The organism is Halorubrum trapanicum, assembly GCF_002355655.1.
Taxonomy (GTDB): domain Archaea; phylum Halobacteriota; class Halobacteria; order Halobacteriales; family Haloferacaceae; genus Halorubrum; species Halorubrum trapanicum_A.
Genome location: NZ_AP017569.1, coordinates 280,729 through 503,225, shown reverse-complemented (window position 1 = coordinate 503,225; position 222,497 = coordinate 280,729). Strand labels below are relative to the sequence as shown.

At 69.9% G+C, this 222,497-nt stretch carries 220 protein-coding genes, 4 tRNA genes and 2 pseudogenes (2 of these 226 only partly in view); 94 read left to right on the top strand and 132 right to left on the bottom strand.

Going from position 1 to position 222,497, the window contains the following annotated elements; genetic code table 11:
• Positions 1-807, bottom strand: partial view of a cbb3-type cytochrome c oxidase subunit I gene (locus CPZ01_RS02455; RefSeq protein WP_096393267.1) — the 5' portion only. 1,692 nt of this gene lie to the left of the window's left edge; only the first 807 of its 2,499 coding nucleotides appear in the window; the start codon lies at positions 805-807; the stop codon falls past the left edge of the window.
• Positions 804-1,595: a cytochrome c oxidase subunit II gene (gene coxB, locus CPZ01_RS02450; protein ID WP_096393266.1), complete on the bottom strand. Its 792-nt coding sequence runs from the start codon at positions 1,593-1,595 to the stop codon at positions 804-806. The genes CPZ01_RS02455 and coxB overlap by 4 nt, the downstream gene beginning before the upstream one ends.
• A 260-nt stretch (positions 1,596-1,855) precedes the next feature.
• On the opposite strand from coxB, the gene CPZ01_RS02445 reads away from it, so the two are divergent.
• Complete coding sequence (locus tag CPZ01_RS02445; protein ID WP_096393265.1) at positions 1,856-2,278, top strand: hypothetical protein; 423 nt, start codon at positions 1,856-1,858, stop codon at positions 2,276-2,278.
• A gap of 46 nt (positions 2,279-2,324) precedes the next feature.
• Here the strand turns inward: CPZ01_RS02445 and CPZ01_RS02440 are convergent, their stop codons facing one another.
• Positions 2,325-4,823: an efflux RND transporter permease subunit gene (locus CPZ01_RS02440; protein ID WP_096393264.1), complete on the bottom strand. Its 2,499-nt coding sequence runs from the start codon at positions 4,821-4,823 to the stop codon at positions 2,325-2,327.
• Between the two features lie 60 nt (positions 4,824-4,883).
• Complete coding sequence (locus CPZ01_RS02435; RefSeq protein WP_096393263.1) at positions 4,884-6,593, bottom strand: COG1361 S-layer family protein; 1,710 nt, start codon at positions 6,591-6,593, stop codon at positions 4,884-4,886.
• Positions 6,594-6,759: 166 nt separating this feature from the next.
• On the opposite strand from CPZ01_RS02435, the gene CPZ01_RS02430 reads away from it, so the two are divergent.
• Entirely contained in the window at positions 6,760-7,512 is a 753-nt protein-coding gene (locus tag CPZ01_RS02430) for a TetR/AcrR family transcriptional regulator (protein WP_096393262.1), read from the top strand.
• Between the two features lie 33 nt (positions 7,513-7,545).
• Here CPZ01_RS02430 and CPZ01_RS02425 read toward each other — a convergent pair whose 3' ends face one another.
• Positions 7,546-8,247, bottom strand: a complete 702-nt coding sequence (locus CPZ01_RS02425) for an HD domain-containing protein (protein ID WP_004596336.1) — start codon at positions 8,245-8,247, stop codon at positions 7,546-7,548.
• A gap of 180 nt (positions 8,248-8,427) precedes the next feature.
• On the opposite strand from CPZ01_RS02425, the gene CPZ01_RS02420 reads away from it, so the two are divergent.
• Together CPZ01_RS02420 and CPZ01_RS02415 are read left to right on the top strand one after the other, a co-directional pair.
• Positions 8,428-9,354: a cation diffusion facilitator family transporter gene (locus CPZ01_RS02420; RefSeq protein ID WP_096393261.1), complete on the top strand. Its 927-nt coding sequence runs from the start codon at positions 8,428-8,430 to the stop codon at positions 9,352-9,354.
• A gap of 69 nt (positions 9,355-9,423) precedes the next feature.
• Positions 9,424-10,134 carry a YqjF family protein gene (locus CPZ01_RS02415; protein ID WP_096393260.1) on the top strand — a complete coding sequence of 237 codons (711 nt, stop codon included), beginning with the start codon at positions 9,424-9,426 and terminating at the stop codon, positions 10,132-10,134.
• A gap of 539 nt (positions 10,135-10,673) precedes the next feature.
• On the opposite strand, the gene CPZ01_RS02410 is transcribed toward CPZ01_RS02415, so the two are convergent.
• Positions 10,674-11,963 (bottom strand): Glu/Leu/Phe/Val family dehydrogenase, encoded by a 1,290-nt coding sequence (locus CPZ01_RS02410; protein ID WP_096393259.1) that lies wholly within the window; start codon positions 11,961-11,963, stop codon positions 10,674-10,676.
• A 181-nt stretch (positions 11,964-12,144) separates the two neighbouring features.
• On the opposite strand from CPZ01_RS02410, the gene CPZ01_RS02405 reads away from it, so the two are divergent.
• Together CPZ01_RS02405 and CPZ01_RS02400 are read left to right on the top strand one after the other, a co-directional pair.
• The gene (locus CPZ01_RS02405; RefSeq protein WP_017342963.1) at positions 12,145-12,609 is read left to right on the top strand and encodes a PH domain-containing protein; all 465 of its coding nucleotides are present in this window, start codon (positions 12,145-12,147) and stop codon (positions 12,607-12,609) included.
• The gene (locus tag CPZ01_RS02400; protein WP_096393258.1) at positions 12,606-14,621 is read left to right on the top strand and encodes a PH domain-containing protein; all 2,016 of its coding nucleotides are present in this window, start codon (positions 12,606-12,608) and stop codon (positions 14,619-14,621) included. The genes CPZ01_RS02405 and CPZ01_RS02400 overlap by 4 nt, the downstream gene beginning before the upstream one ends.
• An 18-nt stretch (positions 14,622-14,639) precedes the next feature.
• On the opposite strand, the gene CPZ01_RS02395 is transcribed toward CPZ01_RS02400, so the two are convergent.
• On the bottom strand, positions 14,640-15,830 hold the full coding sequence (locus CPZ01_RS02395; RefSeq protein ID WP_096393257.1) for an acyl-CoA dehydrogenase family protein: 1,191 nt from the start codon (positions 15,828-15,830) through the stop codon (positions 14,640-14,642).
• 177 nt (positions 15,831-16,007) lie between these two features.
• Between CPZ01_RS02395 and CPZ01_RS02390 the strand changes: the two genes are divergently transcribed.
• Complete coding sequence (locus CPZ01_RS02390) at positions 16,008-17,069, top strand: phytoene/squalene synthase family protein (RefSeq protein ID WP_096393256.1); 1,062 nt, start codon at positions 16,008-16,010, stop codon at positions 17,067-17,069.
• A 39-nt stretch (positions 17,070-17,108) separates the two neighbouring features.
• On the opposite strand, the gene CPZ01_RS02385 is transcribed toward CPZ01_RS02390, so the two are convergent.
• From CPZ01_RS02385 to guaB, 3 genes are all read right to left on the bottom strand, one after another.
• Positions 17,109-19,097 carry a DEAD/DEAH box helicase gene (locus CPZ01_RS02385; RefSeq protein WP_096393255.1) on the bottom strand — a complete coding sequence of 663 codons (1,989 nt, stop codon included), beginning with the start codon at positions 19,095-19,097 and terminating at the stop codon, positions 17,109-17,111.
• A gap of 71 nt (positions 19,098-19,168) precedes the next feature.
• A complete protein-coding gene (locus tag CPZ01_RS02380) occupies positions 19,169-19,756 on the bottom strand; it encodes a HalX domain-containing protein (RefSeq protein ID WP_096393254.1) in 588 nt (195 codons plus the stop codon).
• 180 nt (positions 19,757-19,936) lie between these two features.
• Positions 19,937-21,424: an IMP dehydrogenase gene (gene guaB, locus CPZ01_RS02375; RefSeq protein WP_096393253.1), complete on the bottom strand. Its 1,488-nt coding sequence runs from the start codon at positions 21,422-21,424 to the stop codon at positions 19,937-19,939.
• A 523-nt stretch (positions 21,425-21,947) separates the two neighbouring features.
• Here guaB and CPZ01_RS02365 point away from each other — a divergent pair.
• The 4 genes from CPZ01_RS02365 to CPZ01_RS02355 all read left to right on the top strand — a co-directional run bounded on the left by CPZ01_RS02365 (position 21,948) and on the right by CPZ01_RS02355 (position 24,198).
• Positions 21,948-22,955 carry a DUF5794 domain-containing protein gene (locus CPZ01_RS02365; RefSeq protein WP_096393251.1) on the top strand — a complete coding sequence of 336 codons (1,008 nt, stop codon included), beginning with the start codon at positions 21,948-21,950 and terminating at the stop codon, positions 22,953-22,955.
• 108 nt (positions 22,956-23,063) lie between these two features.
• Positions 23,064-23,288: a DUF5795 family protein gene (locus tag CPZ01_RS02360; protein ID WP_096393250.1), complete on the top strand. Its 225-nt coding sequence runs from the start codon at positions 23,064-23,066 to the stop codon at positions 23,286-23,288.
• A 117-nt stretch (positions 23,289-23,405) separates the two neighbouring features.
• Positions 23,406-23,580, top strand: a tRNA-Trp gene (locus CPZ01_RS14940).
• A gap of 402 nt (positions 23,581-23,982) precedes the next feature.
• Complete coding sequence (locus CPZ01_RS02355; protein ID WP_082224245.1) at positions 23,983-24,198, top strand: hypothetical protein; 216 nt, start codon at positions 23,983-23,985, stop codon at positions 24,196-24,198.
• A gap of 64 nt (positions 24,199-24,262) precedes the next feature.
• Here CPZ01_RS02355 and CPZ01_RS15740 read toward each other — a convergent pair.
• Together CPZ01_RS15740 and CPZ01_RS02345 are read right to left on the bottom strand one after the other, a co-directional pair.
• Positions 24,263-24,423 (bottom strand): annotated as a pseudogene (locus tag CPZ01_RS15740) (PIN domain nuclease); the annotation flags it as partial.
• Positions 24,424-24,439: 16 nt separating this feature from the next.
• Entirely contained in the window at positions 24,440-25,696 is a 1,257-nt protein-coding gene (locus CPZ01_RS02345) for an RNA-guided endonuclease InsQ/TnpB family protein (RefSeq protein WP_096393249.1), read from the bottom strand.
• Between the two features lie 637 nt (positions 25,697-26,333).
• Between CPZ01_RS02345 and CPZ01_RS02340 the strand changes: the two genes are divergently transcribed.
• A complete protein-coding gene (locus tag CPZ01_RS02340) occupies positions 26,334-26,972 on the top strand; it encodes an IS6 family transposase (protein ID WP_096393248.1) in 639 nt (212 codons plus the stop codon).
• A gap of 267 nt (positions 26,973-27,239) precedes the next feature.
• Here CPZ01_RS02340 and CPZ01_RS02335 read toward each other — a convergent pair whose 3' ends face one another.
• The 5 genes from CPZ01_RS02335 to CPZ01_RS02315 form a co-directional block, all read right to left on the bottom strand.
• Positions 27,240-27,440 (bottom strand): hypothetical protein, encoded by a 201-nt coding sequence (locus tag CPZ01_RS02335; protein WP_096393247.1) that lies wholly within the window; start codon positions 27,438-27,440, stop codon positions 27,240-27,242.
• Positions 27,441-27,499: 59 nt separating this feature from the next.
• Positions 27,500-27,712, bottom strand: coding sequence for a helix-turn-helix transcriptional regulator (locus tag CPZ01_RS02330; RefSeq protein WP_096393246.1), 213 nt, complete (start codon positions 27,710-27,712; stop codon positions 27,500-27,502).
• A 2-nt stretch (positions 27,713-27,714) separates the two neighbouring features.
• Positions 27,715-28,140 carry a hypothetical protein gene (locus CPZ01_RS02325; RefSeq protein WP_231899202.1) on the bottom strand — a complete coding sequence of 142 codons (426 nt, stop codon included), beginning with the start codon at positions 28,138-28,140 and terminating at the stop codon, positions 27,715-27,717.
• 182 nt (positions 28,141-28,322) lie between these two features.
• Entirely contained in the window at positions 28,323-28,520 is a 198-nt protein-coding gene (locus tag CPZ01_RS02320; RefSeq protein ID WP_096393244.1) for a DUF5800 family protein, read from the bottom strand.
• A gap of 91 nt (positions 28,521-28,611) precedes the next feature.
• Positions 28,612-28,791 carry a DUF5786 family protein gene (locus tag CPZ01_RS02315; protein ID WP_008445673.1) on the bottom strand — a complete coding sequence of 60 codons (180 nt, stop codon included), beginning with the start codon at positions 28,789-28,791 and terminating at the stop codon, positions 28,612-28,614.
• A 225-nt stretch (positions 28,792-29,016) separates the two neighbouring features.
• On the opposite strand from CPZ01_RS02315, the gene CPZ01_RS02310 reads away from it, so the two are divergent.
• Positions 29,017-30,216 (top strand): polymer-forming cytoskeletal protein, encoded by a 1,200-nt coding sequence (locus tag CPZ01_RS02310; RefSeq protein ID WP_096393243.1) that lies wholly within the window; start codon positions 29,017-29,019, stop codon positions 30,214-30,216.
• Between the two features lie 107 nt (positions 30,217-30,323).
• Here the strand turns inward: CPZ01_RS02310 and CPZ01_RS02305 are convergent, their stop codons facing one another.
• On the bottom strand, positions 30,324-31,091 hold the full coding sequence (locus tag CPZ01_RS02305) for a ribonuclease H-like domain-containing protein (RefSeq protein ID WP_096393242.1): 768 nt from the start codon (positions 31,089-31,091) through the stop codon (positions 30,324-30,326).
• Positions 31,092-31,188: 97 nt separating this feature from the next.
• Here CPZ01_RS02305 and CPZ01_RS02300 point away from each other — a divergent pair, with 97 nt between their 5' ends.
• Both CPZ01_RS02300 and CPZ01_RS02295 read left to right on the top strand, forming a co-directional pair.
• Positions 31,189-31,947: a glycerophosphodiester phosphodiesterase gene (locus CPZ01_RS02300; protein WP_231899201.1), complete on the top strand. Its 759-nt coding sequence runs from the start codon at positions 31,189-31,191 to the stop codon at positions 31,945-31,947.
• A gap of 26 nt (positions 31,948-31,973) precedes the next feature.
• The gene (locus CPZ01_RS02295) at positions 31,974-32,708 is read left to right on the top strand and encodes an SOS response-associated peptidase (RefSeq protein WP_096393240.1); all 735 of its coding nucleotides are present in this window, start codon (positions 31,974-31,976) and stop codon (positions 32,706-32,708) included.
• A gap of 33 nt (positions 32,709-32,741) precedes the next feature.
• Here CPZ01_RS02295 and CPZ01_RS02290 read toward each other — a convergent pair whose 3' ends face one another.
• The 4 genes from CPZ01_RS02290 to CPZ01_RS02275 all read right to left on the bottom strand — a co-directional run bounded on the left by CPZ01_RS02290 (position 32,742) and on the right by CPZ01_RS02275 (position 37,223).
• Positions 32,742-34,217, bottom strand: coding sequence for a small ribosomal subunit Rsm22 family protein (locus tag CPZ01_RS02290; RefSeq protein WP_096393239.1), 1,476 nt, complete (start codon positions 34,215-34,217; stop codon positions 32,742-32,744).
• Positions 34,218-34,238: 21 nt separating this feature from the next.
• Entirely contained in the window at positions 34,239-35,012 is a 774-nt protein-coding gene (locus CPZ01_RS02285; protein ID WP_096393238.1) for a prephenate dehydrogenase, read from the bottom strand.
• Positions 35,013-35,106: 94 nt separating this feature from the next.
• Positions 35,107-36,435 carry an MFS transporter gene (locus tag CPZ01_RS02280; protein WP_096393237.1) on the bottom strand — a complete coding sequence of 443 codons (1,329 nt, stop codon included), beginning with the start codon at positions 36,433-36,435 and terminating at the stop codon, positions 35,107-35,109.
• A gap of 107 nt (positions 36,436-36,542) precedes the next feature.
• Positions 36,543-37,223, bottom strand: a complete 681-nt coding sequence (locus tag CPZ01_RS02275; RefSeq protein WP_096393236.1) for a DsbA family protein — start codon at positions 37,221-37,223, stop codon at positions 36,543-36,545.
• A 118-nt stretch (positions 37,224-37,341) separates the two neighbouring features.
• Between CPZ01_RS02275 and CPZ01_RS02270 the strand changes: the two genes are divergently transcribed.
• Complete coding sequence (locus CPZ01_RS02270) at positions 37,342-37,752, top strand: DUF5779 family protein (protein ID WP_096393235.1); 411 nt, start codon at positions 37,342-37,344, stop codon at positions 37,750-37,752.
• Positions 37,753-37,816: 64 nt separating this feature from the next.
• Here the strand turns inward: CPZ01_RS02270 and CPZ01_RS02265 are convergent, their stop codons facing one another.
• The gene (locus tag CPZ01_RS02265; RefSeq protein WP_096393234.1) at positions 37,817-39,433 is read right to left on the bottom strand and encodes a long-chain-fatty-acid--CoA ligase; all 1,617 of its coding nucleotides are present in this window, start codon (positions 39,431-39,433) and stop codon (positions 37,817-37,819) included.
• A 99-nt stretch (positions 39,434-39,532) separates the two neighbouring features.
• On the opposite strand from CPZ01_RS02265, the gene CPZ01_RS02260 reads away from it, so the two are divergent.
• The 4 genes from CPZ01_RS02260 (at position 39,533) to CPZ01_RS02245 (ending at position 42,015) form a co-directional block, all read left to right on the top strand.
• Positions 39,533-39,775 carry a hypothetical protein gene (locus CPZ01_RS02260; protein ID WP_096393233.1) on the top strand — a complete coding sequence of 81 codons (243 nt, stop codon included), beginning with the start codon at positions 39,533-39,535 and terminating at the stop codon, positions 39,773-39,775.
• A 157-nt stretch (positions 39,776-39,932) separates the two neighbouring features.
• Positions 39,933-40,007, top strand: a tRNA-Met gene (locus tag CPZ01_RS02255).
• A 121-nt stretch (positions 40,008-40,128) separates the two neighbouring features.
• Complete coding sequence (locus tag CPZ01_RS02250) at positions 40,129-40,740, top strand: translation initiation factor IF-2 subunit beta (protein WP_096393232.1); 612 nt, start codon at positions 40,129-40,131, stop codon at positions 40,738-40,740.
• 99 nt (positions 40,741-40,839) lie between these two features.
• Complete coding sequence (locus CPZ01_RS02245; protein WP_096393231.1) at positions 40,840-42,015, top strand: M24 family metallopeptidase; 1,176 nt, start codon at positions 40,840-40,842, stop codon at positions 42,013-42,015.
• Between the two features lie 37 nt (positions 42,016-42,052).
• Here CPZ01_RS02245 and CPZ01_RS15315 read toward each other — a convergent pair whose 3' ends face one another.
• From CPZ01_RS15315 to CPZ01_RS02235, 3 genes are all read right to left on the bottom strand, one after another.
• Entirely contained in the window at positions 42,053-42,205 is a 153-nt protein-coding gene (locus CPZ01_RS15315) for a hypothetical protein (RefSeq protein ID WP_172863917.1), read from the bottom strand.
• Positions 42,206-42,311: 106 nt separating this feature from the next.
• A complete protein-coding gene (locus CPZ01_RS02240) occupies positions 42,312-44,726 on the bottom strand; it encodes an ATP-dependent DNA helicase (protein ID WP_096393230.1) in 2,415 nt (804 codons plus the stop codon).
• A 115-nt stretch (positions 44,727-44,841) separates the two neighbouring features.
• The gene (locus CPZ01_RS02235; RefSeq protein ID WP_096393229.1) at positions 44,842-45,498 is read right to left on the bottom strand and encodes an HAD family hydrolase; all 657 of its coding nucleotides are present in this window, start codon (positions 45,496-45,498) and stop codon (positions 44,842-44,844) included.
• A 135-nt stretch (positions 45,499-45,633) separates the two neighbouring features.
• Between CPZ01_RS02235 and CPZ01_RS02230 the strand changes: the two genes are divergently transcribed.
• Entirely contained in the window at positions 45,634-46,083 is a 450-nt protein-coding gene (locus CPZ01_RS02230; protein WP_096393228.1) for a TIGR00725 family protein, read from the top strand.
• 18 nt (positions 46,084-46,101) lie between these two features.
• On the opposite strand, the gene CPZ01_RS02225 is transcribed toward CPZ01_RS02230, so the two are convergent.
• Positions 46,102-47,256, bottom strand: coding sequence for a cobalamin-independent methionine synthase II family protein (locus tag CPZ01_RS02225; protein WP_096393227.1), 1,155 nt, complete (start codon positions 47,254-47,256; stop codon positions 46,102-46,104).
• Between the two features lie 185 nt (positions 47,257-47,441).
• Here CPZ01_RS02225 and CPZ01_RS02220 point away from each other — a divergent pair, with 185 nt between their 5' ends.
• Both CPZ01_RS02220 and CPZ01_RS02215 read left to right on the top strand, forming a co-directional pair.
• Positions 47,442-47,642, top strand: coding sequence for a hypothetical protein (locus tag CPZ01_RS02220; protein WP_096393226.1), 201 nt, complete (start codon positions 47,442-47,444; stop codon positions 47,640-47,642).
• On the top strand, positions 47,639-47,854 hold the full coding sequence (locus CPZ01_RS02215) for a hypothetical protein (protein WP_096393225.1): 216 nt from the start codon (positions 47,639-47,641) through the stop codon (positions 47,852-47,854). The genes CPZ01_RS02220 and CPZ01_RS02215 overlap by 4 nt, the downstream gene beginning before the upstream one ends.
• A 673-nt stretch (positions 47,855-48,527) precedes the next feature.
• On the opposite strand, the gene dph2 is transcribed toward CPZ01_RS02215, so the two are convergent.
• Positions 48,528-49,571, bottom strand: a complete 1,044-nt coding sequence (gene dph2, locus CPZ01_RS02210; protein ID WP_096393224.1) for a diphthamide biosynthesis enzyme Dph2 — start codon at positions 49,569-49,571, stop codon at positions 48,528-48,530.
• Positions 49,572-49,664: 93 nt separating this feature from the next.
• Complete coding sequence (locus tag CPZ01_RS02205) at positions 49,665-50,366, bottom strand: hypothetical protein (RefSeq protein WP_096393223.1); 702 nt, start codon at positions 50,364-50,366, stop codon at positions 49,665-49,667.
• A 128-nt stretch (positions 50,367-50,494) separates the two neighbouring features.
• Here CPZ01_RS02205 and CPZ01_RS02200 point away from each other — a divergent pair, with 128 nt between their 5' ends.
• The 4 genes from CPZ01_RS02200 to CPZ01_RS02185 all read left to right on the top strand — a co-directional run bounded on the left by CPZ01_RS02200 (position 50,495) and on the right by CPZ01_RS02185 (position 53,140).
• Complete coding sequence (locus CPZ01_RS02200; RefSeq protein ID WP_096393222.1) at positions 50,495-51,154, top strand: alpha/beta hydrolase; 660 nt, start codon at positions 50,495-50,497, stop codon at positions 51,152-51,154.
• Between the two features lie 69 nt (positions 51,155-51,223).
• On the top strand, positions 51,224-51,598 hold the full coding sequence (locus tag CPZ01_RS02195) for a YlbF/YmcA family competence regulator (RefSeq protein ID WP_096393221.1): 375 nt from the start codon (positions 51,224-51,226) through the stop codon (positions 51,596-51,598).
• Positions 51,599-51,692: 94 nt separating this feature from the next.
• The gene (locus CPZ01_RS02190) at positions 51,693-52,415 is read left to right on the top strand and encodes a nucleotide-binding protein (RefSeq protein ID WP_096393220.1); all 723 of its coding nucleotides are present in this window, start codon (positions 51,693-51,695) and stop codon (positions 52,413-52,415) included.
• A 104-nt stretch (positions 52,416-52,519) separates the two neighbouring features.
• Complete coding sequence (locus tag CPZ01_RS02185) at positions 52,520-53,140, top strand: RAD55 family ATPase (RefSeq protein ID WP_096393219.1); 621 nt, start codon at positions 52,520-52,522, stop codon at positions 53,138-53,140.
• Between the two features lie 26 nt (positions 53,141-53,166).
• Here CPZ01_RS02185 and CPZ01_RS02180 read toward each other — a convergent pair whose 3' ends face one another.
• Positions 53,167-53,427, bottom strand: coding sequence for a hypothetical protein (locus CPZ01_RS02180; RefSeq protein WP_096393218.1), 261 nt, complete (start codon positions 53,425-53,427; stop codon positions 53,167-53,169).
• Positions 53,428-53,535: 108 nt separating this feature from the next.
• The gene (locus CPZ01_RS02175; protein WP_096393217.1) at positions 53,536-54,471 is read right to left on the bottom strand and encodes an FKBP-type peptidyl-prolyl cis-trans isomerase; all 936 of its coding nucleotides are present in this window, start codon (positions 54,469-54,471) and stop codon (positions 53,536-53,538) included.
• A 176-nt stretch (positions 54,472-54,647) separates the two neighbouring features.
• Between CPZ01_RS02175 and cyaB the strand changes: the two genes are divergently transcribed.
• Positions 54,648-55,250, top strand: coding sequence for a class IV adenylate cyclase (gene cyaB, locus CPZ01_RS02170; RefSeq protein ID WP_096393216.1), 603 nt, complete (start codon positions 54,648-54,650; stop codon positions 55,248-55,250).
• Positions 55,251-55,291: 41 nt separating this feature from the next.
• Here the strand turns inward: cyaB and CPZ01_RS02165 are convergent, their stop codons facing one another.
• A complete protein-coding gene (locus CPZ01_RS02165; protein WP_096393215.1) occupies positions 55,292-55,768 on the bottom strand; it encodes a MaoC family dehydratase in 477 nt (158 codons plus the stop codon).
• Between the two features lie 520 nt (positions 55,769-56,288).
• Between CPZ01_RS02165 and CPZ01_RS02160 the strand changes: the two genes are divergently transcribed.
• Together CPZ01_RS02160 and CPZ01_RS02155 are read left to right on the top strand one after the other, a co-directional pair.
• Positions 56,289-57,170 (top strand): HpcH/HpaI aldolase/citrate lyase family protein, encoded by an 882-nt coding sequence (locus CPZ01_RS02160; protein ID WP_096393214.1) that lies wholly within the window; start codon positions 56,289-56,291, stop codon positions 57,168-57,170.
• A gap of 78 nt (positions 57,171-57,248) precedes the next feature.
• Positions 57,249-58,502 (top strand): Glu/Leu/Phe/Val family dehydrogenase, encoded by a 1,254-nt coding sequence (locus tag CPZ01_RS02155; RefSeq protein ID WP_096393213.1) that lies wholly within the window; start codon positions 57,249-57,251, stop codon positions 58,500-58,502.
• A gap of 61 nt (positions 58,503-58,563) precedes the next feature.
• On the opposite strand, the gene CPZ01_RS02150 is transcribed toward CPZ01_RS02155, so the two are convergent.
• The 5 genes from CPZ01_RS02150 to CPZ01_RS02130 form a co-directional block, all read right to left on the bottom strand.
• Positions 58,564-59,277 carry a diphthine--ammonia ligase gene (locus CPZ01_RS02150; protein WP_096393212.1) on the bottom strand — a complete coding sequence of 238 codons (714 nt, stop codon included), beginning with the start codon at positions 59,275-59,277 and terminating at the stop codon, positions 58,564-58,566.
• 83 nt (positions 59,278-59,360) lie between these two features.
• Positions 59,361-59,930: a DUF7110 family protein gene (locus CPZ01_RS02145; RefSeq protein ID WP_096393211.1), complete on the bottom strand. Its 570-nt coding sequence runs from the start codon at positions 59,928-59,930 to the stop codon at positions 59,361-59,363.
• A gap of 179 nt (positions 59,931-60,109) precedes the next feature.
• Positions 60,110-60,454 carry a glutaredoxin family protein gene (locus CPZ01_RS02140; protein WP_096393210.1) on the bottom strand — a complete coding sequence of 115 codons (345 nt, stop codon included), beginning with the start codon at positions 60,452-60,454 and terminating at the stop codon, positions 60,110-60,112.
• Positions 60,455-61,054: 600 nt separating this feature from the next.
• Positions 61,055-61,687: a transcriptional regulator GfcR gene (gene gfcR / locus CPZ01_RS02135; protein ID WP_096393209.1), complete on the bottom strand. Its 633-nt coding sequence runs from the start codon at positions 61,685-61,687 to the stop codon at positions 61,055-61,057.
• Positions 61,674-62,744, bottom strand: a complete 1,071-nt coding sequence (locus tag CPZ01_RS02130; RefSeq protein ID WP_096393208.1) for a glucose 1-dehydrogenase — start codon at positions 62,742-62,744, stop codon at positions 61,674-61,676. Before CPZ01_RS02130 ends, gfcR begins: the two co-directional genes overlap by 14 nt.
• A gap of 105 nt (positions 62,745-62,849) precedes the next feature.
• On the opposite strand from CPZ01_RS02130, the gene CPZ01_RS02125 reads away from it, so the two are divergent.
• The 4 genes from CPZ01_RS02125 (at position 62,850) to CPZ01_RS02110 (ending at position 65,439) form a co-directional block, all read left to right on the top strand.
• Positions 62,850-63,629 (top strand): NRDE family protein, encoded by a 780-nt coding sequence (locus tag CPZ01_RS02125; protein WP_096393207.1) that lies wholly within the window; start codon positions 62,850-62,852, stop codon positions 63,627-63,629.
• A 94-nt stretch (positions 63,630-63,723) separates the two neighbouring features.
• Entirely contained in the window at positions 63,724-64,608 is an 885-nt protein-coding gene (locus tag CPZ01_RS02120; protein WP_096393206.1) for a metallophosphoesterase family protein, read from the top strand.
• 72 nt (positions 64,609-64,680) lie between these two features.
• Positions 64,681-65,034 carry a helix-turn-helix transcriptional regulator gene (locus CPZ01_RS02115; RefSeq protein ID WP_004598213.1) on the top strand — a complete coding sequence of 118 codons (354 nt, stop codon included), beginning with the start codon at positions 64,681-64,683 and terminating at the stop codon, positions 65,032-65,034.
• A gap of 48 nt (positions 65,035-65,082) precedes the next feature.
• Positions 65,083-65,439, top strand: a complete 357-nt coding sequence (locus CPZ01_RS02110; protein WP_096393205.1) for a hypothetical protein — start codon at positions 65,083-65,085, stop codon at positions 65,437-65,439.
• A gap of 25 nt (positions 65,440-65,464) precedes the next feature.
• Here the strand turns inward: CPZ01_RS02110 and CPZ01_RS02105 are convergent, their stop codons facing one another.
• The 13 genes from CPZ01_RS02105 to CPZ01_RS02045 form a co-directional block, all read right to left on the bottom strand.
• Complete coding sequence (locus CPZ01_RS02105; RefSeq protein WP_096393204.1) at positions 65,465-67,243, bottom strand: Na(+)/H(+) antiporter subunit D; 1,779 nt, start codon at positions 67,241-67,243, stop codon at positions 65,465-65,467.
• The gene (locus tag CPZ01_RS02100) at positions 67,240-69,360 is read right to left on the bottom strand and encodes a proton-conducting transporter transmembrane domain-containing protein (protein WP_096393203.1); all 2,121 of its coding nucleotides are present in this window, start codon (positions 69,358-69,360) and stop codon (positions 67,240-67,242) included. Before CPZ01_RS02100 ends, CPZ01_RS02105 begins: the two co-directional genes overlap by 4 nt.
• Positions 69,357-71,030: a proton-conducting transporter transmembrane domain-containing protein gene (locus tag CPZ01_RS02095; RefSeq protein WP_096393202.1), complete on the bottom strand. Its 1,674-nt coding sequence runs from the start codon at positions 71,028-71,030 to the stop codon at positions 69,357-69,359. Before CPZ01_RS02095 ends, CPZ01_RS02100 begins: the two co-directional genes overlap by 4 nt.
• Positions 71,023-71,601, bottom strand: a complete 579-nt coding sequence (locus tag CPZ01_RS02090; protein WP_096393201.1) for a cation:proton antiporter subunit C — start codon at positions 71,599-71,601, stop codon at positions 71,023-71,025. The genes CPZ01_RS02095 and CPZ01_RS02090 overlap by 8 nt, the downstream gene beginning before the upstream one ends.
• Positions 71,601-72,410, bottom strand: a complete 810-nt coding sequence (locus tag CPZ01_RS02085; RefSeq protein WP_096393200.1) for an MnhB domain-containing protein — start codon at positions 72,408-72,410, stop codon at positions 71,601-71,603. Before CPZ01_RS02085 ends, CPZ01_RS02090 begins: the two co-directional genes overlap by 1 nt.
• Positions 72,407-72,997: a DUF4040 domain-containing protein gene (locus CPZ01_RS02080; RefSeq protein ID WP_096393199.1), complete on the bottom strand. Its 591-nt coding sequence runs from the start codon at positions 72,995-72,997 to the stop codon at positions 72,407-72,409. The genes CPZ01_RS02085 and CPZ01_RS02080 overlap by 4 nt, the downstream gene beginning before the upstream one ends.
• Complete coding sequence (gene mnhG, locus CPZ01_RS02075; RefSeq protein WP_096393198.1) at positions 72,994-73,326, bottom strand: monovalent cation/H(+) antiporter subunit G; 333 nt, start codon at positions 73,324-73,326, stop codon at positions 72,994-72,996. The genes CPZ01_RS02080 and mnhG overlap by 4 nt, the downstream gene beginning before the upstream one ends.
• A complete protein-coding gene (locus CPZ01_RS02070) occupies positions 73,323-73,628 on the bottom strand; it encodes a cation:proton antiporter (RefSeq protein WP_004598222.1) in 306 nt (101 codons plus the stop codon). Before CPZ01_RS02070 ends, mnhG begins: the two co-directional genes overlap by 4 nt.
• Positions 73,625-74,866 (bottom strand): monovalent cation/H+ antiporter subunit E, encoded by a 1,242-nt coding sequence (locus CPZ01_RS02065; RefSeq protein ID WP_096393197.1) that lies wholly within the window; start codon positions 74,864-74,866, stop codon positions 73,625-73,627. The genes CPZ01_RS02070 and CPZ01_RS02065 overlap by 4 nt, the downstream gene beginning before the upstream one ends.
• A gap of 218 nt (positions 74,867-75,084) precedes the next feature.
• Positions 75,085-76,254 (bottom strand): bifunctional phosphopantothenoylcysteine decarboxylase/phosphopantothenate--cysteine ligase CoaBC, encoded by a 1,170-nt coding sequence (gene coaBC, locus CPZ01_RS02060; RefSeq protein ID WP_096393196.1) that lies wholly within the window; start codon positions 76,252-76,254, stop codon positions 75,085-75,087.
• Positions 76,255-76,771: 517 nt separating this feature from the next.
• Positions 76,772-77,929 carry a DUF63 family protein gene (locus CPZ01_RS02055; protein ID WP_096393195.1) on the bottom strand — a complete coding sequence of 386 codons (1,158 nt, stop codon included), beginning with the start codon at positions 77,927-77,929 and terminating at the stop codon, positions 76,772-76,774.
• A gap of 102 nt (positions 77,930-78,031) precedes the next feature.
• On the bottom strand, positions 78,032-78,481 hold the full coding sequence (locus CPZ01_RS02050) for an Lrp/AsnC family transcriptional regulator (protein WP_096393194.1): 450 nt from the start codon (positions 78,479-78,481) through the stop codon (positions 78,032-78,034).
• A 55-nt stretch (positions 78,482-78,536) separates the two neighbouring features.
• On the bottom strand, positions 78,537-79,301 hold the full coding sequence (locus CPZ01_RS02045) for a 4-phosphopantoate--beta-alanine ligase (RefSeq protein WP_096393193.1): 765 nt from the start codon (positions 79,299-79,301) through the stop codon (positions 78,537-78,539).
• Positions 79,302-79,421: 120 nt separating this feature from the next.
• On the opposite strand from CPZ01_RS02045, the gene CPZ01_RS02040 reads away from it, so the two are divergent.
• The gene (locus CPZ01_RS02040; protein WP_096393192.1) at positions 79,422-79,658 is read left to right on the top strand and encodes a hypothetical protein; all 237 of its coding nucleotides are present in this window, start codon (positions 79,422-79,424) and stop codon (positions 79,656-79,658) included.
• 79 nt (positions 79,659-79,737) lie between these two features.
• Here CPZ01_RS02040 and CPZ01_RS02035 read toward each other — a convergent pair whose 3' ends face one another.
• The 13 genes and pseudogenes from CPZ01_RS02035 to CPZ01_RS01975 all read right to left on the bottom strand — a co-directional run bounded on the left by CPZ01_RS02035 (position 79,738) and on the right by CPZ01_RS01975 (position 92,014).
• Positions 79,738-81,438 (bottom strand): acyl-CoA mutase large subunit family protein, encoded by a 1,701-nt coding sequence (locus tag CPZ01_RS02035; RefSeq protein ID WP_096393191.1) that lies wholly within the window; start codon positions 81,436-81,438, stop codon positions 79,738-79,740.
• 93 nt (positions 81,439-81,531) lie between these two features.
• Positions 81,532-82,359, bottom strand: a pseudogene (locus CPZ01_RS02030) (universal stress protein); the annotation flags it as partial.
• A 66-nt stretch (positions 82,360-82,425) separates the two neighbouring features.
• Positions 82,426-82,866, bottom strand: a complete 441-nt coding sequence (locus CPZ01_RS02025; RefSeq protein WP_096393189.1) for a universal stress protein — start codon at positions 82,864-82,866, stop codon at positions 82,426-82,428.
• Between the two features lie 63 nt (positions 82,867-82,929).
• Positions 82,930-84,498: a TrkH family potassium uptake protein gene (locus CPZ01_RS02020; RefSeq protein ID WP_096393188.1), complete on the bottom strand. Its 1,569-nt coding sequence runs from the start codon at positions 84,496-84,498 to the stop codon at positions 82,930-82,932.
• 120 nt (positions 84,499-84,618) lie between these two features.
• Positions 84,619-86,127 carry a TrkH family potassium uptake protein gene (locus tag CPZ01_RS02015; protein WP_096393187.1) on the bottom strand — a complete coding sequence of 503 codons (1,509 nt, stop codon included), beginning with the start codon at positions 86,125-86,127 and terminating at the stop codon, positions 84,619-84,621.
• A 1-nt stretch (position 86,128) separates the two neighbouring features.
• Complete coding sequence (gene trkA, locus CPZ01_RS02010) at positions 86,129-87,466, bottom strand: Trk system potassium transporter TrkA (protein WP_096393186.1); 1,338 nt, start codon at positions 87,464-87,466, stop codon at positions 86,129-86,131.
• Positions 87,467-87,633: 167 nt separating this feature from the next.
• A complete protein-coding gene (locus CPZ01_RS02005; RefSeq protein ID WP_096393185.1) occupies positions 87,634-88,527 on the bottom strand; it encodes a mechanosensitive ion channel family protein in 894 nt (297 codons plus the stop codon).
• On the bottom strand, positions 88,527-88,772 hold the full coding sequence (locus CPZ01_RS02000; RefSeq protein WP_096393184.1) for a YhbY family RNA-binding protein: 246 nt from the start codon (positions 88,770-88,772) through the stop codon (positions 88,527-88,529). The genes CPZ01_RS02005 and CPZ01_RS02000 overlap by 1 nt, the downstream gene beginning before the upstream one ends.
• 95 nt (positions 88,773-88,867) lie before the next feature.
• Complete coding sequence (locus CPZ01_RS01995) at positions 88,868-89,314, bottom strand: SHOCT domain-containing protein (RefSeq protein ID WP_096393183.1); 447 nt, start codon at positions 89,312-89,314, stop codon at positions 88,868-88,870.
• Between the two features lie 77 nt (positions 89,315-89,391).
• Entirely contained in the window at positions 89,392-89,898 is a 507-nt protein-coding gene (locus CPZ01_RS01990; RefSeq protein ID WP_096393182.1) for a DUF5797 family protein, read from the bottom strand.
• Entirely contained in the window at positions 89,895-91,199 is a 1,305-nt protein-coding gene (gene gatA / locus CPZ01_RS01985; RefSeq protein ID WP_096393181.1) for an Asp-tRNA(Asn)/Glu-tRNA(Gln) amidotransferase subunit GatA, read from the bottom strand. Before gatA ends, CPZ01_RS01990 begins: the two co-directional genes overlap by 4 nt.
• Positions 91,200-91,508: an Asp-tRNA(Asn)/Glu-tRNA(Gln) amidotransferase subunit GatC gene (gatC, locus tag CPZ01_RS01980; RefSeq protein WP_096393180.1), complete on the bottom strand. Its 309-nt coding sequence runs from the start codon at positions 91,506-91,508 to the stop codon at positions 91,200-91,202. It abuts the gene before it with no gap.
• Between the two features lie 101 nt (positions 91,509-91,609).
• On the bottom strand, positions 91,610-92,014 hold the full coding sequence (locus tag CPZ01_RS01975; RefSeq protein WP_394338336.1) for a DUF5788 family protein: 405 nt from the start codon (positions 92,012-92,014) through the stop codon (positions 91,610-91,612).
• A 336-nt stretch (positions 92,015-92,350) separates the two neighbouring features.
• Here CPZ01_RS01975 and CPZ01_RS01970 point away from each other — a divergent pair, with 336 nt between their 5' ends.
• The gene (locus tag CPZ01_RS01970) at positions 92,351-93,694 is read left to right on the top strand and encodes an RNA-guided endonuclease InsQ/TnpB family protein (protein WP_096393178.1); all 1,344 of its coding nucleotides are present in this window, start codon (positions 92,351-92,353) and stop codon (positions 93,692-93,694) included.
• A gap of 47 nt (positions 93,695-93,741) precedes the next feature.
• Here CPZ01_RS01970 and CPZ01_RS01965 read toward each other — a convergent pair whose 3' ends face one another.
• Both CPZ01_RS01965 and ribH read right to left on the bottom strand, forming a co-directional pair.
• Positions 93,742-94,896 carry a pyridoxal phosphate-dependent aminotransferase gene (locus tag CPZ01_RS01965; protein WP_096393177.1) on the bottom strand — a complete coding sequence of 385 codons (1,155 nt, stop codon included), beginning with the start codon at positions 94,894-94,896 and terminating at the stop codon, positions 93,742-93,744.
• Positions 94,897-94,924: 28 nt separating this feature from the next.
• Positions 94,925-95,329, bottom strand: a complete 405-nt coding sequence (gene ribH / locus CPZ01_RS01960) for a 6,7-dimethyl-8-ribityllumazine synthase (protein WP_096393176.1) — start codon at positions 95,327-95,329, stop codon at positions 94,925-94,927.
• 553 nt (positions 95,330-95,882) lie between these two features.
• On the opposite strand from ribH, the gene msrA reads away from it, so the two are divergent.
• Together msrA and CPZ01_RS01950 are read left to right on the top strand one after the other, a co-directional pair.
• Entirely contained in the window at positions 95,883-96,422 is a 540-nt protein-coding gene (gene msrA / locus CPZ01_RS01955) for a peptide-methionine (S)-S-oxide reductase MsrA (protein ID WP_096393175.1), read from the top strand.
• Between the two features lie 477 nt (positions 96,423-96,899).
• Positions 96,900-97,580, top strand: a complete 681-nt coding sequence (locus tag CPZ01_RS01950) for a metallophosphoesterase family protein (protein ID WP_096393174.1) — start codon at positions 96,900-96,902, stop codon at positions 97,578-97,580.
• 1 nt (position 97,581) lies between these two features.
• On the opposite strand, the gene CPZ01_RS01945 is transcribed toward CPZ01_RS01950, so the two are convergent.
• Entirely contained in the window at positions 97,582-99,816 is a 2,235-nt protein-coding gene (locus tag CPZ01_RS01945; protein ID WP_096393173.1) for a prolyl oligopeptidase family serine peptidase, read from the bottom strand.
• An 85-nt stretch (positions 99,817-99,901) separates the two neighbouring features.
• Positions 99,902-100,219: a hypothetical protein gene (locus tag CPZ01_RS01940; RefSeq protein ID WP_096393172.1), complete on the bottom strand. Its 318-nt coding sequence runs from the start codon at positions 100,217-100,219 to the stop codon at positions 99,902-99,904.
• 164 nt (positions 100,220-100,383) lie between these two features.
• Between CPZ01_RS01940 and CPZ01_RS01935 the strand changes: the two genes are divergently transcribed.
• From CPZ01_RS01935 to CPZ01_RS01920, 4 genes are all read left to right on the top strand, one after another.
• Positions 100,384-101,460 carry an NAD(P)/FAD-dependent oxidoreductase gene (locus CPZ01_RS01935; RefSeq protein WP_096393171.1) on the top strand — a complete coding sequence of 359 codons (1,077 nt, stop codon included), beginning with the start codon at positions 100,384-100,386 and terminating at the stop codon, positions 101,458-101,460.
• Between the two features lie 110 nt (positions 101,461-101,570).
• Positions 101,571-102,275 carry a helix-turn-helix domain-containing protein gene (locus tag CPZ01_RS01930; RefSeq protein WP_096393170.1) on the top strand — a complete coding sequence of 235 codons (705 nt, stop codon included), beginning with the start codon at positions 101,571-101,573 and terminating at the stop codon, positions 102,273-102,275.
• A 36-nt stretch (positions 102,276-102,311) separates the two neighbouring features.
• Complete coding sequence (locus CPZ01_RS01925; protein ID WP_096396096.1) at positions 102,312-103,352, top strand: ABC transporter ATP-binding protein; 1,041 nt, start codon at positions 102,312-102,314, stop codon at positions 103,350-103,352.
• Positions 103,349-104,266 (top strand): ABC transporter permease, encoded by a 918-nt coding sequence (locus CPZ01_RS01920; RefSeq protein ID WP_096393169.1) that lies wholly within the window; start codon positions 103,349-103,351, stop codon positions 104,264-104,266. Before CPZ01_RS01925 ends, CPZ01_RS01920 begins: the two co-directional genes overlap by 4 nt.
• A 544-nt stretch (positions 104,267-104,810) precedes the next feature.
• Here CPZ01_RS01920 and CPZ01_RS01915 read toward each other — a convergent pair.
• Positions 104,811-104,881, bottom strand: a tRNA-Gly gene (locus tag CPZ01_RS01915).
• A gap of 227 nt (positions 104,882-105,108) precedes the next feature.
• On the opposite strand from CPZ01_RS01915, the gene CPZ01_RS01910 reads away from it, so the two are divergent.
• Together CPZ01_RS01910 and CPZ01_RS01905 are read left to right on the top strand one after the other, a co-directional pair.
• On the top strand, positions 105,109-105,633 hold the full coding sequence (locus tag CPZ01_RS01910) for a DoxX family protein (RefSeq protein ID WP_096396094.1): 525 nt from the start codon (positions 105,109-105,111) through the stop codon (positions 105,631-105,633).
• Positions 105,634-105,646: 13 nt separating this feature from the next.
• On the top strand, positions 105,647-105,931 hold the full coding sequence (locus CPZ01_RS01905) for a hypothetical protein (RefSeq protein WP_096393168.1): 285 nt from the start codon (positions 105,647-105,649) through the stop codon (positions 105,929-105,931).
• A gap of 80 nt (positions 105,932-106,011) precedes the next feature.
• Here CPZ01_RS01905 and CPZ01_RS01900 read toward each other — a convergent pair whose 3' ends face one another.
• From CPZ01_RS01900 to CPZ01_RS01885, 4 genes are read right to left on the bottom strand one after another with little or no spacing between them, the layout of a single operon-like run.
• Positions 106,012-108,507, bottom strand: a complete 2,496-nt coding sequence (locus CPZ01_RS01900) for a methyl-accepting chemotaxis protein (RefSeq protein WP_096393167.1) — start codon at positions 108,505-108,507, stop codon at positions 106,012-106,014.
• A 60-nt stretch (positions 108,508-108,567) separates the two neighbouring features.
• Positions 108,568-109,218, bottom strand: coding sequence for a class I SAM-dependent methyltransferase (locus CPZ01_RS01895; protein ID WP_096393166.1), 651 nt, complete (start codon positions 109,216-109,218; stop codon positions 108,568-108,570).
• A gap of 41 nt (positions 109,219-109,259) precedes the next feature.
• Entirely contained in the window at positions 109,260-111,452 is a 2,193-nt protein-coding gene (locus CPZ01_RS01890) for a type II secretion system F family protein (protein WP_096393165.1), read from the bottom strand.
• Positions 111,449-113,149 (bottom strand): type II/IV secretion system ATPase subunit, encoded by a 1,701-nt coding sequence (locus tag CPZ01_RS01885; RefSeq protein WP_096393164.1) that lies wholly within the window; start codon positions 113,147-113,149, stop codon positions 111,449-111,451. Before CPZ01_RS01885 ends, CPZ01_RS01890 begins: the two co-directional genes overlap by 4 nt.
• A 214-nt stretch (positions 113,150-113,363) precedes the next feature.
• On the opposite strand from CPZ01_RS01885, the gene CPZ01_RS01880 reads away from it, so the two are divergent.
• Positions 113,364-113,855, top strand: a complete 492-nt coding sequence (locus CPZ01_RS01880) for a DUF5793 family protein (protein ID WP_096393163.1) — start codon at positions 113,364-113,366, stop codon at positions 113,853-113,855.
• Positions 113,856-113,876: 21 nt separating this feature from the next.
• Here CPZ01_RS01880 and CPZ01_RS01875 read toward each other — a convergent pair whose 3' ends face one another.
• Complete coding sequence (locus CPZ01_RS01875; RefSeq protein ID WP_096393162.1) at positions 113,877-114,767, bottom strand: SAM hydrolase/SAM-dependent halogenase family protein; 891 nt, start codon at positions 114,765-114,767, stop codon at positions 113,877-113,879.
• 648 nt (positions 114,768-115,415) lie between these two features.
• The gene (locus CPZ01_RS01870) at positions 115,416-115,946 is read right to left on the bottom strand and encodes a nicotinamide-nucleotide adenylyltransferase (protein WP_096393161.1); all 531 of its coding nucleotides are present in this window, start codon (positions 115,944-115,946) and stop codon (positions 115,416-115,418) included.
• Positions 115,947-116,116: 170 nt separating this feature from the next.
• Here CPZ01_RS01870 and lonB point away from each other — a divergent pair, with 170 nt between their 5' ends.
• From lonB to CPZ01_RS01845, 5 genes are all read left to right on the top strand, one after another.
• Positions 116,117-118,426 (top strand): ATP-dependent protease LonB, encoded by a 2,310-nt coding sequence (gene lonB, locus CPZ01_RS01865; RefSeq protein WP_096393160.1) that lies wholly within the window; start codon positions 116,117-116,119, stop codon positions 118,424-118,426.
• 108 nt (positions 118,427-118,534) lie between these two features.
• A complete protein-coding gene (locus CPZ01_RS01860) occupies positions 118,535-119,317 on the top strand; it encodes a CBS domain-containing protein (protein ID WP_096393159.1) in 783 nt (260 codons plus the stop codon).
• 120 nt (positions 119,318-119,437) lie between these two features.
• Complete coding sequence (locus CPZ01_RS01855; protein WP_096393158.1) at positions 119,438-119,677, top strand: glycine zipper domain-containing protein; 240 nt, start codon at positions 119,438-119,440, stop codon at positions 119,675-119,677.
• Between the two features lie 87 nt (positions 119,678-119,764).
• Positions 119,765-120,715 (top strand): NOP5/NOP56 family protein, encoded by a 951-nt coding sequence (locus CPZ01_RS01850; protein WP_096393157.1) that lies wholly within the window; start codon positions 119,765-119,767, stop codon positions 120,713-120,715.
• Positions 120,708-121,346: a fibrillarin-like rRNA/tRNA 2'-O-methyltransferase gene (locus CPZ01_RS01845; protein WP_096393156.1), complete on the top strand. Its 639-nt coding sequence runs from the start codon at positions 120,708-120,710 to the stop codon at positions 121,344-121,346. Before CPZ01_RS01850 ends, CPZ01_RS01845 begins: the two co-directional genes overlap by 8 nt.
• A gap of 39 nt (positions 121,347-121,385) precedes the next feature.
• Here CPZ01_RS01845 and CPZ01_RS01840 read toward each other — a convergent pair whose 3' ends face one another.
• Positions 121,386-121,772 (bottom strand): ArsR/SmtB family transcription factor, encoded by a 387-nt coding sequence (locus CPZ01_RS01840; RefSeq protein WP_096393155.1) that lies wholly within the window; start codon positions 121,770-121,772, stop codon positions 121,386-121,388.
• 34 nt (positions 121,773-121,806) lie between these two features.
• On the opposite strand from CPZ01_RS01840, the gene CPZ01_RS01835 reads away from it, so the two are divergent.
• Positions 121,807-122,550 (top strand): DUF7509 family protein, encoded by a 744-nt coding sequence (locus CPZ01_RS01835; RefSeq protein ID WP_231899199.1) that lies wholly within the window; start codon positions 121,807-121,809, stop codon positions 122,548-122,550.
• A gap of 45 nt (positions 122,551-122,595) precedes the next feature.
• Here the strand turns inward: CPZ01_RS01835 and CPZ01_RS01830 are convergent, their stop codons facing one another.
• The 3 genes from CPZ01_RS01830 to CPZ01_RS01820 form a co-directional block, all read right to left on the bottom strand.
• Entirely contained in the window at positions 122,596-122,799 is a 204-nt protein-coding gene (locus CPZ01_RS01830) for a helix-turn-helix transcriptional regulator (protein WP_096393154.1), read from the bottom strand.
• Positions 122,796-123,212 carry a DUF2178 domain-containing protein gene (locus tag CPZ01_RS01825; RefSeq protein ID WP_096393153.1) on the bottom strand — a complete coding sequence of 139 codons (417 nt, stop codon included), beginning with the start codon at positions 123,210-123,212 and terminating at the stop codon, positions 122,796-122,798. The genes CPZ01_RS01830 and CPZ01_RS01825 overlap by 4 nt, the downstream gene beginning before the upstream one ends.
• Positions 123,213-123,355: 143 nt before the next feature.
• Positions 123,356-123,664, bottom strand: a complete 309-nt coding sequence (locus tag CPZ01_RS01820) for a hypothetical protein (RefSeq protein WP_004598280.1) — start codon at positions 123,662-123,664, stop codon at positions 123,356-123,358.
• A gap of 123 nt (positions 123,665-123,787) precedes the next feature.
• Between CPZ01_RS01820 and CPZ01_RS01815 the strand changes: the two genes are divergently transcribed.
• From CPZ01_RS01815 to CPZ01_RS01800, 4 genes are all read left to right on the top strand, one after another.
• On the top strand, positions 123,788-124,489 hold the full coding sequence (locus CPZ01_RS01815) for an endonuclease III domain-containing protein (RefSeq protein WP_096393152.1): 702 nt from the start codon (positions 123,788-123,790) through the stop codon (positions 124,487-124,489).
• 42 nt (positions 124,490-124,531) lie between these two features.
• A complete protein-coding gene (locus tag CPZ01_RS01810) occupies positions 124,532-125,104 on the top strand; it encodes a phosphatase PAP2 family protein (protein ID WP_096393151.1) in 573 nt (190 codons plus the stop codon).
• Positions 125,105-125,173: 69 nt separating this feature from the next.
• Positions 125,174-125,258 (top strand) — tRNA-Leu (locus CPZ01_RS01805).
• Positions 125,259-125,589: 331 nt separating this feature from the next.
• A complete protein-coding gene (locus tag CPZ01_RS01800; protein ID WP_096393150.1) occupies positions 125,590-126,876 on the top strand; it encodes a sulfatase-like hydrolase/transferase in 1,287 nt (428 codons plus the stop codon).
• A gap of 33 nt (positions 126,877-126,909) precedes the next feature.
• Here CPZ01_RS01800 and CPZ01_RS01795 read toward each other — a convergent pair whose 3' ends face one another.
• The 4 genes from CPZ01_RS01795 to CPZ01_RS01780 all read right to left on the bottom strand — a co-directional run bounded on the left by CPZ01_RS01795 (position 126,910) and on the right by CPZ01_RS01780 (position 130,055).
• A complete protein-coding gene (locus CPZ01_RS01795; protein ID WP_096393149.1) occupies positions 126,910-127,392 on the bottom strand; it encodes a hydrolase in 483 nt (160 codons plus the stop codon).
• A 123-nt stretch (positions 127,393-127,515) separates the two neighbouring features.
• A complete protein-coding gene (locus CPZ01_RS01790) occupies positions 127,516-128,538 on the bottom strand; it encodes an NADP-dependent oxidoreductase (protein ID WP_096393148.1) in 1,023 nt (340 codons plus the stop codon).
• A 77-nt stretch (positions 128,539-128,615) separates the two neighbouring features.
• Entirely contained in the window at positions 128,616-129,767 is a 1,152-nt protein-coding gene (locus CPZ01_RS01785; protein ID WP_096393147.1) for a CapA family protein, read from the bottom strand.
• A gap of 87 nt (positions 129,768-129,854) precedes the next feature.
• Positions 129,855-130,055, bottom strand: a complete 201-nt coding sequence (locus tag CPZ01_RS01780) for a VNG_1110C family protein (RefSeq protein WP_096393146.1) — start codon at positions 130,053-130,055, stop codon at positions 129,855-129,857.
• 205 nt (positions 130,056-130,260) lie between these two features.
• Between CPZ01_RS01780 and CPZ01_RS01775 the strand changes: the two genes are divergently transcribed.
• On the top strand, positions 130,261-131,370 hold the full coding sequence (locus CPZ01_RS01775; RefSeq protein ID WP_096393145.1) for an OBG GTPase family GTP-binding protein: 1,110 nt from the start codon (positions 130,261-130,263) through the stop codon (positions 131,368-131,370).
• 259 nt (positions 131,371-131,629) lie between these two features.
• Complete coding sequence (locus tag CPZ01_RS01770) at positions 131,630-132,130, top strand: hypothetical protein (protein WP_096396089.1); 501 nt, start codon at positions 131,630-131,632, stop codon at positions 132,128-132,130.
• A gap of 10 nt (positions 132,131-132,140) precedes the next feature.
• Here the strand turns inward: CPZ01_RS01770 and CPZ01_RS01765 are convergent, their stop codons facing one another.
• Positions 132,141-132,419 (bottom strand): acylphosphatase, encoded by a 279-nt coding sequence (locus CPZ01_RS01765; RefSeq protein WP_096393144.1) that lies wholly within the window; start codon positions 132,417-132,419, stop codon positions 132,141-132,143.
• A 111-nt stretch (positions 132,420-132,530) separates the two neighbouring features.
• On the opposite strand from CPZ01_RS01765, the gene CPZ01_RS01760 reads away from it, so the two are divergent.
• The 5 genes from CPZ01_RS01760 (at position 132,531) to CPZ01_RS01740 (ending at position 139,519) form a co-directional block, all read left to right on the top strand.
• Positions 132,531-134,090, top strand: a complete 1,560-nt coding sequence (locus tag CPZ01_RS01760; protein WP_096393143.1) for a phosphohexomutase domain-containing protein — start codon at positions 132,531-132,533, stop codon at positions 134,088-134,090.
• Positions 134,091-134,291: 201 nt separating this feature from the next.
• Entirely contained in the window at positions 134,292-135,419 is a 1,128-nt protein-coding gene (locus CPZ01_RS01755; RefSeq protein WP_096393142.1) for a BMP family lipoprotein, read from the top strand.
• 95 nt (positions 135,420-135,514) lie between these two features.
• A complete protein-coding gene (locus tag CPZ01_RS01750; protein ID WP_096393141.1) occupies positions 135,515-137,194 on the top strand; it encodes an ABC transporter ATP-binding protein in 1,680 nt (559 codons plus the stop codon).
• Positions 137,191-138,435, top strand: coding sequence for an ABC transporter permease (locus CPZ01_RS01745; protein WP_096393140.1), 1,245 nt, complete (start codon positions 137,191-137,193; stop codon positions 138,433-138,435). The genes CPZ01_RS01750 and CPZ01_RS01745 overlap by 4 nt, the downstream gene beginning before the upstream one ends.
• Entirely contained in the window at positions 138,428-139,519 is a 1,092-nt protein-coding gene (locus tag CPZ01_RS01740) for an ABC transporter permease (RefSeq protein ID WP_096393139.1), read from the top strand. Before CPZ01_RS01745 ends, CPZ01_RS01740 begins: the two co-directional genes overlap by 8 nt.
• A gap of 80 nt (positions 139,520-139,599) precedes the next feature.
• On the opposite strand, the gene fer is transcribed toward CPZ01_RS01740, so the two are convergent.
• Positions 139,600-140,400 carry a ferredoxin Fer gene (gene fer / locus CPZ01_RS01735; protein ID WP_096393138.1) on the bottom strand — a complete coding sequence of 267 codons (801 nt, stop codon included), beginning with the start codon at positions 140,398-140,400 and terminating at the stop codon, positions 139,600-139,602.
• A gap of 158 nt (positions 140,401-140,558) precedes the next feature.
• Here fer and CPZ01_RS01730 point away from each other — a divergent pair, with 158 nt between their 5' ends.
• Positions 140,559-141,929, top strand: a complete 1,371-nt coding sequence (locus CPZ01_RS01730; RefSeq protein WP_096393137.1) for a geranylgeranyl reductase family protein — start codon at positions 140,559-140,561, stop codon at positions 141,927-141,929.
• A gap of 4 nt (positions 141,930-141,933) precedes the next feature.
• On the top strand, positions 141,934-142,374 hold the full coding sequence (locus CPZ01_RS01725; protein WP_096393136.1) for a Rieske (2Fe-2S) protein: 441 nt from the start codon (positions 141,934-141,936) through the stop codon (positions 142,372-142,374).
• A 443-nt stretch (positions 142,375-142,817) separates the two neighbouring features.
• Here CPZ01_RS01725 and CPZ01_RS01720 read toward each other — a convergent pair whose 3' ends face one another.
• Together CPZ01_RS01720 and CPZ01_RS01715 are read right to left on the bottom strand one after the other, a co-directional pair.
• Positions 142,818-144,098 (bottom strand): amidohydrolase, encoded by a 1,281-nt coding sequence (locus CPZ01_RS01720; protein WP_096393135.1) that lies wholly within the window; start codon positions 144,096-144,098, stop codon positions 142,818-142,820.
• A gap of 91 nt (positions 144,099-144,189) precedes the next feature.
• Entirely contained in the window at positions 144,190-144,687 is a 498-nt protein-coding gene (locus tag CPZ01_RS01715) for a pyridoxamine 5'-phosphate oxidase family protein (protein WP_096393134.1), read from the bottom strand.
• Positions 144,688-144,810: 123 nt separating this feature from the next.
• Between CPZ01_RS01715 and arcS the strand changes: the two genes are divergently transcribed.
• Positions 144,811-146,649, top strand: a complete 1,839-nt coding sequence (gene arcS, locus CPZ01_RS01710; RefSeq protein ID WP_096393133.1) for an archaeosine synthase subunit alpha — start codon at positions 144,811-144,813, stop codon at positions 146,647-146,649.
• A 31-nt stretch (positions 146,650-146,680) separates the two neighbouring features.
• Here the strand turns inward: arcS and CPZ01_RS01705 are convergent, their stop codons facing one another.
• The gene (locus CPZ01_RS01705) at positions 146,681-148,291 is read right to left on the bottom strand and encodes a SufS family cysteine desulfurase (RefSeq protein ID WP_096393132.1); all 1,611 of its coding nucleotides are present in this window, start codon (positions 148,289-148,291) and stop codon (positions 146,681-146,683) included.
• 40 nt (positions 148,292-148,331) lie between these two features.
• Here CPZ01_RS01705 and CPZ01_RS01700 point away from each other — a divergent pair, with 40 nt between their 5' ends.
• On the top strand, positions 148,332-148,973 hold the full coding sequence (locus tag CPZ01_RS01700; protein WP_096393131.1) for a type 1 glutamine amidotransferase: 642 nt from the start codon (positions 148,332-148,334) through the stop codon (positions 148,971-148,973).
• 75 nt (positions 148,974-149,048) lie between these two features.
• On the opposite strand, the gene CPZ01_RS01695 is transcribed toward CPZ01_RS01700, so the two are convergent.
• From CPZ01_RS01695 to CPZ01_RS01680, 4 genes are all read right to left on the bottom strand, one after another.
• On the bottom strand, positions 149,049-150,593 hold the full coding sequence (locus tag CPZ01_RS01695; RefSeq protein WP_096393130.1) for an MATE family efflux transporter: 1,545 nt from the start codon (positions 150,591-150,593) through the stop codon (positions 149,049-149,051).
• A 97-nt stretch (positions 150,594-150,690) separates the two neighbouring features.
• The gene (locus CPZ01_RS01690) at positions 150,691-151,131 is read right to left on the bottom strand and encodes an EamA family transporter (RefSeq protein ID WP_096393129.1); all 441 of its coding nucleotides are present in this window, start codon (positions 151,129-151,131) and stop codon (positions 150,691-150,693) included.
• A gap of 30 nt (positions 151,132-151,161) precedes the next feature.
• Positions 151,162-152,952 carry a histidine kinase N-terminal 7TM domain-containing protein gene (locus tag CPZ01_RS01685; protein ID WP_096393128.1) on the bottom strand — a complete coding sequence of 597 codons (1,791 nt, stop codon included), beginning with the start codon at positions 152,950-152,952 and terminating at the stop codon, positions 151,162-151,164.
• Between the two features lie 96 nt (positions 152,953-153,048).
• Positions 153,049-154,014: a UbiA family prenyltransferase gene (locus CPZ01_RS01680; RefSeq protein WP_096393127.1), complete on the bottom strand. Its 966-nt coding sequence runs from the start codon at positions 154,012-154,014 to the stop codon at positions 153,049-153,051.
• A gap of 180 nt (positions 154,015-154,194) precedes the next feature.
• On the opposite strand from CPZ01_RS01680, the gene CPZ01_RS01675 reads away from it, so the two are divergent.
• Complete coding sequence (locus CPZ01_RS01675) at positions 154,195-154,962, top strand: VOC family protein (protein ID WP_096393126.1); 768 nt, start codon at positions 154,195-154,197, stop codon at positions 154,960-154,962.
• 63 nt (positions 154,963-155,025) lie between these two features.
• Here the strand turns inward: CPZ01_RS01675 and CPZ01_RS01670 are convergent, their stop codons facing one another.
• From CPZ01_RS01670 to CPZ01_RS01630, 9 genes are all read right to left on the bottom strand, one after another.
• Positions 155,026-157,737, bottom strand: a complete 2,712-nt coding sequence (locus tag CPZ01_RS01670) for a hybrid sensor histidine kinase/response regulator (protein WP_096393125.1) — start codon at positions 157,735-157,737, stop codon at positions 155,026-155,028.
• A 120-nt stretch (positions 157,738-157,857) separates the two neighbouring features.
• Entirely contained in the window at positions 157,858-158,310 is a 453-nt protein-coding gene (locus CPZ01_RS01665) for a Zn-ribbon domain-containing OB-fold protein (protein WP_096393124.1), read from the bottom strand.
• Positions 158,307-159,473 (bottom strand): thiolase domain-containing protein, encoded by a 1,167-nt coding sequence (locus tag CPZ01_RS01660; RefSeq protein WP_096393123.1) that lies wholly within the window; start codon positions 159,471-159,473, stop codon positions 158,307-158,309. The genes CPZ01_RS01665 and CPZ01_RS01660 overlap by 4 nt, the downstream gene beginning before the upstream one ends.
• Positions 159,474-159,588: 115 nt before the next feature.
• A complete protein-coding gene (locus CPZ01_RS01655; protein WP_096393122.1) occupies positions 159,589-160,341 on the bottom strand; it encodes a proteasome assembly chaperone family protein in 753 nt (250 codons plus the stop codon).
• A 101-nt stretch (positions 160,342-160,442) separates the two neighbouring features.
• Complete coding sequence (locus tag CPZ01_RS01650) at positions 160,443-160,622, bottom strand: RNA-protein complex protein Nop10 (RefSeq protein WP_004595878.1); 180 nt, start codon at positions 160,620-160,622, stop codon at positions 160,443-160,445.
• A 31-nt stretch (positions 160,623-160,653) separates the two neighbouring features.
• The gene (locus CPZ01_RS01645) at positions 160,654-161,454 is read right to left on the bottom strand and encodes a translation initiation factor IF-2 subunit alpha (protein WP_096393121.1); all 801 of its coding nucleotides are present in this window, start codon (positions 161,452-161,454) and stop codon (positions 160,654-160,656) included.
• An 18-nt stretch (positions 161,455-161,472) separates the two neighbouring features.
• Positions 161,473-161,646 carry a 30S ribosomal protein S27e gene (locus CPZ01_RS01640; RefSeq protein ID WP_004595868.1) on the bottom strand — a complete coding sequence of 58 codons (174 nt, stop codon included), beginning with the start codon at positions 161,644-161,646 and terminating at the stop codon, positions 161,473-161,475.
• Positions 161,647-161,648: 2 nt separating this feature from the next.
• Positions 161,649-161,930: a 50S ribosomal protein L44e gene (locus tag CPZ01_RS01635; RefSeq protein WP_004050353.1), complete on the bottom strand. Its 282-nt coding sequence runs from the start codon at positions 161,928-161,930 to the stop codon at positions 161,649-161,651.
• A 100-nt stretch (positions 161,931-162,030) separates the two neighbouring features.
• The gene (locus CPZ01_RS01630; protein ID WP_096393120.1) at positions 162,031-162,732 is read right to left on the bottom strand and encodes a cyclase family protein; all 702 of its coding nucleotides are present in this window, start codon (positions 162,730-162,732) and stop codon (positions 162,031-162,033) included.
• A 134-nt stretch (positions 162,733-162,866) separates the two neighbouring features.
• Between CPZ01_RS01630 and CPZ01_RS01625 the strand changes: the two genes are divergently transcribed.
• Entirely contained in the window at positions 162,867-165,014 is a 2,148-nt protein-coding gene (locus tag CPZ01_RS01625; RefSeq protein ID WP_096393119.1) for a S9 family peptidase, read from the top strand.
• 33 nt (positions 165,015-165,047) lie between these two features.
• Here the strand turns inward: CPZ01_RS01625 and mce are convergent, their stop codons facing one another.
• Positions 165,048-165,434, bottom strand: coding sequence for a methylmalonyl-CoA epimerase (gene mce / locus CPZ01_RS01620; protein ID WP_096393118.1), 387 nt, complete (start codon positions 165,432-165,434; stop codon positions 165,048-165,050).
• Between the two features lie 199 nt (positions 165,435-165,633).
• Here mce and CPZ01_RS01615 point away from each other — a divergent pair, with 199 nt between their 5' ends.
• On the top strand, positions 165,634-166,350 hold the full coding sequence (locus tag CPZ01_RS01615) for a formate/nitrite transporter family protein (protein WP_394338335.1): 717 nt from the start codon (positions 165,634-165,636) through the stop codon (positions 166,348-166,350).
• Positions 166,351-166,398: 48 nt separating this feature from the next.
• Here the strand turns inward: CPZ01_RS01615 and CPZ01_RS01610 are convergent, their stop codons facing one another.
• Complete coding sequence (locus CPZ01_RS01610) at positions 166,399-168,072, bottom strand: acyl-CoA mutase large subunit family protein (protein WP_096393116.1); 1,674 nt, start codon at positions 168,070-168,072, stop codon at positions 166,399-166,401.
• A gap of 130 nt (positions 168,073-168,202) precedes the next feature.
• Between CPZ01_RS01610 and CPZ01_RS01605 the strand changes: the two genes are divergently transcribed.
• Together CPZ01_RS01605 and CPZ01_RS01600 are read left to right on the top strand one after the other, a co-directional pair.
• Positions 168,203-168,868: an O-methyltransferase gene (locus tag CPZ01_RS01605; RefSeq protein ID WP_096393115.1), complete on the top strand. Its 666-nt coding sequence runs from the start codon at positions 168,203-168,205 to the stop codon at positions 168,866-168,868.
• 46 nt (positions 168,869-168,914) lie between these two features.
• The gene (locus CPZ01_RS01600; RefSeq protein WP_096393114.1) at positions 168,915-171,551 is read left to right on the top strand and encodes a hybrid sensor histidine kinase/response regulator; all 2,637 of its coding nucleotides are present in this window, start codon (positions 168,915-168,917) and stop codon (positions 171,549-171,551) included.
• A 50-nt stretch (positions 171,552-171,601) separates the two neighbouring features.
• Here the strand turns inward: CPZ01_RS01600 and CPZ01_RS01595 are convergent, their stop codons facing one another.
• Both CPZ01_RS01595 and CPZ01_RS01590 read right to left on the bottom strand, forming a co-directional pair.
• Positions 171,602-172,000, bottom strand: a complete 399-nt coding sequence (locus tag CPZ01_RS01595; protein WP_096393113.1) for an OsmC family protein — start codon at positions 171,998-172,000, stop codon at positions 171,602-171,604.
• A 157-nt stretch (positions 172,001-172,157) separates the two neighbouring features.
• The gene (locus CPZ01_RS01590; RefSeq protein ID WP_096393112.1) at positions 172,158-172,880 is read right to left on the bottom strand and encodes a metal-dependent hydrolase; all 723 of its coding nucleotides are present in this window, start codon (positions 172,878-172,880) and stop codon (positions 172,158-172,160) included.
• Positions 172,881-172,985: 105 nt separating this feature from the next.
• Between CPZ01_RS01590 and CPZ01_RS01585 the strand changes: the two genes are divergently transcribed.
• The 5 genes from CPZ01_RS01585 to CPZ01_RS01565 all read left to right on the top strand — a co-directional run bounded on the left by CPZ01_RS01585 (position 172,986) and on the right by CPZ01_RS01565 (position 177,316).
• Positions 172,986-174,104: a zinc ribbon domain-containing protein gene (locus CPZ01_RS01585; protein WP_096393111.1), complete on the top strand. Its 1,119-nt coding sequence runs from the start codon at positions 172,986-172,988 to the stop codon at positions 174,102-174,104.
• 78 nt (positions 174,105-174,182) lie between these two features.
• Positions 174,183-174,926, top strand: coding sequence for a fumarylacetoacetate hydrolase family protein (locus CPZ01_RS01580; protein WP_096393110.1), 744 nt, complete (start codon positions 174,183-174,185; stop codon positions 174,924-174,926).
• A 94-nt stretch (positions 174,927-175,020) separates the two neighbouring features.
• Positions 175,021-176,115, top strand: coding sequence for a histidinol-phosphate transaminase (hisC, locus tag CPZ01_RS01575; protein WP_096393109.1), 1,095 nt, complete (start codon positions 175,021-175,023; stop codon positions 176,113-176,115).
• Positions 176,112-176,687, top strand: coding sequence for an adenylate kinase family protein (locus CPZ01_RS01570; RefSeq protein WP_096393108.1), 576 nt, complete (start codon positions 176,112-176,114; stop codon positions 176,685-176,687). Before hisC ends, CPZ01_RS01570 begins: the two co-directional genes overlap by 4 nt.
• A gap of 26 nt (positions 176,688-176,713) precedes the next feature.
• Positions 176,714-177,316: a CDP-alcohol phosphatidyltransferase family protein gene (locus CPZ01_RS01565; RefSeq protein ID WP_096393107.1), complete on the top strand. Its 603-nt coding sequence runs from the start codon at positions 176,714-176,716 to the stop codon at positions 177,314-177,316.
• 19 nt (positions 177,317-177,335) lie between these two features.
• Here the strand turns inward: CPZ01_RS01565 and CPZ01_RS01560 are convergent, their stop codons facing one another.
• Together CPZ01_RS01560 and CPZ01_RS01555 are read right to left on the bottom strand one after the other, a co-directional pair.
• A complete protein-coding gene (locus CPZ01_RS01560) occupies positions 177,336-177,986 on the bottom strand; it encodes a hypothetical protein (RefSeq protein ID WP_096393106.1) in 651 nt (216 codons plus the stop codon).
• 72 nt (positions 177,987-178,058) lie between these two features.
• Positions 178,059-178,445 carry a hypothetical protein gene (locus CPZ01_RS01555; protein ID WP_096393105.1) on the bottom strand — a complete coding sequence of 129 codons (387 nt, stop codon included), beginning with the start codon at positions 178,443-178,445 and terminating at the stop codon, positions 178,059-178,061.
• 69 nt (positions 178,446-178,514) lie between these two features.
• Between CPZ01_RS01555 and CPZ01_RS01550 the strand changes: the two genes are divergently transcribed.
• A complete protein-coding gene (locus CPZ01_RS01550; RefSeq protein WP_096393104.1) occupies positions 178,515-178,751 on the top strand; it encodes a hypothetical protein in 237 nt (78 codons plus the stop codon).
• Positions 178,752-178,792: 41 nt separating this feature from the next.
• Here the strand turns inward: CPZ01_RS01550 and CPZ01_RS01545 are convergent, their stop codons facing one another.
• Both CPZ01_RS01545 and CPZ01_RS01540 read right to left on the bottom strand, forming a co-directional pair.
• A complete protein-coding gene (locus CPZ01_RS01545; RefSeq protein ID WP_096396086.1) occupies positions 178,793-179,977 on the bottom strand; it encodes an MFS transporter in 1,185 nt (394 codons plus the stop codon).
• 107 nt (positions 179,978-180,084) lie between these two features.
• Positions 180,085-181,272, bottom strand: a complete 1,188-nt coding sequence (locus CPZ01_RS01540) for a M24 family metallopeptidase (RefSeq protein WP_096393103.1) — start codon at positions 181,270-181,272, stop codon at positions 180,085-180,087.
• Positions 181,273-181,672: 400 nt separating this feature from the next.
• Between CPZ01_RS01540 and CPZ01_RS15655 the strand changes: the two genes are divergently transcribed.
• Together CPZ01_RS15655 and CPZ01_RS01530 are read left to right on the top strand one after the other, a co-directional pair.
• Positions 181,673-181,798: a hypothetical protein gene (locus CPZ01_RS15655; RefSeq protein ID WP_269459580.1), complete on the top strand. Its 126-nt coding sequence runs from the start codon at positions 181,673-181,675 to the stop codon at positions 181,796-181,798.
• A gap of 269 nt (positions 181,799-182,067) precedes the next feature.
• Positions 182,068-183,045 carry a transcription initiation factor IIB gene (locus CPZ01_RS01530; protein WP_096393102.1) on the top strand — a complete coding sequence of 326 codons (978 nt, stop codon included), beginning with the start codon at positions 182,068-182,070 and terminating at the stop codon, positions 183,043-183,045.
• 47 nt (positions 183,046-183,092) lie between these two features.
• On the opposite strand, the gene CPZ01_RS01525 is transcribed toward CPZ01_RS01530, so the two are convergent.
• Positions 183,093-183,581, bottom strand: coding sequence for a cupin domain-containing protein (locus CPZ01_RS01525; RefSeq protein ID WP_096393101.1), 489 nt, complete (start codon positions 183,579-183,581; stop codon positions 183,093-183,095).
• A gap of 132 nt (positions 183,582-183,713) precedes the next feature.
• On the opposite strand from CPZ01_RS01525, the gene CPZ01_RS01520 reads away from it, so the two are divergent.
• A complete protein-coding gene (locus CPZ01_RS01520) occupies positions 183,714-184,187 on the top strand; it encodes an NUDIX hydrolase (RefSeq protein WP_096393100.1) in 474 nt (157 codons plus the stop codon).
• 80 nt (positions 184,188-184,267) lie between these two features.
• On the top strand, positions 184,268-186,514 hold the full coding sequence (locus CPZ01_RS01515) for a DUF7527 domain-containing protein (protein WP_096393099.1): 2,247 nt from the start codon (positions 184,268-184,270) through the stop codon (positions 186,512-186,514).
• Between the two features lie 82 nt (positions 186,515-186,596).
• Here CPZ01_RS01515 and CPZ01_RS01510 read toward each other — a convergent pair whose 3' ends face one another.
• Both CPZ01_RS01510 and CPZ01_RS14935 read right to left on the bottom strand, forming a co-directional pair.
• A complete protein-coding gene (locus CPZ01_RS01510) occupies positions 186,597-186,902 on the bottom strand; it encodes a hypothetical protein (RefSeq protein ID WP_004595838.1) in 306 nt (101 codons plus the stop codon).
• Positions 186,903-187,144: 242 nt separating this feature from the next.
• Positions 187,145-188,008: a hypothetical protein gene (locus CPZ01_RS14935; RefSeq protein WP_157745911.1), complete on the bottom strand. Its 864-nt coding sequence runs from the start codon at positions 188,006-188,008 to the stop codon at positions 187,145-187,147.
• A 318-nt stretch (positions 188,009-188,326) separates the two neighbouring features.
• Between CPZ01_RS14935 and CPZ01_RS01505 the strand changes: the two genes are divergently transcribed.
• Both CPZ01_RS01505 and CPZ01_RS01500 read left to right on the top strand, forming a co-directional pair.
• The gene (locus tag CPZ01_RS01505; protein ID WP_096393098.1) at positions 188,327-189,679 is read left to right on the top strand and encodes an adenylosuccinate synthase; all 1,353 of its coding nucleotides are present in this window, start codon (positions 188,327-188,329) and stop codon (positions 189,677-189,679) included.
• A gap of 90 nt (positions 189,680-189,769) precedes the next feature.
• On the top strand, positions 189,770-190,582 hold the full coding sequence (locus CPZ01_RS01500; protein ID WP_096393097.1) for a hypothetical protein: 813 nt from the start codon (positions 189,770-189,772) through the stop codon (positions 190,580-190,582).
• 24 nt (positions 190,583-190,606) lie between these two features.
• Here CPZ01_RS01500 and CPZ01_RS01495 read toward each other — a convergent pair whose 3' ends face one another.
• From CPZ01_RS01495 to CPZ01_RS01485, 3 genes are all read right to left on the bottom strand, one after another.
• Entirely contained in the window at positions 190,607-191,470 is an 864-nt protein-coding gene (locus CPZ01_RS01495; RefSeq protein ID WP_096393096.1) for an aldo/keto reductase, read from the bottom strand.
• Between the two features lie 73 nt (positions 191,471-191,543).
• Positions 191,544-191,807 (bottom strand): type II toxin-antitoxin system RelE family toxin, encoded by a 264-nt coding sequence (locus tag CPZ01_RS01490; protein ID WP_096393095.1) that lies wholly within the window; start codon positions 191,805-191,807, stop codon positions 191,544-191,546.
• A complete protein-coding gene (locus tag CPZ01_RS01485) occupies positions 191,800-192,075 on the bottom strand; it encodes a ribbon-helix-helix domain-containing protein (protein WP_096393094.1) in 276 nt (91 codons plus the stop codon). The genes CPZ01_RS01490 and CPZ01_RS01485 overlap by 8 nt, the downstream gene beginning before the upstream one ends.
• Positions 192,076-192,193: 118 nt before the next feature.
• Here CPZ01_RS01485 and CPZ01_RS01480 point away from each other — a divergent pair, with 118 nt between their 5' ends.
• The 5 genes from CPZ01_RS01480 (at position 192,194) to CPZ01_RS01460 (ending at position 196,200) form a co-directional block, all read left to right on the top strand.
• Positions 192,194-192,682: an Lrp/AsnC family transcriptional regulator gene (locus tag CPZ01_RS01480; protein ID WP_096393093.1), complete on the top strand. Its 489-nt coding sequence runs from the start codon at positions 192,194-192,196 to the stop codon at positions 192,680-192,682.
• Positions 192,679-193,818 carry a pyridoxal phosphate-dependent aminotransferase gene (locus CPZ01_RS01475; protein ID WP_096393092.1) on the top strand — a complete coding sequence of 380 codons (1,140 nt, stop codon included), beginning with the start codon at positions 192,679-192,681 and terminating at the stop codon, positions 193,816-193,818. The genes CPZ01_RS01480 and CPZ01_RS01475 overlap by 4 nt, the downstream gene beginning before the upstream one ends.
• 43 nt (positions 193,819-193,861) lie before the next feature.
• The gene (locus CPZ01_RS01470) at positions 193,862-194,197 is read left to right on the top strand and encodes a putative antibiotic biosynthesis monooxygenase (protein WP_096393091.1); all 336 of its coding nucleotides are present in this window, start codon (positions 193,862-193,864) and stop codon (positions 194,195-194,197) included.
• Positions 194,198-194,266: 69 nt separating this feature from the next.
• On the top strand, positions 194,267-195,421 hold the full coding sequence (locus CPZ01_RS01465; protein WP_096393090.1) for an acyl-CoA dehydrogenase family protein: 1,155 nt from the start codon (positions 194,267-194,269) through the stop codon (positions 195,419-195,421).
• Positions 195,422-195,492: 71 nt separating this feature from the next.
• Complete coding sequence (locus tag CPZ01_RS01460) at positions 195,493-196,200, top strand: sensor histidine kinase (protein ID WP_096393089.1); 708 nt, start codon at positions 195,493-195,495, stop codon at positions 196,198-196,200.
• A gap of 601 nt (positions 196,201-196,801) precedes the next feature.
• On the opposite strand, the gene msrB is transcribed toward CPZ01_RS01460, so the two are convergent.
• Positions 196,802-197,212 (bottom strand): peptide-methionine (R)-S-oxide reductase MsrB, encoded by a 411-nt coding sequence (msrB, locus tag CPZ01_RS01455; RefSeq protein ID WP_096393088.1) that lies wholly within the window; start codon positions 197,210-197,212, stop codon positions 196,802-196,804.
• Between the two features lie 77 nt (positions 197,213-197,289).
• Between msrB and CPZ01_RS01450 the strand changes: the two genes are divergently transcribed.
• Positions 197,290-197,526 (top strand): CDGSH iron-sulfur domain-containing protein, encoded by a 237-nt coding sequence (locus tag CPZ01_RS01450; protein ID WP_096393087.1) that lies wholly within the window; start codon positions 197,290-197,292, stop codon positions 197,524-197,526.
• 37 nt (positions 197,527-197,563) lie between these two features.
• Here the strand turns inward: CPZ01_RS01450 and CPZ01_RS01445 are convergent, their stop codons facing one another.
• Complete coding sequence (locus tag CPZ01_RS01445) at positions 197,564-198,649, bottom strand: DNA topoisomerase IV subunit A (protein ID WP_096393086.1); 1,086 nt, start codon at positions 198,647-198,649, stop codon at positions 197,564-197,566.
• A complete protein-coding gene (locus tag CPZ01_RS01440) occupies positions 198,650-201,118 on the bottom strand; it encodes a DNA topoisomerase VI subunit B (RefSeq protein ID WP_096393085.1) in 2,469 nt (822 codons plus the stop codon).
• Between the two features lie 170 nt (positions 201,119-201,288).
• Between CPZ01_RS01440 and CPZ01_RS01435 the strand changes: the two genes are divergently transcribed.
• Positions 201,289-202,257, top strand: a complete 969-nt coding sequence (locus CPZ01_RS01435; RefSeq protein WP_096393084.1) for an oxidoreductase — start codon at positions 201,289-201,291, stop codon at positions 202,255-202,257.
• 45 nt (positions 202,258-202,302) lie between these two features.
• Here the strand turns inward: CPZ01_RS01435 and CPZ01_RS01430 are convergent, their stop codons facing one another.
• The 4 genes from CPZ01_RS01430 to CPZ01_RS01415 form a co-directional block, all read right to left on the bottom strand.
• Positions 202,303-202,740: a hypothetical protein gene (locus CPZ01_RS01430; RefSeq protein ID WP_231899198.1), complete on the bottom strand. Its 438-nt coding sequence runs from the start codon at positions 202,738-202,740 to the stop codon at positions 202,303-202,305.
• A 142-nt stretch (positions 202,741-202,882) separates the two neighbouring features.
• Entirely contained in the window at positions 202,883-203,458 is a 576-nt protein-coding gene (locus tag CPZ01_RS01425) for a hypothetical protein (RefSeq protein ID WP_096393083.1), read from the bottom strand.
• Between the two features lie 118 nt (positions 203,459-203,576).
• A complete protein-coding gene (locus tag CPZ01_RS01420; RefSeq protein ID WP_004045866.1) occupies positions 203,577-203,771 on the bottom strand; it encodes a cold-shock protein in 195 nt (64 codons plus the stop codon).
• A gap of 146 nt (positions 203,772-203,917) precedes the next feature.
• On the bottom strand, positions 203,918-204,688 hold the full coding sequence (locus CPZ01_RS01415; RefSeq protein ID WP_096393082.1) for an MOSC domain-containing protein: 771 nt from the start codon (positions 204,686-204,688) through the stop codon (positions 203,918-203,920).
• Between the two features lie 235 nt (positions 204,689-204,923).
• Here CPZ01_RS01415 and CPZ01_RS01410 point away from each other — a divergent pair, with 235 nt between their 5' ends.
• Both CPZ01_RS01410 and CPZ01_RS01405 read left to right on the top strand, forming a co-directional pair.
• Positions 204,924-207,617: a heavy metal translocating P-type ATPase gene (locus CPZ01_RS01410; RefSeq protein ID WP_096393081.1), complete on the top strand. Its 2,694-nt coding sequence runs from the start codon at positions 204,924-204,926 to the stop codon at positions 207,615-207,617.
• Between the two features lie 70 nt (positions 207,618-207,687).
• Complete coding sequence (locus CPZ01_RS01405; protein ID WP_096393080.1) at positions 207,688-208,344, top strand: NAD-dependent epimerase/dehydratase family protein; 657 nt, start codon at positions 207,688-207,690, stop codon at positions 208,342-208,344.
• A gap of 32 nt (positions 208,345-208,376) precedes the next feature.
• Here CPZ01_RS01405 and CPZ01_RS01400 read toward each other — a convergent pair whose 3' ends face one another.
• From CPZ01_RS01400 to acs (CPZ01_RS01365), 8 genes are all read right to left on the bottom strand, one after another.
• The gene (locus CPZ01_RS01400; protein ID WP_096393079.1) at positions 208,377-208,652 is read right to left on the bottom strand and encodes a hypothetical protein; all 276 of its coding nucleotides are present in this window, start codon (positions 208,650-208,652) and stop codon (positions 208,377-208,379) included.
• A 107-nt stretch (positions 208,653-208,759) separates the two neighbouring features.
• A complete protein-coding gene (locus tag CPZ01_RS01395) occupies positions 208,760-209,221 on the bottom strand; it encodes a universal stress protein (protein WP_096393078.1) in 462 nt (153 codons plus the stop codon).
• The gene (locus CPZ01_RS01390) at positions 209,221-210,984 is read right to left on the bottom strand and encodes a VC_2705 family sodium/solute symporter (protein WP_096393077.1); all 1,764 of its coding nucleotides are present in this window, start codon (positions 210,982-210,984) and stop codon (positions 209,221-209,223) included. Before CPZ01_RS01390 ends, CPZ01_RS01395 begins: the two co-directional genes overlap by 1 nt.
• Positions 210,981-211,526 carry a DUF4212 domain-containing protein gene (locus tag CPZ01_RS01385; protein ID WP_096393076.1) on the bottom strand — a complete coding sequence of 182 codons (546 nt, stop codon included), beginning with the start codon at positions 211,524-211,526 and terminating at the stop codon, positions 210,981-210,983. The genes CPZ01_RS01390 and CPZ01_RS01385 overlap by 4 nt, the downstream gene beginning before the upstream one ends.
• 107 nt (positions 211,527-211,633) lie before the next feature.
• The gene (gene acs / locus CPZ01_RS01380; protein WP_096393075.1) at positions 211,634-213,628 is read right to left on the bottom strand and encodes an acetate--CoA ligase; all 1,995 of its coding nucleotides are present in this window, start codon (positions 213,626-213,628) and stop codon (positions 211,634-211,636) included.
• 161 nt (positions 213,629-213,789) lie between these two features.
• Positions 213,790-215,574, bottom strand: coding sequence for a bacterio-opsin activator domain-containing protein (locus CPZ01_RS01375; protein WP_096393074.1), 1,785 nt, complete (start codon positions 215,572-215,574; stop codon positions 213,790-213,792).
• A gap of 161 nt (positions 215,575-215,735) precedes the next feature.
• Positions 215,736-215,975 carry a DUF2061 domain-containing protein gene (locus CPZ01_RS01370; RefSeq protein ID WP_096393073.1) on the bottom strand — a complete coding sequence of 80 codons (240 nt, stop codon included), beginning with the start codon at positions 215,973-215,975 and terminating at the stop codon, positions 215,736-215,738.
• A gap of 63 nt (positions 215,976-216,038) precedes the next feature.
• A complete protein-coding gene (gene acs / locus CPZ01_RS01365; RefSeq protein WP_096393072.1) occupies positions 216,039-218,006 on the bottom strand; it encodes an acetate--CoA ligase in 1,968 nt (655 codons plus the stop codon).
• A gap of 277 nt (positions 218,007-218,283) precedes the next feature.
• Here acs (CPZ01_RS01365) and sfnG point away from each other — a divergent pair, with 277 nt between their 5' ends.
• Positions 218,284-219,432 carry a dimethylsulfone monooxygenase SfnG gene (gene sfnG / locus CPZ01_RS01360; RefSeq protein WP_096393071.1) on the top strand — a complete coding sequence of 383 codons (1,149 nt, stop codon included), beginning with the start codon at positions 218,284-218,286 and terminating at the stop codon, positions 219,430-219,432.
• Positions 219,429-220,028: an NADPH-dependent FMN reductase gene (locus tag CPZ01_RS01355; protein ID WP_096393070.1), complete on the top strand. Its 600-nt coding sequence runs from the start codon at positions 219,429-219,431 to the stop codon at positions 220,026-220,028. Before sfnG ends, CPZ01_RS01355 begins: the two co-directional genes overlap by 4 nt.
• Positions 220,029-220,089: 61 nt before the next feature.
• On the opposite strand, the gene hflX is transcribed toward CPZ01_RS01355, so the two are convergent.
• The 3 genes from hflX to CPZ01_RS01340 all read right to left on the bottom strand — a co-directional run.
• Positions 220,090-221,439 (bottom strand): GTPase HflX, encoded by a 1,350-nt coding sequence (gene hflX, locus CPZ01_RS01350; protein ID WP_096393069.1) that lies wholly within the window; start codon positions 221,437-221,439, stop codon positions 220,090-220,092.
• Positions 221,436-221,792, bottom strand: coding sequence for a DUF2209 family protein (locus CPZ01_RS01345; protein WP_096393068.1), 357 nt, complete (start codon positions 221,790-221,792; stop codon positions 221,436-221,438). Before CPZ01_RS01345 ends, hflX begins: the two co-directional genes overlap by 4 nt.
• A 151-nt stretch (positions 221,793-221,943) precedes the next feature.
• Positions 221,944-222,497, bottom strand: partial view of a threonine aldolase family protein gene (locus tag CPZ01_RS01340; RefSeq protein ID WP_096393067.1) — the 3' portion only. It continues 493 nt past the right edge of the window; only the last 554 of its 1,047 coding nucleotides appear in the window; the start codon falls outside the window, past its right edge; it ends in the stop codon at positions 221,944-221,946.

The following is a 222,497-nucleotide window of genomic DNA, read 5'->3' as shown; positions in this document are numbered from 1 at the left end:
GCGACCGGAGAACGTCTGGAACAGCTCCAGCATGACGCCGAGCGCCGGGAAGAAGACGATGTACACCTCGGGGTGACCGAAGAACCAGAACAGGTGGCCCCACAGGAGGGAGCCGCCTTCGGTCGCCGAGAAGTAGACGCTGCCGAGGACGCGGTCCGCGGCGAGGATGAGCCCGACCGCGAGCAGCGCGGCGAACGCGAACAGCATCATCCACACGGTCGCGAGCATCGACCAGGTGAACATCGGCATGTCCATGATCCCCATCCCCTCGGCGCGGGAGTGGTGGATGGACGTGAGGAAGTTCACCGTCGACGCCGTGGTCCCGGTGACGAACATCGCGAGCGCGAGCACCGCGCCGGTCGAACCGATACTCGGCGTGTACATCGGCACGTTGAGCGGGGCGTAAATCGTCCACCCCGCCGACAGCGTGCCGCCCTGGAAGAAGCTGATCGCGAGGAGGAGGCCCGAGCCCAGGTACAGCCAGTACGACAGGGCGTTCAGCCGCGGGAACGCGAGGTCGTCCGCGCCGATCTGAAGCGGCACGAAGTAGTTCGCGAAGCCGAACGCGAACGGCGAGAGGAACCAGAACACCATTATCAGCCCGTGGGCGGTGACAGCCTCGTTGTACGCCAGCCCGGAGAGTATCTGGCTCGTCGGGTCCCACAGCTGGAGGCGGATGAGCAGCGCCATCACGCCGCCGAACAGCAGGAAGAACAGCGCGGTGATCGTGTAGAGGATTCCGATGTCCTTGTGGTTGGTCGTCACGAACCAGCGCTTGACGGAGGTCGTCGGCGGGAGTCCGCTCATGCGCTCACCCCGCCGGGCGCGGCGAACCCGGCTCCCGGCGCCTCGATGCTGGCGCTGGACGTGCCGTTGCTCGCGGAGCTGTTACCGGTACCCGCGTACCACTCTTCCCACTCGTCTTGCGGGATGACCGTGATCTGTCCCTTCATCGCGGAGTGACCCGCACCGCACAGCTCGAAGCACTGGACGCGGTAGGTCGCCTCCCCGCCTTGTGCCTCGACGTCCTCGGAGCTCACAGCGAACCACACCTGACTGTAGTCTCCGGGGATGGCGTCGGACTTTATCCGTAAGTCCGATGAGCCGAAGTTGTGCCAGACGTCTCTCGACGTGATGTTGAGGTCGATCCGCTGATCGGCCGGCACGATCAGTTCACCCCGTTCGGTGTGCCCGTTCGGGTACTCGTAGGCCCAGCCGTACTGGTACCCCTCGACCATGATCTCGATGTCTCCCTCGTCGCCGGTGTCCGGTCCCTGCTCGACGTAGAGGAGCAGCCCGTACGCGTACACGACGAGGCTGATGACGACGATCGCGCTCAACCCGAACGAGAGGAAGAGCTTCTTCGCTTTCGGACCGCCCTGTCCCGTCGGGAGCTCGCCGACGACCGGTGCGTCGAACTCCTCGTCCGATCGGTTTCCGTCGTCGCGGTACTTGTACACGTTCCACAGCGTGTACGACACGACGATGGTGCCGACGAGGGTGCCGAGCGCGAGGAAGACGAAGAAGATCTCGTCGAAGACCTCCGCCTGTGCGCGCCAGTCGCCCCCTTGTTGTAGGATAACTGGATCTATCATGTTCGTCTGTCTGCTCTTGTACCACCCTTAGCGATGGTACACTTATCTCTTGTGTAGCGGGGCGGGCGATCGGGGGGCCGAAGCGCGGATCTTCCGCTCCGGACGCGACGACGCCGACCGGTCGATCGACGCGTCGAGCGCAGGACCGTCGAGCGTGGCGAAGCCCGCGCGTCGAAGCGTCGAAGGGTATTTGTACGCGCGAACGGAGCCCCTAACAACGGACATCCATGACATCACTGACCCTCTTGAGTACGGGGCTGATGGGCCTCCTCGTCGTCGCCACGTTCGTCGCCGTCGCCGAAATCGGAGCGAAGCGAGTCGCTCCCGGCCGCGACGAGGCGGGCGGACGCTACGAAGCGATCGTCGGGACGCTCGGCGACGTCGCCCGGACGCCGGTCGTGTGGGCGGTCTCGTTCGTCGGCATCACCGTCCTCGTCGGCGGGAGCATCCTCCTCGGCGTCGGGAGCTTCGGGATCCCCGAGGGGCTCGCCGGGACGCTGGTGAGCGTCGCGTACCTGACCGTCGGACTGCTCCTCGTCGGCTTCGTCTTCCTCGGCGCCTACTTCGCGACGCGGAGCCGCGGACTCGGAAACGCACACGGCGTCGCCGCCGGGTCCCTCGCGACCGGCGCCGCGGGCCTCGTCCTCATCACCGTCCAGCTGATCTTCGGCGTCGTCGGCTGACCCGCTCGGTTTCCGCTTTGCCGTCCGGTCGAATGTCGCTCGCCGGTCAGCGCCCGCGCTCGGCGCCGGACCCGCGGAGCCCGTCGTCGAGACCGAGACCGACCAGCCCGCCGTACCGGTCCCACACGACGACGAGCGACGGGACGAGCAGGATCGAACAGAGGTACGCGTAGAACACGCCCAGCGCGAGCAGGACGCCGAAGTCGCGGAGCAGGGGAATGACGGCGAGCCACAGGACGCCGAGCCCGGAGACCGTGGTGAGCATGCTGCCGGTGAGCGCGCCGCCCGTCCCGGCGATGGTGACGTCGAGCGCCTCGTCGATCGGGAGTCCCCGCTTGTACTCGTCGACGAACCGGTGGACGAAGTGGACGGTGTAGTCGACCCCGAGCCCGATCGAAACGGAGAGGATCGGCGCGTTGATCGGCGTCAGCGGAATGGCGAAGAGCCGCATCGACCCGACGAGCAGCCCGACCGTGACGAGGACGGGGACGAGGTTGAGGAGCCCGTACACCGCCTTCCCTTCGAGGTACGCGTACGACAGCGCCAGGAACAGCGCCGTGAGCCCGAAGGCGGCGAAGAGGCTGCGGATCGCCGACTCGGTCAGTAAGTCGATCACCGCCTCGTTGACGACGAGGGAGCCGGTCGGCACGGCCTCAAGGGGGGTCCGCTCGGCGAGCTCGCGCACGTCCGCGACCGCCTCGGAGTTGTCGACGCCCGGGCGGATCGTGTAGTCGATCCGCGCGCTGCCGCGGTCGGCGGCCACGTAGCCGCGCGCGCGACCCTCCGCGGAGGAGTCGAGGAGCGCGTCGTACACCTCGTCGACGTTCCGGTCGGGCACGCCGTTGCCGAGGCGGTCGTTGCGCTCGACGAGCGCCGCGAACTCGGGGTCCCGCTCCGCCCGGTCCTCGATCACGGTGACGACGCTCGTCGCCTGCGCGCGCCGCTCGTCGGTCGTCGCGAAGGTGTCGGGGGGGTTGCGCGTGGTCCGGTCGATCAGCTCCAGCGAGGTGTCGTCTCTGACGGACTGGTCGATGTACAGCGTCACCGACCCCACGAAGTCCTGTTCGAACTCCTCCTCGAAGAGGGTCAACACGTCGAGGAACGTGTACTCCGTCGGCGCGAACGGCTCCGGGAGGTCCGCGTACGTCTCCAACCGCTCTTGGTCGGGGAAGAACGCCTCCTCGGAGAACTCCGTGTTCACGCCGGTCCCGTAGGCGCCGCCGACCGCCCCGCCGACGAGGAGGAGGGCGACGACCGCGACGGGGGCGATCCGCGAGAGGTCGACGCCGACGTGGAGGACGCGCGCGAGCCGGGACCCGCCGGCGCCGAGCGCGCTCGTGCCGAACGTCGGGATCGGGAGCCGCTCGCGCCACCGGTCGGAGAGCACCTTCGCGGCCGGGAGGAAGACCCCGAAGATGATCAGCGTGAACGTGATCCCGGCGGCCGCGACGATCCCGAAGTCGCGGTTGGGGTCGAACGGGCTCACGACGTTTGAGACGAGCCCGAACACCGTGGTGATCGTCACCAGCAGGAAGGCGATAAGCAGCTGGTCCGTCGTCGTCCGCATCGACGCCTCGATCCCGGTCCCGGTCGACCGCTCCTCGCGGTAGCGGTTGACGATGTGGATCCCGAAGTCGATCCCGACCGCGAGCAACAGCGGGAAGACGGTCACCAGCGAGTCGGAGAACGGAATCCCGGCGTACCCCATGAAGCCGAAGGTCCACAGGAGCGACAGGAGCAGCGCGGCGATCCCGATCGCCATGTCGAACGGGTCGCGGTACGAGAAGATCAGGAAGCCGACGATCAGGATTAGCGCCGCCGGGAACACGATGATCGCGGTGTCCGTCAGCAGCGCGGTGATCTCCGACTGGAGGACGCCGTCGCCGAAGAGGATCGCGTTCTCGCCGGCCTCGTTGCCGGGGACGGAGTCGACGACGTCGACGCTTCGGGTCTGAAGCTCGGTCACCCGCGCCGTCGTCGCCGATTCGGGCAGGTCGTAGGTGATCCCCACGATCGCGGTGTCGGCCGCCTGCGCGGTGGGGTTGTAGTCGACCGACACCTGCGCCGCGATCGCGCCGGTCGCGTCGGCGTCGGCGATCGCGGTCCGCAGTTCCGCGGGCGTCGCCTCGGCCACCGCGTCGCGGCGCTCGGCCGCGCTCGCCGCGTCCGGCTCCAACTGCCGCGCGATCGCGTCCGCGTGGCTCGACGTGGACGCGACCCGGAGCGTCGACCGCGACTCCAGCCTGTGTTGGGTCTCCAGGGTCCGGACCAAGGCGTCGCGGGAGAGGACGTTGTCGTCGGAGACGATCACCTGCGCCGATGTCGCGGAGCCGCCGATGGACGTCTCGAACTCCTCGTCGATCTCGTCGAGCGCCCGCTGAGCGGGGATGTCCTGCGTGAACTGGTCCGCCCCCGCGCTCGTCTCGATGCCGGTCAGCCCGCCGGCGAAGCCGGCCGTGACGAGGAGAAACACGGCGATCACCGCCAGCGGCCGCTCGGTGACGACGCGGTCGATCCGCTCGATCACCCGGTCGGCCGCGGTCACCGGCGCCCCCCTGTCCGGCGCGTCCTGTCTCGGGGTCCTGTGACGTGTCTCCTCATCCGATCACCGCCGTCGGTACCAGACGGCGCCGCCGACCGCGGCGACGACGAGGAGGACGCCGACGGCGATCAGGCCCGCGGGCGTCCCGCCGTCGTCGGCGGCGGCGGTCACGGTGACCGGGACCTGCGCGACGTCCGAGATGCGGTCGTTGCCCCGTTCGTCGTCGTACCGGAAGTCGAGTTCTATCGGGTGTTCCTCCACGCTCGCGCTCCCCGCGGCCGACACCTCGAACCAGATCCTCGCGGACTCGCCCGGTTCGAGCTCGTCGACGAACGCCTCGTCGTTGACCGCCGTCAGCGGGCTGTCGGCGTAGAGGCCGGCGTTGATCGACGAGAGGGTCTCCGGGCGCTGGTTCGTGATCGTGGCGTTGATCCGCCGGGTCTCGCCGGCCGGAATCGTGGCGTTGTCGACCGCGAGGTCAAACTCGGGCTGGCGGGGCGCCACCTCGACGCGGCGGGTCTCCTCGGCCGCGAGCGTCGCGTCGCCGCTCTCGTACTCGGTCGTGAACCGGAACTGTCGCGGGCCGGGGTCGGCGCTCCCGCTCACGTCGACGTCGAAGGTGAAGTTCGCAGACTCGCCGGCCGGGATCGTCGGAAGCGCGTACCGGCTCTCGCCGAGGCTCACGCGGTTGCTCCCGGAGTCGGCGACGAGGACCGCGTTCTCGACGTCGAGCGGTCCCTCGTTCGTGATCGTGCCGGAGACCGTCCCCGAGTACCCGACCTCGAGCGTCCCGGAGACGTCGTCCAGCGAGAACGCCTGCTCGCGGAGCGGGACGACGCCGGCGCGCGCGGGCGCCGCGGCCTCGTCGATCCCGTTCGGATTCCGGTAGTCGACGGTCGAGGAGAGCGCGTACGCGCCGCCGCCGAACGCCTCGCTGACCGACGAGTCGAACGTCACCGTCCGGTTCTCGCCGGGCGCCCAGTCGCCGACGAAGGACTGGCCGCCGCCCTCGCCGGCCCCGAGCCGGACGCCCGGGCTGGTCGTCGTTCCGGAGACGACGGCGTCGCGCGCGGTCTCGTCGCCGACGTTCGCCATCGTGACCGTCACGTCGCCGCTCCCGCCGACCTGCGCGTCGGTGTCGGTCTCCAACACCGCGAACCGCGCGCCGTCGTCGACCACGATGGTCAGGTCGAAGTCGTCGATGCCGCGCCGGTCCTTGTGGTCGTTGAACTCGGGGATTATCTCGAAGGTGTACCGGTAGCGGGCGGTCGCCTCCACCTCGTACCTGCCGTCGGGCACGTCGTCGGGCACGGTCACGTCTAGCTCGACGGGGACCGGGCTCGCGGCGGTCGAAACGTCGCCGACCGGGATCTCGCCGTCCTCGACGTCGATCGGCACGTCACTGTCGTCGATCTCGAGGGTGAGCCCGCGAGCGGTCGTGACCCGTGAGTCGAGCTGGTTGCCGATCTCCATCTCGCCGGTGTTGACGATGTCGACCGTCACGGTCGACTCCGCGCCGCTGGGCACCGACCCCCGGGAGAGGAACAGCTCCAACACGGGCGACCCGCGGACCTGTCGGGGAGTGGGATCGCTCGTCTGCGCGACGGAGCCCTCCGCGTTCGGGCCGTCGATCCCGGAGAGCGCCGCGGCGTCGCCGCCGCCCGCCGTCCCCGCGCTCGGGGCCGCGGCGCCCGCGAGCGAGACGCCGACGAGTAACGCGCTCACCGCGACGGCGGCGAGCGCGGCGGTCGCGAGCCGCGTCGACCGACTCATCGATTCCCTCCGCCGGACCGGTGGGAGGGTCTGGTCGCGCGCGGCGATCGGTCGTACCGTGACGCGTCGGGTCGAGTCATACGTTGCTGTCAGGGGCCCGCGGCATAAGCGTGTTGAATGAACGTTCAATCAGGACCGATATATACCGGACCCCTCTATGCGTCGTATGAACGACCCGTTCGCGGAGCCGTCGGACACTCGACAGGCGATCCTCGGCGCGGCGTTCCGCGCGCTCTGTGAACACGGGTACGCGAACGTCACGATCCAGCGGATCGGCGACGAGTTCGACAAGAGCCCCTCGCTCGTCTACCACCACTACGACGGGAAAGACGACCTGCTGATCGACCTCCTCGGCTTCCTGCTCGACGAGTTCGAGGCGTCCGTCGCGGACGGGGCCGTCGCGGACCCGTCGGGAGCGGATGCGGCTGCCGCGGAGGAGGACGCGCCGGAGATGGCCCCCGAGGAGGCCTTCGAGCGCTCTGCGCGGGAGCAGCTCGACGGCTACCTCACGGCCGCCGTCGACCCCGCGTCGCTCGACGACGCGTACGCGCCCGACGAGCGGTTCGTCACGGTGATGACCGAACTCCGCTCGCAGGCCGCGAGCGACGAGGCGTACCGCGACCACTTCGACCGCAGCGACCGCGTATTCGGAGAGTACCTCGAACGGCTCGTGCGCGAGGCGGCGGCCGAGGTCGCCGGCGGCGGCGCCGGAGTGGCGGACGACGACGCGTCCGATGCCTCGCCCGACGCCGTCACCGCGTCGGAGGTGGCCGCGACGCTCCAGACGTTCGCGACCGGCGGGATGTTCCGCTGGGCGACGACGAACGACGAGGCGTGGATCGCGGGCTCCCGCGCCGGGATCGACCGGTACTTGGAGGCGATGCTCCCGCTCGTCGAAACCAGCGCTTCGGGCGAGTAGGGCCGGAAGCGTCGTTTCGGGGCCGAGACGCGCTCAGCGGTCGGTAACGCCTTCGGCGTCCATTCGCGAGACCTCCTCTTCGAGCCACTCGCGGAGCCACTTCACGCGCTTGATGCGCTGGTGCGCGATGCTCTCGGCGGTGTCGGAGACGACGCGCTCGGTGTGGTCGTGGGCGCGCTGGAGCACGCGGTCGACCATCTTCGCGGCGTCCATGTGCGTGCGCGACTCGTACCCCATCCGCAACAGCATGAGGACGGCGCCGTTGGCGCCGACCTTGTCGAGCACGTCGGCCTCGATCAGACACCGGCTCTCCAAGGGCACGTCGTCGAGGTCGCCCGTGTACGAGTGGTCGACGACCGCCCCGCACACCTCCTCGATGAACGACTCGGGGTAGTTGCCGCGGCTCTGGAGGTACTCGCGGGTGACGCGCGCGCCGGCCTCCGCGTGGACGTCCTGTTCGGCCTCCAGCTTCGCGACATCGTGGAAGACGGCCGCGACCCGCACGACGTCCACGTCGGCGCCCTCGGCCTCGGCGATTTCCGTCGCGAGGTCGACGACGTTGAGGATGTGGTTGAACCGGTACGACGCCGAGTGCCACGGGTACCAGCGCATCCGTCCGCCGTCGTCCTCGCCCTCGACGCTGGCCGCGAGGTAGTCGCGGACGAACCCCTTCATCTCCTCGAAATCCTCGTCGCTCACCTCCGTTTCCTTAATTTCGACGCCCACCGGGACCACCTCGGGCGAAAAGATCGTGATTCATTACCGTCACCGAGGAGCGTTTCGGTCTTAGGCGTTACGACGGAGTCTCGCGCCGATGCGTCGGCGGACGGCCGTCGAGGGAAGCGGCCGTCGGCCGATCGGAGTGCGTCGACGCGACGCGGGACGCTTAACAGGGTCGCGGGCGCATCGACCTCTATGTCGAGCCCCTTCGGGAGCGGCGACCGCGCTCGGTTCCAGCGGGCGGCGGCGGTGAACGTCGCCGGCAACGCGGTGAAGATCGCCGTCGAGGGGGCTGTGGGGCTCACGTTCGGCAGCGTCGCGCTGGTGGCCGACGCCGCCCACTCCGTCGCCGACCTCGTCGCGAGCGCGGTCGTGTTCGTCTGGGGGGGCTCGCGGTACGAGAGCGCCGACGAGACGCACCCGCACGGCCACCAGCGGATCGAGCCGCTGACGGCGCTGCTCGTCGGCGCGACCATCCTCGTCCTCGGGCTCCTCCTGTTGCGCGAGTCGGTCCTCGGGCTGCTCGGGACGCACAGCCCGCCCCGGAAGAGCCTCCTCCTCGTCGCCGCGCTGCTGTTCGCGATGGCGGACATGTACCTGCTGTACTGGTACACGGAGCTGGTGAACGCCGACCTCGGCTCGACGGCGCTCGCCGCCCTCGCGGTCGACTGCCTCAACGATATCTACACCACGATCGCCGCGCTCGTCGGCGTGTTCGGCGTGTTCCTCGACGTCCCGATCCTCGACCCGGTCGCGGGCGCGCTCGTCAGCGTCCTCGTCGTCTACCAGGGGGTCGAGATCGGCCGCGAGAACGTCACCTACCTCGTGGGCGCCGCGCCGCCGCCGGGCGACCGCGAGCGCGTCGTCGCCGCGCTCCGCGATCACCCCGCGGTCGAGGGGGTCCACGACCTCACCGTGTTCTACGACGGGACCGACCTGGAGGTCGAGGTCCACGTCGAGGTCGACGGCGAGATGACGCTCCGAGAGGCCCACGACGTGGAGACGGACCTCGTCACGAGCCTGCGCGCGCTGGAGGACGTCGGCGACGTCCATGTCCACCTCGACCCCTCGGGGCTGGGCGAGTGGAAGGACGCGCCGGAGGGGCCGGACGTCGTGGAGTGAGCCCGCGCGAACTGCACTGAAACCGCCAGCGGCGTGCGGGTTTTGCTCCTTCGGTCCCTACGATCCGACATGCTCGGCCGCCGCTTGCTGGAGATGACGTGGCGCGACGCGCTGTTCTGTCACTGGCCCGTCGATCCCGCCGTCGTCTCCGCCACGCTCCCCGACCGGCTCTCGGTCGCCACCCACCGAGGCGACGCGTACCTGAGCGTCGTCGCCTTCGTGATGGACGACATCCGTCCGCGCGGGGCGCCCGTCGGGCTCTCGTTCCCGGAGCTCAACCTCCGGACCTACGTCGGGGGCCCCGACGGTCCGGGCGTCTACTTCTACAACCTCGACGCGGCCGACCGGATCGGCGTCGCGGCCGCGCGGCGTCTGTTCGCGCTCCCGTACTACCGCGCGGCGATGGACGTGTCTCGCCCCGAAGCCCCCGATCGCTCGGAGCGCGCGAGCGCCCCCGTTCGGTTCACCAGCCGCCGGACCCACCCCGGCGTGCCCCACGCGCGGTTCGACGCGACCTACGAGCCGACGGGCGAGGCGTTCGCGGCCGAGCCGGGGTCGCCCGACGAGTTCCTCGCCGAGAACTACCGGTTCTACGCCGCGGGGAACCGACTGTACCGCGGGGAGATCGCTCACGACCCGTGGCGGCTCCGGGAGGCGACCGTCGACCTCCGGGCGAACACCCTGTTCGAGGCGAACGGGTTCGACCGGCCCGACGGCGACCCGATCGTCCGCTACGCGGAGCCGATCGAGGTGGGCGCGGACCGGATCCGATCGGTCTGACGAACGGTATTTAAATGATCACGAGCGACGACGGCGATTACTTATAAAGAGCGGTGCGGTGGCGCGCCCCGGTGAGCGGCCGCCACCGGCGGCCGCGAACCGCGAGGGACCGAAGGTCCCTCTGGCAGCCGGCGCGTAGCGCCGGCGACGCCGGTGCGAGGGAGTCGGTCGTCCGGAGCGAAGCGGAGGGCGACCGACGAGGCTGGGGAGGCGTGAGGTGCTGTGCGGAGCGGTGCGGGGTGGGACTCAAAGGGGCAGTCGCGAGGACGAAGCACGGCGACGGAAGCACCGCAGCGAGTGAGCGGAGCGAACGAGCGAGGAGCGCACCGAGCCGCGCGAGTCCTCGCGACTGGGGCTTTGGAGGCGTTCACCGCCGATCCAAGGTGACTCAGTTATAAACGAGTGGCTGGGGCTTTGGAGGCATTCACCGCTTCGTCTATCACTTATAAACGGCCGGCAACGGAACCGAGAGTCTGGTTATAAACAACCACGCGACTACCCCGATTCGATAACCCTCGCTAACGCTCGTCGCTCGCCGGCTACGGGAACAGGCCGCGGTACTCGTGGGCCCTCGCCGTGCGCTCCAGCGCGAGCGTGTACGCCGCGGTCCGCAGGTCGGGGAGGTCCTTCGTGTCGTACTGCTCGATCGTCTCGTCGAACGCCGTACCGATGCGGCGCTCCAGCTCGGCGTTAACCGTCTCCAGCGGCCAGGAGAACTCCTGTGCGTTCTGGACCCACTCCAGGTACGAGACGATGACGCCGCCCGCGTTCGCGAGGATGTCCGGCACGACCTGGATGTCGCGCTCGGAGAGCGCCTCGTCGGCGGCGACCGTCGTCGGCCCGTTCGCGGCCTCGACGACCGCCGACGCGCGGAGGTCGTCGACGTTGTCGGCGGTGATCACGCCCTCGACGGCGGCCGGGATGAGGATGTCGACGTCGAGGGTCAGAAGCTCCGCGTTGGTGATCGCGTCCGGGTCGTCCCAGCCGGAGCCGTCCGCGTTCCCGCGGTACTCGCCCGCGACGTACTCCTCGATCAGCCCGCCGGCGTCGACGTGCGCGCCGAGCGCCGCCACGTCGAGGCCGTCCGGGTCGTACGCCGCGCCCGACACGTCGGAGGTGGCGACCACGTTGGCGCCGGACTCGTCGAGGAGCCGGGCCGCGTTCGACCCGACGTTGCCGAACCCCTGGATCGCGACGGAGGCGTCGGAGAGGTCGCGGTCGAGGTACTCGAAGAGCCGCTCGGTGACGAGCGAGACGCCGCGGCCGGTCGCCTCCACGCGACCCGGCGTCCCGCCGATCTCCAGCGGCTTCCCCGTGACGACCTGCGGGATGGAGTGGCCCTCGTACATCGAGTAGGTGTCCATCATCCACGCCATCGTCTGCGGGTTCGTGTTCATGTCCGGGGCCGGCACGTCGGTCTCGGGGCCGATCATCCGGCGGATCCCCTCGGTGTACCGCCGCGTGAGCCGTTCGAGGTCCTGGTCGGTGAGCTCCTTCGGCTCGCAGATCACGCCGCCCTTCGCGCCGCCGTAGGGGAGATCGACCAGCGCCGTCTTCCAGGTCATCCACCCGGCGAGCGCCTCGACCTCGCGCTGGGTGACCGAGGGGTGGAACCGGACGCCGCCCTTGAACGGCCCGCGGGCGCTGTCGAACTGACAGCGGTACCCCTCGAACACCTCGACCTCGCCGGACTCTAACCTGACCGGGAGCGTCACCTTCAGCGTGCGCTCCGGGTGTTTGAGCCGCTCGAACACCCCGTGATCCACGTCTGCGTACTCCTCGGCGCGGTCCATCTGGGCGAGCATGTTCTCGAACGGGTCGTCGGCCATGGCCGGGACGACTCCGTCGCCCGGCATATCGGTTTCGGCAAGTATCGCCTTCGAGAGAGAATAACACGCATTCGAACACACAATTTGCCGGCCGTTCTTCTCGGCCGCTTCCGACCGGACTTATACGTCGGGACCGTCAATCGCCGGTCATGACACACGGACACGCGACGGGGGACCGTCGATGACGGCACAGACGCTTCACCCCCGAGTCCAAGTCGTGTGGGTCCTCCGCGCGGTGCTGCTCTCGGCGCTCGTCACCGCGCCGTTCGCCGGCGGCGCGTACCTCGAATACCTCCCGCGGTGGGCCCCGGTCGCCGTCGGGGCCGTCGTCCTGACGCTCACCGTCGCGCACGCGCTGCTCCGCTACCGCCGCTGGAGCTACGAGATCCGCGAGGACGCGATCTACCTCGACCGCGGCGTGATCACGCAGGTGCGGACGACGGTGCCGCTGGTCCGGATCCAGCACGTCGACTCCCGCCGCGGCCCGATCGAGCGGACGGTCGGGCTCGCCTCCTGCGTGGTGTACACCGCGGGATCGCGCGGCGCGGACGTGCGGATCCCCGGGCTGACGCCGGACGGCGCGAGCGACCTCCGCGAGGAGCTGAAGCGGCTGGCGATCCGCGCCGACGGGGAGGACGCGGTGTGAAGTTAGCGCCGCAGTCGGTCCCGTACCGCGCGCTCCAGAAGGCGGCCGGGACCGCCGTCGCGCTGTTCGTGATCGTGAACAGCGGCGGGTTCGGCCTCCCGCTCGCGGTCGGCGGCGGGGCCGCGATCCTCCTCGTGATGCTCGCCTACGAGGTGGCGTACTACCGCCGGTTCGAGTACGTCCTCACGGAGGACACGCTCGACATCTCCTCCGGCGTCATCTCCCGGCGCGAGCGGGAGATCCCCTACCGGCGGATCCAGAACGTCGACGTGAGCCGCGGCGTGCTCCAGCGCGCGATCGGCGTCGCCGCGGTCGACTTAGAGACCGCCGGCGGCTCCAGCACGGAGGGGTCGATCCGCTTCGTCACGCCCGCGGAGGCGACGCGGCTCCAGCGCGAGGTTCAGCGCCGGAAGTCGGCGAACTCGCGGGCCGAGGACGCTGGCGACGGGGCGGCGACGGACCCGGACGCGGTCGGGGGCGGCCGCGACGACGCGTTCGCGCCCGACGAGGAGGAGCTGTTCGCCATCTCGCCGAGCGAGCTGGCCTTGGTCGGGGCGCTGTCGTTCGACGGGCGCCTGATCGGCCTCCTCGCCTTCCTGAGCTCCGGGTCGTTCCCGGTGTTATCGAGCTTCCTCCCGGAGACGTCGGCCGCCGCGCTCACCGCGACGGCGTTCGTTGGCGTCGCGGCGCTTTTCATCGCGTCGTGGCTGATCGGCGCGGGCGTCGCCTTCTCGAACTACTACGGGTTCCGGCTCTCACGCGCCGGCGACGAGCTCCGCTACGAGCGCGGGCTGTTCCGCCGGTACAGCGGGTCTATCCCCACCGAGAAGGTCCAGACGCTGCGGATCACGGACAACCCCGCCAAGCGCGCGCTCGGCTACGCGAGCCTCTCCATCGAGACCGCGGGGTACGCGCCCGGACAGGACGCGAATTCCGGGAACCAGTCCGCCGTGCCGATCGCCGCGACGGAGCGCGTCTACCGGCTCGCACACGAGATCGAGTCGTTCGGAACGCCGGATTTCAACCGGCCGCCCAAGCGGATCCGGTGGCGGTACGTCATCCGGTACGCGATGATCGTCGGGGTGCTCACGGCCGTCGCGTACGGCGTGAACTGGTACGTCTCGCCGTCGCTCCCGTGGTACGGCGTCGCCGGGATCCTCGTCGTCGTTCCGCCCGCGGCGCACCTGAAGTGGAAGCACCGCGGCTACTGGGTCGGCGAGGACCACCTCCTCACGCGGAACGGGTTCTGGAGCCGGACCGTCGCCGTCGTCCCGTACTACCGGATCCAGAACGTGATCGACAGCCGCACCGTGTTCCAGCGGCGGTGGGGCGTCGCGACGATCGTCGCCGACACGGCGGGGACCAGTTCGCTGACCGGCAGCGACGCCGCGGCCGTCGACTTCGAGGTCGACGAGGCCGAGACGCTGAAGGAGACGCTCACAGAGCGCCTCGCGACCGCCGTCGCGGAGCGCCGGAGCGAGGGGACCGACTCCTTCGAGTGGATCGACGACGGCGCGGAGGGAGACGGCAGCGTCGGAGCGGACGAGGCCGTCGAAGGCGACGAACGGACCGGAGCGACGGAGAGCGTCGAAGGCGACGAGGAGCCCGAAGGCGACCAGACCGGCAGCGACGGTCCCGTCGAGGACGCGGTCGTCGACGCGGAAGCGGACGACGCGACGACCGAGGCGCCTGCGGACGACGAGCCCGAGATACCCGACGACGGCGTCGTCCGTCCGGATTTCTCGCCGAGCGACCGCGACTACTCGGAGCCCGCGGAGCGGATCGACACGGGCGGCTACGCGGTCGACCAGAACCCCTCAGACGCCGACGTCGCGCACGGCCCGAACGCGGACGATGAGCGGGACGGAAGCGAGACCGAGGACGACCGGGACGGAGACGAGACGAACGGCGACCGCAACGATGACGAACGGGCGGACGCCGACGACGCTGACGACTATCCCGAGAACGGCGACGAAGGCCCCGAGAACGGCGACTCCGACTCGCGGCCCTGAGCGGCGCAGCGGGCGACGCTACTCTTCGAGCAGCTGCTGAGCGATCGTGTTGCGCAGGACCTCGCTCGTGCCTTCGTAGATCTCCGAGAGCTTCGCGTCGCGGTAGAAGCGCTCGGCGGGGAAGTCCTTGGTGTAGCCGTAGCCGCCGTGGATCTGGATCCCCTCGTTGGCGACCTCGCGAGCGATCTCGGAGGCGTACAGCTTCGCCTGCGCGGCCTCCTTGATGTACTCCTCGTCGCGCATCTTCAGGTCGGCCGCCTCGTGCATCAGCAGCTCCGCGGCGCGGGCCTTCGTGTCCATGTCCGCGAGCTTGTGCTGGATGGCCTGGAAGTCGGAGATCGGGCGGTCGAACTGCTCGCGCTGTTGCGCGTACTCCTTCGCCTCGTCGAGCGCGGCGCGCGCGATGCCGACCGACCGGGCCGCGATCGTGATCCGGCCGCCGTTGAGCGTCTTCAGGGCCTGGACGAACCCCTCGCCCTCCTCGCCGAGCAGCCGGTCTTCGGGGATCCACATGTCGTCGAACCGCAGCTCGGCGGTCGGACACCCCTTGTCGCCGAGCTTGTCCTCCGTCCCCTCGACGACGAACCCGTCGTCCTCCTCGGGGCGCACGACGAACGACGAGATACCCTTCCGGCCGGCGTCGGGGTCGGTCTTGGCGAACAGCGTGACCGTGTCGGCGACGGAGCCGTTCGAGATCCAGAGCTTGCCGCCGTTGACGACGTAGCCGTCGCCGTCGCGCTCCGCGGCGACGCCGCTCCGTTCCGAGGCGCTCCGCGCCTCGCGCTCGGCCGTGGTCGACATCGCCGGCACGTCCGAGCCGGCCTCGGCCTCCGAGAGCGCGAACGCACCGATGTCCTCGGCCGTGTTCAGGGCGGTGAGGTACTCCTCCTTCTGCGCCTCGTCGCCGAACTCGTAGATCATGTTGCCGGCCAGCGACGTGTGGGCCGCGACGACGGTCCCGAGCCCGCCCGAGCCGCGGGATATCTCTTCGAGCCCGATCGCGTAGCTGTGGTAGTCGAGGCCGGCGCCCTCGTACTCGACCGGGAACGGCATCCCCATGAGGCCGAGGTCGGCCATCTCCTCGACCAGGTCCGCGGGGAACTCGTCGGTCTCGTCGATCTCGGCCGCGCGGGGGACGACCTCCTCGTCGACGAACGCCGCGACCGTGTCGCGGATCTGACGCTGCTCTTCGGTGAGCGTGAACTCCATGCCGTGGCGTTCGGCCGGGCGGACTTAGCCGTTTCCACACGGTTGTACACGGGTCGGCGGTTCGTCGGCGCGGGCGGGGACCGAGTCGTGCGGTTTCGTCCGGTCGTCCCGCGGGCGGCGCCCGACGGACGTTCCACGAGGGTTTTTATGCGTTGTGCCGTAAAGGCTGGCAACTGAATGAGCGGACGAGAACACGGCCCCGCGGAGGCCGACCTCGCGTGGTGTCACGAGGCGGTCCAGGGGGTCTCGCGGACCTTCGCGCTGACGGTCGACGTGTTGGAGGAACCGATGGCGTCGCAGATCTGCGTCGGCTACCTCCTCTGTCGCGTCGCCGACACGGTCGAGGACGCCGGGCACATCCCGCCGGACGCCCAGAGCGACGTGTTGCGGACCTATCGGCGAGCGATCGATCCGGACGACGGGACCGACATCGGCGAGTTCCGCGAGGCGGTCGACGAGTGGCTGCCCGAGGAGCGCGACGACGACTGGACCGTCGTCGCCGAGGCGCCCACCATCGCCGCGACGTTCGAGGAGCTCGACCCCGAGGCGCAGGAGGCCATCGTGCCGCCCGTACTGGAGATGGTCGACGGGATGGCGATGTTCGTCGACCGCCACGCCACCGAGGGCGGGCTCCGCATCGACGACCGCGACGAGCTAGAGCAGTACTGCTACTACGCGGCCGGCACCGTCGGCAACCTCATCACGAACCTCCTCACCCGCGGCGACATCGGCGAGGAGCGCGCGGAGCGCCTGCGGGAGACCGCCGAAGAGTTCGGGCTCCTCCTCCAGCTCGTCAACGTCTCGAAGGACGTCTACGACGACTACACCGAGGAGAACAACGTCTACCTCCCCGCCGAGTGGCTGGAGGCCGAGGGGGTCGACCAGGAGCGCGTCGTCCACCCCGAGAACCGCGAGTCGTCCGCGCGCGTCGTTGACCGCACCGCCGACTACGCCCGCTCGTTCCTCGACGACGCGCAGGCGTACCTGGAGACGATGCCGCTCTCGAACGGGAACACGATGGAGGCGTGGACCGTCCCGTACCTGCTCGCGGTCGGCACCCTCCGCGAGCTCGGGAGCCGCCCGGAGGACGCGCTCACCGAGACCGGCGTGAAGGTGTCCAGACAGGAGGTGTTCGCGGTGATGTCGGCCGCGAGCGACGTTGGCCGCGACTCGCTCGCGGAGCTGCGACAGACCATCGCCCGGACCCCGTTCCACCGCGCGGTCGGGTCGGCCGACTGAGCGTCGACGCCGGGGGCAACGGTTCTCCTCGTCCGTTTCTCACAGCCGCGACCGCGCCCGCGACACCGCGGGGACGCTGACCCCGATCGTCTCCCCGAGCGCCTCGGCCGCGCTCAGGAGCCACTCCGCGCGCTCGACCCGCGAGTCGAGGTCGCCGGGCCCGATCCGGTAGCGCTCGACCAGCTCCTCGACGGTCGCACCGCCGATCCACTCGTCGAGGATGCGCGCCGTCTTCACCGACTCCAGCCACGCCTCGAAGTCCTCCGGCTCGGTCATGTCCGTGGTGAGGTGCGCGGCGTTCGTCCGGGCGAACTGGTAGACGTCGGCGCGCTCGGCGTTCCCGAGGTACGTGTCCTGCATGTCCGGCGTGTCGCAGATCACCTCGAAGGCGGTGAGCGTCGTCGCCGACATGTCGGCGGCCGCGCGGAGCCCGGCGACGATCCGCTCGCCCGTCTCGGGACGGACGTACTGCTTCGAGGTCGTCTCGCCGACCGCGGTCGCGACGAGCCGGTAGTCCTCGACGCCGCCCGTCTCCCGGGCGACCATCCCGGCCGCGACGAGGTCGTCGACCGCGACGGCGACGGCGTCCGCGAGGCCGCCCGCCCCCGTCTCGCGGGCGTAGAACGTCCCCTCGAACACGTCGAGGATCTCCGACTCGGTCGCCGCGAACCCGGTCGCGACCGCCGCGAGGACGTGGGTCCGGAGCGCCCCCGGGTCGGCGAGCTGCGACTCGACCGCCTCGGGCTCGCCCTCGACGTACCGCTCGCGGACCTCGTCGCGCGTGTCCGCGTCGGCGACGAGGACCGCCTCGCCGTGGGGGTCGAGCCCCGGACGCCCCGCGCGGCCGCACATCTGGTGGACCTCCAGCGTCGGGATCCACGCCATGCCGCCCTCCCCGTACCGTCGCTGGTCCCGAACGACGACGCGGCGGGCGGGGACGTTGACGCCGGCCGCCAGCGTCGGGGTGGCGCAGATACAGGCCACGTCGCGCTCGCGGAACGCCGACTCGACGACCGCGCGGTGCCCCGAGCGGAGGCCAGCGTGGTGGAACGCGACCCCTGCGCGCAGGCAGTCCGCGAGCTGCCGGCCGGTCAGCGTGCCGTCCACGTCGGTCGCGTCCTCGGCCGCCGCCGCGGCCGCTCCCTCGACCCCCAGCGCCGCCGCGAGCCCCTCGTCCGCGAGCCGCTCCGCGAGGTCGACCGCCTCGCGGCGGGAGCGGACGAACGCGAGGCACTGGCCGCCGTCGGCGACCGCGTCGGCGACCAGGGCGGCCGTGACCTCGGTCGGGTCGATCTCGGCGTCATCATCGTCGGCGTCGGTCTCGTCGCCGTCGTCGCCGACACCTCCGATCCCGTCGGTGTCGACGTCGACCGAGAGGCCCGTGCCGTCGTCGAACGCGACCTCGCCGCCGACGGCGACGCCGGTCCGAAGCTCGACGGGGCGCCAGTCGGACTCGACGAGGGCGGCGTCGAGCCAGTCCGCGATCGCCTCCGGGTTGTCGACCGTCGCCGACAGCGCCACCGTCTGGAGGTCGGGATTCCGGCGCCGGAGCGTCGCCAGCGTCACTTCGAGGGTCGGTCCGCGCCGCTCCGCGCCGAGCAGGTGGACCTCGTCGACGACGACGCACGCGAGTTCGTCGACCCACGAGGCGCCGTTGCGGATCGCGGAGTCCACCTTCTCGCTCGTGGCGACGACGACGTCGTTGCCCGCGAGCGCCTCGCCCGTCGCGTCGAAGTCGCCGGTGGAGATGCCAACGTCGACCCCGGGTAGCGCCGCGAACGTCTCGTACTTCTCGCGGGCGAGCGCGCGGAGCGGACAGACGTACAGCCCGGGACCGTCCGCGGTCAGGAGCGCGAGCTGGGCGACGAACGTCTTGCCCGACGCGGTCGGCACCGCGGCGACGACGTCGGCGCCCTCGCAGACGCCCGCGTCGACCGCCGCGCGCTGCGGCGGGTACAGCTCGCGCACGCCGCGCTCGGCGAAGTGGTCGACGACGGGCTGAGACAGCGGCAGGTCCCGGACGCGCATGTGAACACGGCTTCGGCTCGATCGGTGATAAAGAGTCGGCGGCGTCCCCCTCGGTCCGGTTCGGTCGCGGGCTACTCGTCGGCGTCGAAGTCCTGGAAGAGCTTCTCGTAGTCCTCGTCGTCGGTCGCGACCGCGTCGCGCGACTCGTCGGCCCGCTCGCGGAGCTCTTCGATCCGCTCGGTGAGCCGCTGGTACTCCTCGTTGTCGGCGAGGTCGCTCGCGCTCTTCTCCGACTCCAGCATCGCCTTCTTCGAGGTCAGCGAGAACAGCTCTTGGACCTCGGAGTCGTACTCGCCGCGCCGCAGCAGTCCCTCGACGGTCTCTCTGAGCGTCTCGCTCGTGACGGGCTTGACGAGGTAGTCGTCGAACCCCATCTCCAGGATGTCGAAGTCGGGCTCGACGGCGGTGACCATCGCGACCCGGCAGTCGATGCCGCGGTCGCGAACGGCCGTGAGGACCTCGTCGCCGGAGAGGCCGGGCATCCGGCGGTCGAGGAGGATCGCGTCGACCTCGTCGTCGGCCTCGTCGAGCTGATCGAGCGCCTCGCGGCCGCCGTACGCGGTTCGGACGCGATACTCGTCGCCGAGCCAGGCGGCGTACAGGTCGGCCAAGTCGGGTTCGTCCTCGACCACGAGGACCAGCGGCGGTTGCTCACTCATGGATGACGGGAGCGAGGGGGTGTTCGCTCACACGTTTCGTCTCGCCGCTGGCTATATTAAAATACCTCTTCGACGCGCCGGGAAACCGGTCCCGCCGTCGCGCTCGGGTCCGGTCGCGTCCGCCCGAGCCGGCCGTCCGGGTTACTCGGCCAGATTACTTGCCTGGGTTATCCGTCCGGGCTACTCGTCCGGGCTGTAGTTGGGCGCCTCGTCCGTGATCATCACGTCGTGCGGGTGGCTCTCGCTCTGGCCCGCGGTCGAGACGCGGACGAACTCCGCGCGCTCGTGGAGGTCGGGGACGGTCTCCGCGCCGACGTACCCCATCCCGGAGCGCATCCCGCCGGTGAGCTGGTGGAGCTCGGAGGCGAGGCTCCCCTTGTACGGGGTCGCCGCCTCGACGCCTTCGGGGACGAACTCCTCGTCTTCGTCCTCCTCCTTGAGGTAGCGGTCGCCGCCGCCGGACTTCATCGCGCCGACCGAGCCCATCCCGCGGTACTGCTTGTACTTTTTCCCCTGCATCGTGATGACGCGGCCCGGCGCCTCGTCGGTGCCGGCGAAGTAGGAGCCGAGCATCACCGCGTCGGCGCCAGCCGCGAGCGCCTTGATCGCGTCGCCGGAGTAGCGGATGCCGCCGTCGGCGATGACGGGCACGCCGTGACCGGCGGCGACGTCCGCGACCTCCGCGACCGCGGTCATCTGGGGCATCCCCGCGCCGCTGACCACGCGCGTGGTACAGATCGACCCCGGCCCGATGCCGACCTTCAGCCCGTCGGCGAAGTCGACCGCGGCCTCGGCGGCCTCGCGCGTCCCGACGTTGCCGACGACGACGTCGGCGTCGACGGTCCCCTTGATCGCCTCGGCGGAGTCGAGCACGTTGAGGTTGTGCGCGTGCGCGCAGTCGATGAAGATGACGTCGACGCCGGCCTCGTCGGCCGCGACGGCGCGCTCCTCCTCGAAGGGGCCGACGGCGACGCCGGCGAGCAGGCGCCCGGTCTCGTCGCGGGCGGCCTCCTCGTGCTCGCGGCGCTGGAGGATGCCCTGCATCGTGACGAGGCCGACGAGCCGGTCGTCGCCGTCGACGACCGGGACGCGCTCGATCTTGTGGTCGTACATCAGCTCCAGCGCCTCGCGGGCCTCGACGTCCTCGGGCGCCGTGATGACCTCGTCGGTCATCGCCTCGCGGACGGCGTCTTCCTCGCCGACCTCGAGGTACGGGCGGATGTCGGTGCCGGAGATGATCCCGAGGACGGCGTCGTCCTCGTCGACGACGGGAGCCCCGGAGACGCCCTGTCGCTCCATCACGGCGTCCGCCTCGCTGACGGTGTCGTCCGGCGAGACGGTGACGACGTTCTCGCGGCGGATGACGAGCTCGTGCGCGCGCTTGACGCGCTCGACCTCGGCGGCCGTCTCCTCGACGGTCATGTTGCGGTGGAGGACGCCGAGGCCGCCCTCGCGGGCCATCGCGATCGCGAGGTCGCTCTCGGTGACGGTGTCCATCGCCGCCGACAGCACGGGGACGTTGAGTTCGACGTTCTTCGACACCCGCGTGCTGAGGTCGGCGTCGTCGGGCTCGACCCGACTCTCCTTGGGGCGGAGCAGTACGTCGTCGAACGTCAGCGCTTCCGGAACCTCGAGCTTCGCCGAGAACCGGCCAGAATCTGTCGCCATATAATGCGTCATGAACGGCCGATGAAAAGCGTTGCGAGACGGCACGGACGTGGTGGTTAGTCACATTCGAATCCGTGTTGTATACACGATTATGTGTATTCAACCGCGGAGCGCGCTCACACGTGACCCGTCGGACGCGGCTCGTCGTCCGACGGAGATCGCCGCTCACGGAGCGGGAGAGAGCCGAGAGATGATCGGAGAAACCCCGTGTATGTCGACGTATCGTCATCGAAGGCGATTTTTCTCCGTCGATCCATCGTGTCGTGCGGACACGTCTCACACAACCTTTAACGCGACCGAAACACGTATATCAGATATGGACTCCGACAGTCCCGTGAACGTGCGCATCGCCGGCCAGCCGAACGCCGACCTCGGCGTCCGCTTTACAGCCGGCAATCCGCGCAAACGCTTCACATGGGCTCGTCGGGCCTCCCGCGGCGTGGACTCCGCGTGCCGGTCCCCAGACCACCGCGAGTCGCACGCGTCCCACCGCCACCCCGCCGGTCAGGGCTATCGTCCCTAAATGAGCACGTCACGCCACCCGGTCGCCCTGCGGCTCGAACAGCAGGTCGGGAGCGCGACGAAGCTGCTCGCGACCGTCATGGCCCTGCCGCTCGTCGACGGCATCTTCCCCGCCCTCGTCGTCGCCGGCGTCCTCGGCTCGGCCACGGGCGTCGTCGAGACCGGCATCCTCATCTTCGGCGGCTCCGCGACCGCCGCGGTGATCCTCGCGGAGATGGACGGCTCGCGCCGGGAGATGGCGACCTCGGTGCTGCTTATCGGCGCGGTGATCATCCCGGTCGCCGCCGTCGAGGCCGCCCTGGCGCCGACGCTCCAGGGGCTCCTCGATCTGCCCGTCTTCGAGCGGTTCGCCGGGCTCGTCATCCTGACCGTCGCCGCCAAGACCGCCAGCTCGGAGGTCGGCGAGTACCTGCCGAGCCCGGGCGTGATCATCGGGCTCGGCCTCGTCGCGAGCTTCGACCCGTCGGGGTTCGCCTTACGGACCTCGACCGAGTACGTGGTCAACGGCACCGCGGCCGCCGCCGTGGGCGTCGCGTTCGCCCTGTCGATCGCGCTGCTGTCACCGCACCTCCGCGGTCGCGTCGACATCGACCGGTTCCGGTTCGGCTCCGCGGTCGCGCTGGGAGTGCTCGCGCTGCCGATCCTGCTCGGCCCGTTCGACCTCATGCAGACGGACGCGCCCATCGCGCTCGCGGTACTCGCCGTGACGACCCTGTTCGCGTACGACCCGAACACTGACGGCGTGGCGGGCCCCACCGGCGACGGTGACGCGCCCGACGGTGACGAGTCGACGGACGAGGGCGTCGCCGGGGAAGACGGAGACGCGACCGACGACGAGGGCGCGGACGAGGAGCCGCCGAGCGACCCGCCGCTCGACGCGCCCCCGGAGGGACCCTCCCCCGTCGTCGACGACGACGTCGCGGTCCTCGCGAACGGCGGCGAGGGGCGCGAGACCGACGACGACCCGGACCCCTTCACGGACGACGACTCGCGGGCGCCCTGGCTGTAGTTCCGGGATAATCGGTCGCGGACCCCGGCGCGTTCGACCCGCGTCGGTCGTCGATCCGCGTCCCGCGCGTGTCGCCGGGGTTTAGGTACTCGACCCCGAACGGCAGGTATGTCGAACCGCGTCGTTCAGGGGCGGATGGTGACGCCCGAGAAGCTCGCAGAGCTGGTCGAAGGGGAGTCGGTCCTGGAGGCCGAGTCGATCGCGGACGCCGACCGCGACTGTCCGGAGTGCGGCGGCGACGTCATCTCGGTCGGGTACATGCCGAGCGTGACCGAGTTCGTCACCGGCTACAAGTGCCAAGACTGCGACTGGAGCGCCGACGACCGGGAGTAGCGTCGGTCGGATCGCCGAGGCGTCACGCGTTTTCGGTCGCCGCCGTCGCGCCCGCGAACGCCCTCGATCGAAACCCCTTTATCCGCGTTTCGGCAACGGTCTCATGCGAGATCACGCGGGGCTGTGGCCAAGCCAGGCATGGCGACTGACTCCAGAGGCTTGCGCCCGGGACGACACTCCAGACTGATATACCGAGCGGCCGACTGATCATCGGTCGTGTTGACGACCCTCTGGAGTTCCGAGGCGCACCGGAGATATCAGTCGATCGGGGGTTCAAATCCCTCCGGCCCCACTTCCAGCCGTCGCGAGCAACACCGCGAGCGACGGCGACGTGCTGAGGTGGGATTTGAACCCAGCGGACGAGCGGAGCGAAGTCCGCGTGGTTCACAATCCCTCCGGCTCCATATTACTCCGAAACGCTTCGTAATTGGCAGCAGAGGCTCTGTTCATTAAGTTCTCCGCCTCCAAGGATAATGGTATTCATTCGATCAGGGAATAATGACACGCGACATGATACAATTTGGAAAGATGATGTAAAGCGAAAGTAGACTATCTTGAGCGTCCTCAATGCGCCTAATCTCTCCACCCTATTCTGGCAAAAACACCGTGAGAGGTATAGAAAACAGATAGCCCTCTCAACAGAAATCAGAATCGGAATTCAAATGACCGAATGGTTGTAACACAGGATGTCCGAATGTCAGAAGATAGCAGTTCTACCCACGTACCCAGCCAGCCCGTTGTTGTCCAAGAAGATACCCATCAAAACGAAATTCCGGAGAATATCGACTCAGAGCTGTATTCGGCAGATAGCCCCACTAACTCGTTCCACGAGTTCACAATCGAGCGTGGAGACGAACTCGTTGAAGCACTCCGCAATAACGGCTACACGGTCAAATTCAGAGAGCGGTGACATTCCGCTTGGACTTCGATGGGAGCGGATAGGTTCGGTGTGCTCAGTCTGTCTGAGGCATGGCTCACTCCTCGCCAGTCGGTTCCAACGGAAGACGCTCGGGATCGACATCCTCGTATGGTTTGTCAGAGCTTAAGATGGGATGCCACGAGTTTCGGCAGTAGCGGCATGGAACGAATCGAACGCGATCATTCGGTCATCGAAATAATTCACAGCCGTCAACAACCCCACCCTACTTCGCTCACCCTGACGGGTTCGCTCGTTGAGGGAGGGGCTTGTCCGTGAACTCAGCCTCAAACCCGTCCGGGTGGGCGGTGAATCCGCCACTTGGCGTCACTGTTCCAGACTTGAGGGCGAGTTGACTGTCGCCCGTCCGCCGAGACGACTGTTGGCCTCGACGGACATACCGCATCCCGATGTTCTTCGCCGCATTGTAGTCCGCGTTCGCTTCCGATTCGCACTTCACGCACCGGAACTCCGTGCGAGTTCGGCGATTCTCGTCTGCCGTGAATCCACACTCGGCGCACCGTTGCGACGTGTACGCCGAACCCACTTGCTTCACAGAGATGCCGACTGCTTCGGCTTTGTACGCCACTTGCTCGTACAGCGTTCGGAACGCCCACTTGTGCCCCCACGACGCACCCGTTCGGTCGCGGATGTCAGTCAAGTCCTCGAACGCGATCACGTCGCACTCGTATCGGAGTGCTTCGTCTACGATGGCGTTCGATGCTTGGTGAACAACGTCACGAACGTTTCGCCGTTCGCGTCCACTTGATTGTTCGAGCGTTCTGTGGGCGCTTCGCGTGCCTGTCTGTTGGAGTCCCGCACGGACTTTCTCGAACTCGCGGAGGTTGTGTGAGAGTTCGCGCCCACTGATGAATCGTGCTGTGCTGGTGACGGCGAGGTTTTCAATACCGAGGTCGACCCCGAGAACCGTTCCGTCCTCGGCGGTGTCTCGCTCAGTGTCGGTCTTGGGTCGGCGGAAGCCGATGTGTAAAAAGTAATCGCCGTCACGAGCGGTGAGTGTGCTTTCCGTGACGCTCCAGTGGTCGGAGTCGAGGTACTGCCGTTGGTAGCCATCCTCGGCTTCAGGGAGCGCAAGTTCACATCGGACGCGACTCTCCGTCGTGGAGAGTGACACTGTATCGTCATCGAACAGCGTCATCGTTCGAGTGTCGTACGTTACCGTGGGTGCGGTGAACGTGGGTTTACTGGCCTGCTTGCCGTTCGAGTGGCGTTCGAGACAGCCGGTGATGGCTTGTGCGGCTTGATGGGTGGCGAGGATCGCGTGCTGACTCCCGAGGTCGGTTTCTTCGCGCACGTCGTCGTAAGCGAGGGGTTGTACGTCGCTCTTGGCGTTACACTTCCCCCACGCCATGTCCGTGGCGAGTTGGCACCCACGCTTCCACTCGGAGATAGTTTCCTCAAGCAACTCGCGTTGCTCATCGTCTACCGAGAGGCGAGTGATTGCCGTCCGACGCACGTAGTCGTCTGCCACGTATTCAATGTGTGTGAGCGGCAATTTATAAGCTGGTGTTTGTTACAGATACGAACGCGCTCCTCCTCTCCCTACTCGCTCCCCTCGGTCGCTCCTTGAGGAAGGGGACTCCGCGCTATCGCTTCAGTTGAAACCCTATTCTTCAAATATAAATTAGGATGAAACACCCGGTCGCTGAATGGTGCTTCTCGATCGGTAGCGGGAGTGGGTATCGCAGAACGCCGGCCGTGATATCGTATTTAAATAACCGAGAGCGATGCCGAGGATCGCTTATAAATTCGGCTGCGGTCGGCGCGCCTGCGAGCGGCCGCCACCGGCGGCCGCGAGCCAGCCCGCGAGGGAGTCAGTCGCCGGAGCGAAGCGGAGGCGACTGACGAGGTTGGGGAGGCGTGAGGTGCGGTGCCGTGCGGGGCGGGGCGGGACTCAAAGGGGCAGTCGCGAGGGCGAAGCACGCCGCAGCAAGCACCGCAGCGAGGGAGCGACAGCGACCGAGCGAGGAGCACAACAAGGCGCGCGAGCCGTCGCGACTGGGGCTTTGGAGCTCGTCATTCCGGCAGCGTAAATCACTTATAAACAGTCGACATCAGCACGAGATCGCGTTAAGTTAGAGGATGAGGCGGACGAGTTCTGAGTGTCTATGGCAGAATTCGACCGCCTCAGCGAACGTATCGCGTGGATCGACTTGTCGTTTGTGGAGCGAGATCGAACTCCACGCTGGGCGATTGAAATAGGGATCCGCTCTCACTTGGCCGGCATGTCACTACGTGAGGTAAGTAAACATCTTGAATTATTTGGGATCAAGCGGAGTCATGTTGCGATCCATAATTGGGTTCATAAAGCCGATTTACAGCCGATCTCGACCGTCTCAGAGGATCAACTCGCGGTTGATGAAAAGATGATCCGCCTCCACGGCCAGCAGTTCTGGCTGTACGGCGCGGTTGATCCACAGACGAACGAAATCCTCCACGTGAGCCTCTATCCTACCGCAAATAAACAGACGACGCGATGGTTTCTCATTGAGCTCCACCGGCGCTATCAGCTCGATAACGTCGAATTTCTCGTCGATGACGCAGACTACCTCGGATCAGTACTCGCTGAAGACGGCTATCGATTTCAAGTCATTCAACATGGAAATCGGAACGCTATCGAACGTGTCTTTTGGGAGATAGAACGACGAACATCATCGTTTGCGAATAGTTTTAGCAATGTCGCGTTAGAGACAGCTCAAAACTGGCTCGAAGCCTTCGCCGTCTACCACAATTCACGTCAAACTTAACGCGAGGCAGCACCCCGAACCGACTTATAAATGGACTCACTCACGACGTACTACACCTACTCCCGTTCTCGCTCATCTCTTCCTCTGTACTGACCACGCCCCGGTCAGAATGTATCACTTCCGAAGGATTTCAACAGAGCCGTTCAGCCCAAGGTTGGTCTGAATCGTGATCGGCCCCTAACGGAGTAGGGAATAGAGACGTACTCGACGGACAGGAACAGGCTCGTCGGCCGGTCGTCGGCGTCGAAAATTCGATTTGGCTTCCAACTACCGACGAGCCACGATCCGCGCGGCCATCACGCCGACGAGCGCGATCATCCCCGCCATCGCGAGGTAGATTCCCAGCCCGATCAGTTCGCCGTTCGCGCCGTTCACGCCCGCGAGGCCCAGGAACACGACGGCGATGACGGCGTGGAGCGCGAGCACGCCGGACGGGACGTTCGCTCCGAGGTCGAATCCGATGTCCATGCCGTTCGCTTCGGCGGGCGTCGGAAAAAGTCGTCCGGTCGGACCGCGCGACAGCGGCGCTACGAGCGCGGCTCGTCGGGCAGGTCGAACACGTCCTCGACGCGCGCGTCGAACTCGCGCGCGATGCGCCAGGCCAGCTCCAGCGAGGGGTTGTACTCGCCCTTCTCGACGTAGAGGACGGTCTGTCGAGTCACGTCGACGCGGTCGGCAAGCTCGGCCTGGGTCAGCCCCGCCTCCTCGCGGAGCTCGCGGATGCGAGTGTCGAACTCCACGATCACGCCTCCACGCCCCGCCGCCGCACCCAGGCGCGCGTGCCGTGGGCGACGGAGGAGACGCAGATCGCGGCAGCGGCCCAGACGACCACGACGCGGGCCTGCGCGTAGGCGGTCTGTGCGACGCCGTCGATCCCGCCCGTCGCTTGGAGCGCGGACCCGACGAGGAAGACGGCGAGCGAGGCCCCGAACAGCAGCACCGCAGCGCGGCTCGCGGCGGTCCGCGTGAGCGCTCGGGTACGCTCGTCGGTCGGCGTGTAGCCGACGCGGTCGGCGAGCGTACGGCTCACGGGGAAGAACGCGACGAACAGCACCGCGCCGCTGGCGATGAGCGGGGCCGACTCCCGGGCCAGTCCGAGGTTGAGCGTCAGCACCGTGACGAGCATGTGAACGGCCCGTCCGATGCGGTACTTCGTGCGAGGTCGCATGCGGTTGTCACCTCTGTGTGTTAATTCAATCTAACGTTATATATTTCTTACTCCGATCGGTGAGGCGGGGCACCGTCGCTCGCGAGGGGCAGGTCAGATCGCACAACGAGAGCGGATTCGACGGGGCGGTACCGAGTCGGGGTCGTCAGAGGAACGGCCGGCGAACGGGCGGCAGTCGCCCGTTACAGCACGTCCCCGATCCGGACCGGCTCGCCGTCCAGATCCGGGTCCTCGGCGACGATCGTCAGGACCTCGTGGTCGGTGACGTCGCGGTACGACTTCCCGGTCGCATCCTCGATCAGCGTCTTCTCTAGCTCGAACTCGGTCCCCTCGTAGACGACGTCGACCCCGCGGTCGGTGAACGTCAGGTCGGTACTCATGCGTCGGCGTAGGCGGCGTATCTGTAAAAGGAGCGCGACACTGGTCGGGGCCCGCTGAGGGCTATCGGGTGCGAGGGTCTCTCGACGGCGGCTACTCCTCGTCGTCGTCGCGCATCTCGGAGAGGCGGCCGACGAGGTCGTCGGTGTCGGCGTCGCCCTCGATGGAGACGTCGCCGTCGTGGTCGTTCTCGTGGACGTTCACCGCGTCGTCCTCGTCGGTGTCGACGTCCTGGTCCTTCTGTTCGCTCTCGTCGTACGATCCGAATCCCATAGGTGCCTCTTCGGCGGCGCACTGAAAAGCGCAGCGACCGTGATCCGCCGCGGTAGGGATTCACGTCCCATCTCGGGCGAGGCCGCGGCGGAAGTACAGCGGAGGCGCCGCGGAGGTGCGGGGGAGGTGCGGCGGAGGTCGGCGGAGACGCGACGCCGTGCGCCCGCGTCCGACGCCCGTCCGACGCCCCGTACCGTTTATACGGGCGGGGCGACTGCTCCCGGTGTGTCGCTGCGAGGAGACGGTCCGATAGAGGAGCTCGCGATCCCCTCGGGGACGACCGTCGAGGAGCACGACGTCGTCGTCGACGGCGACGTGCTCGTGGGCGGCCAGTCGACCGTCGAGCTCGGCGTCCGCGGCCGCAACGTCGCGATCGGCGAGCGCGTGCGCGTCGGCGACGACATCGAGGCCGAGGGCGACTGCCGGCTCGACACCTGGTGTTCCGTCGACGGCAACGTGCTGGTCGGCGAGGACGCGTACCTCGGCGAGCGGGTGACTGTCACCGGCCGCCTGATGGTGTCCGGCGACCTCGACATCGGCGACGACGTGACGATCGAGGAGGGGTTCGAGGCCAACGGCTGGATCGTCATCCGGAACCCGGTGCCGACGATCGTCTTCTACTTCATCGTCCTCTCGCAGCTGCTGCGCGTCGGCGAGACAGACGCCGCCGACGAGCTGGCCGAGGCGCTCGCCGACGGCGACGACGTCCGGGATCCCCTGCTGGTCCCGCGGAGCGCCGAGATCTCCGACGACGCCTGGCGCGTGTCGACGCCTGCCACGGTCGGCGACGACTGCCGCCTCCACGGCAACCTCCGCGCGGCGTCGATCCGCGTCGGCGAGCGCAACGAGGTGTTCGGCTCGCTGCGCGCCCGCGAGGACGTCACCGTCGGCGCCGACACGGTCATCCACGGCGACGTGACGACCCGCGGCGGGACCGTGACCGTCGAGAGCGGCGCGCGCGTCCTCGGCGACGTCTCCGCGGGCGACCTCGTGGTGTACGACGGCGCGGAGATCCAGGGCACCCTCCGGGCCCGCGGCGAGATGAAACTGATCCAAGAGACGGACGGAGAGGCCGACGGCGCGAATGAGACCGACGCTGACGACGCGGACGAAGCGGACACTCCCGACGCGGACGAAGCGAACACTCCCGACGCGAGCGAGACCGACGCTCCCGACCCGGACGAGGCGGACACCGACGACGTCGACGGCGGCGCCGATACCAACGGCGACGAATCCGAGACAAACGACGAGTCGGCCGAGAACGAACCGTCGGCGTCCGGCGACGTAGATGGACGGGAGGCTGCCGACGACGAGACCGCCGACGGCGACGAAACCGCCGAAATTGACGAAAAGGCCGACGACGAGACCGCCGAGGAGGCCGCGCCGGTGACCGCCGACGCGGCGACAGCCGAAGACGAGTCCTGAGCGCGGACGGGTCAGGCGTCGGGTTTCGCGGAATTCTCCTGCGCGCTGACGACCTCGGCTACCCGTCATGAGGCCGTACTCGGCGTCCGCCGGCTGTCAGGTCCCTCTCAGTCGCCGTCTCCGTCGGGAGCGACGAACACCTCGTCGTCGAGCCGTGCGCAGACCTCGTCGGCGAGCGCCCGGAGGTTCACGGTGTCCTCGCGGTTGTACGAGACGAGCGTCTCCAGCGCCGCCTCGTCGCCGCGCTCGTACTCGCGCCAGAGACGGACCGCGTCGCGCCCGGAGATGTCCGGGCGGTCGCGGTCGATGCCGAGCCGTTTCTCGATCGGTTTCAGCCCGCCCGAGAGCCCGATCCGCTTCGCGGGGTACATCAGGTCGAGGTGGGGGGTGTCGATCTCGACGTCGAAGGAGGTCTCTAAGAAGGGGACGTCGAAGCGCGCGCCGTTGAACGTCGCGAGCAGGCTCGCGTCGGCGAACTGCTCACGGAGGCGCCGCGCGGTGAGGTCCTCGTCGGCGACGAGCGTCGTCGTCTCGCCGCCCTGGTGGAAGCTGACGGTCGTCACCCGGTCGCGCCGCTCGTCGAGGCCGGTGGTCTCGATGTCGAAGAAGCAGGTCTCCTCGCGGAAGTTCTCGTAGAGCCGCCAGCGCTCCCCCGAGGGAAACTCCCGGTCGAAGTAGGCGGCATCGCCGTCGTCGAGTCGCGCGAGCGCCTCCGCGATGAACGACTCGATCCGATCGGCGGTCGTCGCCCCCACGCCCGCGACGTCGACCGCGGGGTCAAACTCCTCCCACCTCGTGACCCCTCGCTCCCAGAGGCGCCGTTCGGTCGTCTCGCCCACCCCCTCGACGGGGATGAAGCTGTTCTCGATGCGCATGTCCGTCCCGGAGCGACGCGCGGGCAAAAAGCCGACGGGAACGTCCGCGGGTCCCGGACGACGAAGAGCTAACACGGTCCGAGTCCGACAGGGACGCGTGACCGACCGCGCGAACAGACGAGGAGAAGACGCGAACGCCGAAGCCGACCGGACGGAGCCGTCCGACGTCACCCTGATCGGTCACCGCGGCTGCGCCGGGCAGTACCCGGAAAACACGGTCGCGGCCGTCGAGCGCGCGTCCCCGCGCGTCGACGCCGTCGAGGTCGACGTGCGCCGGTGCGCGAGCGGCGAACTCGTCGTCTTCCACGACGCGGAACTGGATCGGCTGACCGACGCCGCCGGGCGCGTCGCGGACGCCGACTGGGACGAGCTCCGCGAACTGACGGTCCTCGACTCCGGCGAGCCGATCCCGCGACTCGAAGAAGCGTTCGACGCCGCGCCCGACGGTCTACTCCTCAACGTCGAACTCAAGGAGTCGGGGATCGCGGTCGACGCGGTCGACGCCGCTCGACGGGCGGCAAACGACGTGCTGTTCTCGTCGTTTCATCCCGAGGCGCTGGCGTCGCTTCGGGACCGCGACCCGTCGACGGACCGCGCGCTGCTCGTCGCGGACGGACCGCCGGAGCGCGCGGTCGAAGCGGCGACGAACCTCGGGTGCGTCGCGGTCCATCCCCCGATCGACCTCGCGACCGGACCGGGGTTCGTCGACGCGGCGCAAGAGGCCGGGCTCGCGGTGAACGCGTGGACCGCGCGCGACCGCGGGGACGCGGAGCGGCTCCTCGCGGCCGGGGTCGACGGAGTGATCGCGGATCGGTGGGACCTGCTGCCGGGAGCGAGGGAAACGTCGCGAGATTAAGTGAGTCCCGCCCCAAGCTCGTCGACATGTGCGGCCGCTACACCCTCTTCACCCCGACCGCCGACCTCGAAGCGCGGTTCGGCGCCGACTTCGGCGACCACGAACCCAGTTACAACTGCGCGCCCGGCCAGTCGCTCCCGGTGATCGCCGAGGAGGACCCGTCCGAAGCGACGCGGATGGAGTGGGGACTGACGCCCTCGTGGGCCGACGAGTCGTTCGATCTCATCAACGCCCGCGCCGAGACGGTCCGGGAGAAGCGGAGCTTCGCGGACGCCTTCGAGCGGCGGCGCTGCCTCGTCCCCGCCGACGGCTTCTACGAGTGGGTCGACGGCGAGCGGGGGTCGGGCAAGACCCCCTACCGCGTCGCCTTCGAGGACGACCGCCCGTTCGCGATGGCCGGCATCTACGAGCGGTGGGAGCCGCCCGAACCGGAGACGACGCAGACCGGCCTCGGCGCGTTCGGCGGCGGGAGCGCGGGCGGTGAGAGAAGCGAGGGGGACGACGACGGCGTCGTCGAGACGTTCGCGATCGTGACCACCGAGCCGAACGACCTCGTCGCGGACCTCCACCACCGGATGGCGGTGATACTCGACCCCGACGCCGGCGAGGAGGAGACGTGGCTCGGGGGCGACGCGGACGAGGCGGCCGCCCTGCTCGATCCCTACCCGAGCGACGAGCTGGCCGCGCACCCGGTGTCGACGCGGGTGAACTCGCCGAGCGTCGACGCGCCGGAGCTGATCGAGCCCGTCGCGGGGGACTGAGCGACAGAGAAGGGTCGCAGCGTTCGCGACCGCTCAGGGCGCGACCAGGTCGACGACCGTCTCGTCGTCGACGACGACGTTGTACGCCCCCTCGTCCTCGTTCCAGAGGACGAGCCCGTTCTCCACGAAGACGACCGACCCGTAGCCGGCCTCTCGGAGGTCGCGGTTCAGCGCCGTCTCGCGGGTACAGACGAGGTAGTGGTCGGTCGCCTGCGAGCCGTCGCCGACGCGGTAGAGGGCGTTGTCCCCCTCGCTCAAGTCGTGGCTCAGCTTCACCGCGAGCAGGTTCACCCGGTCGGTGACGTGGCGCTCCGACTCGGCCATGCGCGCACACCGCTCCGCGCTCGCCTCGACGTCGACCCGGCGCTTGCCGTCGCGGCGGAGGATCGAGTAGGCGAACTGGACGTCGACGTTGACGAACTCGCCCGGCTCGTCGGTCTCGCCCCGCGCCGTCGCCTCGTCGAGCCGGCGCTGGAACGGCGGGACCGCGAGGTCGGGCGCGACGTCGAACGACCAGCCGCGGTCGCTCGGCACGGCGTCGGGCCACAGCCGCAGCGCCGGCGAGTAGATCTCGGCGTCGCGCCCCGGGTCGCCGCCGGACGCGACGAGCTCGCGCTCGACCCGACGGAGTCCGATCGCGGTGTTCCGGTCCGCGGGCGCGAACGCGACGAAGCTCCCGTCGGGCGCGAGCGCGTCGAGCGCGGCGTCCGCGACCGCGACCGGGTCGGCCAGCTCCGAGAGGACGTTGCCGAAGAGAACGAGGTCGAAGGGGTCGTCCGTCGCGGGATCCGCCCCCCCGGCGTCGCCGCCCTCGCCGCCCCCTTCGAGCCCGAGGAACGCCTCGGCGGTCGTCTCGTGGACCGTCGTCCGGAAGTTGCGGCCGGTCTCCTCTAACATTCGGTCGAGGACCTCGGTGGCCGCGCTCGGCTCGACGGCGTGGTAGTCGACGACGGCGTCGTCGGGGAGGTAGTCGTGGAGCCCGAGCGCGGGCCCCCCGACGCCCGCGCCCACGTCGAGGACGCGGAGCGTTCGGTCGAGCAGCCCGTTCTCGGTCAGGTCGTCGAGGACGTAGCCGACCGTCGCGTAGTACGCCGGCAGGTGGTATACCGCGTAGCCGAGCGCCGCGACGCGGTCGTACTCGACCTCGTTCTCGTAGAGGTAGTCGGTCTTCAGCCGGCGGACGCGCTCGCGGAGCGCGTCGCCGGACTCCCCGCGGTGCCAGTTCGCGCCGTACTCGCGGACCAGCAGGTCCTCGACCGCGAACGCGTACGCCTCCGGGAGCGCCTCGGGCGCCCAGCCCGGCGGGTCGATTGGGGTCTCCTCGACCGGAACGAAGGTCCCGTCCTCCCGCTCGCGAAGCCGGAGGTCGAACGCCTCCTCGCGGAGCGTCTCGCGGACGACCGCCGGGTGCGGGCTCCCCTCGATGTACTCGGCGATCTCCTCGGGGTCGATCGGTCTGACGTTGCGCAGGTAGTTCGCGTTGTTCCGGACCGCTGTTCTGTCGATCATTGGTGTCTCGTCTGCCTCGTCTCACTCCAGCCGGTCCCGCCCCTCGCGGTCGCCGCGGGCGCGCTCGTACAGGTCGGCGAACGCTTCGTCGTCCGCCTCGGCGATCGCCGCCGCGGCGTCGGCCACGTCCTCGGCGCCGTCGAACGCCCGCTGGATCTCGGCGTACACCCCGGGCGACCCCTCGGTGACGGTGTCGGCGACCTCCTCCAGCGCGGCCGACACGGGGGTGTGGAACTCCTCGCGGACCGGCTCCGCCGCGAGCCGCCACGCCAGCACCGCGGCGTGGGCCCCGGCCTGGACCGTCTCCATCGCCTCGTCGTGTTCGGCGGCGGTCGTCTCGAAGGCGTCGTTGCCGCCGGCCTCGATCGACGCGGTGAGCCCCTCGACGGCCGGCCCGCCCTCGTCGACGACGACCGCGACGTTCCCCGGGACCCGCGGCGGCGCGAACAGCGGGTGGTAGCTCGCGCGTTCGAGGCCGGGAGCGTGCTCGCGCATCGCCGCGACCGCGTCGGTCATCTCGCCGGAGACGTCGACGATCGCCTCCTCCGCGCGGGGCGCGTACGCCTCGACGGCCGCGGGCACCGCCGACATCGGCACCGCGAGGCAGACCGCGTCGTGGGTCGAATCGCCGTCCGCGTCGACCGTCCGCGCGTCGCGACTCGCCGCGGCGTCGGCTGCCACGGACGGGTCGCGGTCGGCGAACGCGACGCTCGCGTCGACCGGCGCGGCGTCGGCCGAGACGGTGTCGGCGACCCAGCGCCCGATCTCGCCCGCGCCGACGACGAGGAGGTCCATCGGTTACGGGATCCGAGGTGTTGCGCCGGTTAAAAGGCCTCGCCTCGGGGCGGCCGGCAGCTCGGGGAGAGACCTCGTGTCATCCGCCGGCCTCCTACCCTTCGGCCCCGAGCCGGCCGACGACGCCCGCGCCGGGCGATATCGACCGGACCGCCGGGAGTAGCGCGATAGCGATGGCGAGCTCCAGCCCGCCGACCGCGAGGAACGCGGGCGTGTAGCCGAACGCGTCGGTGGCGCCCCCGCCGATGAGGAAGCCGGTGAGGAAGCCGAGCGAGCCGAACACGTTGAACAGCCCCATCGCCGCGCCGCGGACCTCCGGCTCGACGAGGTCGGTGACGAGCGCCATCGTCGCGGGCGCCATCAGCGCGCCGCAGGCGCCGACGAGGACCATCAGCCCCGCGGCGATCGGGTACGCCGGCGCGACGCCGACGCCGATCGTGACGACGCCGTACGCGAGCGAGCCGGCTACCACGGGGAGGAAGCGCCCGATCCGGTCCGAGAGCGCTCCGAACGGCGACTGAAGCAGCGCGAACGGGACGAAAAAGAGGGCGAGCGTCGCGCCCGCGCCGGCCGACGAGAGCCCGAACGTCGCCGGGTCCTGAAAGTAGTAGACGCCGACCAAGGCGAAAAAGCCCGCAGTCAGCCGGTCGACGAAGCCGAACGCCAGGGGCACGAGAAGTCCGGGCGTCGTCCGCGCGCGGGCGAGCACGTCGCGGAAGCCGACCTCGTCGGTCTCGGTCGCTTCGGCGTCGACTCCCGATACCGTCGCCGACGTCACCGCCCGGTCGTCGACCGTCGCCGCGAGCAGGCCCGCCGCGGCCAGCACGACCGCGCCGGCGTACACCGGGTACAGCGCGCCCAGATCGGCGAGCGTCCCGCCGACGACCGAGCCCACCGCGGCCCCGAGCCCGATCGCGAGTCCCGCGGCTCCCATGTTGCGGCCGTTGCCGCCGCGGAGGTCCATGAGGAGGGTGATCGACAGCGAGAACGCGCCGATGGTGAGCGCGCCCCCGACCACCCTGACGAGGAGTGCGGCCTCGAAGCCAAGTCCGAGTCCCGGTAGCGACGCGAGCGCGACGTACGACGTCGCGCCCCCGAGCGCACCGACGACGATCAGCGGGACCCGACGCCCGAGCGCGTCCGAGAGCGCGCCCCAGACGACCGCGAACGTCACGAACGCACCGAACTCCGCCACGAGGAACCACATTCCGGCGTCGATGCCGGCGGGGGCGCCGAGCGCGACGACGAGGTCCGGCACGCCGGGGTAGAGGAGGACCTGCGAGATCAGCACCGCGAGGACGACCGCGCCGAGGCGACGGCGTTCGCCGGCGTCGGCCTCGGCCGCGGCGGACGGGTCGCCGTCGACCGAGGCGTCGACGCGGCCGGAGTCGTCGGCTTCGACGGAGGGATCGGCGTCGCTCATCTACTTATAAAACGGGGCGAACGGCCAAAAGATCGACGTTCCGGGAATATTCGCTCGGCGGTCGCGACTGTGCCCGTTCGGTTCCCACCGGGCTCGTCGCGCGCGTCTCAGAGCTCGGCGTCTATCGCAGCCGCGATCGACTGGGCGCCGTACCCCTCCTCGACGGGGCTTCCGTTCACGAAGATCGTCGGCGTCCCCTCGACGCCCATCGACGCGCCCTCCGACCTGTCGTCCGCGGTCGCCTCTCCGTACGCCGCGTACCGCGCGTCCGACAGCACCGCGCAGGGGTCGGCGCCCGCGGCCTCCGCAGCGGCGCCGATCGCCTCGCCGCTGTAGCTCCCCTGCGACTCGTAGGCGGCCGTGGCGAACTCGAAGAACGCCTCGTCGCCGTTGCGCGCGCCGACGCCGCGGGCCGCGCTCGCGACGGGGACCGCCCACGTCTCGTCGACCGGGATCGGCCAGTCCCAGTGTTCGTACCGAATCTCGCCCGGTTCGATGTACTCGTCGCGGATGATCGGGAAGTGGTTGAGCTTGTAGCTCGCGCAGTGCCCGCAGGTGAAGTCCTCGAACGCCTGAACGACCACGTCCGACTCGGGGTCGCCGAGGGTCGGCCGGTAGTCGAGGTTCGGGTCCGACGGCTCCGTCAGCTCGCAGTCGTACTCGCCCGTGTCGAGCTCGACGCCGCTGAGGTCGAGGTCGGTGCCGCCGCCACCGCCGAGACACCCCGCCGCGCCGACGACGCCGACCGTCGCACCCGCCGCGAGCAGGGACCGCCGCGTGCGTTCCATGCCCTGCGATCGGGCGGGGACGCACTTAATCACACCGTGAACCGGCGAGCGCGACGGCGGCCCCGCCGACGGGGTTCCGGTCCCGAACGCTTTTGCCGCCGCCTGTCGACCCCAAGGTATGAGCGACTGGGACCTCGACCTGCGGGACGCCGAGGAGAAGATGGACGAGGCGTTCGCGGCCGCCGGCGACGTCGTCCTCGGCGTGCTGGACGGCACGACGGACCCGGAAGAGTGGGTCCGCAGCGTCGACTACGGGAACACGCTGGTGCTGTCGATCGAGGGCGACCTCAACGAGCTCGCCGCCCCCTTCGCGCGGGACGTGAAGGAGATGGACGGCGAGCTGATGCACTTCCGCGGCTTCCTCGTCGTGACTCCGCCGGGCGTGAGCATCGAGGCCGACCGGCTGAGCGACTCCGGCGGCGGTGACGGCCGCGGCGACCGGGGCGCCGACCGGGACGACGGTGCCAGCGACGCAGACGAGGAGGACACCGGCGCGGACCGGAGCGACACGGATGCCGGCCAGAACTGAGCGGCTTGCTGAAAGACGGAGCCGCTGACCGCCCGAGTCGCCTCGCGAACTCGTCCGGGGTTCGCTACCCCTCGCCGACCATCCGCTCCTCGTCGTCCCACTCGCGCTCGCGCAGCTCGTACTTCTGTATCTTCCCGGTCGCGGTGGTTGGGAGCTCCTCGACGAACTCCACCTCGCCGGGCGTCTTGTAGTCGGCGACGCGCTCGCGGACGAACGTCTTCAGCTCCTCGGGCGTCGCGCCCGCGTCGTCGGGGTCGCCGCCCTCGGGGACGACGAACGCCTTCGGCGTCTCGCCCCAGCGCTCGTCGGGCGCCGGGATGACGGCGGCGTCGGAGACCGCGTCGTGTTCGAAGAGGGTGTCCTCCAACTCGATCGAGGAGATGTTCTCCCCGCCGGAGATGATGATGTCCTTTTTCCGATCTTGGATCGAGACGAAGCCGTCCTCGTCGACGACGGCCAGGTCGCCCATGTGGTAGTACCCCTCCAGCCGCTCCGAGAACGCCTCCTCGGTAGCCTCGGGCTTGTTCCAGTACCGGTCCATCACCTGGTTCCCGCGGACGACGATCTCGCCGATCGTCTCGCCGTCGGCGGCCACGTCCTCGCCGTCCTCGTCGACGACGCGCACGTCGGTGCCGAGGTAGCCGATGCCCTGCGTCTTCTTCACCGCGAAGCGGTCGTCGGCGTCGGCGTCGAAGTGGCGCTTCGCGTCCGAGGTGGTGATCAGCGGGCCCGTCTCGGTCGCGCCGTACACGTGTTTGAGGTCCCAGCCGAACTCCTCCTCGACGGTCCGGATCGTCGCCTCCGGCGGCGCCGCGCCCGCGGTGGCGACCCGCACGTCGTTGTCGCCGGTCGTCTCGCCGCCGTGTTCGGCGTGGTGGTCGCCGAGCATGTTGAGCACCGTGGGGGCCGCACAGAAGTACGAGACGTTCTCCTCGCGAATCCGCTCGAACGCCTCCGCGACGTCGACCCCGCGGGTACAGACGTGCCGCGCGCCCGCGCCGGTGATCGCGTAGATGTGGCCCCACCCGTTGACGTGGAACATCGGCAGCGTCCACAGGTACACGTCGTCGTCGGTGATCTCCTGGTGGATCGAGATGAGGTACGCGTGGAGCGTCTCGGCGCGGTGGGTCCGGCAGACTCCCTTCGGGTCGCCGGTCGTCCCCGAGGTGTAGTTGATCGTGATCACGTCGTCCTCGTCCATCTCCGGGCGCTCGTAGGCGTCGGGGTCCGCGTCGTCGAGCGCGGCGTCGAACGACTCCCAGTCGCCCTCGACCGCGTCGGCGTCGTTCGTGAGGAACGTCTCCGTGGGCACCTCGTCGCGAACCGCCTCGACGTTCTCCGCGTACTCCGCGTCGGCGTAGATGGCGTCGACGCCGGCGTCCGAGAGCATGTACGAGAAGTCGTCCGGCGTGAGCCGGTAGTTCAGCGGCGCGTGGACCGCGCCGACCTGCATCGCGCCGTAGGCGGCCTCCAAGTGGTAGTGCGTGTTCGGGTCCAGCACCGCGACCCGATCGCCCTTCTCGATCCCGCGCTCCTGAAGCGCGGCGGAGAAGCGGTCGGCGCGCTCGCCGAGCTCCGCGTACGTGTACCGCGTCCCGTCGACCGCGAGGACCGCCTCCTCGTCGGCGTAGTGGCGCCGCGCCCGGTCCAGAAAGTCCGTCGTCAACAGCGGCTTGTGCATCGTCTGTCACTATCGATGATGAGTAAAATGGTTTGCGGCCGACGCAAGGGAGGGACGGTCGCGGGAGCCTTTTCACGGTCGGCCGCGGAGGAGTGGGAAATGAGCGACGGGTCCGAGGGGTCGGCGTTCGACGAGGGGTACGTGATTCCGATCGCGGGACTGCTGTCGTTCATGTTCGCGCTGATGGCGGGGCTCACCGCGCAGCGGGCGCTTTCGGGCGACCCTGCCGACGTCGCCGTGACAGTCGGCTTCGCCCTCGTGGCGGTCCTCGCGCTCCGGATCCGGATGAAGGCCGTCGCGGCGCAGTCGGCGGGCGACGACGGGAACGCGAGCGAGGAGTGACCGCGAGCCGCGGGCCGCGACGCGGCCGCTCGGTGCGGTCTGACGGAGCGATTCGAGCGCCCGCGCGAGGGTGCGCGACCGCCGCGGACGCGTGGACGAATCGCACACCGGCGTCGGGATCAGAACCCTTAACAGTCGCACCCGATTGTGCTACGATAGCGGGATGGGATAGCCAGGAGATTCCGCCGGGCTCATAACCCGGAGATCGGTAGTTCAAATCTACCTCCCGCTATTTTCTTTCGAAGGCGACCAACTCCTGGCCGACTGCTCCCTTCCTAACACGGTCTCTGCCTTCCAGAGCCGCCGCCACCGAACCCGGAAGCGATTTCCGTCGCGCTGTCGTTTCCTCGCGTATGGATTACGAATCGAGCCTCGACCGCGCGATGGATGAGGTACCGGACCTCGGCGGCTCCGACGAGCGACTGTCGGTTCCCGATCCGGAATGGCAGAAGGACGGCGCGTTCACCCGCCTGACGAACCTCTCCGCGATCGCCGACGCCCTGAGCCGCGAGCCAGAACACGTCCACTCGAAGATCCAGCAGGAGCTGGGGACCGCGGGCCAGTACGAGGACGGCCGCGCGCGCTACAGCGGGAACTTCCGCGAGCGCGACTTCCAGGCCGCGATCGACTCGTACATCGAGTCGTTCGTCACCTGCTCCGAGTGCGGCCTCCCGGACACACGACTGGAGACCGAGAACCGGACGCCGATGCTCCGCTGTGAGGCCTGCGGGGCGTTCCGCCCGGTGGCGAAGCAGAACACTTCCGACACCCAGCGGCAGGAGGACGCCGTCGAGTCGGGCAACACGTACGAGCTCGAAATCGTCGGCACCGGCCGCAAGGGCGACGGCGTCGCCGAGCGCGGCGAGTACACCATCTTCGTCCCCGGCGCGCAGGAGGGCGAGACCGTGACCGCCTACATCAAGAACGTCTCCGGCAACCTCGCGTTCGCCCGCCGCGAGAGCTGAGGCGGCCGGGGTGCCGACGGCGCCGGCACCGGACCGACGCCGTCGGCACCGCCGTTCCGCTACCCGACCGTTTATCAGCGCGTTCGCGTATCCTGAGCCATGGCCACGCGACTCCCCGAGTCGGCGTTCGCGGACCGGCTCGCCGCGGTCCGGGACCGGCTCGCCGAGACCGACGCCGACGCCGCGACGTGGGTCGGCGCGACGGCGATAGAGTACCTCACCGGCTTCCACCACATCCAGACGGAGCGCCCGGTCGTCCTCGCGGTCACCGACGACCGCGTCGAGGTCACCGTGCCGCGGCTGGAGGTCGAGCGCGTCGATCCCAACCCGCGGATCGACGCCGTCCACGACTACTTCGACTACCCGGGCGGCGAGCCGGTCGCGGTCGCCGTCGAGATGCTGAACGACCTCGGCGCCGACGCGATCGCCGCCGACGCCGACGGGCCGCCGGGCGTGATGGGGTACGAAGGGCCCGCATTCTCCGAGTCCCTCGACGTCGAGACGCAGTCGTGGGTCGACCGGATGCGCTGGGCGAAGTCCGACGCGGAGGTGGACCTGATCCGCGAGTCGGCCAAGTGGGCCAACCTCGGGCACCGCTACCTCGCCGATTTCTCCGAGCCGGGCGCGCACCCGGCGACCGTCTCGCAGCGCGCGTCGACCGAGGCCTCCCGCGCCATGCTCGACGCGCTCGGCGACGCGTACAGCGTCCGCGTCCGCGGCGACGGACCGGTCCACGCGGGCTACATCTCCGGCGAGGAGACCGCGCTCCCCCACGGACACACCCCGAACGAACGGCTCTCCGAGGGCGACGTGCTGGTCACGGGCGCGACGGCGAACGTCGACGGGTACCGCTCGGAGTTAGAGCGGACGATGTTCGTCGGCGGCTACTCGGACGAGCAGGCGCACTACTTCGAGCTCATGCTGGAGGCGCAGACGCTCGCGATCGACGCCCTCGGCCCGGGCGTGCCGGTCGCCGAGGTCGACGAGGTCGTCTGGGAGTACTTCGAGGAGCAGGGCGTGACCGACCTCGCGCAGCACCACGTCGGCCACAACATCGGGCTCGGCGCCCACGAGCCGCCGTACATCGACCGGGGCTGGGGCGAGCGCTACGACGGCGACGACGCCGTGATGGCGCCCGGCCACGTGTACACGATCGAACCCGGGATCTACACCGACGAGTACGGGTACCGCCACTCCGACACGGTCGCGATCACCGAGTCGGGGACCGAACGACTCACGAACTTCCCGCGCGACATCGACTCGAACGTCGTCTGAGCGGACCGGACGTCGCTCGGCTCCCGGAGAACCCCGGTCACTCGATCCGGTCGACCGCCACCCGGTGACCGGTGTCCGCGGCGTGGTCCCGGCCGTAGGCGTCGGCGTCGCCGGCGAGACCGATCAGCCGCTCGAAGGGGCACTCGCGACAGACGACGTGGTACAGCTCGCCGGGAGAGGGGGGTTCCATACCTCGACACACGTCCCCCGAGACCCTAGTTACGCGCCTCCTACTCGCGTCGAACGGCACGTTAGCCGCGTGGTATCGACCCTCTTCCCCGAACGAAGCCGCCGGGTCAGCCGCCTCCGTTCGCCTGCGGCGTCGACTCGAACCGGTCGAGCGCGACCTCCAGCATGTCGGGACTGACGGGCTGGTACTCCTCGCGCTCGTGTTCGGGCAGGTACTCTCGGACGCCGTTCCACGAGTCGCGCGCGTAGCGGGCGTCGAGCAGCACGCGGACGCCGCGCTCGTCCGGACCGCGGATGACGCGGCCGACCGCCTGCCGGGCCTTCCGCACGGCGGGGACGGTGAGCGCCGTCTCGAAGCCCGACTCGAACCGGCGGTCGTAGGCGGTGATCACCGCCCGCGTCTGCGGCCGCGCCGTGTTGATGATCGGGACGCCGCAGACGACGGCGGCGGAGAGCCGGTCGCCGCGGTAGTCGACGCCCTCCGTGAGCGTCCCGCGGAGGCTCGTCACCAACACCTTCCCGTCGCCGGCGAAGAAGTCGTCCTTCAGCGACTCCGTCTCGCGGTCGCCGGAGGACTCGTCCAAGAGGACCGGCTTGTCGAGCCGCTCCGAGAGGGACTCCGCCATCCACGTGGCCTCCGCGTAGCTCGGGGTACCCACGAGGACGTTCCCCTCGCGGCGCGCGACCGCCGCCGTCGCGTCGAGGTGCGCGAGCCGGGTCGGGTTCTCCTCGCCCGGCGCGCCGCGGTTCTGATGGGTGAACTTCGGGGCGTCCACCGCGAGGCTCGCCCGGTTCTCCTCGGGGAAGGAGAGCCCGTAGGTTCGCTCGACGACCGGGCGCCCGCGCTCCGCGAGGTGGTCGAGCCCGGTCACCTCCCGGAACAGGTCCATCGGCTCCAGCGTCGCGCTCATGAGGACGCCGCCGCCGAACTCCGCGAGGCGATCGCCGATCGGCTCGCTCGGGAGGCAGTTGTGGAGCGCGAGGCGCGCGTTGTACGCCCGGCGCCACGAGTCCGGCGGCTCCGTCTCGTCGAAGGTGCGTTCGAGCTCGATCGCCCGGAAGAAGTCGGTGTGACCCTCGCGGTACCAGGCGTTGAGGGTGCGGCCGACGCCGGGCGCCGCGCGCTGCTTGTCCTCGTCTTCCAGCGAGTCGAGGACGCGCTTGACCACCGCGCCGACCTGCTCGGCGCGCGCCCAGACGCGCTCCCCGTACCCCTCGCCGTCCGCCCACGCCGTGATCTCGTCTTCGCCCGGCTCCTCGGGGTCGCGGAGCGGGATCTCCTCGTCGTCGAGCTCGCGCATCGACGCCCGCCAGTCCGGGCGCTCGCGGTCGAGGTGCGCGGTCACGCGGCGGTCGAGCTCGCCGCGGAGGTCCGCGTAGAACTCCCGGACCGCCTCGATCTCCTCGACCGCCACGTCCGCGTCCTCCAGTTCGCCGCGGACCAAGGCGGCGTCGTCCGACTCCGCGCCCGCGCTCTCGAACGAGAGCGGCTGGACGACCCGGGTGAGCTCGTTCTCCGCGTCGCGGAGGCTGGCGTCCGCGACCGCGTCGCTCACGAGGTCGCGCACGCGCGGTTCGAGCATGTGCGCCTCGTCGCAGACGACGAACGTCGAGTCGTCGAGCAGCGCGCCGGTGAACGTCCCGGTCGTCACGGGGTCGAACGCGTGGTAGTAGTTGCCGATGACGACCTCGACCTCGGGGACGAGCGCGCCCATGACCGAGTGGGGACAGGAGCCGTGGCCCGCGGCGAGCCGGACGAGCTCGTCGGCGTCGACGTGGCCGAGCTCGGTGACGTCGAACGGGACCGCCTCCGCCTGATCACCGTCGTCGGGGAGATCGTCGAGGAACCCGGCGTAGAAGGGACAGAACTCGACGTCGTCGTACTCCTCGGTGTCGGGGCGGTACGGGGTCGGCTCGCCGTCGACGGAGAGGTAGTCGGCGGCCGGCGCGCCGCCCTCGTCGGACGCGTCGCCCGGCCCGGACGCGCCGCCCGCGGCGCCTCCGGCGGTTGCCACCGATCCGGAGTCCATCAGTCCCACCTGCTGGCTCCGCGCCTCGCTCACGAGGTTGGAGGTCGTCGTCGCGCCGCCGTCGCCGACGAGATTCCGGGTTCGCTCGCGGAGCCCCTCGCAGCGCTCGTACACGTTCTCGCGGTCGATCCCGCCGCGGTTCTCGCGCGCGTACGGGCAGACGTCCGCCTTGCCGACGAGGGTGAGTCCCGAGACGGGGTCGTACTCGTCCGGGAGGTCGTCGTTTATCGTCCGCAGGTCCGTCTCGAACTGGCGCAGCTGCTGTTTGACGCTGGTGAGGACGAAGACGCGCTCGAACTCGGAGTCCGGGTCGCGGACGCGGTCGAGCCCGGCGGTGAGCGCGAGCATCGTCTTCCCCGTCCCGCAGGCGCCCTCCAGCGCGAGGAAGCCGCCGTCGTCGGCGGCGTCGACGGCGGCGTCGATGCCGTCGGCCTGCTCGGGGTAGGGTTCGGGGTGGCCGAAGAGGTCGGCCCACGGGGGCGAGTCGGTCACGAGCGCGAGTTACGCGCCATGCGATTTAAACGCTTCATCGGCGGCGCGCCGGGTCGCTGCCGACGGGGTCGACGCGTCGCTGCCGAGACGCGGAGTGCGCGGGAGGAACGCGGCCTCACTCCACGATGTCGTGGAGGTCGGAGAGCCGCTCGATCTCCCAGGTTGGCCAGACGTTCAGCTCCCAGTCGCGGCGGTGGGGTCGGCGGATGAACGCCGAGTCGATGCCGGCGTTCTCGGCCGCGCGGACGTCGGACTCGTTGTCGCCGACGAACAAGGCGTTGCCCGCGTCGAGGTCGCCGAGCGCCTGCTCGATGTAGTGCGGATTCGGCTTGCGGAGCTGGAGCGAGTGGATCGTGGGCTCGCGGCCGTAGGCGGCGCCCATGCGGTCGAAGCCGTCGAAGTGGTCGACGAGGAAGTCGACGGTCGCCTGCTGGTTCGACGAGACGATCCCCATCTGGACGTCGAGGTCCTGGAGCTCGTCGAGGTCGTCGTAGGGGGTCTTTCGCCCCTCGCGGGCCTCCTGCTGTTGCGCCCGCGACACCACGTCGTCGCGCGTCCGCCAGAACGACCCCGGATCGAGGTCGTACGTCTGACAGACCGTGCCGACGCTGCCGGGTGTCGCACCGATAGTCATCTGCTCTACGTCGTCCGGATCGGGCTCCTCGACGCCGCACTCCTCGAACGCGTCCCGGGTCGCCTCCCGGAGCACGTCGAAGCGCGTGCGGCCCACGAGGACACCGTCGTTGTCGAACACGACGGTATCGTACGTCATAGCCTTCATTCACGGCGAGGGGGGATAAGGGTTTCAGTGGCCGTCTCGACGACGAGAATCGGACGAAACGTCGGTTCGGACCCGAATGCGGCGTAACCGGGCGGCTTTACCGTCGCCCGCGCTCAGGATCGAACCATGCGCGTCAGCGTCATCGGCGGCAGTTCGATCGACGGGGAGACGGCGGCGGTCGCGGCGGCGCTCGGCGAGCGGCTCGCGGAGCGCGGCCACGTCGTCGTCTGCGGCGGCCTCGGCGGCGTCATGGAGGCGGTCTGCCGCGGCGCCCGCGCGGCCGGCGGCGAGACGATCGGGATCCTGCCGACGGACGACCGCGGGGACGCGAACCCGCACGTCACGGTGCCGATCGCGACCGGGATGGGTCACGCGCGAAACGCGCTCGTCGTCATGAACGGCGACGCCGCGATCGCGGTCGACGGCGGTCCGGGGACGCTCTCGGAGATCGGGCTCGCGATCGCGCAGGGGCGCCCGGTCGCGGGGCTCGACACCCACGACGTCGACGGCGTGGAGGCGGCGGCGTCGCCGGCGGAGGCGGTCGCGTACGTCGAGCGAGTCGTCGGCCGCGAGTGACCCCCGGCGCGCGCCGGCTCAGGCGAGCCGCTCGCTCGCGATCTCGGCGCCCTCGACGAGCGCTTCGAGCTTCGCCCACGCGATCTCGGGGTCGACCATGCCGAGGCCGGCCTGCGTCCCGAACCCGCAGTCGGGCGCGGCCGTCAGCGGCGTGCCGTCGTCGACCGCGCCCGCGACGCGCTCCAAGCGGTCCGCGACCGTCTCCGGGTGGTCGATGACGTTCGTCTTCACGTCGACGACGCCGGGGATGAGCGTCCAGCCGTCGGGCACCGGGTGCTCGTCGAACGCGCGATACTCGTGCTGGTGACGCGGGTTCGCCTGCTCGACGCTGAGCCCGGTGATGTCGGCCTCGTAGATCAGCGGCAGCATCTCCGCGAGGTCGGTGTCGAGGTGGTGCGGGCCCTCGTAGCTGCCCCAGCAGGTGTGGAGCCGGACCTGCTCGGCGGGCACGTCCGCGAGCGCCTCGTTGAGCGCCTCGACGTGGAGGCGCGTCGCGTCCTTGGCGGCTTCGAGGGGCTCGTCCGCGTACGCCGCGGTGTGGCCGACCGTCAGCAGCTCCGGGGCGTCGATCTGGAGCGTGAGGCCCGCGTCGGCGACGAGCTCGTACTCCGTCTTCATCGCCTCCGCGACCGCGAACAGGTACTCCTCGTAATCCCCGTAGTGATCGTCGACGTGCGTGGCGGTGACGACGCTCGGCGACGCCGCGGTCATGAACGCGTCGTCGACGTCGCGGTCGGCGGCCGCGAGCGCGTCGGTGAACTCGTCGATTTCGGCCGCTGCCTCCTCGCGGCCCGTGTACTCGACAGCCTCGCTGACGACCGGGTGCATCGAGAGGTCGATCACGTCGGTCTTGAACGTCTCCTCGGCGTAGGAGGGGAACTCCTGGAGGTCGGCCCACAGCTCCGTCTCCCGCTTCCCGTCGATGCCGCTCAGCCGGTCGGCGACGTACCAGTTGAACGAGACGCGGGACTGCTCGCCGTTGTTGATCGAATCGAGGCCGACCTCGTCCTGCCGGTCGACGACGTCGCGGGTCGCGTCCGCGACCGTCTCGTCCCACTCGTCGGGGTCGACCGCCTCGCCGTCCTGACGGCGGGTGAGCAGGTCGAGCAGTTCCGGCGGTCGCGGCAGGCTACCGATGTGCGTGGTGGAGATGTGGCCGTCGTTCGTCGTCATCGATCCGATCGACGTGATGCGCCCCCAAAAGGGCGGAGGATCCGGCGGAATCGGCACGTTCGGCGCCGCGGCACGGCGGTCCTCTCACACCCATCGTCCGTCGGCGGACCGAGGTCCGCGGAGCGCAACGGACGGTAATTAGATGTAATTAAGATTTATCAGGCCACGGCGAGAGGAATCCGGCAATGAGCGACTACACCACCATCTCGCTGCGGAAGGAGTTCGTCGCGGACGTCGAGGAGTACATCGAGGACGAGCCGTTCGGCTCGGTGAAGGAGTTCGTGAAACACGTCGTCGTCCAGGAGATGGAGTCCGACGAGGGGGTCTCCGAAACCGAGGCCAAACAGATGGCGCAGAAGCTCCGAGACCTGGGGTACATGGAATGAGCGGGCGGGACGGGGAGGTTGCGTCGATCGGTTCCGGCGGGATCGAGCGCGCCGACATCATTCTGCTCGCGATCCCCCTCGCGTTCTGCGCCGTGTACACGGCCGCGTCGCTCCTCGCTCGGGGTTACACGCTTCCGGTCGCCGGGGGATCGCTCGCGGCCGGCGTCCTCGTGGTCGACGGACTGTTCGTGAACCCGCCGGGCGAGGCGTGACGGCCGGTCGGGACGGAATCAGATCAGCAAGCGGATTCCGTGAAATTCCACTTTTAAGAGTCATACCGAGTGAATCAGCCGGCAGAGGGATGCTGCTTCCCGATCGGTAGCGGGAGTGGGTATCGCAGATCGGCGGCCGCGAGGTAGTATTTAAATGACCGAGAGCGATGCCGACGATCGCTTATAAATCAGGCTGCGGTCGGCGCGCCTGCGAGCGGCCGCCATTGGCGGCCGCGAGCCAGCCCGCGAGGGACGCCGCGAACGCCCGCAGGGCGTGAGCGGCGAGGCTGGGGAGGTGTGAGGTGCCGTGCGGGGCTGTCTGGGGCGGGACTCAAAGGGGCAGTCGCGAGGCGGACGCAGGCGACGTAAGCACCGCAGCGAAGGAGCGCCAGCGACTGAGCGAGGAGCACAGCGAGCGTGCGTCCGCCTCGCGACTGGGGCTTTGGAGGTACTCACCGCAGCAGCGTCAGTCACTTATAAATAGCCGACAACAACACTCCAACTCCCCTTATAAACGGCCTCACTCACGACGTACAACACTCACTCCCGTTATCACTCGCCGCTACCTCTGTGCTAGGCGATCGATGAACGGAGAAATCATCTTCAAAAAGCGATCCCACCGTCGGAAGAGTTCGTCGGACTCTGAAAAGCGAACCTCGCGCTCCGCGCGGCCCTACCAGGTGTCGTGGAACGTGTCGAACTCGATCGAGTCGAGCGGCTTCTCGCCGATTGCGGCCTCGTACTCGCCGGGCGTTAACATCGGCTTGTGGAAGCGCGGACCGTCGTCGGTCGTGATCCGGGGGCAGCCCGTGTTGACGAACGCGTCCATGTCGAAGTTGCGCAGGCGGTCCGGCGTCACCTCGTCCATCGTGATCAGGTAGGCGTTCTCGTTGTTGTCGACGATCTCCTGGGCCGTCTCCCAGCGGCCCTGGCCGATCTTCGTACAGAAGATGACGCCCCACTTCTCGGCGTCCATCGCCTTGTGGACCGCGGCGTAGCGCTGCTTGAGGAACTGGTCGTGTTCGGCGACCGACACCGCGTTGTTGACCGGGTCCGCGATGACGACGCGCTTGTCGGGGTGTTCCATCGCGAGCCCGACCGGGTGGAACTTCCCGCCGCCGACGTACAGCACCTGCTCTGCGTCGATGTCCGCGGAGGCGTAGTTGCAGCCGAGCACCTGCCCCTCCTTCGTGAGGCGGTCGTCGCCCCGGCGGGTGTGGACCTCGTAGCCGCGCTCCTCCAGCCAGTCCGTCATCTCCTCGAAGCGGTTCATGTGCTGGGCCGTCGTGACGAGGCCCACGTCGGCGTCCTCCTCCGGTGAGGTCAGCTCTTCTTCGAGCGCGTCCTCCATGATCGGGAAGGGGTCGACGTTCGAGAACAGCGGGACGTAGACGATGCTGTCGGACTCCTTCATCGGCGTGTGGCCGAAGTGGACGAACACGTCCGTCCGGCGCATCAGGTAGGTGTCGAGGTCGCAGGCGCCGTAGCAGGGCTGCCCGGACAGCATGAAGGTGACGTCGTCGGGGGCGACCTCGCGGAGGTCGTCGGCGACCTTCGGGCCGCGGCGCTTGAGCCCCTCGGGAAATTGAAGACCGACCTTCGAGGCGTCGCGCTCCTCGATGGCCTCGAGGATTCGGTCGAGTTCGTAGTCCCACTCGCGGTCGTGCTTCAGGGCCATCCCCGTCTTCGTGAGGTCGCCCTCCGTGGAGCCGCTCATATCGAACGAATTGTGCGGCAGGACGGTTAAACGGCGCGTTCGACCCCGAGATCCGTCCCCGACGTTCGTGATCGTCGCCGCTCGGCCGCCGTCTCAGAAGCCGTTTCCGGTGAGCAGTCGGGCGATCCACGCCCGAACGCCGGGCAGCATCGCGCCCGCTTCGACTGCGACGGGATCGCGGTCGACGTCGAGGGGCACCCGCTCCGCGTCGCCGCGCTCGGCGTCCTCGCGGGACCAGACCAACTCGTCTCCGGTTCCGCCGCCGGGCGCGTCGCCCCGGACCTCCCACCCGGGCTCGCCGCGGACGGTGAGTCGATCGGCGCCGAGGTACCGCGTCCCCTCGCCGCCGATGACGAACGGAACCCGCGGAGACGCGGGCGTCAGCGGCGTGAACACCACGGCGCCGAGGTATCGTTCCGTGGCGTTGGGATCGCGGTAATCGACGGCCAGTACGTCGCCGTCAACTCGGACGTCGACATCCTTCGGGTCCGCGATCCCGTCGCGCACCGCGTCGGTGACGACCGCGCGACGGAGCGACCCGTTCGCCGCGAGCGCGTCGCCGCCGGCCGCGAGATCGACCCGCGCCTCCCACGTCGACGACCCGTTACCGTGGAGTGTGACGGTGAGCGAGCTCTCGCCGGCGACCACGGAGTCGCCGTCCGGCGTCGTCCGATCGAGTTCGCAGACGCCGCAGACGGGCGTCGGCGGCGCGCGCGCGTCGACCGGCGGCGCGGCGGCCAAGACGGTCACGGAGAGGAGCAGTGCGACCAGCAGGGGGAGGGTGCGGGGACGCATACGCGGACCGTTCGTGCGATCGAACTATAAATTCACGGCGTCGACTCGACCGTATCCCCGCCGACCCCCGTGACGACGCGCTGCCGCGGCCGACGGACCTAACCCCCGCCCTCGCCAACCGCGGACCGATGACCGATATTCCGCTCGAACACGTTCACGTCGCGCCCGACGAGGGAGCCGACGGCGAGCCCGCGCCCGCCGTCTTCGTCCTCCACGGCCGCGGCGCCGACGAGGAGGATCTGCTCCCGGTCGCCGCCGAACTGCCCGACGACCACCACGTCGTCAGCCTCCGCGCGCCCGACCCGCTCCAGGGCGGGTACACGTGGTACGAGCTCGACCTCTCGGCGGGGGGACTGGAGTCGAGCCAGCCCGACGCCGACGACTTCCGCCGGAGCCTCGACCTGATAGTCGAGAGCGTCGAGGCCGCGGTCGGCGCCTACGGGCTCGACGCCGACCGGATCGGCCTGCTCGGGTTCAGCCAGGGCGCGATCACGAGCCTCTCGCTCCTCTTCGAAGACCCCGACCGCTACGCGTGGGTCGTCGCGCTCCACGGCTACCTCGCGGAGTCACACGCGGACCTCGACCCGGACGGGATCGAGGGCAAACCGGTCTTCGTCGGCGCCGGCGCCGGCGACCGCGTGATCCCGGAGTCGCGGACGAGCGCGGCCGTCGAGCGGCTCGAAGCCGTCGGCGCCGACGTCACGAGCGGGAGCTTCCCGGGCGGCCACGGTATCGGCCCGCAGGAGCTCGAAGCGGTGGTCGAGTTCGTCGCGTCGCAGACGGCGTAACGGGCGTCAGAAGCCGACGCCGAGACCCGGCTCCGGCAGGTTCAAACCGCTCGGCCACGATGTCCGGATATGAGCGTCCAACAGGTCTCCATCGAGGACCTCGGCCGAGAGCTCGGCGAGCGGATCGCCGAAACCCCGGAGTACGAACGCTTCGAGGAGGCGAGAGCCGCGGTCCAGCGCGACGAGGACGTACAAGAGCGGATCGACGAGTTCGAGCAGCTCCGCGCGGAGTTCATGCAGGCCCGGCAGACGGGACAGGCGACGAACGACGACCTCCAGCGCGTCCAGGAGGCGCAGGACGAACTCCACTCGATGCCGGTGATGAGCGAGTACCTCGACGCGCAGGAGGAGCTGGAGGACACGCTCGAAGCGGTCAACGAGGCGATCTCCGATCCCCTCGCCGTCGACTTCGGCGGCGAGGCCGGCGGCTGCTGTCAGGACTGACCGCGACTCGAACCCGCCGTCACGGTGAGCTGAACGCCGTACCGCGCTGCGACCGCGGCCGACTCTTTATACCGAATACCGACCCATCCCCGCCGTGATAGCCGTCGCCGGCGGCAAGGGCGGAAGCGGAAAGACGACGACCACCCTCGGGCTCGCCCGCGCGCTCTCGCGGCGCGGCGCGCCGGTGGTCGCGGCCGACGCCGACTGGGACCTCCCGAACCTCGCGCGGCTGGCCGCGGAGACGAAGCCCGAGGCCCCGACGGAGACCGGAGCCGAGGGCTCGCCGGTCGGCGCCCGCCCCCGCACCGACGGAGAAGACACGCGGACCGTCCTCGACGCGGTCCGCGGGACGGAGCCGGTCCGCCCCGATCGCTCGGCGCCGACGGTGCTCGCGGCGCCCGACGCGCCGCGGTCGGTCGACGCGGGCGCGACGTTCGACGCGCTCGACGGCGCGACCCCCGACGGCGCACCGGTGTTGCTCGACAGTCCGGCGGGCGCGTCTCCGGACGTGGCCGCGCCCCTGCGGGCGGCGGACCACGCGCTGATCGCGACGCCGCTCAGGCGCGCAGCGCTCCGGGACGCCGCGAAGACGGCGGCGATCGCCCGCCGGCTGGACTGTCCGCCGGTCGGAGCGGTCGTGATCGGCGAGACGGACGTGCCGGACCGGGTGTCGACGCTCCTCGGATGTCCCGTTCTCGGCGCGATTCCGGACGGCGGGGCCGCTCCGCTGTCCGATCCGGGCGTCCGGAGCGCGTACGACGGCCTCGCCTCGCGGCTCGGCGAGACCGCGGCGGCGAGCGGGTGGCAGATCGCGTGAGGATCTCCCCCACCGGCGGCACCGAAACGGCGGACGACGGGGTCGCGACCGGCCGAGAGGGCCGCCATCGACAGACCCAAGCGTCCACAGGCGGCAGCGATCGTATGGAGACGCTTCCGACTGGGATCTCGGTGCTGGACCGACAGTTCGGCGGAGGGCTCCCGAGCGGTAGCGTCGTCGTGTTGAAGGCGAACCCCGACAGCCAGTCCGAACTCATCTTGAACCGGTTCGCCCGGGTCCGGGAGTGCCGCTACCTGACGACCGTCCGGTCCGCCGACGCGGTGGCGGCGGCGCTCAGCCGCGACGGAGACGAGGAGACGACCGTCGAGGCCACGGACGACGCCGGCGACCTCGACGAGGTGGCGTCGCTGACCGGCGACCTCCCCGAGGAGAGCACGCTGATCGTCGACTCCGTGGAGCCGTTGGAAGAGAGCGCGTCGCCGGCGGCGTACGCCGAGTTCCTCGACGGCGTGCGGTCACGGGTGGTCGACGCAGGCGGCGTCGCCCTGCTCCACGCGCTCCGCGGCGGCGAGGACCCGCAGACGCGACGCGTCACGGAGCAGGTCGCGGACGTGGTGTTCGACCTGCGCACCACCGTCACCGGGACCGAGATCGCGAACCGCCTCGTCGTCCCCAAGTTCCGGGGCGGCGCCGCCCTCGAAGAGCCGCTGAAGCTGAAGCTCACCGACGAGGTCGCCGTCGACACGAGCCGCGACATCGCCTGACGGGGTCGACCCGTCGCGCTCCCAGCCTACAGCGCAGCGGACCCGAGGAGGACGACCGCGCCGACGACGCCCGCCGCGACCGCCCAGTTGCGCGCGGTATCGAGCGCCCCGTACGGGCCGCCCTTCCGCGAAAAGAGATACAGCGCGTACACGGCGAGCGGCGCCAGCGTCGGGAGCGTCGCGGCCGAGACGACGCCGGTGAAACTCGACAGCAGCGCGATCGCGACCGTCGCCGCGCCCGCGACCCCGGCGACGAGCGCGTCCTCGCGTGCCCGTTCGATCTCCATACTCGGTGTGGACGCGCCGCCGGGCAAAAGGGATCCGTTCGCCCGGCGGGGCGGTCGCTCGCCGGCCAACAAAAACGGTAGAATCGCGGGGGAGGGAAGCGGAGTCGACTACTCTTCGTCGATCTCGTCGGCGATCTCGTCGGCGTCGACGTCGACGTCCTCGAGCGCCTCCTCGATGTCGACGTCGCCGCCGCCGGCGCCGCCCATGCCGCCCATCATGCCGCCGAGACCGCCCATGCCGCCGCCCTCGATGACCTCCTCGATGACCACGCGGTCGAGGTCGAGGCGGTCCATGAGGTCCTGCGCGATCTGCTGTTTCTGGAACATCCACTGCTGGTTCATCTGCATCGCCTGCGTCGCCGTGACGTAGAGGACGTCCTTCTCGACTTCCTCGGTCTCGACGGTCTCCTCGCCGTCGTCGTCTTCGGTGACGGTCTCCTCTTCCTCCGTTTCCGTCTCGATGCGGACCTCAGGGGCCTCCTGGAGGTACATGCCGAGCATGCCGGCGGCCTGCTCCTCGCGGTCGTCGATCGCTTCGAGGATCTCGTACTCGTACTCGAGGTCCTCGCCGGCCAGCGGGTGGTTGAAGTCGACGCGGGCGCGGCCGCCGATGATCGTCTCGAGGTGGCCCTGCTGGTTGTCGATCTGGACCTGCGCGCCGGGGTAGCGGTCGTCCTCGGGGATCTTGTCGGCCTTGACCGTCTCGACCTCGTCGGGGTCGTACTCGCCGAAGGCGTCCTCGGCGGGGACGTCGACCGTGCCCTCGTCGCCGACGGCGCCGCCGACGAACGCCTCCTCGACGGTGGGGAACACGTGGCCGGCGCCGAGCGCGATGATGCGGGGCTCGAACTCGTACTCCTCGACGTCGATCTCGGCGTCTTCGGCCGTCTCCTCGTCGGTCGTGTCGATGACGCGGCCGTCGTCCGCCGTGCGGATCGTGTACGCGACGCGGACGAAGTCGCCGTCTTCGAGTCCGTCGGCGTCAGTCTCGGTCTCGGTCTCCTCGGCCTCGTCGGCCGCGTCCGCTTGCTCCTGATCGCTCATACCCGAACGTCACCTGTTACACCCTTAAGAAGCACGGTTCGGCCCGAAGGCCGCCGGCGAACGGGAGACTGCGGCGGTTCGGGGTGTGCGGTGCCGGGCGAGCGGGTCCCGGCGGCCGCCGCGAAAGTCCGCAGAGTCCCGCGCCGCTTATGAACGCCCCGGCCGCACCTTCGGGCATGTACGAGGTCGAGATCAAGGTCCCGGCCGACTTGGACGCGACTCGCGAGCGCCTCTGCGAGGCCGGCGCCGAGCGCGTCGACGCGCGCCGCCAGCGCGACACCTACTACGACGCGCCCCACCGCGAGTTCGCCGAGACCGACGAGGCGCTCCGTATCCGGCGCGAGACGCCGCTGGCGGCGGAGGACGGACCGTCGTCGGGAGCCGACGTCGACGCGTTTGCGGAAGCCGACGCCGACGCGTCTGCGACGGTCACTTATAAAGGACCGCTCCTCGAGGCGGCCTCGAAGACGCGCGCCGAACACGAGACGGGCGTCGACGACGGCGAGGCCCTCGCCGCGGTCCTCTCGGGGCTCGGCTTCGAGCCGGCCGCGACCGTCGAGAAGCGCCGCGAGTTCTGGTCGTACGACGGCTTCACGGTGACGCTCGACGCCGTGAGCGGGCTCGACGAGTACGTCGAGATCGAGCGGGAGGTCGAGGCGGAGGGCGAGGTCGACGCGGCGCGCGACGCGGCGGTCGAGGCGCTCGGCCGCCTCGGCCTCGACGCGGACGACCAGGTCCGGACCTCCTACCTCGGGCTGCTGTTGGCCAGCGAGGACTGACCGGGGCCGACGCCGCGGTCTCGGGTCGCCGCCTGGCCGGCCTATTCGCTCCCGTCGTCCGCCCGCCGCTTCTCCGAGAGCACCGTCCGCTCGAGCTCGCAGACGAGGACGTCGTCGTCGCCGTCGACGACCTTGAACGCCTCCACGCGCATGGTGACGACGCCGCGCTCGCCGTCGCTCGTCTCCCGCTTGTCGGTGACCGTCGACCGCGCGCGGATCGTGTCGCCGTGGAAGACGGGGTTCGGGTGTTCGACGTCGTCGTACGAGAGGTTCGCGACGATGGTCCCGTCGGTCGTCTCCGGGATGGTGAGGCCGACCGCGAGCGACATCGTGTACAGCCCGTTCACGATCCGTTCGCCGAACTGGGTCTCCCCGGCGAAGTCGGCGTCGAGGTGGAGCGGCTGCTGGTTCATCGTCATGTCGCAGAAGCGCTGGTTGTCCGCCTCGCTTATCGTCCGTCGCTTCGCGTGTTCGATGGTCTCGCCGACCTCGAACTCCTCGTAGTACAGTCCCGTCATGGTTTCCCGGTCACTCGGTGACGTGAAATCGGTACCGCTCTTTATCGGGGTGTCGTTCGTGGTGATTCCGTCCGGCGTTCAGCCGCTCGTTTATAAATAGCTGACTGCGGATCGACAGCGAACACCGCCAAAGCCCCAGCCGCTCGCTTATAAATAACTGCTAGTTGATCGGCGGCGAACACCGCCAAAGCCCCAGTCGCGAGGACTCGATGCGCTCGCTACGGTCCTCAGTCGGTCGCTAACGCTCCCTCCTTGCGGTCCTTGCGTCACGCGTCTTCGTCCTCGCGACTGCCCCTTTGAATCCCGCCCAGCACCGCAACCGCACCTCACACCTCCCCAGCCTCGTCGGGCGCGTCTTCGGGCTCTCTTCGATCGCCCTCGTCGCGCCCGACTCCCTCGCGCGTGCGGTTCGCGGCCTGTCGGCCGCTCACCGGCGCGCGCCGCCGCACCGTCTCGGTTATTTATAAATCGTCCACCGCAGACGCCAACGATTTATATCGGACGCCGGGGAGGCCTCGACATGGCCAGACGAAGCCTGCTGTTCTCTCCCGGCGACAGCCCCGACCTCATGCGGAAGGCGCCCGACGCCGGCGCCGACGTGATCTGCTTCGACCTCGAAGACGCCGTCGCTCCCGGCCGGAAGGACGAGGCGAGGGCGGCGGTCCGCGAGGTGCTCGCCGACCCCGATTTCGACCCCGACGCGGAGGTCTGCGTGCGGTTGACCGCCGAGTCGCCGGCGGCCGACCTCGACGGCGTGTTGGGGGAAGGCGGCGAGGACGGGGACCGGCCGGAGGAGGGAACCGACGAGGTCCGCCTCGACGCGGTGATGCTCCCGAAGGTCGAGGCCGCCGACCGGGTCGAGCGCGTCGCCGAACTGTGCGCCGAGCGCGGGCGCGACCTCGCCGTCTTCGCGCTCGTCGAGACCGCGGCGGGGGTTCTCGCTGCGCAGTCGATCGCGGCCGCGGACGCGACCGACGCGCTCGTCTTCGGCGCCGAGGACCTCGCCGCCGACGTGGGCGCGACCCGGTCCGACGAGGGGACGGAGGTGCTGTACGCCCGCGAGCACGTCGTGCTGGCGGCGAGCGCGGCCGAGGTCGACGCGATCGACACGGTGTACACGGACTTCTCCGACGAGGCGGGGCTCCGCGAGGACGCGGCGTTCGCGCGGCGGCTCGGCTACGACGGGAAGCTCGCGATCCACCCGGCGCAGGTGGCGCCGATCAACGAGGCGTTCACGCCGGATTCGGCGGACGTCGAGTGGGCCGAGGCCGTCCTCGACGCGCGCGACGAGGCAGAGCGGGAGGGCCGGGCTGTCTTCCAGGTCGACGGCGAGATGATCGACGCGCCGCTGATCGCGCAGGCGGAGCGGATCCTCGACCGAGCGCCCGAGGCCGACCGCTGAGGCCGGGCGCCGACCCGGCGGCGGCGCGAACTCGCGGCGTCCGTCACAATTAACCCCGGCCCCCCAGCACGTGGAGGTATGTCTTCTGAGGCGAACCCGTTCGAGAGTCTGCGAGAGCAGGTGGACGACGCCGCGGCGGTCGTCGACGCCGATCCGGGCGTCATCGAGCGCCTGAAGAACCCGGAGCGGGTGTTGGAGACGAACCTGACGTTCGAGCGCGACGACGGCTCGCTGGAGACCGTCCGCGCGTACCGCTCGCAGTTCAACGGCGACCGGGGCCCGTACAAGGGCGGGATCCGCTATCACCCGGGCGTCACCCGCGACGAGGTGAAGGCGCTGTCCGGGTGGATGGCGTACAAGTGCGCCGTCGTCGACGTCCCTTACGGGGGCGGGAAAGGGGGAATCGCGATCGATCCGGCCGACTACTCGGAGACCGAGCTTGAACGGCTCACCCGAGCGTTCGCGACCGAACTCCGCCCGCTGATCGGCGAGGACCGCGACATCCCCGCGCCGGACGTCAACACCGGACAGCGCGAGATGAACTGGATCAAAGACACCTACGAGACCTTAGAGAACACCACCGCGCCCGGCGTCATCACGGGGAAGGCGCTCGACTCCGGCGGCAGCGAGGGCCGCGTCGAGGCGACCGGCCGCTCCGTGGCGCTGTCGGCCCGCGAGGCGTTCGACTGGCTCGACCGCGACCTCGCGGGCGCGACGGTCGCGGTCCAGGGGTACGGCAACGCCGGCTCGATCGCCGCCGCGCTGCTCGACGACCTCGGCGCGAGCGTGGTCGCGGTGTCCGACTCCTCCGGCGGAATCCACGACCCCGACGGGCTCGACCCGCGAGAGGTGAAGGCGCACAAGGCCGAGACCGGCTCGGTGGTCGAGTACCCCGAAACGGACCCGCTCACCAACGACGAGCTGCTCACGCTCGACGTCGACTGCCTCGTCCCGGCCGCGCTGGAGAACGCGGTCGACGAGGACCTCGCGGCGGACGTCGACGCGAAGCTGGTCGTCGAGGCGGCCAACGGGCCGCTCACGCCCGACGCCGACGACGTGCTCGCCGAGCGCGACACGCACGTCGTCCCCGACATCCTCGCGAACGCGGGCGGCGTCACCGTCTCCTACTTCGAGTGGGTCCAGAACCGACAGCGGTTCAGCTGGACCGAGGAGCGCGTCAACGAGGAACTGGAACGCGTGATCACGGACGCGTTCGACACGCTGGTCGACACCTACGAGTCGAACGACGTCCCCAACCTCCGCACCGCGGCGTACGTCGTCGGCATCGGTCGGATCGTGGACGCGTACGATCAGGCCGGCAGCTGGCCGTAGCGAGGGGTTTTCGATCCGTTTCGAGAGAAGATTCCGAATCACTCCAACGCCGCATCCCGAATCACTCCAACGCCGCGTCCCGAATCTCGACGTGGCCGCGGTCGCCCTCCCACACCGCGTCGTAGGTCAGGTCGATGCGGCGTTCCATGTGCGGGCCGTCGACGACGTACGTCTCGAACTCCCCGCCCTCGCCGAGCGGGTGGACGCCGTACTCCTCGCGGAGCGCGAGCAGGTCGTCGAGCGCGTCGGCGTCGAAGCGTCGCCCGAGCCACGACTCGTCGAGGCCGTACGCCGCCACCTGGACGATCCGGATCTCGAAGCCGGCGTCGAGCATTTCCTCCGCCAGTTCGACCGGGTCCCGCTGCCACAGCGGCGCGAACAGGTCGATCCCGAGGCGGTCGCACATGTCTTGGATCCGGTTCGTCTGGAACTCGCTCTCGACGGCGCCGGCCGTGACGCCCGCGAGGTCGACGCCGTCCGCGGCGGCGACCTCCCGGAGCGCCGCCTCCATCGGCTCCAGCTCGGCGTCACCCTGCGCGCCCGCGTCGTCCACGTCGTCCGCGCCGAAGTCGTCGGGCGACACCTCGACGAGGTCGATCCCGACGCTCTCGGCCGCGAGCGAGGCGAGCTCCGTCGCCGGCGTGTGGTACATGTACGAGTCGCCGGCGGGGTGGACGGTCAGGAGCCGCGAGACGTCGAGGCCCTCCTCCAAGGCGCGGTACAGCGCCCACGAGGAGTCCTTGCCGCCGGAGAAGAGGCTCACCCAGTTGCTCATGGCCGGAGGAGGGAGTCGCGCGGATAAAGGGTCGGCGGTCGGCCCGCGTTCGGTCGGGCGCGTTCGGTGGCTCTCGCGCCGCGTCAGTCCGAGATGAACTCGTTGTCGCGCCAGTTGACGCCGCCGTCGCCCTCGCCGGCGCCCTGCGGGCTCTCGACGACCTCGATGCTGGCGGGGCGCGGCTCGCCCTCGACGATCCGCGTCGCCTCCAGCTCGCCGTCCTCCTCGGTGATCGCGGTCAGCGTCCCCTTCTCGGAGAGCGTCGCGATCTTGCGGAGCACGAGGAACATGGGGTACTGGAGCGCGGAGTTCTGGAGGACGGTCTCGCGGTCGCCCTTGAAGCAGGCGAACTCGACGAGCTCGGAGGGGATCTCTTCCTCCTCGTCGTCCATCCACTGCGGGCCGCCGGCGCGCGGCGGCTCCTCCTCCCAGACGCGGGTCTCCGTGACCGACGCCTTCAGCTGCGCCGTGGGCGTGTACTTGCTGATCGACTCGTCGTCGGACAGGGCCTTGATGATGAGTGTGTTGTTTCGACGCGTGATGTCGATGTCGTCGATCTCCTGCGGCAGATCGGGGTCTTCGTCGAAGTACGTCTCTACGTCTTCGAGGGGCAGTTCGAGCGTCGAATGAAGTCGGAACACGCGGCCTGTCATTGTTTGTGGAATGCGGTGGGATCGAACCGGTGGTCACGGCGGCAGCGGCAACGGCTGCACCTACCCTACGTAGGCACCGTAGGTTTATATGGACTGCCCTTCGAGATGTGAAGATCGGCGCGACGCGCTCGTCCGGCGTCTCACGCTTCGAGGCGGGGATCCGGCACCGGAGCCGGGGCTCACTCCGCGTCCAGTTCGGCGGCGAGCTCGCCGCGCTCGTCGAGTTCGGCGAGCACGTCGCTGCCGCCGACGAACTCGCCGTCGACGAACGTCTGCGGGATCGTCTCCCAGCCGCTGTGCGATTCGAGCGCCTCGCGGTACTGCGGCAGCGCGGGCAGCACGTCGACCGTCTCGAACTCCTCGACGTGCTGGGAGATGAGTTCGACGGCGCGCTTCGAGTAGCCGCACTGCGGCATCAGGCGGTTCCCCTTCATGAACAGCACCACGTCGTTGTCGGCGATGGTGTTCTCGACGCGCTCGGTGATCTCCTCGGGGTCGGCGTCCGTTTCGGGGCTGAACGTCATGGGGACGCGTACGCGACGGCGAGGCAAATGGGTTCCGCACGGGACGGGCGGTGATCGTGAGGCGGTTCGGGGGTCGAGACTTCTCGAATCGGAGGAGGGTAGGACTGAACAAACGAAGAGCGCCCCCGACGCGGCGGAGTGTTATTTATAAGCGATCAAGTGAGGGCGGACAACGAACACCGCCAAAGCCCCAGCCGCGAGGCGGGCGCACGCTCGCTGTCGCCCGAAAATCTCCGATTTTCGGGATGACGAGAGAGCTCCGCTCTCTCGAACCACGCTCCTCGTCGCTCGTTTCACTCGCTCCTGCGGTGCTTACGTCGTCATCAGAACGCGAAGCGTTCTGATTGGCTCACGAGAGCTTCGCTCTCGTAAACGCCTGCGTCCGCCCCGCGACTGCCCCTTTGAGTCCCGCCCCGCACCGCACAGCACCTCACGCCTCCCCAGCCTCGTCGCTGGCGGCTGGCGCCGCCAGCGACTCCCTCGCACCGTCGGTTCACGGCCTGACGGCCGCTCACCGGGGCGCGCCGCCGCGACGCGTCGCCGCAGCGCGTCGCTCTGTAAGCCGATGTTTATAAGTGAATTCCAGAACTCGTCGCGACCCTACTCGTCGCGGTCGACGCGGACGACGTCGACGAGCGAGTAGACGGGGACGCCGTCGATGTCGTCGTACCCCATCTTGTCGACGAGGACGACGCACGCGACCGGCTCGCCGCCCTGCTCGCGGATCGCGTCGATCGACTCCCGCATCGTCGTCCCCGAGGTGATGATGTCGTCGACGACGTAGCAGTCGCGGTTCCGGATCGCGGCGAAGTTCCGCGAGAAGCCGCCGCCGTGCTCGTCGATGTCTCCCTCCTCCCACTGGTGTTTCGCGGGCGCGTACGTGCCGAGGTCGGTGTCGAGCCGGTCGGCGACGGCGGTCGCGAGCGGCGCGCCCGCCTTCTCGACGCCGACGGTCAGGTCCACTTCCTCGCCCTGCTTGGCGAGCAGGTCCGCCATCGCGCTCGCCGCGTAGCCGAGGCGGGTCGAGTCGCGCCCGAGCGCCGACCAGTCGACGTGGATGTCGGCGGAGGCGGTCGCGTCCGCGGCCTCCGCGCTCTCCGCCCCGCCGCCGCGCTCGACCAGCCAGCTCGCCGTCTCGCGGGAGACGTTCAGCTCGTCGGCGATTTCGCCCTTCGAGAGCCCCCGCTCCGCGAGCTCTGCCGCGCTGTCGATGAGGTCGTCAACGTTCTTCATATGCGCCGAATTCGACCGCCGTTTTAATAGTCGTGTCGTCATCCGCGAACGCGGCCTCGAACTCGTCGAGCCCGTGGATTCCCGTCACGAGATCGCCTAAGAACGCGCCCGAGAGCCCCGAGAGTGACTCGACAGCCGACTCGAAGTGGCCGTAGCCGGAGTTGACGCTGCCGACGAGCGCCTTGTTGTGGAGGACGAACTCCCGGTGGAGCCGCCCGCCGTCGATCTCGAACTCCCAGTCGCCGGGGACGCCGAGGAGCGCGCCGACGCCGTTGGGCGCGAGCGCCTCGATCGTCTCGAAGGCGTGGGGCGCGTAGCCGGTCGCCTCGAAGACGAAGTCCATCGGCTCGTACGCCTCCGGGACCTCGGGGATCGACGTCTCGTTGGAGTTCACGTACGTCGCCCCCAGCGACTCGATGATCTCGATCGTCGGGTCGGGGCGCTCGCGGCGCCCGAGACAGTAGATCCGGTCGAACTCCTCGTCGAGGGTCGCGACCGTCAGCAGACCGAGCGACCCGTTGCCCAACACCAGCGCCGACTCGGGCTCCCAGCTGAACGCCGACCGGCTGGCGTACGCGTGCTCGATCGCCTTCTCCGCGATCGAGATCGGCTCGACGAGGAACCCCCACTCCGCGAGCGCCGGCGGGATCTCGACTAAGAACTCCACCGGGCTGGTGAAGTACTCGGCCATGAAGCCGTGCGCGCCGACGATGCCGCGCTCGTGGTACTCGCCGTCCGGCGCCATGTCCGGCTCGCCGCGCGCGAAGTACTCGTTGGCGCCGTTGGGCGGGCGGCGCACCGTCGGGACGACGACGTCGCCGGCCTCGAACGGCGTGTCGTTCGGGTCCTCGACCACGCCGACGGCCTCGTGGCCGAGCACGAGGTGGTCCTCGCCCGCGGGAGACCCTCCGTGACCGCCGGCGATAACCTCGTGGTCCGTCCCGTCGACGCCGACCCGCAGGGTCCGGACCAGCGCCTCGCCGGGCGCGGGCTCCGGTCGCGGCTTCGCTGTCACGACCGGTTCGTCGGCTCCCTCGTAGACGGCAATCGCGTTCATATCCGGACCAAAGCGGCCAGTCACCAAAAGATTTCTTTTATTGTGAGTAAACACGTGCGGCGGATCCCCCGTGGAGTTTTCAGTCGCTCGGGCGTATCTGCGGGCGTGTGTACTCTGACCCTCGCGTGGCGGGCGTTCGGCGACGCCCCCGTCGCGCTCGCGGCCACCCGCGACGAGGCCCTTGACCGCCCGAGCGAACCGCCGGCGCTCCGAACGGCCGACGGCGACGGAGTCCGGTACGTCGCCCCGCGCGACGCCGAGGCCGGCGGGACGTGGATCGGCCTCTCCGAGCGCGGCCTCGTCGTCGCCGTCACGAACCGGTGGCTCGACGCCGACCGCGAGGGCGAGCGCTCGCGGGGGCTGCTCGTCCGCGACTGCCTGACGGCCGCCTCCGCCGAGGATGCGGTGCGAGCGGTCGAGCGCGAGCTCGACGAGCGCGCGTACGACGGCTTCAACCTCGTCCTCGCGGACGACCGCGCGGCGTTCCTGCTGACGTACGACGGCGGCCTCGTCGTGACCCGACTCGACCCGGGCGTCCAGGTCGTCGGCAACGTCGGCGGCGTGGTCAACGGCGCGGAGCGGTTCGCGGTCCCCGAGCGACGGCGGGAGTTCGGTGAGGAGCGCGCCGACAGCGCCAGGCGGGTCGCGGCCGCGCTCGTCCCGGAGCCGGGCGAGTCGGGGTCGTCGTGGCTCGACCGCGCGAGCGGCGTCCTCGCCGACCACGAGTACGGCGCCTGCCTCCACGGCGAGGCCTTCGGAACCCGGTCGTTCACCCGGATCCGGACCGGCTCGGACCCCGAGATGGCGTACGCCGACGGCCCGCCCTGCGAGACGCCCGCGGAACCGGTGTCGCTCCCCGAGAACTTCGCGGTCGGCGGGACCTAACGGGTCGGACGCGGTCGCGTCCCGGTCGGTCCGCCGTGCGCCGCGGTACCAAGTCGTCCGGAACGTTTTCACCCCGGACGCGAACGAGGAGACGATGCGGCTCCTCGTCTGCGGCGACCTCCACCTGAAGCCCGCGGCCGGCGACTACGACCTCGACGCGGTGTCGCCGCCCGAGGACGTCGACGCCGCCCTGGTCGTCGGCGATCTCACGCACCGCGCGGGCGACGACGACGCCGACTTGGCGCGTCGGTTCGTCGAGCGGCTCGCCCCGGACGTTCCGGTCGTCTACGTGCCGGGGAACCACGACCCCGCGCCGATGCCGGCCGAGGTGGTGGCGCCCGTCTCCGGGGCCACCGCGGAACACCTGAGCGCCCGGACGCTCGGGGACCTCGCTGTCGTCGGCTGGGGCTGCGAGCGCCGGTCGCTCACCCCGCCGCTTCCGCAGACCGAGTTCGACGCGCTCGACCCCCGGTCGGTCCCCCACGAGGACCGCCGCTACGAAGCCGACCGGATCGCCGAGGACCTGCTCGACGCGTGTCACCGCGTCGTCAGCGGGTCCGCGTCCGTCCGGGAGGCCGCAGCGTCGCTGGGGATCGCGGACGACGAGGCGGCCGCGTTCCACCGGGGCGTCGAGGCGATCGAGGCGACGTACGAGCGGCTGTCGGAGCGCCTGCGCGGTCGCTCCGACGCGCTGCTCGCGACCCACCAACCGCCGTTCGGCGCGTCGTTCGACCGCCACCACGCGGTCGGCACGCGCGAGACGGACCGGGAGTACCTCCACACCGGGTCGATCGCGCTTGCCCTCGCAATCCGAGACTACGACGTGTTCGCCGCGTTCAGCGGCCACTCGCACGAGCTCGGATACGACGCCGGCGAGGCGGCAGACGGCCGGCCGCACCTGCTCAATCTCGGCTTCCGCGGCGTCGGGGTCGTGACGGTCGCTCCGGCTCGCGGGGAGTTCGCGTTCACTCGCCGGTGAGACGACGGCCGCGCGGCGCGAAGCGTCCGACCGGAAAGCCAGTTTTAAGCGATTCGGGAGGCGTGAGAGAGTATGAGCGCGTCCGAAATCGAGTCCGACCTGTCGGCGGACGAGCGCGCCGGCCTCGAACTCATCCGCGAGACCGGCGGCATCCACCAGAGCGACTTCTGGAAGGAACTCGACGTCTCCTCGCGGAAGGGGAGCCGCATCGCCGAGTCGTTGGAGGAGGCCGGGGTCATCCAGCGAGAAGACACCGTCTACGACGGCCACAACACCTACTACTTAGAGCCCGCGCCGCGCGACCTCGACTTCTCGCTGCTTATGGCCGACGACATGCTCTCGCCGTTCATCGGCGAGGAGGAGGTCGACGCGCAGGCCGACGCCTTCTCGCAGTGGATGATGAACCTCGCGTACGAGGAGTACTGAGCGGCGACCGTCGCGGCTTTTATCAGTTTTCTCGCGGATCAGGCGTTCGTGAACCGATCCCTCCCGCTCGCGGCCGGCGTCGGTCTCCTCGCCGCGCTGGGCGTCTACCGGCTCGTCCCGTACCTCCCGACCGCCCTCGGCACGGCGGCCGTCTACGCCGGGGCCGCCTACTTCCACCTCGCGTTCGACGTGTCCCTGCTCGCGGAAGCTCCCCGGTTCGAGGACCGGACCGACCGGATCGGGTACGGACTGGGCCTCTTCGGCCTGAGCGTCACGCCGCTTCTGTTCGGCCACTACGCCGGCGGAGACGCCGCGGTCTTCGCCTTCGTGGTCGCGTTCTTCGGGGCAGTCGCCTTCCTCACGCTCAGCGAGCAGGCGCGGCGACAAGGCGACGAGGCGGCGTGAGCGGGCGAGGCAGTAGCGCCGCCCCTCAGATCAGCAGGACGGCGAACAGCGCGGTTCCGGCTGCGAGCGTCAGGAACAGCACGCTCCGGCCGATACCGGCGCGGATCTCGACGTCGATCCCGACGCGCGAGAGCGCCTCCCGCGGGTCGCTCGCCGTCCGCATCATCGCGCCCGCGATCGCCATCGTCGCGCGGTCGACGGCGGCCCACAGCTCCGTGACGCCCCACACTGAGCCCCGCCCGAGGTAGAACGCCGCCGGGAAGAGGACGGCGTCGACGTCGGGCATCCGATGAGCGAGCCAGCCGAGCGGGCGCTTCAGCGCGAAGAACCCGGCGAAGCCGGCGACCAGCAGCGCCGCGCTCTCGGTCAGGTGGCTCCGACTGTACGGCTTGAAGTACACCTCGTCGCTGAGGATGAGGTCAGTGAACGGCATCAGCTCGATCAGCTGGGTGTAGAAGACGCCGAAGAAGACGCACGCGCCCGCGGCCAGCAGCATCCCCGCGGTCTGGAACGGCGTCGCGTCGTCCGGCGACAGCGTCGCCGAGCCGTGGAAGAACACGTAGTAGCCGAGCTTGATGAACGACATGAACGTCCCCACGCCGCCGAGGACGAGCAGCCACCAGAGCAGTCCGCTGTCTAAGAGCAGGACGTAGTTGTGAATCTCGTGGGCGGAGTCGAGCACCATCCCCTTCGAGATGAACCCGTTGAACCCCGGCACCGCCGTAATCGAGGCCGCGCCGACGAGGTAGACGAAGAAGGTGACCGGCATCACGCGCCAGAGCCCGCCCATCTCGCGGATGTCCTCGACGCCGGTCCGGTACACCACGACGCCGACTGCCATGAACAGGAGGCTCTTGTAGAGGACGTTGTTGAACAGGTGCGCGAAGCCGCCGACGACGGCGAACTCGCCGACCGCCGTGGCGAGGCCGAACCCGGCGAGCATGTAGCCGAGCTGGGCCTGGATGTGGTACGACAGCAGCCGCCGCGGGTCGTACTGGAGCAGCGCGAAGAACGCGCCGTAGACGGCCATGAACCCGCCGAGGTAGGCGAGCCACATGCCGCCCTCGGGGAACGCGCGGTACATCACGTAGGCGGCGGTCTTCGTCGTGAACACCGAGAGGAACACCGACGCCGCGACGTGCGGGCGCGGGTAGGTGTCCGGCAGCCAGCTGTGCAGGAAGATGAACCCGCAGTTGATCCCGATGCCGACCGCCGCGAGCACCGTCGCGGCCGGGTCGATCCCGTTCGTCGCCGAGAACAGGAACGTGCCGGCGTTCGCGAAGTGAACCACCACGGCGGCGAGCAGGATGGTTCCGCCGGTGCCGTGGAACAGCGCGTAGCGGTAGCCCGCCCGCACCGCCTCGCCGCCGTGCTGCCAGACGAGCAGCGTCGAGGTGACCGCCGTCAGCTCCCAGAAGAAGACCAGCGTGAGCCAGTCGCCGGCGTAGATCGTTCCGAAGGTCGTGGCGACGTACAGCAGCGCGAACGCGGTCACCCACGTCGGCGCCTCGCTGCCGTAGGCGTACAGCACTGCGGCCGTCGCGAGGAAGCCGACGACGACCCCCATCAGCAGGGAGAACTGGTCGACGTTGAAGAACACCACGTCGAACCCGAGGAACGTCGTCGCGAGGTGCGCGCCCGTGCCGCCGTCGCCGAGCAGCACCGCCTGCGCGAACGTGAACGCCGTCGCCAGCGCGGCGACCGCGTGGCCCGACCGCCGCGGCAGCGCAAGCACCGCGAGCGCCGCGAACGCGAGCAGGACGTACGGCGGAAGCGAAGTCAGGAGCTCGGTCGACATAGTCACGGCCGAACCACCCCCTCGGGGAGCCGCGTGTCGACGATGAGCTCGATCAGCTCCAGGAAGCCCATCTCGTAGGGGATCACGCCGAGCAGCACCGCGAGCGTCATCGCGGCGAGGATCGGCCCGAGCGTGAACCACGTCGACTCGCGCCCGCGGAGCGCGTCGAGCCCCGCGATGTGCTCCCAGCCGCCCGCCGGCGGCCCGCCGTGGTGGTCGTCGTCGTGCGTGTCCGCGTCGTGCCCGCCGTGCGGCTCGTCGTCGTGGTCGCCGTGCGGGTCGTCGGGGCCGCGGCTCGACTCGGTCGGCTCCGGGGGGGCCTCGTCGGCGTCGGCGGTCTCCGCGTCGTCGGCCGCCTCGCCGCGCCCGGGACCGAACGGCACGTCCGCGTCGGAGGGGCGCTGGTCGACCGCGTAGTCGCCCGTGTCGACGCGCTCGGCCGGCTCCGAGAAGTCGCGCTCGCTCGCCGCGAAGTCCGGCCGGACGACGCCCTCCTCGTCGGTCGGGAGGTCGTCGAGATCGGCGTCGGGCACCTCGGACTCGTCGACGCCTTCGGCGGCGTCGGGCGTGGAGTCGTCGCCATCGCCCGCGTCCGCGACGATGTCGTCGACGTCCTCGCTGTCGTCACGGTTGTCGTCTTCACCATCGCCCGCGCGGCCCCCGTCTGTCGCCGCGGCGATCGACCGCGACTCGCCGCCGAGCGGGAAGTCGACGAGGGGTTTCGCGTCGTGGGCGTCCTCCGCCTCGAAGAAGGCGGTGTAGATCACGGGCCAGAAGTACGCGATGTTGAGCACGCCGGAGAGCAGCAGCGCGCCGGCGAGGTAGTACGCGACCGGGGTGAAGTTCATCCCCATCCGCACCCCGCCGATCAGCATGTAGTACTTGCTGACGAAACCGGCGAGCAGCGGTATCCCGGCCATCCCCAGCGAGGCTATCGTGAACGCCCCCATCGTCAGCGGCATCCGCTTGCCGATCCCGGCCATCTGCGAGATGTAGTCGGTGTGGGTCGACACGTGGATGTTGCCCGCACAGAAGAACAGGGTGAGCTTCATGAACGCGTGCGCCGGGATGTGAAGCAGCGCGCCCACGAGCCCGTACCAGCCGAAGAGGCCGAGCCCGAGGATGATGTAGCTCAGCTGGCTGATCGTCGAGTAGGCGAGCCGGCGCTTCAGGTGGTCCTTCCGCAGGGCAATGAGGGAGGCCGCGGTGAGCGTGATCGCCCCGATGGTCGAGAGGACGAGCCCGGCAGAGAACCCGAACGGCAGCGAGAGGTTGTAGACGAGCTCGGGCCCGAACACGTCGAGGACGACCCGGGCGACGCCGAACGCGCCCGACTTGACGACCGCGACCGCGTGGAGCAGCCCGGAGACCGGCGTCGGCGCCACCATCGCCTCGGGGAGCCACCGGTGGAGCGGCATGATCCCCGCCTTCACGCCGAACCCGATCGCGAGCAGGAAGAAGGCGAGCATCGCGAGCCCGGGGTCGGCGTTCGCGAGCTCCGCGATGCCGCCCGCGGTGAAGTCGACGGAGCCGGCGATCAGGTAGACGAGCGCGGTGCCGGCGAGGACGAGCACGCCGCCCCCGAACATCGTGTACGCGAGGTACTTTCGGCCGGCCGAGCGCGCCTCGGCCGTCTCGTCGTGCGCGACGAGCGGGTACGTGGCGATCGACAGCAGCTCGTAGAAGACGAAGATCGTCACGAGGTTGCCGGCGAACGCGATCCCCATCGTCGCGGCGAGCGACACCGCGAACGCTGCGAAGTACCGGGTCTGGTTCGGCTCGTCGAGCCCGCGCATGTAGCCGATGCTGTAGAAAGAGGTGATTATCCACAGCCCGCTCGCGAGGAACGCGAACAGCATGCCGAGCGCGTCCGCGCGGAGCGCGAACTCGATCGGCGCGCCGATGCCCGGGAGGAACGCTCCGGCCGACCACTCGAACACCGCGCCGTCGAGGACCGCCGGCAGCATCGACGCGACGATGCCGAACTTCGCGAGCGAGGCGACGAGCGTCCACCCCTCGCGGACGTTCGGCGAGCGGTACGACGCGACGATGAGGAACGCCGCGACGAACGAGACGAGGACCGCCAGTAGGGGTCGTGGGTCTGAGAGTACAGCGTCAGTCATGCGAAGGCCTCCGTGAGGAACGGGCCGAACCACTCCGCGAGCGCGAAGCCGCCGAAGCCGAGCGCGACGGTCGCCACCACCGCCAGTCCGAGCGCGAGCAGCGGCGCGGTCGGCACCCGGTCGGGGACGAGCGACGACCGCGGCGCGCCCTCGACGGGCGCGGGGAGGCCGTCGGCGGTCTTCGCGGGGGACGACTCTCCGCCGCCGGCCGTGGCGGCGTCGGCGCCGTCGGTCGCCGCGTGGTCATTTCCGCGGCCACCGTCGGTCGCCGCCCCTTCGCCCGCGCCGTCACCGCCGTCTCCGGCCGGCTCGCCGTGATCGCCGGGCAGCCCGGCCCCGCCGAAGTAGAACCGCTCCAACAGCCGCGCGACGTACGACAGCGTGAACAGCGTGCTGACGAATATCGCCCCCGCGACCGCGATCCCGACCGCGCCGCCGCCGACGAGGCCGGCGTCGACCGCGCCGACGCCGATGTACCACTTTCCGAGGAAGCCGATCGAGGGCGGGATCCCGACGAGCCCGAGGCCGAGGACGGCGAGCGCGCCGGACGTGTACGGGGCCGCGCGCGCGGCGCTCGCCAGGTCCTCCATCCGCCGGGTGCCGTAGCCGAGCGCGAGCAGGCCGATCCCGAGGAACAGGCCGAACTTCATGATTCCGTGGCCGATCAGGTGGACGATCCCGCCGAGCAGGGCCGTCTCGTTCGCCAGCGCGACGGCCGCGCCGATCATCCCGAACTGCGCGACCGAGGAGTACGCGAACATCCGCTTGAGGTCCGACTGCATCGCGGCGAGCGCGGAGCCCGCGACGATCGAAACGGTCGAGACGACGAGCAGCGCGGTGGCGATCCCCTCGTTGGCCGCGAGGAAGTCGACCGTGAACACGGTGTACGTCACGCGGATCAGCGCGTAGGCGCTCGTCGTCGAGACCAGCGCCGCGACGATCGTCGTGACCGAGTCCGGCGCGCGCTGGTAGGCGTCGGGCTGCCAGGAGTGGACCGGGAAGATGGCGATCTTCAGCGCCAGCCCGGTCACGATGAACGCGTAGCTCGCGCGGACGAGCGGGTCGCCGTAACCGGCCTGCGCGACGATCTGCTCTTGGACGGCGATCATGTTCAGCGTCCCCGTCGCGAGGAAGACGTAGCCGACGCCGAGCAGGTACAGCGAGGCGCCGACGGTCCCGACGACGAGGTACTTCAGCGAGGCGTACGCGCTCGCGCCCGACCGGTCCGCGGCGATGAGCGCGTACGTCGTCAGCCCGGTGATCTCTAAGAAGACGAACAGGTTGAACAGGTCCCCGGTGAGCACCATCCCCACGAGGCCGCCGACCAGCAGGAGGTAGGCGCTGTAGAAGGGGTTCCCCCGCGGGCCGGCGACCCGCGCGAACGCGAGCGTCGCGACCGACACCGCGGCGACGAGCAGCAGCACCGCCACCGACAGCCGGTCGGCGACGAGTTCGATCCCCACCGGCGGGAGGAAGCCCCCGAGCGCGTGGTCGAACGGGCCGTTGACGACCACCTCCGCCGCGATCGCGGCCGCGATTCCGGCCACGGCCGTCGTACCGACCGCGGCGATCGGCCAGCCGACCCGGTCGTACCGGAGCCCGAGCGCCAGCGGCAGCGTCGCCGCCACGATGGGGACGACGACCGCGAGCGGCAGGAGGACGTCAATCATCCGTCTCACCCCCCGTCTCGGGTGCGCCCGACGCATCGTCGGCGGCGGGCGCCCCGTCGGCGGCCGGCGCACCGTCGACGCCTGCCGCCCCGTCGGTGCCCGACACATCCGGCGACCGGCGCGACGGGATCGACCCCTCGTCGCGGAGCAGTTCGCGGAGCGTGTCGGTGCGCAGCGTGCCGTACTCGTCGTAGATCCGGATGCACAGCGCGAGCGCGACCGCGGTGAGGCTCACGCCGACGACGATGGCGGTGAGCACGAGGACGTGCGGCAGCGGGCTCACGTAGAGCCCGCCCTCCGGACCGCCGGTCGGGACGATCGGGATCGATCCGCCCTCGACGTACGCCGAGGCGATGAACAGCAGGAAGATCGCCGTCTGGAACAGGTTGAGTCCGATGATCTTCTTCACGAGGTTCGGGTTCGCGATCATCATGTACAGGCCGATGCACAGCAGCAGCGCGAACGCGACGTACGCGTGTCTCGTCGTGAGGATGTCGACGGCGCTGGCGGTAGCGGCGAGCGCCGAGACGGCGGTTCCGGCGAGGTCGACCGTACCGAGGGGAGCGGACACTACCGCTCACCCCCGTCGGTCGCGGCCGGACCGGACGCTCCCGGGTCCGACCGACCGTCGTCGGCCGAGTCGGAAGCGCCGTCCGCCGCGTCGTCGCCGGCGGTCGATTCGTCGGCTCCGTCGGGGCCCTCGCCGACCTCGTCGTCGAACGCGTCCGCGTCGGCGAACCCGCCCGCGTCGCTGAACCCCTTCGCGAGGACGAAGAACAGCCCGATGAGGACGCCGGCGACGATGGTGCCGATCCCGAGGATCTCGACGCCCTCCATCCCGTACTTCACGGGGTCGGGGATCGGGAGCAGCTCGTACTGGAGGAACGCGCCGCCGAGCGCGACCGGGACCAGCCCGATGCCGGCGAACACGAGCGCGCCGCCGACCGCGAGCGCGACGACGACGGTGTTCGCGAGCCACTGCCGGGTCGCCTCGATGCCGAACGCGAACGCGATCATGAACACGACCGCGGCCACGATGGCGCCGCCCTGGAACCCGCCGCCGGGCGAGCCGGCGCCGTGGAAGGTGACGAACAGCCCGTAGGTGAACGCGAACGGCGCGACGATCTTCACCGTCGGCATGATCACCTGACTCTCCGTGTACGGGGTCCCCTGTCGGCGCTCCGAGTCGAGGCGGCCGTCGCTGCGCGGCGGCCGGTCACGGCCGAACCCGCCGCCGGAGGCGAACTCGGAACCGGCGGCGTCGCTGGTTCCTGCGGCGTCGGTATCGGTGGCATCGCTGGCTTCTGCGGCGTCGGCGTCGGCAGCGGCGCCTGTGTCGGAACCGGCGCCGGCGTCGACGCCGGAGTCTGTGCCGCTCATGCGAACACCTCCCTGTGGAGGACGATGAGGGCGGCGATCCCGGCCGCGAACACGACGACCGCCTCGCCGAACGTGTCGAACCCGCGGAACGCCGCTAACACGGCCATCACCGTGTTCTCGACGCCCGTCTCCGCGTACGTCTCCGCGATGTACCACTGGGTCACGTCCGGGTTCGACCAGATCGGCGCGTCCCGAGAGCCCACCGCAGGAATGTCGCCCATCGTGAGCATCAGTCCGGCGAACAGCAGGCCGGCCGCGCCGGCCGCGGGCAGGTTCACCGACTCGAAGGCGGCCTCGTGGTCGAGGCGGGTCGTCTTCGCGAGCGTCAACAGCAGCAGCACGGTCGTGACGCCAGCGGAGATGGCGGCCTCCGTCATCGCCACGTCCGGCGCGCGGTAGAACGTGTACAGCGCTGCCATCCCGAGGCTGTACGCGCCGAAGATGATCACCGCCGCGAGCACGTCGCGCGCTAAGGCCGTGAACAGCGCGGTCAGCACGACGAAGGCGAACAGGCTCGCCTCGACGGCGGTGATCTGCGCGACCACCGGCGCGCCGAGGGGGGCGGCCGACGCGAGCGCGCCCGTCATCGGCGGTCGTCCCCCTCGATCCACGGCACGGTTCCCTCCTCGAAGGCGGCCCGGGCGATGGCGTGGGCCGCGGTCGGGTTCGTCACGAAGATGAAGAACAGCAGGAGCACCGACTTGAAGCCGGACCCCGCCAGCCCGACGGTGAGCGCGACGGCCGCGAGGCCGAACCCCGCGCCGAGCGTGTCGGCCTGCGAGGCGGTGTGCGCCCGCGAGTAGACGTCCGGCAGCCGGAGGACGCCCACCATCGAGACGAACGAGAAGAACAGCCCGAGCAGCGTGAGCGCGACCACGAGCCACACGCGAGCCGTCTCCACGGGGGCGGCGGTCACAGCACGCCACCCCGCTCGACGGTGAACTTCGAGATGGCGATGGCCATCAGGAAGTTCAGCAGCGCGTACACTAAGGCGATGTCGAGGAACGTCGGCTCGCCGAGCGCCGCGCCGAGGATGGCGAGGATGACGACGGTGTTCGTCCCGAGGACGTTCACCGCCAGCACCCGGTCTTGCATCGTCGGCCCGACGACCGCGCGGTAGAGCATCCCGACCGCGAGGACGGCGAAGCCCGCGGCCGCGACGAGCAGGAAGTCGCCGAGCGTGTAGCCGGCCGCGAGCGAGGCGTCCACGAGGCTCATCGGTCGGTCACCTCGTCCCCGTCGCTCGGGTCGTCGGTCGGCTCGGCATCGCCGCCCGGACCGTCACTCGACTCGGCCTCGCCGCCCGATCCCGGGTCGCCCCCGTCGGCGGCGGCGATCGGCAGCTCCTCGGTGGCGTCGGGGCCCTGGAGGATCGCGACGTCGTCGCGCTCGCGTGGGGACGGAAGCCGGGCCGCTCGGCGGCCGTAGTAGACGAAGCGCGTCCACCGTTCGAGGGGGCCGTCGAACAGCCCCTCGCGGGCCCACGGGACGAGCGAGTGGACGTAGAGGTCGCTGTCGCGGGCGCGGACGGTGAGCGTCCCGGGCGTCAGCGTGATCGAGTTCGCGAGCGTCATCAGCGGGAGCCCGCTCCCGACGATCACGCGCATCCGGTTCAGCGTCGGGTCGATCGGGAGCCGCGGGTCGAGGATGACCCGGGCGACGACGAGGTTCGCCTTCACGATCTCGAACAGCAGCACGGGGACGTAAATCACGCCGCGAACGATCCGCATCGGGGTCCGCGGGAACGCCGGGTTCGAGTCGAGGCTCACCCGCGAGAGGGTGATCGAGACGACCGCGGCGGTCGCGACGCCCGTCACGGCGTCGAACCAGTAGGTCGGGTCGCCCAACAGGAGATAGAAGGCCAGCGAGAGCCCGAACAGCGCCACGAACCGGCCGGTCGTGGCCTCGGTTCGGAACCGCTCCCGGCGCGTCGGTCGGTCGACCGGCGCGGTCTCGACCGACAGCGGCGTGTTCGAGAGCGCGAACTCCAGCGGCTGGAGAAGCGTCGTGTTCCCCACCGGGGTGTACTCGGGGTCCAAGACGACGCGGTCGGCGCCGTTGTCCTCGGCGTACTCCGCGAGGACGCGGACGTAGTCGTCGGCGCCGAACAGGTAGCCGTCGGCCCCGAGCACCGCCGTGACGACCTCGACGTCCGGGGCGGCGGTCTCCTCGGAGTCCTCCAAGTCGGCTCTCGCCCACGCCGCCGCGCGTTCGAGCACGCGCTCGGCGGCGGCGGCCCGTTCGTCGCTCTCGGGGTCCCCGTTCCGCCACGAGGCGATCTCGACGAGGTGGACCGCGGACGCGCCGTCGGCCGCGGCGGCCTCCGCGACGTGGGCGATCGTCGAGCGCAGCGTGGAGCTCGGCTCGACCGGAACGATGACCGCGCCCGCACCGGAACCGACCGTCGCCTCCGCGTCGGGAGCGGAGTCGCCGGCGGGCGGATCGGTGTCAGCCACCCACCACACCTCCCACGGGGTCGTGCGTGACCGTCTCGTTACACATGAATGGTTCTACCCGAGTGGTTACTCTACCGCCCCAAAACAGTTTGTATCCGCGGTAACCCTGCCGGGGCCGGGCGATACCGTCCGCGCGGTTCGCGGTCGTCGCGGGGCGGCACGGAAGCGTCGAAGGGGCGGCGCGGAAGCGTCGCGGAGGCGATCGCTCCGGCCGCCCCTCACCCCGACGCGTCGAGCGCCGCCGCGAGCCGGTCGGCGATGCGGCCGGCGACCGCGTCCTTCGAGCCGGCGGCCTCCTCCGGGTCGGTCCCGTCCTCGCCGACCAGCAGGACGCGCGTCTCGTCGCCGCCCATCACGCTCGCGTCGTTCGCGACGACGAACGCCAGCCCGACCCGGTCGCGGATGCGCTCCGCCTCGGAGACCATCGCCGCGTCGTCGCCCGACGTCTCGGCTTTGAACCCGACGATCGGGAGGTCCGGGTACGCCTCGCGCACCGAGTCGATGAGCTTCGGCGTCGGCTCCAACTCGACCGACAGCGGCGACCCCGACCGGATCTTCTCGTCGACCGCGTCGGCGGTGAAGTCGGAGATGGCGGCCGCCGACACCAGCGCATCCGCGGTCGCCGCGGTCCGCCGACAGGCCGCCATCATCTCGTCGGCCGTCTCCACGGCGACCACGTCGGCGTACGGGACCTCGGGGCCGTCCTGAACGAGCGTCACCCGGGCGCCGCGGACGTAGCACGCCCGCGCCACCGCCCGGCCCGTCTTCCCCGACGCGCGGTTCGTCAAGATCCGGATCGGGTCGATCCGCTCCTTCGTCGCGCCGGCGGTGACGACGACGTGCGTCCCGGCGAGCGTCTGCGGCGTCGTCGCGCGGGCGACCTCGGTGACGATGTCCCCTTCGGCCGCGATCTTCGCCTTGCCCTCCTCGATCCGCGGGTCGGCGAAGCGCACGCCCCACGACTCCAGTTTGTCGAGCGCGTCCAGAACGCCCGGGTGGTCGTACATCGGCTCGTGCATCGCGGGCGCCATCACGACCGGCACGTCCGCGCCCAAGGCCGTCGTCGCGCAGGTCGTCACGGGCGTGTCGTCGACCGCGGCCGCGACCTTCCCGGCGGTGTTCGCGGTCGCCGGAGCCAACAGCAGCACGTCCGCCCACCCCTCGCGGCCGCAGAGCTCCACGTGTTCCACGCTCCCGGTGATCTCGGTGACGACGGGCTCGTCGGTCGCGAAGTCGACCGCCCACGGGTGAATAATATTCGTCGCCGCCGGGGACATGACGGCGCGCACGCTCGCGCCGTGCCGGCGCAGTTCGTGCGCGAGTTCGACGACCTTCACCGCCGCGATGCTCCCCGAGACGCCGAGCGCGACGTTGACCCCGTCCAGCATTACCGAGACCGTTCCGCGCCCGACGGCTTATAAGATGCCGTTGCGGAATGGGGTCGGATGACCAAACCACCGCGACCCCCAGAAATAGCTTATAAATGATCGGCGGTGGCGTCGCCGGCGGCAGAGCCGCCGGCTGCAAGAGGCGCGTCGCGCCTCCCTGCGTGCCGACGAGCGCCCGACAGGGCGCGAGTCGCCCGCGCGAGGGAGTCGCGGCCGCTCAAAAGCGGCCGCGACGAGGCTGGGGAGGCGTGAGGCGCTGTGCGGTGCTGTGCGGGGCGGGACTCAAAGGGGCAGCCGGGAGGCGGGCGCAGGCGAAGCAAGCACCGCAAGGAGCGAGCAGCGCGAGCGACTGAGGAGCACAGCGAGCGTGCGCCCGCCTCCCGGCTGGGGCTTTGGAGGAGTTCGCCGCCGGTCTGTAGTCATCGATTTATAATCAAGTGGCTGGGAATCTGTCGGCGTCCTCGGAATGCCTCCCGCCGGTCGCTTATAAATAAACGACGTAACGGGAATACGATATTTAAACCCCAAACGTCGCGCGCAGCATGTCCCGCGTTCCGGGTCCGAGCCCCACGGCCAACACCGTAATAAGCAGCAGCAGCGTGTACCGCGGCGACTCCTCGTACATCTCGCCGTTGAACACCCAGACGACGAACGTCGCGGCCGCGAGCTTCACGAGGAGGAAGGGCCACGCGTCGCCGGTGACGGCGAGGATCGAGTCGGGGAGCAGGCGCCCGGTCCAGTCGACGATCAGCGCGTTGACGACGTGCTTCGGCACGAGGTTCGGGGTGCCGGTCAGCGCGGGCATCCAGTTGAGCCCGATCACGTTCGCGACGCCGTCGATCGCGTGCCCCCAGATGATCACGATCCCCGCCGCGCCGGTCCCCTGCCGGATCGTCGGAATCCGCCGGGTCGCGATCGCCCACGTGACCGCGGTCGCGGCCGTCGCGATGACGAGCGTCGGGACGAGTACCTGCGGGTAGAAGGTGACGTAGTCGGTCGTGGCCGCGAGATAGGACAGGTAGCCGACCGCGAGCGCGAGCCCCGCGGTCCCCGACGCGAACAGCGGGCGCGCGTAGTCGTCGACGATGTCCCTGCGTTCGAGCCCGTACGCCGCGAGGACGCACGCGAGCGTGAACAGGAACACCGTGAAGTAGATGAACGGGCTGATCAGCACCGCACTGGCCGGGAAAGCGATTAGGGGTTCGACCCCGGCGTCGGTCGCCGCCACGCCCGCGTCCTCGACCGTCCGCATCGCCCCGCCGAACAGCATGAACGGGAACAGCGCGTAGAAGAACCGGAGCTCCGTGGCGATGTCGAGCCGGCGGAGCAGGAAGACGACGCCGATCAGCATCGCCAGGAGGATCACCACGTAGCTCACCGTCGAGAAGGTGGTGTACCCCGGCGACGCGACGACCTCGCCGGCGCTCCGCGCCGCCTGACACGCCGCGCTGCTGCCGAGCAGCTCCGTGGTGCCCCCGGCCTCTCGGACCGCGCACTGCGCGCCCTCGCCGTCGGCGACGACCGGCCCCCAGAAGTAGCGCCAGAGGAACCGGTCGTAGACGACGCGCGGGAAGACGACCGACCCGACCGCCAAAAGCGCCGTGACGCCCCCGACGACCGCCGCCCACGCGCGCTCCGGCGACGGGTCGAACCCGTCGGCCACTCCTGTGCTCATGGTCACCGTTCGGGGAGGTCCCGAGTTGAGCGTTCCGGTCGCGCACGAGCGGGACGGTCGCACACGAACCGGACCGCCGGACGCCGCCCGCCACGCGTCCGCCTACAGCGGCGGCCCGGGCTGCTCGTAGTCGGTCCCGAGGATGACCATCGTCTGCGAGCGCGAGAACCCCTCGGTCTCCGCGATCCGATCGAACATCAGCTCGCGGAGCCGGTCGGTGTCGGCCGCGACGACCCGGAGGATCACGTCCCACTCGCCGGTGGTGAGGTGGATCTCGCGCACGCCGTCGATGCCGCGGAGCCGGTCGAGCGCGTCCTCCTCGCGACCCTGCTCGACGCGCAGGCCCACGAACGCGCCCACTCCGTACCCGACCGCCTTCGGGTCGATGTCGGCGTGGTACCCCCGGATGACGCCGGCCTCTTCGAGGCGACTCACTCGGTCGTGGACGGTCGCACTGGACATGTCGATCCGGCGCGCGACCTCCGAGAACGGGGTCCGCGCGTCCTCCTGGAGGATTCGCAGGATCGCCCGGTCCGTCTCGTCGAGTTCCATACCGACTGTTAGGGGCGGCGCACGCTTTTGCCTTCCGGCGGGGGCGACCGTCGAACTACTCCGGGTCCGCGTCCGCGAACGACCCCTCGCGGATCGCCGCCTCGGCCGCGTCGAGCGCGGCGTCGGCGTCGAACTCGTCGCCGATCCGCTCCAGTTCAGCGGGCGTCGCGTCCGCGAGGTCCTCCGCGTGCGCCGTCACGTTCGGCACCGCGCGCAGCAGGTTGTCGACGATCGGCACGTCGGCGGTCCGCGGCGAGCGGCTTCCCGGGTTGAGGTCGACGACGATCTCCGTCTTCCCCATCGCGTCGAGCGCGGCGGCGCGGTCGCCGTCCTCCAGGGGGACCACGACGACGTCGGCCGCCTCGATCCCGTCGGCGTCGACGACGCCGCGCGCGTGGTCGAGCCCGGGGATCTCGCCGTCCCCGGCGAGTCCCTTCACCTCCTCGGCGCCGTGCTCGCGGAGGTGGTCGGCGATCCGGCGGACGCGCTCGTCGGTGTGGTTGAACAGGTTCACCTCCAGGTCGGCGCCGACCGCGTCCGCGAGGGCGACCGTCTCCGCCGGCGCGAGCGCCGCGACGTTACCGTTGACCGAGATCACGGGGCGGTCGGCGAGCAGGAGCGTCGCGGCCGCGGCGCGCGCGGCGTCGTCGGCGCTCGGGAGGGTGCGCTCGCCGAGGAGGTAGTCGAACGCCTCCCCTCTTCCCTGCGCGATCAGCCCCTGCTTCGAGGTGATCCCCTTCTCCACGCCCGCCTCGATCCGGTGGCGCGTCACGAGCGACGCGTACCGCGGGTGGTCCTCGGGGATCTCCGTCTCCGTCATACCCGAGCGAGGCGACGGGCCGATTAAAATGGACCGTTCGCGGCCGGGTGACGGGTGCGTGCGGCCGCGCCGCCCACCCGGACAACTGTTAACAAGGAACACTACGTAGCTCGACTCGGGATGGACCGCACAGGCAAGTACACGGTCGTCGACGCGTGTAACGACCACGGAGCGATCACGCTCCGCGAATACCCGCGCAACGGGACGCTGTACGTCGTCGAGTACGACGACCCCGACGTGGAGGCCGAGCTGTCGTCGCTCGACGCCGGCTCGGTCGTCGAGCTCGACCTCCGGCGGGCGGGCCGCCGGGGTAACGCGTGGTGCGCGGAGTCCGCGCGGCCGGTCGAGACGGCGTAAGGGAGGTCTCGTAGCGCCGCCCGCGCTCCCTCGCGGGACCGCCGTCGGTCCGCCCCGTTTCACGCTTCCTCGTCCGCGGTCAGGCGACGCCGATCCGCTCGCGGTACGCGCCGTGTTCCGCCTCGAACACGCCCATGATCTCGCCCATCGTCGCGTACGCCTTCACCGCCGCGACGACCGCGGGCATGACGTTCTCGCCGGCGTCGACGGCGTCGCGGAGGTCGTCCAACGCGGCCTCGACCGCGTCGTCGTCGCGCTCGGCCTTCACCGACTCCAGCCGGTCGAGCTGGCGCTCCCGAGTGGTCTCGTCGACCTTCAGCAGGTCCGGGCGGGTGTCCTCCTCGATCTCGTAGGCGTTGACGCCGACGACCGTCTCCTCGCCCTCGTCGACGCGCTCCTGGTACTCGTAGGCAGACTCCTGGATCTCGCGGTGGAAGTACCCCTGCTCGATGCCGCGGAGGACGCCGTCGCGCACGGAGCCGTCGCCCATCTCCTTGATCTCCTCGATGTACGCCATCGCCTCTTCCTCCGTCTCGTCGGTGAGGCTCTCGACCGCGAAGGAGCCGCCGAGCGGGTCGACGATGTCGGCCGCGCCCGACTCCTCGGCGATGATCTGCTGGGTGCGGAGCGCGACGCGCACGGCCTGCTCGGAGGGGAGCGCGAGCGCCTCGTCGAAGGAGTTCGTGTGGAGGCTCTGGGTGCCGCCCAGCACGCCCGCCAGCGCCTGGATCGTGACGCGCGCGACGTTGTTCAGCGGCTGCTGGGCCGTCAGCGACTGCCCCGCGGTCTGGGTGTGGAACTTCAGCCGCTTCGACGCCTCGGCCTCGGCGCCGTACCAGTCCTCCATGACGTTCGCGTAGATCCGGCGCGCGGCGCGGAACTTCGCGACCTCCTCGAACAGCGAGTTGTGCGAGTTGAAGAAGAAGGAGAGCTGCGGGGCGAACTCGTCGACGTCGAGCCCGCGGTCGAGGCACGCCTCGACGTACGCGAACCCGTCGGCGAGGGTGAAGGCGAGCTCCTGGACCGCGGTCGACCCCGCCTCGCGGATGTGGTAGCCGGACACCGAGATGGGCTTGAACTTGGGCGTCTCCGCGACCGCGAACTCGATCGTGTCGGTCACCAGATCGAGGGAGGGCTCCGGCGGGATCACCCACTCCTTCTGCGCGATGAACTCCTTGAGCATGTCGTTCTGGAGGGTCCCCCGAAGCTCCTCGCGCGGAATCCCGCGACGGTCCGCGAGCGCGACGTACATCGCGTAGATCACCGGCGCACTCGGGTTGATCGTGAAGGAGGTCGACACCTCGGCGAGGTCGATGCCGTCGAACAGCACCTCCATGTCGCGTAAGGTGTCGACCGCGACGCCCTCTTTCCCCACCTCGCCGAGCGACATCTCGTCGTCCGAGTCGATCCCCATCAGCGAGGGCATGTCGAAGGCGGTCGAGAGCCCGGTCTGCCCCTCGTCGATGAGGTAGCGGAACCGCTCGTTGGTCTCCTCGGCGGTGCCGAACCCCGCGAACTGCCGCATCGTCCACGTGCGACCGCGGTACATCGTCGGGTAGACGCCGCGGGTGTACGGCGGCTCGCCCGGGAAGCCGAGGTCCGTCTCGTAGTCGAGGTCCGCGACGTCCTCGGGGGTGTAGAGGCGGTCGACCTCGCGGTTCGAGACGGTTGCGAACCGCTCCTTCCGCTCGCCGTGGCGGTCGAGGGTCGGGTCGAGCGTCTCCGCCTCCCACGACTCCTTCGCCTCGCGGATCTCGGAGAGCTCCTCGTCGTCGTACATACCCCCGGGTACCCGCCGGTCGCGTATAAATATTCATTATATTCTGAAAGGAGGCGTCGGCCCGGGTGGCACTCGTCGACTGAACCCGCGCCCTCAGCGCCCGCCGAACAGCCGCTCGCGGAGCGACCGCGACGAGGGGGACTCCGCGAGCAGCACCGGCGCGTCGAGCCGCTCGATCGCCGCGGACGCGAGCGACCCGCGGACGACCCGCGAGAGGAGCCCGCGCTCCGTGGCGCCGACGACCACGAGGTCGTACCCCGCGCCGACCCGTTCGATCGTCGTTCCGACGTCGCCCGCCTCGATCCGCAGGTCCGCGTCCACGAGCCCGTGGCCGTCGGCCCAGTCGGCGAGGAACTCGCGACCCGACTCCTCCTCGCCCTCGTCGACGACGTGGAGCAGCGACACGTCCGCGCCGGAGACGTCTCGGAGCGCCAGCGCGACCTCCGCGGAGAGGTCGGAGGAGGGCCCGCCGGCGGTCGGCACGAGCACCTCAGAGAGGTTCAGCTGCTGGCCGTCCAGCACGAGGAAGTCGCAGGGGAGGTCGCGGGCGACTTCGTCGAGCGACCCTTCGACGCGCCCGCCGGCGAACCGGGCCCCGCCGTACCCCATCACGACGGCGTCCGCGTCGTTCGTCCGCGCGGCGTCGAACACCTCCTCGATCCCGCGGTGCGAGAGGATCGTCTTCGTCTCGACGGGCGCGTCGAACGCCGCGGCGTCGTCGACGGCGGCGGCGAGCAGCGCCTCGGAGGAGTCGTCGAGCCGCTCTCTGTTCTCCGCGGCCGTCTCCAGCGACGTCTGGTCGGGAACGGTGACGACGTGGACGGCGAGGAGACGGCCGCCCCTGTGCTCGGCAAGGGCGCCGGCGAGCGCGACGAGCGCACCCTCCGTCCGCGGGTTCGAGAGCGCGACCATGACGGTAGGGCGGTCGTCGGTCGGCGTCATCGGTCGGACCCGGTCAGCGCTCGGAGGCGAGGCGACTTCGGCCCCTCATTCGTCCGCCTTCGCGCGCGGGAGCGCGACGACCGGAACCGGCGCGTCGGTCACGAGCTCGGTCGACAGGTCGCCCGAGAGAAACTGGACGAGGCGGTTCCCGCCGCGCGAGCGGTACGCGATCGCGGTCGCGTCTACCTCCTCGGCGGCGTCGAATATCGCCTCGACCACGTCCCGGGCGTACGCGGTGTGTTCGCTCGCGTCGGGAAACACCGTTCGGACCGCCGCGTACGACTCGGCGGCCAGCTCCTCCGACTGCTCGACGGGCGTCTTGTCCGGCACCCCGTCGCCCTTCTCGACGACGTGGAGCGCGGTCACCCGCTCCGGGTCGTACGGTTCGAGCGCCCGCGCCGTCGCCAGCGCGTCGTCCTCGTTCGCGACCGGGAGGAGCGCGTGGCCGAGCAGGTCCTGACCGCCGGCGTCGTCGGAACTCGTCATACGGACACCACTCTCCTCGTCGGTTATGAAGATACGCTCTCGGAGCCGGGTCGAGAGAGCGGCCTACCTCCCGTCGACCCCGGAGATGAACACCGCGAGTACCGGGACGATCTCCAGCCGGCCGATCCACATCAGGAATATCATCAGCAGCTTCGAGGAGTCCGGGAAGAAGAGGTAGCTCCCGAACGGTCCGAGCCGGCCGAACCCGGGCCCGATGTTCCCGATGGTGGCGAGCGAGGCGCTGAACGACTCCAGCGCGGTGAGCTGCGTGCCGACTCGCGCGGCGTCCAGCGAGAGGAACACCGCCGAGACGGCGAGAAGCACGAGGTACAACAGCGTAAACGCCATGATCCCGCGGATCGCGTCCTCGTCCACGACGCTCCCGCTGAGCCGGACGGGCTGGACGACGTCGGGGTGCGCCGAGGTGAACAGCTCGCGGCGGATCGCCTTCGCGACGATCAGCCACCGGACGATCTTGATACCGCCGCCGGTCGAGCCGGCGGAGCCGCCGATGAACATCGCGAACAGCAGCAGCACCTGCGCGTGCGTGTCCCACTGCGCGAAGTCCGAGGTGGCAAACCCGGTGGAGTTCAGCAGCGAGCCGATCTGGAACGCTGCCTGCCGGAGCGCGTTCTCCGTGACCCCCTCCGTGGCGCCCCCGATCTCTAAGACCGGCGCGGCGCCGCGGAACAGGAGGACGGCGAGCAGGGCGGTGACGACGGCGAGCGCGCCGGCGTACGTCCGGAACTCCGCGTTCTCCAGCAGCGTGTCGACCTCGCCGCGCAGCACGTGCCAGAACAGCGCGAAGTTGACGCCGGCGACGACCATGAAGGGGATGACGACCCACTGAACGGCCGCGGAAAAGTACCCGATGCTTTCGGCCTGCGGCGAGAACCCGCCGGTCGGGAGGGTGGAGAATCCGTGCGCGACGGCGTTGTACAGGTCCATGTTCGGCGCCATTCCAACGAGGTGGAGCCCGTACAGGACCGCGATCATCAGCACGGTGAACCCGAAGTAGATCAGCCAGAGCGCGCGCGCCGTCTCCGCGATCTTCGGCGTGAGCTTCTGGAGCTCCGGGCCCGGCGCCTCCGAGTCCATCAGCTGCGCGCCGTTGACCGCGACCTCCGGGAGGATGGCGATCATCAGGACGATGATCCCCATCCCGCCGAGCCACTGGGTGAGCTGGCGCCACATCAGCACGGCGTGGGAGTGCTGGTCAGTGCTGATCTCGCCCAGCACCGTCGCGCCCGTCGTCGTGAACCCGCTCATCGACTCGAACAGGGCGTTGACGATCGATTCGGTGAACGCGCCGACCGACCCGGTCTGGAGCCCGATCGTCGACGCCGTGCCATAGCCCGCAAGCAGGTACGGGATGGTACCGATGACCGCCGCCGCGAGCCACGCGAGCGAGACGAACAGCAGCGCCTCGCGGGGGCCGAGGTCGGGGTCGGCGTCGACACGTTCGATCGCGAACCCGACCCCCGCGACGAGCGCCATCGAGACCAGGAAGACCCAGACGTCCTCGCCGTACGCGACGGCGACGACCAGCGGGACCAGCAGCGTGGCGGCCAGATACTTGATTCCGACGCCGAGAAGCCCCACGCTCGCCTTCCAGTTGACGCCCACCGACATAGTCACTCGATCGATATGGGAGTCGCCCGTTCGCTGTATTAAACTGTCGAACGGCGGACGGCGCGGGCGGTCGCGACGCGTCGCGGCCGCGGTCGGGGAGGGGGTGGGGCGGGGCGGGGCTCAGGAGGTCCAGAACGCCTTCGTGAACAGCACGAGAACGGGGATGATCTCGATCCGACCGATCCACATTAAGACGATCATCACTGCCCGCGTGCTCATCGGGAACGTCGCGAACGTCCCGTACGGCCCGGCGTCGCCGAACGCGGGGCCGATGTTGAGGAACGTCGTCGCCGCGGCGCCGAGCGCCTCGAACTCGGTGACCGGGACGTCCGCCCGTTCGGCGTCGACGACGATGACGATGGCGAGCAGAAAGAATATCACGATGCTGAGGAGGAGGTACGCGTAGATATCGCGGATCGCGCCCTCGTCGATCGGCTTCCCCGAGATCCGGACCGGTCGCACGGAGTCCGGGTGAATTGCGGTGTAGAGGTTCCGCTTGAACGACTTCAGCGCGACCAGCCACCGCAACGACTTGATCGAGCAGGTGGTCGACCCGACCATCCCGCCGACGAACATCCCCATGAACAGCATGTGTTTCGCCGCGGGCGCCCACTGTACGTAGTCGGTGCTGGCGTACCCCGTCGTCGTCACGACCGACGCGACGTTGAAGACGGCGTGCCGGAGGGTCGCCTCGGGACCGTAGGCGATGCTCGGATCGAGGAAGAGGCCGAGCGCGACGACCGACGCGAGCGTCCCCATCGCGCCGAGGTAGAAGTGGAACTCCTCGTTCTTCAGGAGGCGCATCGGCTCGCCGTTAATGGCGAAGTAGATGAGCACGAAGCTGGTCGAGCCGATCACCATGAACGGGACGACCGCCCACTGGATCAGCGGGTGGAACGCGCCGACCGAGAGCGGCTCCGGCGAGAACCCGGCGGTCGCGACCGACGTGAACGCGTGTGCGACGGCGTTGTACAGGTCCATCTGCGGGTCGACCGCGAGCCCGAGCAGGAAGTAGACAGCTATCGCGAGCCCCGTGAGGCCGAAGTAGATCCCCCAGATCAGCTGCGCCGTCCGCGAGATCTTCGGCGTGAGCTTGTTGACGTCCTGGGTCTGCGACTCCGACTCCATCAGCTGTGCCCCACCGACCCCGATCTCGGAGAGGACCGCGGTCGCCAGAATCAGGATGCCGAGCCCGCCGAGCCACTGGATCACCTGCCGCCACATCATGACCGAGCGAGAGTGGAGCGAGAAGTCTCGGAGGACGGTCGCGCCGGTCGTCGTCAGCCCGCTCATCGACTCGAACATAGCGTTCACCGGGTTCGCGACCGTGCCGACACCCGCCACGACGAACGGGATCGCGCCGACCGCGGCGACGAGGAACCAGATCAGCGCGACCGCGAGGAACGCCTCGCGCGGTCCGAGGTCCTCCGCGGGGTCGCGCGTCCACCGGAACGCCGCGCCGAGCGCGAGCGAGACCGCGATCGCCGCGAGGAACGGGACCGGCGACTCGCCGTAGTAGACGGCGATCAGCAGCGGGAACGCCAGCGGGACGGGGAGGGCGGCGAGGACGTCGCCGGTGAGCCCCACGCTCGCACGCCAGCCGACGCGGATGCGGGACCCTCCGGACATCTCAGGCCATCGAGGCGATGTCGCTCACCGAGTCGGACTCGACGAGCAGGATGACGTGGTCGCCGGCCTGGAGGACGGTGTCGCCCCGCGGCGTGACGAGTTCGCGGTTCCGGGTGATCGCGCCGATGACGAACCGCACGTCGCTGTCGGCGACGATCTCCGAGATGGGTCGCCCGACGAGCCCGCACCCCTCGGTGAGTTCGAGTTCGAGGACCTCCGCCTGGTCGTTCTCCAGCACCGCGATGTTCTCCGCGACGCTCTCGTAGGTGAACCGCGTGATCTCCTCGGCGGTCACGGTGCGGGGGTTGATCGCGATATCGATGCCGATCTCCTCGAAGACGGTGACGTAGTCCGGGCTGTCGACGACGGCGATCACGCGGTCGACGCCGAGGCGCTTGGCGAGCACGGAGATGAGGAGGTTCTTCTCGTCGGACCGGAGCGCGGTGACGACGATGTCGGCCTCGTCGACGTGCTCGCGCGAGAGGAACTCCGTGTCGGTCGCGTCGTGTTCCATCACGACGGTGTCCGGGAGGTTCTCCGCGAGCCAGCGCGCGCGGTCGGGGTCCTGCTCGATCAGCCGCGGCTTGAACTCGCGCTCTTCCAGCAGCCGGGCGGTCTGGTAGCCGATCTCGCTGCCGCCGACGACGACGATCTCGTCCGCGCGGTCCGGCGTCGTCTCCGGCGCGACGTCGGTCGCGAACGACTGGACGCTCTCGGGGCTGCCGATCACCACCGCGCGGTCGCCGACCGTGATGCCGGTGTCCCCGCGCGGAATGGTCATCTCGCCGTTTCGGAACAGGCCGACGAAGGTGAGCGACTCGAAGCGGTCCGCCTCCGAGACGGTCTGTCCGGCGACGGGGCTCCCCTCCGCGATCTCGAACTCCGCCATCTGGACCAGCCCGCCCGCGAACGGGTCGACGTCGACCGCCGCCGGGAGCCCGATGACCCGGACGATGTTCTGCGCGGTCAACAGATCCGTACACACCATGAAGTCGACGCCGAACGCGCCCTCGTTCCCCTCCCACGTGCGCAGGAAGTCGGTGCTCTTCACGCGGGCGATCGTGAACCCGCCGCCGAGCGTCTTCGCGGTGCCGCAGGCGACGAGGTTCGTCTGGTCGTCGTCGGTACACGCGATGACCATGTCCGCGCGGTCGACCTCGGCGGCCGACTGGATCTCCGAGGACGTGCCGTCGCCGGCGATGGTGAGCACGTCGAGTTCGTACTTGAGCTGCTCGGCTCGGTCCGGGTCGACGTCGACGACGACGACCTCGTGGTCCGACGCGAGACTCGCGGCGATGCTCGTCCCGACCTCGCCGGCCCCGATGACGACCACGTGCATGGGCACACCCAGTTACCGGACCCTCAAGTTCGTTACTATCGACCCCGCCGGGCGCGGCCGATCCGTCAGTCGACCCCGCTGAACGACGTGACGGTCCGTTCAGTCGCCCCCGCCGAACGACGTGACGGTCCGTTCAGTCGCCCCCGCCGAACGACGTGACGGTCCGTTCAGTCGCCCCCGCCGAACGACGCGGGGTCCGTCCACTCGTTGCGCCCCGAGACGGTCCGCTGCGGGAACGGGATCGAGATGCCCTCCTCGTCGAACCGCCGCTTGACGGCCTTCACGTAGTCGGCGCGCGCCTTCACGAAGTCGGCCCGCGACGGGTCGTCGATCCAGATCCGCGACTGGAGGCCGACGTAGGAGTCGGCCAGCTCGGTCAGCCGGACCGACGGCGCGGGGTCTTCGAGGATGGCGTCGCTCCTCTCGGCCTCCTCGACGATGATGTCCGTCGCCTTCTCGACGTCGTCCTCGTAGTCGATCCCGAAGACGAACTTCAGCCGGAGCGTCTTCTTCGCGACCGGGTTCTTCACCACGTCGCTCGTCAGGGCGTGGTTCGGCACCGTGAGCAGCTCGTTGTCGAACGTGCGGACGCGGGTGACCCGGAAAGAGATGTCCTCGACGACCCCCGAGTTCCCGTTCCACTCGATCCAGTCGCCGATGCGGAACGGCTTGTCCGTATAAATGAACACGCCCGCGACGAAGTTCTTGATCACGTCCTGTAAGGCGAAGCCGATCGCGAGCGTCGCCGCGGCCGCGATCGTCGCCAGCGAGCGCAGGAACCCCTGGTAGCCCGCCGCGCCGAACGCGACCGTGACGCCCGCGAACAACACGAGGAACGCCACGATCTTCTGGAGCGGCCGCCGCGCGTGTTCGTCGAGCCCCTGCCTGTCGAACACCCGCTGCGCGAGCGGGGCGACGACCGCCTTGTAGAGGACGTACGTCGCGACGACGACGGCGAGGAAGATCGCGGCGTCGACGACGATACCGGTCGCCGGCCCGAGGTACGGCTCCAGCGTCCCCGCGATCGCGAGGGGGCCGAGCGGTCCCGCGGAAGCGCCCATCAGTGGAGCACCGCCGTGTTCCCGCGGGTCTCGATCAGGTCGGCGCCGACCGCGTCGGCGAGTTCCTCCGCGAGCTCGTCGGTCGTGGTCCCGCCGCGGGCCGCTCGGAGGAACTTCACCTTCACGAGCTTGGCGTCGTCGAGCTGGTCGGACGTTTCGTCGACGACCGCGTCGACGCCCTTCTTCCCGACCCAGACGGTGACGTCGAGGTCGTGCGCCTCCTTCCGCAGTTCCTGGTCGCTCATACGCGGACGAGTCGGCCGCGGGCATTGAAGCTTGAGGTTCGGCCGCGCCGGCGGGAGACCGCCACGGTCCCGATCGCCGCGACCCGGTCCTCGCGTCACCGCTCGCGCTCGGCGTCGCGCTCCCGGTCTGCGGACCGGTTGCGCTCGGCCCACTCCGCGGCGTCCTCCGGCGTCTCGGTCTCCAGCAGCCGGTCAAGCTTGCGCTCGAACTGCTCGTCCGTGAGGTCGCCGTTCGCGTACCGGGTCCGCAGCCGCTCTAAGGCGTCCGTGGTGTCGCCGGTCGCCTCGTCGCGCTCCGCCGCCTCTCCCCGCTCGACCCGGACCGACCCGGAGTCGGACTCGACGTACACCGACTCGGACTCCTCCTCGTCGAACAGCATCGAGACGATCGGGACGATCACGATGTACCCGAACAGCATGAACGGGAGCCACCACTCAGCGTTGAGGAGCAGCGCCGCCAGCCACGTCCCGGTCACCACCATGGCGGCGATGCCGCTCGCGTTGCGGCGGAAGCGCTCGCGGAGGGTCTCGTCGTCGGCCATCGGGGTAACGGTCTCCGTCGCGGTACAAAATCGTGTCGGCGGACGGAAGTGTCGCAGACCCCACCGCGTGGCGGGGTCTACTCCTCGATTTCGACCGTTATCTCGTCGCGCTCGACCGCCAGCCGGAACGTCGGCACGGTGCGGTAGACGACCTCGACGACGTTCTTGCGTTCGAGGCTGCGGAGCGCGCGCCGCACCGCGTCCACCTCGGGGTCGGCGTCGAACGCCTCGCGGAGGGCGTTGAGCACGCTGACGACCGACTGCGAGCGCTCGTCCGGCCCGGCGAGCACGTCCACGACCCGCGACTCCAGCTCCGGGACGCGGATCGTCTCCGGGACGGCGCCGCGCGCGACCGCATCGGGCTCGATCCCGGGCTCGACGTCGACGAGGTCGTTCGCCTCCGCCGTCGCGCGGATCAGGCTGTCGTCGTCGCGGTAGTAGTACTCCTTCAGGTGCTCCTCCAGGTAGCCGTGGACCTCGCTGCCGCTCTCCATCTCCCAGGCGTCCCGGAGCTCGCCGTTCTTCGTCGGCTGGAGGCGGACCACGTCCGCGAGCCGCCCGCGTTCCTCCTCGGTGAGGCTCATCGGCCCTCGACCGCGCTCGCGGCGCGAACGATCGTCTCCTCGCCGAACTTCGGCCCGACGAGCTGGAGCCCGACCGGGAGCCCGTCGGCCTCGCCGGCGGGCACCGAGACCGCTGGGAGGTTCGCGAGGTTGACGGGGGTCGTGTTCGCGTCCGCGAGGTACATCCGCAGCGGGTCGTCGAGGCTCTCGCCGAGCTCGAAGGGGAGGACCGGCATCGTCGGCGACGCGATCACGTCGACGTCGTCGAACGCGTCCTCGAAGTCCTGTCGAACCCACGCGCGGGCGTCCTGGGCCTTCTCGTAGTACTTGTCGTGGTAGCCGGCCGAGAGGGCGTACGTGCCGAGCAGGATCCGACGCTTGACCTCCGCGCCGAACCCCTCCTCGCGGGTCTCCGCGAACGACTCGTTCCAGTTGCCGTCCGACTCGGCGCGGTTCCCGTACCGCACGCCGTCGAAGCGCGCGAGGTTCGAGGAGGCCTCCGCCATCGCGATCACGTAGTACGCCTGGACCGCGTGCTCGACGGAGGGGAGCGAGATTTCGGTCGTCTCGGCGCCCCGCGCTTCGAGGTCGTCGATCGCGGCCTCGACCGTCTCGACGACGCGCTCGTCGGCGCCCTCGAACAGCTCCGCGGGGACGCCTATCGTCATCCCCTCGACGTCGCCGTCGGCGGCCGCGGCGTAGCTCGCGTCGGGGTCGGCGCCCTCCACGTCCGCGAGGTCGCGCGTCGTCCCGTCGTTCGGGTCGTCGCCGGCGATGACGTCGAGCGCGGCGGCCGCCTCCTCGACGGTGCCCGCGATCGGCCCGATCTGCTCTAATGAGTTCGCGTAGGCGATGAGCCCGTACCGGGAGACGAGCCCGTAGGTCGGCTTGATCCCGACGACGCCGCAGAACGCGGCCGGACAGCGCACCGAGCCGCCCGTGTCGGAGCCGAGCGCCACGTCGGCCTCGCCCGCCGCGACCGCGGCCGCGGAGCCCCCGGAGGAGCCGCCCGGGACGCGGTCGGTGTCGACCGGATTTCTGGTGGGACCGAACGCGGAGGTCTCCGTCGTCGTCCCCATCCCGAACTCGTCCATGTTCGTCTTCCCGACGACGGTCGCGCCCGCCTCCGTCAGCCGGTCGACGACGGTCGCGGAGTAGGGCGGGACGTAGTCGGCCAGCATCTCCGAGCCGCAGGTCGTCCGGATCCCCTCGGTGGAGATGTTGTCCTTCACCGCGACGGTCGCGTCCGCGAGGGGGCCGTCGGCGTCGTCGGCGCCCTCGATCCGCTCCTCCGTCACGAAGGCGTTGAGGTCGGCCGCCATCTACGACACCTTCGGCCCGACGAAGAAGCCGTCCTCGGTCTCCTCGGCGTTCGCGAGCGCCTCCTCCTGCGAGAGCCCCGCCTCGATCTCGTCCGGGCGCATCACGTTGACCAGTTCCTCCTCGCGCTCGGTCTCGGGGACCTCGTCGAGCGCCTCGAAGTACTCCAAGATGTCGCCGAACTGCGCCGCGAACTCGTCGACCTCGTCGTCGGCGAGCCGCACCCGCGCGAGGTCGGCGACGTGTCTGACCTCCTCGGCGTCGACGGCGGGCTCGTCCTCGCCGTCGTCCGACGCTGCGGTGTCGCTCATACCCGAACGTACCACGCGGGCGGCGAGTAAGGGTTTCGGAAGGGGGCCGACGAGGGAGCGGTATCGTCCCGGCGGACGAGCGGTGGCGTCCCGGGGGACCGTCACCGCACCTGGTCGACGAACGCGAGCCAGCGCTCGTGGCCCGCCAGCGTGTCGGCGTGGTGTTCGTCGGCGAACCCCGGGTGCCGGATCCCCTCTAAGGCGTTGAGCGCGCGGTCGATGCCGATCACCTCCTCGGCGAGGGTCTCCGCCGTTTCCGGGTCGATCGGTTCGGCCTCCAGCCGTTCGACGCGGCGCTCCCGCTCGCTCCGGAGGGCGTCGCGCGCCGCCGTTACCTTCCGGTCGAGCGCGGGCGGAACGGTGTCGACCTTCCGGGTCTCGACGATGAACGCGGAGAGGTCGACCGCCTCGCCGTGGATCTCAACCTCGTCGGGGACGCTCGCACCGATCGTCGCGCCCTGGCTGTTCACGCGGTCGAGGAGGGCCTCCCGCTCCGCGTCGGTGATCGGGGATTCGTCGGAGTCGCTCACAGGGGTGGTGCGGGGCGCGAGGACAAAAACCGTCGGGGAGTCCGCCTACGGGTAGGCAAGGAGAGAGCCCACAGCTTTAGTCGTGGGGCGAATCCGACAATTACTGTAGCACGTGCGAACTACGCTATTGCTGGATATTCAACTCTCCAATTCATCCAATCCTGCCTCTAGCACTTCGGTGTATGCCTCTGAGAGTCCCATTTCGTTCGCTTCCGCGTAGTCTTTGATCCGCCCACCAAGCGTGTGTGAAATATCTATGTTTGGACGCATGACAAAAAGACTTTAAGACTAAAAGTATAATAACTTACCGTCGTGAAGCGTACCAACACGTTCGCAGTACGTCCGCTTTCCGAGGACGGAGAGCGGCTGCTGCGAGACCTGTTGGACGCTTCCGCTGCTCTCTGGAACGAAGTCAATTATCAGCGCCTCATGCGGTACAACGACGAAGAGGGGTTCGAAGGCGACGTGTGGGGCGCCGATACGGGCCACCTTGAGGGCAAGTACAAAGGCGTTCTCGGTGCGTCCACCGCCCAACAGGTAATCCGGACGAACAGCGAAGCGTGGCGAGCGTTTTTCCGTCTGAAAGAGCAGTACCACGACGCCTCGAACACCTCCGTCACGAGCCACCCCGAACCGCCGGGATTCCGTGGCAACGAGGACGACGGTCGTCAACTCAAGACCGTCATTCGCAACACGTCGTACACCGCCGAATGGGGCGAGCGCTCCCGACTGGAGATACTGGTTGGGAGCGAATTGAAAGACAGATACGACCACACCGGCCGTTTTCGGCTCGAGATCGCTGGCGACCCCAATTGGCCCTACTACGAGAAACAGGGCCGGTTGGACCTGTGGTATGACGAGACCGACAACACCTTCCGAGCTTCGCAGCCCGTGACTGTTTCTGACGAGACACGGGCGACTCCACTGGCTGGTGAAACGGCCGCTCTGGATATCGGTGCGAACAATCTCGTCGCCTGTACCACGACGACCGGCGAACAGTATCTCTACGAGGGTCGCGACCTATTCGCTCGCTTCCGCGAGACGACACAAGAAATCGCCCGGTTACAGGCTAAACTCGAAGCAGGTCGACACAGCAGCAAGCGCATCCGTCGGCTGTATCGCAAACGCACTCGGCGCCGCGATCACGCGCAAGCAGCGCTGTGTCGCAACGTGATCGAACGGCTGTACGCCGAGGGTGTCGACACAGTGTATATCGGTGACCTGACCAGCGTGCTAGAGACGCACTGGTCGGTCGAGGCGAACGCTAAGACGCACAATTTCTGGGCGTTCAGGAAATTCGTGGACCGACTTGCTTGTACCGCCGAAGAGTACGGGATCTCGGTGGAGATGCGGTCGGAAGCGTGGACGAGTCAGGAGTGCCCGCAGTGTGGGTCGACGGAGCGAACCACACGACATCAGGAGACGCTGACGTGTCCGTGCGGGTTCGAGGGACACGCGGATCTCACGGCGTCAAAGACGTTCCTCGAGCGGCAGACGGAGCAAGAAGTCAGGCCGATGGCACGGCCCGTGCGATTCGAGTGGGACGACCACGACTGGTCGGGGACACCACACCCTCACGACAGTCCCAAAGAAGCGCGCACAGACCGGAGTACCGTCGACAGAGACGGGAAAATTGCCTCCGGGGAGATGGCATAGTCAATATCCCGCGAGAGGAATCCCACGGCTTCAGTCGTGGGAGGATGTCAAAGCAGGTCGTTCGCGACGAGCCGGTCGACCGCCTCGCGCAGGCGCTCCTCGCTCGCGGCGTAGGAGATCCGCGCGTAGCCGTCGGCGTTGAACGCGCTGCCGGGGACGCAGGCGACCGACGCCTCCTCGATTGCGCGCTCGCACCACGCCTGGTCGTCCGAATCGACCGGGATCATCATGTAGAAGGCGCCGTCGCCGACGTCGACGTCGACGCCGTGCTCGTCGAACAGGTCGACGAGGAGGTCGCGGCGGGACTCGAACGCCGCACGCATCTCCTCGACCGACTCCTCGGTGTTTTCGAGCGCCTCGATCCCCGCGCGCTGGACGAAGTTCGTCGCGCAGGAGACGGAGTGGGAGTGGAGCTTGCCCGCCTCGCCGACGAACTCGTCGGTGGCGTGGAGGTAGCCCAGCCGCCAGCCGGTCATCGAGTACGCCTTCGAGAAGCCGTTGACCGTGACGGTGCGGTCGGCCATCCCGTCGAGGCTCGCGAGCGAGGTCGGCTCGACGCCGTACGTGATGCGCTCGTAGATCTCGTCGGAGATGACGGCGACGTCGTGTTCGACCGCGAGGTCGCGGACGCCCTCCAGCGCGGCATCCGAGAACACCGCGCCCGTCGGGTTCGACGGGGAGTTGACGACGAGGAGCGCGGTGTCGTCGGAGATCGTCTCGGCGAGCTCGTCGAGCGCGGGCTCCAGCTGGAAGCCGTGCGGCGCGAGGTCGACGCGAGAGAGGTCGCCGCCGGCGAGCTTCGCCATCGCCTCGTAGGAGACCCACGCCGGGTCCAGCAGGACGACCTCGTCGTCCTCGCTGATCAGCGTCTGGAACGTCTCGTACAGCGCCTGCTTGCCGCCGGGGGTGACGATCACCTCGTCGGCGTCGGCGTCGACGCCGTTCCCGCGGAGCTTCGCCGCGATGGCCTCCTTGAGCTCGGGGACCCCGTTCGAGGAGGTGTATCCCGTGTGGCCCGCGTCGAGGGCCTCCTTGCCGGCCTCGACGACGTTCGCCGGGGTGTCGAAGTCGGGCTCGCCGACCGAGAGGTCGACGATGTCGGCGCCCTCCGCCTCCTTCTCCGCCGCGAGGTTCGATATCGCCAGCGTCGCGCTGGGCTCTACGCGTCCGATCCGCTCCGAGAAGTCGTATGCGTCGCTCATGTGTCGTGTGTAGTCGGTCGTGTTTCGGTCAGTCGAGCGCTTCCGCGAGGTCGATCGCGGCCTCGGCCGCGTCCGCGCCCTTGTCGATCCGCTCGCGCGCCTCCGCGCCGGACATTCCGGGGCCGCTCACGCCGAAGGTGACCGGCGTGTCCCGGTCGAGGCTCACCTGCGTGAGCTTCTCGGCGGTCGCGTTCGCGATGACGCGGTCGTGGTCGGTGTCGCCGGTGACGATGGCGCCGACGACCGCGACCGCGTCGACGTCCTCGCGCCGCGCGAGCCGGTCCGCGGCCAGCGGGCTGTCGTACGCGCCCGGCACGCTCAGTTCGTCGACGACGACGGCGTCGCGGTCGGCGGCCGCCTCCCGGGCGGCCTCGGCCATCGGCTCCGTGACGGAGTCGTTGAACCGCGCCACCACCAGTCCCAGCGAGACCATACGCGAACTGGCGGGGGAGACGGCAAAGGTCTACCGTTCGACCGCAGGGTTGCCGGGCGAACGCGTTCGGGGACGGGTCCCGGACGGGCGGACGATCGCTTATAAATAAATCCGCGGTGGCGCGCGCCTGCGAGGCCGCCTCGCGGCCGAGCAGCATCGCGCGAGGGAGTCGCTGGCACCCGGAGCGAAGCGGAGGTTGCCAGCGACGAGGTTGGGGAGGCGTGAGGTGCGGTTGCTGTGCGGTGCGGGGTGGGACTCGAAGGGGCAGCCGTGAGGTGCGCGCAGACGACGCAAGCACCGCAACGAGGGAGCGAACGGAGTGAGCGACCGAGTGAGGAGCACAGCGAGTGTGCGCGCACCTCACGGCTGGGGCTTCGGTGGTGTTCGTGTCGATCAGTTATTTATAAGAATCACTGTCATCTCGCCGAGCGTCTGGGGCTTTGGAGGTGTCCGTCGTCGATCCGGCATCGACCACTTGTAAATAACCGAACATCTCTACGTCCACGTCTCGCGCCACGCGTGATTAATACGTCTGCGACGCCAATAGCTCGCTATGACGAACACCGAGACCGCGACGGTCGGCGGCGGCTGCTTCTGGTGCGTCGAGGCGGCGTTCAAGGAACTCGACGGCGTCGAAAGCGTCACCTCCGGCTACGCCGGCGGCCACGCCGACGACCCCACCTACCGCGAGGTGTGTTCCGGCAACACGGGCCACGCCGAGGTCGTTCAGGTCGAGTACGACCCCGACGCGCTCTCCTACGAGGACATCCTGGAGATTTTCTTCACCGTCCACGACCCGACCCAGCTGAACCGGCAGGGCCCGGACGTCGGCGGTCAGTACCGGTCGATCGTGCTCTACCACGACGACGAGCAGCGCGACGTCGTCGAGCGGTACGTCGAGGCGCTCGACGAGGAGGGCGGCTACGACGACGACGTGGTCACCGAAGTCGAGCGGCTGGGGACGTTCTACCGCGCCGAGGAGAAACACCAGGACTACTTCGAGAAGAACCCGGCCGACGCCTACTGTACGATGCACGCGCAGCCGAAGGTCGAGAAGGTCCGCGAGCGCTTCCGCGAGAAAGTGAAGGCGTAGGGATCGAGACAGAATACCGTCGAGGATCCAGTCGATCGCTTATAAACGACTGACAGTAGATCTGCGGTGACCACCGCCGAAGCCCCAGTCGCTCGCTTATAAATATTCGAATACAGATCTGCGGTGACCACCGCCGAAGCCCCAGTCGCGAGGGCGGCGCACGCTCGCTGCGCGCTTCGGTCGTTCGCTTCGCTCACTCCCTCCAGTGCTTACGTCGCCTGCGCCGCCCTCGCGACTGCCCCTTCGAGTCCCACCCCGCCCCGCACAGCACCTCTCCCCTCCCCAGCCTCGTCGGCCTCCCTGCGGTCGGCCGACTCCCTCGCGCGCGCTCCTCGCGGCCGCCTTCGGCGGCCACTCGGAGGCACGCGCCACCGCGGATCGTTATTTAAACTTCTCTCGAAACCCCACGCCCGGTCACCCGTCCAACGAACCGTCTCGCCACAATCTATTCCCTCCCGCCGGTCGAACGATCACTCGATGAAGATCGGCCTCATCTCGGACGTCCACGCGAACCTCCCCGCGCTGGAGACGGTGCTCGACGACATGCCCGCCGTCGACCGGATCTACTGCGCCGGCGACGTGGTCGGCTACAACCCCTGGCCCGCCGAGTGCGTCGAGCGCGTGCGCGAGGTCGCGGCCGCGACGGTGCGCGGGAACCACGACCGCACCGTCGAGAGCCCGGAGCGCTACGCCGCCAACCGGATGGCCGAGGCGGGCCTCGAACGCGCGAAGGCGTCCCTCTCGGACGACCAGCGCGAGTGGATCGGCGCCCTCCCGCGCGCGGAGACGTTCGCGGGCGACCGGTACCTGCTCGTCCACTCGCACCCCGCGGCCGAGCGCGAGGACGCCTACGTCTACCCGGAGGAGTTCCCCACCCTCGACCGCCACATGGGCGAGTACGACGGTATCGTCCTCGGCCACACCCACGTTCAGGGGTGCCGCGACGTAGCCGGCGGGTTCGTCCTCAATCCGGGCAGCGTCGGCCAGCCGCGCGACGGCGACCCGCGTGCCGGCTACGCCGTCCTCGACACGACGGCCGAGGGGACCGACGCGGTCGAGACGCACCGCGTGGCGTACGACGTCGACCGCGTCGCCGAGGCGGTCCGCGAGGCGGGCCTCCCCGAGACGACCGCGGAGCGCCTCTACGAAGGCAAGTAGATCAGGCGCCGTCGCGGTCGGGGCCGGAGTCGTCCACGTCGCCTTCCGCGTCGTTCCCGACCTCGACCCCCAACCGCTCGTACAGGAACGCCCACGAGTCCGTCTGCTCGTCGACGATCATCGACGCGGGCTTGCCGACCCCGTGACCGGTCTCGGACTTGGTCCGCAGCAGGAACGGCCCGCCGTCCGCCTCGTTCTGGAGCCGCGCGGTCGTCTTCCGGGCGTGCGAGGGGTGGACGCGCGTGTCGCTCGCGGCCGTGGTGAAGTAGACGGGCGGGTAGGTCTCCCCGGACTCGACGTTGTGATACGGCGAGTAGTCGCGGAGGTACTCGAACGCCTCCGGGTCCTCCGGGTGGCCGTACTCCGTCGTCCACGACTCGCCGAGCAGGAACCGGTGGAACCGCAGCATGTCCAGTAAGGGGACCGCGCACTGCGCGGCCGCCCACAGGTCCGGGCGCTGGGTGACGACCGCGCCGACCGAGAGCCCGCCGTTCGACCCGCCGGCGACCGCCAAGTGGTCCGCGTCGGTGAGCCCCGACTCGCAGAGCGCCTCGCCGGCCGCGACGAAGTCGTCGAAGGTGTGCTGCTTGTCGGCCAGCATGCCGGCCTCGTGCCACGGCTCGCCGTACTCGTACCCGCCTCGGGCGCACACCGCCGCGAACGCGCCGCCATCCGCGAGGAACGGCAGCCGGAACCGGCCGAACGAGGGCGTGACGCTGTTCCGAAACCCGCCGTACCCGTACAACAACGTCGGGCGCGCGCCGTCGACGGCGACGTCCGCCCCCTCGCGGTAGCAGACGAAGACGGGGACCTCGGCGCCGTCCGTCGAGTCGACGAACCGCTGTTCGACGACGAGGTCGTCGGGGGCGTGGATGTCGACCGAGTCGAGCTCCGTCGACGGGAGGTCCGGCGGGTCCTCGGCGCCCGGATCCCCGCCGCCCGCGTCGCCGTCGAGGTCGAGCCCACGAACGGCCGGCGGGCGGTCGAAGCCGGTGAGTCCGAAGAACGCCTCCGGCGCGTCGCGCGCGGCCGAGACCCACGTGACGGAGCAGTACGACGGGAGCGAGACGTCGCGCAGGTGCGTCCCGTCGCGGTCGTGGACCGAGAGCCGGGAGTGCGCGTCCCGCTGGCGGTGGACGAGGAGGCGCTCCGGGGTCGGCACGACCGACTGGAGGATCCCCTCGCCCTCGGGGAGCACCTCGCGGCACTCGTCGAACGAGAGGTCGCCCTCGCGGAAGCGGTCGACCGAGCAGGCGAGCAGTCGCCGTCGGGGCGCGTCGCGGTCGGTCGTGACGAACGCCGTCCCGTCTTGGAACCGGACCGACGTCTCGGCGTCGGTGTCGGTCAGGACCGGGCGGAGCTCGCCGTCGACGTGGACGTACCACTCGGTGCCGCCGACCATCTCCGAGAAGGCGACCGCGAGCAGCCCCGAGTCGGGGTCCACCGTCACGCGCGGCCAGACGTGCCGGTCGTCGTGTTCGAGCAGGACCGCCTCCTCGTCCGGGCCGTCCCCGAGCCGGAACCGGCGGATCTCCTTGTCCATCTGCGCGCCGTCGGCCGCGCCGCCGGTGGCGACGTAGACGAACCCCCCGCCGTCCGCCTCCCACGCGAGGCTCCCCGCGTTGACGCGCCCGCGCTCGGGGAGGACCGCGACCTCCTCGACGCCGGCGCCGTAGCCGTCGTCCCCCGCGGCCTCGGGGTCGTCGGCTTCGGCGGCCGGCCCCGCTTCGCTCGGGTCGGGCACCGAGAGGACGCGCACGTCGTAGTTCTCGTCGCCGCCCTCGGTGACGCCGACGGCGACGCGCTCGCCGTCGTGCGACGGGACGTACCACGCCATCGACCTAGGCGGGCGGTCGTCGTCCCGGTTCGCCGTCCACGCGTTCGGGTCGACGAGGACGCGGTCCGTGCCGTCGGGCGCGTCGCGCACGACGAGGCGGGCGTGGTCGGCCCCGGGCTCGCGGACCGTCGCGAAGTACCGCCCCTCGCGGACGGCGATCGGACCGTAGTCGGCCACCTCGACGAGGTCCTCGAAGCGAGGCCGGAGCCGGTCGCGGAGGGCGTCGTCGAGGGCCTCATCGACGTGGGCGTTCTGCGCGTCGACCCACTCGCGGACCGCCTCGCCGTCGCCTTCGAGCCAGCGGTACGGGTCGTCGACGTCGACCCCGTGGAGCGTCTCCGTGACGACCTCGCGCCTCGTCTCCGGCGGGGACGGGGCCGGAGCGGATTCGCGTGACATACGGATCGGTGTCACCGACGCGGCAAAATGACTGGGGTCGCGCGGTCGAGGACGACGCTGCGGTCACTGTACAGTGGGGCGAACGTCACGGCCACAGCCCGGCGACGAACAGGAGGTTCCGCGCGGCGACCGCCAGCGAGAGGGCGCCGACGCCGGCGCACATCAGGGTCGCGACGAACCGCCGCGTGCCGCCGGCGACCGCGACCGGGACGCCGATGACGGCCATGCCGACGACCTTCGTGAGGAGCATTCCGCCGAGGAGGCCGAACCGGGAGATGAACAGCCGGCCGACGGGCGACCCCTCGACGTACTCGCTCCCGGTGAGGGCGACGTACGTCGTTCCCACGTCGGCGACGATGCCGACGAGCAGGAGGCCGACGGCGAAGGCGAGACGGGAAGGCACTGACCGAGCGAACGCGGTACGGACCAATAAATTTCCGGGCATGCGGTCGGATCGCGACGACGCCCCAAGTCGGAGGCGGCAGGGACGCACCCGGCCGGTGTGGCTGGTCGCCCGCCGCGCACAGCACGGCGCCATTTAAACCGGCGCATCTCGTACCACGGACAATGAGTTCGTCCGACGACGAGTACGAGATCGCGGTGGTCGGCGGCGGGCCGGCCGGGCTGACGACCGCGCTGTACGGGGCCCGACTGGGCCACGAGACGGTGCTGATCGACCGCGGCGGCGGGCGCGCGGCGATGATGGCCGACACGCACAACGTGATCGGCGTCACCGAGGACGTCTCCGGCAACGAGTTCCTCGCGACCGGCCGCGAGCAGGTGGAGTCGTACGGCGGCACCTTCGAGCGCGGCTTCGTCACCGACGTCGAGCGCACCGACGACGACCGGTTCCGACTCTCGACGAACGACGCCGAACTCCTCGCGGACCGCGTCGTCCTCGCGACCGGCTTCTCCGACGAGCGTCCCGACCCGCCCCTGCCGCGGACGGGAAAGGGCCTCCACTACTGCCTCCACTGCGACGCCTACATGTTCGCCGACGAGCCGGTGTACGTGATGGGTCACGGCGAGGCCGCCGCCCACGTCGCGATGATCATGCTCAACGTCACCGACGACGTGGACGTCCTGACCCGCGGCGCGGAGCCGACGTGGAGCGAGGAGACCGCCGCACAGCTGGAGGCGCACCCGGTCGACGTGGTTCACGAGGAGGTCGCCGGCGTCGAGAACGACCCCGACTCCGGCTGGCTGGAGGCGCTGGAGTTCGCGGACGGCACGCGCCGCGAGTACCGCGGCGGCTTCGCGATGTACGGCTCCGACTACAACACCGTCCTGGCCGAGGGGCTCGGCTGCGAGCTCAACGACGACGGCACCATCGACGTCGACGACCACGGCCGCACCAGCGAGGACGGCGTGTTCGCGGTCGGCGACATCACGCCCGGCCACAACCAGGTCCCGGTCGCGATGGGGCAGGGCGCGAAGGCCGGGCTCGCGATCCACAAGGAGATCCGCGAGTTCCCGCGCTCGACCGAGGAGATCGCACGCAACGGACCCGTCGGCGACGACGAGGTGCCCGCCATCCCGCCGCACCTCATGGCGACCGCCGTCGCCCACGAGGGACACGCGGGCGGCCCGCGAGAGCCTCCCGAGGCCGAGAACGTCGAGGCGCCGGCCGCGGACGACGACTAATCGGACCGCCCCGTCAAGACGCGGTCGGACAGCCGGACGGCCCCGACGACCGTTCCGCGACGGCTCGTTCCTCCCGCCAGCGCTAAGCGTCCGTCCGCCCTTCGACCCTTATGGGACTGATCGCGGAGTTCCGGATGACCTCCGAGCAGTTACCGCTCGCCGACGTGGCGGCGGCCATACCCGAGGCGACCGTCGAGTTCGAGTCGGTTCAGGTGCGCCCGTCCGGCGCGCCGACGTTCATCGTGCGGGTCGCCGACGCCGGCGGCGACGCGGCCGACGCGGCGTTCGCCGGCGCCGACTCGGTGACTGACCACTCGCTGGTCGTCGCCGACGGGACGACGCGGCGCTACCGCTGTCGCCCGACGGGCGATCCGCCGGCGGACATGGAACTGCTCGCGGACAACGGATCGATCCCCGACCGGGTGCTCGCGACGCCGGGCGGGTGGGAGGAGCGGCGCTGGTTCGCCGACCGCGACGAGTTCGACCAGTTCCGGGCGTTCTGCCGGTCCAACGACTACGAACTCCGGCTGGACCGCCTCGTGGAGACCGACGACGGGTCGGCCGGGGAAGAGACCGGTCCGTTCGGGACCGCCGGCCGCTCCTGGCCGCGCGAGATGACCGACCCCCAGCGGGAGGTGCTCGTCACCGCCCACGAGATGGGCTACTTCGACACGCCGCGGACCGCCACGATGGCCGATGTGGCAGACGAACTCGGCGTCTCGTCCGCGTCCCTCTCCGAGCGACTGCGTCGCGCGCAGGACCACCTCGTCGCGGAGTTCCGACGCACCTCCGGGATAAAACCCCGAACAAATTAGGCCACGGGCTACGTGTCCACGGTCACAACGACTCCCGTGACCGACCACACGCGACGGACGGACGGGCGCGACGCCGCCATCGACGCCGAGGGCGTGGAACTCACCTACGCCGACGGGACGGAGGCGGTGAAAGAGATCGATCTGACGGTCCCCGAAGGCGAGTTCTTCGGCTTCCTCGGCGCGAACGGCGCCGGGAAGACGACGACGATCAAGACGTTCTCGACGCTGCTGTCGCCGACCGCGGGGTCGATCACGGTCAACGGGTTCGACGTGCGCGACGAGCCGCGCAGGGTCCGCGAGACGATCGGCTACATGGCGCAGGAGACCAGCGTCGACGAGGAGCTCACCGCCCGCGAGAACATTCGGTTCGCCGCGCGGGCCTACGGCGTCCCCAAGGGCGAGCGCGCCGAGCGCATCGACGAACTGCTCGATCTGGTCGACCTGGCGGACGTGGGCGACAAGCAGGCCGGCGAGTTCTCCGGCGGGATGAAAAAGCGCCTGGACGCCGCGACGGCGCTCGTCCACGACCCGCCGCTCGTCTTCCTCGACGAGCCGACGACCGGGCTGGATCCCAAGGCGCGCAACCGGCTCTGGGAGTACTTCGAGCGCATCAACGAGCGAGGGACGACGCTGTTTCTCACCACCCAGTACCTCGAAGAGGCCGACCAGCTCTGCGACCGCATCGCCGTCATCATGGACGGCGAAATCGTCGCCACCGGCTCGCCGGCGGAGCTGAAACGGCGGGTCGGCGGGGAGATCCTCGACGTCGACGTCCCCGCCGGGGAGGACGCCCGCGAACGCGCAGCCGAGATCGCCCGCGGGGGCGACGTGTTCGACGCCGACGCGGACGTGACCGTCACCGACGACGGGATCAGCGTCACCGCCGAGCGGGCCCGCGAGCACGGGACGGACCTGCTCGTCGCGCTGCGCGACGCGGGGATCGCCGTCACCGGGTTCAACATCCGCGCGCCGACGCTCGACGACGTCTTCCTCGCGATCACCGGGGAAGAACTCGACTCCGAAGAGCGGTCGGCCGAGCCCGGCGACGTGACGGAACCGGAGGTGACCGCCGAATGAGCGAGGCGTCGGGAGACGAGGGGTCGGGGGGAGAGGCTGCCGACGGGGTCCACGCCGACGGCGGACACGTCCGCGCGACGCCGTCGAGTAACTCCTTCCTCAGCGACTTCTGGGTGAACTTCGTCCGCTGGAACCGGAAGGCGATGCGCAACCCGTTCGTCGTCGTCGGCTCGCTCGTCCAGCCGATCATCTTCCTGGTCCTGTTCACCCAGGTGTTCGGGCAGATCGCGACGAGCGCGCTCGGCGGCGGAGCCGGGGGTATCACCTACGAGACGTTCCTCCTGCCGGCCATCGCGATGCAGGTGTCGCTGGCGGCCGCCGCGGGGTCGGGGATCGGCCTCGTCAACGACATGGAGGAGGGGATGTTCGAGAAGACGCTCGTGATGCCGATGAGCCGTGCGGCGATGTTCCTCGGCAAGACGGCGGCCGAGATCCTCCGGATCGTCGTCCAGATCGGCATCATCCTCGCGCTGGGCGCGGTCCTCGGCGCGAACGTCGCTACCGGGTTCCTCGGCGCCGTCGGCATCCTCGGCGTCGGCATCCTCTTCTCGCTGTGGTTCGTCGCGCTCTCGAACATCATGGCCATTGTCACTCGCGACCAGGAGTCGACGATCATCGGCGCGAACCTCCTCCAGTTCCCCCTGCTGTTCGTCTCGACGGCCTTCCTCCCGCTGAGCGCGATGCCCGACTGGATTCGGGTCGTCGCGACGTACAACCCCATCACCTACGGCGTCGACGCCGCACGCGCGCTCATGCTCGACCGGGACGTCATGACCGTCGTCGAGGTCACTCGCTTCGGCGGGATCTGGGACACGCTCGTCCCGGCGATCGCGGTGCTCCTCGCGCTCGATCTCCTGCTCGGCGGCGTCATGGTCTACCTGCTCAACCGCGCGTCGAGCTCCGCCGTCCAGTAAGAGTTCGATCGACGGCCTCCACACTTCCGGCCTAAACGCGGTTGGATTGATTCCGGACTCACTCGTCGCTGTCGCTCCTCGTTCGTAGTGGTCGAGAGTCCGCTGAGCGGAGCGAAGCGGATGTTGACTGACGAAGTCAGTCAGAAAATGCGCCGGCCGGGACTCCCGCGAGCGAGCGCAGCGAGCGAGTGGGAGTACGGGCGGCGCACGACCGCAGGGAGTGCGCCGGCCGGGATTTGAACCAGAATCAGACGTGCTCGCTCACTTTGTTCGCTGCGCGCGACTGATGGGGTTCAAATCCCGCGGCGATTTCTCTCACTACGTTCGAGAGTCCGCTGAGCGGAGCGAAGCGGACGTTGACTGACGAAGTCAGTCAGAAAATGCGCCGGCCGGGACTCCCGCGAGCGAGCGAAGCGAGCGAGTGGGAGTACGGGCGGCGCACGACCGCAGGGAGTGCGCCGGCCGGGATTTGAACCACGGTCGCTCGCTTCGCTCGCTCTCTGATTCAAATCCCTCGGCGATTTCTCTCACTACGTTCGAGAAATGCGCCGGCCGGGATTTGAACCCGGGCCATGAGCTTGGAAGGCTCAGGTCCTACCACTAGACCACCGGCGCTCGCGTCGGTCGATGACGCACCTACACGTAGGCACAACGTGTTTCATAAGCGTTCCGTGTTCGGGCAGGTGGTCGACGGATGCGAACCGCTCGCCGGCCACACTTTACTTAAAGGGCCACGATACTGCGGGCATCTCCCAGCGCGTTAGAACGCTTTTCAGCCGGTTAGAACACTGTTCGGGACCTTTGTGTGTACCCACCCAACGTACACCCGTGAGGTGACACCGATGTCATACCAATCTAGCAATCCACTGGTCGGCGAGACCGAGTTCGCGCTGGACGGACCATGGGCGACGTACTGGATCGCGTTCCTGCGCGTCGTCACCGGCTGGTGGTTCTTCCACGCCGGGATCACGAAGATCATCGAGAGCGGGTTCTCGTACAGCTACGGGTCGGCGTACATGCAACAGATGAGCGGGACCGCCCTCGGTGGGATCCCGGTCTGGATGGGGAACAACCTCGCGTGGCTCATCGAGCCCGGGGTGCCCCTCTTCGAGACGCTGATCGGGCTCGCGCTGATGGCCGGGGCCGTGACCCGGCTCGCCGCGTTCGGCGGGGTCATCTTCATGATCCTGTTCTGGATCGGCAACGCCGGGTTCGGCAACGGCGTCGTCAACAGCGACCTGATGGGGCTGCTCATGTTCCTGACGGTGATCGTGCTCGCGGCCGGGCGGTACTACGGCCTCGACGCGCTCATCGAGGAGACGGCGGTCGTCAAACAGAACCCCAAGCTGCGGTACCTGCTCGGCTAAGAGGTGAACGCAAATGACAGACACTATCGACACGGCGGCGCGGGCGCTGAGCGCGGGACTGATGCTGTTCGGCATCGTCGTCCTCGGGATCGTCGAGATCCTGGCCGGCGAGCCGTACAGTCCGGTCCCGATAACGAACGAGGCGGGTGACGTGGTCGCGACGCCGCTGATCTCGCCGGAGATCCGCACGGCGTTCGTGCTGGCGGGCATCGCGGTGCTCGGGCTGTACGCGGCGTACCGGCTCGTGACGCCGCTCCCGGAGGACGATGACGTCCGCCACGAGACGATGGCCGACTGAAAGGCGCGGGAATCACCGACCGCGACGCGACCGGCGAACGCGCCGTCGCGGGCGACGACGGTCACTCTTCTGTCCGACGCCTACTCGTCGAGCGACCGCTCTCGTGCCTCCGAGCCGTCGCCCTCCGGATCGCTCGTCTCGCTCGCGCCGGCGGCGGTGCCGCCGTCCGTGCTGGCGGGGGCGTCCGACCGCTCCCCGTCGGCGCCGAACGTGAACGCCGACTCGTTCGATTCGACCGATCCGTCGGCGTCAGATTCGCCGAGCGCGGAATCGCCGTCCGCGCCGCCGATCGAATCGCTCTCCGTACCGCTGACTCCGTCGTCCGCGGCCTCGGCGTCGACCTCGAACTCCTCCGTCATCTCCCGCAGATCGCGGGCGCGCTCGTGGAGGTCGTGCGCCTGCTCGGAGACCTCGCCGAGCGTGGCCGCCTGCTCCTCGGCGGCGGACGCGACGGTGGTCGCCTCGGCAGTGGTCTGCTCGCTCACGCCCGCGAGGTCGTCGACCGCGCCGGTCACCTCGTTGACCGACTCCGCCTGCGCGTCCATCGCGCCGGAGATCTCCTGGACGCCGTCGTCGGCCTCGCTCACCCGCTCCGCGACCTCTGCGAGCGCGTCCTCCGCGTCCTCGACGACGTCGACCCCGTCGTCGACCCCGTCGCGGATCGCGGCCATCTCGTCGACGCTCTCGTCGGTGCGCTCGCGGAGGCTCTCGATCAACGCCTCCACCTCGGCGGCGGACTCCTGCGTCTCCTCGGCGAGCGACTTCACCTCCTCGGCGACGACCGCGAAGCCGGAGCCGGCCTCGCCGGCGCGCGCCGCCTCGATGGAGGCGTTCAGCGCGAGCAGGTTCGTCTGGTCGGCGATCTCCGAGATCGTCTCGACGATCGCGTCGACCTCCGCCATCTCGGCCTCGAGCCGCTCGATCGTCTCGGCGGCGGACTCGGAGCGCGCCTCGATCCCGTGGAGCTCCGCGACGGCGTCGGCGGCCGCCTCGCGGCCCTCCTCGGTTAGCGCGTCGGCCTGTCGGGAGGTGGTCGCGACCTCGTCCGCCGAGGCGGCGACCTCCTCGACGGTCGCGGACATGTCCTCCATCTCGCCGGCCACCTCGGCCAGCTGGCGGCTCTGCCGCTCCGCGCCGGCGGAGATCTCGTCGACCGCGTCGCTCGTCTCCCGCCCGGCGGCCGCGGCCTCGTCCGTGCCGTCGGTGACCGCGTCGCTCCGTTCGGCCACCTCGACCGCGAACGCGTCGACCTCGGCGATCGTCGCCTCCAGCTCGTCCATGGCGTCGTTGAACTCCGCGGCGATCGAGCGGAGCGCCTCGGGGTCGTCCGGGTCGGCGCGGAGCCGCGCGGTGAGGTCGCCGTCGGCGCAGGCCGCCATCGTCTCGCCGAAGTCGGTCGCCCGCGACTCCAGCCGCTCGGCGAACGCCTCGCTCTCCGCCTTCGCCGCCTCGGCGCGCTCCCGCTGGGTCTCCGCCGACTGAATCTGCTCGCGCAGCGAGTCGCGCATGGTCGCGAACGCGTCGGAGAGGTCGCCGAACTCGTCGCGTCGCTCCGTGTGGAAGTCGACGTCGAGGTCGCCGTCGGCCAGCGCCGACGCCCGCCCACGGAGTCGGTTCAGCTCGGTGACGGTGCCGCGGCCGAGCGTCGCGCCGAGCAGCCCGAGCCCGACGACCGCGACCCCGACGATGAGGAGGAGGTTCCGGCCGATCATCCCCGAGAGCGCGTACGCCTCCGAGAGCGGGACGTGGACCGCGACGTACCAGGCCTCGGTCGGGACGGGCGCGTAGGCGACGAAGTACCTGTCGCCGTCCGCGAGTCCGAGCCTCGTCGACGAGACGTGCCCGATCGGGTTCTGTCGGTCGAAGAGCTGCGAGCGGACCGCCTCGTCGTACCGCTCGCCGGCGACGCCGTCGCGGTCGCTCGCGCCGATTTCGCCGTCCGTTTCCACGATCGTCGTGAACGCGCCGTCGGTCGGCTGCCGGAAGTCGCCGACGAGCGCGTCGAGCGAAACCTCCATCACCGCGTACTCTCGTTTCGGCGTTCCGGCCACGTAGGCGACCCGGCGCTCCCCGTCGACCTCGTACGTCGGCGTCGTCGTGACCGTGTCGCCGAGCAGGAGCCCGTCGTCGAACCACGGCTGGCTCGTGAGGGTCTCGGCCCGGTCGGCGTCTCCCCCCGCCTCGTCGGACGACGCGATCACCGATCCGTCGTCGGGGTCGACGTAGTGGAACGCCAGCACGCCGTCGCTCGCCCGGGACAGATGCGAGGAGAGGTACGCAGCGACGGCGTCCGGGTTCTCGCTGTAGATATCGTTGTCAGCGACCGCCGCGGCGGTCGCCCGGCGGTCGCCGGTCCAGCCGCCGGCTTCGGTGGCGCTCAGCTCCGCGACGGCCGTGTAGTCCTCCTGTGCGTTCGATTCGAGCTGATCGGTCGTCTCCGCGTACGTGACCGCCCCGACGGCGCCGATCGCGACCACGACGACGACGAGGGCGACGAGGAACTTCGCGAGGTAGCTCCGGGCCAGCACGCCGGGAGTGACCCGACGCAGGGCCCGTTCGAGGAAGGTGTCGGCCATTACTATCACGCGGTCGACAGGGGGTCTTTAATCCACCTCCGTCGATATCGGCGGTGATAATCAGCCGTCTCGGGGCGCGACCGCAGCGTAGCAGTTCCCGCTAGAGACCGCCGCGTGTCGGGTTTCGAGGGCGCTTTCCGCGAGGTCCGCCTCGAACTCCGACGGCGAGTAGATGTGATAGTACCGCGGGACCGTCTCGCCGCCCGGCAGCGTCCAGTCGACGGTCGTGTCGAACCCCTCCTCGCGGTCGAACCGGTCGTGCGCCGTGCTCCACGCGCTGACGAGCGCGACCCCGTCGGGCGCGAGGACGCGCGCCAGTTCGTTCAGGCTCTCGACGCGGGCCTCCCGCGGGGAGAGGTGGTGGATCGTAGCGACGTAGACGGCGAGGTCGACCGCGTCGTCGCGGACCGGGAGCGCGCCCGCGTCCCCGTGGACGAACGCGGCCGAGTCCGCGAATTCCCGGTCGCGAGCGCGCGCGACCGCCTCGTCGAGCAGGCCGCGGCTGAGGTCGATCCCGACCGCGACCTCGGCGCGCGCCGCGAGCGCCTCCGTGTGCCGGCCGTTCCCGCAGCCGACGTCGAGCGCGACGGTGCCCGACCGGCTCTCCAGGAACGACTCGACCTCGGGCCACGCGTGCTCCCGCGTCTTCGAGAAGTGCGTCGCGATGCGGTCGTACGTCGACTGCGGATCGCCGGTCGACTGCGGGTCCATATCGGGGCCTCGGTCGCGACGGGTATATGCCGACCGGACCGTCACACGGCGCCGATCGCGGCGAACGCGACGAGCGTGAGCGCGAGCAGCACCGCGACGTGTTTCACGCCGTCCCGCACCGACCCCTCGCCGAGCTGGCCGGCGACCAGCCCGGAGCAGACCGCCTGGATCGCCGCGGCGTGGAAGAACAGCTGCTCGTAGGCGTCGACGTTGATGTCGCCGATGCCGTCCGCGATCCCGCCCGGGCCGCCGGGGACGCCGGTCCCGGCGGCCGGGAGGCTCCCGCCCGTCCCCGAGACGCCGGCCGCCTCGATGGCGGGGATGAACGAGACGGACAGCGCCGCGATGATCCCGAGGAAGACCAGGAAGGAGATGTAGATCACGATGAGGTACGTGAGCATTACCTGCCGGCGCTCGCGCCGGAGCGACCACGTCGCGCGCGACTCGTCGGCCGCGATCCGGAGGACCGGTCCCACGTCGCCGCTCGCGCGGATCGCGTTGGTGACGAGCGCGACCGCCCGAGAGGTCATCGGCGACCGGACGCGGCGCTCCAGCCGGCGCAGCGCGGTGGAGACGTCCGCGCCCCAGTCGATGTCCCGGCGGGTCCGCCGGAGGTCCTCGGTCAGCGCCTCCAGGTTCGAGTCGGCGACGCGGCGGACGCTGCCGACCACGGCGGTGCCCGCCTCGTTGACGCTGGCGAGCCGGTCGAGGAAGTCGGGCACCGCGGACTCGATCCGCCGGACCCGGCGCTTGCCGAACTCGTAGGCGACCGCGTACGCTGCGAGGACGAACGCGGTCGCGGCGACGATCGGCCCGTCGATCTGCCCGACCATCTCCACCGGCGTCCCCAGCGTGACGGGGAACGCGAAGACGAGCAGCCCGGCGACCGCGACCGGGACCGCGGCGAGGAGCACCGTCCGCGGCGAGGCCAGCACCGTCTCGGCAGGCGACGCGAGCAGGTCTCGCACTCGGCGGAGCCGGTCGTAGACCCGGAGCCGCTCGCGGCTCTCCGCCCAGCGGTCCGCGACGGCCCCGTCCGCGGCACTCGCGTCCGCGTCGCGTCCGGCCGCCGCGCCGCCGTCGAACCGCGGGGAGCCGCCCCGGTCGCCGGGCTCGTCCGTCGCGTGGCGCACCCCGGTGACCGACGGGGTGTCCGGGTCGTCGAACGACGACGACGCGACGGTCTCGGTGCCGCCGACGCCCTGCGTCACGCTGTCGACGTAGACGACGAAGCCGAAGGTGGCGAGCGGCACGCCGAGGTAGACGATGACGCGGAGAAGCGGCATCGTGTCCTGTAAGACGAGGCCGATGACGACGAGGATGGTGATGAAGAAGAGCGGCCCGGCGACCAGCGCGGTCACGTACGCCTCGGCGAACGTCGAGAGCAGCTCTAAGTACTGCTCCTGTTTCGCCTCCGCCTCCGCCTGGTAGCGCTCGTACTGGTCGTTGAGGAACGTCGACACCGACTGCCCGGTGCCGAGGACGGAGGCGAGGTTCTCCGAGAAGTCCGCCAGGTCGTCGCTGGGCGTCCGGCGCGAGACGCGCTGGAGCGCGGTGAGCGCGTCGGTCCCGAAGGCGTTCATGTCGCGGACCGCGACCGACAGCTCCGTCGCGGCCTCGCCGTACACCGACTCGTTCTCCGCGAGCGTGTCCATCACCCGCGGGAACGCCATCCCGGAGCGCGAGAGCGCGTACATGAACGCGACCGTCCGCGGCAGGGTGGCGTCGATCTCCGCCGCGCGAGCGTGGGCGCGCTGGTCGAGCAGCTGCCACCGGGCGACGTACGCGCCGAGCGCGAGCCCGGATCCGACGGTCGCCGAGACGACAGCGAGGAGAACGAAGAGCCGGAGGAGTCCGAGGTCGGCCAGCCGCGCGACGACCGCGAGGAACCCGAACTGAGCCGGGAGCGCCTCGCGGATCGCCGCCTCGCCGACGTCGAGCGCGGCGAGCGACCCCCCGGCCGCGTACACGCCGATCACGCTGCCGGCGACGCCGAGGACGGCGGCGTACAGCAGGGTCCGCGAGGCGTACACGCGGTGCGTGGTGCCGGCGACGTGGGCCGCGCGCATCCGGTCGCGCTGGGCCTGCCGCCGCGCCTCGTCCTCGCCGACGTAGTCGCCGAACGCCGACAGCGCGACGCGGGTGACGAACAGGTCCGCGCGGTCGTCGACGAGCGGCAGCGCGAGCGCGAGGCAGGCCGCGACCGCGGCGGCGAGGGGGAGGTACTCGATCATCGGTCGGAGGGACCCGTCGCCGAGGCGTCCGAGCCGGGGCGAGCCTCCTCCGCCCCGAGGTCGTCGGCGTCGACGCCCTCGGCCGCGGCGGCGCGCTCGTCGAGCTTCTCCATCACGCGGTCGGCGTCCGCGTAGTACTCGTTGACGAGGGCGGTGAACGTGCGGTAGTCGTCGATGCCGAGCGCGGAGAGCAGTTCGAGGAAGCGCTCGCGGCGCCGGACCTCGCGGAGCAGCTCGGAGCGCGACCAGCCGCGCTCGTCCGCGATCTCCTCCAACAGCGACGAGTCGTTCCGGCGGAACGTGTCGGAGTCCGGCACCCATTCGAACGCGGAGGAGTAGTCGAGCTCGCCGGTCCGCTGGTCGATGCCGCCGATCTCGCCGATCGTCTTCGCGCGGCGGACTCGCTCGTCGTCCGAGCGCGTGAGCGTCTGGACCGACAGCATGTCGAGCGACTGGACCATCGCGCGGGGGACGTTGATCGGCTCGTTCTCCAGCCGGTTGATCACCGTCTCGATCGAGTCGGCGTGCATCGTCGAGAAGGTGGTGTGGCCGGTGTTCATCGCCTGGAACAGCGTGATCGCCTCCTCGCCGCGCACCTCGCCGACGACGATGTACTCGGGGCGGTGGCGCAGCGCCGACCGCAGCAGGTCGTACATGTCGATGTCCGTCCCCTCGTACCGGCGCTCGCGGGTGACCGCGGAGAGCCAGTTGTCGTGGTAGAGGGAGAGCTCGCGGGTGTCCTCGATGGTGAGCACCTTCGCGCGCGGCGGGACGAACATCGACACCGCGTTCATCGATGTCGTCTTCCCCGAGGCGGTGCCGCCCGCGAAGATGAGGCTCTTGTTGTGCTCGATGCAGAGCCAGAAGTACGCCATCTGCTCGATCGAGAACGTGCCGTACTCGACGAGGTCGACGGGCGTGAACGGGTCCTCGGCGTACTGGCGGATGGTGAACGCCGAGCCGCGCGGGGTCACCTCCTCGCCGAGGGCCAACTCCGCGCGCGACCCGTCGGGCAGCGTCGTCTCGACGATGGGGTCGCCGACGGAGACGTGCCGGCCGGACTGCTGGGCGAGCCGGATCACGTAGCTGTCGAGCGCCTCTTGGGCGAACGAGACGTTCGTCTCGATGTCCGTGTACTCGTCGTGGTAGACGAAGATCGGGAGGTCGTAGCCGTCACAGGAGACGTCCTCGATGTGGCGGTCGTTCAGGAGGGGGTCCACCTTCCCGTAGCCGCGGAAGTCGCGGTAGAGGTAGTACGCGAGCGCGTGGAACGTGTCCATCTCGGCCTCGACGCCGTACCCCTCCAACAGCGTCTCCAGCTCCGACTTGAGCGTCTCCTCGTCGGTCTTGCCGCTCCCCTCGCGGTATAAGAGTGGGTCGCGGATGTCGTCGACGACGCGGTCGAGGAGCTCGCGTTCGAACGCGTCCAGCTCGGGTTCGACCGCGTAGTACCGGTGTTCGCTCTCGACCTCGTCGTAGGTGATCACGACGTACGCGTACGGGGCGTTCACCCAGTACCGGTCGACCTCGCGCTCGTCGTCGGGAACGACGAACGACGCGAGCGGCCCGTCCTCGCCCGGGCGGAACGGGCGGACGTCGAGCGTCGACCCCTGGAGCAGTTCCCACGCGCGCGAGAGGCGCAGCCGGAGGTCCTCGATCCGGTCGCCGAGGTCGCTCCCGCCGGCGTCACTCGCCATGGATACGAGGGCCTAGAGTCGGGGGGAAGTTAAACTACCCCCGACAATTATCACGACCGACACCGGGACCCACGGCCGCGGCGCCGACGCGGCGCGGACGACCGAGGCGCCGTCGACCCGGACGCCGGGTGCCGTCGACACGGCGCTGTCGGTTCCGCGCCGCCGATCCGCCCGTTACGTTGATACGGCCGGACCGCAAAGAATCCGGTAGGAAATGCGGCGTGACTACTTCGATCTGACCGTCGAGGGCGTCGACGACGGCGCCGGCTCCCGGTCGCCCCCGCTGGTGCGGATCGACTTCCACGGGCCGGAGGAACTGCTCCGCGAGCGGCTCTCCGGGGGCGAGAGCGACGACGTCATCGTCGAAACGGACGGCGACGACCTGCTCACAGCAGACGAGATCGACGTCGCGTTCCGGCTCCGCGAGCCGCTGGACGAGGCGGACGACCCGGAGGGCGTGGTCGGCGTCACCAACCGGTACACCGGCGACTTCGTCCTCGAACTCAACGAGACGGCGACGGACGTCCTCCCGTTCATCCACGCCGCGCGCGACGCGACCGACGACGGCGACGCTCGGTACCGCGTCGAGATCGACGTGGACGGCGAGCGCCTCGTCGCCTACGACAAGGACACCTTCCTCGTGTACGACCACGAGGGGAACCTGCTCCGCAGCGAGAGCCTGATCCCCTCGGGCGTCGAGCTGTAGGCGCGCCGGCTTTTTCGACGCTCAGAGGCTCACGCTGTCCGGCACGAACCGCACCGAGTCCCCCGGCCGGAGGTCGAACGCGCCGTCGCCGCGGCCGTCGTTGACGTCGCACTCGGCGTAGCCGTGGCTCCCGACCGTGACGAGGCGCTCGCCGGGCTCGACCGCGCCGAACGTCTCCGCGACCGGAGTGAGGTCGCCGTTGACCCGGATCCAGTCGCGGCCGCGGATCAGCTCGCCGGGGACGTTCGTGATCACGTTGCCGAACCGGTCGATCGCGAGTACCTCGCCGTCGACGGCGGTCACGTCGCCGTCGCCTCCGCCGCCATCGCCCTCCTCGCCGTCGCTACCGTCGTCGCCGTCGCGCTCGATCGACGGCTCCGGGAAGCGGACGTCGACCGGGTCGGCCGCGGGCGTGAGGCCCTCCATCGCGTCCAGCGTCTCGGCGACCGCGTCGGCGTCGGGCGCATCGTCCGGCGCGCCGGCCGCCGCCAGTTCGTCGTCGAGCGCGACACGGACCCGGGCCGCGGTCGGGGCGAACACGTCGCGCCCGTGGAACGTCTCGCTCGCGGGGTCGTCGACCGCGACGGTCCACGCTTCGACGTCGCCCTCGGCGCCCGCCAGCGCCCGGGCGGGCGGCATCGCGAGGCCGTTGTCCGGGGCCACGATGACGTTCGCGCCGGCGCGGACGACCAGGGCGGACCGGTCGGTGCCGACGCCGGGGTCGATCACGGCGCAGTGGACCGCCGGCGGGAACTCGGGGAGGACGAACCGGAGCCAGAAGGCCGCCGCGCGCGGGTCCCCGCGCGGGAGGTCGTGCGCGACGTCGATCATCTCGGCGTCCGTGTGTCGGCGGATCACGCCCTTCATCGCGGCGGGGTACGGCGAGCCGAAGTCCGAGGCGAGCGTTATCATGTCAGAACCCGCGGTCGGCGCAGATTTAAAAGGAACGGGCGGCCGCGCCGCTCACTCGACAATCGACAACTGCGGTGGCGTCGCCGGCGGCTCTGCCGCCGGCTGTAAGAGGCGCGTCGCGCCTCCCAGCGTGCCGACGAGCGCCCGCAGGGCGCGAGTCGCACGCGCGAGGGAGTCGCGAGCGAAGCGAGCGACGAGGCTGGGGAGGTGTGAGGTGCGGTTGCGGTGCGGGGCGGGACTCAAAGGGGCAGCCGCGGGGGCGCCGTAGGCGACGCAAGCACTGGAAGGAGCGAGCAACGCGAGCGACTGAAGCGCGCACCGAGCCGCGCGAGTCCTCGCGGCTGGGGCTTTGGAGGTGTTCGCCGCCGGTCCACGGTCAGTTATTTATAAGCGAGTAGCTGGGGATTTGGAGGTGTTTGCCACCGATCTACGGTCAGTTATTTATATACAAGCAACTGGGTCTTTGGAGGTGTTCGCCACCGATCCGTAATCGACTATTTATAAGTGAGTGACTGAAGTTTCGAAAATAGACACTACCGATCCGCTGACACTCTTTTATAAGCGACCGGAGCCGTCGAAAACGCTCTCCGTCAGTCCGTGACAGGCGATTCGCGGCAAACGAACGCTCACACGGTCGTATTCCCCGCCCTATTGATCCGAGGGCTCGTCGCCGTTCGAGTCGGTCTCGGCGATCCGGCGGATGCGCTCGACGCCGTCGACCTCGCGGATCACGTCGACGACGGCGTCGGGCACGAGGGCCTCCCAGTCGCGGCCGCGGATCATCCGCTCGCGGAGCTCGGTTCCCTCCAGCACGTCGCGGCGGAACATCGGCGACTGGCGCACCTCGACGCCCGCCTCCTCGAACAGGCGGACCACGAGCGGGTTGTTCGAGTACGCGACATCGAACCGCGGGGTCATGCTCTGGACGTGACTCACCCAGACGGAGTTGCGGTCGAGATCCTCGATGGGGACGACGTAGGTGGTGGCGTCCAGCTCCTCGACGGCCTTCGTCACCATCATCACGCGCTCGCCGGCCGTGAAGGGGTTCCGCGTGGTGTGGGAGTCGCCGGCGGAGCCGATCCCCAAGACGAGCTCGTCGACCTCCGCCGCGATCTCTTCCACCATGTGCCGGTGGCCGTCGTGAAACGGCTGATACCGGCCGATGTAGAACCCCCGCATGAGTGTACGTACCGTCGGCGTCATTTATAAACCCCGTGGGAACGCTCGGACGCCGAGATCGGCGGATATACGGCTTCAAAACGGCGTTTGCTGCCCCCATGCCGGCGCCTCCGGGGGGAGAAAGTATATCAGTAGCCGACCCGTCCTTTTCGATAGCGACACCCGATTCTATGAGCAACGAGAAGGACACGAACGACCCGACGGCCGACGACCCCGACGAACCGCCCCACGGCGGCGTCGACGACTCGAGTCCGGCGGGGAACGGCGAGGACGCCGCGCGCGGCGATCCCGAGCCCGACGACGGTCCGGCGAACGACCCCGGCGTCGACGACGCCGCGGACTCCGACGACGGGTCGGCGGCGGACCCCGAGGACGGGGAGTCGGCCGCGGACCCCGACGACGGGGACGACCCCTGGGACGACGGGGTCGTCGTCGACGACGGGGACGGGTTCGACGAGACCGAGGTCGTCGGAGAGGACTCCGACGGGGCCCGGAACGGTAACAACCCCGATCCGGCCGACGACGGCGGGATCGACGAACTCGGTAGCACCGTCGAGGTCGAGGGCGCCGAGATCGAGGAGGACCCGGACGAGGACGACCTCCTCGGCGGGCTCAAGATCGACACGACCGCCGAGCTGGAGATCCCCGACCGGCTCGTCGACCAGGTCATCGGGCAGGAGCACGCCCGCGACGTGATCATCAAGGCGGCCAAGCAGCGCCGCCACGTGATGATGATCGGCTCGCCCGGGACCGGGAAGTCGATGCTCGCGAAGGCGATGTCCGAGCTCCTCCCCAAAGAGGAGCTCCAGGACGTCTTGGTGTACCACAACCCCGACGACGGCAACAAGCCGAAGGTCCGCACGGTGCCGGCCGGCAAGGGCGACCAGATCGTCGAGGCGCACCGCGAGGAGGCGCGCAAGCGCAACCAGATGCGGTCGCTCCTCATGTGGATCATCATCGCCGTCGTGCTGGGCTACGCGCTCATCATCGTCGGCCAGATCCTCGTCGGCATCATCGCCGCCGGGGTCGTCTACCTCGTCTTCCGCTACCTCAACCGCGGGTCGGACGCGATGATCCCGAACCTGCTGGTGAACAACGGCGACACGAAGACGGCGCCGTTCCGCGACGCGACCGGCGCGCACGCCGGCGCGCTGCTCGGCGACGTCCGGCACGACCCGTTCCAGTCCGGCGGAATGGAGACGCCCAGCCACGACCGCGTCGAGGCGGGCGCCATCCACAAGGCGAACAAGGGCGTGCTGTTCATCGACGAGATCAACACGCTCGACATCCGCAGCCAGCAGCACCTCATGACGGCGATTCAGGAGGGCGAGTTCTCGATCACGGGCCAGTCCGAGCGCTCCTCGGGCGCGATGGTCCAGACCGAGCCCGTCCCGACCGACTTCGTCATGATCGCGGCCGGGAACCTCGACGCGATGGAGAACATGCACCCGGCGCTGCGGAGCCGTATCAAGGGGTACGGCTACGAGGTGTACATGGAGGACACGATCGAGGACACCCCGGAGATGCGCCGGAAGTACGTCCGGTTCATCGCCCAGGAGGTCGCGAAGGACGGCCGCCTGCCGGAGTTCACGGCCGAGGCCGTCGAGGAGGTCATCCTCGAGGCCAAGCGCCGCTCCGGCCGGAAGGGCCACCTCACGCTCCTGTTCCGGAACCTCGGCGGACTCGTCCGCGTCGCGGGCGACATCGCCCGCGGCGAGGACGCCGACTACACCACCCGCGACCACGTCCTTCAGGCGAAGGGCCGCTCGCGGTCCATCGAACAGCAGCTCGCCGACGACTACATCGAGCGCCGGAAGGACTACGAGCTCCAGGTCTCCGACGGCTACGTCACCGGCCGCGTCAACGGCCTCGCCGTGATGGGCGAGGACTCCGGGATCATGCTCCCGGTGATGGCCGAGGTGACGCCCACCCAGAGCGGCGGCCAGGTGATCGCCACCGGCCAGCTGAAGGAGATGGCCGAGGAGTCGGTCCAGAACGTCTCGGCGATCATCAAGAAGTTCTCCGACGAGAACATCTCCGAGAAGGACATCCACATCCAGTTCATCCAGACGGGCCAGCAGGGCGTCGACGGGGATAGCGCGTCCATCACGGTCGCGACCGCCGTCATAAGCGCGCTGGAGAACGTCGGCGTCGACCAGAGCCTCGCGATGACCGGCTCGCTGTCGGTCCGCGGCGACGTGCTCCCCGTCGGCGGTGTCACCCACAAGATCGAGGCGGCCGCGAAGGCCGGCTGCGACCGGGTGATCATCCCCGCGGCCAACGAGCAGGACGTGATGATCGAAGACGAGTACGAGGAGATGATCGAGGTCATCCCGGTCTCGCACATCAGCGAGGTCCTCGACATCGCCCTCGAAGGCGAGGCCGAGAAGGACTCGCTCGTCTCCCGGCTGAAGTCGATCACCGGGTCGGCGCTGAAGGACGGCAACGTCTCCGGCCCGTCGAACCCGAGCCCGCAGTAAGCGGTTCCGCGGCTTCTCTTTCCGCCTCCTTATCCTGTCCCGCTCAGTTCCTCGTTAGCGAGCCGTCGCCCCGCCCCCTTTTTATCCCGGGGACGTTTACGGCGGACGATGAGCGGGAAACCGACGGTCGGGGAGTACATGACCCGCGAGGTGGAGACGGTCAGCCCGGACGAGACGGTGGCGACCGTCGCGCGCCGCATGGCCGACAGCGACGGCCACAACGGGTTCCCCGTCACGCAGGGCCGCACCGTGGAGGGGTTCGTCTCGGCCGGGGACCTGCTGCTCGCGGACGACGACGCCCCCGTGTTCACGGTGATGACGGAGGACCTGATCGTCGCCCACCCGGATATGAAGGTGACCGACGCCGCGCGGGTAATCCTCCGCTCCGGCATCCAGCGGCTCCCGGTCGTCGACGACGCCGACAACCTCGTCGGGATCATCTCGAACACCGACGTGGTCCGCTCGCAGATCGAGCGCGCGACGCCCGGTAAGGTCGGGAAGCTAATGCGGACCCTCTCGCAGATCCACGGCGTCGAACTCGACGAGGAGCGCCGCGAGGTCGCCATCGCGGACCTGACGCCGACGCAGGCCCGCGTGTACGCCGACGAGCTGGAGGGGCGACAGTACGAGCTCGAACACGGCCTCGCTGAGCCGCTCGTCGTCATCGACAACGGCGGCACCCTCTACCTGGCCGACGGCCACCACCGGGCGATGGCCGCCCGCGAGGCCGGCATCGAGGCGATGGACGCGTACATGATCGTCCCGCAGACCCCGGTCGACCTGGGGATGGCGAAGACCGCGGAGAAGGAGGGGCTCCGCGTCGTCGGCGACATCGAGGTCGTCGACTACGCGCGACATCCCCTCGTGGAGACGACGAAGCGCCTTCAGTAAGCGGGAGCGACGGCGACCGCATCACACCGACCACCCGCCTCGATCGGGCTATCCGCGCCGACCACACCAATTCGTGGTTTTCGCAGACACATTTTTATGAGCAGACAAGAAACGGGGAGTATGGGATCCCGAATCCGAAACTCGTTGAGCAGGGCGAAGTACGCGGCCGTCGGCGCCGCGGTGGGCGCCGCGGTCGGCGGGCTGTGGAGCCGAAACGCGGCCAGCACGGGCGGCGCGCTCGGCGGGTTGGCGGGCGCGACCCTCGCCGAACTGAAGTCGGGCGCGGGCGGGGTGTTCGCCGATAAATCGGACGACGCCGACGGCGACGACAGTGGCGCCGAGTCCGACGCGGCGGCGTGAGCGACGCGCCGTGGCGCGACCCGTAAGTCGAGCGGCCGCGGGTCGCATCGGGAACGTCTATACCGCCGGGGCGAGTAGCCGCCGGCAATGAGCGACACCGACGCCGAACCGGACGCGAGCGGGGCGTCCGACGGCGGTGGCGGCTGGTTCGAGGCGCTGCCACCGGACGCGACCGACGATATCGATACCGAGACGGAAAGCGACGACGCCGCGATCGCGGCGGCCGCGACGCGGGTGCGCGACGGGAGCGCCGCGTCGCCCGCCGACTGGCCCGCGCGCGCCGTCGAGTCCGGCTTCGCGGACGACGCCGACGAGTACTACGACCGGCTCAAGGCCGCGACGACGCGCGCGACCCGCGAGGCGGTCCGGGAGCGCGAGCGCGCCGACGACGCGCAGCTGATCCACGCGGTTCGGGCCATGGACGACGCCGAGCGCGTCGCCAACGAGCTCGCCGAGCGCGCCGTCGAGTGGGCGGGAAGCCTCTTCGACGAGGTCGGCTCCGGAGTCGAGGGCGCCCGAGAAATCGCGGCGCGCGAGCCCGAGAGCGAGGTCGAGCGACGGGCGGTCTCACTCGCCGAGCGCGCCGCCGGCCTCGACGACGAGCGGGCGGCGCTCGCCGAGACGATCGGTCGGATCGCGCCCGCGGTCGCCCCGAACCTCACCGAGATGGCCGGGCCGGAGCTCGCCGCGCGGCTGATCGCGCTCGCGGGCGGGCTGGAGCCGCTCGCGAAGAAGCCCTCCGGCACGGTTCAGGTGCTCGGCGCCGAGGACGCGCTGTTCGCGCACCTCTCGGGGCGCGCGCCATCGCCGAAACACGGGATCATCTACACCCACGAGTTCGTCCGCGGCACGCGACCCGAGGACCGCGGTTCCGCGGCGCGCGCGCTCGCCGGGAAGCTGACGCTCGCCGCCCGCGCCGATCATTACGCCGGTGAGCGGCGCGAGCGGCTCCACGACGACCTCCGCGAGCGGATGGCAACGATCCGAAAGCGTACCGAGGACGATGCGGCGAACGACGGGGGTAACGGCGATGAGTGACGCCGCACTCCCCGACGGCGTCGAGCGCCGGGAGTTCGGCGGCGAGGAACGGCTGGCGACCCGCGGCGAGCCCGTGTACGGCGAGCCGACCGCGGACGGCTGGCGCGCGTGGGACCCCGAGCGGTCGAAGCTCGGCGGGATGCTCGAACTCGGGCTGGAGACCGGCCTGTCGGGCGGCGAGACGGTCCTCTACCTCGGCGCCGCGAGCGGGACGACGGTCAGTCACGTCGCCGACTTCGCGGGCCCCACCTACGCTGTCGAGTTCGCGCCCCGCCCGGCACGGGACCTGCTCGACGCCGCGGCGTCCCGCGACCGGCTGTTTCCGCTGCTCAAGGACGCGCGGAGGCCGGAGACGTACGCCCACGTCGTCGAGAGCGACGTCGACGCGCTCGTTCAGGACGTTGCCACGCGCGGGCAAGCAGACGTCGCCGTGCGCAACGCGGAGTTTTTGGCCAAGGACGGGCGGCTCCTGCTAGCGATCAAAGCGCGCAGCGAGGACGTGACCGCGGACCCGAAGACGGTGTTCGAGGGCGCGCTCGACCGGCTCCGAGACGCGTACGAGATTCTGGAGACGCGGCGGCTCGACCGGTTCCACGAGGACCACCTCGGCGTCGTCGCGACGCCGCGGTAGGGCCGGGATACGTGGGAGGGTGTCTCGACAGCTCTCGCCTTATACCGCCTCGGCTCGATCGTTGACCGCCTCGAATAGCTGTGGGACGAACGCTTCCGCGAGCGGCGACAACTCGTATATCCGTCTCTTTCCGTCTCGGTACTTTCCGACGAGACCCGCATCTTCTAGCGTGTTGAGGTGGTGGTACAGGTCGTTTTGACGGCGATCGAGGGCGTCTGCGAGCTCACCGCTCCCGATCTGTCCTTCCTGAGACAGTAAGTACAGGAGCGTGAATCTGGTCGGCTCGCCCATCGCTTTGAGCCGCTCCGCCTCGCGATCGAGATCGAGCGCATCGTTGAGTAGCTCCGTTTCGACTCGATCGTACCCCGCTGGGCGGTCGTCCACCGTTTCCCTCCGTTCCTCGATCTCGGCTTCCCGTTCGCTCATACGCGTACGTTGGACGCCAAGACGGATATACTTAATGACTGTTAAGAACTTGCTGACAGTATTGATATACGAAGCGGTAACGACACCCGGAATGATGGCGGACCTCGAGACCGACGGTGAAACACCGATTCGGGACATCATCGTCGACTCCGTCTCATGGGCGGACTCCTCCGATGTACTCGTCTTCTTGATGGGACCGTATCGGCTGCTGGACCCGTCGTATCTCTATCCCGGCGACGACTATCCGCTCCCGCAAGATCCGCTCGCTCCCGAGGGTGACGTTGCTGCTTCCGATGAGATCCAAGCCACGCTCAGATCGATCTGTCGAGAGGTCTCGAAGAAGACGCAAGCCGCGGTCTTCATCGCCAGCGACGTCGATATTCCGACGAAAGGAGAGACCACGACCGAAGGGTTCGCAGAACCCGGACTAGCGGTAATCGATCAATCGGTCGCGTTCGCGAAGGCGAGCGACGGGAACGCGTTCGTCTTCACCAAAGCGGGCCTCACGACTGGGACCGGCGCCGAAGCTGGCGCGGTTCCGGAGTACTTCAGACTTCGAGAACCCGGCTCACGGCGACGCGATCCGAGGTCATTCTGTATCTTTTCCGAAGCGGAACGAAGCAGCGGGAACCAGAAGACGTACGAACCGAAGTTCAGCAGCGCGTCGATCGATGAGATGGACGACGCCTACAGCCTGCGCTTCCGATATTTCGCCGACCGAAACGAACTGGAGGCCAAGCTCATCGATTTTATCGAATCATACGTTGTCCCGATATGATACGAAGACCCGGAGACGGCACGTAGTGTGCGATCCCGAGACCGCTCAGCGACCCTCTTCTGCCGGATCGAAGATGTCCTCGATCCGGCAGTCGAAGTGGGCGGCCAACTCGAAGGCGAGCTCCAGCGAGGGGTCGTACCGCTCGCGTTCGATCGCGTTGATCGTCTGGCGGGTGACTCCGACCGCGGCCGCGAGGTCGGCCTGACTCTCGTCGGTCTCGGCGCGCCGGTCGCTGATGTCGTTTCTCATGTCCGGTACTTGTGGTAGAGAACGGACGCGCCGAACACGGCGAAGACCGCGAAGAGCGTCCACGTCGCGCCGTAGAACTCGCCCGGGAGCGTGATCAGTCCGCTCTCCTGTAACGCGAGCCCGCCGGGCGTTCCGAGGATGAAGACGTACGCGAAGACGTTCATCGTGTTCTGGCTCGCCTTGCGCTCGATGGTCGTGTCGCGCTCGTCGTACAGCTCGACGGGGCTGAACCGCTGGACGAGCCCCATCCCGAGGCCGCCGGCCCAGTACAGGGCGACGCCGAGGACGAATCGATCGAGCGCGATGCCGACCCACAGCGCGAGGATACCGGCGCCGAGCAGGCCGTACGCGATGCGTTTGTACCGCTTTCGGGCGGAGGGCCGAGTCGTCGCGGAGGTGGTGTGTTCGCTCATGGTGGAGGTAAAGCGAGCGTGGATTAGATGTAAAGCTCGCTTTACAGTAAAGGATACTTTACGTCGAATAATAAATCTGTCGCTGTCGAGGACGCTACGGACAGGCCGCTTGAGGGCCCGACAAACGCCGGATCTTCCAGATTTCACCACGACGGCGGCGAAAATCCCGCGTCTTCGAGGATCGGCTTCCATCGCTTCTGGACGGAGAGCCGCGAGACGTCCATCGCGTCGGCGACGGCGGACTGCGAGCGCTCCTCGCCGCGGATCAGGCCGGCGGCGTAGAGGCTGGCCGCGGCCGCGACGCGCTTCCCCCGGTCGTCGTCGGGCGCGCGGGAGAGGAAGAGGTCCACCGCGGTCGAGCGCGTCTCCTCGTCGAGGTCGAGCGAGACGCACGCCTCCTCGACCAGCTCGATCCACGCCTCGTTGTCGACTCGGTCGCTCGCCCGGTACACGCGGGGTGATTGGCCGGCAAGGGATATAAACGACCGCGTCCGCGGCCCGGCTCCGACCGCGTTCGGAGCGTACGATCCCACCGCCTCCGCCGCGCTCAAGTCGCCCGCCCACGTAGCGCGCGTATGTCGACACAGCAGTGGGACGAGACGCGGGTCCGGGCGCTTCACGACGACCTCGTCGAGCTGTACGAGCCGGTCGACCGCGTCGCCGAGCACGGCGCGGACCCGACGGCCGAGCCGGGCGAGGGCGTCCGCCAGCTCGTGACGACGATCCTCTCGCAGAACGTCGCCGACGAGAACACGCGGCGCGCCTCGGAGGCGCTGTTCGACCGCTACGACGACTTCGCCGCGATCGAGGCCGCCGACCACGAGGAGCTGAAGGAGACGATCCGCGTCGCCGGGCTCGCCGAGCAAAAGGCGGCCCGAATCCAGCGCGCCCTGACCGCGATCCGCGAGGAGACCGGCGGCGCGTACTCGCTGGCGTTCCTCGACGCGATGCCGACCGACGAGGCGAAAGGCTGGCTCACCGAGATCAAGGGCGTGGGCCCGAAGACCGCCAGCGTCGTGTTGAACTTCCACTTCGGAAAGCCGACGATGGCGGTCGACACGCACGTCGAGCGCGTCTCGAAGCGGTTCGGCCTGGTGCCGGAGTCGGCGTCGAACGAGCGCGCGCACGAGGTGTTAGACGGACGGGTGCCCGACGAGCTGATCTACCCGCTTCACGTCCTCCTGATCCGACACGGCCGCGAACGCTGCTCGGCCCGCGGCGCCGACTGCGACAACCCCGTTTGCGACGCGTACTGCGACTGCGAGTTCTGCCGGTGAGCGCGGCCTCTATGGTCGTTCGGCCGATAGGATCGATCACTCATGTTCGCCCTTCTCGGAGCGGTTCTGAACGCCGTCCAGACGGTCGACCATCTCGCCGTCGAGTTCGTCGGGGCGATCCGCACGTCGCTTCTGACCGTGATGATGACGTCGATGACCGGGCTCGGCTCCGTCACGGCCGGGGTCGTGTTCGTCGGGCTGTTCTACCTCGCCGGCTGGCGCGAGGAGTTCGTCAAAAGCGTCGTCGCGCTGTCGCTGCTCGGCGTCGTCGTCTGGGGGCTGATGTCGCTCGTCGACCGCCCGTTCCCACCGAATCCGATCTGTATCACCGAGGGGGACACCGGCGTGACGAGTTCGTTCCCCTCGGGACACGCGGCCGCAGTGACGGCGTACGCGGCGATCGCGCGCAACTCCGACGAGCTCCCGTTCGCGGTCGCCGCGGGCTTCGCCGGACTGATCTCCTTCTCGCGGATCTACCTCGGGACGCACTACCTCTCCGACACCCTCTTCGGGATGGGGCTCGGGGTCGCCGCGGTGCTGTTCGCGGAGTGGCTCCTCGATCGAGTCGGTGAGGAGGCGGTGCTCGATCTGCTGCCGTTCGACACCGACATCTGAGCGGACAATCGGGGCGCGGCGGGTCGGTAGCGACAACTATTTTTGAACCACTCGGGTACGGGTACTCGCGCGCGGGTTGCCGAGCCAGGCCAAAGGCGTAGCGCTTAGGACGCTATCCCGTAGGGGTCCGCCGGTTCAAATCCGGTCCCGCGCACTGAGCGAAGGAGCGTAGCGACTGAGCGAGGGAGCAGGAGCGGATTTGAGCCCAGCGAGAAAGGCGCAGCGAACGGAGTGAGCGAGCATTTCTCGCCTCGGTTCGAATCCGGTCCCGCGCATGTGTCTCCGAGCAGTTCGCGAGGAGACTCATCGTTGCGAGGATTCGAACCCTCCCAGACGCGCGCAGCGAAGCGAGCACGTCTGGGTTCGGTTCGAATCCGGTCCCGCGCACGCCTCTCCTCGGGAATCGCTCGGCGACGCCACACCGCGAGGTGTCGAATCCTGCGGCGACAACAGATATAACCTCAGCGGCGGCGTACTGCGGCCAGATGCCACGCCCGCCGAACGTCTTTCTCCTGTCCGCCGACGCGCTCAGGGCGGACCACGCGACCGAACTCGTCGACGCGGTCGCGGAACGGACGGGCGGGACCCGGTTCGCGAACGCGGTCGCCCCGGCCTCGCACACGGCCAGTTCGATCCCGGCCCTCGCGACCGGGCGGTTCATCGACGAGGAAGGGGCGGTCGACGACCCGCTGCTCCCGTCGTCGTTTTCGGCCGACGGCTACCGCACGCAACTGCTGACCGACAACCCCCTCGCCGCCGACGCGCTGACCGAGCGGTCCGTCGGGGAGGCCGGCGGGCTGAGCAACCTGTTGGACGACCTCCTTCCGCGCGGGGTGACGCGTCCCGTCGAGCAGGCGTACTTCCGGCGCCTCTGGCCGACTTTTCGGCGCCTCGGGCTCGCCGACCCCTACTATCGGCCGGCGGCGCGGCTCCACGAGCGCGCGCTGGAGGCGCTGTCGGGGGAGCCCGACCCGGTGTTCTGCTGGCTTCACTACATGGACACCCACAGTCCCTACTACGTCCCGAGCGACGGCGAGGCGGCCGGGACGCTCGACTCGGACCGGGCGGCCGCGATGAGCCGGAGCCTCACGATAGGGGACGCCGCGGACGTGGACCGGGACGAGGCCGAGACGGTCGCGCGGCTGTACCGGCGGGCCTGCGAACACCTCGGCGGGTCGGTCGTCGAGTTCGTGAGCGAACTCCGGGAGCGCGGGCTGTACAGGCCCGACCGGGACGTGCTCGCGGTGACGGCCGACCACGGGGAGTGCCTCGACCCCGGGCGGGGAGTGTTCGGCCACCTGCCGCCGGCCTCGTGGGAGTCGCTCGTCCGCGTCCCGCTCGTCGTCGCGCGGCCCGACTGGCCGGAGTCGACCGTGGACGAGCAGGTCTCGCTCGTCGACCTGCCCGGTATGCTCCGACCCGAACCGGGAGCGGCCGCGCCGCCGACGGCGTTCGGCCGGGAGTACGTGGAGACGGTCGCGGGGACGCTCACGGCCGAGGGAGTCGTCCGCGGGGTCCGCCGGGCGGACGGGGAGAAGCTGTTCGGGCGGCGGACGGCGGACGGCACCGACGTGGTCCACGCCCGCTACGAGGTGGGCGACCCGGCCGCGGAGACGGTCGTCGGGGACCCGTACGGCGACGGCGCGGCGGCGACGGGCGTCCCCGAGGGGCTGCTCGAACGGGCCGCCGAGGCGGGCGGTCTCGTCGGCGACGAGCAGTACCTCTCCGGTCTCGACGAGTCGCACCTGCGGGCACTCGGATACGTCGAGTAGCTGCGCGCCCTCGAATACGTCGAGTAGGGGGAGTCACGCGCCGATCTCCGGCGGGCCGTCGCGCAACAGGAGCGCGCCGGCGAACAGCCATATCGCGACCTCGACGTAGAACGACGGCGTCCAGAGGTACTGGAGCGCGAATGACCCGGGACCGGCCCCGATGGAGTTCCAGCTCCGAACGACCGGCCAGAGGAGGAACACCGTGTTCTCCGGTCGGCCGTTGATACTGATGTGGGCGGCGTCCGCGACGAGGTGCGTCGCCCAGCCGACGCCGACCGCCGCGACGGCTCCGGTGGCCGACGCGGCGCCGTACCGACGGGCCGCCAGCCACCCGGCGCCGAGGACGCTCGCGAACAGCGCGGAGTGGGCGACGGAGTGATAGGTGGGGACGTGTCCGAGCATCGCCAGCGGCTTGTCGACGAGGTCCGGGAGCGCCGCGCCCGCGACGACCCACGGCACCGGGAAGCGGTTCCGCGCGACGAGCGCGCCGATGAGGAGGTGGGTCGCGAACAGCACGGCTGTGCTACGCCCTGTTGGCGTTTTTGCGTTACGCTCCGATCGGCGCGCGTCTCACCGGCGCGGAGCGGTGGATGGGATGGGTGGGATGTGGTGGGATGGGGCGGCACTGAGCCGGCGTCGTTACTCCGCGTCCGCCGCCGACACCCGCACCACCTGCTTGCCGATGTTGTCGCCGGAGAACAGGCCGAGGAAGGCGTCGGGGGCGTTCTCCAGCCCCTCCACGACCGTCTCGCGGTGTTTCAGGTCGCCGCTCGCGACCCACTCACCCAGCCGCTCGCTCGCCTCGCCGAAGCGGGTCGCGAAGTCGCCGACGAGCAGCCCCTCGACCTTGGCCCGCACCGGGATCAGCCCCGGGAGCTTGCGCGGTCCGGTCGGGACCTCCTCGTCGTTGTAGTGAGCGATCTGGCCGCAGACCGCGACGCGCGCGTCGAGGTTCAGCTTCGTGAACACGGCGTCCGTGATGGGACCGCCGACGTTGTCGAAGTACACGTCGACGCCGTCGGGCGCGGCCTCGTCGAGCGCGGCGCGGTAGTCGTCGGTCGACTTGTAGTTGATCGCGGCGTCGAAGCCGAGCTCCTCGGTGAGCCAGTCGGTCTTCTCGTCGCTGCCGGCGAAGCCCACCACGCGGCAGCCGTTGCGCTTCGCGATCTGACCGACGACGGAGCCGACCGCACCCGCCGCCCCGGAGACGACGACCGTGTCGCCGGGCTTGGGCTCGCCGACTTCGAGGAGCCCGAAGTAGGCGGTTCGGCCGGGCATTCCGAGGACGCCGAGGTACGCCTCGGGGGCAGCGACGCTCGGGTCGACCGGCGCGACGTCGTCGGCGTCGAGGGTCGCGTAGTCGGCCCACGTCCCCTCGCCCGTCACGAGGTCGCCCGCGTCGTACGCGTCGCTCTCCGCCTCGACCACTTCGCCGACGACGCCGCCCCTGAGCGCGTCGCCGACGTCCCACGGCTCGGCGTACGACTCCCCCTCTCGCATCCGGCCGCGCATGTACGGGTCCACGGAGAGGAACCGCGTCCGGACGAGGAGTTCGCCCGGCGCGGGGTCGGGGATGTCCGTCTCGCGCAGTTCGAAGCTGTCCCGATCGGGCTCGCCGGTCGGCCGCTCGGCGAGAAGCCACTCGCGGTTGGTGTTCGTCACGGCCGACGTTAGGGTATGAAACGCAATAGGGTTTGGACCCCAGCAGGGCGCGGGGGCGACTCGGGCGGGCGACGAGGTCAGTCGCCGCCCAGCGGGATCCGCAACCGGCCGCCGTCGCGCTCGCCGTCGACGCCCTCGACGTCGGTCCCGAACGCCGCGGAGCGCTGGGCGACCGTCTCCCGAACCCACTCGGCGACGTCGCCGTCGGCCAGCGTCGCGGTCTCGTCGACGATCTCGGTCGGGCGGACGTCGAGCGCGGCGGGGTCGCCGTCGCGGACGACGAGTTCGAACAGCGCGCTGCGCTTGTTGCGGACGCCCTCGCGGTCGACGTAGTCGACGTAGTCGTCAACGAAGTCGCCCGCGTCGTAGAGTATCGGCCTCCCCTCGTACACCTCGACGCCCTGGAGAACGTGGGCGCTGTGGCCGTGGACGACGTCGACGCCCCGCTCGACGAGCCAGCGGCCGAACCGCTCGTGGACCGCGCGGGGCTCGGTCTCCCAGTTGGCGCCCCAGTGGAGCGAGGCGACGACGAGGTCCGGACCGAGGTCGGCGACGCGGTCGAGGACGTCGCCGACGAGGGCGCGCGTCTCGCGGACGGCGGGGTCGAGGCGCGCGAACGCGGTGCCCGGGCGGTCGTCGGTCGCCGCGAACGCCGTCGACTGGTCGGTGAGTCCGAACGCGGCGACGGTGAGGTCGCCGGCCTCGAACGTCGCGGGTTCGAGCGCCGCGTCGGCGTTCGTGCCGGCGCCGGCGCGGGCGATCCCGGCGTCCGCGAGGTGCGTTCGGGTGTCGCGGAGGGCGGGCTCCCGGTAGTCGAGGACGTGGTTGTTGGCGAGCGAGACGAAAGAGGCGCCCGCCGCCTCCAGCGCGGGTATCGCGAACGACGGCGGCGACCGGAAGTAGTAGGCCTTGTCCGGCCAGCGCTCGCCGCGGTCGGAGACGCAACACTCCAGGTTGCCGACGAGCGCGTCGAGATCGCGGAGCCGCGGGAGCGTCGTCCCCCAGACGCCCGCCGGGTCGTCGCTCTCGGCCCAGCGGTCGGCGACGCTGCGTCCGAGCATCAGGTCGCCGACGAAGCCGATCCGTGCGTCGCCGAGGGGTCCGTCGTCGGCGTCGCCGTCGTCAGCGGCAGGGTCGCCCGCGTCGAGGCCGGACGGAACGGCGGCGCAGCCGGCGGTCCCGCCGAGACCCGCGACGCCCGCGGCGAGCAGCGACCGGCGAGAGACCATCGTCACGTGGCCTCGGCGAGCGGCGACTTTAACCCTCCGAACGGGCGGACGGCGGAGTGGTTCGGCAGAATGGGGAGGTGAAAACGGCTACGCGACGGCGACGCCGTTGCGCGTGAGGTAGTCGCTCGCGGCCTTGATCTCGACCGGGCTGCCGATGATCCGGTACTGTTCGGCCGTCTCGACGACGGTGACGGTGAACCGGGCTTCGAGGGACTCTCGGTGACCGTCGAGCGCGCGGCGCGGGAGGACGATCTGCGTGCTGTCACGGAGGCTCGACGGGTCTGGCATTCGGCGTGGGTTGGGATTATTCGGCGCCGATATAACCGTGTCGAAGTATCGGCGGTCCAACCACTCCTACGGCGACGATCCGTCGGTTCGCGGAGCGCGGTCGGGCGGTCTAGTCCGCGCCGCCGGGCGGGCGGTGCGGTCCGCGCCGCCATGCGGGCGGTTCGAAGGAACACCTTTAACGAGCCGACCGGCCGAGAGACGGGTAATGGGACTGGAGGAGGAGATCGAGGACCTCCGCGAGGAGATCGCCGAGACGCCCTACAACAAGTCCACCGAGGCTCATATCGGGCGTCTGAAGGCGAAGCTCGCGGAGAAGAAGGAGAAGCTGGAGAACCAGTCCTCCGCCGGCGGCGGCCACGGCTACGCGGTCGAGAAGCACGGCGACGCCACGGTCGCCCTCGTCGGCTTCCCGAGCGTCGGCAAGTCCACCCTCATCAACGCCCTCACCAACGCCGACAGCGAGGTCGGCTCCTACGAGTTCACCACCCTCGACGTCAACCCCGGCATGCTGCAGTACCGCGGCGCGAACATCCAGATCCTCGACGTGCCGGGGCTGATCGAGGGCGCCGCGGGCGGGCGCGGCGGCGGGAAGGAGGTGCTCTCGGTGGTCCGGACCGCGGATCTGGTCGTGTTCATGCTCTCCGTCTTCGAGATCGAGCAGTACGACCGCCTGCGCGAGGAGCTGTACGCGACGAACATCCGCCTCGACACCGAGCCGCCGAACATCAACATCCGGAAGACGCACAAGGACGGGCTCGGCGTGACGATGAGCGACGACGTGAGCTTAGACGAGGAGACGGTCAAGCAGGTCCTCCGCGAGTACGGCTACGTCAACGCGAAGGTGACGATCCCCCACGACCTCACGATCGACGAACTCGTCGACGCCGTGATGGACAACCGGGAGTACCTCCCCTCGATGGTCACCGTCAACAAGGCGGACCTCATCGACAAGAGCTATCTCCCGACGGTGAAGGAGGAACTGCGCGAGCGCGACCTCGACCCCGACGACGTGCTCTTCATCTCGGCCGAGAAGGAACTCGGCCTCGACGGGCTCAAGGAGCGCCTCTGGAAGGAGCTGGGCGTGATTCGGATCTACATGGACAAGCCGGGACGCGGCGTCGACTACGAGGAGCCCCTCATCCTCTTCGAGGGCGACACCGTCGGCGACGCCTGTTCGAAGCTCGGCGGCGAGTTCGACGAGCGGTTTAAATTTGCGCGGGTGTCCGGCGACAGCGCGAAACACGACGACCAGCAGGTCGGGAAGGGGCACGAACTCGCCGACGAGGACGTGCTCCGGATCGTCGCTCGGAAGTAGACTTTTAAATAGACGTGACAGCGCTATCGCATCAGGCGCTCCCCGATCGGTTATAAATAGCTGCCAGTCGATCGACGGCGAACACCGCCGAAGCCCCCAGCCGCGAGGAGCTTCGGCGACGGACGTCTCATCGTGACCTTTCTTCCATCGACGGCGTGAGTGCTCTGTGCGGTCGCGAGTCGTCGACGGCGCTCCCGGCGCGGCCGAAGGGCACTCCGCCGCCGAAACGCACACCCCTCTCCGGCGCGTAGCGATCGGCGTGTACGCCGGACTGAAAAACACTCCCTGCTGTCTGTGCGGCCGGGACGACACCCACACCCGGATCGCCGTGCCGCCGCGCGCGCTCCGGCTGATGGAGAACGGCGGGCCGATCGCGTGGCGTGACGTGGTCGGCACCGTCACCCTGCGCTTCTGCGCCGACGACTGGGACCTCGTGAGCGACCTCGCGATCGAGATGGACACACACCCCCTCTCGCGGTGTAACGCGGCGCACGTCTCCCTGGACCTCCGCGAGGACCACGAGGCGCTGCTGTCGGCGACGAAGGCCGAGACGGACCAGACGGAACTGGAGGCGCGGCTCGCGAGTGAGGCTGAGGCGACCCTCGACGCGGTCGACGACCCCTACACCGAGGAGCGCGACGTGGTGGAGGCGATCGTCGTGTTGCGCGCGTTGGAGGAGCTCGGCGTTCGAAACGGAGCTGGCCGGGGCGCCGAGGCCGCCCCCGGAGCCGGAGAGTCGACGCCCGCGGACGACGACTGACCCGGCCGCGTCACCGCCTGATCTCGAACTCGTCCTCGCCCTCCGGCTCGCCGTACTCGACGTCGACGTCCTCGACCTCGGCGGCCTCGCTTCCGGTCTCGCACCACGCCACCATGTCGCGGACGTCTCCCTCGGGACCCTCGAAGACGGCCTCGACCCGGCCGTCGTCGAGGTTCCGCACCCAGCCGTCGACGCCCGCCTCGCGGGCGGCGTCGCGGGTGCTCGCTCGGTAGAAGACGCCCTGAACGCGGCCGGAAACGAAGACGTGCGCGCGAACGCGGTCGGTCATCGCTCGGTCGTGCGACCGCCTGCTTGTTAAACGGCCCGCCCGCGACCGACATTCGACCGACCCGCGCCCGCAACCGACGCCTACTAACTCCCGGGCGCCGAGGTGGGCGACATGGACCTGTTCGGAACCGCCGGGATACGCGGCGGCGTCGAGGAGCGCGTCACGCCGGCGCTCGCGCTCGCCGTCGGGCGAGCCGTGGCCGCCGAGATCCGATCGCGAAGCGAGGGGTCGCCCTCCGAGTCGAGCCCCGAACCCACGGTCGTCCTCGCCCGCGACGGCCGGGTGACCGGCCCGGCGCTCGCGGCCGCGATGGAGGCCGGGCTGGCCGCCGGCGGCGTCGCCGTGCGCCGCGCCGGGCGACTCCCGACGCCGGCGCTCGCGCACGCCTCGCGCGGTCGCTACGGCGTGATGCTCACCGCCTCGCACAACCCCCCGACCGACAACGGGATCAAGCTCTTCCGCGACGGGACGGAGTTCGACCGCGACGCGGAGCGCGCCGTCGAGTCGCGAGTCGCCGACGAGGAGCCGGTCGCCCCGTGGGACGAGTGGACCGAGGCGACCCGAGCCGATCCGCTCGGCGACTACCTCGACGACGTGCGCGAGTACGCGGCGGGATTCGGCGCCCCCCTCGACGGCCTCCGGGTCGCGGTCGACTGCGGCAACGGGATGAGTGCGCCCGCGACGCCGACCGTCCTCCGCGAGCTCGGTGCCGACGTCGTCACGCTCAACGGCAACGTCGACGGTCACTTCCCCGGCCGCGGGAGCAAGCCGACGCCGGAGACGCTCGCCGACCTCCGCGCATTCGTCGCGGACGCCAACGAGGGCGTCGAGAACCCGGGGCGGCCGACGGGCGACCGGAGGGACGGCGACGGCGCTGAGGGAGGCGACGACGGGGCAGGCGAAGCGGGCCATGCCGAGGGGTTCGCCTTCGGCATCGGCCACGACGGCGACGCCGACCGGATCGTGATCGTCGACGCGGACGGCGAGGTCGTCCACGAGGACACGGTGCTCGCGGTGCTGGCGGAGCGGTACACTCGGACGAGCGACGCGGCGGACCCGGTCGTCGTGACGACGCCGAACGCCTCCGGCCGGATCGACGAGCGCGTCCGGGAGGCCGGCGGGCGCGTCGAGCGCGTGCGACTCGGCGCGCTCCACGAAGGGATCGCGGCCGTTCGGGAGGAAGCCGGCACGGCCGGCGCGCTCGGCGAGGCCGGTGCGGTCGGCGAGGCGGGCGCCGCCGGGGAGGTCGGCGCCGAGACGCGCGTCGTGTTCGCGGCCGAGCCGTGGAAGCACGTCCACGTCGCCTTCGGCGGGTGGATCGACGGGGTCGCCTCCGCGGCGGTGATCGCGCGCCTCGTCGCCGACGAGGGGCTCGACGCGCTCCGAGAGCCGGTCACAGAGCGCCCGTATCGGAAGGTGAGCGTCTCGTGCCCCGACGACGCGAAGGAACCCGTGATGGACAGGCTGGAGACGGCGCTGCCGGACGCGTTCCCCGACGCCGCGGTCGACACCGACCACGGCGTCCGGCTGGAGTTCGAGGACGGCTCGTGGACGCTCGTGCGACCCTCGGGCACGGAGCCGTACGTGCGCGTGTACGCCGAGAGCGACGACGTCGACGCCCTCGTCGCCGAGGTCGAGGGCGTCGTCGAGGACGCGGTCGCGGCGGCGTAGGTCGGGCCGACGGTCCGGGCGCGGTACTCCGTCGATCCCGTCGCCACGTTCACGACCGTGTAAAATTCGGATTCGTGGATCGGATCACGGGGATCGGCGGGGATTTTGCCCGGTATTCGGCCGAGTCCCTTCACGAACGTGTCACATCGCTGCCCTCGGAACGACGAATTTATGCCGCGTTCCGACGGGGATAGGAACGAGATGACATCCGACTTCGATCGGCGGCGGTTCATCAAGGCGGCAAGCGCGGCGGGCCTGGTCGGCCTCGCCGGATGTAGCGGCGGCCCGAGTGAGGGCGGAGACGGATCAGACGGCTCGACCGACTCGGACGGCTCCGACGGGTCCGACGGCGAGAGCGCCCCGGCGGCGAACGTCGGGATGGTGTACGCGACCGGCGGCCTCGGCGACGGGTCGTTCAACGACCAGGCCCAACAGGGCGCGCTCGAAGCGGAAGAGGAGCTGGGCATCTCGTTCGGAGAGGCCCAGCCGGACGAGGTGGCGCAGTTCAGCACGTTCCAGCAGCAGTTCGCGAGCTCGACCGACCCGAACTACGACCTGGTGTGTTGTATCGGCTTCCTCCAGGCCGACTCGCTCTCGGAAACCGCCGAGTCGTACCCCGATCAGGACTTCATGATCGTCGACGAGGTCGTCGAGGCGGACAACGTCGCGAGCTACACGTTCCGGGAGCACGAGGGGTCGTACCTCGCGGGCCTGATGGCGAGCCTGCTCACCACCCGCGACTTCTCGGCTGGCGCCGGCTCCACCCAGGGCGACTCCACGAACCTCGGGTTCGTCGGCGGCGTCGAGTCCTCCCTGATCCAGAAGTTCCAGGCCGGCTTCCAGGCGGGCGTCGCCGCCGGCGCCGACGACGTCGACGTCAGCGTCAACTACACCGGGAGCTTCAGCGATCCCGCTGCGGGTCGCGAGGCGGCGAATTCGATGTACAACAGCGGCGCTGACATCGTCTACCACGCCGCGGGCAACACCGGCACCGGCGTGTTCCAGGCCGCACAGGAGCAGGGGAAGTTCGCGATCGGCGTCGACCGCGACCAGTCGATCACGCGCCCCGACTACGCCGACGTCATCCTCGGGAGCATGGTCAAGCGCGTCGACACCGCCGTCTACAACGCGATCGAGGCGACCGTCGAGGGCGAGTTCCCCGGCGGCTCGAACATTACGCTCGGGCTCGACAACGACGGCGTGGCGCTCGTCTACGGCGACCAGCTCGGCTCCGAGATCCCCCAAGAGGTGCGCGACGAGGTCGCGAGCGCCCGGGAGGACATCATCGCCGGCGATATCGACGTTCCCTCGTCGCCCTCGGACACGTAGGGCTCCACGGACCGGCCGCCGCCGTGGGGCGCGTCGCGCGGTCCGACCCATATCCAAACATATTCACGCCCCCTCGAACCAGAGAGAACCAGACAATGGCCACAGCCGTCCACCTCGACGGGATAACCAAGCGGTTCCCCGGCGTCGTGGCGAACGACGACGTCGACCTCGAGGTCGAACGCGGTACCGTACACGCCCTCCTCGGCGAGAACGGGGCCGGGAAGACGACGTTGATGAACGTCCTCTACGGCCTCTACGAACCGACGTCGGGAGAGGTTCTGCTCGACGGGGAGCCGAAGGCGTTCGGCTCGCCGCGGGACGCGATCGACGCCGGCGTCGGGATGATCCACCAGCACTTCATGCTCGTTGACCCGATGACCGTCACCGAGAACATCACGCTCGGCAACGAGCCGCGGAAGTGGGGCGGGCTCGCCGTCGACCGAGACGCGGCCCGGGAGGCCGTCGTCGACCTCTCCGACCGGTACGGCTTCGACGTCGACCCCGACGCGCGGATCGAGGACGTCTCCGTCGGGGAACAGCAGCGCGTCGAGATCCTGAAGGCGCTGTACCGCGGCGCCGAGACGCTGATCCTAGACGAGCCGACCGCCGTGCTGACGCCGCAGGAGGTCGACGAGCTGTTCGAGGTGCTGGAGGAGCTCACCGCGCAGGGGAAGACGATCATCTTCATCACCCACAAGCTGGGCGAGGCGATGCGCGCGGCCGACGAGATATCCGTCCTCCGGGACGGGCGGAAGGTCGGGACCGTCGACGCCGACGGGACGAGCCAGGAGGAGCTCGCGGAGCTGATGGTCGGCCGCGAGGTGCTCATGGACGTCGATCACGGGGCCGCGGAGACGGGCGACGTCGTCGCGTCGGTCTCGGACGTCGTCGTCGAGGACGACCGCGGCGTCCGGGCGGTCGACGGCGTCTCCTTCGACGTGCGGGGCGGCGAGGTGTTCGGGATCGCCGGCGTGGACGGCAACGGTCAGTCGGAGCTCGTCGAGGCGGTGACCGGGCTCCAGTCGGTCGACGCGGGCGAGGTCCGGTTCCGCGACGAGGACGTGACGACCGCGTCGCGGCGCGAGCGGATCGACGCCGGAATGGCGTACGTCCCCGAGGACCGTCAGGAGCGCGGGCTGGTGATGGAGTTCGACCTCGTCGAGAACGGGCTGTTGGGGAGCCAACACGACCCGGAGCTCGCCGCCGGCGGCCGGATCGACTGGCCGAGGACGCGCGACCGCGCGGAGGCGATCATCGACGAGTACGACGTCCGGCCGCCGGACGCCGACGCGGACGCGGAGTCGCTCTCCGGCGGCAACCAGCAGAAGTTCATCGTCGGTCGGGAGTTCGAGCGCGACCCGGAGCTCGTCGTCGCCTCGCACCCGACGCGCGGCGTCGACGTCGGTTCGATCGAGTTCATCCACGAGCGGCTGCTGGAGCTCCGCGAGCAGGGCGTTGCGGTCCTCCTCGTCTCCTCCAAGCTGGAGGAGGTACAGGGACTCTCGGACCGCTTAGCGGTCATCTACGAGGGCGAGTTCATCGACGTGGTCGACCCCGACGAGACGACCGAAGAGGAGCTCGGCCTGCTGATGGCGGGCGAGCGGCCGGGGGGCGACGCCGGGGACGGCGAGCCGACCGCGACCGACGTCGACGCGGCGGTCGACCCGGACGCGGGAGGCGGGGACCCCGACGAGACGGAAGGCGGCGGCTCCGGCGAGCGGGATCGGGACGAGCCGGTCGACAGCGCGGACCCCACGGACGGTGAGCGGGCGTGAGCGCCGCCGACCGCGTGCGGCAGGCGCTCTCTCGGCTCGCCACGGCGTCCGCGACCGAGCGGATCCTGATCAGCACGGCCGCGCTCGTGCTCTCCGTGCTCATCGGCGCGGTGCTCGTTCTCGTCGCCGGGCGCATGACGACCTGTACCGCCGGCGAGGCGGTGTACTACTTCGGGACCGGGTTCTGTTACGACCCCGTCGTCGTGTTCGACCGCCTCTTCCTCGGGGCGCTGGGCGACCCCCTCAGCGGGGGCTGGTCGCCGAACGGGCAGTTCGCGGTCACCCTCCGCGAGACGACGCTGCTGATATTCACCGGGCTCTCCGTCGCCTTGGCGTTCCGCGCCGGGATCTTCAACATCGGAACCCAAGGCCAGCTCGTCGTCGGGGGGCTGGCGACCGCGCTCGGCGTCCTCTGGGCGTCGTCGCTCGTGTCGGGCGTCGTCGGGACCGTCGTGCTGATCCCATTCGGGCTCCTCGTCGGGGCGGTGTTCGGCGGCCTCTACGGCGCGATCCCCGGCCTGTTGAAGGCGTACGCCGACGCCAACGAGGTGATCACGACGATCATGCTCAACTTCATCGCGACCGGCGTCGCGCTGTATCTGGTCAGCGGCGTGTTCAAAGACCCCGAGAGCGCTGCCAACCAGACGGTCCCCCTCCCCGAGTTCGCGCAGTTCCCGGCGGTGCTGTTCGGCGCGCGCCAGGACTTCTCGCTGGTCGCGCTGGCCTTCGGGCTGCTCGCGCTCGGCGCGCTGTACTACGTCCTCGAACACACGGCCTTCGGGTACGACGTGCGCACGAGCGGCGTCCAGCCCGAGGCGGCCGAGTACGGCGGCGTCGACGCCAAGCGCACCGTCGTCGCGAGCCTGACGCTCTCGGGCGCGCTCGGCGGGATCGCCGGCGCGATGTACGTGATGATGGTGCTCGGCACGTTCCAGACGGGGATCCCCTCGTACGGCTTCGACGGGATCACCGTCTCGATCCTCGCCGGGAACAACCCGCTCGGCGTCGGGATCGCCGCGCTGCTTTTCGGCGTGCTGAAGAGCGGGACGACGGTCGTCCAGTTCGCCACCGACGTCCCGCCGCAGCTCGTCGGGGTCCTCCGCGGACTGATCATCCTGTTCGTGGCGATGCCGGAGTTCTTCCGGCTGCTGGCCCGCGGGTTCCCGGGGACCGGACGGAAGCCGGAGGCGGCCGCGACCGACGGCGGCGTCCCGACCGACGGAGGTGAGACGGATGAGTGACGCGTCCGCCGACGGTTCGGCGACCGAGTCGGGCCCCGAGCGGGAGTCGATCTTCGAGCGGTACTCGGCCCGCGCGCTCTTCGCCGGCGCGACGGTCGCCGCGGTGGTCGCGCTGCTTCTCGCCGGGCTGGTCTTCCCGGACTCGGTCGCCGGGACGCTCGCGGACGCGCTCACGAGCCGGTTCACGCTCGCCTCGGCGCTGCGGCTCTCGGTGCCGATTGCGTTCGCGGCCCTCGGGGGGATCTTCGCGGAGAAGTCCGGCGTGATCAACATCGGGCTGGAAGGGCTCCTGATCATCTCGGCGTTCAGCGCCGTCTACGTCGCCGACGTCACCGGCGGGGTCTGGGTCGGCTACGCCGGGGGAGTGGTCGCGAGCACGCTGCTCGCGGCGCTTTTCGCCGTCGTGACGATCGGGTTCCGGGCGGACCAGATCATCGCCGGGCTCGCGGTGTGGCTCATCGCGCTCGGGCTCGCCCCGTTCGCCTCGCAGGTGTTCTACGGGAGCCCGAACTCCCCGACCGTCGCGACGACGGGGTCGATATCGGTGCCGGTGCTCGCCGACATCCCGTTCTTCGGCGCGCTGTTCTCGGCGTCGCCGTCCGTGTACATGCTGTTCGTCGCCGTCGCCGGGTCGTGGTACGTGTTCGAGCGGACCGCGTTCGGCCGGTGGATCCGCGCCAGCGGCGAGAACCCGAAGGCGCTCGACACCGCCGGCGTGAGCGTCACCCGCGTCCGGTACGCCGCGGTGCTGATCTCGGGCGCGCTCGCGGGGATGGGTGGCGCGGCGCTGTCGCTCGACCTCGGGCTGTTCACCGGGAACGGCCCGACGATGGTCAACGGGAAGGGGTTCATCGCCATCGTGGCGTACCTGTTCGGCAACTACAATCCGGTCGGGACGTTCTTCTCGACGATGCTGTTCGCGGGGTTGGACGCGCTCCAGACCGTCCTCCAGACGCAGGGGATCGGGGTCCCCCGCCAGCTCATCCGGATCACGCCCTTCGTGGTCGTCATCGTCGTGCTCGCGCTGGTCGGTCGGACGCGGCTCCCCGAGGCGGCGGGCGAACACTACGAGACCGAGGAGTAATCGAAGCTGTCGAGCGGTTTTCCACGCTGGTCCGCTCCGGCGCTTTCTCGCGGCCGGCTCACGTCGGAACGCGTCCGCCGTCAGTCCGACGCTCCCGTCTCGTCGGTCGGCGACGGTAGCCGCAGGTCGGCGAACGCGTCGGTGTCGCCGACGCCCGTGACGACTTTCACCTCCTCGGTGATCGGCACCCCGACGCAGGAGAGGCGCGCGTTCGTCTCCCGGATCTGCTCGTCCGAGAGGATCGACTGTCCCGGCATCGCCACGTCGCCCTCGACGACGACCACGGCGCAGTTCGAGCAGGCGCCGCCGCGGCACGCGTACGGCCACGACCGCCCGCCGCGCTCGGCGGCCTCGAGGATCGACTCGTCGGGCTCGACGAGGAAGCGGCCGTACTCCGGGAGGTCGAGGTCGGCCTCGGCCGCCTTCTCGAAGAGGCCCTCGTCGTCGAGCGACCAGCCGCGCTCGGTAAGCGTCTCGTGGTCGAGGTGGTAAACGGTCGACGGCGACCCGGTCCGCACCGGCTCGACGGACCCCTCCGCGTACCGCCGGACCACGTCGGCCGCCTCCGGGACCGGTTCGTCGGCGAGGCCGTCGAACCAGTCGCGGACCGTCGACGGCGCGAGGTTCGACTCGGCGGCGACCGCCTCGACGTCGACCCCTTCGAGGCGGGCGACGGTCGAGACGAGCCGCCCGGAGTCGAGCGCGTCGACCGTCTCCTCGACCCACTCCTCCGAGCGGCCGTACCACGAGGCGAGCTCCGCCGTGCCGATCCCTCTGTCGTACGCGACGGCGACCATCAGCGCCGCGGTCGCCTCGGCCGACCGGACCTCCGGGAGCCACGCCCGGAGGCGGTCGGCGTCGACGTGTTCGAGTTGGCCCATGTCCCTGTCGTTCGCTTCGAGGCCGTTAAACGTCGAGCCTGAACAGTTAGGCACGGGTTCGGATCGGTCGAGGAGCGGCGAATGAGGACAATCCGTTCCCGGAGATCCGACCGAAACGGGAGCAAAGAGTTTTGCCGGGGGCACGACACGGTCCGGTAATGGATATCGACGAGTACGACGTCGTCGTGGCGGGCGCCGGCACCGCCGGCTGCTACGCCGCCGCGACGATCGCGAACGAGGGGCTCGACGTCGTCATCGTCGAGCGGAAGGACGAGGAGGAGGCCGGCCACATCGCCTGCGGCGACGCCCTGAAGGGGGCCGACGCCTTCCCGGAGGCGATCCCGAAAGACCGGCTCGAACCCGCGTTCACGAACACGGGCGTCGACCACGGCCGCTTCGAGATCCCGCAGGAGGACACGGTCCTCGAGATCCCGGTCCCCGGCGAGCTCGCCGTCATCGACCGCTGGGAGTACGGCCGCCAGATCATCGCCGGCGCCGAGGACGCCGGCGTCGACTTCCACTACGACACCGTCATCAACGACGTGTTACAGGACGAGACGGGCCGCGTCACGGGGCTCCACGCGGTGCGAAAGGGCGAGCCGCGGACGTACGCGGCGGACGTCGTGATCGACGGCGCCGGGTCGCTCTCGCTGCTCCAGGACAAGGCCGACTTCGAGGGGACCACCTTCGACACGAACGTCCGCTACTCGCAGTTCTGCTCCGCCTACCGCGAGATCGTCGAGGTGCCGGAGCCGGTCGAGTGGGACGACGCCTTGGTGTTCAAAGCGACCGACCGCGCCGCGGGGTACCTCTGGTACTTCCCGCGGACGGCGACGGAGATCAACGCCGGGCTCGGCTTCCAGATGACCGAGGAGCCGATGCAGCTCGTCGAGTCGCTGAAGGAGGACCTCCGGGACCGACCCGAGTTCGAGGGCGCGGAGGTGCGCGACAAGCTCGGCGCCGCGCTGCCGACCCGACGCCCGTACGACTCGGCGGTCGCGCCCGGCTACATGGCGGTCGGCGACGCCGCCGGCCACGTGAACCCGACGACCGGCGGCGGCATCGCCGGCGCGGCGTACGCCGGCAAGTACGCCGGCGAGCAGGCGGTGAAGGCGATCTCCGACGGCGACGTGAGCGAGGAGAACCTCTGGCGGTACAACGCCCGCGTGATGGACCACTTCGGCGGGCGCTACGCCGGCCTCGACGTGTACAACGTCCTCTCGACCGCGGTCGACGTCGACGACCTGATGGGCCTGCTCGCGTCGCTGCCGGGCGAGAAGCTCGCGGAGGCGCTGTACGAGGGGTCGACCTCGATGTCCTTCGGCCTGAAGGTGAAGGCCGCGGTCAAGTCGTTCGGCTACTGGGGGACGATCCGGAACTTCTACCAGACGAAGTCGCTGGCGGACGAGCTGATCTCCCACTACGACGAGTACCCGACGAGCCCCGCCGCGATGGCCAACTGGACCCGCGAGCGCGACGACATCATGGACCGCGTCTACGAGACGACCGGCGCCGACGCGAAGTACTGAGCCCGTGAGCGGCTACCGACTCACTACCGTCGAGACGGTGCGCGAGGAGGGATCGTGGGCGTTCACCGCCCGCGAGGGCGACGAAGACCGCGAGGTGTTTCTCGTGCCGTGCGCGGACGAGCCCGAGGGTAGCGAGGAGCAGCCCGTCCGCGCGTGGATCAACCGCTGTACCCACGAGGAGCAGCGACTCCACCGGGAGGGGGTTGGCGCCGTGACGCGGGGCGGCTCCGTCGTCTGCCCGAAGCACGGCTCGGCGTTCGATTCCTGTGAGGGCTCCTGCGACAACGGCGAGGCCGCGGGCACGACGCTCCGCTCGATCGACGTCGAGGTGCGCGACGGCGCGGTGTTCCTCACCGACGACGACCTCACGTACCTCTACGAGGGGTTACCCGACGACGAGGGCGACGACGACGGGCCGGCGTCGAGTTCGCACCTGACGTTCTGAGTTGCGAAGATCCGAGAGGCAGACTCGTGGTCGGCTCTTTTTAAATAGGCGACTGCGGGGGTGACGTTCATCGAAGCCCCAGCCGTGAGGCTGTACGGTTTTATTTATAAGTGACCGTGCGACACCAACACCGACACCACCGAAGCCCCAGCCGTGAGGCGGGCGCACGCTCGCTGCGGTCCTCGTCGCTCACTTCGTTCGCTCCTGCGGTCCTTACGTCGCCTGCGCCCGCCTCACGGCTGCCCCTTCGGGTCCCGCCCCGCACAGCACCGCAGCCTCACACCTCCCCAACCTCGTCGGTCGCCGTCGCTTCGCTCGGCGACCGACTCCCTCGCGTGTGCGACTCGCGCCCTACGGGCGCTCGTCGGCACGCGCCACCGCATTCATTTATAAAGGTCGTCGAAGGGGTTTTTAAATACTGGTCAGAAAAGCGCTCCGGACCCCTATGGCCGCGTCTCGGCGACCCGCCGGATCGCGCCGGCGATCACGTCGATACCGATCGCGATGTCGTCCTCGACGACGTCGAAGTCGCTCGTGTGGTGGCCGCCGGGGTGGTCGGTGCCGACGCCGAGGTAGCAGGCGAGCCCGCCCTGCTCCTGGACGTAGTTCATCAGGTACGTCGCGTCCTCGGAGCCGCCGAGCTCGTCGCTGTCGACGATGTTCGTGACGCCGGCGACGTCGCTCGCGGACTCGCCGACGAGTTCGGCGAGCGCGTCGTCGCTCGTCGCGCTGGGCGCCTCGCCGAGCGTCGATACCTCGACCTCGCAGTCGTGCATCTCCGCGGCCGAGTCGAGGACCCGGTCGGCGTGGTCGGACATGTACTCGGCGAGGTCAGTCGTCTGCCCGCGCACCTCGCCCTCGATGTACGACTCCTCGGGGATGATGTTCGTCGCGGTGCCGCCGCCGACGAGCCCGGCGTTCACCCGCGTCGGGCCGTCCGCGTGCCGCGGGATGGCGTAGAGGTTCTGGATCGCGGCCGCCATCGCCTGAACCGTGTTCCGGCCCTGCTCGGGGCGCGCGCCGGCGTGCGCGGGTTCCCCCGTGAACTCGGCGAGGAAGTGCCGCACCGCGAGGAACCCCTCGATGCCGCAGACGACCTCGCCGGAGGGGTGATCTAAGCCGACGTGGACCGCGTACAGGTAGTCGACGTCGTCGAGGTGGCCCGACTCGGCCATCGGCTTCCCGCCGACGATCTGCTCTTCGCCCGGCTGGAAGAACACCTTCAGCGTGCCCGAGAAGTCGGAGTCGAGGACGGCGTCGAGCGCGCCGAGCCCCATCGTCGCGTGGGCGTCGTGACCGCAGGCGTGCATGAACCCCTCGTGTTCGGAGCGGAACCCCTCCCCGACCGGGACGTGGTCGCCCGACTCCGACTCCGTGATCGGGAGGCCGTCGATGTCGACGCGCAGGCCGACCACGGGGCCGTCGCCGCGCTCGACGACCGCGACGCAACCGGTGTAGCCGCCGGAGAGCTCGTCGAGAATCTCGGGGTCGGCGCCCGCCTCGCGGGCCCGCTCCTCCCACTCCGCCAGTTCCTCGTCGTCCGGGACGTTCAGGCGCTCGTCGGCCGCCAGCGCGTCGGGCCCGACGTGGAGCTCCGTCAGGTCGCGCTCGCGGAGGGCCTCGACGATGCGGGCGGTGGTGTAGAACTCGCGCCACGCGGGCTCGGGGTGGCGGTGGAGGTCGCGGCGGAACGCGCGGTACTCGTCGCTGTCGAGAGCGCTCATACCACCCGGTGGCCCGGCGACCGCTTAAACGATCGCCTCGCGGAGAGCGACGCCGGCCGACGCGCTCAGAGACCGCCCGCCCGGGCTCGGGTCACTCCTCCGCCGTCCCCATCCGCTCCGAGTAGTCCCACGCGTGGAGCCGCTCGGGTTCGATACGGATCTCCACCTCGTCGCGCTCGGGCCGCAGGAGCCGGTCGGCGGTCGCGTTGTCGGTCCCGCCGAGGTACTTCGTCAGCAGCGACCGCAAGAGCCGCTTGTCCTCGTCCGGGACGACCGTCGCGCGGCCGCGACCGCGGACCCCTTTATAAGGTGGGTCGTTCGTCGACACGTCGAACGAGACCTCGTCGTCGTGTTCGACGAACTCCACGAGGTCGGCGCTCGCGCTCGTCGCGCACCGGATAGCGCCGGCGTGGTCGTCGGAACCGCGTTCGGCGTCGGGCCCGCTCCCCGCGTCCGGGTCCCACGCGAACCACAGCGAAACGATCCAGGGGCGATCGCTCGGCGTGCGGCAGCCGAGGCGGACCGGGACGCGCGCGGCGCCGAGGTACTCGTCGACGCGCTCGCGGTCCCACGGGCCGGTCGGGTCCATACCGATCCCTCGGCCGCGTTCCGCCTAACAGTTGCGGCGAAGCGCTCGGACGGCGGTCCGCGAGACGCCACCCGGCCGACCGCGGAACACAAGAGAATTGACCGTCCCCGCGCGAGTGGTGGTATGACCGACTACTTCGAGGTCCACGAGCGCGACGGCGCCGCCCGCCTCGGGGCGGTCCGCCTCGCCGACCCCGTGACGACGCCGGCGCTCGCGGGCCCGTTCCTCGACGACGCCGGCAGCCTCTGGGCCGGCGACCGCGAGGTGCCCGACGGCGACGAGAGTGCGCTCACGGTGCTGCCGCACCGGTCGTTCCCGGCCGGCACGCGCGACGAGGTCCGCGAGTCGTTCGCGGTCGAGCATCCGGACGCCGACTTCCCCTCGGCCGCGGTCGTCGACAGCCGGAGCGCCCGCGACCTCGGCGCCGACGCGTACCTCCTCTCGGACGCGAAGGGGTTCGTCGGCCACGGAGAGGCGTTCCGCGACGCGATCGTCCGGGCGAAGGGAAGCCTGCCGCCCGACGCCGCGCTCGGCCTCTCAGGGGTCGCCACGCCGCGGAACGTCGCGCTGCTCGCGTACGCCGGCGTCGACCTCGTCGACGAGACGCTCGCGCGGACGAAGGGCACGCAGGGGATGTACCTCACCGCCGACGCGGAACACTTCCTCGAGGACCTCGACGAGCTGCCGTGCGCCTGTCCGGCCTGCGCGACGCCCCGAGAGGAGTTCACGCGCGCCGACTGCGCCGACCACAACGTCAACGCCCTCCGCGCCGAACTCCGCCGCGTCCGCGAGCGCATTCGGGCGGGTCGCCTGCGCGACTACGTCGAGGGGCAGGCCCGCCACGAGGGGTGGCTCACGGCCGCGTTCCGCGAGTTCGACGACCAGTGGGGGTACCTCGAAGAACGGACGCCGCTCATGCGCGACGCCGAGGTGACGGCCGCGTCCGCGGAGACGCTCGACCGCGTCGAGATCCGGCGGTTCGCCGACCGCGTCACGAGCCGCTACCGCAATCGATTCACCGACCAGCCGCTCGTGCTCGTCCCCTGCTCGGCGACGAAGCCGTACAGCGACTCCCAGAGCCACCGCCAGTTCCACGACGCGATCCAGTGGCGCGGCCACACCGTCTCGATGACCTCGCCCATCGGCGTGGTCCCGCAGGAGCTGGAGACGACCTACCCCGCCCAACACTACGACTCGGTCGTCACCGGCGACTGGAGCGAGGACGAGATTTCGTTCGTCGCGGAGGTGCTGCGGCGGTACCTCGAACGCAACGACTACTCGCGCGTCATCGCGCACGTTCCCGAGGACGGCTACCGCGAGATCTGCGAGCGCGTCGAGGGCGCGGTCGACGTCGAGTTCGAGTACACCTGCGTCGACCACCCGACGACCGACGAGTCGCTCGGCGAGCTGAACGCCGCCCTTCAGGGCGAGCCCGCCTACAGCAAGCGCGAGCGCGAGCACAACACCGTCCGCGCCATCGCCGACTACCTGCTCGGCGACGGCGCAGGCGACGACCTCTTCGGCGGGCTCGGCGCGGCCGGCGGGGACGGCGTCGAGACAGCGCGCTACGGCGGCGAGGCCGACGTGCGAACCACCGGGCGCTACCCGAAGCTCCAGGTGTGGGGCGACGACCCCGACGCCGGCCGCGAGGGCGAGCCGGGCGAGCAGCTGGCGACGATGGTCCCGCAGTACGGCACCCTCTCCTTCACCCTCGACGGCGCGCGCCGGTGGGTGGAGAGCGACGCGCCGACGAAGCGGGTCGAGATCGACGGGTTCGTCCCGCACGGCTCCGTCCTCGCGCCCGGCGTCGTCGACGCGGACGACGAGATCCGGGTGGGCGACGAGGTCGTGATCGAGGGGCCGAAGGCGTTCGCGGTCGGCCGCGCGGCGATGTCCGGCCCGGAGATGGCGGGGGCGACGCGGGGGGTCGCGGTCGAGGTTCGGCACGCCGACGAGAAGTGACCGAGCCCCGAAAGACGACGCGGTAGCGGTCCTACGCGCTGTTTTTCTGGACGTACTCGCGGGCTGCCTCCCGGATGACGTCCTCCGGGCCTTCGACGCACTCGCGTCGGAGGTCGGGGTATTGTCCGTCGAGCTCGCGGGTAACGTACCCGTCGAGGTCGGCGACTGCCTCGACCGACATCCCGTCGAGGTGCTCCGAGAGGAGGCTGGCGACGGCGCGACTGACCGCACAGCTCCGGCTCTCGAAGGCGATTTCCTCGATGCGGCCGTCGGCGATCGCGACGTGGAACTCGCCGTCGTCGCCGCAGGTCGTCTCCTCGGAGGACTTCACGAACGTCGGATCGGTGAGGGCGCCCGGGTTACGGGGGTGGTGGTAGTGGTCGCTGATGAGATCGTGGTAGCGGTCGGAGGCGAGGTACGCGTCCAGGTCGTCGCGCGCGGAGTCGACCACGTCGAGGAGGCGGTCGACGTCTGCGCGGGTGTTGTAGACGTAGAACGACGCCCGCGCGGAGCCGGGGATGTCGAACCGGTCGTGGAGCGGCTGCGTGCAGTGGTCGCCGGCGCGGATGGCGATGCCTCGATCGTTGAGGAGGCTGGAGAGGTCGTGCCCGTGGACACCCTCAACATTGAATGAGACGAGGCCGGTACGCTCCTCGCCGACGCCGGGGCCGTACGTCTGGACGAACTCCCGGTCTGCGAGCTCTCGGAGGAGGTACTGCGCGAGCTCGTTCTCGTGGTCGCGGACGGCGTCCATCCCCAGCTCCTCCAGGTAGTCGACGGCCGCGCCGAGCGCGATGCCCTCCGCGATCGGCGGCGTGCCGGCCTCGAACTTCCAGGGCAGTTCGTTCCACGTCGAGTCGGTGAGCGTGACGTTCCGGATCATCTCTCCGCCGAACAGGAACGGGTCGAGCTCCGCCAAGATCTCGCGTTTCCCGTACAGTCCCCCGATGCCGGTGGGGCCGGCGAGCTTGTGGCCGCTGAACGCGAAGAAGTCCGCGTCCATCGCCCCCACGTCGACGGGCCGCGTCGGGGCGGACTGGGCGCCGTCGACGACCGCGTACGCGTCGTGGTCGTGTGCGAGGGCCGCGAGGTCGGCAACGGGATTGACCGTCCCGAGCACGTTCGAGACGTGGGGGACAGAGACGACCGCGGTGTCGTCGGTGACGAGGTCGCGGGCGGCGTCCATGTCGAGGTGGCCGTCGGCCGTGACGGGAATGTGGCGGACGGTCGCACCCGTGCGCTCGGCGATCTGCTGCCAGGTGACCAGCGAGGCGTGGTGGTCCATCTCCGTCGCGACGATCTCGTCGCCCTCGCTGAGACGCCGGCTGAGACCGTACGCGACGAGGTTGATGCTCTCGGTGGTGTTCTTGGTGAAGACGATCTCCTCGCGGCCGTCCGCGCCGAGGAAGTCGGCGACGCGGTCGTGCGCCTCTTCGTAGGCGAGCGAGGCCTCGTGGCTGAGCTCGTGGATCCCCCTGTGGATATTCGCGTTGTACCCCGCGTAAAACTCCTCGAAGACGTCGTACACCTGCTGGGGCGTGTGCGTGGTCGCGGCGTTGTCGAGGTAGGTGAGCGGATGCCCGTTCACGCGTCGGTCGAGCACGGGGAAGTCCGAACGAACCGCTTCGGCATCGAAACTCATGTAACTACCAAGAGATCAGTTCTATTTAAATAACTCCCAGATGATATTGGTACTCGATAACGCGGTCGACGGCGGCTACATGGCCGACGAGATCGTCCACTTCCTGCCCGACGCCCGCGTGTACAACTACCCGAACGAGGACGGTGACCCGGCCCTCGATAACGTGGACGGCGTCGTCATCGGCGGCAGCGAGGTCGGCGTGTACGACGAGCCCGACCAGCCGTGGATCGCGGCCCAGAAGCGGTTCGCGCGCCGGCTCGTCGAGGAGGGCGTCCCGACCCTCGGCATCTGCTTCGGCCATCAGATTCTGAACGCCGCCCTCGGCGGCGCGGTCGCGGACAGCGGGACCTCCCGCCTCCGGCTCCACGACGCCGAACTCGACGCCGACGAGCCGCTGTTCGACGGCGTCGAACCGAGCGTGCCCGTCCTTCACTCCGACGTCGTGACGGAGCTCGGCGACGGGATGGAGGTCATCGGGCGCGCGGACTACTACGAGTACTTCGCCACGCGCCACCGCGACCGGCCCGTCTGGTCGGTCCAGTATCACCCCGAATTCACGCCTCGGATCACAGACGAGTACGACGACTGGGAGGCGGCCGACGGCTCCTTCGAGGACTCCACCGCCACCCGGACGCTCGCCAACTTCGCGGACCTCGTCGAGTCGTCCGAGAGCGAATCGTAGCGTCCACTCCACTTCTCCGGGACGGCAACCGCAGACGACTCGCGTCGAAAAGCCGCCGGACGACGGGTCAGCGGCTCAGTCGTCCGCGGTCGCCCCGGGGCGGTACGCCTCGCTGATCTTCTTCCACTTCCCGGAGCGGAAGCGGAGGTAGTTGATCGCGGCGGGGATCGTCGTCTCCGCCATGAACGCGAGGTACAGGCCCCACAGTCCGATCGCGGGCAGCGCGACCTGCGGGAGCGTGACGCCGACTAGGGGGAGGTCGATCGCCGGCGTCGCGTCGTGCGCGCCGACGTACGCGAGGGGAATCGACACGCAGAACATCCCGAGGAACTGGCTCGCGAAGGGGATCTTCGTGTCGCCGGCGGCGTCGAGCGGGCCGGCCGCGCCGCCCGAGACGCCCTGGAAGATCACCGCCGCGCAGGCCGCGTACACGAGGTTGACGGCGATCGGGATCTCCGGGCTTTCGGGCGACTGGGCGAACAGCGAGACGATGTCCGTCGCGAAGACCGCGATCAACACCGCGGAGACCGCGTACGTCGCCACCGAGAAGCGGATGATGTCGCGGGCGTACGCCTCGGCCTCCTCGGGGCGCTCGACGCCGAGCTCCTGCCCGACGAGGCTGGAGGAAGCGAGGCCGAACCCCCAGCCGGGGGTGTTCATGATCCCCCAGATGCGGCGGGCGATGACGAACGCGGCCACGGTGTTCTCGCCGAACACGTCGAGGATGGCGAGCATCGGGAACTCCGCGGCCGTCCAGACGAGGTTGCGCGCGCCGACGGGCACGCCGATCTCGACGAGGTCGCGGAGCATGCCGGGGTTGAGGTACGAGCCGGTCGCGTCGATCGCGACCGGGAACTCGCCGACGAGCGGCGCGCTCCCGCGGACGAGGCCGACGGTGAACCCGGCGACCGCGAGCACGTTCGAGAGGACGGTGCCGACCGCGGCGCCCTCGACGCCCCAGCCGAGGCCGAAGATGAACAGCGCGCTGAGGACGATGTTCGCGACCGCGCCGCCGGCGCGGACCTGCATCGCGGTGTAGGCGTCGTCGCAGCCGACCAGCACGCGGCTGCCGACGAGGTTGAGCGCGGCGAAGGGGACGCCGAGCCCGACCACGCGGAGGTAGTCGGCGCCGTAGGCGATCGCCGCCTCGTTGCTGCTCAGCACGTCGATGAACGCCGGCGCGTACAGCCAGAACGCGCCGCTGACGGGGACGCTGATCGCGATCACGAGGAGGACGCTCGACCGGACCGCGTCGCCGAGCTCGACGAACGCCTCGGCGCTGTACCGCTGGGAGACGAGGGCGATGGTGCCGCCCGCGACGCCGCCGCCGAGCGCGAACGCGAGCCCCCAGTACGGGCCCGCGAAGCCGACGCCGGCGACGGCGCTGGTGCCGACCGCGACGCCGACCATCGCGACGTCGACCGCGTTCTTCGACATCCGGGCGATACCCGTCACGATCCGCGGCCACGCGAGGTCGGTGGTCCGGACCACGCGGTGGCGGTCGATCAGCCCGACCCTCGCGAGTGCGAAGCCGATGTATAAGATTAGCAGCCGGAACGGGTTCGGGAGGTCGGCGACGTACGAGATCAGCGCGCGGAGGGAACTCGGAAGGCGAGACACGGCGGGTGCGCCCCTTTCCCGCTGGCGGCTAAAGGGGTTTCGTCACGCGGCAGGCCGTTCCGGATCGCGGGGTCGGCGGGCCGGGATCGACCCACCGTCAGGCGCCGGAGACGAGGTACACCGCGGCGGCCGCGAAGACGATTCCGAGCCCCTTCCGGGCCGTGAACGACTCGCCGAGGAACAGGAAGCCGATCACCGACGAGAAGACGAGGAACATCGCGAAGATGGGGGTCACGACGCTCACCGGGCCGAGCGAGAGCGATCGGTACAATGCGAGGATGCCGATCCCGAGGAACACGCCCGCCGCGAGCACGTGGGCCAGCTTCGGCGACGCGAGGTGCGTCGTGAACCCCTGCCCGGTGTACGCGATCACGCCGACCGCCATGGCGACGAGCAGGGTGTTCGAGACGACGACGGCGACGTCGCTCGGGATCGCGTTCGGACCGGTCGTTGCGACGCGCATCAGCGGCGAGACGAGCGCGTACGCGCCCATCGCGAGCAGCGCGTACGGGAGATACGTCGTGGCCGTAGCGTCCATACAGCCGGGTCGCCGCCCGGCGTCAAGTGCCTATCGACCCGCGTTCGGCGGCGGGCCGAGCGAGCCCGACTCGTCGCTCGGCGCCGGGTCATCGAGGTGCGGATCCGGGGGCTCACCGTCCGGGCCGGCGCCCGGCGTCTCCGAGCGGTCGACAGGGACGCAGACCGTCACGACGGTCCCGGTCGGCTCGCGCTCGTCGAACGAGATCCGCCCGCCGAGGTGGTCGACGCCCCACTTGACGATCCACAGGCCGATCCCGCTGCCGTGTCGCAGCGGCGTCTCCGTGCCGCGGTCCAACACGTCGTACTCGGCGGGGTCGATCCCGGGCCCGTCGTCCGCGACGGTGACCTCGACCCAGCCGTCCGCGACCGCGGCGTCGATCCGCATCCACGGCGCGTCCGCGTCGTTGTGTCTGACCGCGTTCGTACAGAGGTTCCCCAAGACGACCTCCAACACGACCGGAACCGGGACCGGCGCCACCTGCCCGACCTCGATCCGCGCGTCGGGGGCGACGGCTCTCGCCTCCGCGACGGCCTCGTCGACGGCGTCCGTGAGCGGCGCCGTCTCGGACTCCTCCGTCGGGTCGAACAGCTCGCCGGCGGTCCGGGTGCGCTCGCTGAGTTCGAGCATCCGCCCGGCGCTCTCCTCGATGATCGAAAGGGCGCGCTCGTCGGTCGGGTCCGAGCGGAGCTGTTCGGCGTACCCCTGGATGAGGTTGGTCTCCGTCCGAACGTCGTGACGGAACACGCGGTTCAAGACGTTGAGCCGCTGCTGTTGGCCGAGGTACGCCCCGACGTCGTGGAAGGTGATCACCCGGGCCGTGGTGCGGTCGTGGTCGTCGACGACGTCCCGAACCGTCGCCTCGTACGGCCGTTGGCCGTCGCGGCCGACGATCGGTATCGGCCGCGGTTTGTCGGCGTCGGTGCCGTCGAGCTCGCGGATCGCGTCGTACTTCGGCACGACGGTCGCCGCGGGCTCGCCGATCGCGTCGCGTCGGTCGATCCCGAACGTCTCGGCCGCGCACTCGTTCAGGTCGACGAGGAGGCCCTCCGTGCCGACGACGAAGACGGGGTCGTGAAGCTGCTCAAAGACGAGCTGCCGGGCGCGGCGGCGGGGGGCCGGCGCGAGCGTCAGCAGGCGGAACCGCGAGAGCGCGAGCAGGTACGCCACGCCGGAGACCGCGAACGCCAGCGGGGTGGGGTCGAGCCCGGGGATCGGCACCGCGCCGGAGAGGTGCGCGAGGTTCCCGGCCCACGGCGCAGCGGTCCCGACGAGCAGCGCCGCGCTCTGTCCCCGGAACGGGCGGGCGTCGTCGCGGATCAGCTGGATCAGCGGAACCGATCCGACCGCGCCGAGGAGGTAGGTGTATCCCGCGATGACGTAGTACAGCGGGCCGGGGACGACGTCGAGGAACGTCCCGACGGCTGTCTCGCGCACGACCCGGTCGACCGCGAGGAGGTCGCCCGGGTCGCCGGCGGCGGCGACCGCGACGGTGGCGACCGGAATGACCGACACGAGCGCCACGGAGAAGGGCGTCACGTAGCGGTCGTAGCCGGTGTACGCCAGCGCGAAGAAGAGCCAGCCGACCGGGATCGCGACGACGCCGACCCACTGGACGTCGTACCAGAGCGCCTTCGCCGGCAGCGTCGTCGCCTCCAGCTCGAAGACGAGGAACGTCGCCCACCACACCTGTCCGGTGAGCAGCACCGCGAGCCACGTCGCGCCCGGCTCCGGCCGCTCCCGCCACGCGAGGATCGCCGCCGCCAACCCGACCGTGACCGCGACGAGGAGGGCGACGGAGAGGGGACTCAGCGCGGCCATACCGTTTTTTACGCACATTGGATTTATAACTCATCGGGTCGAGTTGTCTTATCGAAAAAACCGGCCGTTGGGGCCCTCGGACCCGCGGACGCGACCTCACCAGCCGATCGCGAGGAGGACGGCGCCGGCGACGAGGTAGCTACAGTCGGGCGCGACCCCGAGCGCCGCGCCGCCGAGCCGGTCGGCCAGCGCGGTGACGGTCACCGAAACGGCGAGGCCGACGCCGAGCGCGGCGAGGGCGGGGGTCGACGCGGCGCCGGTCGCGGCGGTGGCCGCCAGCAGTCCGGCGGCGACGGCGTCGACGGCCAGCAGGGCCCGCCGCGTTCCGCTGACTCCGTAGACGACGGGGAGCGTCGCCACGCCCCGCGCGGCGTCGGCCGCGACGTCCCTGACGTTCGGGACCTCGACGTCGACGAACGAGCGGGCGAAGACGTAGGCGAAAAGCAGGGCGACCGCGGGCGCTCCGGCCGAGTCCACGGGAACGCCGGCGAACGCGAGCGGCGCGGCCACGACGGCGACCGCCCAGGCGAGCGCGACCGCCGCGGAGTTGAGGAGGAACACGTCCTTCAGGCGCGGCACGGAGACCTCGCCGAGCGGCGCGACGAGGTCCCCCGCGGCCGGCAGCCAGTCGGTGGCGTAGCCGATCCACACCGCACCGGGAACGAGGACGAGCGCGAGCGCCGCGGGACCCGCGCCGGCCGCGAGCGCGACGGCCAGCCCGTAGCTCACCGCGGCGGCGACCATCAGCTGATCGGCGTAGCGGAGCGCGATCCGCGCCCGCACCGGCGTCGAGCCGATGTCGCCCTCGGCGTCGGCGACGTGGTCCGCGGCGTACACCGCGAACGCGACGAGCCCCACCGCGACCGGCGCGGCCGAGAGCGGCACGCCGAGCGCGGCCGTCACGACCGCCACCTCGACGGCGGCGACGAGCCCCGCGAACGGCGCCCCCGCCACGAACGCGGCGACCAGCCGGAGCGTCCCCGAGTCGGAGGGTGTTGCGTGCGAGCGATACTGCGCTGTCGTGCCGTCCGGCGCGGACGGCCTCGTGGGTTCGTTTGCCATTTGAACGTTCGCCGCCCGAAGACGGCGAACGTCCGGTATGGGGGATCGAGACGTATCTATCCACTCCGTACGGTGTTAATAAAACGAGACTCCTCGCGGTATCTGTCCCCTCCGCTTCGGCGCCGCGAGGCGGGTTCGGGCTTCAGTACGCTTTTGACCCGAGCGGCCGATCGCTCGCGTATGGACGGAACGCTCGACCACGTGATGATCCGCGTCGAGGACTTAGAGGAGAGCCTCGACTGGTACCAGACGCACCTGAACTACGAGGAGAAGGGCCGCTGGGAGGCGGACACGTTCACCAACGTCTTCCTCGGGCCCGAGGACGTCCACGAGGACGGCGCCCTCTTGGAGCTCACGTACAACCACGACGGCCGCACCTACGAGATCGGCGACGCCTGGGGCCACATCGCGGTCCGCGTCCCCGAGGACGCGCTACAGGAGTCGTACGACCAGCTGATGGCGGAGGGCGTCGAGGACTACCGCGACCCCGAGTCCTGTGGAAACCGCTACGCGTTCGTGAAGGACCCCGACGGCCACGAGATCGAGATCGTCAAGCGCGACCACGGCGCGAAGTGGAGCATCGACCACACGATGATCCGCGTCGAGGACGCCGACGAGGCGCTCGGCTACTGGACCCGCAAGTTCGAGTACACCGAGGTACCCGGCCGCTGGGAGGCGGACTCCTTCTCGAACTACTTCGTGGCGCCCGAGGACGCCCCGGACGAGGCGATGAAGATCGAACTCACCTACAACTACGACGGCCGCGAGTACACGATGGGCGACGCCTGGGGTCACGTCGCGGTGCGCGTCGACGACCTCGACGACGCCTGGGACGACCTGATGACCCGCGAGGCGCCCGACTACCGCGACCCCGAATCGTGCGACCACAACTACGCGTTCACGAAGGACCAGGACGGCCACGAGGTCGAACTGGTCACGCGGGACTAACGAGACCGCGCGAAAAGCCGACCGTTCGAACCCGACTTCTTCTCCCGTCGCGTCTCGAAGCGGTCAGTCCGCGGATTCGACCCCGGTGACTTCGAAGCGCGCCCCACCCGCCTCGCTCTCGACGGCGCGCACCGACCACCCGTGCGCGTCGGCCACCTGTTCGACGATCCGAAGCCCGAACCCGGTCCCCGACTGCGAGGTCGAGTGGCCGGCGTCGAACACAGCCTCGCGTCGGTCCGGGTCGATCCCCGGCCCGTCGTCGGCCACGGAGAAGCCGTCCGGCAGCGTTCCGACGGTGACCGTCACGTCCTCGCCGCCGTGTTCGATCGCGTTCCGGATCAGGTTCTCCAGCAGCTGTCTCAGCCGCCCCTCGTCCGCGAGGATCCTTCCCTCGGCCTCGCTCCGCAGCGTCGCGTCCCTCGTGTCGACGGTCCGCCAGCAGGAGCCGACGACCCGCGCCAGATCGACCGGCTCGGCGTCGGTCACGGGGTCGCCCTCGCGGGCGAGCGTGAGCAGGTCGTCGATCAGCGCGGTCATCCGGTCGTGCGCGCGCTCGACCGCAGCCAGGTGGTCGCTGTCGCACTCCTCGCGGGCCAGTTCGGTCCGGCCGCGAGCGACCTCAAGCGGGTTCCGGAGGTCGTGTGACACCACGCCGGCGAACTCCTCTAACCGGTCGTTCTGCCGCTCCAGCTCGGCGGTCCGCTCGGCGAGCCGTCGGGTGCGCGCCTCGGCCTGGAACGCCGTCTCGGCCGCGGTCGCGAGGATGCCGGCGAGGTACTCGTCGACCCCGTCGAACACCCCCGGCTCCGTCTCGCCGATCGCGATCGTCCCGTACTCGCCGATCGGGACGATAAGCAGGCTGCGCAGCGCCGTGTCGGCGTCGAGCGCGTCGGTCGTTCGGATGTCGTCGTACATCCGTTGTTCGCCCGCCTCGAAGACCGCCCAGTTGAGGCTCCCGCCGTCGGGCGTGAACGTCTCGCGCTCCGGGAGCAGCCGCTCGGCCTCGGGCGAGACGGCGGACGGCACCAGTCCGCCCGCCGCCTCGTCGTGGACCCGGACGGTGACGATCGAGAAGCCCAGCACGTCGGTGGCGGCCTCCACGGCCCGCTCGGCGATCTCCTCCCGGGACTCCGCCCCGACGAGCGTTCGCGTGGCCCCGTGGAGCCGCTCGACGCGGCTCTCTCGCTCGACGCGGTCGAGCGCCGCCTCGAGGTGGCCGGAGAGGATCTCGGCCACGAGGACGTCGGTGTCGGTGAACTCGTTCGGCTCCGGCGACGAGACGACGAACAGCCCGTGGCCGCCGACCGGGCGCAACACGAGGCTCTCCGCGGGCGAGGACTCGTCGAGCCGGTCGGCCGACGAGAGCTCGTCGATGACAATCGACTCGTCTCCCTCGAAGGCCTCCCACGCCAGCGCCGCCCGCGTCCCCGGCGGTGCGTCCCGGTCGTAGGAGGGCTGGCTCTCGAACAGCGTCGGTACCGAGTCGCCGAGCGCGACCGGTTCGAGGCGGGACCCGTCGTCGTTCAGCAGGTGGATCCCGCTCAGCCCGGCGTCGATCAGGTCGTCGACCGCCTCCACCGCCAGTTCGGCCGCCTCCTCGGTGGTCCGGGTGTAGTTGAGCTCCCGCGTCCACTCTCGGAGCCGGGCGAGGGTCCGCTCGCGCTCCTTCCGCGCGGAGACGTCGCGCGTGGTGACGACGTACCCCTCGATGCCGTCGGTCTCGATCCGGTCGCTCCCGACGGACTCGAGCCAGCGATACTCGCCCTCGGCGGTCTCGAACCGGTACTCGGCGGTCGGGAGGCTCTCGCCGGCGGAGAGTTCGCCGAACGCCGTTCTGACCGCCTCGCGGTCCTCCGGGTGGACGTAGTCCAGCGACCGCTCGCCGAGCAGATCGGACGGCGCGTGACCGGTCACGCGCTCGCAGGAGGGGCTCAGGTACCGGAACCGCCAGTCGCTCGACAGCACCGCGACCACGTCGCTGGCGTGTTCGATGAACGCCCGGTGTCGCTCCCGCTCGCCGTCGTCGCGGATCACGCCCACGAAGCGCCGTTCTCCCTCGACCTCGTACTCGCCGTACGACAGGGAGACGGGGACTTCGCCGCCGTCGCGGTGGAGCGCGTTGAACCGAACGTCCGACCAGTCGACGCTCCGCTCGCCCGTGTCGAGGTACCGGTCGACCGCCTCGCGGTGGTCGTCGCGGTGTCGCTCGGGCATCAGCGTCGTCAGCGGTTCCCCTTCCAACTCCGACGGTTCGTACCCGAGCACGGACTCGACGGCCGGGTTCGCGAACCGGATCACGCCGTCGGTGTCGATCGTTACGATCGCGTCGGACGCGCCCTCCGCGACCGCGCGGAACTGCTCGACCGCCTGCTCGGCGTCCCGCTCGGCTCGCCGCTTCTCGACGGCCTCGACGATCCGGTTCGCCAGCCGCTCGTACCGCTCCGTGCCGCCGCGCTTCTGGAGGTAGTCGGTGACGCCGGCGGAGATCGCCTCGCTCGCGACCTCCTCGCTCCCCCGTCCGGTGAAGAGGATGAAGGGAATGTCCGGGTGGCGCTCGCGCACCTCGGCGAGGAACGCGAGCCCGTCCTTCCCGGGCATCTCGTAGTCGGAGACGACGCACTCGACGTCGCGCTCCGCTAAGACGTCGAGGCCGTCGGCCGCGTCGGGCGCCGTCTCGACCGCGATTCGGTCCGCCTCGCGCTCTAGGAACGTGGCGGTGACCGCGCGGAGGTCCGGGTCGTCGTCGACGAGGAGGACCGGGATGCGGTCGGGCATACGTCCGGAGTACCGACGACCCGGATATAACGGTTTTGGCGCTGACACGCTCGTCACGGAAACGCTCTCGGAGACCGGGACCCGTTTCGACTCACCGGCGCCGTCGGGCGACCGCCGCGCTCAGCGCCCGCCAGCCGGCCGAAAGACGACGAGGCGCTCGCCGTCGGTGGCCCGCTCGCCCACGTCGACCGCGATCGTGTCGCCGATTTCGACCTCGGGCGCTTCGTCGTCCGCGCCGCCGTCGCGGACGATCCCCGTCAGCCGCGTCGGACCGAAGTCCGCCACCGCGGTCGCGTACGGCGCGTCGTCGGCGAAGCGCGGCGACGGGACGTGGACGACGCTGTACGTCGCCACCGTCCCCGTCTCGTCGAGGGGCTCCCGCGAGAGGTCGGCGGCCCCGCACTCGGGACACACCCGCCGCGGGGGAAGGGAGCCGTGTCCCTCCGGACAGACCAAGGCGAACCCGTCCCCGTCGGCGAGCGCGTCGAGCCACTCGGCGTAGTGGCGGTCCGTCGGCGGCGCCGCGTCCGTCTCGTCCGCCTCGTCCGCCGCGTCCGCGCCGTCGTCGCTCATCCGGCCACCTCCAGCACGTGGACGACCGCGCTGGCGACCGTGCCGCCCGCGTTGTGCGCGACGCCGACCTCCGCCTCCGGGACGTGCTCGCTGTTGGGATGGTCGCCCCGGAGCAGGCGGGTCAGCTCGGCGATCTGCGAGCCGCCGGTGGCGCCGACCGGGTGACCCTTCGCCTTCAGCCCGCCGGAGAGGTTCACCGGGAGGTCGCCGTCGGCGGTCGTGAGCCCCTCGCGGGCCGCCGAGATCCCCTCACCCGGTTCGAACAGCCCGAGCGACTCCAGCGCCAGCACCTCCGCGATGGTGAAGCAGTCGTGGACCTCGGCGACGTCGACGTCGGCGGCCTCGACGCCCGCATCGGCGTAGGCCGCGTCGGCCGCGTCGTCGGCCGCGGGCGTCCGGGCGAGGTGCTCGCGGTCCCCGAGCGCCATCCGGTCGGTCCCCTGCCCGGTCCCCGTCACCGCGACCGAGGCGTCGAGGTCGTGCTCGGCGGCGTACTCCTCGGAGACCAGCACGAGCGCGCTCGCCCCGTCGGTGATCGGACAGGCGTCGTACAGGTGGAGCGGCTCCGCGACCGGCGGGGCGTCCATCGCCTCCGCGACGGACACCTCCCTGCGGTACTGGGCGTACTCGTTCGGCAGTGCGTTCTCGTGGTTCTTCGACGCGATATGGGCGAGGTCCTCGCGGCTCCCGCCGTAGGCGTCGAAGTAGGCGTTCGCCATCAGCGCGTACGCGCCCGGGAAGGTCACCCCGGCCCGCACCTCGAAGAGGTCGTCGGCCGCGATGGCGAGCCCCTCCGTCACCTCGTCGGTCGGGAGGTTCGTCATGCGCTCCATCCCGCCCGCGAGGACGACGTCGGCGTCGCCCGCCGCCACCGTCCGGACCGCCTCGCGGACCGCGACGCCGGCCGACGCGCACGCCGACTCGTAGCGCGTCGCCGGGCAGCGGACCCCCGCGGCCTCGGCCATCAGCGGCGCCTGGTGGCCCTGGTGTTCGGCGAGCGCGCCCATGAAGTTCCCGTAGTTCAGCTCCTCGACGTCGGCCCTGTCGACGGCCGCGTCCTCGAACGCCCGCAGCGCGGCCTCGCCGAACAGGTCGCGGCCGGTGCGCTCCGAGTGGCTGCCGAAGGGAGTGAGCCCGACCCCGGCGACGCGTACGTCAGTCATACAGGAACGATGATCGGGGATGCGGTTTAGCTTTGCCGGAACCGGGGGTTCCGGCCCCCGGGCGGAAGCGAACCGCCGCGGAGAGAACGAGGCGAATCCGGCGAACGCGTCCGATTCACCCGATGTAGCGCAGGTCGTCGTCCGGCACCGCCGGCCCCTCCTGCATCTCGCGGATCTTGCCGACGACCTCCTCCATCTCCTCGGCGCGGTCCTCTAAGCTCTCGTAGTCGACGGACATGTCGAGGACCGCCTCCAGCGTCTCCAGCACGGCGCGAGCGCTCTTCGGGTCGACGAGGTAGCCGCTCGTCTCGCCCATCAGGCAGGCGGCCTCGAAGCCGCGCCGACCGCCGAGGCCGAGCACGAGCCCGGAGACGCCGACGATGCCGCCGGCCGGCTCGTCCGCGCGGAACTCGACGCCGGCGTCCTCGAGGTCGTCGACGAGGGACCCGTCGGAGACCGCGCCGAGGACGGTGTACTCCTCGACGAGCTCGCCGGTCGGGACGCCGCCGAGCGCGAACGCCCGCTCGGCGCCGAACTCCCCGGCGATGTCGAGGAACGTCGAGGTGAGCCGGTAGTGGCCCTCGTTCGATCCGGCCTGGTGGTCGCCGGTTAACACGAGCAGGTCGGCGCCGTCGGTCTCGACGGCGTGGAACTCGGCGCAGGTCAGCTCCGCGACCCCCTCGTCGTCGACGCTCACCTGCGGCGGGAACTCCGTGGCGTACACCCGCCGGACTAACTCCCCGTCGAACTCCTCTAAGAGGTGTTCGGCCGCCAGTTTCCCCACGTGGCCGACGCCCGGCAGCCCCTCGATCAACACCGGGTCCGTAAGCTCCGGCGTCGCGACCTCGTCGATCTCGATGTCCTCCATGTCCCGTCCGTCCGGGCGGCGGTCACAAGAGCGTGGCTATTCCGGCGGCGCGCGATAGGTCGCGGCCGACGACCGTCCGTCTGACCTCTGCCGGGCGGGGGCTACTCCGACCGCCGCCGCGCCCGCCGGCGGTACTCGCCGTAGGGGTCCTCCGGGCCGAACGGGGCCGGCGCGCTGTTCTCGGTGGGGCCGTCACACGCCGGACAGCGGTCGCCGAGCGCGTACACCGGTCGGTCGTGAGCGGTCTCCCAGTTCGCGCAGACGCGGATATCTGATTTCACGGTGAAAAGTTGCGGGTCGAACGGCTCGCGGTTACTCGTCGTCTTCGCGCCGCTCGCGGTGGAACTCGCCGGCGCCGCCGGCGGCCTCGATCGACTCGCGGGCGCGCTCGGCGGCGGTCTCGAGCTGCGACTCCGCCGTCTTGTAGTCCGGCGCGCGGACCTTGATCCGGTACTCGGGCGAGCCCACGTAGCCGACGTCGAGCTCGACGCCGTCCGGGATCTCGCCGTTCCCCTCGGCGGCCGCGAGCGCGTCGCGCACGTCGTCGACGCCGTCGGGGGCCGCCGACTCGAGGTCGACGTAGCCCGTCACGTCGACGTACGGGACGGAGACGTTGTCGCGGGCGGCCGTGACCACCGCGTCGGCGGTGTCGGCGTCGACGTCGACGTCGTCGAGCGCCTCGTCGCCGCTGATCGCGGCCGACTCGAAGGCGTCGTAGAGGCTCTCGTACTCCGCGAGGAGGGCGTTGGCGACCGACGTGTAGCGGTCGTCGTCGACGTCCTCGCCGAGCGCGATGAGCATCCAGTTGTCGGCCTTCTGGGCGTTCTTCCAGTCCTGGATCGTCTCCTTTCGCTGGTGTTCGTTGACGTCTTTGATCGACAGGTCGATCTGGTTCGACGACTCGTCGACCTCCAGCACCTTCGCGACGACCGTCTGTCCCTCGCGGACGTGGTCGCGGACGTTCTTGATCCAGCCGGACGCGACCTCGCTGATGTGGCAGAGGCCGCGCTTGTCCTCGTACTCGTCGAGGTCGACGAACACGCCGAAGTCGGCGATCTCGTCGACGTCGCCGACCACCAACTCGCCGGGTTCGGGCCAGCCGCTGTACTTCATACGGGGTGGGTGAGGCGGTTACCGCGCCTCAACGGTTTCGACGATTTCGCCGTGAAGCTCCGCCTCCCCGCCGGTGGGGGTCGCGAGGGTCGTGCCGCAGACCGCGCACGACACCGTCGAGGAGGCCTTGCCGAAGACGACCTGTTCGTTCTCGCAGTCGCCGCAGGCGACGCGGTGGAAGTCTCCCGCCATGCTTACTCCTGGAACGTGAGACGGCCGGCGCGCCATCCCTCGCGCATGTGGGCCTTGCCGCAGTCGCCGCAGCGGTATTTCAGGTGGGTCTTCTTCGTCGGCTTGTCGCCACCGGGCACCTTCGAGTACCCGCCGGCGTTGCCGATGGTCGCGAGCGCGCGGCGCTGCTGCCGCGCGTCGCGCTTCATTCCGGTCGCGCGACCCGATCGGACCTTCTCCACCTCGTGCTCCTGATGGGAGTCACAGTGCGGACAGTACGTGTTGAAGCGGCGTGGCATTTCCATGGATATCGACCTTATGGCGCGGTTCGTCGCCGACGCTTAAAACGGGTTTGGTATGGGGCGCCCGCGAGCCGGCGCGCGTGACGGCCCGTGTCCGGTCGTCCTACTCCCACTCCGCGACCGCGCGCACCGGCGACCCGTCGGCGGCGCGGAGCCGGAGCGGGAAGGCGTACAGCCGGAACCGCTCGGGGAGCCCGTCGAGCCCGCAGAGGTTCTCGACGATCGGCAGCGAGTCGCCCAGGAGGACGTCGTGGGCGGGGGTGCCGTCGGGTTCGTCGTCCGTCGGTGCGGCCGAGTCGGCGTCGCCCGCGGTCACGGACGATCCGATGTCGCCGCTCGCGGTCGGCGTCGAGTCAGGTCCGAACGCGTCGAGGCCGACGCCGACGCCAGCCGCCCGACACCGCTCGGCGGCCGCGGCGGTCAGGTACGGGTGGTCGCGGTACCGGTCGGTCCCCCAGTGCGATTCCCAGCCGGTCCGGAGGACGAGGAGGTCGACATCGTCGTCGAGGTCGCTCGGCTCGGGCAGCGCGTCAGGTGCGATCGCTTCCCGCGGTCCGAGCGGCCGGGGATCGACGAGCCGCGCGTCGAACGCGAACCGCTCGACTGCCCGCTCGTCGATCGCCTCGCCGCCCGGCACCGTGTGCTTCGGCGCGTCGACGTGGGTCCCCGCGTGGGTGCCGGTCCGGAGTTCGCTCGTCGCGTACCCGTCCTCCTCGTGGGTCGCGTCCGGCGCGAGCGTCACGTCGGGGTCGCCCGGGTAGGTCGGCATCCCCGTCTCGATCGGTCGCGAGCAGTCGCGGAACACGACCGGCGGTCGGGCCGCGGCGCGGTTAAGTCGGTCGCCGTCGACCGCTCCGCGCCGCGGCAGCGTCGAGCGGGGGTATCCTCCGGGGTTCCGCGGCCCGAACGTATTTCCTGCGCCCGCCGCTGGATGCGTTCATGTCGGAACTACCGCTGGACGCCTACTACGATCTGACCCAGATCGGCGAGGTCGCCGTCTCCCCGACGGGCGACCGCGTCGCCTTCACCGCGACCGAGTACGACCAGGCCGCCGACGAGGCGGTCTCTTCGCTGTTCGTCGCCCCCACCGACGGCTCCCGCGAGCCGCACCGCCTGACGAGCGCCTCCGGTGCCTCCGCGCCGGCGTGGGGGCCCGAGGGCGACCGCCTCGCGTTCGTGGCCGCCCGCGACCGCGACGCCGAGAAGCGGGTCGGCTGGCGCGACCGAGACGAGGAAGAAGCCGACGGGGAGGAAGCCGACGGCGACGACGCGGAGGCCGAAGACGACGCCGACGACGCCGACGCCGAGACCGAGGACGACGGGCCCCTCGAAAACGGCGACGAGGAGTCGAAGCCGCAGGTGTGGATCTTCGACCTCGCGCTCGGGGGCGACGCGCATCAGGTCACGGAGCGCGACGAGGGCGTCGCCGGCTTCGACTGGTCGCCCGACGGCGACCGGCTGGTGATCGAGTCGCGCGACCCGACCGACGAGGAGTCCGAGTACCTCGATCAGGTGCGCGAGGAGGGCGGCCCGATCGAGACGACGCGGCTCCAGCACAAGGTGAACGGCGCGGGCTGGACCGACGACGTGACGCGGTACCTCTTCGTCGTCGACCTCGACGACCCAGAGAGCGACCCCCGCCGGCTCGACGACGCGTACGGCGGCGGCGCCTTCGAGGACCTCGCCGGGATGGACCCGACGTGGGGCGAGGCCGGCCGGATCGCGTTCACCTCGTGTCGGCTCGACCGCCCGGACGACACCTCCGTCCGCGACGTCTACGCGGTCTCGCCCGACGGCGGCGACGCCGAGCAGCTCACGGGCGGTGATCTCACACACGGCGAGCCGGCGTGGCGCCCCGACGGCGACGGCGTCGCGACGGTCGCCGGCGACCCCGAGGACCCGCCCGCCCCGGCGGAGGTGTACCTCATCGAGGGGGGCGCCGACGAGGGCCCGACCTCGCTCACCGGCGACCTCGACAGGACGGTGGCCCGCGGCAGCGGGGTCGACTGGGTCGACGGCGCGATCTACACGCGGATCGCGGACGAGAGCCACACCCGCTTGGTCCGCGTCGGGACCGACGGGACCGTCGAGCGCGTCTTCGAGGCGCAGGGCCGCGACCGCGCCATGACCGGGTTCGACGTCGCCGACGACGGGTCGACGGCGGTGACGGTCCTCTCGACGCCGACCGACGGGACGGACCTGTACGCGGTCGACGTCGACGACCTCGACGCGGCCACGGAACCGGACTCCTTCCGGCGGCTGACGTCGGTCAACGAGTCGCTCGTCGACGAGTTCGCGATGCCGGAGGCCCGGCGCGTCGAGTGGGAGTCGGACGGCTGGATGCTCGACGGCGTGCTCTACCACGACCCGGACGTGGACCCCGAAGACGGCGACCACCCGCTGGTAGTGGCGATCCACGGCGGTCCGATGTCGTACGACGAGCCCGTCTTCAGCTTCGGGCACGCCGCGCTGACGAGCCGGGGCTACCTCGTCTTCCGCCCGAACTACCGCGGCGGCACCTCCCGCGGCCGGGAGTTCACCGCGGAGCTGACCGGGAAGTGGGGCACCGCCGAGGTCGACGACATCGCGGCCGGCGTGGAGTCGCTCGCGGACCGCGGCTGGGTCGACCCCGACCGCGTGTTCGGCCACGGCTTCTCGTACGGCGGCATCGCGCAGGGGTTCCTCGTCACGCGGGAGCCGGACCTGTTCGCCGCCGCGGCGCCCGAGCACGGTATCTACGACATCCGGTCGGCGTTCGGCACGGACGACACGCACAACTGGATGGAGGCCGAGTTCGGGCTCCCGTGGGAGAACCCGGAGGCGTTCGACGCGTCGACGGCGATCCTCGACGCCGGGAACATCGAGACGCCGCTGCTCGTGATGGCCGGCGGCGAGGACTGGCGGTGTCCGCCCTCGCAGTCGGAGCAGCTGTACGTCGCCGCCCGCAAGCAGGGGATCGACGCCGAACTGGTCGTCTACCCGGACGAGCACCACAACATCGGCGATCCCGACCGCGCGATCCACCGACTGGAGAAGATCCTCGGCTGGTACGAGACGCACGACCCTGCGGTCGGGGCGGACGACTGAGCCGCGGCGGACCGGACTGTTCGGCGCGACCGCTCAGTGCTCGACGAACTCGACGAGTACCCCGGCCGTCGACCGCGGATGGAGAAACGCGACCTCGTGGCCCCACGCGCCGGGACGGGGGTCCTCGTCGACGAGGTCGATGCCGAGGTCGCGCGCGTCGTCGAGCGCGGCCGGGAGGTCGTCGACCGCGAGCGCGACGTGGTGAACGCCGGGTCCCTCGCGGTCGAGGTAGTCCGCGATCGTTCCGCCGGTGTCCGGTTCGAGCAGTTCGAAGTAGCCGCCGCCGTCGAGTTCGAGGAAGACGACGCGCATCCCGTCGAACGTCTCCTCGTGGGCGACCGGGGCGTCGAGCAGGCCGCCGAACAGGTCGGCGAGGGCGGTGGCGTCGCGCGTCGCGACGCCGACGTGGTCGAAGCGCATGGCGTGGGGTCGCGGCGCGGAGATAATAAATGGACCCGAGGGTTCCGGCGGCGAGGTTCGCCGATGGAAAGGGTTGGGTAGTTCGAGACGCAATCTCGTCCCGAGCCATCCCGTGAGCGACCAGACCCAGAACGCGGCGTCGGAACAGGCGACGTCACGGACGATCCTCGGCACTATCCTCGACAGCGCCCTCCACGAGATGAACCGTGAGCCCTCCGGACTCTTCCTCTCCGGGCTCTCCGCGGGCCTCGACATCGGGTTCGGCCCGCTGTTGATGGCCGTGGCGCTGACCCTCTCGCCCGGCGGGTACGGGGACCTCGGCACGGAGCTGCTGCTCGCGAGCGTCTACTCCGTCGGCTTCATCTTCGTCATCCTCGGCCGGTCGGAGCTGTTCACCGAACACACGATGCTCGCGGTGATCCCCGTGTTGGACCGGCAGGCGTCGCTCCGACAGCTCGGCCGCCTCTGGGGGCTCGTGTACGTCGGGAACCTCCTCGGCGGCCTGTCGTTCGCCCTGCTCGCGACCCTCCTCACGCCCGGGCTCGGCGTCGTCGAGGCGGCCGCCTTCGAGGCCATCGCGCTGAAACTCGTCTCCCACGACCTCGCGTGGCTGTTCGTCGGCGGCGTGTTCGCCGGCTGGCTGATGGGGCTGCTGGCGTGGCTGATCACGGCCGCGCAAGAGACGACGGGGCGCCTGCTCATGGTGCTGATAGTCACCGGCACCATCGGACTGCTCCACCTGCCGCACTCGATCGCGGGCAACGTGGAGGTGCTGTTCGGACTGTTCGTCTCGCCCGCGATCACCGTGACCGACTACCTGTCCTTCCTCGCGCTCGCGACCGTCGGCAACGCCGTCGGCGGCGGGATCTTCGTCGCGGCGCTGAAGTACGAACACGTCGTCCGCGGCGCGGACTGACCGCTCGATCGGCGGCCGACCGGCCGCCTCGCGGGTCGGCGAACCGGCTCACCGCCCCGGCTTGTACTCCCCGAACTCGTCGCGGAGGACGTCCGAGACCTCCTGGACCGTCGCGTACGCCTTCACCGCGTCGACGATGTGGGGCATCACGTTCTCGCTCCCCTGTGCGGCCTCTCGCAGCCCGGTGAGGGCGTCGTCGACCGCGTCGTCGTCGCGGTCTGCCTTCACCTCGTTCAGGCGGTCGCGCTGGTTCTGCTCCTGTTCCGGGTCGACCTCCTCTAAGTCCATCTCCGGCTCCTCGTCGACCTCGAACTTGTTGACGCCGACGATGATCCGCTCGCCCTCCTCGATCTCCTGCTGGCGCTCGAAGGCGACGTCCTGGATCTGTCGCTGGACCCACCCGCTCTCGACGGCCTCCAGCATCCCGCCGCGCCGGTCGACCTCCTCTAAGATCTCGAACGCCTCCTCTTCGATCCCGTCTGTGAGGTCCTCGACGTAGTACGACCCCGCGAGCGGGTCGATCGTGTCGGCCGCGCCCGACTCGTGGGCGAGGATCTGCTGGGTGCGGAGCGCGGTGCGGACCGACTTCTCGGTCGGTAACGCGAGCGCCTCGTCTTTCCCGTTCGTGTGGAGGCTCTGGGTACCGCCGAGCACCGCCGCGAGCGCCTGGTAGGAGACGCGGACGACGTTGTTCTCGATCTGCTGGGCGGTGAGCGTCGAGCCGCCGGTCTGGGTGTGGAACTTCAGCTGCTTCGACTTGGGGTTCTGGGCGTCGAACCGCTCGTCCATGATCTGCGCCCACATCCGGCGCGCGGCGCGGAACTTCGCGGCCTCTTCGAAGATGTTGTTGTGGGCGTTGAAGAAGAAGGAGAGCTGCGGGGCGAACTCGTCGACGTCGAGCCCGGCGTCGATCGCGCCCTCGACGTACTCGATGCCGTCGCCGAGGGTGAAGGCGATCTCCTGGGCGGCGGTCGAGCCCGCCTCGCGGATGTGATACCCCGAGATGGAGATGGTGTTGAACGAAGGCGTCTCGGCCGCGCAGAACTCGAAGATGTCCGTGATCAGCCGCATCGACTCCTTCGGCGGGTAGATGTAGAGGTTCCGCGCGATGTACTCCTTCATGATGTCGTTTTGAATCGTCCCGCGGAGCTCCTCGCGCGGGACGCCCTGCTCGTCGCCCATCGCGACGTACATCGCGAGGAGGACGGCGGCGGGGGCGTTGATCGTCATCGACGTGGACACCTCGTCGAGCGGAATCGAGTCGAAGACGGTCTCGAAGTCGTCTAAGGTGTCGATAGCGACGCCGGAGCGGCCGACCTCGCCCTCGGCCATCGCGGCGTCGGAGTCGTACCCCATCTGCGTCGGCAGGTCGAACGCCATCGAGAGGCCCGACGAGCCCTCGTCGATGAGGTAGCGGAACCGCTCGTTCGTCTCCGCGGCGGTGCCCATCCCGGCGTACTGGCGCATCGTCCACAGCCGCCCCCGGTGCATCGTCGAGTAGACCCCCCGGGTGTACGGCTCCTCGCCGGGGTAGCCGAGGTCCTCCCGGTAGTCCGTCTCGACGTCGGCGGGGGTGTAGAGGGGGTCGACCTCCTGGCCGCCGGTATCGGTGGTGAACGTCTCCTCGCGCTCGCCGAACCGGTCGACCGTCTCGCCGTAGGTGCCGTCCTCCCACGACTCCTTGGCCGCCCGGATCTCGGCGAGTTCCTCGGGATCGTACATTATCGAATCGGTCGACCGACCGCGACTTAACAGTTTTCAGGGTCCGCCCGGTCGCCAGTGCGACGGTCCTCGCCCGGCGGGAGTCGCGCCCGCCGGCCCGATTTAAGTGTCACGCGTCCGATGCGCTCGCATGGACGTGCTCACGGACCCAGCGCGCCGGTTCCTGACGGCGACGGCGCCGGACCACACCCCGATCCAGTCGGAGATGGCCGACCTCGCCGACGAGTGGGGGTTCCCGATCATCGGCCCCGAGGCGGGGGCGGTCCTCCGCCTGCTCGCACGCCTGACGGACGCGGACCGCGTCTTCGAGTTCGGCTCCGGGTTCGGCTACTCCGCCACGTGGTTCCTCCGCGGCGGCGCCGGGAGCGTGGTCTGTACCGAGTTCGACGCCGACGAGGCGGAACGCGGCGTCGCGTTCGCCGACGAGGGCGGCTACGCCGACCGCGTCACCTTCGAGGTCGGCGACGCGATGGAGGCGATAGACCGCTACGAGGGCCCCTTCGACGTGGTCCTGATCGACCACCAGAAGGGGCGGTACGCCGACGCCTACCGGGAGGTCCTCCCGAAGGTCCGGTCCGGCGGCGTGATCGTCGCCGACAACGTCACCCGCGGCCCCATCGACTTCGAGGCCCTCGTCGCGCACTTCGAGGCGGGCGAACCGCTCCCGGACGACGCGGTCGACGAGGAGACGCGCGGCATCGGCGAGTACGTGGGGACCGTCCGCTCGGACGACGCCGTGGAGACCGCGGTCCTCCCGGTCGGCTCCGGGATCGCCGTTTCGACGGTCGTCCGGTGAAACCGAACGAAACGGTTATCTTGTCGGATAGGGAACACCAATTCGGATGAGCGGAGGGACCGACAACGAGGGGTCGACGGGCGGGCGAGAGCGCTCGCTCGTCAGCGTGCTCGTCGTCGACGACGAGCCGGGGTTCGCGGACGTGGCGGCCTCGCTGTTGGAGTCGCGCGACGACCGGATCGAGGCGACGCCGGTCGAGAGCGCGGCGGCGGCGCTCGACGCGCTCTCGGCGTCGTCGTACGACTGCGTCGTCTCGGACTACGAGATGACCGAGACCGACGGGGTCGAGCTGCTCGAAACCGTCCGCGAGCGACACGGCGACGTCCCGTTCGTGCTGTTCACCGGCGAGGGGTCCGAGGCGGTCGCCAGCGAGGCGGTCTCCGCGGGCGTCGACGAGTACCTCCGCAAGGGGGCCGCGTCCGACCAGTACTCGCAGCTCGCGGGCGCCGTCGAGGGGCTCGTCTCGCGGACCCGAGGCGAGCGGCGGGTCGCGGAGCACTTGGAGCGCGTCTCCGACGCGTTCTGCGAGGTCGACGACGACTGGCGGATCACGTACCTCAACGACCGCGCGGCGGAGATGATCGACCTCGACGCGAAGGAGCTGCTCGGGGAACGGATCTGGGACCTGTTCCCCCAGACCACGGGAACCGACGGCGAGGCGGCGCTCCGAAAAGCCGCCGAGACCGGCGATCCGGTGCGGTTCGAGGAGCACGTGGACCGGCTCGGCGCCGACCTCGTCGTGAACGCCTACCCGACGCCAGACGGGATCGCGCTGTACTTCCGGGACGTGACGGAGAAGCGGGAACGGGAGCGGGAGCTCCGCGAGCTCTCCGAGCGGCTCCAGCTGGCCGTCGAGGGCGCCGACGTCGGCGTCTGGGACTGGAACGTCCGGACGGACGAGGTCCGGTTCGACGAGCGGTGGGCGGCGATGCTCGGGTACGAGGCCGACGAGATCGACTTCGACCTGTCGGCGTGGGAGGACCGCGTCCACCCCGACGACGTCGGCGACGCTTGGGACGCCATTGAGGCGCACTTCGCAGGCGAAGTCGACCTCTACCAGAGCGACTTCCGGATGCGGACGAAGTCGGGCGACTGGAAGTGGATCCGCGACCGCGGCCGGGTCGTCGAGCGGACGGACGACGGCGAGCCGCTCCGGGCCGTCGGCATCCACATCGACGTCACCGAGGAGAAGGAACGCGAGCGAGAGCTGCAGCGGTACCGCCGCATCGTCGACGAGCTGCCGGAGTCGGTGTGCATCTACGACGCCGACGGCCGCATCGCGCTCGCGAACGACCACACCGCCGACGTGTTGGAGACCGATCCCGAGGCGCTCGTCGGCCGGGAGAGCCGCCTCGTCGACCGTATTCGGGCGGCGGGCGACGGCGACCGGTACGACGCCCTCGTCGACGGCGAGCGCGACTCGCTGGCCGGGACGGTCGAGGTCGACCTGCCCGGGAAGTCCGAGGCGATCGTCGACTACGGCCTGACCCGCCTCGTCATCGACGGGGAGTTCGACGGGGTTCTCGGCATCTCCCGCGACGTGACCGACGAGCGGCGGCGGCAGCGGCGGCTCGAACGCACCTCGGCCCGGCTGGAGGCGCTGTTCGAGGGGTCCCCCGACATGATCGACATCCACGACGAGGCGGGAGCGATCGTCGACGCCAACCGCGCGATGACGGAGGCGCTCGGCTACGACCGCGACGAGGTCGTCGGTATGGACGTCTGGGACGTCGACACCGAACTCGATCCCGACGAGGGGAAGCGGCTCTGGAAGGGGTTAGAGACGGACGAGACGGTCCGGCTGGAGACGACGTTCGCCCGCGCGGACGGCTCGACGTTCCCCGTCGAGGTCCACGTGCGACGCATCGACGTTCAGGGCGAGGACCGGTTTCTGGCGAGCAGCCGCGACATCTCCGAGCGGAAGGCGTACGAGCGCCGGATCGAACGCGAGAACGAGCGGCTCGACGAGTTCGCGAGCATCGTCTCCCACGACCTCCGGAACCCGCTCAACGTCCTCTCGGGGTACCTCCGGCTCGCCCGCGAGACGGGGACCGACTCGTACTTCGACCGCTGCGAGCGCGCGCTCGACGAGATGGAGCGGCTGATCGAGGACGTGCTCGCGCTGGCCAAGCAGGGCGAGGCGGTCGGGTCGTTCGAGCGCGTTCACCTCGGCGAACTGGCCGCCGGGTACAGCGACGACGCGTTCGGATCGGCGGGCGACGAGGACCCGTTCGGCGGCGGGGCGAGCGGCGACGAGACGAGCGGCGGCGGGGCGAAGACCGCTCCGATCGAGGTCGAAGTCGACGCCGACGGCGAGATCTGCGCCGACCCCGGGCGGGTCCGCCAGCTCCTCGGGAACCTGTTCCGAAACGCCGCCGAACACGGCGGCGAGCGCGTCGTCGTCGGCGATCTCTCCGACGGGTTCTACGTCGAGGACGACGGGCCCGGGATCGACCCCGACGAGCGGGAGACGGTGTTCGAGAGCGGCTACACCACCTCAGAGACGGGGACCGGATTCGGGCTCTCCATCGTCCAGCGCATCGCCGAGGCGCACGGCTGGGACGTCGCGGTCACGGAGGGAGAGCGCGGCGGCGCCCGGTTCGAATTCACCGGCGTCGACCGCCCGGACCCGTCGCCGCAGGGGTCAGCGTCGCCCGGCGAGACGGTCGAGCCCCGGGACTGAGTGCGGGTCGCACGTCCGAACCGATCGGGAAAAGCCGGCGGTCGACGCCCTCAGAACGCGCCGGGGTAGACGCTGACGTCGGCGTGGAGCCCCTCGCGGAGCGCGCTGTGGACGTGGCAGATGCCCTCGGCGCGCTCGGCGATGTCGGCGGCGGTCTCCTCGTCGAGGTCGGCCTCGACGTGGACGTCGAAGGCGATGGATTCGAGGTCGTCGTCGTCGTCGAGTTCGGCGCTCGCGTCGATCTGGACCTTACCGAGGTCCTCTTCGCCGCGCTGGCTCCCGCCGACGCGGAGCGCCGGGAGGTAACAGGAGGCGTACGTGGCGACGAGCGCCGCGTTCGGGTTCGGGCCCGTCTCGTCGGTCGCGTCGATCTGGAGGTCGAACTCGCCGACCTGGCTGGTGCTGGCGTACCCTTCCTCGGAAACCGTGGATGTCTCGATGTCTGCCATAGTCGAGTGACGGTTCGACCTCCCGCCGCTAAAGGCTGCCGACACGGGACGTCGCTGCCGGGGCGAGGGCCGCGTTCCCCGGACGGCGGCCGCGTCGCTGCGCGGTCGGACTCCGAAAAATCGCGGAGTCACCGGTGGGGTCGCCGACCCGTGGCCGTCAGTCGAGCGTGTACGTCTCGTCGCCCTTGAGGACGACCGGCTCGGCGGCTGCGCCCGCGGCCTTCACCTCGTTGACGAACTCGCGGGTCTCGATCTCGATCGGGCCGAACGAGTCGTAGTGCATCGGAAAGACGACATCGGCGCCCACCCAGTCGGCGGCGATGCCGGCGCCCGCGGGCCCCATCGTGAAGTGGTCGCCGGCGGGGAGGGCGGCGGCGTCCGGTTCGAGGTACGGCGCGATCACGTCGACCATCTCGGACATCAAGCCCGTGTCGCCCGCGTGGTAGAACGTGGTGCAGTCGGCGTCCGACTCCTGGGTCGGCTTCTTGTCGCCGATCACGAACCCGGTCGGCATGCCGGCCGAGTAGTCGGGGTCGTTCTCGATGCCGTTCGAGTGGTCCGCGCGGACCATCGTCACCCACGCGTCCCCGCACTCGACGGTGCCGCCGACGTTCATCCCGCCGGCCGGGAGGGTGTGTTCGAGGCCGAAGTTCTCCTGGACGTACGCGGTCAGCTCCGGCGTGGCGACCACGGTGGCGTCCTCGAACTCCGCGGCGTCGGCGATGTGGTCCGCGTGCCCGTGGGTCAGGAGGAGGTAGTCTGGGTCGAGGTCCCCGGGATCGACGTCGGTCTTCGGGTTGTCGAAGAACGGGTCGATCAGCAGCTCGGTGTCGTCGACGACGACGTGCCACGTGGAGTGGCCGTGCCAGGTGAGTTCCATGGTTCGTTCGGTACGTCTCGGCGAACGGTAATAAAACTCGACGCCGCGGAACTCGTCGCCCGCCGGCGAAAGCAATTAACAGGGACGAACGCGAACGCCGATCAGATGCCCTCCGAGACCAGCGACCCAGGCGACCCGCCGGCCGCCTGCCCCGCCTGCGGCGAGGCGGTGCCGGCCGGGGCGAGTTTCTGCCCCGACTGCGGTGCCGACCTCGGCGACCCGGACGACCCCGCGTACTGTTCCGCGTGCGGCGAGGCGTTCGACGACGACGACCGGTTCTGTTCGAACTGCGGCGCGTCGCGGTCCGGCGGTGAACCCCTCGCGTCCGGGCCGACGAGCCGCGAGCCCGAGGAATCGGGCGGGCCGGACTCGTCCCCGTCGCGCTCGGCGTCGACCGCGGCCGAGAGCGAGCGCGCCTTCCGCCGCCGCGTCCAGGACCACCTCGACGCCGGCTGGGACGTCGAGCGCGACGACGGGGACCGAGTGGTCCTCGTCGACCGCGGTGTCGGCTCCGTCGGCGTCCACATCCTGCTTTTCATCTTCACCAGCGGCATCGGGAACCTGCTGTACGGCTGGTGGCACTACTCGAAGCTGGCCGAGCGGCGCAGACTCGTCCGCGGCGACGAGACGCCGGCGCGCGCCCCGTCGAGCGTCGCGGACGCGGGGCGGATGGAGACTGCCACCGCGTACGTCCTGACGACGCTGCTGCTGCTGATCGGCGGCCTGATCGCGTTCTTCGCGGCGACGAGCGGTTCCCCGCCCGCCGCGCTGATCGGGATCGCGTTCGCCGGCCTCGGCCTCGGCGTGGCCCCGCCGGTCCGCCGGCGGCTCGACCGCCGCCACGGGATCACGGCGTTCGGCCGGAAGAAGACGGTCGACCATCGGGTCGTCCGGCCGCCCGAGTCCGTCGACGAGCCCTGCGTCGTCTGCGGCGAGGCGTTCGACCGCGGCCTCGTCAGGCGGCGGCGGGACGAGACGGTCGCCGCGGGCGTCCCGGTCCGCACCCACTCGATCCGCCACAACTACTACTGCGTCGACTGCGCGCAGTCCGAGCTGTTCGGCGACCGCGTCGGGGCGCCGTCGCTCGACGACATCGCGGACGACGCGAGCCCGGTCGACGGCGCGGACGCGATCGACGAGGGCTTCGCAGACGCGGACGCCGACGACGGGGACGCTGCGGACGACGCCTCCCGCGACGAGCGGGCCACGGAAGCGACCGAGTGAGCCGGCGGTCCCGACCCCCCGCGGGCGTCGCTTGCCTCTCCGGGAACGCTTTTCGGGCGGCCGCCCGTTCGCTCGCGTATGTACCGCGCACGGTTCCGCGACCCGGCCGGATCGATCCGCGAGGGCGAGTACGACCCGGCGACCGACACGGTCGCCTTCGGCGGCGACGACTACGCGCTCTCGGACCCCGCGATCGACGTGCTCGCCCCGACCGAGCCCTCGAAGATCGTCTGTATCGGCCGCAACTACGCCGACCACGCCGCCGAGCTCGGCAACGACGTTCCCGACCGCCCGCTGCTATTCTTAAAGCCGCCGAACGCGGTCGCGAGCCACGGCGACACCGTGACCGTCCCCGCCGGGAAGGACCGGATCGACTGGGAAGCGGAGTTCGCGGTCGTCATCGGCGAGCAGTGTAAGGCGGTCGACGCCGCGGACGCGATGGACGTCGTCGCGGGGTTCACCTGTATGAACGACGTGTCGAACCGCGACGACCAGAACCGCGAGCAGAACTGGGTGCGCGGGAAGGCGTTCGACGGCGCCGCGCCGCTCGGCCCGGTCCTCGCGACGCCCGACGAGGTCCCGGACGACGCGAGCGTCGAGCTCCGCGTCAACGGCGAGACGAAGCAGTCGAGCGACCGCGAGCACATGATCTTCGACGTGCCGACGCTGATCGAGGAGATCACGACGTACCTCACGCTCGAACCCGGCGACGTCATCGCGACCGGCACCCCCGAGGGCGTCGGCGCGCTCTCCGACGGCGACACCGTCGAGGTCGAGGTCGAGGGCGTCGGGACGCTCGAACACGACGTCCGGATTCCCTGAGTCGAGGCGGGCGGTCCCGAACGCGGCGCCGAGCGGGCGGACCCGGTCGACCGTCAAGACCACGCTTAAGCCCGCCGGTCTCCGACTCCCGGGCATGCAACCACGCGATCTCTCGGACCACTCCGAGTACGTCCCGGGGCGGGGCGTCGAGGAGGTCGCCCGCGAGCGCGGGCTCGACCCCGACGACCTGATCAAGCTCTCCTCGAACGAGAACCCGCACGGCCCGAGCCCGGCGGCCGTCGAGGCGATCCGCGAGCACGCCGACAGCGTGAACCAGTACCCGAAGTCGTCGCACACGGACCTCACCGCGGAGATCGCCGCGAAGTGGGGCGTCGACGACGAGCAGGTGTGGGTGTCGCCGGGCGCCGACGGCTCGATCGACTACCTCTCTCGGGCGGCCTTGGAGCCCGGCGACGAGGTGCTGGTGCCGAGCCCGGGCTTCGCCTACTACGCGATGTCGTCGCGGTACCACCACGGCGAGGTGACGGAGTACGACCTCACTCCGGCCGACGGCTTCGCGCAGGACGCGGAGACCGTCCTGTCCGCGTACGGCGGCGAGCGGATCGTCTACGTCACCTCCCCGCACAACCCCTCGGGATCGACGATGCCACTCGACGAGATCGAGGCGATCGCGGACGCGACCGCCGAGGAGACGCTCGTCGTCGTCGACGAGGCGTACGGCGAGTTCGCCGAGGTCGACAGCGCGATCCCGCTCGTCGACGAGCGCGACGACGTGGCGGTCCTCCGCACCTTCTCGAAGGCGTACGGCCTCGCGGGGCTCCGGATCGGCTACAGCGTCGTCCCGGAGGCGTGGGGCGAGGCGTACGCCCGCGTCAACACCCCGTTCGCGGCCAACGAGCTCGCCTGCCGCGCCGCGCTCGCCGCGCTCGACGACGACGAACACGTGGAGCAGTCGGTCGAGACCGCCCGATGGGCCCGCGAGTACATCGCGAGCGAGCTCGACGCGCCCACCGTCGACTCCGCGGGCAACTTCGTCCTCGCCGCGGTCGGCGACGGCGAGCGCGTCGCCGAGGCGGCCCAGGAGCGCGGCGTCATCATCCGCGACTGTACCTCGTTCGGCCTCCCGGAGCACGTCCGGATCTCGACGGGCACCCGCGAGGAGACCCGCGAGGCGGTCGCCCTGCTCAACGAGACGCTGGCGGACCTCGAACTCGGTGTCCGCGCGTGAGCGACGGCGACACCGAGGCCGCAGCGGACGCCGACGCCAGCGGAGGCGCCGACGGCGGCCGCGCCGACCGCGTCGCCGTCACGGGCACGCCCGGAACCGGCAAGTCGACCGCGACCGCGCTGCTCGAAGGCGAGTACGAAGTGATCCATCTCAACGACCGGATCAAGGAGGACGAGGAGCTCTGGACCGAGCGCGACGACGACCGCGACACGCTCGTCGCCGACCTCGACGCGGTCCGCGATCACCTCGGCGACTGGGCCGGCGTCCTCGACTCGCACCTCGCTCACCGGTTCGACGTCGACCGCGTGGTCGTGTTGCGCTGTCGCCCCGAGACGATCGAGTCCCGGCTCCGCGAGCGCGGCGAGTCCCCGGAGACCGCCGCGGAGAACGCCGAGAGCGAGGCGCTCGACGTGATCCTCTCGGAGGCGGTCGACGAGCACGGCGTCGAGAACGTCTACGAGGTCGACGCGACCGACCGCGACCCCGAGGCGGTCGCCGACGCGGTCCGCGCCGTGATCGAGGGCGAGCGGGAGCCGAGCGCCGGCACCGTGGACTTCATCGATTATATATGAGCCGGCCGCAACCCTCGGGACGGTAGATGACTCTCGACCAGTACCGGTCCGTGGCGGACCGCCTCCTCGGCCCGTGGGTGTCGGCGGCCGACAGGCTCGGCCTCTCGCCGGACCAGGTGAGCGTTATCGCTTTCCTCGTCGCGGTCGCGGCCGCCGCCGCCTTCGCCGCCGGCTCTGCTCCCCTCTACGCGGCCGGCGCGCTGCTCGTCCTCCTCAACGGGTGGCTCGACGTGGTCGACGGGGCGCTCGCACGCCATCAGGGAGTCGCCTCCGACGGCGGCGACTTCCTCGACCACGTCCTCGACCGCTACGCCGACGTGGCGATCATCGCGGGGTTCACCGCGGGGATCGAGGCGTACGCCCTCGGCTTCGCCGCCGTCACGGGCGTCCTCCTCACCTCCTACCTCGGCACGCAGATCCAGGCGGTCGGCATCGGCCGCGAGTACGGCGGGCTCCTCGGCCGGGCCGACCGGCTCGCGCTCGCCGGGATCGTCGGCGTCGTCGCCGCGGTCTACTCGGCGCCGATCGTCGCCGGCCTGAACGTCGTCGGCGTGCTGCTCGCGCTGTTCGCCGTCGTCGGCCACCTCACCGCGGTCCAGCGGTTCCTCGGGGCCTGGCGGGACCTGTAGCCGGCTTCGAGATCGCTATTTAAAACGGCGCGTCGGTCGAGCCGCTCGGCGCGCTCGCTTCTCCCCTTCCACCCACCGGGTTCGACCCGATTCCCACGCCCTCGTCGCCCTCAGCCTCCACGTCGCCCGTTTCGAGGAACCGGTCTTCCAACTCCGCGAGCCGGTCGTTCACCGCCTCGCTCTGGTTGTGCATCGGGGCCGCGCGGACCCGGACGAGGTCGTACTCGTGGCGGTCGGCGAGGCCGTTCCACGCGCGGAAGGCTCCGATAGTCAGCGTGTGCGTCTGCGGGCAGAACGCGGTCGTCGGCGTGAACTCCGCGCGGAGGACGCGGTCGACCCCGCTCCCGTCGAAGGCGTCCCCGCCGGCGTCAGCGGCGTCGACGGCGTCGGCCGCGTCGCCGCGCTCGACGGCGTAGCGGAACCCGGCGTCCTCGTGGCGCGTGTCCAGGTTCAGCCGCGCGAGGTTGTAGTCGAACGTCATGTCGTACACCGTCCGCGCCTCGAAACACTCGCGCGTGAGGCGGTGGAACGCGAGATGGTCCGCCCCCGTGAGCACGTCGTGGCCGTCGAGGAACCCGCCCGGTCGCGGGAGGTCGTCCGCGACGAACTCGTCGTAGCCGTCGAACAGGCCGTCCTCGTCGGAGCCGAAGGGAGACGGGAAACTGGGCATGTGCGTAAGGTGGCGGTCCGCCGGGGTACTCCTGACCCCGCAGATGTTCGGGCCGTCACTGGCGAGCGGGCCTCAGCCGTTTCCGTCCGGCCCCGAGCGCAGTTCCGTCGCCCGCGCGTGGACGCCGTCGACGGCGTCGCGGACGACCGACTCGTCGACGTCGAACGCCGCTGCGGCGTACGCAACCGACCGGCGGACGGCGAGGTACGTCATTCGGATCCCCTCGTCGGCGCGGGCGATCGTCGGCGGGACGCCCCGCCTGCCGGTCTGCTTCTCGTCGAAGCCGTCGGTGATCGCGTACAGGTCGGCGTACAGCCGGGCCGCCGCCGCGATCTCGAACGACGCGATCCGGCCGTCGGGGCCGTCGACGTGGTAGGCGTCGGGTCGCATGCGCTCCTCGTGAACGACCCGCAGACCGTCGTCGTACGCTTCGATCACCGTCTCGTCGCCGTCGTTCATGAGCGGGGGACTCCGAACACGTCACGCAACGAGGGATCAATTTAAAAGTGTCCGGTCGGAACGAGGGGTATGCCCACTTTCGAGCTGAACCTCTCGGACGACGTGTACGCGGAGTTTCAGCAGCTGGCGGACGACGAGTTCGTCTCCGAAGAGCAGGCCGCGGAGGACCTCATCGCGTCCGGCATCGAGGCGTACAACGTGAGCGTCGTCGACGACGAGCCCCGCGACGAGATGCTCGACGGCGCCGAGAACAACATGTTCGACACCGCGGAGGACCCGGGCAGCATCGAAGACGACCGACTCTAAGTACTCGCGCTCGGCTGCGCTCCTTTTAAACGAACCGCGGTTCAGTACCCCAACCCGAACAGCCGGTTCGCCGACAGCGTCGCCAGTCCGAGCGCCATCACGCAGGCGAGCAGTCCGAAGGCGACCGCCCACCCCGCGGCGTCGGAGACGGTGCCGACGACCACGCTCCCGGTGGCGCCCGTCACCATGTACGCGGTGCGGACGAGCCCGAAGCCGGCGCCGCGCTCAGTGTCGGACAGGAGGTCCATGAACCGCGACTGGACCGGCGCCCCCCACGACATCGCGAGGCCGACGAGGCCGACGCCCGGGACGACGGCGGCGATCCCCCAGTCGAACGCCGCGGCCGCGACGAGGGTCCCGTAGCCGACGACGCCGGCGCCCATCGTCACCATCGCGGTGGCGTCGCGGCCGATCCGGTCGGACACCGACCCGGTCACCGGCTGCGTGCCGCCGTGGACGAGGAAGTACACCGAGAACAGAAGCGCCGACAGCGCGCTCGACAGGCCGGTCCCGAACTCCAGAAACGTCGGGAGGAACGAGGCGGTCGCCTGCCACGTGAACGCGCCCATCGTCGCCAGCGCGGTCGTGTAGAGGATCCGCGGCCGCGAGAGCAGTTCGACGAGCGGACCGAGCGCGAACCGCTCGCCCATCGGCTGGTCGGGGCGGAGGGGTTCGGTCGGCCGGACCCGCCACGCGAACAGGACGAAGACGGGGACCGCCACGGCGGCGCCGAGGAGGACGCCGGCGCGCCAGCCGTACCGCGACCCGACGAGCGCGGCGGCGGGCGGCGCGGCGAGTCCCGCGAGCGGCCCGCCGGCCACGTGGACGCCGACCGCGCGGCCGGTGTCGTCGAACTGCCGCGTGAGGAACGTCGTCGCGACCGAGTAGTGGAGCCCCGCCCCGACGCCGAGCGCGGCCGCGAACAGCCCGAACGCGAGCATCGACGGCGACGCCGCGAGGAGGACGGAGGCGACCGCGGTTGCGCCGACCGCGGCGAGGATGACGCGGCGCTCGCCGTAGCGGTCGCCGAGGACGCCCGAGGGAAACTGCGCCAGCGCGTAGGTGAGCCACATCCCGCTCAAGGCGAGCCCGACGGTCCCGTTGGTCACGCCGAACCGCGCCGTGATCTCGGGGACGAGCGGGCTGACGACCAGCCGCGCCACCATCGTGCCGGTGAACGCGAGCGTACAGAGCGCGAGCGCCGCGTGTTCGTACCGCCAGTTCACGGTCGCCGTTCCCGGCACGGGTCAAAGCGGCTTCCGATCGCGGTCAGACGGGCCGGGTGTCGCGCGGCGCCGCGTCGCCGACGGCGATCCGGGCGCCCCGCGGCGGCTCACTCCGCCGCGAACCGGATCGGGTAGTCGGTGAGGTTCTCGTACCCGTCCTCGGTGACGACGACGAGGTCCTCGATGCGGACGCCGCCGACCTCGGGGTCGTAGAGGCCGGGCTCGACGGTGATCACGTGACCCGGCTCCAGCTCCTCGCCGCCGTTCGCCAGCCGCGGCGACTCGTGGACGTCGAGCCCGATCCCGTGACCGGTGGAGTGGATGAACCCGGTCTCCGTCTCGGGGTCGGTCCGGAAGGTGGGCTCGCCCGCCTCCTCGTACACCTCGCAGGCGGCGGCGTGGACCTCCTCGCCCGTGGCGCCCGGCTCGACGGCGTCGAGCGCGGCGTCCAGCGCCCGCTCGGTGAGGTCGTACCACTCGCGGAGGGTCTCGCTCGGCTCGCCGACGCAGAACGTCCGCGTCATGTCGGCGTTGTACTTCGTCGCCTTCGAGCGCGGGAAGATGTCGACGATGATCGCCTCGTCGGCGCGGAGCGGCCCCGAGCCGCGGTCGTGCGGGTCCGCGGCCTGCGCGCCGCCGGCGACGATCGTCTCGTCGAGCGCGCAGCCGCGGCGCAGCAGCGTCACCTCGATCTCCTCGGTCACCCGCTCGCTGGTGAGCGGCTCGCCCCCGTGGAGCAGGGTGCCGGGCTCGACGTCGCCGTCCGCCGGGACGTCCTCCCCGGCCACGTCGGCGCCGGCGATCAGCTCCTCGGCGGCCCGCATCGCGGCCTCGTTCGCCCGCTGCGCGTCGCGGATCGCGTCGATCTCCTCGTCGGTCTTCACCGCGCGGACCTCCTGTAGTCGATCGTCGGCGTCGACCGCGACGTCGATGCCGCGCTCGCGGAGGGCGTCCGCGGTGCCGACCGGGCCGCGCGGCGGCATCGAGACTGACTCGACGCCCTTGTCGCGGACGAACGCGGCGTACATGTCGTTGCGCTCCTCGCGGCCGCCGTACTCGAAGTCGTAGTCGGCGTGGCGCTCCACCGTGTCCGCCGCCGCCTCCGCCGTCGCGCGGCCGTACTCCAGCCCGCTGACGAGGAGGTGGACCTCGCCGTCGGCGTACAGCGTGAGGAACGGGTCGGGCCCGGTGAACCCGGAGAGGTACAGCTGGTTGGCGTCCTCCTGCGAGGCGTCGAGCAGGTAGCCGTCCGTGTCGAGGTCGGCGAGGCGGTCGTCGAGTCGCGCTCGGTTCATACCTGCCCCTGTTCGGGCGACGGTCAAAGCGGTTGTCCTCGCGGAACCGGCCGAACGGCGGGGCCGTTGACGGCGCCGAGAAAGGCAGATACCGCTCACTCCGGAACGAGGCGGCTGCGATGTCGACCGACCGACGAACTACCCTCCGTTCGCTCGTGTCCCTCCCGTCCGGCTGGCTGCCCGTCGACGTCGCCTGCGGGAGCGGCGCGGCGCTGCTCGGACTGGCGCTCACGTGGGTCGGACTCGCGTTCGCCGGCGTGTCACCGGGCGACTCGGCCGTCGCCCGGCGTGGTCGGCGGACAGATATCCGCGGTCGAGGGGACGGTCTGGTTCCGCTTCGACGCGCACTGGTCACGCGAGCGACGAGGCGCTCCCGATCTCCGACGCGGACGGGGTTCCGGTGACGGATGCGGCCGGCGTCACCGCCGCCCCCGACCTCGTCGCGACCCTGCTACTCGTGTCCGGGACCGGCGTGGTCATCGGCGGCGTGGCCGGCGCGGTCGCGACGGCCGCGACCGGAGACTGACGGACGGATCGGACGCTCGGGCGGCGTCCGGCTTCCACGAAACGCCTATATACTATATCCCGCGCTTTCACCGTCGGATCGGTTCTCGCGACGGGTCGACTCGCACCGTCACAAATTCCGAATCGTACAGGGTTCTACACGTTGAATTCGGCCGTGTCTCGGCGGCACCAAACACGCAAACATTTAAGTTCGTCGCTCACTTACCCGAAGGTGAGGAAAACACCGAGACCCGTCTCTCGGTTTCGTTGTTCCCTCCACGCACCAAACCAATGAGCGAGAACCTTCGAACGTACACGACCGAGAACGTCGACGACGAGAGCGAGACCGAGTCGGAGAGCGAGGCAGAGGAGCTGCGGTGCCCCGAGTGCGGCGGCCAGCTCGCGACCGACACGGAACACGGCGAGACCGTCTGTGTCGACTGCGGGCTGGTCGTCGAGGAGGACGAGATCGACCGCGGGCCGGAGTGGCGCGCGTTCGACTCCAAGGAGAAGGACAGCAAGTCGCGGGTGGGCGCCCCGACGACGAACATGATGCACGACAAGGGGCTCTCGACGAACATCGGCTGGCAGGACAAAGACGCCTACGGCAAGTCGCTGTCCAGCCGACAGCGCGAGAAGATGCAGCGGCTGCGGACGTGGAACGAGCGGTTCCGCACCCGAGACTCCAAGGAGCGAAACCTCAAGCAGGCGCTCGGCGAGATCGACCGCATGGCCAGCGCGCTCGGCCTCCCCGACAACGTCCGCGAGACCGCCTCCGTCATCTACCGCCGCGCGCTCGACGAGGACCTGCTCCCAGGCCGCTCCATCGAGGGCGTCTCGACGGCGTCGCTGTACGCCGCCGCCCGACAGGCGGGGACGCCCCGCAGCCTCGACGAGATCGCGGGCGTCTCCCGGGTGGAGAAAGACGAGATCGCCCGGACGTACCGCTACGTCGTCCGCGAGCTGAAGCTGGAGATCCAGCCCGCCGACCCCGAGAGCTACGTCCCGCGGTTCGCCTCCGACCTCGGCCTCTCCGACGAGGCCGAGCGCCGCGCCCGCAGCCTGCTCGACACGGCGAAGGAACAGGGGATCCACTCCGGCAAGTCGCCGGTCGGGCTCGCCGCGGCCGCCGTCTACGCCGCCTCCCTGCTCGTCAACGAGAAGGTGACCCAGAGCGAGGTCAGCGAGGTCGCGAACATCAGTGAGGTCACCATCCGGAACCGGTACCACGAGCTCCTCGAGGCCGAGGACTCGGTCGCGCTGAACTGACGCGTCGCTCCGCGTCCGGTCGTCGTGACGTTCGATTTCCGCCGTTTTCATCCGCGTTCTTCGTCCTCCCAGTACCCCACGTCGTCGCCGATCCGATAGTATCCCGACAGCGACCGCTCCTCGCGGCCGCCGGGCGGCGAGCCGACGTACACGCCGAACTTCTCCGAGTCGGGGTACAGGGTCACGTCGGGCTCCCGCATCGTCGAGACGACGAGGTAACGCAGCGTGTCGTCGCCGTCGTTCACCACGCGATGGCCGCCCGAGGCGTCGGCGGGGAACGCGGCGTACTCCCCCGGTCGAAGCGGGTGCGTCTCCTCGTCCAGCCGCAGCGTGCCTTCGCCCGCGAGGACGTACAGCGCCTCCTCGTTGGCCGTGTGGTAGTGGTACGGCCACGACCGCTCTCCGGGCGGCAGTTCGTAGAGGCTACACCCGAGGTCCTCGCCGCCCGCCGCCGCGCCCAGACGCTTCCGCCGCCAGGCGGCGTCGTCCGCGTCGGGGGCCGTCCACGACAGGTCGTCCGCGTTGATAGGTGGCATGGACCACTGTTAGGTGGGAACGCCAAAATCGTTCGCGTCGCCGAGGGAGCGTCCGTCGTCCGGCCCGCGCCCCCGCGTCGCGGCGTCCGCCCGAGCCGAAACCGCGAAGGCGACGCGTCGCCACCCGCGGACATGGAGACGACTCGCCACTTCACGGCGACGACGTACATCGTCCACGACGGCGCGACGGCCCTTCACGACCACGAGCGGCTCGGAATTAAGCTGCCTCCCGGCGGGCACGTGGACCGCGACGAGCTCCCGCACGAGGCCGCTCGCCGCGAGGTCCGCGAGGAGACGGGGCTGACCCCCGAGCTGGTCGCGACGGAGTCCGAGGTTACGGGCCCGAACACCCGCGGGCTCCCGGAGCCGGCCCACCTCATGCTCCACGATATCAACGTCCACGAGGACGGGTCGGTGGGCCACCAGCACGTCGACCACCTCTACTACGCCCGCGTCGACTCCCGCGAGATCGCTCCCAACGGGGACGACGAGGTCGACCCGGCGCGCTGGCGCTGGTACACCTCGGAGGAACTGGCGGCGAGCGACCTCCCGGACGACGTCGTCGACCTCGGTCGAGAGGCGATCGCCGCCGTCGGAGGGGACTGAACGAAGGGCGTCGCGGCGTCAGACGGCCGTCTCACGCTCCGGAAGGTATTTGGGTCGGTGTTGGCGACGTAAACGCAAGGATGGACGCACAGCGACGGGAAGCGATCACCGAGTGGGACGACCGCTCCTTTTCCGACGGGTTCGCGGGGCTCCGGCGGATCGTCGACGACGGGTTCTCCGGCGCGGCGACCGACGGGACCGGGTGGCTGTTCCTCGTCGACGGGCGCGTCGTCGGCGTCGTGGACGCGACGCTCGACGCCTTCGCCGACGCCGCCGGGACCGTCTACCGGGCCCCGGACGACGCGCTCCCCGTGCTCTTCGCGATGCAGGAGCTGGGCGGCGAGCCGCGGGCGAAGTACTACACCAACGACACGCCGCTGAAGGAGGCCGACCGGAAGCTCTCGCAGGGCGGGTTCACCGGCTACATCGAGCTGTCGGAGAACGTCCTCTCCGGCGACTACTACGTCGCCTACACCGGCGGCGAGTCGATGGCGGCCGCGTACGTCGGCAACGCGCGGCGGCTGGAGACGGGCGACGACGCGTTCGACCTCGCCGCCGACGAGGTCGGCATCTACACGGTGTACGAGGTCGACCTCGACGTCCGCCCGCTCCCGGACGGCGACGACGCAGAAGATGCGGACGACGCGGGCGACGCGGGTGAACCGAGCGCCGCGGTCGACCCGACCGAGACCGCCGGTTCCGACGACGCGAGCGACGCGGACGACGGACCGTCGGACGCCGAGAGCGACGCCGAGCCGGAGACGGCAGGAGACGACGGCGGCCCCGCGAGCGCGGTCGGTCCCGCCGCGAGCGCCGGCCGAGACGGCGACCCGACCGCCGCGAGCGGAAGCGACGAGTCGCCGGGTGTCGACGCGAGAGACGAACGCAACGGGGGCGAGGCGTCGGCGGAAGAAGGATCGACGCCCGACGAGGTCCGTATCGGCGACGCGGAGTCGGCCGAGCGGGACGCCGACGGACCGGCCGGATCCGACCGCGTGCGCCGCCCGCCGACCGAGCCCGACGGGGCGTCCGATTCGGAGTCCGACGCCGGGGACTCTCCCGACCCGAACGCCGCCGACGCGCCGGACTCCGAGGACGTCTTCTCGGAGGAGGCCGAGTGGCGGGAACAGAAGTCGATCCCGGCGCTCGACCCCTCCGAGGCGGGCGGGGAGCCCCGGAGCGCGGAAGAGCGCCGCGCCGCGTCGTCGCGGCGCTCCCGCTCGGGCGCCGACCGCGGCAGGGCCGATCGGGACGGGTCGAACGCGAACGGCGGGTCGCCGTCGCCGCGCTCCACCGACGGAACGTCGTCGGGGCCGTCCGCGGTGTCGAAACGCGACGGACGCGACGCGCAGGGCGGCGCCGACCCCGATAGGGTTCGAAAACTCGAGGCGGCCTTAGAGGAGACGGAGACGGAGCGGCAGTCGCTGGCGGAGGAGCGAGACCGGCTGGCGACCGAGCGCGACGAGGTCGAGTCGGAGCGCGACGAGCTGGCCGACGAGGTCGACCGGCTCGAGTCCGAGGTCGACGAGCTCAAGGAGGAGCGCGACCGGCTCCGCAGCGAGCTCTCGAACGCCAAAGAGCGGCTCCCCGACGCGGAGCGGACGCTCACGCCGGGCGAGGCGCGTAACGGGACGAACTTGTTCATCAGGTACGACTCGAAGGAGGGCGCGACGCTGGCGGACGCCCACGAGGGGACCGTCGACCGCGAGGCGCTTCGCGAGAACCTCCGGGTCGAACACCACACGAGCTTCGAGACGGACGGCCTCGCGGTGGACGGCCGGCCGTTCGCGGAGTTCTTAGAGGACACCATCGAGTACGGCTTCACCCGCTGGCTCGTCGAGGACCTCCCGTTCGAGGTCCGCGGCACCGGCAACGAGGGGACACTCCGCGACCTCTACGACGCGCTTCCCGAGATCGACCGCGCCGAGATCGGCGGGACGGTGTCCGTCGAGCTCCGAGAGGGCGGCGAGGAGGTCCGCGAGCAGCGGGCGTTCGACCTCGTGTTGCGCGACCGGATGGGCCACCCGCTGTTCGTCGCCGACCTGAACGACAGCCGGGACCCCACGCCGGAGGGAACGCTGGAGTCGCTCGTCGAGAACGGGCGCGACATCGCGGCCTCGAACGAGACGTTCGCCGGGGCGTTCGCGGTGACGGAGAGCTTCTTCGAGCCGGGCGCCTTAGAGACCGCGAGCGACGCGGTCGGCGGCGGCCTGTTCAGCCGGTCGAAGCGGGCGAGCTTCGTGAAGCTCTCGCGCAAGCAGGGGTACCACCTGTGCCTCGTCGAGGCGCGCGACGGCGGGTTCCACATGACGGTCCCCGACTTGTAGCCGTCACGGGACCCTGTCGGAGACGGCTACCGGGAGCGCAGAAACGCGTCAGTCACGTCGGCGGGCGAAATCGAAATTCAGGTCAGTTCTCCAGTTCGGCGGCGTCGTCGATCCGCATGGAGCCGAGCTTCTCGACGGTCTCGTCGAGCTTCTCGTCGAGTTCGTCGACGAACTCGTGGGTCCGCTCCGTGGTGATCGCGCCCTGGCTGGACGGCTCGATGAGGTTCTCCTCTTCGAGGACCCGCAGCGAGTAGCGGACCTTGTGGTGCGGGTAGCCCGTCTCGTTCGACATCTTCACGATGCCGATCGGCTCGTTCTCGATGACCATCCGCAGGACTTGGAGGTGACGTTCCAGCATGTCTACCTCCTTCTCTAGTCGATCTATCATGGCACATGTTAACTCGTCATGCCCCCGTTTAAAAGTTGCTGTCGGCGGCCGGGGAGGCCTCGTCAGATCGCAGGCTTTGACGTGGGAGTAATTAACGTGTTCGATCGCGGCACGGCGGCAGAGTTATAAATACGACAGTAAATCCTCGGAGATCAGGTCCAGTTCTCAGTACTTCCATCGGAATTCAGAGAGCTATAGCGCCGATTTGACGTCGCTCCTGATCAGTTGGTTTGTAGAACGAGTCAAGATAACCACTTGAGGACATTTTTGTATCCCCACGTTTCCGCCACTCCGTTTTCGGAGACAACTGAGCGGTCGTCTCCACCAGACTCTCGGCTCGGAACTGCTACCCCGAAAAACGAGATATTTTTATTTGATTTGGCTGTGTATAGTATGTCCCAAATGCCTGGCACCGAAACGGTGTCGTCTATGGTATCGAGTAACTCCGAGTCGACTGAACTCCCGGACCCTCGGATAAAACTCAATAATCCGTCGCTACTAACGACATCATCGTTCGGCTTGTAGTCGAGAATATCCGTACCGATAGCGACGAGGGCGATGTCCTTTTCTTCGGCCACTGTTCGCAAATCGCGTGCGTCGTATACGGGCGTGTGCTGATTAGTCATGAGCAGTTTATGGAAGTTTAATAGGAAAATCACGGTATCGCTCTGAAAGTATTCGTGCTTAATCACCGTTTCTCGTTCTTCTATCGACATAAGGAAACTGGAACCATCATCGTGTGTTTCGAGTTCTTCGTACTGTCGTTCGATCGAATCCGTATCTTGTTGGTTCCAGGGAGGGTCGTCACGAATGAGTTCTATGGACTCTCCCGGAAAATCGATAATTGTGATTTCGTCAGGTCGCCCATCTCGTGCGCCCCCGCCCAGCGTTACGTCGACAATATATAGTTCCGGATTTTGGTGAGGGTACTGGTGGCTCTCAAGTAGTTGCGACAAAATGCGCTTCTCAAAGTCCTCGGGCCTCCCATACTGCATCCGGTGACTCACCACCGTATCTTCGCGGTTCTGTAAGTGACTGAACAGGCCGCCTGTGAACGTCGATTTTCCTCCCATTTGGCCAGAGTACAAAAGGATCCGATTTGACATGACTCATAATTTGACCGTTAGTAAATGAATCTGAGGATTTATATGCTATTTTATATTAATTCAGTTCCGGGAACATGGTCAGCAGGTCATTGTGAACAGAACTACAAATTCATCGATATTTAACCTATTTTACCTGTGATTCAGCAATCCGAGTCAGGGGTTATTTCACGAGGAGAGCCATCAGATATACTGCTGAGAGACAATACACGAACAAGGCGATTTTACGGAAATATCTCTGAATTCGATCCGTATTTATGCTGGTCTCTCCGGTCGCAGACCGTAATCGGTTTTACCCCCCGCGGGAAACCGGCAGGCGGAATGACACTCACCATCGTCGGCTCCCAGCTCGGCGACGAGGGCAAGGGCGCCCTCGTCGACCGGTGGGGAGGGGACGCGGACGTCGTAGTCCGTTATCAGGGCGGCGACAACGCCGGCCACACCGTCGTCGAAGGCGGCGCGGAGTACAAGCTCTCGCTGGTTCCCAGCGGCGCGGTCCGGGGGACCGTCGGCATTCTCGGCAACGGCTGCGTCGTCAACCCGCGCACGCTGTTCACCGAGATAGACGACCTGCGCGAGCGCGGGCTCGACCCCGACGTGCGCGTCGCCCGCCGCGCGCACGTTATCATGCCGTACCACCGCGTGCTCGACGGAATCGAGGAGGAGGTGAAGGCCGACGACGACGCCGGCGACGAGGTCGGCACCACCGGCCGCGGGATCGGCCCGACCTACGAGGACAAGGCCGGCCGCCGCGGAATCCGGGTCGCCGACCTGCTCGACCCGGACGCGCTCCGCGAGAAGCTGGAGTACGCCGTGCCGCAGAAGCGCGCGCTCGTCGAGGACGTGTACGGGCTCGAACTCGACGATGACGACCGCGCCGAGGCGTTCGACGTCGACGCGCTCCACGAGGAGTTCGCCGCGATCGGCGAGCGCCTCGCCGACGAGGGCATGACCGTCAACTGCTCCGACTACCTCTACCGCCGTCACGAGGCCGGCGACGCGATCGTCTTCGAGGGCGCGCAGGGAACCCACATCGACGTCGACCACGGGAACTACCCGTTCGTTACCTCGTCGAACCCGACGGCCGGCGGCGCGGCCGTCGGCTCCGGGCTCGGCGTCACGAAAGTCGGCGACGGCGAGGTCGTCGGCATCGTGAAGGCGTACCTCTCGCGCGTCGGCGAAGGCCCGCTCCCGACGGAGCTCGACGGCGACGCTGCCGAGGAGGCGCTCGCCGACGAGATCCGCGAGAAGGGCGGCGAGTTCGGCACGGTCACCGGTCGTCCGCGCCGGATCGGCTGGCTCGACCTCCCGATGCTCCGGCACTCGGCGCGCGTCTCCGGGTTCACCGGCGTCGCGGTCAACCACGTCGACGTACTCGCCGGGCTCGACGAGCTGAGGGTGTGTACGGGCTACGAACTTGAGGGCGAAGAGATCGACACGGTCCCCACCACGACCGATCGGTGGGAGCGCTGCGAGCCGATATACGAGACGCTCGACACGTGGGAAGAGTTCGATTCCTCGACGGTCGCGGAGGCCGGCTACGACGCCTTACCCGAGGCGGCCCGCGAGTATCTGGAGTTCCTCGCCGACGAGATCGACACCCCGGTGTACGCCGTCGGCGTCGGCCCCGACCGCGAGGAGACCGTCGAGCTGACGAACCCGTTCGAGGAGTAGGCTCGCCACCGGACCTCGATCCCGTCGCGGCGTGCGGTCGATTGGAGCGAACGGACGACGCTTTTCACGATCGAACGCAATCAACCCGCCATGGCCGAGCCCTCCACCGGTCCGTCAGCCGACACGCCGCCCCCGGAACCGATCCTCCAACGCACGTTCGCGCACCTCGGGCGGCTGCTTCCGCTCGCGCTCGTCCCGCTGGCGACGGCGCTGTTCCGCGCCCGGGAACTGCTCGCGACGGGACGGACGAACGGGCTCTCGCTCCGCGCCTCGTTCCCGGTGTACCGGTACGACCTCTGGAGCTTCGTTGACGCGCCGAGCGGCGACGGCGTGACGGTGTCGCTCCCGTTTGGGGCCGTCGACCCGTTCCCGCTGCTCGCACCCCTGATCGGCGCGTACGTCGTCGTCTCCGGCGCGCTGAGCGCGGGCTACTTCGGGAGCATCGCGGCGGGGATCACGACCGGGCGCTTCGACTTCGTCACGGCCGTCCGCCGGTTCGGCGCTCGGATGATCCTCCTCGAAGCGCTCGTGGTCCTCGCACTCGCGGCCCTGTTCCTGCCGCTGCTCCTCTTCCCGCCGCTGTTCGTGGTCGCGGTCCTCGCGGCGCTCGTCGTCTCGTACCTGTACTTCCCGACCGTCTACGTCCTCGCCTTGGAGGACCGCGGGATCGAGTCCGCGGCGCGGCGGGCACGAGCGCTCGTGGACGAACACCGACCGCTCGGGTTCTTCCTCGCCGTCGCGGTCGTCACGGCGCTCTGTTCGGTCCCGGTGAGCCTCCTCGCGCACGCCGGCCCCGGCGGCGCGGTCGCGGCCGCGGTCGTCGCCGCGCCGCTCGGGCTGGCATTCAACGTCGCGACCGCGCTGAAGGTCGCCGAGATGGCCGACGTCGAGACCGCCGGGTGAAGCCGGCAGGCGTGGCCTCGCGGCCTACTGCGGGTCGACGTCGTTCAGCGCGGCCCGGTCCTCGTCCGTCAGCGACAGGTCCGCGGCCGCGAGGTTGGACTCGAGGTGGTCGACGCTCGACGTCCCCGGGATCGGCAGCGTCACGTCGGAGTGGTCGAGGAGCCACGCGAGCGAGACCTGCTGGGGGGTCGCGTCCCGCCGCTCGGCGACCTCGGCGAGAGCCTCGCCGGCCTCGCCGTCGTCGACCGCGTACATCGGGCCCCACGGGATGAACCCCACGCCCTTCTCCTCGCAGGCGGTCAGCACGTCCTCGTCGTCGCGGTGGCCGACGTTGTAGCGGTTCTGGACCGTCGCGATGTCGACTATCTCCATCGCGGTCTCCAGCTGCTCGACGGTGACGTTCGAGAGGCCGACGTGGGCGACCTGCCCGGCGTCTTTCATCTCCGCGAACGCGTGGACCGACTCCTCGAAGTCGGTGTCGGGGTCCGGGCGGTGGTACTGGTAGAGGTCGATCGTGTCGGTCCCCAGTCGGTCGAGGCTACACAGCACCTGATTTTTCAGGAAGTCCGGGTCGCCGTGGGGGAGCCAGTCGCCCTCGCGGTTGCGGAGCAGTCCGGCCTTCGAGGCGACGACGACGTCGTCGGGGTCGCCCAACGCCTCGCCGATGAGCCGCTCCGAGACGCCCGGCCCGTAGGAGTCGGCCGTGTCGACGAAGTCGACGCCGAGGTCGACCGCGCGGCGGAGCACGTCCTTCGCGTCCGCCTCGTCCTCGGGGCGGCCGATGATATCCTCGCCCGTGATCCGCATCGCGCCGAAGCCGAGTCGGTTGACGGTAAGCTCGCCGCCGATGTCGAACGTCTCGCTCCCGCCGGTGGTGTTCGAAGCCATGCGCGACGGATCTCGCGCCACGCGGAAAGCCGTGGGGATGCCGGAAGGAGAGGGGAGGAACAGCAGTGAGCGCTCAGGGAGGGAGGTGTCGATCGTACACGTTCCGGCGGTGACCGACGGCCTCGACGCGGATGACGTCGGCGCCCTGATCCCACGCAACGATGGCGCGGTAGTCGCCGGCCCGCAGCTTGTAGTACGGGTAGCCGGAGAGCGGTTCCAATCGGTGTTCGGTCCACTCCGTCGCCTCGTCGACCTTGTTCAGGATCCGATCGGCGGCCTGCGAATCGAGTGATTCGAGGTGAGAGAGCGCCTGTTCGGTGTACTCGACCTCAGTCATCCAGACCCAGTCGCTCTCGGGCCTCGTCGGCCGACACCGTCTCGTCGCGTTCCGCCTGCTCGCGGCTCTCCGCCAGATCCGACAGCGTCTCCTCGGAGAGCGTCACCGACGGGTCCACCCAGTCGCGCAGCGCGTCGCGGATCGCCTCGGACTTGCTCGCGTACCCCCGCCGTTCCCACTCCTCGTCGATCCGGTCCAGCAGGGACTTCGGAACCCGGACGTTGATCTTCTCCATCCGGTCGTCGCCCGCGTCTGTGTCGGTGCTCATATCGTGTGATACAGTGGTATCACTAAAAAGGGTTCGGGGCGCACGCACCTGACCCCCCGCCGCTCGCCCGTGTTGCGCCCGTCGCTACTCATAAACCGTCCCCGCGCGATCGTGAGGTATGGACGCCGAGCGCGAGGTACTCGACGTGTTGGCGCGGAACGCCCGCGAGGACATCGACGACATCGCGGCCCAGACGGGCCTCGACGCGGCGGCGGTCGCGGACGCGATCGACGCGCTGGAGGCGAAAAACGTCGTTCACGGCTACCAGGCCGTCGTCGACTGGGACCGCGTCGACGAGGGGAAGATCCGCGCGGTCGTCGAGATCAACGTCGAGCTCGACCGCGAAACGGGGTACGAGCAGGTGGCCGACCGGATCGCGAAGTTCCCCGCGGTCGACGCCTTACACCTCGTGTCCGGCGACTACGACTTCGCCGTCGAGGTGCTCGGCGAGAACATGCAGGACGTCTCCGAGTTCATCTCCGAGCAGGTCGCGCCCATGCCGGAGGTCACCCAGACGGTGACTCACTACATCATGGAGACGTACAAGGACGGGGGGATCCGGTTCGAGGACGGCGACGACGACGACCGCCTCTCCGTGTCGCCATGAGACTGTCGGACCGCGCGCGAACCCTCCCCGAGTCCGGGATCCGGAAGTTCTTCGAGCTCGCGGAGGCGCGCGACGACGTCATCTCGCTCGGCGTCGGGGAGCCGGACTTCTCGGCCCCGTGGACCGCCCGCACCGCCGCGATCGACTCGCTCGAACGCGGGAAGACCTCCTACACCGCGAACCGCGGGATGGCGGCGCTCCGCGAGCGGATCGCCGACCACCACGAGCGCTACGACCAGTCGTACGACCCGGAGTCGGAGGTGCTCGTCACCACCGGCGCGAGCGAGGCGGTCGACCTCGCGTTCCGGGCCTTGGTCGACCCCGGCGACACCGTCGCGGTCCACGAGCCGACGTACATCTCCTACGGGCCGGGGATCGAACTGGCGGGCGGCGAGCAGCTGACGGTCCCCACGCGCGCAGAGGACGACTTCGCGCTCACCCGCGAGGCGCTGGAGGCGGCGGGCGCCGGCGACGCCGACCTGCTCGTCCTCTGTTACCCGAACAACCCGACCGGCGCGACGATGACCGACGAGCAGCTGGCCGAGGTCGCCGCGTTCTGCCGCGACGAGGACCTCCGAGTGGTCGCCGACGAGATCTATTCCGCGCTCACCTACGAGACTGACCACAACTCGATCGCCACCCAGCCGGGAATGCGCGAGCGCACCGTCGTCGTCAACGGCTTCTCGAAGGCGTACGCGATGACCGGGCTCCGCCTGGGCTACGCGCTGGGCCCCGCGGAGGCGATCGACGCGATGAACCGCATCCACCAGTACACCATGCTGTCCGCGCCGACGACGCCGCAGTACGCGGCCATCGAGGCGCTGGACCGCTGCGACGACGAGGTGACGGAGATGGTCGAGGAGTACGACCGCCGCCGGCGGCTGGTCGTCTCCCGGTTCAACGAGATGGGCCTCGACACGTTCGAGCCGGGCGGCGCCTTCTACGCCTTCCCCGAGTGCGGCGGCGACGACGAGGCGTTCGCCGAGGCGCTGCTGGAGGCGGAGGGCGTCGCGGTCGTCCCCGGCTCCGTCTTCGGCGAGGGGGGCGAGGGACACCTCCGCGTCTCGTACGCGACCTCGATGGGCGAACTGAAGGAGGCGACCGACCGGATCGCGTCGTTCGTGGAGGGTCGATGATCGGGACCGCCAAGCGGACGGTGACCGGGGTCGCCGAACGACGATGATCGACAGGATCTGGCACGGGTGGACGACGCCGGCGAACGCCGACGAGTACGAGCGGCTGCTCCGGGAGGAGATCCTTCCCGACTTCGCGGACGCCGACAACGAGGGGTACCGGGGCGCCCGAGTGCTCCGCCGCGACGCCGACGGCGACGAGGTCGAGTTCGTCACGATCCTGCGGTTCGACTCGCTGGAGTCAGTGAAGTCGTTCGCCGGCGAGGAGTACCGGGACGCGCACGTCCCGGACGCCGCTCGCGAGGTGCTGAAGCGGTACGACGACCGCGCGCGCCACTACGAGGTGCGCGAGGAGCGCGAGTACCCGGCGGACGGTTCCTAAACGAACAACTCCTCGCGGATTGTCGAGCGTTCGCTAACGATTATCACGCTCGTTCCTGATCGTCCGCGTATGGAGTTCCAGCTAACGGACGAACAGAAGCAGCTGCGCGAGGAGGTGCGGAAGTTCGCCGACGAGGAGATCCGGCCGGTGGCGACCGAGTACGACGTCGACGAGGCGTACCCCCACGAGGTGATGGAGAAGGCGGCCGACATGGGGCTGCTCGCGCCGCACGTCCCGGTCGAGTACGGCGGGATCGGCTACTCCTCGCTGGAGAACGCGATCCTCACCGAGGAGCTGTTCGCGGCCGACCCCGGGATCGGGCTCTGCATCTCCAGCGCCGGCTTCGGCGCGGAGGCGCTGATGGAGTTCGGCACCGAGGAGCAGAAGGAGCGCGTGCTTCCGGAGGTGACCGCGGGCGACGCGGTGATGGGCTCGGCCATCTCGGAGCCGCAGGCGGGCTCGGACGTGACCTCGGTCGCGACGCGCGCCGAGAAGGACGGCGACGAGTGGGTGATAAACGGCTCGAAGATGTGGATCACGAACGGCACCGTCGCCGACTACTTCGTCGTCGTCTGCGAGACGGACCCCGAGATCGACGACCGCTACTCCGGCTACTCGCAGATCCTCGTCGAGGCCGACCGCGACGGGCTCACCCGCGACAAGATCACCGGCAAGCTCGGGATCCGCGCGAGCGACACCGCGGAGCTGCGCTTCGACGACGTCCGGGTGCCCGAGGAGAACCTGATCGGCCAGCGCGGGATGGGCTTTCTCCAGCTCATGCAGTTCTTCGACGAGACCCGGACCGCGGTCGCGGCGCAGGGCGTCGGGATCGCCCGCGGCGCGGCCGAGCGGGCCTTGGAGTACGCCGAGGAGCGCGAGCAGTTCGACCGCCCGATCAGCGACTTCCAGGCGATCAAACACAAGCTCGCGGAGATGCACACGAACACCGAGGCCGCCCGCTGGCTCACCTACCGCTCGGCGTGGGCGGTCGACAACGAGTCGGGCGACCTGACCGCGCTCGCGTCGATGGCCAAGGAGTTCGCCTCGCGGACCGCGGTGGAGGTCGCGGACGAGGCGGTCCAGGTCCACGGCGGCGCGGGCTTCGTCAACGACCACGACGTCGAGCGGCTCTACCGCGACGCGAAGATCACCCAGATCTACGAGGGGACCACGGAGATCCAGAAGAACATCGTGGCCCGCGAACTGCTCGACGAGGGGATGTAGGCCGGGCGCGGCTCGCCCGGGCGTCGTCCGCAACCGGCATTTAAAAATTCAGGGCGGGCGTACGTATCGTCATGAGCGAGGCCGAGGTGGACCCGGAAGAGCGGCTCAAGCGACAGCGCGACGACCTCCGGCTGTTGAACCAGGTGATGCGCCACGACATCCGCAACGACCTCCAGCTCGTCGGCGCGTACGCCGAGCTGCTCGACGACCACGTCGACGAGGAGGGGAGAGAGTACCTGGACGTGATCAAGCGCAACACCCAGAGCGCGGTCTCGCTCACCACGACGGTCCGCGACCTCGCGGAGGTGATGCTCCGCGAGGACACGGAGCCGAGCCGCGTCGCGCTCGACCGGGTCCTCTCGCAGCAGGTGGAGGAGGTCCGGTCGGGGTGCCCGGAGGCGGTCTTCACGGTCGAGGGCTCGTTCCCGGAGGTCGAGGTCGTCGGCGACGAGATGCTGAGTTCGGTGTTCCGGAACCTCCTGCGGAACGCGGTCCAGCACAACGACGAGACCCCGCCGAAGGTGACGGTGTCCGCGACCGTCGAGGAGGCCGCGGCCGCCGCCGAGGTGCGGATCGCCGACAACGGGCCCGGCGTCCCCGCGGACCAGCGCGACGAGATATTCGGCAAAGGCGAGAAGGGGCTCGACAGCCCGGGCGCGGGGATCGGGCTCTACCTGGTCCGGTCGCTCGTCGAGATCTACGGCGGCGACGTGTGGATCGAGGACAACGAGCCGAAGGGCGCCGTGTTCGTCGTCCGACTGCCGCTCTGCGAGGGGTGACAATCAGCAGACGCGACCGCGGTTGCTTATAAAGAACTACGCGGTGGCGCGTGCCTGCGAGCGGCCGCCCCCGGCGGCCGCGAGTCAGCACGCGCGAGGGAGTCAGTCGCCGGAGCGAAGCGGAGGCGACTGACAGGGCGAGAGCGAAGCTCTCGCTTGCAGCCGGACGTAGTCCGGCGACGAGGCTGGGGAGGTGTGAGGTACGGTTGCGGTGCGGGGCGGGACTCAAAGGGGCAGCCGCGAGGGCGAAGCACGCCGACGTAAGCACTGGAAGGAGCGAGCAACGCGAGCGACTGAAGCGCGCAACGAGGCGCGCGAGTCCTCGCGGCTGGGGCTTTGGTGGTGTTTGTCGCCGTTCTGCCAGCAACCGTTTATAAGTGAGTGGCTGGGGCTTTGGGAGTGGTCCCGGCGTAACCATCGACGTATGGCCGAGCGACTGGGGCTTTGGAGGTGTTCACCGCAGAGTCACTGACAACTATTTATAAGCGAGCGGCTGGAGATTCGGAAGTCTTCGTTGCGTCGTCGATCGCTTATATATCACTGATAGCAGTGCCGCGATCGCTTTATAAATGACTTCTCCCAATATGTCCGGCGAACCGAATTAGTCGTCGTCGTACTCCATCGCGACCGAGTTGATACAGAAGCGCTTCCCGGTGGGCTCGGGGCCGTCGTCGAACACGTGGCCGAGATGCGAGTCGCAGTTCGCACACCGGACCTCGGTGCGGCGCATCCCGTGGCTGGTGTCCACCGTCGTGGTCACCGACTCCTCCTCGGCGGCGTAGAAGGCGGGCCAGCCGCAGCCGGACTCGTACTTCGTCTCGGCCTCGAAGAGGACGGTGCCGCAGGCCCGACAGCGGTACTCCCCGTCGTCGGGGTGGTGGTCGACGTACTCGCCGGAGAACTTCGCCTCCGTGCCGCTCTCGCGCAGCACGCGGTACTCCTCCTCGGAGAGCCGCTCGCGCCACTCCTCGTCGGTCAGCTCGCTCGGGTCGCGCTCGTCGGTCTCGCTCATACCGCTCGTACGCGCCCCACGGGCAAGGGGGTTGCGGCGGACACAAGCCGTATTCGGGTGGGAGCCGAACCGCGCCCATGGCGCGCGAAGTCACGCACGAGGAGCGGGGGCCGGCGATACTCGACGACGACGACAAGGGCGACGACGGACTGATCTACGTCTGTCAGTGCGGCCTGTCGGACACGAAGCCGCTCTGTGACGGGTCGCACAACGCGACGACCGACGAGGAAGACGGCGTCGTTTATAAATACCCGAACGACGACGCCGACGAGGAACGGCGCGAGGTCGACGAGATCGGATACGCCGACGAGTAGCGAGGGGCGCCGTCCGCGCCCGGGGCGGCGGTCGCGCCTACAGCACGCCCATCTCGTTCAGCCGCTCGGGGAGGTAGGTGTCCGTGACGAAGTCGAGGCCGCGGCTCGCGAGCGACTGCTGCTCGGACTTCTTGCCGATGTCGAGCTGGAGCTCGATCTGCTCTTCCCAGTAGTCGGTCTGGAAGCGCGGGTCCTCCAGCTCGGATTCGAGGGCGTTGACGTCCGAGTCCGAGAGCGGGTCCGAGGGGAGGTCGTACTCGACGATGTCCTCCGGCTGGATCCCGATGAACCGCGCCTCGGGCGTCGCGAGGTACTTCGAGAGATGCGCGGACTTGATCGAGCCGTACGCCACGGAGCCGTAGATGCGGTACGACCACGGGTCGCCGTCGGTGAACACCACCACGGGGAGGTCGAGCTCGTCGCGGAAGCGCTTCGTCAGGCGCCGGGTGGCGCGCGCGGGCTGGCCGCCGAGGTGGACGACGAGGGCGTCGTGCGCCTCGTCGAACCCGTTCTCGACGAGCCGGTCGCGCATCCCGCCGGTCTCCACGCAGAGGACGAACTCCGCGTCGTTGTCGAGGAACTCGATGGTGTCCGGGTTGTTCGGGATCTGGTACCCGCCCTGGCCGACGTCGAGCTGACAGTGGATCTCGCGGTCGCCGCGGTTGGTCTGCTCGCGGATCTCCAGCGGGCCCATCACCTTCGCGCCCGACTCCTCCGGGCGCATGTGGAAGTCCTCGCGGGTGACGCCCGTGACGATCTCCAAGTCCTCGACGAGATCGTTCGACTCGTCCTGGCTCTTGAACTGCGCCTCGTCGTTGTCCCACGACTCCGAGAGGTAGTACAGCTCACGCAGCGTCGACGAGCGGTCGTCGTCGAGCTGGTTCGCGAGGAACTCGATGGTGTACGCGGCCTTCAACAGCTTGCGCGCGCCCCGCACCGAGTTGGCGCTGCGCGTCGAGGTGCGGTCGCCGTAGGTCCAGACGCCGCTCTCCTCGTCGTACTCGATGTTGCTCTTCGTCCGCGTGGGAAGCGTCATCTCCGGAATAGACCCCGCAGCGAACTGGTCGTAGAAGTCCGCCGCCAGGTCGATCAGCTCGTCTCGTGCGTCGCTTTCGGTCGTCATTTAGGCGTTCACCGTGAGTTTCTCCGTCTCCACGCCGCCGACGCTGACCTCGAACTCGGGGTCCCCGTCGACCGCGTACGTCAGTTCCCGCTCGTCGCCCGAGGGCACCTCGGGCTTCCACTGGACGAACCACTCGCCGTCCATGTCCACCACCGTCCCGTCGGAGAGGTCCGTCGGCTCCGTCGAGACGATGTCGGTGATCTCCAGCTCCTCGTTCACGTCCGAGTGGTTCTCGACGACGAGCGTCACCGTCTCGCCGTTCACCTCGCGCTCGACGCTCACGTTGTTCATGATCCGCGCCAGCGCGCCGTCGATGTCGGGGCGCGGCCGGCCCGTGACCTCGCTCACCTTGTCGGCCATCTCCGGGAGGATCTTGCCGAGCACGTCCTGCTTCTCGCGGCGCTGCTGCATCGAGCGCCGCTTGTTGAGGTACGACTTCAGCTCGCGGGCGGCCTCCCGCACCGCGAGCTCGATCTCGTCTTCGATCTCCGGGACGTTCGCGAGCGCGTCCTTCGACTCGCTCGTGAACGGGACGTTCGTGGAGGCGACGTGGATACTTATGACGGCCGGCCCGTTCGGCATCCCCGAGCCGCCGGGCTGGTCGAGCCCGTAGTTGCGCCACCCGATGTTCTTGATCACGTCCGTCGTCGCGCAGGCCCCGCGCTGGTAGACGAGCGGAACGCGGTTCGCGAACCGGAGCAGTTCGACCGACCCCTCCGCCGGGATCGACCCGCCGTAGGCGATCCCGGCCTCGACGATGAACGGGTCGCCGCCGTGGACGTCGGCGTCGCGGGTCGCGGCCGCGTAGAAGTCGGCGTCGTACTCCTTCCGGAGCCCGGCCTCGACCAGTTCCGCCGTGATCGGCGCGAGGCAGTCGGTCGGCGGCGAGAGGATGTCCGTCGTCCGCATCGCGTCGAGCAGGTCGGCGGCGGCGTCGCGGTCGCCGCCGATCGCCTTCACCTTCGGCGGGTCGTCCGGGACCGTCCGCGCCCGCGACCAGAACGCCTCGACGACGTTCTCGCGGGCGGTCTCGCCGAACGTCGCGTCGCGCTGCTCGGCGACGAACGAGGCCGCGTCCGCGACGAGGCGTTCGAGGTCGTCGCGGGTGATCCGGAACGCGTCGCCGTCGAGGTTCTCGAACCGCCGCGAGAGCGCCTCGGCCATCGCCTGAACGGCGGCGTCGTCCTTCCGCGTCGACGTCGCCTCGTCCACGAGGGCGTACACGTCGGGGACGAGCGGCGACTCGTCCGCGTCGCCGTCGGCTTCGCCGGAGTCGGCGGCCCCCTCCTCGCTCTCGTCCTCGTCGCCGCCGAGCCCCGTCACCGCCCGCCACGCGGCGTCGACCGCGTTCTCGCGGACGGTTCCGCCGAACGTCTTCCCGGTGTCGCCCTCGACCGTCTCCGCGACGTTGTCGACGATCTCCGCGAGTTCGGACCGGGCGATCCGTTCGTTGTTCGAAACCGTCTCGGCGACGCCCTCGGCGAAGGCGGTCGTCGCCTCCGCGCCCTTGTTCGCGACGGCCTCGCTCACCGCGCTCGCGACGTCGCGGTCGTCGTGGGCGCGCGGCGGCGACCAGGCGAGCTCGCGGCCGTAGTAGACGTCGCGGAAGTTGTCGATCACGCTGTCGGCGGTCTTCTTGCCGACCCGCGTGAACTCCTCCTGGAGGAACCCGGAGACGGAGTACGACTCGGTCGCCTCCAGCATCTTGATCAGCGCGCCGAGTTCGACCCCGTGGGGGTGCGGGCGGATCTCCTCCGTCTCCGCCGGCAGCTCGTCGGTCGCGCGCTCGAACTTCAGCGGCTCGTCGAGGCCCGGCTCGCGCAGTTCGAGCCGCGCGTGGGGGTTGACGACCGCGGTGTGTTTCACGTAGTCGTGGAGCTGCTGGCGGGCGCGCATGTTCGCCTCCATCTCCAGCTCGATCCGGGTGCCGTGCGGGCGGTCCCACGTCGTCTCCTCGTCGGCCTGAATCTCCGGCTCGTTCGTGTCCGTGTCGATGATGAGCTCGAAGTACTGCGCCCGCGACTGCCCCTTCGGCCGCGAGGTGATCTTCGCGGGCTGGCCGGAGGTCAGCTGCGAGTACAGGACGGCCGCCGAGATCCCGATCCCCTGTTGACCGCGATTTTGTTCACGCTTATGAAATCTTGAACCATACAAGAGTTTGCCGAAAACTTTCGGGAGCTGTTCCTTCGTGATGCCCGGCCCGTTGTCTTCGATGACGACCCGGTAGTAGTCGCCCACCTCCTCTATCTCGATGTAGATGTCGGGGAGGACGCCGGCCTCCTCGGTCGCGTCGAGGGCGTTGTCGACCGCCTCCTTGACGGCGGTGACGAGCCCGCGGGCGCCCGAGTCGAACCCGAGCATGTGTTTGTTCTTCTCGAAGAACTCGGCGATGGAGATCTCGCGCTGGCCCTCGGCCAGCTCCTCCGCGATCCCCTCCTCGTCGCCGATCGTCGACTGGAAGGACGTCATTCGGTACCCGTTCCTACCTCCGAGGCACCTAAAAACGCACCGGCGGCGAGGTGAAAGTGGATCCCGGCGTCAGACGCCGTCTCGTCGCCCCGATCGAGAACCTCTCGCACGAACGGGAAACGTCCGATCCGGCCGACAGGTTTCTCCCCGTGACACCCCTTCGGTACCCCATGGCAGACTGGACGACCGACGAGATGCCGCGACTGGACGGGAAGACGGTCGTCGTCACGGGGGCGAACAGCGGGCTGGGCTACGCGGGCACCCGCGCGTTCGCCGCCCGGGGCGCGATCGTCGTGATGGCGTGCCGGAGCGTCGAGCGCGGTGAGACGGCGGCCAGCGAGATCCGCACCGACGCGGGCGGCCAGGTCGACGGCGAACTCGACGTCCGCGAGTGCGACCTCGCCTCGCTCGACTCGGTCGAGGCGTTCGCCGAGGGCTTGAACGACGACTACGACGCGGTCGACATTCTCTGTAACAACGCCGGCGTGATGGCGATCCCGCGGAGCGAGACCGAGGACGGCTTCGAAACGCAGTTCGGCGTCAACCACCTCGGCCACTTCGCGCTCACCGGGCGGCTCTTCTCCCTTTTAAAAGACGCCGACGGCATCGGTGGCGACGCGCGCGTCGTCACCCAGTCGTCGGGCGCCCACGAGCAGGGCGAGATGGACTTCGCCGACCTCAACTGGGAGGCGTCGTACGGCAAGTGGAAGGCGTACGGGCGCAGTAAGCTCGCGAACCTGCTGTTCGCCTACGAGCTCCAGCGGCGCCTCGACGCGGCGCGCGGCGAGACGGACGAGACAGACGACCCGGGGATCCGCAGCGTCGCCTGCCACCCCGGCTACACCGACACGAACCTCCAGATGCGGACCGCGGCCGAGAGCGGCAACCCCCTGATGAAGGTCGCGATGACGGCCGCGAACGCGGTGCTGGGACAATCCCCCGAGATCGGGGTCGAGCCGATGCTGTTCGCCGCGACGACCGACGTCGACGGCGGCGCCTACGTCGAGCCCGGCGGCCTCATGAACATGCGCGGGCACCCGACCGTCGGCCGGTCGAACGACGCCTCCTACGACCGCGAGGACGCCCGGCGGCTCTGGGAGTACTCGACCGAGGCGACCGCCGTCGAGTACCCGCTGTGAGCGGCGCGACGCCTTCGGATCTCGCGTGCGGTCCCACTCCGGAGCCTACAGGAAGGGCGCGTCGGACGAGCACGTGGTCTGCGAGAAGGTGACGCCGCCGTCCGGGTTGAATCGGACGAGGACGCCGATATCGTACGGATCGTCGTCGGAACAGTCCGGTCGGTAGTGGTAGTGATGTGAACTCCGGGCGCTCCGGTCTTCGATCTCGATCCGGTACGGCCGGTCCGAGACGACGTCCTCGGCCGTCCAAGGGTCGTCCGAGTCCCCGGGTGGAATCTCGACGCTGTTGCGGTAGACGAGCGCCTCGCTCCGCTCGGCGACGTCCGGCCGGAAGAACCGCACGCCGAGGTAGACGGCGGTGTCGCGCACGTTACTCACGGTGAGGTCCAGCATCGGCCGCGGAGCCGGGACCGCCGAACACCCCGCGAGGCCGGCGAGAGCGCCCGCCGCCCCGGCTCGGAGGAATCGTCTGCGGGAGGCCATGTCACGCGCATCTCGCCGGACCGACTTGAATATCCGGCTTCCGGCTCCGCCTCGCTCGGAGCGCACTCTCCTGCGTCCGACCGCTCCGAGGTCCACCCGTTCCGAGAGCTGATCGGTCCTCGGCTCCGGTCTCTCGAAGGTGTCAGTGGAGCGTCCCCTCTCGGACGTGCGCGTCGTGCGCGAACAGCGCGTATCCCACGTCGACCGCGCGGTGCTCGGTCTCGTCGGCGATCTGGCGGATCGGCTCGATCATCGTTACGTAGTCTGCGGCGTCGAACGACTCCTTGCGACCGTCGAGGTAGCCGAGCCGCTCCAAGGACGCCCAGACCCGCGTGTCGACGACGGCGTGGCGGTCGCCGTCGAGCGCGGCCAGCACGCACGACGCGGTCGGCGCCTTGAAGCCGGCGAGGCCGGTGAGCAGGTGGACCGTCGAGAAGTCGCCGTCGACGGCGCGGGCGTTGCGGGTCACCTCCCGGCACCGGGACTCGGGGTTCTTTTCGACGTGATAGGCGCTCCGCGTCGACGACTCGTAGGCGATCTCGTACAGCTGATCGCGGGTCAGGTGCCCCTGCGACCGGTACGCCTCGCCGAACTCCTCCAGCCGCTCCGGGAGGACGCCCTGCGTCTCGGCGTAGCGGTCGAGGTTCTCGGCGACGAACGCGTCGAGGTCGCGGGCGTTCGCGTCGGGACCGTCGGCGTCGGGATCGTCTGCCTCCATGCGCGCCGCTTCCGGCTCTGCGACCAAAACGGCGGCGCTGTCGCTCGCGGTGATAATATACGCGGAACGCGTTTCGAGAGCTGTCCGAGTTCGCCGGTAGCGGATACTGCCGAACGAGCTACAGCCGAGTGAGGTTCGTCGCGCGCGGACCCTTGTCCGCCTCCTCGATCTCGAACTCTACCTCCTGTCCCTCCTCGAGGTCCGGGCCGCCGACGTCTTCCATGTGGAAGAACACGTCCTCGTCAGCGTCGTCAGTCTCGATGAATCCGTAGCCGCCAGTGTCGTTGAAGAAGTCAACCTTGCCTGTCGCCATCGCATCCTAACTGTCTCCCGACGAGGTGATAAGTGTTGTGTGCCGCGCTGAATCGCCGCCGCCCGCGCTCTCTCGGGCGTATTCGCCGCTTAGAAGGGAATTTCCGCGCTGGATCGATCGCGTTCGATCGACGAGGTCGCCCTCGCTTACGCGCGGACCGTGACCTCGTCGCCGACGCGGAGCGTCTCGCCGCGGTCGCGCTCGGGTATCCGCGCGATGGTCATCAAGGTGTAGTAGTGGTCGAACGCGTCCTCGTCGGCCCACTCGGGGAACGTCGCCTCGCGCCGCCGAACGAACCGCTCGCGGAACTCCGGCGTCGGCTCGCCGGTGTCGGGGTCGCGCTCCGGGACGACGCACCGACCGCAGGGCGTCACGCCCTCGACGCGGACGCCGTCGATCTCGAACGCCGGCGCCCCGTCGCCGACGAACCGGTCCTCCCAGAACGCCGGGACGCCCGACACCTCGACGTTCGCGCGGAGGCGGCGGCGCGCCCCCTCGACGGTCATTCCATCGAACCACGAGGCGACCGCCTCCAGCGTCGCCGTGCTGACGACGGAGGGGCCCATCTCCCGGCGGTCGACGAACCCGAGCGACTCGTCGCGCCGGAGCCGGAGCTCCGCGTCGAAGAAGTCGCCGAACCACTCGGCGGCGCGGGCGGGCTCCCCGTCGAGGTCGAACCGCCGGACGGTCCCGTCGGGCGTCTCGACCCGGAGCGCGCCCGACTCGGTGTCGAAGTCGGTCGAGAGGTCGTGGACCCGGTCGGTCCGCTTCCCGTTGACGACGTCGCCGTCGGCGTCGAACAGCGCGAACTCGCGGTCGCGTTTCAGCGTCCCGCCGTCGAGGACCCGGGCGGCCTCGACGTCGACCCCGTCTAACCCCTTCACCGGAAACACCGTGAGTCGCTCCAAACGGGCCATGTCGTGGGTACGAGGCGCCGCTTCCAATAGTCTTTCTTCGGCGCGTTCCGGTGACTTGGGCCGGTGACTCGGACCGGGGACGGAGACGGGGCGTTCCGACCGATTTCGCTCTCGTCGGTTCCCTGTCGGAGGTCTTCGGGCCGCTACCGCTTTCGATCCGAAGATATCGGCGGTCGATAGCTTTGGTTTCGAAGGGGAAAACGCACTAAGGGAGTAGCCCCTAGTACTACACAAGATGAGCACCAGAACCACCCACCTCGACATCACGGGGATGAGCTGCGCCAACTGTTCGGCGACCGTCGGCGACGCCGTGGAGTCGATAGACGGCGTCACGCGAGCCGACGCGAACTACGCCACGGACGAGGCGACCGTCGAGTACGACCCGGAGGAGACGTCGCTCGCGGCGGTCTACGACGCGATCGAGGAGTCGGGCTACGGGGCGGTCTCCGAGACGGCGACCGTGGCGATCACCGACATGACGTGCGCGAACTGCGCGGACGCGAACCGCGACGCCTTAGAGTCCGTGCCCGGCGTCGTCGAGGCCGACGTGAACTACGCGACCGACGAGGCACAGGTGCGGTACAACCCCGCCGAGACCTCGCTGTCGGCGCTGTACGACGCCGTCGAGGACGCCGGCTACTCGCCGGTGCGCGAGGGCGAGGGCGGCGGCGAGGAGGCGGACGGCGAGGGCGACGGCTCGGGCGAGAGCGCGCGCGACGCGGCTCGGAACGCCGAGATCCGAAAGCAGCGCCGCCTGACGCTGTTCGGCGCCGCGCTGTCCGCGCCGCTGCTCTTCTTCCTCGTCGACAACCTCCTCCTCGGGGGTGCGGTCGTGCCGGACCGGCTCTTCGGCGTCGGGATCCACTGGGTCGCGTTCGCGCTCGCGACGCCGGTCCAGGTCGTCCTCGGTCGCCCGTTCTACGTGAACTCCTACAAGGCGCTCGTCACGAACGGGCGCGCCAACATGGACGTGCTGATCGCGCTGGGGTCGACGACGGCGTACGTCTACTCCGTCGCGGTCCTCCTCAACCTGGTCGCCGGGAGCGTCTACTTCGACACGGCGGCGCTCATCCTCGTGTTCATCACGCTCGGCAACTACCTCGAGGCCCGCTCGAAGGGGCAGGCCGGGGAGGCGCTCCGGAAGCTCCTGGAGATGGAGGCCGACACCGCGACCCTCGTCGACGAGGACGGGACCGAGCGCGAGGTCCCGATCGACGAGGTCGAGGTCGGCGACCGGATGAAGGTCCGCCCCGGCGAGCAGGTCCCGACCGACGGGGTCGTCGTCGAGGGGCAGTCCGCGGTCGACGAGTCGATGGTGACCGGCGAGTCCGTCCCGGTGGAGAAGTCGGAGGGCGACGAGGTCGTCGGCTCCACCATCAACGAGAACGGGCTCCTCGTCGTCGAGGCGACGAAGGTCGGCGCGGACACCGCGCTCCAGCAGATCGTCCAGACGGTGAAGGAGGCGCAGTCCCGACAGCCCGACATCCAGAACCTCGCGGACCGCATCTCCGCGTACTTCGTGCCCGCGGTCATCGCGAACGCGCTGTTCTGGGGCGTCGTCTGGTTCGCCTTCCCCGAGACGCTCGCCGCGTTCGTCGACCGACTTCCGCTGTGGGGACAGGTCGCGGGCGGCCCCGCGGTGGTCGGCGGGACCGTCTCGGTGTTCGAGTTCGCGATCGTCGTCTTCGCCTCCTCGGTCCTGATCGCGTGTCCCTGCGCGCTCGGCCTCGCGACGCCGGCCGCGACGATGGTCGGCACCACCATCGGCGCGCAACACGGCGTCCTGTTCAAGGGCGGCGACGTCCTCGAACGCGCGAAGGACGTCGACACCGCGGTGTTCGACAAGACGGGGACGCTCACGAGAGGCGAGATGGAACTCACTGACGTCGTCGCGGTCGGCAACGAGCGCGTCCCCGACGGCGGCGCTGTCGCCGAGGGCGGCGACGCGCAGGCGACGGACGACGACGCGACGGCCGCCGACGACGCGGACGGGGCCGCCGGGACCGGCGCGCGGGCCGACGAGGACGAGGTCCTCCGGCTCGCCGCGAGCGCGGAGCGCGGCAGCGAACACCCCCTCGCTCAGGCGATCGTCGACGGCGCCGAGTCGCGCGGACTCGACCTCGCCGACCCGGAGGACTTCGAGAACGTCCCCGGACACGGGGTGAGGGCGACCGTCGACGGCGACGAGGTGCTGGTCGGCAACCGGAAGCTGCTGCGCGACGCGGGGATCGACCCTGCGCCCGCCGCCGAGACGATGGAACGCTTAGAGAGCGAGGGGAAGACGGCGATGCTCGTCGCCCGGATTCGAGACGGCGCGGACGACGGGGAGCTCATGGGCGTCGTCGCCGACGCGGACACGGTGAAATCGAGCGCCGAAGAGGCGGTGAGTCAGCTCCGCGACCGCGGCATCGACGTGATGATGATCACGGGCGACAACGAGCGCACCGCCCGCGCGGTCGCCGAGCGGGTCGGCATCGACCCCGACAACGTCCGCGCCGGCGTCCTCCCGGAGGACAAGTCCGACGCGGTCGAGGAGATCCAGTCCGACGGTCGCCGGGCGATGATGGTCGGCGACGGCGTCAACGACGCGCCGGCGCTCGCGGTCGCGTACGTCGGCACCGCCATCGGGAGCGGGACCGACGTGGCCATCGAGGCCGCCGACGTGACGCTGATGCGCGACGACCCGCTCGACGTCGTGAAGGCGATCCGCGTCTCGGACGCGACGCTCCAGAAGATCAAACAGAACCTCGTGTGGGCGCTCGGCTACAACACGGCGATGATCCCGCTGGCGTCGCTCGGGCTGCTCCAGCCCGTCCTCGCGGCCGGGGCGATGGCGTTCTCCTCGGTGTCGGTGCTGACGAACAGCCTCCTGTTCCGCCGGTACGACCCCGACGGCGACTACAGGCTCCTCGGGTTCCTGCGGCGTTGAGCGCGGCCCAATCTCCCTTCTCCGCCAGCGGTCCCGAAGCCCCAAGACGACGCGGCGCGTACGCCGGCACATGTCGACCCTCCTCGTCGTCGGCGGCAGCGGCTTCATCGGACGCGACGTGTGCCGGTTCGCGGTCCGCGACGACCACGAGGTCCGCAGCGTCTCGCGGAGCGGCCGCCCCGATGTCGACGAGGCGTGGGCGGACGCCGTCTCGTGGACGAGCGCCGACCTCTTCCGCCCGAACGCGTGGCGCGACCGCCTCGACGGCGTCGACGCCGTGGTCCACTCGGTCGGGACGCTCGCCGAGGCGCCGAGGGAGGGAGTCACCTTCGAGCGCGTCAACGGGGACGCCGCCCTCCTCACGGCGCTGGAGGCGGAGCGCGCCGGCGTCGACGCGTTCGCCTTCCTCTCGGCGGCGGCGAAGCCGCCCGGCGTTCGAAACGCCTACCTGACGGCGAAGCGCCGCGCCGAGGCGTCCATCGCCGACCTCGATCTCGACGTTGTCACCCTCCGGCCCGGTCCCGTCTACGGCCCGGGACAGCCGCACCTCCCCGGCGTCGTCGACCGCGTCCTCCGGTTCGTCGCGAGCGCGCCGCCGCTCGCGTCGCGGCTCGGGGAGGCGCGACCGCTCTCCGTCGACACCGTCGCGCGGGCGACGTATCGCGCCGCGCTGGACCCGGACGAGCGACTGCTCGACGTCTCCGATATCCGCGACCTCGCCGGGTGAACGGCGGAGCGATACCTGATTAAAAAAAGCCGTCAGCGCGCGCTGCGCTCCTTGGCCATCTCCAGCGAGATGAAGAAGCCGAAGTACGCCGGGATCCCCGCGAGCATGAACATGTACAGCACCCACTGCGGGGCCGTCGAGAAGGCGACGTTGTACAGCGCCGACGCGAGCCCCACCCACACGAGCGCGAACAGCAGGTCCTGGAGCATCCCGGTGCCGTTCTCGCTGAGTACGTGCCGGGCGCGGTCGGCGACGCTCGGGTCGGTCGGCTGGTCGTCCGGCGTCTCCGTGGCGTCCGAGTCGGGCATGAACTGAGTGTGGAAGAGGGGATACGTCGGTGTTGCGGAATCGCGCGGGGTCGACCGCGCGAGGAAACGGTTCGCGGACCGGGCGGTTCGCTCCCGGTGCGGCGACCTCAGTCCTCGTCGAGGTAGTCGACGACGAGAACGGGCACGTGCGTCGAGCGCAGGGTGCGCTCCGTGACGCTGCCCAGCAGCGCGCGGCGGACGCCCGCGCGGCCGTGACTCCCCATCACGATGAGGTCGATGTCGTGGTTCTCGGCGTAGTCGCCGATCACCTTGTGCGGTCGACCGCCGGAGACGTGCTCGACGATATCGACGCCGCGTTCGGCTCCGCGGTCGGCGACCACGCCGGTCGCCTCGTCGGCCTGCTCTTTCAGCTCACCCATCTCGTCGAACCGGCCCTGCTTGAGCCGGTCGACCTGCTCGGTGCCGAGGCTGAAGTTCACGGAGTCGATGTCGACCACGTACAGCGCGTGGACCTCGGCGTCGTACTTCTCCGCGAGGTCGAGCGCGTGGTCGACGGCGGCCTCCGCGACGTCACTGCCGTCCGTGGGAACGAGTATTCGGTCGTACATTATCGCTCCTCCGTGTTTTCGTCTTCCTCAACTGCGCGGTCGCACTCGGCGGCCGCGTCGTCCATTGCGCGGCCGCCGTCGGTCGCGACGTCCTCGCCGCCGTCGGCGACGACGTCCTCGGCGGTCTCCTGTTGGCCCATCGGTTCGGGGCTGTGACACTGCCGGACGATCCGCTTCGTCTCGAGCGACGGCTCGTCGGTGGCCATCGAGACGGCGATGGTGACGACGAACACGATCGGGAGCGTGATGAGCGCCGAGCCGATGGCGGGCATCCACTGCGCCAGCCCCGCCGACAGCGGCGCTTCGAGCGAACCGATGTACGTCGGCACGATCTGGTTGATCATCGGGAGCGACCAGAGCGTGAGTCCGGTGGTCATGCCGGCGAGCGCGCCCTGCCGATTGGCGTTCTCCCACCACATGCCGAGGAAGAACATCGGGAACAGGACGGAGCCGGCGAGCGAGAACGCGTATCCCACGAGCGCCGCGATCGAGGATGCGGGGTTGAGCGCCGCCAGCGTGGTCAGCGCGCCCAGCGCAACGATCGAGAGGCGGCCGACGAGGATCTGCTGGCGCTGCGTCGCGTCCTCGTTGATGATGTTCGTGTAGATGTCGTGGCTGATCGCCGACGAACCGGCGATGAACAGCCCGGCGACCGTCGCGATGGCCGCGGCGATACCGCCCGCCGCGACGATGCCGACGAACCAGGGCGGCAGCCCCGAAAGCTGCGTCGCCAGCACGACGATGACCTCGCTGGCCGCGCTCGTCATGCCGGGGTCACCGTACGTCGCACCGACGTTCTGCGAGTAGAGGTCGGTCCCGAACGCCGCGAACGCGGGAGCGCTCCAGTAAAGGATGCAGATGAAGAACAGCCCCCAGACCGTCGACCAGCGGGCCGTCCGCTCGCTCTCGACCGTGTAGAACCGGACGAGCACGTGCGGGAGCCCGCAGGTCCCGACGATCAGCGAGAACGTCGTCGCGACCCACAGGTAGTAGCTCGACGAGGCGAACGGCTCGGAGAACTCGCTGCCGAGCTGGCTGATCAGCGCGCCGTACTCCAGCTGCGGCAGCACCGTGGAGTAGCCGTTCGTCCAGCCGACGACGAACAGGCCGACCACGAACGCGAGGATGAGGATGACGTACTGGACCGCCTGGTTCTTCGTGGCGCCCAGCATCCCGGACAGCGTCAGGTAGCCGACGGTGACGACCATCATGGCGACGACCATCACTTGGTACCCGTCGAGGCCGGGGATGAGACCCCCGTAGTTACCGAAGATGTACAGGCCGACCAAGGCCATCCCCTTCGCCTGTCCGATGGCGTAGACGAAGCCGATGAGGAACGTCGTCACCGCAGCGATGGCGCGCGCGGTGTCGGAGTTGAATCGGTCGCCGACGAAGTCCGGCGCCGTGTACTTCCCGAACCGGCGCAGCTGCGCGGCGAGGAAGATGAGCAGGATGAAGTACCCCGTTGTCCAGCCGACGACGTACACCAGCCCGTAGAACCCCGCGAGCGCGATCGACGCCGCCATGCCGAGGTACGAGGCGGCGGACATCCAGTTCGCCCCGATCGCCATCCCGTTCTCGACGTTCCCGATGGACCGACCGGCGACCCACATGTCCTCGGTGTCGGCGACACGGAAGACGAATCCGATCGTGAGGAACAGCCCCAACATCCCGATCACGAGGACTGCGGGCCCCACCTTGAACGAGATGTTGAGCGCCTCCGGCAGGAGGTCGCTCTGTAGGAGGAGCGAACTCGCCGTCATTCGTCGGCACCTCCGTCGGTCGCCGCGACGTCACCGTGCTCGATACCGTACTTCTCGTCGAGCGCGTCCCGCTTGCGCGAGTACCAGAACGCTAAGATCAGCGCGCTGGTCGGCGCGCCGAACGCGACGAGGAAGTAGTGAAGCGGGAACTGTAAGATTGGCATCGGCTGCGTCATCGGACCGGGGGCGATCCGCGTCAGGGTCACCGGCCCCCACACCGCGAGGACCCAGACGGCGAACCCCGACCACACGATGCGCAGGTGATCGCGCATGTACGGCGTGCTCGGATTCAGGATGTTCACCTCCGCTCCGAGGTAGTCGGTGTTGTTGTGCGTCTGTGCGGCTCCCGAGGAGGCGACGCCGCCGTCGGTGACCGCGTCGTCAGTTGCGCGGCCACCATCGGTGACCGCGTCGTCAGTTGCGCGGCCACCATCGGTGACCGCGTCGTCAGTTGCGCGGCCACCATCGGTGACCGCGTTATCTGTTGCGCGGCCACCGTCGGCGACCGCATCGTCTCGTTCGCGTGAGGTATTATCTGTCATGTTTTGTCGTGTGTTGTGAGTTCGTTTGTGTGGTTTTTTCGTGATGGTTGTCGTCGTGTAGTCTGTCGTGGTCGTGAGTGGAACAGTTGAAAACGGGTCGCCGAGCGCTACTCGGCGTTTGCCTTCTGCTGGATCTCTTCGACGATTTCCGGGTTCCGAAGCGTGCTCGTGTTCCCGAGCTCCTCGCCGTCAGCGATGTTCTCGAGCAGGCGGCGCATGATCTTCCCGGACCGGGTCTTCGGCAGGTCGGGCGTGAACACGACCTGTTCGGGCCGGGCGATCGGGCCGATGGCGTCCTCGACGCCCGCGACGATCGCCTCGCGGAGTTCGTCGTTGCCCTCGTAGCCGTCCTCGGTGGTGACGTAGGCGTACACCGCCTCGCCTTTGATGTCGTGGTTCCCGCCGACCACCGCGGCCTCGGCGACGCCCTCGACGCCGACGATCGCCGACTCGATCTCCATCGTCCCCAGTCGGTGGCCGGAGACGTTGAGCACGTCGTCCACGCGGCCGAGGACGGTGATGTAGCCGTCGTCGTCGATCTTCGCGCCGTCCTCCGGGAAGTACACCCAGTCGTCAGGGTCGTCGCTGTCGGTGTCGGAGTACTCCGCCCAGTACTCCTCGATGTAGCGCTCGTCGTTGTTGTACAGCGTCCGGAGCATGCCGGGCCACGGCTTCTGTACCGTGAGGTAGCCGGCCTTTCCGGGCTCTACCTCGTCGCCGAGCGTGTCGAGGATCTGGACGTCGAGCCCGGGCAGCGGCGGCCCCGCGGCGCCGGGCTTCATGTCCTTGACGCCGGGCAGCGTCGTCACCATCATCCCGCCGGTCTCGGTCTGCCACCACGTGTCGACGACGGGGCACTCCTCGTCGCCGATGTGCTGGTAGTACCACTTCCACGCGCGCGGGTTGATCGGCTCGCCGACCGTGCCGAGCAGCCGCAGCGAGGAGAGGTCGTGGCGGTCCGGGAACTTCGAGCCCCACTTCATGAACGCCCGAATCGCGGTCGGGGCGGTGTACAGCTGGGTCGCCTCGTGCTCCTCGACGATCTCCCAGAGGCGGTCGCGCTCCGGGTGATCCGGCGTCCCCTCGTACATCATCGTCGTCGTACCGAGCGAAAGCGGCCCGTAGACGATGTACGAGTGCCCCGTGATCCAGCCGATGTCGGCCGAACAGAAGTAGGTGTCATCCGGCTTGATGTCGAGCACCGACTGCGAGGTCCACGACACCCACGAGAGGTAGCCGCCGGTCGTGTGTTTCACGCCCTTCGGCTTCCCGGTCGTCCCCGAGGTGTACATCAGGAACAGCATGTCCTCGGCGTCGCGCGTGACCGGCTCGACCTCGGCGCCCTCGTGTTCCGCGACGAGGTCGCCGTAGTCGATCTGGTCGTCGCCGAGGTCGTGGCCGAAGTCGTCGCCGTTCGGCCCGAGCCGGTCGACGACCACCGTGGTCGTCTCGTGGTCGACGCCCGAGAGCCCCTCGTTCGCCTTGTCGAGGTGGTCGAGCGGGTCGCCGCGGCGGTAGTAGCCGTCGCAGGTGACGAGGTACTCGGAGTCCGCGGAGTTCATCCGCGTCGCCAGCGCGTCGGCCGAGAACCCGGCGAACACGACGCTGTGGGGCGCGCCGATGCGCGCACAGGCCAACATCGCGATCGGCAGCTCCGGGATCATCGGCATGTACATCGTGACGACATCGTCCTCCTCGACGCCCTGCTCCCGAAGGGCGGCCGCGAACTCGTTCACCTCGCGGTGGAGTTCCTCGTACGTGTACGTGCGGTCGTCCTCGTCGACGGGCTCGCCGACCCACTCGATGGCGGCCTCGTCGCCGCGCTCGTCGAGGTGTCGGTCGAGGCAGTTCGCCGACGCGTTCAGCTCGCCGCCCGTGAACCACTCGTAGAAGGGGGGGTTGCTGTCGTCGAGCACTTGGTCGTAGTCGGTTTCCCACTCCAGCAGGTCGGCGGCCGTCTCCCAGCACTCGGGCCAGTTCTCGTCGAACTCCTCGTATATCTCTGGGTCGGAGACGTTCGCCTGCTCGACGAACGACTCCGACGGCTCGAATACCTCCTGTTCCGCTAATCTCGCTTCCAGTTGGCCGTCTCCCTCTGTCATGGTACGGTCGTATCCAACCAATATCGGCATATAAACGCTGACGCTAAATACAAAAAATCGTGATAGACTCCGGCCGGACGGGGCGGGAGTCGCGCCGTCGGGCGGGGCCGCAACCGTGTGCGGTCGACCGGGGCGGGGCCGTCGCCCCGAGACCCCTCCGGTCACCCGCCCGGCGGTGTCGCCCGCTCGTCGCCCTCCCGAATCGGCCGGTCCGCGCCGTCCTCGAAGACGCCGTCGAGGAGGGCGCGCTGGGCCTTCCGGAGGTGGTTGTGGAACGTCGGCGACGAGACGTCCATCGCGTCGGCCACCTCCTCGGCCGTGCTCCCGCGCGGCCAGTCGAAGTAGCCGCCGTGGTACGCCGCCGACAGCGCGGCCCACTGGCGGTCCGTGAACCGGTCGGCGACGCCGTCCCGCAGCGACGACTCCGTGCGCGGCGACCGCGCGACCGACTCCTTACTCGCGAGCCTGACGTCCGCGAACCGGTCGCGCAGCCCGTCCGCGACGGGGCGGACGTTCGTTCCCTCGGGGAAGTCGGCGACGACGCGGACCCGGCCGTCGGCGGCGGACGCGTCGCGCACGGTCGCACCGTGGTCGATGAGCGCCCTGACGAGCGACCCGTCCGCGAGGCGGACCGACGCCGAACAGCCGTCCTCGCCGGTCTCTATCACCCGGAAGTCGGAGACGCCCGTCGCCGCCTCAACGACCGCCGCGAAGTCCTGTGGGCGAGCGCCGTCGACGGAGAGGTACGCCCGTGAGACGTCGTCGTCGACGTCGACGGTCGACGCCAGCTCGATCCGGCAGTCCAGTCGCTCGCTCGCGCGGGCGAGGAACGCGGCGTCGTCGGTCGTGTGGAACTCGACCTCGGTGACCGCGTCGGAGTGGAGCAGCTCCCGCCACCGGTCAGCGGTGATCGCGCGGCCGAGACACCCCCCGAGGGCGGCGAGCGCTCGGCGTTCGGGCTCGTCGACCGGGTCGTCGTCGGCCGCGACGACGCAGAGCGCGCCGTGGACCACGCCCTCGTAGGCCGCGGGGACCGCAACGGCGGGCCGCCCCGCGGTCCCCTGACGCCCGTCGGTCGCCGCGGGCGCGCCGTCAGTGATCGCGTCAAGCCACGGTCCTCCGGCGGTCACGCCGCGGTCCGCGAGCGCCTCCCGGTCGACGCCCGCCGCCGTTGCCACGTCGGCCCGCTCGCCGCCGACCGCCCGGCGGACGACCCACGCCTCGGCCCAGCGGTCGGCCTCGATCAGTCCGGCGGCGACGGCCGCTGCCGGGGCCGCACCATCGGGGTCCGCGAGCGCCTCGAACCCCGGTAAGACGGTCGTCTCGCCCCGCATCGCGGACGCGTCGCCGTCCCGATCGTCGCCGGCGATGGCGGCCGCGAGCGCCTCGCCGTCGAGCGGGTCGAGGTACGGGTCGAGCGTGCCCAGCGACTCCCAGCCGCCGGCGTCCCGGACCGCCCGCGGGTCGGCGTCGCGCTCGACGAGGTGCCGCCGGGCGAACGTCTTCCGGAGGGAACTGGGGGTGACCCGTTCGTCGAGCGCGGCGTCGGTGAGGCCGGCCGCCCGCGCCGCCGTCTCGCTCACGATCATCTGGACGCGCCGGGACGAGACGTCGACGTACGGGTCGTCGTCGTCGAGCCCCTCGCTCGTCGCGTACCGGTCGAGGTCTGCCGCCAGCGACGCCGGAACGACGGTCTCGCGGTCGACCGGTTCGTCGTCGGACGAGGGTGATTCACCCTCCTCGCTCCCGTCGTCGCCCGCGGGGACCGCGAGGAGTCGCGCGTCCGCGACCGACTCCGCCTCGCGCAGGTGTCGCGGTGCGACGCGGGTGATCTCGTCGGTTCGGAGCCCGGCCTCGCCCGCCAGCCTGACGACGAGCGCCGCGCGATACGTCTCCGCGGCGGTGACGAGCGCGTCGTACGCGTCCGCGTCGAGGCCGTCGACCATTCGTTTCGGAACTCAACAAGCAGCCGAAACAAAACTGTTCCGGAAAACGCCCCTTTCTGCGGCGGAGCCTCCCGTCCCGTCGCGATAGCTCCCCTTATCGCGGCCGCTTTCCGACCGAGCGGTTTCGGTTTTGTCCGGTGCTCCGAAACGACGGTCGCCGGTCACCTCGACGCGCCGACGCCCCAGGAGACGTGGTCCCACAGGCGCTCGTAGCCGTAGTAAGTGAGCGTCTTTACGGCGTTGGTCGCGAGGCCGATGCTCGCCGCCTGGCCGATGTCGGCGACGACGAGCCACGCGACCAGCACCGTGATCGTGACCATCAGCGCCCGGTAGCAGAGGGTCTTGACGACCGCGCGGCGACGGGCGTGGATCGCGTCCCGCGAGAAGACGGTGGTGTGCATGTACGGTCGTTCGGTCGCCGACGGTAAGTAACTACTACCTGTTCCCCAAAACGCAAAATGAAATTATATCTGGTTACCCATTTCCCGAACGGTCGACTCGATCTCGCCAACGACCTCCGGATTCCGGAGCGCGCTCACGTCGCCGAACTCCTCGCCGCGGGCGATGTCCTCCAGGAGTCGCCGCATGATCTTCCCCGACCGCGTCTTCGGGAGTTCGGGGGTGAACACGACGCGGTCGGGCCGGGCCACGTCGCCGACGACGCTCGCCAGCCGGTCGGCGATGGCCTCGCGTAGGGGCTCGCCGGGCTCGACGTCGCTCTTCGTCGTCACGTACGCCACGATGTGCCCGTCGCCGTCGCCGACGACCGCGGCCTCGGTCACGCCGTCGGCGTCGACGATGGCCGCCTCTAACTCGCCGGTGTTGAACCGCTGGGCGCGGACGTTGATCACGTCGTCGACGCGTCCGAGGATCGTGACGTAGCCGTCCTCGTCGACGGTCGCGCCGTCGCCGGTGCGGTAGCGCCAGCCGTCCTCGCCCTCCACCCAGTACTCCCGCAGGTAGCGCTCGTCCCCCTCGCGGAGCCCGCGTAGCATCCCCGGCCACGGGGAGGCGAGCGTGAGGTACCCCGACTCGCCGGGGTCGACCGGCTCGCCGTCCTCGCCGACGACGCGGGCGTCGATGCCCGGCAGCGGCGGGCCGACCTTCCCCGGCTTCATCGGCGTGATCCCGGGGAGGGTGGCGAGCGAGATGGCCCCCGTCTCCGTCTGCCACCAGGTGTCGACCACTGGGGCGTCGCCGCCGCCGACGTGCTCGCGGTACCACCGCCACGCTTTCGGGGTGATCGACTCGCCGACGGTCCCCAACAGGCGGATCGACGAGAGGTCGTGCGACTCGGGGTACTCCGCGCCCCACTTCATGAACGACCGGATCGCCGTCGGTGAGGTGTAGAAGACGCTCACCGCGTTGCGCTCGATCAGGTCCCAGACGCGGTCGCGGTCGGGGTAGTCGGGCGACCCCTCGTACAGCACGGTCGTCGTGCCGGTCGCGAGCGGGCCGTACACGCCGTAGGAGTGACCGGTGATCCAGCCGATGTCGGCGGCGCACCAGTAGGTGTCGTCGGGGCGCACGTCCAAGACCTTCCGCGTCGTCCACGCCACGTGCGCGAGGTAGCCGCCCGTGGCGTGCTCGACCCCCTTCGGCCGCCCGGTCGTCCCCGAGGTGTACATCACGAAGAGGAGGTCTGTCGCGTCGCGGGCGACCGGCTCGACCGTCTCGCCGTCGTGCGCTTCGACGAGCGCGTCGTACTCGTGTTCGTCGTCGCCCAGCGAGACGGCCAGCTCGTCGCCGAGGCGGTCGACGACGACCGCGGCCGACAGCTCCCCCTCGGCGCGGATCCGAGCGTTGTCCGCCTTCGACTTCTGGTTGAACGCGTCCTCCCGGCGGTAGTAGCCGTCGCAGGTGATCAGGTACTCGGAGTCGGCCGCGTCGATCCGCGTCGCGAGCGCCTCCGCGGACAGCCCCGCGAAGACGACGTTGTGCGGCGCACCGATGCGCGCGCACGCCAGCATCGCGATCGGCAGCTCCGGGACCATCGGCAGGTACAGCGTGACCACGTCGTCCTCCTCGACGCCGAGGTCGCGGAGCCCGGCCGCGACCGCGTTCACCTCGCGGTGGAGGTCGAGGTACGTGTACGACCGGCGCTCGCCGCGCTTCCCGAACCACCGGATCGCGAGCTGGTTCCGGCGGTCGTCGAGGTGGCGGTCGACGCAGTTCGCCGCGGCGTTGAGCCGCCCGTCGGGGAACCACTCGTAGAACGGCGGCTCGGAGTCGTCGAGGACTGTCTCGTACTCCCGGTCCCACGTCAGCAGGTCGGCGGCCGCGCGCCACGCTTCCGGGCCCTCGCGGTCGAACCGCTCGTATATCCCCGCGTCGCTTGCGACGGCCCGGTCGCGAAATCCCGCCGGTGGCTCGACGGCGTCGCCGTCAGCGACCCCGCTCGCTCGCCACCCGTCGACTCCGACGTCGTCCATGATACCAGTTCGCAATCCAAGGGATGTATACTTTGTCCGGATCCCCGGCAGCTGAGGGTAACCGGATCCCCGCCGGCAGGGCATAATTGAGCCCCTGCCTCATCGAAGTGATCGGCCCCTGCCGAGTGGAACGGCCGGGACGCCGATGCGGACCGGCCGGCGGCGTCCCGTTCGTCCCGCGGATCCGAGAGAGCGTCAACCATTGCCGTCTCCGGGGAGCAGCGCCATGACTCGCCACTACGGGGTCCCTTACCCGTGAACCGACCGGATGAGGGGTATGGACACGGAGTTTGCCTACTGGGTACCGAACGTCAGCGGCGGGCTGGTCGTCTCCGACTGGGAGATGGACACCGACTGGACGTACGAGTACAACCTCGACCTGGCGCGGACGGCGGAGGACGTCGGCTTCGACTACGCGCTCGCACAGGCCCGGTTCTTCGGGAGCTACGGCGCCGACCGCCAGTTGGAGGCGCTGTCGATCGCGAACGCGCTGGCGGCGCAGACCGAGACCCTCCACGTCATCGGCGCCGTCCACCCCGGGCTGTGGGAGCCCGGCCCGCTGGCGAACTTCATCGCCACCGCCGACCGCATCAGCGACGGCCGCTTCTCGATCAACGTCGTCTCCGGCTGGTTCAAAGGCGAGTTCACCGGGTTCGGCCGGTCGTGGCTCGCCCACGACGAGCGGTACGCCCGCTCCGAGGAGTTCATCGAGGCGATGAAGGCGCTGTGGACGGAGGAGCGTGCCACCTACGACGGCCGGTTCTACACGATCGGCCGCGACATCGACGGCTTCGAGGGCGCGCCACTGGAGCCGAAGCCGGTCCAGGAGCCGTACCCGCAGGTGTTCCAGGGCGGCAACTCGCAGGCGGCCCGGAAGATGGCCGCGCGCAACGCCGACGTGCTGTTCATCAACGGCGGGAGCCTTCAGGAGATCCGCGCCGTGATCGAGGACGTCGAGGAGTACGCCGCGGAGTTCGACACGGAGCCGCCGCGGTTCGCGGCGAACGCCTTCGTCATCCAGCGCGACACCGAGGCCGGGGCGAAGGAGACGCTGGAGGGGATCATCGAGAACGCGACCGACGAGGCGGTCGAGGCGTTCCAGGATCAGGTGAAACAGGCCGGGCAGTCGTCCGCCGAAGGCGAGGGGATGTGGGCCGACTCCGACGTAGAGGACCTGGTCCAGTACAACGACGGGTTCAAGACCGGACTCATCGGGACCGACGACCAGATCGTCGAGCGGATCCGGAAGCTCGACGCGATCGGGATCGACATCGTGCTCGCCGGGTTCCTCCACTACGACGAGGAACTGGAGCGGTTCGGCGAGACGATCATCCCGCGGGTCGAGGAGGCCGACCCGCTCGATCTCGACGAGATCGAGGGGGGCGACGAGGTCGAAGAGATAGCTGGCGCGCAGGTGGCGCGGTGACCGACGCGACCGCCGTCCTCGGGATCGCGGGCAGCGTCTCGACCGAGTCGAAGACCCGCAGCGCGGTGGAGACCGCGCTCGAAGCGGCCGATTCGGCCAGCGACGGGGTCGAGACGGAGGTACTCCACCTCGCGGAGTACGACCTCGTCACCGCGGACGGACGCGGGCTCGACGAGTACGAAGGCGACACCGCGGCCGCGCTCGAACGGATCGTCGCGGCCGACGCCTACGTCGTCGGTACGCCGGTCTACCGCGGCTCCTACTCCGGGGCGCTGAAGAACCTGCTCGACATGGTCCCGCGCGGCATGTGGCAGGCCGACGTGGCGCCGTTCGAGGACGCCGCGGTCGGGCTCGTCGCCACCGGCGCGACGGATCACCACTACCTCGCGGTCGATCAGGAGCTCCGACCCGTCTTCGCCTTCTTCGGCGCCCACGTCGTCGACGGCGTGTACGCGAGCGACGACGACTTCGAGTCCCGCGAGGTGGCGGACGACGCCGTCCGAGAGCGGCTGGAAACCCTCGGGGCCGCGACCGTCGACCTCGCGCGGGCGATAGAGAAGAGCGACGCGCTCGGGTCGCTCGGCCCGCAGTTCTGAGCCGGAGCCGTCCCACCGTCCCGCCGCGAACCGGACCCGGTCGCGTCGTCGAGGCGACCCCTCACGCCGACTCGGCGGGCGCGATTTCGGCCGCCTTCGCGCGGGCCCGAGAGACGATGGAGGGCTTCGCCTCGAAGTCCACCGTCACCTGGCCGCCCGCGTACGTCTCCTCGGCGACGTACCCGTGGTCGTGGACCCACGAGACGAGGCTCATCGCGTCGTCCGAGACGGGGAGGACGAGTCGCTCTCGCTCCCAGTCGGGGAGTTCGCCCTCGACGCGGTCACGGAGTTCGGCCACCCCGGCCCCGGTCTTCGCCGAGACGGCGATCGGGTCGGGCGCGACGCCCGAGAGCGCGGCGCGCTTGTCCGCGAGCCCCCCGGGCTCCAGCCGGTCGATCTTGTTGAACACGGTGACGACCGGCGCCTCGTTGCGCTCGTAGAGCGTGTCGTGGCTCGTGACGAGCTTCTCGCGCATCTCCTCGACCGGCTCGCTGGCGTCGACGACGAGCAGCACGAGGTCGGCCCGGTAGACGGAGTCGAGCGTCGACTCGAACGACTCCACGAGCCAGTGCGGGAGGTCCGCGATGAACCCCACCGTGTCGGTGAGGAGGACGTCGCGCTTCTCCATCTCCGCCCGGCGCGTCGTGGTGCCGAGCGTCGTGAACAGCATATCCTGTGACTCGGCGGTGGTGTCGAGGTCGCGGTGGCGGTCGGCGTTCTCGTCGACCTCCAGCTCGTCCGCGAGCCGGCGCATCAGCGTCGACTTCCCCGCGTTAGTGTAGCCCGCGAGCGCGACGAGGTCGAAGCCGGAGTCGCGGCGCTGCTCGCGCCGCGCCTCCTCCTTCTCCGCGATCGACTCCAGCTCGTCACGGATCTCCGAGATCTGCCGTTTGATGTCGCGCTCGACGCTCTCGTCGTACTCGCCGAGCCCCATGAATCCCGGTCGCTCGTCGCGTTTCGCGAGGCTCGCCTTCGCCTCCGCGCGCGGCAGCTCGTACCGCAGCTCCGCGAGGTCGACCTGGAGCTGCGCCTTCCGGGTGTCGGCGCGCTGGCCGAATATTTCGAGGATGAGCGTGAACCGGTCGACGACCTCGACGCCCTCGGGGAGCTTCCCGCCGACGTTGAACGTCTGATACGGCCCGACGTCGTTGTCGATTATCACCGCGTCGGCGTCGGTGCGGCGGACGAGGTCGCGTAGCTCCGCGACCTTCCCCTCGCCGAACATGAAGGCGGCGTCCTCGGTGCGAGTCTGGGTGAGCTCGCCGACCACCTCGTAGCCCGCGGCGGCCGCGAGCTGTGAGATCTCTGCGAGGTCGGCCGTCCCGCTATCGACCCGCTTGGCGACGACTGCGCGGCGTCCCTCGGTCGGCGACTCGGCGTCGGCGTCCGCCGCTCCGGCGTCCCCGGTCATCGGAGGAGGTCCCGAGCGGCGTACGCGGCGTGGTGTGCTGCCTGCACTGTTTCGCGCTCGCCTATGCTCTCGACGTATTTAAAGTCGGGCTGGAAGCTGAGGCCGACGCGTTCCGCCGGCTCCTCGTAGAACTCGCCGCCCTCCGCGACGATCGGACCGTCCGGCGGCGTCGGGAGGTCCCCGACCGCCTCGGCGACGAGCGCGACGGTCGCCTCCAGCGTCGGCCCCTCGCGCGCGGCGGCGAACCCGACCCCCTCCACCGACCGGATCCGCGAGGAGTCGACGCGCGCGTGGACCGCGGCCGCGACCATCAGGTACTCGCCGTCCTCCTCGTGGCGCCCGCTGATGTCCACGCCGACGACCTCAGGGGCGGGTGCGGTTCACCACGGTTCGGCCGGTCCGCGCGTTCGCGTCGACTACCTGCGTACCCATGAGTGGGCGTTGGTCGGCAGCCGAGTTGAACGTTTCCGTGCCGAACCTCAAGTCGGGGGCGGACCCGTCCCGTCAGTCCCGGAGGTCGTCGACGACGGCCGCGATCCGCTCGACCGCCTCGTCGACGTCGGCCTCGTCGACGTCGAGGTGGGTGGTGAACCGCGTCGTGTAGTCCGCGAACTCGACGCAGCCGACGCCGGCCTCCTTACACGCCGCGTAGAGCGACTCGGCCGGGATGCCGGCGTCCTCGGTGTGCGCGACGACGATGTTGGTGTCGGGCGCGGGCGCGTCGACGCCGTCGAGCGCGTCGAGGCCGGCCGCGAGCCGCTCCGCGTTGGCGTGGTCCTCGGCGAGGCGGTCGACGTTCTCCAGCGCGCGGAGGCCGGGCGCGGCGATGATGCCGGCCTGCCGCATCCCGCCGCCGAACAGCTTGCGGACGCGGCGCGCGTCCTCGACGAACGCCTCGTCGCCGGCGAGGATCGAGCCGACGGGGGCGCCGAGCCCCTTCGAGAGGCAGAAGGTGACGCTGTCGACGGGGGCGACGATCTCGCTCGCGTCGACGCCGAGCGCGACCGCGGCGTTGAACACGCGCGCACCGTCGAGGTGAATCGGCACGTCGGCGTCGC

Bases quoted from the DNA above. Each gene is read 5' to 3' on its own strand.
- CPZ01_RS02005 (WP_096393185.1), bottom strand. From the start codon at position 88,527: ATGGGCGCTTCCGCGGGACCGCTCGGCCCCCTCGCGATCGCGGGGACG.
- CPZ01_RS01605 (WP_096393115.1), top strand. From the start codon at position 168,203: ATGGACGTGCTCACGGACCCAGCGCGCCGGTTCCTGACGGCGACGGCG.
- CPZ01_RS02215 (WP_096393225.1), top strand. From the start codon at position 47,639: ATGAGCGGGCGGGACGGGGAGGTTGCGTCGATCGGTTCCGGCGGGATC.
- CPZ01_RS01910 (WP_096396094.1), top strand. From the start codon at position 105,109: ATGTCATACCAATCTAGCAATCCACTGGTCGGCGAGACCGAGTTCGCG.
- CPZ01_RS01680 (WP_096393127.1), bottom strand. From the start codon at position 154,014: ATGGCAAACGAACCCACGAGGCCGTCCGCGCCGGACGGCACGACAGCG.
- CPZ01_RS01655 (WP_096393122.1), bottom strand. From the start codon at position 160,341: ATGGAGGACATCGAGATCGACGAGGTCGCGACGCCGGAGCTTACGGAC.
- CPZ01_RS02410 (WP_096393259.1), bottom strand. From the start codon at position 11,963: ATGGCCGACGACCCGTTCGAGAACATGCTCGCCCAGATGGACCGCGCC.
- CPZ01_RS02355 (WP_082224245.1), top strand. From the start codon at position 23,983: ATGTCAGAAGATAGCAGTTCTACCCACGTACCCAGCCAGCCCGTTGTT.
- CPZ01_RS02040 (WP_096393192.1), top strand. From the start codon at position 79,422: ATGGACCGCACAGGCAAGTACACGGTCGTCGACGCGTGTAACGACCAC.
- CPZ01_RS02100 (WP_096393203.1), bottom strand. From the start codon at position 69,360: ATGACTGACGCTGTACTCTCAGACCCACGACCCCTACTGGCGGTCCTC.
- CPZ01_RS02245 (WP_096393231.1), top strand. From the start codon at position 40,840: ATGGCCACGCGACTCCCCGAGTCGGCGTTCGCGGACCGGCTCGCCGCG.
- dph2 (WP_096393224.1), bottom strand. From the start codon at position 49,571: ATGAGCGGCTCCACGGAGGGCGACCTCACGAAGACGGGGATGGCCCTG.
- msrA (WP_096393175.1), top strand. From the start codon at position 95,883: ATGACGAACACCGAGACCGCGACGGTCGGCGGCGGCTGCTTCTGGTGC.
- CPZ01_RS01995 (WP_096393183.1), bottom strand. From the start codon at position 89,314: ATGGCCGACGACGAGACCCTCCGCGAGCGCTTCCGCCGCAACGCGAGC.
- CPZ01_RS01410 (WP_096393081.1), top strand. From the start codon at position 204,924: ATGAGCACCAGAACCACCCACCTCGACATCACGGGGATGAGCTGCGCC.
- CPZ01_RS02045 (WP_096393193.1), bottom strand. From the start codon at position 79,301: ATGACGGAGACGGAGATCCCCGAGGACCACCCGCGGTACGCGTCGCTC.
- CPZ01_RS01990 (WP_096393182.1), bottom strand. From the start codon at position 89,898: ATGAGCCTCACCGAGGAGGAACGCGGGCGGCTCGCGGACGTGGTCCGC.
- CPZ01_RS01675 (WP_096393126.1), top strand. From the start codon at position 154,195: ATGGACGGAACGCTCGACCACGTGATGATCCGCGTCGAGGACTTAGAG.
- CPZ01_RS01390 (WP_096393077.1), bottom strand. From the start codon at position 210,984: ATGACGGCGAGTTCGCTCCTCCTACAGAGCGACCTCCTGCCGGAGGCG.
- CPZ01_RS01885 (WP_096393164.1), bottom strand. From the start codon at position 113,149: ATGGCGAGTGACGCCGGCGGGAGCGACCTCGGCGACCGGATCGAGGAC.
- CPZ01_RS02445 (WP_096393265.1), top strand. From the start codon at position 1,856: ATGGGCCTCCTCGTCGTCGCCACGTTCGTCGCCGTCGCCGAAATCGGA.
- CPZ01_RS01750 (WP_096393141.1), top strand. From the start codon at position 135,515: ATGGCCACAGCCGTCCACCTCGACGGGATAACCAAGCGGTTCCCCGGC.
- CPZ01_RS01580 (WP_096393110.1), top strand. From the start codon at position 174,183: ATGTACCGCGCACGGTTCCGCGACCCGGCCGGATCGATCCGCGAGGGC.
- CPZ01_RS02230 (WP_096393228.1), top strand. From the start codon at position 45,634: ATGCGCGTCAGCGTCATCGGCGGCAGTTCGATCGACGGGGAGACGGCG.
- CPZ01_RS02095 (WP_096393202.1), bottom strand. From the start codon at position 71,030: ATGATTGACGTCCTCCTGCCGCTCGCGGTCGTCGTCCCCATCGTGGCG.
- CPZ01_RS01510 (WP_004595838.1), bottom strand. From the start codon at position 186,902: ATGATAGATCGACTAGAGAAGGAGGTAGACATGCTGGAACGTCACCTC.
- CPZ01_RS01855 (WP_096393158.1), top strand. From the start codon at position 119,438: ATGGGATCCCGAATCCGAAACTCGTTGAGCAGGGCGAAGTACGCGGCC.
- CPZ01_RS02130 (WP_096393208.1), bottom strand. From the start codon at position 62,744: ATGAACGCGATTGCCGTCTACGAGGGAGCCGACGAACCGGTCGTGACA.
- CPZ01_RS01935 (WP_096393171.1), top strand. From the start codon at position 100,384: ATGAGTTCGTCCGACGACGAGTACGAGATCGCGGTGGTCGGCGGCGGG.
- CPZ01_RS02180 (WP_096393218.1), bottom strand. From the start codon at position 53,427: ATGGAGATCGAACGGGCACGCGAGGACGCGCTCGTCGCCGGGGTCGCG.
- CPZ01_RS01385 (WP_096393076.1), bottom strand. From the start codon at position 211,526: ATGACAGATAATACCTCACGCGAACGAGACGATGCGGTCGCCGACGGT.
- CPZ01_RS02280 (WP_096393237.1), bottom strand. From the start codon at position 36,435: ATGAGCGACGCCGATCCCTCCGTCGAAGCCGACGACTCCGGCCGCGTC.
- CPZ01_RS01895 (WP_096393166.1), bottom strand. From the start codon at position 109,218: ATGGACCCGCAGTCGACCGGCGATCCGCAGTCGACGTACGACCGCATC.
- CPZ01_RS01835 (WP_231899199.1), top strand. From the start codon at position 121,807: ATGACTGTTAAGAACTTGCTGACAGTATTGATATACGAAGCGGTAACG.
- CPZ01_RS01800 (WP_096393150.1), top strand. From the start codon at position 125,590: ATGCCACGCCCGCCGAACGTCTTTCTCCTGTCCGCCGACGCGCTCAGG.
- trkA (WP_096393186.1), bottom strand. From the start codon at position 87,466: ATGCACGTGGTCGTCATCGGGGCCGGCGAGGTCGGGACGAGCATCGCC.
- CPZ01_RS01435 (WP_096393084.1), top strand. From the start codon at position 201,289: ATGGCAGACTGGACGACCGACGAGATGCCGCGACTGGACGGGAAGACG.
- CPZ01_RS01495 (WP_096393096.1), bottom strand. From the start codon at position 191,470: ATGGCTTCGAACACCACCGGCGGGAGCGAGACGTTCGACATCGGCGGC.
- CPZ01_RS02420 (WP_096393261.1), top strand. From the start codon at position 8,428: ATGTCGAGCCCCTTCGGGAGCGGCGACCGCGCTCGGTTCCAGCGGGCG.
- CPZ01_RS01500 (WP_096393097.1), top strand. From the start codon at position 189,770: ATGGCCGAGCCCTCCACCGGTCCGTCAGCCGACACGCCGCCCCCGGAA.
- CPZ01_RS02430 (WP_096393262.1), top strand. From the start codon at position 6,760: ATGAACGACCCGTTCGCGGAGCCGTCGGACACTCGACAGGCGATCCTC.
- CPZ01_RS01520 (WP_096393100.1), top strand. From the start codon at position 183,714: ATGGAGACGACTCGCCACTTCACGGCGACGACGTACATCGTCCACGAC.
- CPZ01_RS01670 (WP_096393125.1), bottom strand. From the start codon at position 157,737: ATGCCCGACCGCATCCCGGTCCTCCTCGTCGACGACGACCCGGACCTC.
- CPZ01_RS02435 (WP_096393263.1), bottom strand. From the start codon at position 6,593: ATGAGTCGGTCGACGCGGCTCGCGACCGCCGCGCTCGCCGCCGTCGCG.
- coaBC (WP_096393196.1), bottom strand. From the start codon at position 76,254: ATGCTGGACGGGGTCAACGTCGCGCTCGGCGTCTCGGGGAGCATCGCG.
- CPZ01_RS01660 (WP_096393123.1), bottom strand. From the start codon at position 159,473: ATGACTGACGTACGCGTCGCCGGGGTCGGGCTCACTCCCTTCGGCAGC.
- CPZ01_RS01600 (WP_096393114.1), top strand. From the start codon at position 168,915: ATGAGCGGAGGGACCGACAACGAGGGGTCGACGGGCGGGCGAGAGCGC.
- CPZ01_RS01395 (WP_096393078.1), bottom strand. From the start codon at position 209,221: ATGTACGACCGAATACTCGTTCCCACGGACGGCAGTGACGTCGCGGAG.
- hisC (WP_096393109.1), top strand. From the start codon at position 175,021: ATGCAACCACGCGATCTCTCGGACCACTCCGAGTACGTCCCGGGGCGG.
- CPZ01_RS02015 (WP_096393187.1), bottom strand. From the start codon at position 86,127: ATGTCCGGAGGGTCCCGCATCCGCGTCGGCTGGCGTGCGAGCGTGGGG.
- CPZ01_RS01685 (WP_096393128.1), bottom strand. From the start codon at position 152,952: ATGGCCGCGCTGAGTCCCCTCTCCGTCGCCCTCCTCGTCGCGGTCACG.
- CPZ01_RS01730 (WP_096393137.1), top strand. From the start codon at position 140,559: ATGGATATCGACGAGTACGACGTCGTCGTGGCGGGCGCCGGCACCGCC.
- CPZ01_RS01415 (WP_096393082.1), bottom strand. From the start codon at position 204,688: ATGGCCCGTTTGGAGCGACTCACGGTGTTTCCGGTGAAGGGGTTAGAC.
- guaB (WP_096393253.1), bottom strand. From the start codon at position 21,424: ATGGCGACAGATTCTGGCCGGTTCTCGGCGAAGCTCGAGGTTCCGGAA.
- CPZ01_RS02225 (WP_096393227.1), bottom strand. From the start codon at position 47,256: ATGACGACGAACGACGGCCACATCTCCACCACGCACATCGGTAGCCTG.
- CPZ01_RS01845 (WP_096393156.1), top strand. From the start codon at position 120,708: ATGAGTGACGCCGCACTCCCCGACGGCGTCGAGCGCCGGGAGTTCGGC.
- CPZ01_RS02250 (WP_096393232.1), top strand. From the start codon at position 40,129: ATGGATTACGAATCGAGCCTCGACCGCGCGATGGATGAGGTACCGGAC.
- CPZ01_RS02160 (WP_096393214.1), top strand. From the start codon at position 56,289: ATGGCCAGACGAAGCCTGCTGTTCTCTCCCGGCGACAGCCCCGACCTC.
- CPZ01_RS01740 (WP_096393139.1), top strand. From the start codon at position 138,428: ATGAGTGACGCGTCCGCCGACGGTTCGGCGACCGAGTCGGGCCCCGAG.
- CPZ01_RS01540 (WP_096393103.1), bottom strand. From the start codon at position 181,272: ATGAACCGAGCGCGACTCGACGACCGCCTCGCCGACCTCGACACGGAC.
- CPZ01_RS02405 (WP_017342963.1), top strand. From the start codon at position 12,145: ATGACGGCACAGACGCTTCACCCCCGAGTCCAAGTCGTGTGGGTCCTC.
- CPZ01_RS02390 (WP_096393256.1), top strand. From the start codon at position 16,008: ATGAGCGGACGAGAACACGGCCCCGCGGAGGCCGACCTCGCGTGGTGT.
- CPZ01_RS01370 (WP_096393073.1), bottom strand. From the start codon at position 215,975: ATGCACACCACCGTCTTCTCGCGGGACGCGATCCACGCCCGTCGCCGC.
- CPZ01_RS01850 (WP_096393157.1), top strand. From the start codon at position 119,765: ATGAGCGACACCGACGCCGAACCGGACGCGAGCGGGGCGTCCGACGGC.
- CPZ01_RS02150 (WP_096393212.1), bottom strand. From the start codon at position 59,277: ATGAGCAACTGGGTGAGCCTCTTCTCCGGCGGCAAGGACTCCTCGTGG.
- CPZ01_RS01840 (WP_096393155.1), bottom strand. From the start codon at position 121,772: ATGAGCGAACGGGAAGCCGAGATCGAGGAACGGAGGGAAACGGTGGAC.
- CPZ01_RS02285 (WP_096393238.1), bottom strand. From the start codon at position 35,012: ATGGACCTCCTCGTCGTCGGCGCGGGCGAGATCGGGCGCTGGGTCGCC.
- CPZ01_RS02115 (WP_004598213.1), top strand. From the start codon at position 64,681: ATGAGCGCGTCCGAAATCGAGTCCGACCTGTCGGCGGACGAGCGCGCC.
- CPZ01_RS01505 (WP_096393098.1), top strand. From the start codon at position 188,327: ATGACACTCACCATCGTCGGCTCCCAGCTCGGCGACGAGGGCAAGGGC.
- CPZ01_RS01715 (WP_096393134.1), bottom strand. From the start codon at position 144,687: ATGGACCCGACCGGCCCGTGGGACCGCGAGCGCGTCGACGAGTACCTC.
- CPZ01_RS01640 (WP_004595868.1), bottom strand. From the start codon at position 161,646: ATGGCGGGAGACTTCCACCGCGTCGCCTGCGGCGACTGCGAGAACGAA.
- CPZ01_RS02315 (WP_008445673.1), bottom strand. From the start codon at position 28,791: ATGGGATTCGGATCGTACGACGAGAGCGAACAGAAGGACCAGGACGTC.
- gatA (WP_096393181.1), bottom strand. From the start codon at position 91,199: ATGGCGGCCGACCTCAACGCCTTCGTGACGGAGGAGCGGATCGAGGGC.
- CPZ01_RS01400 (WP_096393079.1), bottom strand. From the start codon at position 208,652: ATGCCCGACTCGGACGCCACGGAGACGCCGGACGACCAGCCGACCGAC.
- CPZ01_RS01880 (WP_096393163.1), top strand. From the start codon at position 113,364: ATGCGGCGTGACTACTTCGATCTGACCGTCGAGGGCGTCGACGACGGC.
- CPZ01_RS02055 (WP_096393195.1), bottom strand. From the start codon at position 77,929: ATGAGCACAGGAGTGGCCGACGGGTTCGACCCGTCGCCGGAGCGCGCG.
- acs (WP_096393075.1), bottom strand. From the start codon at position 213,628: ATGACAGAGGGAGACGGCCAACTGGAAGCGAGATTAGCGGAACAGGAG.
- CPZ01_RS02295 (WP_096393240.1), top strand. From the start codon at position 31,974: ATGTGCGGCCGCTACACCCTCTTCACCCCGACCGCCGACCTCGAAGCG.
- CPZ01_RS02325 (WP_231899202.1), bottom strand. From the start codon at position 28,140: ATGCGACCTCGCACGAAGTACCGCATCGGACGGGCCGTTCACATGCTC.
- CPZ01_RS02305 (WP_096393242.1), bottom strand. From the start codon at position 31,091: ATGCGCATCGAGAACAGCTTCATCCCCGTCGAGGGGGTGGGCGAGACG.
- CPZ01_RS02270 (WP_096393235.1), top strand. From the start codon at position 37,342: ATGAGCGACTGGGACCTCGACCTGCGGGACGCCGAGGAGAAGATGGAC.
- CPZ01_RS01480 (WP_096393093.1), top strand. From the start codon at position 192,194: ATGGACGCCGAGCGCGAGGTACTCGACGTGTTGGCGCGGAACGCCCGC.
- CPZ01_RS01860 (WP_096393159.1), top strand. From the start codon at position 118,535: ATGAGCGGGAAACCGACGGTCGGGGAGTACATGACCCGCGAGGTGGAG.
- CPZ01_RS01565 (WP_096393107.1), top strand. From the start codon at position 176,714: ATGACTCTCGACCAGTACCGGTCCGTGGCGGACCGCCTCCTCGGCCCG.
- CPZ01_RS02235 (WP_096393229.1), bottom strand. From the start codon at position 45,498: ATGACGTACGATACCGTCGTGTTCGACAACGACGGTGTCCTCGTGGGC.
- CPZ01_RS02380 (WP_096393254.1), bottom strand. From the start codon at position 19,756: ATGAGTGAGCAACCGCCGCTGGTCCTCGTGGTCGAGGACGAACCCGAC.
- CPZ01_RS02000 (WP_096393184.1), bottom strand. From the start codon at position 88,772: ATGAGCGACCAGGAACTGCGGAAGGAGGCGCACGACCTCGACGTCACC.
- CPZ01_RS02020 (WP_096393188.1), bottom strand. From the start codon at position 84,498: ATGTCGGTGGGCGTCAACTGGAAGGCGAGCGTGGGGCTTCTCGGCGTC.
- CPZ01_RS02200 (WP_096393222.1), top strand. From the start codon at position 50,495: ATGACCGATATTCCGCTCGAACACGTTCACGTCGCGCCCGACGAGGGA.
- CPZ01_RS01625 (WP_096393119.1), top strand. From the start codon at position 162,867: ATGTCGGAACTACCGCTGGACGCCTACTACGATCTGACCCAGATCGGC.
- CPZ01_RS02120 (WP_096393206.1), top strand. From the start codon at position 63,724: ATGCGGCTCCTCGTCTGCGGCGACCTCCACCTGAAGCCCGCGGCCGGC.
- CPZ01_RS01870 (WP_096393161.1), bottom strand. From the start codon at position 115,946: ATGCGGGGGTTCTACATCGGCCGGTATCAGCCGTTTCACGACGGCCAC.
- CPZ01_RS02275 (WP_096393236.1), bottom strand. From the start codon at position 37,223: ATGGAACGCACGCGGCGGTCCCTGCTCGCGGCGGGTGCGACGGTCGGC.
- CPZ01_RS01465 (WP_096393090.1), top strand. From the start codon at position 194,267: ATGGAGTTCCAGCTAACGGACGAACAGAAGCAGCTGCGCGAGGAGGTG.
- CPZ01_RS01815 (WP_096393152.1), top strand. From the start codon at position 123,788: ATGTCGACACAGCAGTGGGACGAGACGCGGGTCCGGGCGCTTCACGAC.
- CPZ01_RS01635 (WP_004050353.1), bottom strand. From the start codon at position 161,930: ATGGAAATGCCACGCCGCTTCAACACGTACTGTCCGCACTGTGACTCC.
- mce (WP_096393118.1), bottom strand. From the start codon at position 165,434: ATGCGCTTCGACCACGTCGGCGTCGCGACGCGCGACGCCACCGCCCTC.
- CPZ01_RS01775 (WP_096393145.1), top strand. From the start codon at position 130,261: ATGGGACTGGAGGAGGAGATCGAGGACCTCCGCGAGGAGATCGCCGAG.
- sfnG (WP_096393071.1), top strand. From the start codon at position 218,284: ATGGACACGGAGTTTGCCTACTGGGTACCGAACGTCAGCGGCGGGCTG.
- CPZ01_RS01905 (WP_096393168.1), top strand. From the start codon at position 105,647: ATGACAGACACTATCGACACGGCGGCGCGGGCGCTGAGCGCGGGACTG.
- CPZ01_RS01930 (WP_096393170.1), top strand. From the start codon at position 101,571: ATGGGACTGATCGCGGAGTTCCGGATGACCTCCGAGCAGTTACCGCTC.
- CPZ01_RS01720 (WP_096393135.1), bottom strand. From the start codon at position 144,098: ATGAGCGCTCTCGACAGCGACGAGTACCGCGCGTTCCGCCGCGACCTC.
- CPZ01_RS01515 (WP_096393099.1), top strand. From the start codon at position 184,268: ATGGACGCACAGCGACGGGAAGCGATCACCGAGTGGGACGACCGCTCC.
- CPZ01_RS02205 (WP_096393223.1), bottom strand. From the start codon at position 50,366: ATGCGTCCCCGCACCCTCCCCCTGCTGGTCGCACTGCTCCTCTCCGTG.
- CPZ01_RS02185 (WP_096393219.1), top strand. From the start codon at position 52,520: ATGGAGACGCTTCCGACTGGGATCTCGGTGCTGGACCGACAGTTCGGC.
- CPZ01_RS02035 (WP_096393191.1), bottom strand. From the start codon at position 81,438: ATGTACGACGACGAGGAGCTCTCCGAGATCCGCGAGGCGAAGGAGTCG.
- CPZ01_RS01590 (WP_096393112.1), bottom strand. From the start codon at position 172,880: ATGGAACTCACCTGGCACGGCCACTCCACGTGGCACGTCGTCGTCGAC.
- gatC (WP_096393180.1), bottom strand. From the start codon at position 91,508: ATGAGCGACACCGCAGCGTCGGACGACGGCGAGGACGAGCCCGCCGTC.
- CPZ01_RS01810 (WP_096393151.1), top strand. From the start codon at position 124,532: ATGTTCGCCCTTCTCGGAGCGGTTCTGAACGCCGTCCAGACGGTCGAC.
- CPZ01_RS02395 (WP_096393257.1), bottom strand. From the start codon at position 15,830: ATGGAGTTCACGCTCACCGAAGAGCAGCGTCAGATCCGCGACACGGTC.
- CPZ01_RS01765 (WP_096393144.1), bottom strand. From the start codon at position 132,419: ATGACCGACCGCGTTCGCGCGCACGTCTTCGTTTCCGGCCGCGTTCAG.
- hflX (WP_096393069.1), bottom strand. From the start codon at position 221,439: ATGACCGGGGACGCCGGAGCGGCGGACGCCGACGCCGAGTCGCCGACC.
- CPZ01_RS01375 (WP_096393074.1), bottom strand. From the start codon at position 215,574: ATGGTCGACGGCCTCGACGCGGACGCGTACGACGCGCTCGTCACCGCC.
- fer (WP_096393138.1), bottom strand. From the start codon at position 140,400: ATGGGCCAACTCGAACACGTCGACGCCGACCGCCTCCGGGCGTGGCTC.
- CPZ01_RS02220 (WP_096393226.1), top strand. From the start codon at position 47,442: ATGAGCGACTACACCACCATCTCGCTGCGGAAGGAGTTCGTCGCGGAC.
- arcS (WP_096393133.1), top strand. From the start codon at position 144,811: ATGACCGACTACTTCGAGGTCCACGAGCGCGACGGCGCCGCCCGCCTC.
- CPZ01_RS01645 (WP_096393121.1), bottom strand. From the start codon at position 161,454: ATGAAGTACAGCGGCTGGCCCGAACCCGGCGAGTTGGTGGTCGGCGAC.
- CPZ01_RS01755 (WP_096393142.1), top strand. From the start codon at position 134,292: ATGACATCCGACTTCGATCGGCGGCGGTTCATCAAGGCGGCAAGCGCG.
- CPZ01_RS02415 (WP_096393260.1), top strand. From the start codon at position 9,424: ATGCTCGGCCGCCGCTTGCTGGAGATGACGTGGCGCGACGCGCTGTTC.
- CPZ01_RS02320 (WP_096393244.1), bottom strand. From the start codon at position 28,520: ATGAGTACCGACCTGACGTTCACCGACCGCGGGGTCGACGTCGTCTAC.
- CPZ01_RS01450 (WP_096393087.1), top strand. From the start codon at position 197,290: ATGGCGCGCGAAGTCACGCACGAGGAGCGGGGGCCGGCGATACTCGAC.
- CPZ01_RS15315 (WP_172863917.1), bottom strand. From the start codon at position 42,205: ATGGAACCCCCCTCTCCCGGCGAGCTGTACCACGTCGTCTGTCGCGAG.
- CPZ01_RS01440 (WP_096393085.1), bottom strand. From the start codon at position 201,118: ATGACGTCCTTCCAGTCGACGATCGGCGACGAGGAGGGGATCGCGGAG.
- acs (WP_096393072.1), bottom strand. From the start codon at position 218,006: ATGGACGACGTCGGAGTCGACGGGTGGCGAGCGAGCGGGGTCGCTGAC.
- msrB (WP_096393088.1), bottom strand. From the start codon at position 197,212: ATGAGCGAGACCGACGAGCGCGACCCGAGCGAGCTGACCGACGAGGAG.
- coxB (WP_096393266.1), bottom strand. From the start codon at position 1,595: ATGATAGATCCAGTTATCCTACAACAAGGGGGCGACTGGCGCGCACAG.
- CPZ01_RS01525 (WP_096393101.1), bottom strand. From the start codon at position 183,581: ATGCCACCTATCAACGCGGACGACCTGTCGTGGACGGCCCCCGACGCG.
- CPZ01_RS02025 (WP_096393189.1), bottom strand. From the start codon at position 82,866: ATGACGAGTTCCGACGACGCCGGCGGTCAGGACCTGCTCGGCCACGCG.
- CPZ01_RS02360 (WP_096393250.1), top strand. From the start codon at position 23,064: ATGTCGAACCGCGTCGTTCAGGGGCGGATGGTGACGCCCGAGAAGCTC.
- CPZ01_RS01890 (WP_096393165.1), bottom strand. From the start codon at position 111,452: ATGATCGAGTACCTCCCCCTCGCCGCCGCGGTCGCGGCCTGCCTCGCG.
- CPZ01_RS01615 (WP_394338335.1), top strand. From the start codon at position 165,634: ATGAACCGTGAGCCCTCCGGACTCTTCCTCTCCGGGCTCTCCGCGGGC.
- CPZ01_RS02085 (WP_096393200.1), bottom strand. From the start codon at position 72,410: ATGAGCGGCACAGACTCCGGCGTCGACGCCGGCGCCGGTTCCGACACA.
- CPZ01_RS01490 (WP_096393095.1), bottom strand. From the start codon at position 191,807: ATGACTGAGGTCGAGTACACCGAACAGGCGCTCTCTCACCTCGAATCA.
- CPZ01_RS01760 (WP_096393143.1), top strand. From the start codon at position 132,531: ATGGACCTGTTCGGAACCGCCGGGATACGCGGCGGCGTCGAGGAGCGC.
- CPZ01_RS01945 (WP_096393173.1), bottom strand. From the start codon at position 99,816: ATGTCACGCGAATCCGCTCCGGCCCCGTCCCCGCCGGAGACGAGGCGC.
- CPZ01_RS02335 (WP_096393247.1), bottom strand. From the start codon at position 27,440: ATGGACATCGGATTCGACCTCGGAGCGAACGTCCCGTCCGGCGTGCTC.
- CPZ01_RS01560 (WP_096393106.1), bottom strand. From the start codon at position 177,986: ATGCCCAGTTTCCCGTCTCCCTTCGGCTCCGACGAGGACGGCCTGTTC.
- ribH (WP_096393176.1), bottom strand. From the start codon at position 95,329: ATGGTCTCGCTGGGACTGGTGGTGGCGCGGTTCAACGACTCCGTCACG.
- CPZ01_RS01700 (WP_096393131.1), top strand. From the start codon at position 148,332: ATGATATTGGTACTCGATAACGCGGTCGACGGCGGCTACATGGCCGAC.
- CPZ01_RS02165 (WP_096393215.1), bottom strand. From the start codon at position 55,768: ATGACGGGACTGTACTACGAGGAGTTCGAGGTCGGCGAGACCATCGAA.
- CPZ01_RS01405 (WP_096393080.1), top strand. From the start codon at position 207,688: ATGTCGACCCTCCTCGTCGTCGGCGGCAGCGGCTTCATCGGACGCGAC.
- cyaB (WP_096393216.1), top strand. From the start codon at position 54,648: ATGTACGAGGTCGAGATCAAGGTCCCGGCCGACTTGGACGCGACTCGC.
- CPZ01_RS01585 (WP_096393111.1), top strand. From the start codon at position 172,986: ATGCCCTCCGAGACCAGCGACCCAGGCGACCCGCCGGCCGCCTGCCCC.
- CPZ01_RS01965 (WP_096393177.1), bottom strand. From the start codon at position 94,896: ATGAGCGACGCATACGACTTCTCGGAGCGGATCGGACGCGTAGAGCCC.
- CPZ01_RS02175 (WP_096393217.1), bottom strand. From the start codon at position 54,471: ATGAGCGATCAGGAGCAAGCGGACGCGGCCGACGAGGCCGAGGAGACC.
- CPZ01_RS14935 (WP_157745911.1), bottom strand. From the start codon at position 188,008: ATGTCAAATCGGATCCTTTTGTACTCTGGCCAAATGGGAGGAAAATCG.
- CPZ01_RS01920 (WP_096393169.1), top strand. From the start codon at position 103,349: ATGAGCGAGGCGTCGGGAGACGAGGGGTCGGGGGGAGAGGCTGCCGAC.
- CPZ01_RS02155 (WP_096393213.1), top strand. From the start codon at position 57,249: ATGTCTTCTGAGGCGAACCCGTTCGAGAGTCTGCGAGAGCAGGTGGAC.
- CPZ01_RS02265 (WP_096393234.1), bottom strand. From the start codon at position 39,433: ATGCACAAGCCGCTGTTGACGACGGACTTTCTGGACCGGGCGCGGCGC.
- CPZ01_RS02365 (WP_096393251.1), top strand. From the start codon at position 21,948: ATGAGCACGTCACGCCACCCGGTCGCCCTGCGGCTCGAACAGCAGGTC.
- CPZ01_RS02140 (WP_096393210.1), bottom strand. From the start codon at position 60,454: ATGACGTTCAGCCCCGAAACGGACGCCGACCCCGAGGAGATCACCGAG.
- CPZ01_RS02145 (WP_096393211.1), bottom strand. From the start codon at position 59,930: ATGACAGGCCGCGTGTTCCGACTTCATTCGACGCTCGAACTGCCCCTC.
- CPZ01_RS01425 (WP_096393083.1), bottom strand. From the start codon at position 203,458: ATGGAGGCAGACGATCCCGACGCCGACGGTCCCGACGCGAACGCCCGC.
- CPZ01_RS02385 (WP_096393255.1), bottom strand. From the start codon at position 19,097: ATGCGCGTCCGGGACCTGCCGCTGTCTCAGCCCGTCGTCGACCACTTC.
- CPZ01_RS01705 (WP_096393132.1), bottom strand. From the start codon at position 148,291: ATGAGTTTCGATGCCGAAGCGGTTCGTTCGGACTTCCCCGTGCTCGAC.
- CPZ01_RS01530 (WP_096393102.1), top strand. From the start codon at position 182,068: ATGAGCGAGAACCTTCGAACGTACACGACCGAGAACGTCGACGACGAG.
- CPZ01_RS01900 (WP_096393167.1), bottom strand. From the start codon at position 108,507: ATGGCCGACACCTTCCTCGAACGGGCCCTGCGTCGGGTCACTCCCGGC.
- CPZ01_RS01555 (WP_096393105.1), bottom strand. From the start codon at position 178,445: ATGAACGACGGCGACGAGACGGTGATCGAAGCGTACGACGACGGTCTG.
- CPZ01_RS01780 (WP_096393146.1), bottom strand. From the start codon at position 130,055: ATGCCAGACCCGTCGAGCCTCCGTGACAGCACGCAGATCGTCCTCCCG.
- CPZ01_RS01665 (WP_096393124.1), bottom strand. From the start codon at position 158,310: ATGAGCGACGACGGCGCGGACGCGGCGGACGAGGCGGACGAGACGGAC.
- CPZ01_RS01690 (WP_096393129.1), bottom strand. From the start codon at position 151,131: ATGGACGCTACGGCCACGACGTATCTCCCGTACGCGCTGCTCGCGATG.
- CPZ01_RS02340 (WP_096393248.1), top strand. From the start codon at position 26,334: ATGGCAGAATTCGACCGCCTCAGCGAACGTATCGCGTGGATCGACTTG.
- CPZ01_RS01785 (WP_096393147.1), bottom strand. From the start codon at position 129,767: ATGGTCTCTCGCCGGTCGCTGCTCGCCGCGGGCGTCGCGGGTCTCGGC.
- CPZ01_RS01825 (WP_096393153.1), bottom strand. From the start codon at position 123,212: ATGAGCGAACACACCACCTCCGCGACGACTCGGCCCTCCGCCCGAAAG.
- CPZ01_RS01550 (WP_096393104.1), top strand. From the start codon at position 178,515: ATGCCCACTTTCGAGCTGAACCTCTCGGACGACGTGTACGCGGAGTTT.
- CPZ01_RS01445 (WP_096393086.1), bottom strand. From the start codon at position 198,649: ATGACGACCGAAAGCGACGCACGAGACGAGCTGATCGACCTGGCGGCG.
- CPZ01_RS01595 (WP_096393113.1), bottom strand. From the start codon at position 172,000: ATGGCAGACATCGAGACATCCACGGTTTCCGAGGAAGGGTACGCCAGC.
- CPZ01_RS02080 (WP_096393199.1), bottom strand. From the start codon at position 72,997: ATGACGGGCGCGCTCGCGTCGGCCGCCCCCCTCGGCGCGCCGGTGGTC.
- gfcR (WP_096393209.1), bottom strand. From the start codon at position 61,687: ATGAAGAACGTTGACGACCTCATCGACAGCGCGGCAGAGCTCGCGGAG.
- CPZ01_RS02050 (WP_096393194.1), bottom strand. From the start codon at position 78,481: ATGGAACTCGACGAGACGGACCGGGCGATCCTGCGAATCCTCCAGGAG.
- lonB (WP_096393160.1), top strand. From the start codon at position 116,117: ATGAGCAACGAGAAGGACACGAACGACCCGACGGCCGACGACCCCGAC.
- CPZ01_RS01420 (WP_004045866.1), bottom strand. From the start codon at position 203,771: ATGGCGACAGGCAAGGTTGACTTCTTCAACGACACTGGCGGCTACGGA.
- CPZ01_RS01475 (WP_096393092.1), top strand. From the start codon at position 192,679: ATGAGACTGTCGGACCGCGCGCGAACCCTCCCCGAGTCCGGGATCCGG.
- CPZ01_RS01830 (WP_096393154.1), bottom strand. From the start codon at position 122,799: ATGAGAAACGACATCAGCGACCGGCGCGCCGAGACCGACGAGAGTCAG.
- CPZ01_RS01485 (WP_096393094.1), bottom strand. From the start codon at position 192,075: ATGAGCACCGACACAGACGCGGGCGACGACCGGATGGAGAAGATCAAC.
- CPZ01_RS01470 (WP_096393091.1), top strand. From the start codon at position 193,862: ATGATCGACAGGATCTGGCACGGGTGGACGACGCCGGCGAACGCCGAC.
- CPZ01_RS01430 (WP_231899198.1), bottom strand. From the start codon at position 202,740: ATGGCCTCCCGCAGACGATTCCTCCGAGCCGGGGCGGCGGGCGCTCTC.
- CPZ01_RS01610 (WP_096393116.1), bottom strand. From the start codon at position 168,072: ATGTACGATCCCGAGGAACTCGCCGAGATCCGGGCGGCCAAGGAGTCG.
- CPZ01_RS02070 (WP_004598222.1), bottom strand. From the start codon at position 73,628: ATGAGCCTCGTGGACGCCTCGCTCGCGGCCGGCTACACGCTCGGCGAC.
- CPZ01_RS02290 (WP_096393239.1), bottom strand. From the start codon at position 34,217: ATGATCGACAGAACAGCGGTCCGGAACAACGCGAACTACCTGCGCAAC.
- CPZ01_RS01460 (WP_096393089.1), top strand. From the start codon at position 195,493: ATGAGCGAGGCCGAGGTGGACCCGGAAGAGCGGCTCAAGCGACAGCGC.
- CPZ01_RS01950 (WP_096393174.1), top strand. From the start codon at position 96,900: ATGAAGATCGGCCTCATCTCGGACGTCCACGCGAACCTCCCCGCGCTG.
- CPZ01_RS02260 (WP_096393233.1), top strand. From the start codon at position 39,533: ATGAGCGACGGGTCCGAGGGGTCGGCGTTCGACGAGGGGTACGTGATT.
- CPZ01_RS01875 (WP_096393162.1), bottom strand. From the start codon at position 114,767: ATGATAACGCTCGCCTCGGACTTCGGCTCGCCGTACCCCGCCGCGATG.
- CPZ01_RS02195 (WP_096393221.1), top strand. From the start codon at position 51,224: ATGAGCGTCCAACAGGTCTCCATCGAGGACCTCGGCCGAGAGCTCGGC.